The sequence below is a fragment of the Blastopirellula retiformator genome, assembly GCF_007859755.1.
Taxonomy (GTDB): Bacteria; Planctomycetota; Planctomycetia; order Pirellulales; family Pirellulaceae; genus Blastopirellula; species Blastopirellula retiformator.
Genome location: NZ_SJPF01000003.1, coordinates 57,450 through 288,135, shown reverse-complemented (window position 1 = coordinate 288,135; position 230,686 = coordinate 57,450). Strand labels below are relative to the sequence as shown.

Below are 230,686 nucleotides of genomic sequence, written 5' to 3'. Positions count from 1 at the left end.
GTCAATCCGCACTGGACCGCTGACTTCAAGGCGCTGCCCGATCACCCGGTCGCCAATGGCGTCAAGCCGTTCTCGATCAACGACGAGTGGTACTACAACATGCGGTTTCGCGAAGACATGGAAGGGGTCACCCCGATCTTGTCGGCGATTCCCCCCAAGTCGACCCTCGATCGCCCCGATGGCCCGCACAGCGGCAATCCTCACGTTCGCGCAATGATTGGCCAGCCGCAACATGTCGCTTGGGTCGCCGAGCGCCCCGATGGCGGACGCGGCTTTGGCTTCACCGGCGGTCACTTTCACAGCAACTGGGGTGAAGACAACTTCCGCAAAGTCGTGCTCAATGCGATCGTCTGGGTCGCTGGCGATGAAGTTCCCGCTGGCGGCGTCGCGTCGAAGTCGCTGACCAAGGACGACCTGGAAGGCTTGCTTGGTCCCAACCCGAAAAAAAAAAGTAACTGAGGCCGCAGCGAAGAAGCCCGCCGTGCAAACGGCCAAGGCGGGCAAGCCGAAGTTCAAGAGCAAAGTCGTGACCACGCGCACCGCGGGTCACGCGGTCAACATCGACGTCGACATCACCGGCGCCAAGCATCTCTACCTGGTCGTGACCGACGGCGGCGACGGTTACTCTTGCGACTGGGCCGACTGGATCGAACCAAAGTTGATCGGCCCCAGCGGCGAAAAGCCCCTGACCGACTTGAACTGGAAGTCGGCCGTCACCCAGTGGCGTTCGGTCAATAAAAACCGCAACGTCGACTGCGCCCCGCTTCGCGTCCAGGGCGAGTTGTTCAACAGCGGCATCGGCACGCACGCCAACTCGATCATCGCCTACGATCTGCCGGAAGGGTTCACCAAGTTTCACGCGAAAGGCGCCCTCGATAACGGCGGCAGCAATCAGCAAGGAGGCGCCGCGACCAGCGTCGTCTTCGCCGTCTATACCGAGAACCCGCCGTCATTCGCCAACATCGTCACCGGCGAAGACGCCGTGTCGCGAGAGCCCGATAGCGCCCTGGAAGGCATCGACGTTCATGAAGACCTAGAAGCGACCCTGGCCGCTTCCGAACCGATGCTCAAGAGCCTGACCAATCTGGACGTCGATCATCTCGGCCGCGTCTGGGTCTGCGACGTGATGAACTATCGCCGCAACGCCGGCTCGCGTGCAGAAGGGGATCGCATTCTGATCCTGGAAGACGAAGATGGCGACGGCGTTTGCGAAAAGTCGAAGGTCTACTACCAAGGGCATGACGTCGACACCGCGATGGGGATCTGCGTGCTGGGGAACAAGGTGATCGTTTCGGCGACCCCGAACATCATCGTCTTCACCGATACCGACGGCGATGACAAGCCCGATCAAAAAGAGCTCCTCTTCACCAAAACCGGGCAGCCGCAGCATGATCACTCGTGCCACTCGTTTCTGTTCGGCCCCGACGGCAAGCTCTACTGGAACTTCGGCAATACCGGCAAGCAGGTCTTCGACAAAGATGGCAAGCCGGTCGTCGACATTCATGGTCGCACGGTGGTCGACAACGGCAATCCACTTTTCGGCGGCATGCCGTTCCGCTGCAACCTGGACGGCAGCGAGTTCGAGGTCCTGGCTCACAACTTCCGCAACAACTACGAAGTGACGGTCGACTCGTTCGGTACGCTGTGGCAAAGCGATAACGACGACGACGGTAACCGCGGCGTGCGGATCAACTACGTGATGGAGCAAGGCAACTTCGGCTATCGCGACGAGATGACCGGCGCCGGCTGGCGCGATCCGCGGACCGGCATGAGTGAAGAAATCCCGCTGCGTCACTGGCACCTGAACGACCCCGGCGTCGTCCCCAACTTTGTTCAAACCGGCGCCGGTTCGCCGACCGGCATCTGCGTTTACGAAGGTCGCCTGTTGCCGGAAGTCTTCTGGGATCAAGTGATCCACTGCGACGCCGGACCGAACGTCGTCCGCGCTTACCCGGCTCAGAAAGAGGGCGCCGGCTACCAGGGCGAGATGGTCAACATCCTGCATGGCGCCCGCGACAACTGGTTCCGCCCGGCCGACGTCTGCGTCGCTCCAGACGGATCGCTGTTCGTCTCTGACTGGTACGATCCCGGCGTCGGCGGACACGGCCAACGCGATCTTGATCGGGGTCGCCTGTTCCGCGTCGCTCCGCCAGGCGCCAAGTACACGGCGCCGAAGTTCGACTTCGACACGATCGACGGCGCCTTGGCGGCGCTCGAAAACCCGAACATGTCGGTTCGCTACCTGGCCTGGACGTCGCTGCACAACCAGGGCGCGAAGGCGGAAGCGGGCCTGAAGCGAATGTTCGAGTCGAACCCCAACCCGCGGGTCCGTGCCCGGGCGCTCTGGCTGCTGGGCAAGATCGAAGGCCGCGGCGCCGACTACGTGGCGGCCGCTTTGGCTGACAAGGACGCCGATATCCGGATCACCGGGCTGCGTCTGGCGAAGCAATTGCAACTGCCGATCGAGCCGCTCGTCGCCAAGTTGGTCAGCGACCCTTCGCCGCAAGTCCGTCGCGAAGCGGCGATCGCGCTGCGTTGGACCGACAGTCCCGAGGCGGTCAAGCTGTGGTCGCAACTTGCCGACCAGCATGACGGCCAAGATCGCTGGTACCTCGAGGCGCTCGGCATTGGCGCCGACTTGAAGTGGGACGCCTGTCTCGACGCTTACCTGGCCCAGGTTGGCGACAAATGGAACACGCCCGGCGGTCGCGACATCGTCTGGCGGAGCCGCGCCGCGAAGACCCCAGGCCTGTTGGCGGCGATCATCCAAGATCCGGCGACGCCATACAACGACCTGCCGCGGTACTTCCGGGCATTTGACTTCCAAGCAAAAGGGGACGCCAAGAGCCGGGTGATCGCCGATCTCGCCTTCTCTGGCGCTGGCGCCGATCCCGACGCGCAGCAGTTCATCCTCAGCGAATCGATCAGCCGGATCGGCGGCTATGACGTTGCGAAGAACCCGCAGCACGCCGCGGCCCTGAAGACCGCGCTTACCAAGTTGGCCGGCACGCAGATCTTCGTCGACCTGGTCGACAAGTTCAACGTGCAAGATCGCTACGCTGACCTGCTGGCGATCGCCCAGGCCCAACCGAACGAGTCGACCGGCGTCGCCGCCATGAAGGTGCTGCTGGAGAAGAACCAGCGCGCACCGGTCATGAACGCGATCAACGGCGACGATCTCGAGAAAGCGATCGCCACCACGACGGCGGTCGGCAATTCGGCCGCCGGTCCGGCGATTGGCATCATGCAAAAGCTGGTCGACGACAGTTCGAAGGATATCGCGTTGCGGCGGATCGCGGTCAAGGCGCTCGCCGCCAACCGCGGCAGCGCCAACAAGCTGGTGGCGCTCGCCAAGTCGGGCAAGCTCGATCCGGCCCTGATGGACGCGGCGGCCGCTCCGCTGACGTCGTCCACCTGGAACGAGGTGCGCGACCAGGCGGCAAAGATCTTCCCCGCTCCGCCGAGCAAAGACAACAAGCCGCTGCCGCCGCTGGCCGAACTGGTCAAAATCCCTGGCATCGTCGCGAACGGCAAACAGGCGTTCGCCGGCGAAGCGACTTGCGCCAAGTGCCATGTCGTCAACAACGCAGGGAAAGAGGTGGGTCCGAACCTGAGCGAGATCGGCTCGAAGCTGAGCCGCGAGGCGATGTTCGAATCGATTCTCTATCCCAGCGCCGGCATCAGCCACAACTACGAGAACTTCGCGATTCTGCTCGAAAACGGCACGGCGATTACCGGGCTGTTGGTCAGCGAAACCGACGAAGCGGTCACCATCAAAAACCAGGAAGGCCTGGTTCGCAGCTTTTCGCAAGACGAGATCGAAGAAATGCGCAAGCTGCCGACGTCGCTGATGCCGGCCGACCTGCAAAAGCTGATGACCGTCCAGGAACTGGTCGACGTCGTCTCGTACCTCGAAACGCTGAAGAAGAAGTAAACAGGCGACTAACCGCCACCTCAAACGCTAACCCGCAGCGCAAGCGAGGGAATGTGGCCGCCAAGTCAAAGCGGCCGCTAACCCACGACTCGCCCTGCGGGCTTTTTGGTTTTCTTCCCTTCGCTCTACGCTTTCCGCTTTTCTCCCCACCGCATTCCCTCGCTTGCGCTGCGAGCGAGCGTCACGGTTTCTTGGTGAAGGCGAATAGGCCGCGCAAGAATCCATATCCATAGCAGAAGTGGGCCAGCGGATAAATCGCCAGCGAAACGAGCGAGCGCCAATCGCGGGTGGCGCGGTAAACTTGCAGGACGCTGGCGACCACCGCCAACAAGTAGATGGCGATCACGCCGAGATAGACAACCACCAGCGGCCACCAAGCAAACGCGGCCAGCCAACCCAACAACACGCCCAGCCAGAACAGACTCACCACCGGGGCGAACCAGCGGACATGTCCCGTTTGGCGATAGACGTTCGCTTGCCCGCGGCCGTACCAATAGAGCTGCTTGGCGAACGCCGCGAAGCTTCCCTCTTGCCGGTGCCACACCACGGGGCGCGGCGACAAGACGATCTTGTAACCAGCTTGGTTCAGGCGCCGGTTCAACTCAAAGTCTTCGCCAAACCGGAGCGGCAAATATCGCTGCTCGCGAAGCGCCTCGCCCACGTAGATCGCGTTGTAATTGCCGACGCTATCGACGAAGCGACTGGCCTGCGCCACAAAACCGGCGCTGCCGCCAGAGCCAAGCTTGGTCGCCAACAGCGCGTTGAGCGTTCGCTCTTTCCACTCGTCCGACTCAATCGGAGTCCGAATGCCACCGACGGCGACCACCGCCGGATCAGCGGCCCGCTCTCTCTCTAGGCTTTCGACCAGGGCCGACAGCCAATCGGTCGCCACGACGCAATCGGCGTCGGTAAAGGCGATCAACTCGCCGGCCGCGGCGTCGATCACATTGTTGCGGGCATTGCCATGACTGCCGGGGCCTGTTTCTGCGACCAGACGGATCGTCAGTTCAGGGTGCGCTGCTTGAAATTGGGCGATCACTTCCTGCGTGCCGTCGGTCGAATGACCATCGACGATAATCAATTCCCAGGGCTCGGCGAACTTCAGCTGCGCAACGCTTTCCAGCAGCGGGCCGATGGCCTCCGCTTCGTTTCGCACGATGATGCCGATCGAGACTTTCACACAGAGGGCCGGCGGAGGAAGAAGTTCTAGGAGCAACCTCGCATCTTACTCGGGCGGCGGCCCGATCGCCGGGGCGAAACCGTTATTGTTTGGTGAAGTTGCCGCCCGCCAAGCCGTGCATCAGCACGTTGTCTCCCAGCGGCTCGATGGTGACGTCGGTCAGCTGGAGCGCCTCGCTCATGTCGGCCCAGCCGGTTCCGCCAATCGGGCTGGGGGCTCCGCTGCCGCCGATCAGCTTCGGCGCGACGAACGCGTAGACTTCGTCGATTTGCCCCAGCTTCAGGAATTCGCCCAATAGGCCGGCGCCCCCTTCGACCAGGATGTTGGTCAAACGGCGCTTGCCCAGCTCGGCCAACAGCGCGTCGAGCCGCGCCGCGTGCCCCTCGCCACCGCAGACGAAAACCTCGCACCCGGCGTCGCTCAGCACGCGGCAGCGCTGGGCGTCGGCGCCTTTTTTGACCGCCACCAAGACCGGCGTCTGGTGGGCCGTCTGCACCAGTTGGCTAGTCGGGGAGAGCGTCGCTTCGCCGTCGACCACTACACGCAGCGGAGTACGCATGCCCGGCGGACGTACGGTAAGTTGCGGATCGTCGAGCTGCGCCGTACGACTGCCGACGACGATCGCGTCCATCCGTCCTCGCAAGCGATGAACTCGCTCGCGGGCCAGCTCGTTCGAGATCCAGCGGCTATGCCCGGTATGCGTCGCCAGCTTGCCATCGAGCGTCATCGCCCACTTGGCGATCACCCACGGCCGCCCGGTTGCGAGCAACTTGCGATACGGCGCGTTCAGCCGTTTCGCCTCTGCTTCCAGCAGGCCGACTTCGACAGTGATGCCTGCCTGCTTCAATAGATCAATCCCGCCGCCATCGACCAGGCCAAACGGATCTTGCTGCGCGATCACGACCCGGGCAACCTCCGCGGCGATCAAAGCGTCGGTGCAGGGGGGGGTCTTCCCATGATGGCAGCAAGGCTCGAGCGTCACATAGGCGGTTGCGCCGCGGGTCGGCTGGCCACTAGAATCGGCCAGCGCCGCTCGCTCGGCATGCGGCCCGCCATACTTGGCGTGATAGCCGCGGCCGATCACCTGGCCAGCTTGCACAAGCACGCAGCCGACCATTGGATTGGGTTCGGCGGCGCCTTGGCCTTGCGCGGCCAACTGCAGGGCCTCGCGCATGTATCGCTCGTCTTCGGCGGAAAATTGCATATCGTTTCGCCGCAGTTGCGGTTAGTCCATGCCGGGCATCCAGAGCTTCGACTTCGGCTCTTCGCCGGCCGGAGCCGGACCCGCCGACGGATTGTCAGGCGTCCAGAGCCCTCCGCCACCGCCCGCTGGCGGCGCTGCGGCCGGGCCAGGCGCCGGCGCTCCGCCCGGCGGCATGTTGGTCGGACGCCCATCGGCGCCGATAATGCCGAACTGATACAGTAGTTGCATCAGCGGCCGGGCCACTTCCGGTTCTTGCATGTGGTTGCGGGTCAGGTCGTTGAGCAAGGCCTGCGACTCGACCGCGTCGCGGCGTTCCAACCGTAGTCCAAGCTCGGCCAGCTTCCACATGCCGGGCGACTTGCCTTCCGAGACCGCGGCGACTTGCGCCTGCTGGAGATACTCGATCGCTCTGTCCGAGTCGCCGCAGTTGCGGGCCAGTTGGCCATATAGCTCGCCCTTGTCGATCTGACCGGCCAGCGACTCGCGAGCCAGCAGCGCTTCGGCGAAGACGCGAATCGCGCCCCGTTCGGCCGAGATGACCGAGCGGCCGTACACTTTGACCAGGACGGCGTCATCCAGCGTCGCCGGATCGACCCGCGACAGGCGAATGCTGGGAAGCGAATCGATGTCGACCTGCGTTCCATCCAGACGATCGAGCGTCGGCAGCTGCAGCTTCTGACGCAGTTCGTTGAAGTCGAACTTCCACTGCTGCGCCTGGCCGGCTTTCTCCAGCACCAACACGGCGGCGGCCAGTTTGACTCGCATGGAAGTATCGCCGGCCGCTTCTTGAGCGGTCTTGCCATCGAGCGCCGGTTGCGGCTGGGCGGTCCACGACTCAAGTAGCGCCTGACGGCGACGCTCGTTGGTTAACGCCTGCTTTTGGGCGGCCGAAATCGAGTCAGGCAGGCGCCAGCTCCAGGTCAGCGAAGACTCCGCCATCGGAATTTCGCCCAACTTCTTTTCTTCGCCGGCGGCGCCGACCATATCGCCGCAGATGTCGCGCACCGTAGCGATCGCTTCGTCGAACTTGTCGTTCTTTATGGTCGACAGCTCGAGCCGCGCGTCGCGATCGGTCTCTTTGCCGAAGACCAACATTTCGCCCAAGACGTTGGGAGCGTTTTCGACCGTCAAACCTTCGGCTGATTCGGGCACCGTCCGATCGAGCAGCCAATAGGCGATCTTTGGCGGCGGGTTGTCGCCATCGGCCAGCTGCGACAAGTCGATCGGCAGCAGGTTGGCGCGATCGTCGACTCGCAGTTTCTCCAGCAGCGCTTCGAGGTCGGCGACCGCCAACGGCACGTTGACCATGTCGTACTGCGGGCCGGGATCTTCCGACAGCAGTTGGGCGAGCGCTTCCGCTTCGACCGCCGCTTCAAAATCGCCTCGCTCGGCGGCGGCGGCGTACGAGTGGAGATAGCCGATCGCCGCTTCGTTGCGCCCCAGCGTCGACGACAGAACCGCCAGGTTCTCCAGCAGCGCCGCGTTTCGCGGGGCGGCCGATTTCAGCTGTTCAAACAGGCTGACCGCTTTCCGCCAGCGACCGCCGCCCGCTTCAACCAACGCCGCTTCAAACTCTTCCTTCTTCGGGAAGTCGCTGGGGCACTCGGCCAACGTCGGATCGGTCTTCAGCAGCGACGGCAATTCGCGCGACGAGTTAATCCGCATCAACAGCTGCATCGCCATGTCGTCATCTTCCGGCGCGATGCTGCTTTGCAACATCAGATGCGCCCGGGCGGCCGGGATCTTGCTGTCCATGAGCAGCGCCTGGCCGACAGCGCCCATCGCTTCGTAGACGGTAAAGTGCAGCTGCTGCGGCGACAGCTCGAGCGCGGTCTGCAGTTCTTCGACCGCTTCGCTGGCTTGACCGCCAGCGGCCAGATACGACGCATTCAGGGCGTGGGCCGCGGGGTTGTCGGGATGCTTCGAGAGGAACGCGGCCAGCGCCTCGACGATCTTCTCTTCGGTACCGACCTGCATCTGCAGGACCGCAACGTAGAAGAGGGGAACCGAGTGATCGGGATAGCGCTCAAGCAACTTCTGCGCGACTTCCAGCGCCGCCACGCGCTGATCGCCGGCGACCATTCGCTCGATCTTCTCCAGATCGGGAATCATCTCGGCGCAGTAAAACTTGATTTTTTTATCCGTTCCGCAAGGGGAGTTCGAATAGGGATCAATCGACATGACGACTCCACGTGTGGATCTAAGCTCGTTCCGGTCGGCGCTCAAAGCGACGTTCTAAACCCGAAATGCTAACACACCTTGCGCTCGCTGGCGAGCAGCGGACCGCAGGGCGTTAGCCGCCCCCCTCTTTCAGCCTGGCGGCGAATTTCCGCCGAAATTTGTCGACCTTGGGGGCGATAACCGCCGCACAGTACGACTGATTGGGATGGGCGGCGAAATAGTTCTGGTGATAGTTCTCGGCCGGAAAATAATTGCCCAGCGGCGAGATCTCGGTGATGATCGGCGCGCTGAACTCCTTCGCTTCGTCCAACTGCTTCACAAACGACTCGGCCGCCGCCTGCTGAGCTTCGTCGTGATAGAAGATTACCGACCGGTACTGCGTGCCGACATCCGCCCCCTGGCGATTGAGCGTGGTCGGATCATGCGTCTGGAAAAAGATCTCCAGCAGCGACGTAAAGTCGATCACTTCCGGATCGTATTCGATGCGGATCACTTCCGCATGGCCAGTCGTCCCCTGACAGACCGCTTCGTAGGTCGGGTTGTCGGTCGTTCCGCCGCTGTAACCTGGCTCGACGTGCGAAACGCCGACCAGCCGCTGGAAAATCGCCTCGGTACACCAAAAACAGCCGCCGCCAAAAGTCGCTTCCGCCATAGATTTCCGCTCGCTTGCGCTGGGGCCAGAAAAGTTAACTCGCTCCCTTCCTTTATATCGCGGATCGCAAAGTGCGTAGCCGCCCTGACCGCTTCCGGCGGGCCAAGAAGATCGATTGGAAAAGCTACTCGTTAACCCGTATCTACGACCAACAAGATAGTAATTATATTTGCGTTATTTTATTTTCTTTATTGACACCGCTTGATACAGGAGCTTAGAATCAGAGGGCTATTCCGGCTAATGCGGTAATCTTCTCGCATAAAAGCCATTTCTTTGCATCTTTTTTCCATTGGCCAGGATCCCATGAAAACATCAACACCCAAGGGCTTTACGCTCGTTGAGTTGCTGGTGGTGATCGCCATTATTGGCGTACTCATCGCCTTGTTACTCCCCGCCGTTCAGCAAGCGCGCGAAGCGGCACGCCGAATGACCTGCTCCAATCACATGAAGCAACTTGGATTGGCGCTGCACAACTACCACGACACCAACCTGGTTTTTCCTCCCGGCGTTCTCGCCGATGGGCTGAATGATGGCCTGAACTCGTTCCCGACCAACATGTCGTGGATGCCGATGATCTTGCCGTTTATTGAGCAAGGTCCGCTGCACGACCAACTCTCGCCGTACATGAAAACGCGCTCCTCTTCCAGCTTTCCGACAGCGCTATTCGACACGCCGATCGAAACGCTGATGTGTCCCTCCGACCCCAACCGGGGGCAAACCGGCGAAGTGCATAACTCCGGCAATGCCGATCCGCCGCCGGATTACGACGACGGTTTCCATGGCAACTACCTGCTTTGTCACGGTAGCGAAGAGATCACGACCACGACCGACAATGCGGCGAGCGGGATGTTCTATTACCTCTCGAAGCACGACTTCAGCAGCGTGACCGACGGCACCTCCAATACGGTCTTCGCCGCCGAGATCTTGCTGGCGCCCTCCAACATCGCCGGCAAACGCGATTGGCGGGGACGTTACTATCGGGCCGAACATCTCAGCAGCATCCTCAGCACGCTGTTGCCCCCCAACACGACCGCCTCGGACAAGATGCGAACCTGCGAAGGCGCTCCGGCCAACCCGATCTACGCTCCTTGCACGCAGAGCACCAACACCCAGGTGATCTATGCTCGCAGCCAGCATCCTGGCGGCGCGATGACGATGTTTGGCGACGCCAGCGTCCGTTTTGTTCCGGAAACGATCGACACGATCACCTGGAACCGGCTCGGAACGCGCGCCGGCGGCGAAGTCACCGACTTCTAAAGCCTGCGAGAACGCCCGCCTAGCCAAAGATTTCACGAGCCACGTAAACGGACTTAATCAACGATGAAAGCGACCAACTCGCCTAGCTGGGCGGTGCTGCTTAGCGCCTTGGCGATCTTCCTGATCGGCTGCGGAAAACCAGCCCCCAACATCGTCTCCGGCTCCGTCACGATGAACGGAACCCCAGTCGAGCAAGGCGAAATCATGTTCCTGCCGACCGATGGCAAAGGGGTGGTCGCCGCCGGACCGATCGTCAACGGATCGTTCTCGATGGAGTGCCAACCAGGGGACAAATCGGTGAAGATCACCGCGACCAAAGAACAAGGCATCGCCCCAGACGGACTGCCCAACTACGTGTCGTACATCCCGGCGAAGTACAACACGCAAACGACCCTGAACGCCAAAGTGGCCGACGGGAACAACGACGAGTTCAACTTCGATCTCAAATAGAACAGCGCGATCGAAGGCTCAGGCGACTGACGAGGGAGTCGGGTTCACCGGGCTCCCTCTTTTCTTGCGCTAGTCGCGAACCAGTTCGCAGACGCCCCAGGTGCTGGGGTCTTCGTCAAACGGAAACTGCGTGCCAACGCTGAAGTTCTGCCAGCCCAGTTCACGATCCATCACCGCGTAGTAGAAACCGATCCGATCGTATTCGCTCGGATCGTATCCGGTCAGCGCCGTCGCCGGAACGCAGCACTCCAGCGTGTAGCCGTCCGCTTTCATCAGGCTGCGAATTCGGAGTTCGCCGGGGCGGATCGGTTTGGCGTTCTCACGCGCCCGATTGATCAGCAACTGGTCGGCGGCCGGCTCGCGCAGCGAATGTCCCCCGCCGGTCGGCAAGAAGACGTATCGGTGGCAAAACTTGGTGGCGCGGTGCACGTTGTTGGTGGCGCGAGTGTCGATCCAGACCTGTAGGCCGTCGCTTTCGACCGCGCGGCTTTCGCGACACCAGGCGGCCTGCCGTTTGCCGGTCACGTTGATCGAAAAGGCGATGCCGCGCTCGTTCCAGGCGGCCCGCACGTCGGCAAACTGCCGCTTTCCCTCGAGGAGCCCAAACGATTGCAGCCGAAACTCTTCGCCAAACGCCAACGACCGATCGCTCCAGATTTTCGAGCGATAGCGGATCGGCGTCGCAAAACGAAACAGGAACGGCGGGGAAAGGACGGTCGACATACGTTTCCGTTTTTGGAACCAGGAATCGGGAAACCTTCGTTCTACCTGCCGACGGCCTGCGCGAGAACACCCCAATGGCGGAGAACAACTGTGACCGGTTTGACAGACCAGGCCCCACTCTTCTGCAGATACTGGGGGGATAGTCGCTCATCCGGCAGGGGAGTCGTCGCCTCCGACGACCCTGGCGGGGGGCGACAAAAACTTGTAACCCTATTTCCCCCGGGTAGAATCAGGAGGATCGCGAGCCGTTTGGGCCGCGAGCCTACCGGAATTCAAAACCACCCCGTATCGCCGGCGCTAAGCGTTGCTCGCGTCTGGCCATTCCCACCCAAGGAGTTTGCGATGATGCGAGTCTTGTTCAGCGGCGGCGTCTTTGCGGCGGTCTTCGCCCTGGCTTCGATCGCTTCGGCGTCGGACGCGTTGCTCGAAGGCGAAGTGAAATCGCTGGAAGGCGAGAAGGTCGATCTCTCGAAATACAAAGGCAAGGTCGTGCTGGTCGTCAACGTCGCCAGCAAGTGCGGCAAGACCCCGCAGTACAAGCCCCTGCAAGCGCTGTACGAAAAGTATCATGACCAAGGCCTGGAAGTCGTCGGCTTCCCCTGCAACCAGTTCGGCGGCCAGGAGCCGGGCACCCTGCTGGAGATTCGGGAGTTCTGCACCGACAAGTACAACGTCACCTTCGACATGATGGAAAAGATCGACGTCAACGGTCCCGAAACCGCCACGATCTACAAGAAGCTGAAAAGTTTCCCCCGCGATCCGGGCGACGTGAAATGGAACTTTGAAAAGTTCCTGATCGGTCGTGACGGCGCAGTGGTCGAACGTTTCCGCTCGCCGGTCGAACCTGATTCGGCCGACGTCGTGAAGAAGATCGAAACCGAATTGAAGAAAGACTAACGGCGGCGTCCCTCTCGCCAGCCAACCGCTTGTCGCCGTGCGTTAACAACGCGCGGCGATTTTTTTGCGCGAAAGCGGCGTCAAGAAATGAAAGAAGCCGCGTCTTCAGCAGGTTCGACGCGGCTTCGCTCGGATGAGGGGCAGCACACCCGAGTTGATAGTGATTTAGGGTATGAATCGACTCTCCGCAACTCCACCCTTCGCCTTGGCGACATTTTCGGTGCAAAAAATGCCGGCTGCCCCTATTTTTCCCAGTTTACCAATCGCATGACGCGGAAAAGAGGTCGATCTAGCTGCGCTTTTTACGCGAATTGCGGACAATGAAGGTCAAGAACCGTACTGGTGAATCAGCTCGGGATGAGCGAGTCCTTCGTTTACCGCAAAGATCAACAGCTCGTTCAAAGATCGTAGCGAGAGCTTCTCTTTTAGGTCGCCCACTTCCTTGTTGACGGTCCGTTCGCTCAGGTCGAGCGCTTGCGCGATCTCGGCCTGCGTCTTGCCGGACGCCAACTCGCGCAGCACCAGAATCTCGCGATGAGTGAGCGTGGCGATTCGCGACATCGGCTGACCCGCTTCCAGTTCAATCAACCGCTGGGCCAGCTCTGGCGAGAAGTAGGTGTTGCCGGCCGCCACATGGCGAATCGCCAGAGCGACATTGCGAATCGATTCGGAATGCTTCGACACCACGCCGGCCGCTCCGGCGGCGATGCAGCGATCGAGGTATTTGTCGCGGGGGAACGCCGTGTAGTACAACACCTGGCAGGCCCCGTCCAGCTTCGCCTGAATCTCGCGGCAGGCGAGAAACGGATCGGCGCCGGGCATATGAATATCCATCAGGACGACGTCGGGACGCAGATCATAGACCATCAGAACGCCGGCCTGGGCATGATCGGTCTGACCGACAATTTCGATCCCTTCGTCCATTTCCAGCACGCGTCCCACGCAGCGCATGATCGCTTCATCGTCGTCTACCAGGACGACGCGCGGTCCGCGCGGCAGCCCAGGCAGCTGCGTCTCTTTCGGATTCATCTTCTCCGGCCCCTAGAACACATCGATAGAAAGTTGCCCCCACGGCAGGTCGCGCAGAAGGCGTGATGTCGCGTCTATGCAACCGTAGTTCGCAATCGCCGCATCAATGAGCGTTTGCGGAGACTCGTATCGCGGGCCCCCGGCCGCGCGATCGTAACGAAGGTAGCGACTACGCCGACCACGTGTGGCGAACCCCGGAAGACTGGCGTGCAATAAACGTTTCCTAATACAAGCAAAATTGACTGTCGCCGGTAGTGAACTAAATAAGTAGAGTCAACTTCGCGTCCCCGTGAGACGCGCTGGACGCCCCGCCAGAACTGCACTCGGAAGATCGCATGAGCGTCTTAACTATCGACATCCTATTGAGCATCGGCTGCACCGCCATTGGAATGGCGTGCGGATGGTTCCTATTTGGAAATCATCCATCGTCGCCAATTCGACAACTTGCCAATGCCGTAACCGCGCTGCTCGACTACCTGCGTGGACAGCCGCAAGCGACCACTGCGAAGCAAGTTGTCGTCGCCGCGGAAGAATCGCAGAAAACAGCCCCCGACCACGAACCGAAAACCGGCGGCGACGCCCTGGCCAACATCACGCAGGACGAACTGAGCAAATTGCTGGAACAAGTGCATGCGTTGACCGAGTCGGTTCGCAGCGATGTCGGCGAGCATACCGATCGCATGGCCCGCATCAACGAAGGCCTGGCGTCTCGCACGACCGACGCCAGTTCGGTGACCGACGCCATCAGCAACCTGATCGACGCCAACAAGTCGCTCGGCGACCGTTTGAATCAAGCCGAGATGCGGCTGCTCGAACAATCCCAAATCATCCAATCGCAGACGGTCGAAGCGCGCACCGACCCGTTGACCGGGCTCCCCAACCGGCGCGTCTTCGATCATGAGATGTCGCGCCGCATGCAAGACTTCCAGCAATCGCGACGTCCTACGTCGCTGATCATGCTCGACATCGATCATTTCAAAAAATTCAACGACACCTACGGGCACATGGCGGGGGACGAGGTTCTGAAGAACGCGGCCCGCACCTTAGAGCGAGTCGCCGCCACGATCGGCGGCGCCGCGATTCGTTTCGGCGGCGAAGAGTTCGCCATCATCCTGCCGGGCTCCAACATCTTCGATTCGCAAATCGCCGCCGCTCGCGTCGTACGAGCCGTTGCGTCGATGGAAATTGTGTTTGAAGAAAAACTGCTGCAGGTCACCACCAGCGTCGGCGTGGCCGAATTCAGCCGCAGCGACGACGAAGCGAGCCTGCTCAAACGAGCCGACTCGGCCTTGTACGCCGCCAAGAACGCCGGCCGCAATCGGGCCTACTGGAATGATGGCGAAAAGTCGCGTCCGGTGCTGAGCGATTCGCAAAAGCCGGAAGCGGCGCCGGTTGCCGAATCTCCGCCGGCCGAACCGAAACGGGCGACCGTGTCGGACGCGAACCAATTTCGGGCCGACGTCAACCGCCGCTTGCACCAATTCAAACGAGACTCGTTGCCGATCTCCCTGGTTCTCTTGGAAGTCGATCGCTATGACGAGTTCCTCCAGAACAACGGCCAAGGAGTCATTAAAGCGTTCAACGACACGCTGGAACGGATGCTGATCGCCGCCATGCGAGACATGGATCACGTCGGTCGCGTCTCGGACGGACGTTACGGAATCTTGCTTCCCTCGGCCAGCATCAACCGCGCGGCCGCCGTTTCGGGTCGTCTGCGAAAAGCGGTCGAGCGATTCAAGATTCGTAAGGATGACGAGGTTCGTCAATTCACGATCTCGTGCGGCGTTACCGAAGCGCTCGCCGGCGACGGCCTGGATCACATTTTCCTGCGTGCCGAAGCGGCGCTGGGCAAAGCGATCGAAGTGCACGGCAACCGAGTCGCGCTGTGCGGCAGCGAAATGGAAATCGATTCTCCGATTCTCATTCGCACCTCTTCGGCGGCCGACCGTAGCGAACCAGGCTCGACGGCGACGGCGCGATAGGCGTTTTCGTCACGCAGAAAATCACGCTAGCGAAAGTCGTATGCAGGCCGCATGCGACTTCTTTTTTTCTTGGGCGAAAATCGCCCTTGACCCGTTTTCGGAGATGGCATATCTTGCCGCCTCACGACGCGAGAGGCAGTCGAAAAATGTTCTCAGAACAGCCTTCGACTTTCGCTCACCACGCTTGAAAAGATGGAGTCCTGCACCGGAATTCTACCTGGTAGTTTTCTGCGGATCGCAAGTCAGACCTGTTTGCACGGATGCGAATGGCGAGATTTGAAATCGGCTCAATGCGTGTGGCTTGTGAATAAAGACCCGCCGCTTGGCCGCGTCAAGGATGACGCGGACACAGTAGCATCCAATCGCTCCCGGAAGAGCAACGGATCCTAAGCCCCCCTGGGATACCGAGACTTTCCGGGAGCCTTTTTTTTTGCGCTCTCCCTAATTTTTCTGGCGACCCGGCGCCGCGCCGTTTCTCTTGAGCGCAGCCGCCGCCGCGAACATAATAAGGGCCAGCCCTGTCGGCGACGCCCCCGCTCCTTGTTCCAAAATCGCCGTTCGCCATGTTCGACCAATTCCGCTACCGCTGGATGCTAGCGTTTGTCGCGTCAATTTTTCTCGGCTTGCCGTCCGCTGCTGCGCACCAGTGGAACTCCACCGATGGAACCTTGCGCGGCGAGGCCAAATTACTGTCGGTCGATTCCGAGCGGGCCACGCTGAAGCTGCCTGATCAAAGCGTCGTCACGCAGCCGCTGGCCTCCCTCAGCCGCGCCGATCGCGAATTTATCGACGCCGCGCTCGCCAAGACCGATGCGATGCGGGCCCTGGCCTACAACCAGTCGCACTTGTTGCTGCGAACGATTGAGCGCAGCGACGAAATCCCCAACGGCAAATGGCGTTCGGCGGCCGATCCGTCGCTGGTGCAATTCGCCATCCCGGCCGACGTCCACATTCCGTTCAAAATCAGTCCGTCCGACAAGCATCCCGATTCCGACGAAACTTTCGTCTACGCATCGAGCCCTAGTCCCTTCGTCTTTCACGCGCCGACGCGAACCGTCTGCGATCTGCGTAACGGCGAATATCTCTCGCTGAGAAAAGCGCCGGCGCAATTTGCTGCGTCGGCGATTTCGCCCGACGGCACGCAGCTGGCGTTCTTGTTGACGCGGGCCGTCGGCGCCCTTGAGATCAGCGTGGTGATCTGGGATGTCGCCCTCGACGCGCAGGTTCGCACCATCACGTTGCCGACGCTCGACGACAACAATCCTCGCTTCGACCTGTTCGACTTCGCCGGAGCCGGCCGCATCGTCGCCAAAGAATTTTCGGCCAAGCATATTCTCAACATCACGCTCAGCGACGGACTGATCAAAAAGCTGCCGTGCGACGGCAGTTCGGCCACCGACGGCGGCTTTGTGCTCAGCCCTGGCGGGCAGTTCCTCTTCTTCTATCCCGACATGGGCGAATCGGACAAGCTGCTGGTGTACGATCTGATCACCAGCAAACCGCATGGCCACCTGATGATCCCACCTCATCCGCAAGGCCCGGTCGAAAAGACGATCGCGCACATCAACACGGCGATCGGTCTGAACCAATATCGCCGCGCACGACTCTGGATCGACTCGGCCGACGGCATGTCGGTTTCGCCAGATGGACGCTACTTGATGTTTTTTCTGGAACGCCACTACAGCGGAGAAGCGGTCTGCTACGACGTGGAGCGCGGCGCCATCGTCGGTCACCAAGATCTTGGAGACGACCAGAATCCAGACGCGATCACATGGTACGGCGAAAACCGGGGCTGCGTGTTGGACGGCAAGACGTTCGTCGACCGCAAGAGCTGCGAGATCTGCTACGAGCGAACTCGGCCGCCGGGTGAGATGTACGAATCGGCCCGCTTCGTCGACGTCGACAAATTGGCGTATGTCGATCGCGAGGGACTGCACGTGGTTCGCATAAGCCAATGGGAGATGGAGAAACGGACCCAGGGGTACGCCGCCGGCGCGACCGACGACGACGCCGACCTGCCGATCCTGACCGCGTCGCCTAATCCGTCGGCGCCGAAGCCATGGCAGGTCAAAGCGGCCGCTCCCTTGACCGTGGCGCCAGCGACCGTCGTCGCCCCGCCGCAATCGGCCAAATTCAGCGACAATGTGCCGCAGCCGCGGTGGAAAGAGGCCTGCGCCACCGACAGCGGGCGAATCGTCGTCCGGGACCGCGACAAGGGCGTGACCAGCTTCGATATGAAGACGGGGCTGCGGGCTCGCTATGTCCCGCCAGAATTGACCAACGCCGACGTGCATGACGTCTCGGCCAGCGGCCGCTATGCTCTGCTTTCGCTGGGGAGCAGGTATCGGCTCGACGTCTTCGACGCCGCGACGATGAAACCGTACGCTTCGATCCGGACCAGCAGTAAGCTGTTCGATCGCAAAAACGAGGTCGTCTGGGGCGGGCTGATCGATGACCAGCACATGGCGGCGGTGACCCAAGGGGGCGTGCTGACCTGCTGGACGATTCCGAGCTGCCATCAGGTCTACAGCGTCCAACTGCCATTCCTACCAACGAGCGCCGTGCTCAGTCCACAGCGCGAACGCATCTTCATTTCGGGCGCCCCGAGCGACGGCATCGCGATCCTTGACTCGGCGAGCGGTGATGCGATTGGAGGCCTGAGAGACAACACGCTCGGCGGCTTTGAGGGGAAAATGGCGGCGGCCGCCTTTACGCGCGATGGCAAGAAGCTGTCGGTCGCCTACGAAGCGGCCGGCGACCCGCTTTTTTCGACCTGGGACTTAGAAGCCGGCCTGGCCATCAAGCATGTGAAAAGCGAGCTAATGGTCCAGCGGCTCGCCTATTCCGATCAAGGAGACCTGCTGGCGATCGTTCGCGACGGGTACCGAAGCAACGCGGTCCTGTTCCAGAATGGATCGCTCGGCGCGCCGCAAGCGATTCAACCTTCGACCTCCCGCGGCTCGTCGCCAGAGTTCGTCATCGCTGGTCGCAAGATTTGGTACCTGGATGACGGTCGCTTGTTTCCGCTGCCAATCCCGACGCTAGCTGCCGGAGGATCGCGATGACCCGACTTCTTGTCCTGTTCGCGTTGGCCGGCGGCTTAAACCTGGCAGGCGTCACCTCAGCCGCCGCCCAGTCGCATCACTGGGATTCGGCCGACGGTAAGTTTTCGATCGATGGCAAGCTCTTGCGCGTCGAGAAAGGGGAGTGCGTGATCCAAGCTGACGACGGGCGAGAAATTCGCGTCGGGTTTGGCCAACTCAGCCTCGCCGATCTGGCCTACGCCTCGGATTGGAAAAACGGCGTGCTCCCCCAGCCAGCCAAGCCGGCCGCGCCCACCTCGGGCGGTTTCGCGCCGCCTCGCCGTCCGTCACGGCCGCCGATGACGCCGGCCATGCCGCAGCCCTCGCCAAGTCCAACGCCAACGCTGCAGCCAGAGCCGTCGATCCCATTCAAGCCGCCGACGTCCAAGGTCCCATTATCCCAGTTTCCGCCAGCCCAAACTCCGGCCATGACGCCTCCCGCAGCGCGGCCTTGGAAAACCTTGCCGATCGCGGGGCGTCAGTTGTTCGCGTCCGAAGCCGTCAGCCCCTGGCTGATGCAACTACAACAGCGGCAGGTCAAGGTGTTTGACCTGCGAACGCCGGAGGCGCCGGTTCGCGATTTTCTGTTCGATGGGCCAAGCTACCTGGGCGCGATCAGCACCAGCGGCAAGTGGGTCGCAGCAGCCGCCAGCGATAACAGCGGCTTCTTCATTGCGGAACTTGCCAGAGTGCCTCTAAAAAACAAGCTGAATATCACCCGGCTAGGGCGAATCGATCAGTTGGTCTTCGCGGGCGACGATCGCTTGTTGCTGGTCGATGGCGGCCAAACTCCCAAGGAGATCATCGCCATCGACCCGCATGGCATGTTCATCAAGTGGAGGATGAAGGCCGAGTTTGAAACGCTGGTCGTCAGTCCGTCCGGCAAATGGTTCGTGCCGCTGGCGCAAAAAGGCGACATCCCGGTCTACGATTGCCAGACCGGCAAACAAGTTCGTCTGCTCAAGACCCCTCAGACACGCGACCTGGGCGTTTTCTCGGCCGACGACAAATTCTTTGCGACGCTCGACACAAAAACGGGCTCCGGCTTTATCTTGGCCAAGTGCAACCTCGAGACGCAGCGCCGCGAACTGACCAAGGCGTCAGGCTCCGCTCCCAATTCGATGCGCGAACCGCTCGGCCGTTGCCTGCAGTGGCCTGACTCGCAGGGGCCGATTTTCGTCGGTCGCGGCGTCATGATCTACGCCGATCCGGTAGGCAGCATGCAAGAGTTCGTCTGGCCGACCGGCGTCACGATCACCGGCCCGGTTCGCTTTCTCTCACCCACGGTCGCCTTCGGCTTTACCGACACCGCAGGCTACATCAACTACGACCCGCGCTAGCGGACCGCTAGGTAGATCAACATTCCGCCGCCGACCAAAAAGCACCACCACGCAAAGTAGTGCAGGCGCTTCTTCTCTAGCACGCGCACCAACAGCGCGATCGAAACGTATCCGACCACCGCGGCAATCAACGCGCCTCCCAACAATTGCGACAGCGGAAGTTGCGGGCCCACCTCGGCGTCGCGCATGCGCTGTAGCACTTCCCAGGTGGTCGCTCCTAAGATCGCCGGCAGCGCCAGTAGGAAGGAAAAGGTCGCCGCTTGTTGCGGTTTCAACTCGGTTTTCAGCCCCGCGGCGATCGTCATGCCGCTGCGTGAAATGCCGGGCAAGATCGCGATCGCTTGGGCGATGCCGATCCCCAAGGCCTGGAGCCAGGGGAGTTTACGGTAATCCGCGTCGCCGCCAGCCTGGCAACTGGTCCACAGCAGCAGCCCCCCGGTAGCCAACAAACAGATTGCCGCGACCAGCGGGCTCTCGAGTATTTGGTCCAAGTCGGTCGCTTTCAGTATCAGCGCCGCCGCGACCGCGGGAATCGTCCCCAAGACCAGCAGCGCGACGACGCGGCGATCCTCAGAGAGGAGCCGCAAAATTTCGCGCCAGTAGTAGGCGACGATCGACGCGAATGTTCCTAAGTGCAGAAATATATTCAGTTCCACCACATCGAACTGCTCGGCAGTCACCCCCAGTAGGGTCGCCAGGATGACGACATGGCCGGAAGAACTGATCGGCAGGAACTCGGCGATCCCCTGCACGATCGCCAAAACGACGATTTGCCAAAAAGACGTATGCACAATCTTTTATCGAGTCTTCTGGTTAGGAAAAATAGGAAATCATAGCATCCACCGGAACGTGGGGCAGGCAACTGCCGAGCTAGCGATTGGCATTTACCAACCCCCTTCGAAACATTAGTCTGGATCGTCTGATTGTGGTGGGAAGTCGCACGCTTTTAGAGTCAAATGTGCTGTTAGTGCGCTGATCGTTAAGATCAGTGCAATTCGTAGCCGCCCCCGCACCGCCACATTGATTCCTTTGGCGCTGATGTCCATGCAAGATCGCCGTCCTACGTTTTTCCAACGTTACTCTCTCCTCATTTTGATGGCGGTCTTCTTCCTGATACCGTTTGCGCTACGCGGTGCGCGACTGTCTCTGGAGAAGATGAAGAACGACGTCAAAGACTGGCTTCCAGACGACTTTACGGAAACGAAAGACCTGGCCTGGTTCCGCGATCACTTTCTGGGTGAGCAGTTCGTCTTGATCAGTTGGGAAGGATGCACGGCCGACGATCAGCGGCTGCAACTCCTCTCCGAAAAGCTGGTTCCCACCGCCGGCGAAGGGGGCGATAAAAAGTTTGGCGCCCAAGTCGCCGGACACGACGAGAACTTCGCCGGCGATCGCTACGGACTCTACCTGACCGGCGAACTTTACGAGAACTGGGGAGGAGAGAACGAGAAGTGGTTCAAGGGAACAGGGGAGAAATGGTACTACCTGCTGCCCGACGGTGAGCTGCGCCGCTGGAATGGCGGCAGCACCATGCTGGGCGCCATGTATCGCATTGGCGAACAGGCGCTGACCGGCGGTCATAAACTCTCTGGCGAGTACGCCGCCACCGTCGATCCCATCTATTACAAACGCCCGGCAACCTTGCAGGCGCATCTCTTCAAATCAGTTGTCACCGGTCCGCAAGTGCTGGCCCAACTGGCCGAGCCCGGCGGTTCGCTGTTGCGTGACGAAGAGAACGCCAACAGCGCCGATCTGGCCGATGCCGATCGGATCGCGCACCAACGACTCGAAGGGGTCCTGTTTGGCCCCGATGGCGAACAAACCTGTTTGATCGCCACCCTCAGCGACGCCGGCAAGGTCGATTTGCGGCGTACGTTAGGCCGCGGCTTTATGGGCCGTCCGCTTGGTCGGTTGCGGCAACTGGCGATCGAAGCCGGCATTCCGCAAGAGGAATTGCACTTGGGCGGTCCGCCGGTCGACAACGTCGCCATCGACGAAGAAGGTGAAATCACGCTGGCCCGCTTAGTGCTGTTTGCGGTTGGGGTCGGCGTCTTCCTGTCGTACCTCTGCTTGCGCAGCGTCAAGCTGACGATCATGGTCTTTTTCGTCGGCGGCGTCAGCGCGATCACCAGCATGTCGCTCGTCTACTGGCTCGGCAGCGCTCCCGATGCGGTGCTGATGTCGATGCCGGCGGTGGTTTATGTGTTGGGCTTGGCCGGCGCGATCCACATCATCAACTACTACAAAGATGCGGTCGAAGAAAACGGCATCCATGGCGCCGCCGAGATGGCGGTCTCGCATGGTTGGCGTCCCTGCTTGATCGCCGCGGTCACCACGGCGCTCGGCCTCGGCTCGCTGGCGACCAGCAACATCGCCCCGATCAAAAAGTTCGGCATCTTCTCAGCGCTGGGCGTGATGGCGACCTTGCTGCTGTTGTTCACTTACTTGCCGGCCGCCCTGCAGCAATGGCCGCCGAAGGTGAAGAAAGCGAAGGATGGCGCCTTGCAAGCCAAGTCGCCGATGACGATCTGGATGGAGAAATTCAGCCTTCGCGTCGCCGACTTTATCATCGCCCGCAGCACCGTGGTCGCCACCGCTTGCTTCATCGCCTTCCTGATCTTCGGTTATGGACTGACGCGGATTAACACGTCGGTTCAGTTGCTGAAGATGTTCGACAGCGGATCGGAAATCATCCAGGACTACGCCTGGCTGGAAGAGAACATCGGCAAGCTCGTGCCGATGGAACTGGTCGTTCGCGTCGAACCGAGCCTGCAGGGTCACACCGGCGACGAGCAACCCTCCGATCCCGAGGAAGCGGCCGAAGAGAAATTCAAATACACCTTCCTGGAACGGATGGAAATGGCCGAGCGCGTGCAGAACGCGGTCGAGCAGGTCCTGGGCCCGCAAGGTCGCGACCTGGTCGGTAACGGCATGAGCGTCGCCACCTTTGCGCCGGTACTGCCGGAGTCAGGCGGTTCGTTCCGCGACGTCGCTATCCGGGGCGCCTACAACCGCCGCTTGGAAGAGCACCGCGAAGAGTTCCTGAAGACCGACTACCTGCGGACCGAAGAAGAGTCTGGCGCCGAACTCTGGCGGGTCAGCCTGCGTCTGGGCGCTTTGCAAGACATCGAATATGGCCGGTTCGTCGCCGACCTGCGCGAAATCGCCGAACCGGTGATCGCCGCCTATCGCAAACGGGACGAGATCCTCCGCACGATCGACAAGGACAACGCTGGCCAAGGTTTCGCCAAGGCTGGCGTTACCCTGCTGGGCGCCAACTTCATGGCCTACAAAGAGCAAGCCGACAAGGCCGAAGCTGGCGAACAGGTCGTCTACAAGCTCGACCCGCAAAAAATCTATGCCGAAACCCTCTTCGACCTGCTGGCCAACGCCCGACTAGAAGTCCACTACTTCGATCCAATCGGCGATAGCCTGCATCCTGAAGGGAACTCGCAAGGTCGGCTCGACCTGTTGATGGATCGCGACCAGTACTTCGTCGTGGTCGCCGATTCGCCCAAGTACGACCTCGCCGCGATCGAGTCGGCCGGCAAGACGGTCATCGACGCGACCCACTACAAATACGATCCCACCTCGCCGATGTTCGCGGTGACCGATCCCGATTTGCCCGAACTGACGATCGTCTACACCGGCGTCGTGCCGGTCGTCTACAAGGCGGCCCGGACGCTGTTGTCGAGCTTGGTCGAAAGCACGCTGTGGGCCTTTGGTCTGATCGCGCTGGTGATGGCATGGGTGCTGAAGAGCGCCCGAGCCGGCATCGTGTCGATGTTGCCCAACGTCTTCCCGGTGGTGCTGATCTTCGGCTTCATGGGGATGACTGGCATCGAAGTCGACATCGGTACGATGATGACCGCCAGCGTCGCGATGGGGATCGCGGTCGACGATACGATTCACTTCCTGACTTGGTTCCGCTGGGGCCTGGACAAGGGACTCAGCCGTCCCGACTCAATTCGCGAAGCGTACCGCCGCTGCGCTGTGGCGATGATGCAAACCACCATCATCGGCGGCGTCGGCCTGTCGGTCTTCGCAGTCAGTTCGTTTACGCCGACGCAACGTTTTGGCTACCTGATGGTTTCGCTGCTTGCAGCGGCGCTATTAGGAGACCTTGTCTTCTTGCCGGCGCTATTGGCGGGTCCGCTCGGCTCGATGTTCCGCCCCGCGAGAAAGGCGCACTTGGGACACGATCCCAGCGATGACGAAGCTCGCCATGATTCGGAAGAGGATCATGACTCGCCGAGCGTCATTCCGGTCGCCATCCATCGGAGTGAAGAAAACCACAACGAAAACGGCCACGGCGACTCCGGCAAGCGAACCGATTCGCACTACCGCAGCGGAAAGAGCGGATAAGAACTCGGAATACTAACCCGAGGCGCGAGCCGAGGGAATGCGTTCCGCGCAATGACGATTGTCGAAACCAGAATGACGAAAACGCCTCGTTATCGTACGCGGCGTTTGCCTTTGATCGAAATAAAACGTTCTTCCGGCAGCAGGACGTTGGTGACGCGCATGCCAAACTTGTCGCCGATCTTGACCGCTTCGCCTTGAGCGATGCGATGCTCGCCTACTTCCAGGTCGATTGACTCTTCGCACGACTTGTCGAATTGAATGATTGAGCCGATCCCCAGCTCGGTGATCTCGCTGACCCGCATCCTCTTGGCCGCCAGCGTCACGTGCACTTCGACGGCGATCTTCAGCAGGCTCTTGGCGTAATGCGGCAAGCGGCCGTAGCTGGATGATCCAGCTGGTTGCGGTTGCGGCGGCGGAGTCGCTGGCGCCGCTGGCTGCGGCTTTTCTTCGACGTTCAGCTGCGGATCGTTCTTGGGCGTGTCGGTCGGTTGCTGCGGCGCGGCGTTCGACTTGAAGATCGCGTCTCCCTGCGGCGCCGGCCAAACCAGCAGCGCTTCGCCCGCTCCCTTTTCGCCCGACAGCGGCAGACTGACGCAGGCCGAAGCGTCGGCGCAGCCCCCTTTTTTCAGGCCGGCCTGGATGTTGCCGATCTTGCCCGCTTTGAAGTCAAGCGGCATGAACTCTTCGGGCAGCAGCAGCATCCCCAGCTCTTGGGCCAGGGTCGCCAGCTTGCTTTCGCCGGTCGCGTCAGGCTCGGCATACCAATCAGGCAGCAGCCCCGTGCTTTCCGGAATCAGGACGACCGCCGCTTCCAGGTCGACCTTCAGCAAGATCGCCAGACCCGGCTCTTCTGGGGCGACGGCCGACGAGTAGGCGCCGGCTTCGCCGACTCCCAGCGTCATGGTCGATCCGAGCGCGCGGCTCAGCGCTTCGCTCGCTTCGTCTTTGCCTTCCTGACAAGCGGCGACGACTTGGTCCTGGATTTTCGCGGTGAAATCAGCCATGCGTTTCCAAAAATTCGATCGATGGGCGGCGGCGCGGTACAACAATAGCTCGTCTTCCTTTCATCGACCGCGGCCGCGGTAAACTTTACCCAATCCGCAAAGTCAGCAAAATCCACTAGCAGCTGATCACTCCCATGGACGATTCCTTTGAAGATCCGCCCCCCGCTGCTAGCAAGTCTACCCCGCGGAAGTTTCAGTTCGGCCTTTGGCAGATCCTGGCGCTGACGCTGGTCGTCAGCGTGATTGCGGCCTGGTTGCGGCTGCTCCCGTTTCGCGAAGAACATTTGTGGGCCTACCTCCTCTACTTCGGCAGCCTGGCGGCTTATGTCGTGCTCCGCATTCCCTTCGTCACCGGCCAGGTGATCCGCGCCCGGAAAGAGATGGCCCAAAAGAAAGCAGCGGCGATCGCCGACGCCGAACAAGCCCGGCAAAGAAAGAGAGCCGGGGAGTAGATCTCGGCTATGGCGCCAACGTGCTGTGGGTTGGGTGCAGCGAAACGCTGGCCCAACCATGCGTTTGCAAGCGCCTAGAAGACATGCTCTTCTCACGCAGACGCGATCAGAGCGTGCCGCCAATTGGCGGTTACTTCTTCAACAGCTCATCCAGCGCTTCGATCACTTTCTGATCGTGCCCGTCAACCTGGACCCGTTTCCAGACCTTGGCGACTTTGCCGTCGGCGTCGATCAAGAAGGTGCTGCGCTGGATCCCCATCGAGACCTTGCCGTACATGTTCTTCTCACGCCAGGCGCCATACTTTTCGGCCACCTTGTGTCCGACGTCGGCCAGCAGCGGGAAGTTGAGCTTGTACTTGTCCCGAAACTTGACGTGGCTGTCGACGTCGTCGGGGCTGACGCCAAAGACCTTGGCGCCGCGCTTAGTCAGCTCTTTCTTTTGATCGCGGAAGGCGCACGCTTCTTTGGTGCAGCCCGGGGTGTCGTCCTTTGGATAGAAGTAGAGGACGACCGGCGAGCCGGCCAGTTCCGACAGCTTGACCTTCGAGCCGTCATCCGCGGCGAGCGTAAACGCCGGAGCTTTCTTGCCTTCTTCAACCCAATCCGCCATGGTGCATTCTCCTGATTCTAAAACGACAACCAACGATAGGAGATATGGTAGCCGTCGCGCGCGAAATGCACACCCACGCTGGGCGAGTAAATAAAGAAGAGGCTCAGTTTTCGCCCCTAAAAGCCTTGTGGCGCTGGTTCAAGCTCGCGTCTTAGATTGTCGAGCGCCTGCTGGTACGGTCTCTGCGGATCGACAAGGAAATAAAATACATTCGCAACCCAAACGAACCACAAGCAAAAGAAACCAACGATCGCACAAATCCAAAAAAGTTGATTTGGCTTGATCTCAATTTTCACTTCAACTTCATACTGATTCTCGTTGCGTTTTCGAACCTCAACTACGCTATTTCCTTCGAAGATAAAGTCGAACTGAACTCCGGCGAAGCCTTCGTGAATTGTTAATGTAGTGCCGTTTTCATTGAGCTGACCACCAACGCGCCGAAATGCATTTACCACCGCAGGCATAATCTCGGCGGGAGCTCGCTGGCTATGAATCGAGGTGGAGAGAAAGAAATCGCGTTCGAACATCTAGTCACCTTTGCCCTGAATTCGTGCTGATAACGGCGTTGAGTTCTAGCGAAGATTATGGCCAACGACGTAAGCCCCCTCAATAGAGCGTGTCCTAGCAGTCCGTTGATTTTCTCGACGGACTGCGTGATCGCACGGATGCGATCCAAAAATAGCGACGCAAGTCGTTATTTTGCGAGCCGCGAAGAGGCTATGCTCTGAGCCTGGCGAGGTTGGAAAATGCCACGATGGCATTTTTCAACAGGCAGCTAGAAGAACCGAATGCACAACGGATATTGGTACCACACCCCCTCATTCGCTTTGACCGCGGCGATGATCGGAGCGACGATGGCAAAGGCCCCCACCAGGATCAACACCACAATTCCCACGCCAAAGGCACAGGTCAAAACGACGCCGATGATCGCATAAATGAGTATCGTCAGCTGGAAATTGATCGACTCTTTGCCGTGATGATCGATGAACGGCGATTCATCCTTTTTCATCATCCACATCACCAGCGGCGCGATCACGTTGACCAGCGGAATCGGGACGACATAGCCGGAAAACGAGAGGAGATGGCAGAGCATCGCCAGCGTGCGTTGTTCAGATTCAGGGATTTCCGGTTCCATCGGATCTCTTCAGTGGGGGGGATTTCGTCGATCGGAAAGAGATTCGCCCCCGCAGGCGAAATCTTGCCGAAAAAATGTTCGCGACTTCCGCTATACTTTACCCGTAAACCGCCTCCGAAATCAAAACGCTCGCTCACTACGCATGGACGCTTCCGCATCTTCTTCCCCGTTACCCGACGCCCCCTGGCGGCGGAAGTTTCAGCGACAGATTCTCGCCTGGTACGCCGGCGCAGCCCGCCATCTTCCCTGGCGCGAAAATCGCGATCCGTATCGCATCTGGATCAGCGAGATCATGCTGCAGCAAACGCAGGTCGCTACGGTCCGGGGGTACTTCCAGCGGTTCATCGCCGCCTTCCCCATGGTCGCCGATCTGGCCGCCGCCGACGAGGCCGAAGTGCTGCGGCTGTGGGAAGGGCTCGGCTACTATCGCCGCGCTCGCCAACTGCACGCCGCCGCGCAAGAGATTGTCGCCGAGCATGACGGCCAGTTCCCCCGCGACTTTGACGATGTCCTCGCGCTGCCAGGCATCGGGCGCTACACGGCCGGCGCCATTTGCTCGATCGCCTACGACGCCCAGGCGCCGATCCTCGAAGCGAACACCATTCGCCTGCACGCGCGGCTGCTCGCCTATCGCGAAGATCCGACCAAGACCCCCGGCCAGCGGCTGCTGTGGCAATTTGCCGAGCATATCCTGCCCACTTCCGACGTCAGCAGCTTTAACCAAGCGCTGATGGAACTGGGGAGCGAGATCTGCACGCCCCGCAATCCGCAGTGCGACGCCTGTCCGGTGGCGACGCTCTGCCAAGCCCGCCAGGAAAACGCCGTCGCCCAGATCCCGGCCCCCAAAAAGAAGATGCAGTACGAAGACCGCGTCGAGGTGGCGATCGTCGTACGGCGGAAGAAAGAAGTCCTACTCCGCCAATGTGGCGAAGGCGAGCGCTGGGCCGGGCTGTGGGACTTCCCCCGCTTTCAGGTCGCCAGTGAGGCCGATCTGGTCAGCGGCCAATTGGCGTCGCAACTGCAAGAACGCACCGGCCTGTCAGCCGCTATCGGTTCTCGGCTAACGACCATCAAACATGGCGTAACCCGCTACCGGATCACGCTCCACTGTCACGAAGCGGAAAGAGCGTCCGGCCGTCTGCGCAAAGACGAAACCGCCCCGCTGGTCTGGGCGGCGGTCGATCAGCTGCACGACTTCGCCCTGAGCACGACCGGGCGGAAAATTGCCCGGCTGTTGGCGAAATAGTTAGGCTTGCGCAAGCGAGTCGTGCAGGTCCCCTTCTTGGCGTTCGGTTGGGCCTGCCCATCAAACTGCCAGCGGAGACGCTTGTCACTTCAGGTCGATCAAAAACTGATTGTCGCCCTCCTTCACGTCAAATTCCAATCCGCTCGTCGAAAGCTGGCGATACTTGAAGGGAAACTCCGCGACCTGTTTTTTCGGCTTCGCCGAATTCTCCAGCATCTCCTCGGCGGACAGTTCGTCTTCCATGCCAAGTTGCGATTCAGGGGGCTGAATCATGACGCGATAGACGCCAATCGGAAGATCGCCGTCATTCAGCGAGTCGATCGAGAAGGCGCCTTGCTCGTCGGTACCGCCATAGGCGGCGGTACCGTTTAACGAATGCAAGAAGACAACCTGCGTTGCGGGCGACAAAATCCGCCCGTTGTTCTTCAACACGCCGCTAACTCGACCTGTTGGCCCCATATCCTTCGCGCTATTGCACCCCAACGTCATCAGGGCGATCGCCACGATTAAGAAACTCTTGAAATTCATAGGAGGATTCGCCTACAAGAAGTGAATTCAGCGGAACGGAGCTTAAAACTGGGCATTGACCTGACCATCGTCGCGGGTCGCCAATTGCTTGAGCGTTTCAAGGAAGACGGTATCGGGGATGAACTGAACAGATCCATCCGCGAACGCGGTCATAACGCCCCCGGGATGCTCGGAACTCAACGGATTGTTGGCGCCGACGTTGCTCGCCATGCCAGGAAACAGCTGATAAGCGAAGGGAGCCTGATTGGGCGAATAGCGAATGGTGTTGGTGTTGAAACATCGCATGTCGCTGCTGTTCGCCCCGGAGTCTAGATTGGGCGGATAGCCGGTCACACGATTTCCCATCAACCAACCATGGTCGGTACCAGAGGCCGTGGGATAGCTGCGATCGTTGTCCAGACGTATCAGGCCGCCCGACATCTCTCCCAGAATCACGGTGTTTGAGGAGCCATCGGTACAGAAATTGAAGCTGGTGGAATAGTTGGGCAACATCATGCCGCCGCCAGAAACCAATGTGGGCTGCCCACCCACGGTCACAGTCGCAATCCGCGATTCTGTGAAGGAGGTAGGCTCAGCACATCCCGAGATCCCTGCGTAGTGCGCAAACGATTCGTACCCATTCGACTCTGGTCCTGCTGACGAAGGACAGCGCATTGCCGAAATCGGCCCCGCGGCAAGTACCGGCCCCTTGTTCTGGTCACCAGCGCTCCCCGAGCCTTCGTCGATATAGCCTGGCGACTCGCCAACCCAGACCATCTGATCGTACAACGAACGTTGTTCAAAGAAGGCCAGCATCATGCCATAGAAACTTGGGCCAAAGCTGTTTCCACTGCTTCCCCCGTTCCGCGGTACCGTCGAACTCACGCTACCAGGCGGAAACGCCAAAAACTGATCATGGTAGTTGTGCAGCGCCAGCCCCAGCTGCTTTAGATTGTTGCTGCACTGCATGCGGCGAGCCGCTTCCCGAGCTTGCTGCACTGCTGGCAACAGAAGCGCGATCAGCACTCCAATAATTGCGATCACGACCAACAGTTCCACCAAGGTGAAACCGCGACGAAAACGGACCTGTTTCATCGAGAATCTCCGAACGAAAAGATGAAGAGAGGAGAGCCGCCACAGGACCAAACTCCCGTGTCGATACTTCTATTCCGCCGGCAGGGACACAATTCCCCTAAAAAATTTAAAATATTACTCACATCTCGTGGAGACCGTTATCCTGAGGAATTCGGGATCTTTTCGCGGCGATGGCAGTTTTATGCCGGGGAAACCCGATCATTCGGGGAGAATACAAAGAGGAGCGGCATCCGGCTCTTCCCACCCCAGTCGCCAGCAACGCGATGTCAAAGAATCTTCCCGTTAACAACGCCGATCCAACGACCTTTGTTGAGTTAATCGTCAAGCATGAACGGCCGCTGATGCGTTATATCCGCTGTATGATTCCACATCTGGCGGATGCGGAGGAGATTTACCAATCGACGGCAATCTTGTTATGGGAAAAGTTTGCAGAATACGATCCACAGCGCGACTTCCTCCCGTGGGCTCAGCGTTTCGCCTACTTCGAGATCCTCAAGTTTCGTCGCAACGCGGCTCGTCGCCGAATGATATTTAGCGAAGAGACGCTTCAGGCGATTGCCGATACGCATTCCGCGTCGAGCACGACGCTTGAGCGTCGCAATCGGGCCTTACAGGCATGCCTGCAGAAACTGCCGCCCGGCGAACGCAATTTGTTGCGAAGTCGTTACGAATCGCGTGAGACGATTGGCGCTGTGGCCGAAGAGTTGAAAATCACGGCAAAGTCCTTGTACCGCCGCTTGGATCGGATTCGTGAGAAGTTGTCGCAGTGCGTCCGGCATCATGCGAAGCTGCTAGAAGAGTAGTTGGATATCTCGCCTAACAAATCAAAATCGATGCCTCAGCCAGCTCACCAACTTGATCGAGAAGCGGCTCGCCTGTTCGCTCAACTGGCGACCGGCGAAATGTCTTCGACCGACTTCGTTTCGTTAGAGCGGCGCCTGCTGAACGATCCTGAATTTCGCCAGGCCTATGTCGAGCAAGTAGAGCTTGACGCCGAGATCGAAAACCAACTTTGCACGCCTCAGGTCGCAACGGCGACGGTGCACCCGACTCCTTATTTTCTGCCGGCGACGCTGGCGCTCGCCGCGTCGTTACTACTGCTCGCAGCGATGCTCGCATTGGTGCTGCTGCGCGACTCTCCGGTCGCATCCGCTCCGCTCAGACTGGAATACGTCGAGGCGCAGCTTCGCGGTCTAAAACCAGTCGCTATCGTGACGCAAGTTTCAGAAGACTTTCCTCTCGACGACAAGTCAATTCAGATTGGCGATCGGGTCAAGCCGGGCTCGCTTCGCATCAACGGAGGAGAATTGCAGCTGGAGTTCCTTTCTGGCGTCGCGATCCGCTTGAGCGGACCAACCGAAATCCATCTCCTGGCGCAAGACAGCGCAACGCTGGTTCATGGGCATGCCGCGGCAATTGTTCCGCCCAACGTCAGCAACTTTACGCTGAACGGTCCCATCTCGGCGATCGCGTCTGGAGCGAGCGAATTCGTTTACTCCACCATGTCTTCCAACCAAGCGCAAATCGACGTCTACGAAGGTGAGGTGATGACGTCGCTTTTAGGGGAAAGTGGAGATACGCTCTGGAACGAAATGGCCCGTTCCGAACAATCGGCTCGCTTCCAGGGCAAGTCGATTGAATTGGTCGACGCAACGTTCGCCGATACGGATCGCATTCGCGTTTTGCCCATTGATGACGTGCAACTCAGCTCGAGTGATCAGTACGCCGCCGCGATTCAGGCCGACAATCCACTCGTTTACTGGCGTTTCGACCCAGAGCAGCAACAAGGCGATCTGATCCGCAACACCATTTCGCAGCGCTACGCAGGTCTGATCCACAGCGACGATGATTCGGTAAGAATCGAACAGGGCTCTCTCCAATTCAAGCCCAGCGAGCGTTCCCGGTATTTCAAACTTACCGAACCGATTCCTGGTCTCAACTCTGGCGAATTCTCCATTGAGATGTGGGTCCGTCCTAACCGCATGCGTTGGGGAACGATCCTCGGGCTCTTGCCATCGACGCAAACCGACGAGAAAAGGGAGCTTCACCTGACGGTTCTGGAATTCGCAAACCAAACGAACCTCGTTCATCGTCCGGCGACGATGCGTTTTCTATATCGTTATCCCTCCACCACGTTCGATGGCGGCATGAACATTTTTAGCGCCGACAGCTGCACCCCCGGCTTATGGCATCACGTGGTGGCGGTGAAATCGAAGACGGGGATCTCCTTCTATCTTAACGGAAAGCGGCGCCAGGTTCTCGACGTGCTTGAATTTGAGGACGAGGGAGCTTACACCGCAGTTCTAGGTCAACTCGATACGATTCGAGCCGAACGCCAATTTGACGGAAATGTCGATGAAGTTGCGATTTACTCGCACGCGTTGTCGGACAAAGACGTAGAGCGCCACTACCAAATCATGACCGGCCCATCCCCTCGCTAATCCTCCTTTCCCGCCATGCCCATGAAATCCCTTTCGACATTCGCGTGCCTTGCCTTGCCGCTGCTGATCGCAGCGCCGGCCGCAGCGCAGAAAAAGCTCGACTACAACCAAGACGTGCGGCCGATTCTCTCGGAGAATTGCTTCTACTGCCATGGTCCCGACTCGGCCCATCGCCAGGCCGATCTGCGGCTGGACGAAGAAGCGTCGGCCAAAGAATATGCCCTCATCCCCGGCGATCTCGACGGCAGCGATTTCTATCAGCGGATCATCAGCGACGACGCCGATCTGCAAATGCCGCCGCATGAGTCCGGCAAAAAGCTGAAGCCCGCGGAAGTAGCGCTGCTGAAGCGGTGGATTGAAGAAGGCGCCGAGTATGCGCCTTACTGGGCCTATGTGACGCCGCAGCCGCACGCCGCGCCGACGGTTGACAACGACGCCTGGTCGCAAACCGAGATCGATCGCTTTCTACTCGACAAGATGAAGTCGGTCGACCTCTCGCCTGCTGCCGCTGCGGACAAGGTGACCCTGCTCCGCCGCGTAACGTTCGACTTGACTGGTCTGCCGCCCACGCCCCAGGACGTCGACGCGTTTCTCGCCGACGACTCGCCGGACGCCTTTGAAAAGGTCGTGGACCGGCTTCTCGCTTCGCAGCACTACGGCGAACGAATGGCGGCCTATTGGCTCGACCTGGTCCGCTACGCCGATACGGTCGGCTATCACGGCGATCAGGATCACAACATTTCGCCCTATCGCGACTATGTGCTCGACGCGCTGAACGACAATCTGCCGTTTGACCAGTTCACCCGCGAACAACTGGCCGGCGATTTGTTGCCCGGCAGCACGATCGATCAGAAAATTGCGACCGGCTATAACCGCCTGTTGCAAACGACGCACGAAGGGGGCCTGCAGCAGAAGGAATACCTGGCGATCTACGCCGCCGACCGCGTCCGCAACGTTTCGTTGGTCTGGATGGGCGCCACGGTCGGCTGTGCGCAGTGCCACGACCACAAGTACGATCCCTACTCGATCAAAGACTTCTACGCCCTGGGCGCCTTCTTCGCCGACGTCGACGAAGCGCGGCACTTTACCCAAGGAACCAACGCCCTGCCGACCAAGCGGCCGCCAGAGATCAAGGTCAACACCCGCCGCGAGCGGGCCGAACTGGCTCGCCTGGAAGCGGAACTATCCGAGCTGCGCCGCAAGCGAGACAACGAAACGACAACCGAAGTCGCCGTGAAATCGGACGAGAAAAAAGAGCAGGAAGCGGCGAAAAAGCCGCCCATGTCGCCCGCAGAAAAGAAGCTGGTCGACGCGATCAAGCGGCTCAACGACGCCGCCCGACTGACGATGGTGACCGAGTCGATCGCACCGCGTGAGATGCGGGTGCTTCCCCGCGGCAACTGGCTGGACGACAGCGGCGAGATTGTGACCCCGGCGATTCCGGAGTTTCTGGGCGAGGTCAGTGCCAGCGGCGATCGCGCCACGCGGCTGGATCTGGCCAACTGGCTGGTCGACGTCGAGAACGGCGCCGGCGGGCTCACCGCTCGCGTGATGGTCAATCGGCTTTGGTACTTGTTCTACGGCGTCGGTCTGTCGAAGAGCCTGGACGATTTCGGCGGTCAGGGGGAGCCCCCGGTTCATCCCGAACTTCTCGACAACCTGGCGATCGACTTTGCGACCGACTGGGACGTCAAGCGAATCGTCAAACGGATGGTGATGACCGCCGCGTATCAGCAGTCGTCGCAAACGACCGCCGAGGTGCGGCGCGCCGATCCGTACAATCGCTATTACAGCCATCAGTCGCGACATCGCCTGCCGGCCGAAATGGTCCGCGATAACATCCTGGCGGTCAGCGAATTGCTGAACCTGGAATATGGCGGACCGAGCGTCAAACCGTACCAGCCGGCCGGCTACTATCGCCACCTGAACTTCCCGAAGCGGAAGTACGGCGCCGACGCCAACGACCAACAATGGCGCCGCGGCGTCTACGTCCATTGGCAGCGACAGTTCTTGCACCCGATGCTCAAAGCGTTTGACGCGCCGAGTCGTGAAGAATGCACCGCGCAGCGGCCGCGGTCGAATACGCCCCTGGCCGCGTTGGTACTGCTGAACGATCCGACCTTTGTCGAAGCGGCTCGGGCTTTCGCCACGCGAATTCTGACCGAAGGCCCGAACGAAGACGCGCAGCGCATCAACTTCGCCTTCCGGCTCGCTCTGTCGCGCGACGCTCAGCCGCTCGAGCAAGAGGTGCTGACCAAGGTGCTTGCCGATAATCGCAACATCTACCAGGCCGATCCCAAGGCGGCCGCTGAGCTGTTGAACGTCGGACTGCAGCCGACCGACAAGCAGGCGGACGCCGCCGAACTTGCCGCGTGGACGCAGGTTGCCCGCGTGATCTTGAACCTGGACGAAACGCTTACCCGGAACTAAGTCGCATGAACCTAGACCACTACGCTGACGCCGCCGTTTCGCGCCGCACCTTTTTGTCCAACGTCGGATTTGGGCTCGGCTCTACCGCGCTCGCTTCGCTGATCGCTGGCGATTCGCTGGCCGCTGGCAGCGCGCCGGCCGCCGGAATCCCGGGGCAACCAGGTTTGCCCCACTTTCAGCCGAAGATCAAGCGGGTGATCTTTCTCTGCATGTCTGGCGGCCCGTCGCAGTTTGAAACCTTCGACAACAAGCCGGAACTGACCCGCTTGGATGGCCAAGCGATGCCCGAATCGTACACCGCCGGCCAGCCGATCGCTCAGCTACAAGGCAAAGAGCTGAAATGCCTCGGCGCGATGACCAAGTTCAAGAAGTATGGCCAGGGCGGCGTCGAGATCAGCGATTTCCTGCCGTGGCACGCCAAGATGGCGGATGACATCTGCGTCGTCCGCTCGATGGTAACCGAGCAAATCAATCACGACCCGGCCCACACCTTCATGAACACCGGTTCGGTAATCAGCGGCCGGCCTTCGATGGGATCGTGGATCAACTACGGCCTGGGGAGCGAAACGAACGAGTTGCCAGGCTTCGTCGTCTTGAGTAGCGTCGGCGGTCGCAACCCGCAACCGATCGCCTCGCGACAATGGGGCGCCGGCTTTTTGCCCAGCCGCTATCAAGGGGTCGAGTTCAGCTCGACCGGCGACCCGGTCAGCTATGTCCGCAATCCGCCTGGCGTCAATGCCGGCCAACAGCGACAGATCGTCGACGCCGTCGGCCAACTCAATCGCCAACGGCTTGATCAACTGCAAGATCCCGAAATCGCGACCCGGATTTCGGCCTACGAAATGGCGTACCGCATGCAAATGTCGGTGCCGGATCTGACCGACATGTCGGATGAGCCGCAGAGCGTACTCGACATGTATGGCGCCACGCCGGGCGATGGTTCGTTCGCGTCAAACTGCTTGCTCGCCCGTCGGTTGGCCGAGCGGGGCGTTCGCTTCATCCATCTCTATCACCGCGGCTGGGACCACCATGGCGACCTGAAGAAGTTCATGGGCGTCTGCTGCGGCCTGACCGATCAGCCGACCTATGCTCTGGTACAAGACCTGAAACAGCGGGGCATGCTGAAAGATACGCTGATCGTCTGGGGCGGAGAGTTTGGCCGGACGCCGATGTTCCAAGGCAAAGGAGGCGTCGGCCGCGACCACCACATCAAAGGCTTCAGCATGTGGATGGCTGGCGGTCCCGTCAAAGGGGGAACCACCTACGGCGCGACCGATGAACTCGGCTACAACGCCGTCGAAAACGTCGTCCACGTCCGCGACCTGCACGCCACGATGCTCCACTTGCTCGGCATCGACCACCACCGCTTCAGCGTCAAGTTCCAAGGGCTCGACATGAAGCTAACCGGCGTCGAGCCAGCCCGCGTGGTGAAAGAGGTCTTGGCGTAGGACCCTACGCTTTGGTCGCTAGAAGCTGCCGACGGGGCTCAGCAAAAACTCCGGCGTCTCGGGCGTCGGCGTTTCTTCTTCGTCGTCGCCGCGATCGCGGTAGATGTGCACGATCCGGGCACGTCCCAGGTACTGGTAGCTCGGCTCGGGGTACTTCGTCTTGCGCGGCGATTGGTCGATCGCGAACTCGTGGATCAGGACCCGCACCTTCGGCAGGCCCGAGAAATGGACTTCTTCCAGCGGTCGTCGCCCGGCATCAATGTCGTACCGCTCAAACATCACTCGCAATACGCGCCGGACTGCGTAGAAGTCGACGCCATCTTCGACAAAGATCAGGTCGACCCCCAGCGCTTGGCAGATCTCAAAGAAGTGATGACGGACCGAACGGGGCATCACATCGCGATACAGCGGCGGGATCACATCGAGGGAATTGGCGTCATCGGTCGAGACCACATCGCGGGTCAGTCCCGGGAAGAACCAATAGTGCGGCGCCAGCCAATAGCCGCTGCCGTCACGATCCTTACGAGCCGCCGCGCGGCGGAAGATCAACTCGATCCCTTTTACCAATACCCGCCGCTTTTGCACCTGATCGCGACGCAAGATGCGGACCATCGTCTCTTCCGCCTTCAGGTCGTCCAGGTGCAAGCAAATCACGTTTGACTCGCTCGCCGCGGAAGTCGACTCAGCGATCTGCAGTCGCACGTCCAAGCGATCAGGCGTCGTCGGGGCGAAACGGACCTTCCACCGATTGCGCCGCGCCACTTGTCGCAGTTCGCGGCGTTGGCGAGGACGATCGACGCCGGAGAAATGTAGCTGTAGCGGCGCTTCCCGCGAAGGATCGCTGACCCGCGCCAGAAAGTAATGCGATTCCATCAACAGCGTCGAAGCGAGATAGGCGAACGAGCCATACCAGATCGCCAGGCGTCCCAGCCCAGTGCTGATCGGCGACGATTCAAAATGCGAAGGCAGGCCAATCGCTTCGCCTCCCAAAGCAATCGCCACCGGTATCGCTGGAACCATGCCGACCAGCAAGTCGGTCACCGTCAAGAACAGATACATCGGCATCGAGCGCACGTCGCTGCCTGACTTCCGCCACAAACAATCAGGCCGCCAAGCCGGCGTAAACCAATTGGCGCCCAAGCTAAGCGTCAGCGCAAAACCCCAAATCGCGGTCGCGATCCAGGTGGGCGCCAGCAACGTAAGCGCCAAGACTCCGCCAGCAACGACCGACGCAAAGGCGATCGACCAGCGAAACGACTCCCGCTCTGGTCGCTTGCCATACACCAGCAGCGCGTCAAACAACACAAAGCCTGGCGAGAAGGCCGCCCCAAACACCAGCAATAACAATGCTCCCCATACCGCCGCCGTCGGCGCCAGGTAAGCGAGATAGCTGACCAGCGGCACGGTCTCGCGGAAGGTGACTCCGCTTAAAGTGGCGAAGAGCGTCGCCACCGCTAGAGCGAGCACCGCCAACAGCGGCGCGATCAGAAACAGTCGCGGCAGCCCGCGATCGATCGCCGGCGAGCGGCGTAGGTCGAGCCCCCAGTCATACCGCACGGCCGCAGTGATCCGGTTCCACAGCCGTCGCAGCTGTCGCGACAGCGACGAAGCCCACCGTACCCGACGGCAAAAGTAACGCGAGAAGACCAGGCGGACCGTCGTTACTAGCAAGATCGCAAAGGCCAGGTCTTTTAGTTCGGTCGAGTCGTTCCGGCCGACCCATTCGATGCCAGCCAGAATCGCGATGACCGCCACCAGGGTCGTCGTCTCGCGCAGGTTCCACGCCGACATCCGGCGGACGCCTGGTCGCTTTCGGAAGATCGCCGCCAGCAAGCCTTTAGCCATCGTCATCCATGGGGTGGAAACTAGGCGTCGCAGGCGACCGCAAGCTATTCGGCCTGGCAGGTCTCTTCTCGAGCGCCGGGCCGCGACGCCTTATGAACGCGACACGTCAGCGACGCGTCCGGCTTTCGCCGAACTCCGCCGCTTATCGATAATACCGCCCAATAAAGGACCGTGGCCAGACACATTAACAAATAGAAACCGAAAACAACCAGGCAAACGGACGTCCAGAACATGATTTGGGGTCTCCAGCAAAAGGGAACTTCGGGGACGATGTCTAAGTATTCGGCTTTTCTGGCAATGGGTACAGGCGCACAAAATGCATTTTGTTACCATGACAGATGATGTTTTCTCATCTGTCATGGTCCGACTTACTGGGAACTGTCATGCCTGACGACGCATCTCCGTCAAACGCCGACCAGAGGCGACTTTATGACCAGGTTGCTAGCCATATCGCCCGCCTGATCGAGCAAGGGACCTTGCGCCCCGGCGATCGCATTCCTTCGGTTCGCCGCATGCGAGGGCAAATGTCGGTCTCGCTATCAACGGTCACGCATGCGTATCGCTTGCTCGAAAGTCGCGGACTGATAGAAGCACGACCCAAATCGGGCTACTTTGTTCGCGATACGGCTTTCCGCGTTCCGCCGCCCCCCAAAGCGTCCCGCTCGAACATCCGCCCTTTGCGGGTCAACGTCTCGCGGCTATCGCGGCGCCTGCATGATGTCCTCGCATCGCCGGAGGTGATCAAACTGGGCGCCGTGGTGCCCGACGTCGAGCTCTTGCCGATGCAGCGGATCAACCGCTTGCTGATGCAAACGCTGCAGCGATTTCCCGAGATGGGACATCGCTATGACGTGCCGATCGGGCACGCGCCGCTGCGGCACGAGATCGCCCGGCGAATGATCGACGCCGGGGCCGAAGTCTCGCCCGACGAGATCGTCACCACCACCGGGGCCAGCGAAGCGGTTTACCTGGCGCTGCATGCGGCATTGCGCCCTGGCGATACGGTTGCGGTCGAATCCCCTTCCTACTTTGGCATTTTGGAAAAGCTGGAGACGACCGGCATTCGCGTGATTGAAGTCGCTTGCGATCCTGAAGTGGGCGTCGATGTCGATGCGATCGAGCGGCTTGCCCAGGAAGGTCGCATCCAAGGCGCCGTGGTCGTCGCCAACTTCAACAATCCGCTCGGCTGCCGCATGCCGGACGACGCCAAAAAGCGACTGGTCGATGTGATGTGTCAGCATCAACTGCCGCTGATCGAAGATGACATTTTTGGCGAACTGCATTTTGATACCGGCGTGCGGCCCAAGGCGCTCAAAGCGTTCGACCGCGATGGTTTTGTGCTCTACTGCAGTTCGTTCAGCAAAACGATTTCGCCCGGTCTGCGGGTTGGTTGGTGCGCCCCTGGCATCTATCAAGACGCATTCGTTCAAGCGAAAATTGCGATCAACCCAGCCGGTTCGATCGCCATGCAAGCTGCCGCGGCCAAGTACCTGGAAACGGCCGGTTACGATCTCCATCTGCGCCGTTTGCGGCGGACGCTGCACGAACGAACCCGCATAGTGGCTTCAAGCGTCTACGAGCACTTCCCCGAAGAAACGCGAGCCACCGCCCCGCAAGGAGGCCAGGTCCTTTGGATCGAACTCCCCCGCGGCTTTGATAGCGTCCAACTGTTTGAAGAGGCGGCGGAGCGAAACATCAGCGTGGCGCCCGGCGTGTTGTTCTCGCCCGGCGATCGCTTCCGCAATTTCCTGCGACTGAACTGTGCGATTCAAGCGAATGCCCGAGTCGAGCAGGCGATCATTGAGTTAGGCCGTTTGGCGAAAAAGCAGTTGGCAATGTGAGTTGGAGAGAAGGGCAGGGGACCAATCGAGTCTCTTTCCCATGTGCCACTGCTGGACAAGCCGGCAGTGGCACACGTTGTAGTACAATTGAACCAACGTTTGCCAAACGCATTCATTGCCACGCAGACGTGGCAACGGCACCCCCTATATAAAACAAGAAACTCACCATGCCCCCAACCAACATCCCCTATGCGATCAAAGAATGGGACGTCGTCTGCGCGGCGCTTCGCGCAGGCAAACAATACGTACTGCTCCGCAAAGGGGGCATCCAAGAGCACGACGATCAGTTTCGCGCTGAGCATGACGCTTTCTGGTTTTGGCAGACGCGGTTCCATCAATCGCCCGATCAGCTGAACGACGCCGGGCAAGAGATCCTGGATCAACTCGGAGGCAAACACTCTGGCGGCAACCGTTTCGCCGTCGACTTGCTGGCCCAGGTCGATCAGGTTCGCTACGTCACGCAAGAGACGAAGCTAGACGAGCTTGAAGAACTGCACATCCTGTCGGACGACGCCCTGCGGATGCGGTTCCACTATCGCGAGCTGGGCCTCTATCTCTTCCTGGTCCGCATTTACGCCGCGCCGCAAGCGAAGGTCTTCGTCGAAACGCCCGAGATCGCCGGCTGCAAAAGCTGGATCAAACTGCCCGAACCGCCGCCAGCCGCGGACCTAAAACCGGTCCTCACCGACGACCAATTCGCCGCGGTGAAACAAAAGTTTGAATCGCTCTTGGCGTAGGGTCCGCTATGCGGACCAAGCATCGCGAAAGACAAAACACTAGCCCGCAGCGCCAGCGACGGAAAGCGGCGGGAACTGCCAAGAAAAGCAGACGCTCGTCTTACATTAGACATTGGGATTCAAACATTCGTCATTCGCTTGAATCCGCATTCCCTTGCTCGCGCTGCGGGCTGTTTCTGAATCGCTTCCGCAACGCCCGAAACGTCGTCACCAACAACGTGATCACCGTCAGCGGAATCACAAACCCGACCATCATCACTTCCAGCGGGTGCGACCACGAGGAATCCACCGCTTCCAGAATCAGGTAGGTCGTGTAGGCGATGTAGTAGAAGACGAATAGCGCTCCTTCCCAACGTGCGATCGCATAGCCCGTAACAAAGATCGGCAAGCAAGCGACCGCCACCGCGATCATCACCGGAATGTCAAAGGTCAGCGCCGCCTCGGAAACCGGTATGCCGGCCGGGGACGCCAACGACGACAATCCCAACACGCAGCAAATGTTGAAAATATTGCTTCCCACGATGTTGCCGACCGCGATGTCGCGCTCGCCACGGATGCTGGCCATCACCGACGCGGCCGCTTCGGGCAGCGACGTGCCGACCGCCACGATCGTCAAACCGATCAACAAATCGCTCATCCCAAAGTAACGAGCAATCTCGCTGGCGCCGCTCACCATCCACTGCGAACCGAAGGTCAGCGCGACCAGTCCGGCGACGATATATCCCAACTGCAAGAACAGCCCGGCTGCCGTCAGCTTTTCATCGGTTCCATACTCTTCGGCAAATTCGTCCTGCACCTCTTTGCGCTCTTTGCGGCTTTGATAAATCAACCAGCCAATGTAAACGACCAGAATGCCGAACAAGATTCCGCCGTCGAGTTGACTGATCTCGCCGTCGAATCCCAGCAGCAACATCAAGAACGAAAGGGCAACCATCAGCGGCACATCGAGCCGCACCAGTTGGCTGGAAACGACCAGCGGCGCCACCAAGGCCGACATCCCCAACACCGCCAGAACATTGAAGATATTGCTGCCGACGATATTGCCGATGCCGATGTCGGTATTGCCTTGCAAGCTGGCGCTCAGCGAAACGGCCAGTTCTGGGGCGCTGGTTCCAAAGGCGACGACCGTCAGCCCGACCACCAGCGGAGAAATCCCGGCCAGCGCCGCCAACTTGGCGGCCCCCCGGACCAGCAGTTCCCCACCGACGACCAGCCCCACCATCCCCAAAATCATCAAGAATATCTGCCAAAGCATGGCGCAGCAGCTTTCTAGCAAAAGGAATTGAGCAACCGCCCGTCAGTGTGGCGGCGCAAGAGAAGATGAGCAAGCCGACTAGGTTAGGGATTCGGTGGGCTAGCGAGTTTCTTGGGATAGAAACCGCGAATCGAGCCCGTAGTGCGACCGAGGCAATGCGGTGGGAAAATGTCTAATGACGAATCACTAACTGCCTGTTGAAAAATTCCCTCGTGGCATTTTCCAACCTCGCCAGGCTCAGAGCATAGCTCTTCGCGGCTCCCAAAATAACGACGTAAGTCGTTATTTTGGGAGCGCATCCGTGCGATCACGCAGTCCGTCGAGAAAATCAACGGACTGCTAATGTCTAATGCCGGAGAAAGCTCTTCTTTTTCATTAGACATTCGGATTTGGACATTCGTCATTCACTGGCATCCGCGTCCTGTTTCAGCATTCGCATGTTCGCAAAGACCGCCGCCATCATTCCTTCGGAGGCGGCTGACGCGACGCTCATGACGCCCCACGACGCCGCGTCGCCGGCGATGAACAAACCCTCGACCGACGTTACCCCGTGCGGTTCGGTTCTGATCGTGCCGGCCTGGTGACCTTCCGTTTCCAGCGATAGTCCCAACGACTCGGCCAGCGGCGTCGTCTGCGAGAACTGGGGCGAGACGAATACCGCCGCCAGCGACAGTTGCTCGCCGCCGGCCAAAGCGACGCCGGTGAGTGTTTCCCCTTCCCCTTCGAAACCGGAGATCGCCTCTTCGCGAATCGCAACGTCATGCGCGGTCAGCCACTTTGCAACTTCCGCAGGCAGACTCACGTCGCCGCTTGTCAAATAGGTGAGCTGTTTCGTCCAGCCGAGCAACATGGTCGCCCGCTCGATCACCTGTTCCGCCGGAGCGAGAAAGGCCCAAGGTCGATCGCGAATTTCCCAGCCGTGGCAATAGGGACAAACGACGATGCCGCGGCCCCACCACTGTTTCGCCCCAGGGATCGGCGGCAGACGATCGGCGATGCCGGTCGCCAGGATCAAAGAACGACAGGCGACGCGTTGTCCGGCGAATTCGACTTCAAAACGACCATCCACCGTCTTGGCGGCGGTCACGCGGCCCTCTTTGACCGTAACGTCATACGAGGCCAACTGCGCGCGGCCAATCCGGCGGATCTCGCTGGGGGGCGTGCCGTCTTGGGTCAAAAAACCATGCGCCGCGTCGGCCGGCGCATTGCGACCTTCGCCTGCGTCAATCAGCAGCACTCTGCGACATGCCCGGCCCAGCACCAACGCCGCACTCAAACCGGCCGGGCCTCCGCCGACGACTACGGCTTCGTATTGAGCCTGCAACATTTCGGTCATCACCAGCTCCTTCGGGGTAAGGTCAACTCGCGTTATCGTAGCCCGATTCAAGCGCCGAAGAAATGCGGTACCATCGACAACAACCAGGAGGGCGCATGCGTCGCCGAAAGGGGCTAAGATAAACCGCAACAAACTCGCCCAAGCGCCATCATGCCTGTCAGCAACGACATCCAGGAACTCGTCCACGCCCAGTTCGGCCCCCAGGCCGAGTCGGCGATCTACTTGCTCGAGCAATACGGAACCGACCCGGCTCATGGCGAGGTCGATCGCGTGCATGCGGCGATCGTGCAGTTGGCCGCCCGCGACCTGCGCACCGTCGAGCGTCTGGTCGAAGAAGCGCGGCACGACTATCGCAACTTGCTCTACTGGCTGCGGTTTGACAAAGATGGCGATCCGCCGCCGCTGGCCACCTTCATCCGCGCTGAGGAAGCGATTCTGACTGCGGATATACCCAGCGAACTTCGTGGCGCTGCGGTGACGCTGGTCCTTCTGGAAGGGCCTGACTACGAACCGAGAGTGCTGGACGTCAATCCGACGCCGGAAGAAATCGACGCGCACGTTCACCAGCAGCCGTGGGATCAGCTCACCTTTTTCGTCGCTCAGCTCAACGACAATCATTGGCTGGAAGGTTCTGGCAGTTTGAAGCCGGAAGATGGTCTGTCAGCGCGCTGCAAGATCGGCGGCAAAGAGTATGTCACTTCCCAAGCGCCGCAGTCGCTGGACGAAATCGTGGCGCTGCTCGCTTCGTTCGCCCAGAAAGATGGACGGTGGCGGACGATGGTGGAGTGGGGTTAGACGAAGCGATCGATCTCTCACGTGTGCCAAGCTCGCCGAGCACAACGGCAATTCAACGGGCGAGAAAATCTGGAAAACCCATTCATTGCCACGCAGACGTGGCAACGGCACCCTAGAATCGCCCCCTCTTGTGGGCGTAAAGTGTCGTCCCAATCCTCCTTTTCCGGCCGAATTGCTCAGAAACTTGACCCTTGGCAATTTAGGCAAGTATACTTAAAGGCTCGGGTTGCGCTCATTTTGCAGCCCGGCTCGTCCAGTACTGCTCGATCTTGCTTCTGTCTCGCCTGGAATTACCAGCATGTTGCGTCGTACCCACTCTGTTGCGCTGCTCTTGTTCGCCCTCTGTGCCGCGCCGCTAGCAGCGACGTCGACCGCTGTGGCCCAACAGCCCAGCGTGAAGGCGATGAACGTCGCTACCGCTTCGCAACCGGCCGCTGCGCCAGGCCCCAAAAATCCGCATAATTCGCCTCGTCGGGTCTTTGCCGAAGGGGTGCTGACCACGATTCCGACCGACCTGCGGGCTGAAGAAACCTTCACCGGTCCCGAGCCGATCCTCGAAATCATCAAGGGCGCCCAGGGACTCGATTGGACGCCGGAGACGATGCCCAATACCCGCACGCTGAAGGCGATGGCCGAAAACGTCATCTACCGCCGCAGCATCTGGGGGCTGGAATTGTCGTTCAAACCGGTCCGGATGATCGAAGTCGACATCCCGCAGCCGACTGGCAAAATGCAGCGGAAAACGTTGTGGTACATGGTCTACCGCATCAAGAACATGGGGAACCCGCTCGAGTCGAAGGCGACCACCTTTGAGACCGGCGACACCCTCTACGAAGCGACCCAGGCCAGCAAATCGACCGCGCCGATCCGCTTTATCCCGCGATTTATTCTCGAATTGAGCGACCAGAAGAAGGAATATCTGGACCGACTGGTCCCGGTGGCGATGGCCCCGATCGCGGCTCGCGAAATGGGGGGAACTCCTTTGTACGACTCGGTTTCGGTAAGCCGCTTTGACATTCCGGTCTCGACCGAAGAGGTCGACAACGGCATCTGGGGCGTGGCGATCTGGGAAGACGTCGACCCCGATACCGACTACTTCTCGATCTACATCCAAGGGCTGACCAACGCCTATAAATGGACCGATGACCCCGATAAGGTCGTTCCCGACGACATCGGCAACCAACGGGCGTACAGCATGAAGACGCTCAAGCTCAATTTCTGGCGTCCCGGCGACCGCTACAACGAACACGAAGACGAGATTCGCTTCGGGGTTCCTGGGCAGGTTGACTACGAGTGGGTTTACCGCTAAAAAGAGAGTTTCGACCCGCCTCGCGCGTGTCGATAGTAGGTAAAACGCTCATTCTCGCCGGCAGCCGATTGCATTGCTGCAGCGGAAATCCCATAGATTCAGGAGTTAGGTGATATGGCCCATAAGAAAGGTCAAGGTTCGAGCCGCAACGGTCGTGACTCGAATCCGCAGTATCGCGGCGTGAAGAAGTACGGCGGCGAAGTGGTTCGCGCCGGCAACATTCTGGTTCGCCAACTCGGCACCAAATTCCGCCCTGGCAAGAACGTCGGCTGCGGCAAGGACTACACGCTGTTCGCCCTGTGCGACGGTTCGGTCCTGTTCGATCAAAAGGGTCGCCGCATCAATATCGTGCCGGCCGCCGTCGAAGCCAACTAAGCTGCCGAAACGCCACCGCCTGTTCGCTAAGACAGCCGGACGTTTCTGAAACTGTAAAATGCCAGGGATGACTCCAGTTTGGGTCATCCCTGTTTTCGTTCTGGGACCAGCCAAACATGTTTGTTGATCGCGTACAAATCGATATCGAAGGGGGCGCCGGCGGCGACGGTTGCATGAGCTTCCGCCGCGAAAAGTACGTTCCTAACGGCGGTCCCGATGGCGGCGACGGCGGCAGCGGCAGCAGCATCATCCTGCTGGCCGAAGAAGGGGTCGACAGCCTGACGGCGCTTGCCCACGTCAAACATTGGCGCGGCGATCGCGGCGTTAACGGCGGCCCCGCCAACCGCACCGGCAAGTCGGCCCAAGACATCATCATCAAGGTCCCGGTCGGCACCGTGGTGATCGAAGCCGAAGCGGGCTTCGTGATGAAAGACCTGAGCACGCCGGGCGAGCAAATGGTCGCCGCCCGCGGCGGCGCCGGCGGTCGCGGCAACCTCAGCTTCAAGACGTCGACCAATCGCGCCCCGCGCCAATCGACCCCCGGCGGCAAGGGCGAGAAGCGGCGGCTGATCCTCGAACTGAAGTCGATCGCCGACGTCGGTTTGATCGGCAAGCCGAACGCCGGCAAGAGCACGCTCCTCTCGCGGCTCTCCCGGGCACGTCCCGAAATCGCCGACTACCCCTTCACCACCAAGTTCCCCAACCTGGGCATGGTGCAGATCGACTACGACCACACCTTCATTTTGGCCGACATCCCCGGCTTGATCGATGGCGCCAGCGAAGGAATCGGCCTAGGACACGAGTTCCTTCGCCATGTTGAGCGCGCCGGCATCTTGATTCACCTGGTCGAACCGGCGCCGGTCGACGGCACCGATCCAATCGAGAACTACAAGTCAATTCGCCATGAACTGACGCAGTACGACGCCGACCTGGCGGCTCGTCCCGAGATCTTGTGCGTCACCAAGGCCGAACTGCCCGAAGGCAAAGAGATTCGCGATCAGCTGGCCGAACTGACCGGCGGCGAAGTGCTGCTGATCTCGGCCGTGACCGGCGAAAACCTGAACGTGCTGCTGCAGCGCACCGGCGAACATCTCCAACGTGCCCGTGAGCAAGCGCAGCAGTAACCGATCCCCCGTCTTCAAGCGAGCAAGCGATATGAACGGAATCTGGGGAGCGGTCGACGTGGGGAACACGTCGATCCACATCGGCCTGTTTGCCGCCGACGACACCCGGCCGCTGCCGGCGCCGACGATCGTTTACGCGACCGCTTCGCACGAGCCGAACTTCTCGCCGCTCGACGACGTGCTGCCGAGCGAAACGATCGCCTGGCAAATCGTCAGCGTCAATCGTCCCGCGCAAGCCGCGCTGCAAGCCTGGGTGCTGACCAATCGCCCCGGCGATACTTGCCGCGTCCTAACGCACGCCGACTTGCCGCTACCCATTGCGGTCACCGCGCCCGAGAAAGTCGGCATGGACCGCCTGGCCGCCGCGGTTGGCGCCAGCGCCATTCGCGATGCCGAGCGCCCGGCGATCATTATCGACGCCGGCAGTGCGATCACCGTCGACGTGGTCGCCGCCAACGGCAGCTTCATCGGCGGCGCCATTGTCCCCGGCATGAAGATGGCCGCCCGCGCGTTGGCTGGGCAAACCGATTTGCTGCCGGAGATCACCGTCGACGTCGGCGAAGTCCCTACCGCCATCGGAACCGACACCCTGGCCGCCATGCGCAGCGGGCTCTACTACAGCGCCGTCGGCGGCGTGCGCGAGTTGATCGCCCGCTTTACCGCGCAGCTCGACGGCCCCGCCCCGCAGATCATCTTCGCCGGCGGCGATGCGGCGAAGCTCGCCCCGCAACTCGACGTCGCGTCGGAAACGATCGACCATCTGGTGCTGGGCGGCGTCGCGATCGCGGTCCGGACGGCGAAAGAAGCGTCATGAGCGAAACGATTGCCGCGCTCGTCACGCCTAGCGGACGCAGCGCGATCGCTACCGTTGTGGTCGAAGGTCCCGCCGCCGATCAGGCGGTCGATCGCCACTTCTTTCCGCTTGGCAAGAAACAAGCCGGCGCCAGCCAGGTCGGCGACATCCTGGTCGGCCACTGGCGCGATGGCGAGCAAGACGCGGGCGAAGAACTGGTCGTCAGTCGCACCGCCGCTGACCGGATCGAAGTCCACTGCCACGGCGGCGTCGCCGCGTCGCGGCGCATCATGGATCACCTGGTCGCCGCTGGCTGCCGCGAGGTTGACTGGACCGAGTACGCCCACCGCAGCGAGCACGCGCCGGTCATCGCCGACGCCCGAGTCGCCCTGGCCGCAGCGAAAACGGCCCGCACCGCCGGCTATCTGCTCGATCAATACAACGGCGCCCTGCCGACCGAACTGGCGGCGATCGTGCAGTTGCTGCAGACCGATCACGCCAACGAAGCGCCGCTGCGGCTGCAGTCGCTGTTGGCCAGCGCCAACTTCGGGATTCATCTGACGCAGCCCTGGAAGGTGGTCATCGCCGGGCGTCCCAACGTCGGCAAAAGCAGCCTGATCAACGCTTTGGTCGGCTACGAGCGGGCGATCGTGTTCGACCAGCCAGGCACCACCCGCGATGCGGTCACCGCGACCGCCGCCTTCGATGGCTGGCCGGTCGAACTAGCCGACACCGCCGGACTGCGCGACAGCGACGACGCCATCGAACGGGAAGGAGTCGCCCGGGCTCGCAAACTGCAAAGCGCCGCTGATTTGATCCTGCTGGCCATCGACCAATCGGCCCCCTGGACCGATGAAGACCAACAGCTGCACGACGCCTACCCCAATGCGATCGTGATCCACAACAAAGCCGACCTCCGGGCTGACAACACCAGCCAACGCCCGCCGGGATTGAAGGTCTCGGCCCAGCGCGGCGACGGGCTAGAGCAGCTAATCACGATGATCGGCCACGCCCTGGTTCAGACGCCCCCGATGCCCGGGACGCCGCTGCTGTTCACAACACAGCAAGTCGCCGCCATCCAAACCGCGCTGCAGCAGATCAAAGCGAAAGAAGAAGCGAGTGCACTCGCGACGCTGAAAGCGCTAACCAGCTAGGCACAACCCCTCCGCAAACTAACCCGAGGCGCAAGCCGAGGGAATGCGGTCGCAAACAAATGACGAATGTCTAAATCCTAATGACGAGAATCTTTTCTTCTGGCATTAGAGCGGTTTTCCTCCATCTGTATCGTTCGGGCTGGTTGCGGCCGCATTCCCTCGCTGCCGCAGCGGGCTAAAGTCTCCACCTACTTATCCCGTTTCAAATACTGATCGATCGGCAGCGCGTATTTCGAGACCAACAGCTCAGAGATCGACTTGGTGAAGGTGACTCGTTCTCGCAGATCGCCCCCGGCGAAGATCAGGTAAAACGTCGCCCGGCCTGACATCATGTCGATTCGGCTTACCTCGCAGGTGACCTTCACTTTGACGCGTTCTTCGAACCGAGCGAGAAAGCTGTTGTACTGCTTGTCGTACCCGTACTGCTGGGGAAACTCGGCGATGTTGACGACCAAAAGTTCCGCAAATTTGGCCAGGGTCGGCTCAACCGCTTTCCTTTCGTGCGACGGCAATCCCACCCCATGGCGCAGACGCGGATCGTCCGAACTGATCACTGGATAGGCCCGGTCGTTGGCTACGTCGATCAACACGCAAGCTTCGGCCGTCAAGACTCCGGCGAATTGCTGGAGCCCGCGAACCTGATAACCGGCCAGCACGCAGTCAGGCCGATCGGGACAGGGGACGACGACTAACTCGGCGACCGCCATCGGCTTGATCTCCTTCAGCCTCGATAGGGGCGCGAAGCCATGATTCTCCTCGAACAGCTCGATCTTGGCGCCATCGGTAGAGACAACTTGCGAATGCCGGGAGAATGCGTGTGGAATCGGCGATGCGAGCCGCGTGATCAATTCATAGTACTGTCGCGGGGTCGCATAGGTTTCTCGAACATCCGCGGTTACCGCAACACTGCACAGAACTAGGGCTCCAGCGACCATCTCAGATTCCTCGCTCGTGAAAGATAGCTCGATCGTTTTTCCTAGCGGCGGCCGCCCAAACTCGCGACGCTAACGCGGCGACGGCAGTCTCTGGGTCGTGATGGGACTCACGTATTTCGGTTGTGGAAAATACTCCTCGGCCGGCTTTGCGATCGTGGTCGACAGCAACGGTTGCATTTCGATCTGCCCGCCGAAGACGTTCTTTCGCCCTTCGGCGGCGATCTCCACGCGAACAGCCATTCCGGCGACGCAACGCCAGGTGGATACCTCCTGCGGCACGCCAATCGCTTCGCCTGACTCGAGATCGGCAAAAAACGCGACCTTCACTTTGGTTTCGAACGGCGGTAGTTTGACGAACTGCCCTCGAAACGCTTGAAACTCGGAATAGAATGGAGCGTCACTTTCTTGCTCGGCGATGCGGTCCAGATAGTAGCTCCAAATCCCTTCACAAATCGCGTGGACTTCTTCGACCTGCTCCTTTTCCAGGAAGAGTCGTTGCTTCGGGTCATCCAGCGGGACGACGATGTTCCGATCGGTATCGATCAAGACGCAAAAGCAGTAACGGAGCAGATGTTCACTCTTGCCGTAATAAGGATCTTTGGAGGTCGACTCGAAACCGGCCAACAGCAGATGGGACGCCTCTGGGATGGCGACCACCCTTAACCGATACTCGCCCAGAATTTCAAAACTCTTTTGCCCGTCGGATCGCACCTTGACCCGCACTACTTTCTTGGTTGGCGGCGCATCCTGCTTCTCCTCTTCGACGGTCAACGTCTGTAGCGTCGTCCCATCCGCAGAGACTTCGATCTGCTGGATGTTACGGATCGAGTAAGTGTTGTCGATCACGTTAAACAAGTCCCGCGTGTGGGGAATCGTCTCCTTGGCGTCCCCCGCCAGCGCGAACATGCAAACAACCACAGCGACAGCATTCATGCGACATCCTTTTCCAAATTACTTGTTGCGAGCGAGAGCTACTCGACGCTGACGGTCGGCTCAGTCGCTTCCGCGATCGCCGGTTTGGCGAAGTAGGCCGCAGCCGGCTCGGCGATTGTCGTCGACAGGAATCGCTGCATCTCGAACTCTCCTTCGTAGACAATGACGCGACCATCGGCCGAGATCTGCAGCATTGCTTTCATACCAGCCGTTGGCGGCTTCGATTTTTCCTGCGCGCTGGGATAACTCTTTGAGTCTGATGACGGGGGTTTAAAGTAAACCATCCCTTCCAGTTCCAGTTGCGGCAGCGTGACGAACTGGCGACGGAAGAGCCAATAAAATTCGTAGAACGGCGCGTCCGGCTCTTGCTGGTCGATCTTCCTCAGATAGTCATACCAGATCAACTGACACCCGGTTTGTACGTCGTCGATTTGCTGTTGGTTCAAATAAAGCGGCATCCGTGGATCGTCGAGCGGGACCACAATGTTGCGATCGGTATCGATCAGCACGCAATAACAGTGATGCAAAACCTTGGACGACGGCTGCCCCGGAAAGGTGGCGATTAACGTACGGGGGTTCTCAATGACGTAGCCCGCCACCAGAAAATTGGGAAAGCCGGGACAGGCGACCACCTTCAACGCATACTTGCCGCTGATGTAGTTGCTGGCGTCCGAATGATGATGCAGCAGATAGGGAGGCCGCTCGTCGCCGCCGGCGTTGGCGCTAACCTTGCTGACCGCCGGCTGCAGGGTCGTGCCGTCCTCGGAAATCTCCAGCGGCCGCCGCTTGCTGATCAAATACGTATTGTCGATCACCTCAAACAACTTCTGCGATGTCGGAATCGTCTCCCGGGCGTCCGCGCCTAAGGCAACCGTACAGAGTATCAAAGCCGTGACGTTCATGGGACTTCCTTTTCGATGTTCGTAGCTGCGGCGAAATATTGCGTGGCGGGAATCGCCAGCGACGTTCTAAGTAGTTTGCACATGTCAATCGTCTCACTGTGCGTCGCTTCGCAGCCGTCGGCCGCAAACGTGACGCTGACGAAGACGCCGGTGAATCGCTCGTCACTGCCATTGCGACTGCGGCGGGTGAACCGGGCCTGGGCGATCCCCTTGATCGGCGGCGGGGTGACGAACTGATTTCGGAAGGCGCCATATTCGGAAACGAACGGCGCTCCCTCGGTCTGCGATTCGATCTGCAGCAAGTATGCGTCCCAGATGGCGTTCATGCCTGATGAAAGCGCCTCGTGGCGAGCGTCGTCCAGATACAACTGGGCATTCCGATCATCCAGTTTGACTACCACGTTTTGATCGACGTCGACCAGCACGCAAAACGCGGTTCTCACGCTCAGGCGATGGATCTCCGCCAATTGCTGCTTCGATTGATTTTTCTCGTCGTCAAACCGGACGTAACCCGCCAAGAACGTGCAGGGCTGCTCGGCGCAGGGGATCACGCACAACTGATATTTGTCGATCAGCAGCGCCTGGCGATAACCGGCGACTCGCGTGCCGAAGGGAAGCTCGCGACTGTTGAACGCGCCGGTCGCTTGCAACCAGGCGCCATCGTCAACCAACTCGACATCCCCAATCTTGTCAATTTCATAGCACCGATTAATCAGCGCCGAGAGCGACTTCACACTCGGAATCGTCTCCCGAGCATCCGCCCCGGCGATCACGCTGCACAGTACCAAAGCGATGGCGTTCATCTATTTCTCCTCCTGGGTTTCGGCGGCGAAGTAGCGACTGGCCGGAATCGCCAGCCTGGTCGTTAGCAGGTTGGCGATGTAATAGTGTTTGCCGATCCCCACCTTGCGCTCTCCGGCCGTCAGGCGAAAACTCATTTTCAGCTTCGGCCCACTATCGGGCAGCGGAATCAAGTCGCACTCGATCTCGACCGGGGGAGTAACGATAAATTCGTCCTGTAGCGACGTGATGTAAGAAGCGATGAAAGGATCTTGCGGATTGTCCTTCAGTTGGTCGACGTACGGCTGGGCGATCTTCGCCAGGTTCGCTTTTACCGTTCCGACCTCTTCGTCGGTCAGGTGCGAGATCAAATTGTTTCGCTCTAGGTCGAGCAAGATGTTGTTGGCGGCATCGACGTAGATCGCAAAATGATGATCGCGCTGGTGCCCCATGGCTCGCGACCGCCTTCCGAAACCCTCTTGACTGCCGAAACCATTTTCGTTCACTTCCTGCGACTCGACCGGCGATTCTCGCTGCACGAACCCCGCCAGAAAACAGCCGGGCGTATCGGGACAGGGAACGATGCGCAGGTCGTACTTCCCATCAAACTTCCAGGTCGTGCGCGGGTTGGCCGGATACTCGTAACCCATCAAGGGAGTTTGCAACAACGTGCGATCTTCGGAGACCACGAAATGGGGCGACTTGTCCAACTGATAAAGCCGGCTCTGCAGGTCAAATACCTGCTGCGGACTGGTGATCGAAACGGCTGGATCGGCGCCTGCGACGACGCTGCATAAGATCAAAGCGAACGCGTTCATTGAGCTTTCTCCTTGGTGACGACCACGGCAGGCCGTGCAGAAAAATAGTCGGCGGCCGGAATCGCCAGCTCGCTGGTCAGCAGATCGGACATGGCCTGGGGAGTTGCGATCGACTCCCGGACATCGGCGCCGGCCACGATCTCGCACATGAGCAAAGCGGCAGCATGCATAGAAACTTGCCTCGAGAAAAGAAGGTCCAACGGTTCGCGCACCAATCAATGTATGCGGCCAGCGGGGGTGAGTCCAGCAAACAAAAAGGGGACGCGATCGCCGAAAAAGTCATGGCGCGACAAATAGCGGAGCTAGCTACCATCACTTTGCATACCGCAAAGAAACCGCTGCGCAGGACGTGGAATAACGCCCGCACTAGACGAAAATCGCCTTGCCAAATACACCCCACTTTTGGTATAAATATGTCCAGGCGTTACCAGACGTCGCTTGCGACGAGCGCCTGCCATCTTCCCGGCACGTAGGAGCGTGCCGTGATCTCCATTTCAACCTCCAGGTCCCAGCGAACAACCGCTCGTTTTGCGACCCAGTAGCGAACCTTGATCACTCGCAACTGAGCCCCATTTCGCGCGGAGCGCCCAAGGACCAACCCCAAGAACCAGCGCGGCGACGCAGCGGGATGAACCCAAGCTGCAGACCCACGCGAGGATCATCGGTCGTTCTTGGTACGTTGTCATTTTTCGAATTGGGAACCGGACAAGAAAAACGAATCAAGCGGTCCAGTTCAGTAGGGTGCGTCTGGACGCACCACGAACCTGCGCGATCGCTCGATTGCACCAACGCGTGGAAACGCAACGGCCCCAGAGGTTTGCGTTGCCACGCGAGGGAATTGCTGAGCGGATTGGCAGGTTCTCGGTGCGTCTCGACGCACCCTACCCCGGAAGAAAAAAACGAAACCCGGCGGTCCAGTCCGGTAGGGTGCGTCTGGACGCACCACGAACCTGCGCGATCGCTCGACTGCACCAACGCGTGGAAACGCAACGGCCCCAGAGGTTTGCGTTGCCACGCGAGGGAATTGCTGAGCGGAATGGCAGGTTCTCGGTGCGTCTCGACGCACCCTACCCCGGAAGAAAAAAACGAAACCCGGCGGTCCAGTTTTCGTGACTCATCGGCGCTGCGTTGCCTTGGCGTGCGCTGGCATCCGCATTCCATCGGCTTGCGATTCGTGGTCCGCACAGCGGACCCTACGAAGACATCGTTTCGAAAAAAGAATAGACGCACAATGGCGTCTATTCCTTATGGCGACGAGGAGGGAGTTTCGTCGCCCTGGTGGTAATGAACTGCAAGTCGGTCTAGCTGCCTGTTGAGAAAATCAACGGACCACTAGGCGACCTGTTCCTGTTCGGCTCGGACCATGCTTTCGACGGCGTCTCCTTTGGCGATCACGACCACGCCGCCAGAGCTGACGGTGAAGCCGCGGCGGCGGTCGAGTTCGAGGTCGAAACCGATTTCGGTGCCTGGGGGAATATGAACGCCCTTGTCGATGATCGCCCGGCGGATGCGACTGTGCCGGCCGATGTTGACCCCTTCAAACAGGATCGAGTCTTCGACATGGCAGAAGCTGTTAACCCGCACTTCGGGGCCGAGGATGCTCCGCTCGACTTCGCCGCCCGAGATGATCGAGCCGCCGCAGACGATGCTGTCGAGCGCACAACCGCGACGCCCTTCGTCGGCACTGCCGGCAAAGACGAACTTCGGCGGCGGCACGTTCGGCTGGTACGTACGGAGCGGCCAATCTTGATCGTACAAGTTGAGCAGCGGATCGACGTGAACCAAGTCCATGTTCGCTTCAAAGTAAGCGTCCAGCGTACCTACGTCTCGCCAGTAGGCGTCTTGCTTGCGATTTTCGTCCCGGAACGGGAAGGCGAAGACCCGCTGCGAGTCGATGATCGACGGAATGATGTTCTTGCCGAAGTCATGCGCGCTGTCGCGACGCGTTGCGTCTTGGCAGAGCTGCTCGAACAGGAAGTGGGCGTTGAAGACGTAAATGCCCATCGACGCCAGGCAGCGATCGGGATCGCCGGGGATCGTTTTGGGGGTAGGCGATTTCTCTTCAAAGCCGACGACCCGCTGATCGGTATCGACCTGCATCACGCCGAACGCCTTCGCCTCTTCGGGCGAAACCGGCAACGCGCCAATCGTCAGGTCGGCGCCATTGTCGATGTGATAGTCGATCATTTTGGCGTAGTTCATCTTGTAGATGTGGTCGCCTGCCAAAATCATGACGTAGTCGGGACGATGCTTCTCCATCGCGTAGATGTTTTGATAGACGGCGTCGGCGGTTCCTTGATACCACTGCTCGTCGATCCGTTGTTGCGGCGGAATGACGTCGATGAACTCGCCCAGTTCGCGGCAGAAGTAGCGCTGCCAGCCGACGTTCACATGCCGATCGAGGCTTTGCCCTTTGTATTGCGTCAGCAGTTGGATGTGCCGCAGCCCGCTGTTCAAACAGTTGGAAAGCGCGAAATCGATGATGCGATAAACGCCGCCGAACGGCACCGCCGGCTTGGCGCGATCCCGCGTCAGCGGTTCCAATCGCGACCCTTTTCCGCCGGCGAGGATGACGGAGAGAACGTTTTGCATGGGGAGGGCGCTCCTAATCAAGACATGGGGAAGGAGGAGCCGGTCAGGGATGGGGCGCTCCGTCACGACTTCCGGAGTATTTTATCGACCCCGCGAAAATCGGGAAACAGAAATTGGTTCCGCGGTTTCGCCAGATTTCGCCGCGCGACGTCTTTCGCGCCGTTGATACCGATTATGCTTGCGCGCCGCGCAGCAGCGCATCGGCGCTTATCAGTCCGTTGATTTTCTCAACGGGCTGCTGGATCGCAGGGATGCGATCCCAAAATAGCGACGTAAGTCGTTATTTTGCGAGCCGCGAAGAGCTATGCTCTGAGCCTGGCGAGGTTGGAAAATGCCACGAGGGCATTTTTCAACAGGCAGTTATGCGTTGGCCATGCGGATCTTGCGCACGACAAAGTATTGGATCATGCCGAGTAACAAGATCGACAGCGTCAGACAGATCGTCCAATGAATGTCGAGCGGCGGATCCTTCGGGTAGAGCACCGCAAACAACACATGCAGGTAGTAGCCGATCAGCGAGATCGTGGTGACGTAACCAACCAATCCCGTTTGATAGAGCGCACCGCTGGCCGCCACTAACAAGACATATCCCAACACGAGGGGACTCGATGCGCCGTTGGCTGAAAACAACAACATCGTCAGCAACGCCACGTTCATCGTCATCCAGGCATAGATCGCCGTGGTCCGCGTACTGGGACGCTCGTACATACGCTGGAAAAACCATGCGCCTACTGCGTAACCGAGGGCGGTCGCGATCGAGATCAGCTGAAACAGCGGCTGCACCGATACGGGATCGCGCACCACCCAGACGCAAAACAAATGATAAGCGTAAAACAACAGCATCGCCGCCCAGGTGATCGCCAAACCGGGTCGTCGCCGGGCCCAAAAAATTACGCGTTCCAACAGCGAAAGGGGTCGGGCCTGGATCGGTTCGTTACTGAGAAAAGCCCGCAGGTCGGCCGCCAACTCGGCTGCGCTTTTGTAGCGAGCGCCCGGCGTTTTGTGCAGGCACTTCAAGCAGATTGTTTCCAGCTTCCGCGGGATTTGCCAGTTGAGCTTGCGCGGCGGCGTCACATCGGCGGTACAAACCAGGTCGATCGCTTCCAGGATGCTGCCGCTTTCAAAAGGGGGTTTGCCAGTCAGCAGCGCGTACAGGATGGCGCCCAGCCCGTAGACGTCGGTCGCGGCGCCGATTTGACCGACGCGGCCCGACGCTTGCTCCGGCGCCATGTAGCCGGGGCTTCCCATCACTTGGCCGGTGCAGGTCAGGTGCGACTCGTCATCGACCCGCTTGGCCAGGCCAAAGTCGGTCACCTGAGGGCGCCCTTCGGCGTCGAGCAACACATTGGAAGGTTTCAGATCACGATGAATCACCCCATGCTGATGAGCGTACTCGATCGCCTCGGCGATTTGCCGCACCAGGTCGGCCGCTTGGTCGAAGGTAAAGGTCTCGGTCTTCAGCGCGACCGCCAGGCTTTTGCCAGCGACGTAGCCCATTGAAAAGTAATGACGCCCGGCGTGACTGCCGACCTCGTAGATCGGTACGATGCCGGGGTGGTTGAGGTTGGCGGCCGCTTCGGCCTCGATCCGAAAGCGAGCGACCTCGTCGGGCGAAGCGAATTGCCCGGCCAAGATCATCTTCAGCGCGACGGTTCGATTGGGATGTTGCTGGCGAGCCCGATAGACGACTCCCATGCCGCCGCGAGCAATTTCCGCTTCGACTTCGTAGCCGTCGATCTGAATCGAAGCGGGCAGGGGAGGGGAAACGTCGACCGTGTCGTGAATCGCGATCGTCGGACTCTCGGCGGTCAGCGCCGCTTCCAGCGGCGAACGATCAAGCCGGCTGTCGTCATCCTGCGCCAGCATCGCCGCGACCTGCTTGCGCAAGTCGTCGCGCTGCGCAAACCGCGCCGCCAGGTGAGCGTCGCGTTCCGAAGCAGGCAATTGGCTGACCTCGTCAAACGCCTCGCAAACAAGTTGATAGTCTTCGGGAGTCACTGGTGCAGGTCAGGTCTTCGCGGAATGGATGATGAGAGCGGAAAGCGAACAGGAAGAGCCCAACACTAGCCCACTGCGCCAGCGAGGGAATAGAGTCGAAAATGTCTAATGCCGGAAGCTGCGTCTTTCATTAGACATTGGGATTTAGACATTCGTCATTTACTTGCGGCCGCCTTCCCTTGCTGGCGCAGCGGGCTAGTGTTGCGTCTATTCCACTTCGGTCACTCTTCCAACTGCGTCAGCAACCACGCTTTGGCGGCGCGCCAATCGTTTTTGACGGTGGAGGGGGAAACGTCGAGGGTGGCGGCGGTTTCGTCGACGGTCAGGCCGCCGAAGTAACGGAGTTCGACAATACGGGCATGCCGCGGGTTCAGGGCGGTCAGACGTTCCAACGCGTCGTCGAGCGCCACCAGGTCGACGTCGCGCGAGGCGCGGTCGGGGGTCAGATCTTCTTCGATCGCGATCTTCTGAGCGCCGGCGCCTCGTTTGGCGGCGTTCTTTTGCCGGGCGTAGTCAACCAGGATCCGTCGCATGACGTTGGCGGCGATCGCACAGAAGTGGGCGCGGCCTTGCCATTCAACCCGATTTTGATCGATCAGCTTCAGATAGGCTTCGTGCACCAAGGCGGTTGGCTGCAGCGTGTGATCGGCCCGCTCGCGCTGCATCTGCCGCGCGGCGATTCCTTTCAATTCGTTATAGACCAGCGGCAGCAACTTTTCGGCAGCGTCGGTTTCGCCACGCGACAAAGCGGCCAACAGTTGGATGGTATCGTCGCTCACGCAGACTTTCCTCATGGAGATCAAACGGGACTATGCATAGCAGTCCGTTGATTTTCTCAACGGACTGCGTGATCGCACGGATGCGCTCGCAAAATAACGACGTAAGTCGTTATTTTGCGAGCCGCGAAGAGCTATGCTCTGAGCCTGGCGAGGTTGAAAAATGCCACGATGGCATTATTCAACAGGCAGATAGCTTAGCACGCCGCCGAACCAGGAGGAAACGCCGCAGGGGGGAGAGCTTATTTCGCGGTGACGTCAAATTTGAAGTCGTTCGGGCCGGCTTCGGTGACGTCCGCGGTCAACTTACTGCTGGAGTTGTACTTGGCAGGAATATAGTTGACCTCGCCGGCGTCCATGCCTGGCGTACCGCCGGCAGCAGGGCGAAACGCGGCGATCTCGACCCGCCGTGAACCGGGCTCGACTTTGCCGGCGAACTTGCCGTCCACGATATCGAGACTGTCAATCGAGCCTGCCGAGACCGTTTTGAAGTGGATCAATCCTTTGTCGAGCGGCTTGCCGTCAATCAGCACCTGGCCGGTGACGTCAACGCGGGTCGGCTCCGGTTTGCCAGGCGTACAGCCTAGTGCAGCGACCATGGCTGACAACAGCAGGAGATTCGTGATGTGCTTGTACATTTCTCGTTTCTTCCAATTGATGCTTGCAGGCGTTTTCCAGGCGCAGCGAGATCGCCGACTGCCAAGGGCAATCGCTGCGAGTACGCGAGCGGCAGCGGCGCAAAGCCACCCGTGAGAAGCGATCTCAAGAAAATGCCTGGAAGGCGAAGCGTGCGATCCCAAAATAGCGACGTAAGTCGTTATTTTGCGAGCCGCGAAGAGCGATGCTCTGAGCCTGGCGAGGTTGGAAAATGCCATGAGGGCATTTTTCAACAGGCAGTTAGCCGCGGACGACCTGGCGCGAGCCGTCGTAGCAGATTTGCTTTTGTCGCCGCGCTACCATGTCCCAATCAAAACGATGCGGGGGCTCAAGGTAATTGCGATAGGCGGCCGCCATTTGCCGCCCCGCTTCGCTGAAAGAGACTCCGCCGAAACCGCAGCCCATCGCTGGAAAAGCGACCGTTTCGATCTTGGTCTCGCTGGCGACGTTGTGGCGATAGATTGCGACGAGCGCGGCGAACGTGGCGGCGTAAACCTTGTCGGTTCCTTCAATCGAGCCTGGGACGCGCATCGTCGGGGCATGGACGACATACGGGTAGCCAGGCGTTTCGGTCTCGACGACCATCGCCGTGCCGATCGGCTGCTCCCCGAGATATTGGTCGAGGATACGAGTTTGGACTCGCTGCATGAGGGCTTCGCCATGAAAGGCGATTACCGCGGCGTCGATGCCGGCGGTCATCATGCCAAAAGAGTTGGCCGCGGTCACAAAACAGTCATGCGGCGGCAGATTTTCAAAACGACAGGCCTGGGCCGAAACGCCGGGCAAACCGTCAAAACGAGCGAGAAGCGTCTCGCAAGTTGCAGGGTCGGGATGAACCAACCAAAGAGTTAAAGGAAAGGGCATCGCCAGATTCTAGCGAGGCGAATTCGACGAAGCAAATATTCGGCGGAGACCGCGTTACTTTTGCAAAATCAGCTTGCCGCTGCGGGTTTCGCGCAGGCGATAAACGGCGCCTTTATGAGAGATCAAAATCTCGTTGCTGCCATCCATTAACTCGTTGGAATCGACCACCTTTGCGTTGAGGCCGGCCAGTGCCTGTTCGGGCGAAATGGGGGCGTCTTGACGGTCGTTTGTGCGTTGCGATGGTTCGCTTTCCATGGGTCGGTCCAAGCAGAAATCGGGCGAAAGGAAGTTTTTTCGAGGCTGGTCGTTGACAGTGCCACCGACGTGCCGCTAAACTTCGTACATCGATATTGATACTCGATATCAGTTTTACTTGCAACGCATCCCCCGAGTTTTCTCGCAAAATTCCGTCTACCGTTCGCCAGCTCTCCTGCCAGCCCACACGGTCGCACCCAAACGCGTTGCGAAAATCCCCCCTATTTCCGCCCCACGGGCTAGTTCAGAAGGAGAGCCGACCATGCGTCGTCGCGGTTTTACGTTAGTTGAGTTGTTGGTGGTGATCGCCATTATTGGCGTGCTGATCGGGCTGCTGTTGCCGGCCGTCCAACAGGCCCGCGAAGCGGCCCGCCGAATGTCTTGCAGCAATAACATGAAGCAGATAGGGCTGGCAACTCATAACTTCCACGACACCTACCTGGAATTCCCATACGCAGTCAAGGATGCAGTTGATAGTGACGAAACCACGACCTACCTGACCGGCTGGATTCAAATTATGCCGTTTATTGAATCCGATGCGATCGCGAGTCGCTGGGATCCCACGGAAAGCCGCGCCAGCACAAACGACGCCGATGGTGACGGCTGGACCAATTTCATGCTGACATCGCAAATCATTCCGACCTACTTGTGCCCAAGCATGGTAATGCCAAGCGGCGCGCTGACCTCGTCACTTGGCGAAGATCGCGCACCGAGCAGCTACCAATTTTGTGCGGGAACTCAGGACACTTCTTTGCTCTGGTACGCACCCTACTACGGAGTTGACGAACCTACGTTTAACGGCGCGATCATCCCGATCAAAGAGAAGGACGCTACAAGCCCGAACCATCGAAGCCCAACTAAGTTCCGCGATATCGTCGATGGCACGTCGAATACGTTCCTCAATGGCGAGACCGATTTCATGCCGCAAGGCACTCCCTCCACTTCCTACGGCGCTGTCTGGGCCTATGGATACCTATATGGCTGGGGGTCAACGTTCGTTCCTTTCAACAAGCACGACAATACGTCGACCGTATACGGTGGATATCGCAGCCAACATCCCGGCGGAGCACAATTTGGCTTGTGCGATGGCTCGGTTCGATTTGTTGCCGAGACGATCGACCAGGAAATCTACGACGCAGTCGCCACCCGCGCTGGCAACGAAGTTGCGCCGCTTCCGTAACAACTAGGTGAGACGCACGATGAATCGCATCGATATTTGGCTATTGATTATCGTCGCCGTTGCACCATGCGGCTGTGGCGAAGCGACCGCACCTGCGGCCAATTTGGGCGAACAGGGTCCTCTTACCGTCGAGAAATGGAAGCAACTGCCGGTTTCTCAAAAGTACGATGAGAGCTCTTTTGAGAGCCTGCGTTTAGGCGACACGAAACTTCAATCGGAACGCAACTGGCACAAGTTCATGATGAACGTGGTCATACCAGAAAGGAAGAAAGATATTCCTGCGGTGCCGGGCGAACGACCGACGGACGATAACGTTTCGCAAAACAAGTAGCCTGATACGGGCTACTACCGACTCCTAGCAGCAGTCGTCGCGGCGTTTCCTTCGGGAGACGTCGCGGCGGCTTTTTTTGCATATCTCGGCAGCGTAGATAGGCGTCGCATCCGCTCGCGGCATCTTCTACCATAGGAGACGGTCGCGGCGCTGGCGCCGCTTACTTTCCCGTTCTTCCCGAGCACGCGCCGTCGTCATGCAACTTCATTGTCTCGGCGTTTCCGGCTATCATCCCAGCCAGACCCGACAAACCGCCTGCTTTATGTTGCCCGAGATCGGCCTGGTGCTCGACGCCGGGACTGGTTTCCATCGCGTTCGCAGCCGGATCGCGACGCCGCAGCTCGACATCTTTTTGTCGCACGCCCATCTCGATCATGTGATGGGGATCACGTTCCTCTTCGATACGCTCTATCAGAAAGAGACGCAGGTCCGCGTGCATGCCGAGCAGCCGAAGATTGACGCGATCTGCCAACACCTGTTGTCGCCGCTGCTGTTTCCGGTCGCCCCGCCGTGTCAGTTCGTTCCGCTCAAGGGAGACGTCGCCCTATCGGGAGGCGGCCGCCTCCGTTGGTTCCCGCTCAAACACCCTGGCGGCAGCGTCGGTTATCGGATCGACTTGCCGGGTCGCAGCATGGCGTATGTGACCGACACCACCGCCGCCGTCACTGCCGACTACCTCGAGAAGATCCGCGGCGTCGACCTGCTGCTGCACGAATGCTATTTCCCCGACGGGCTCGATCAGTTCGCCCAGACAACCGGCCACAGCTGCATCACGCCGGTCGCCCAAGTCGCCAAAGCGGCTGGGGTTGGCCGGCTCGTGCTGACCCACGTCAATCCGCTCGATGACATCGACGATCCGGTCGGCGTCGAAATCGCCCAGCAGATCTTCCCCGACACAGTTCTGGCGGAAGACGAAATGGTGATCGAGTTTTAGGGGAAAAGCGGAGATAGAATGGAAGAGGCAGACGGAACGTGAACCTACGATTCCGCTTTCCGCTTTCCGCTTTCCGCTTTTTCAATCGGCTGCACTCCGTCCATGCGCGCGACCAGCTTCCGCAGCGTCTCGCGGTATTGGTAGTAGTCGACCTCGAGCCGATGCCGGGGCGAGTCGAGATATTCGCGCCGCTGCGGCAGGCCGAGTCCGCTGGAGTGCTTTAGCGCGCGGAACCAGGCGGCGACTTCCGGATTGGTCCTTTGGGCGGCGATAAAGCGGGCTATGATCTTGGCCTGCAGTTCGGTCAGGGGCCATTGCCCGCTGTTCGGCTGGATCATACCGGCCACAAACAGGTCGTCTCGATCGGGATGAAACGCATGCAAGAAAAGCCGCGGCATCCCGTTTTGCGGATTCAGCTCGGCGAGATCGATAAAGGGAAATGACAGCTTGTAGCCGGTCGCCAGAATCACCAGATCAAATTCCTCGCGGCGATCATCGGCGAAGACGACCTGGTCCCCCTCGAATCGCTGCACATCGGGGAAAACCTGCACGCGGCCATGTCCTACGTAATAAGGAAGCTGCGAGTTGATGATCGGGTGGGTGTCGAAGATCTCATGATCGGGGCGGGGGAGACCATATTTCTCGGGCCGACCGAGCGCAAACCCAATCGACTGCCGAATGACCCACCGCTTCAGCGACTGGGGCAGTGGCCATGATCGCAAACGATCCCCCACCACGTCCGACGGTTTACCACGGATGAACTTGGGCACGAAGTGATAACCGCGCCGCATGCTGATCGCGGCCGAGCGAGCGTGGATCGCCGCTTCCACCGCGATATCGCAGCCCGTATTTCCGGCGCCAATCACCAAGACGCGCTTATCGCGCAGCTGCTCGCTGAACTTGAATTGCCGCGAATGGATCACCTCGCCATGGAAGCTGCCATCGATCTCGGGCGCCAGCGGATCCCAATGATGTCCGTTGGCGATGATGACGCCGGCGTAAATTCGGGGCGCAGACTCCCCTTCGACGTGGACTTCCCACTGGTTTTGCGCAAGCCGAGCGATGTGGTTTACCGCAGTGCGAAACTGGATGTGGGAATAAAGATCAAATTTGCGCGCATAACTGCACAAATACTGTTGCGCTTCGTAGTGACTGGGGTAGGAAGAAAACGCCCCAGGCATGGGGAATTCTTCATATGCGGTCATTCGCTTCGAAGAGATCAGATGGGTCGATTGATAGACGCTGCTCGACGGCTTGCCGAAGTTCCAGTTCCCTCCGACCTCCTCTTCTCGCTCCAGCGCGTGACATTGTACTCCATATTCCAAAAGATTTTTTAGGACTGTCAGCCCGGATGGTCCTGCCCCGATCACACAATAGGTTGGCTGGTTCGTCGGCGTAGATATTGAACTTACGGACAAGAGATTCCCTTAGTCAAAGTTGTTTGGTCTCAACAGGGGGAGCCAGGCGCTTAATTACTCAGCACGCAAATGAATTCATTTTTCGTTTCTCCAATTGAATTTCGCTTGACATTCAGCCAGTCGGGACGGACAATCTAACTGACAGTTTCAAGGTGGTCTTTCGATCCTTTCGGGGGACCGCAGGTCAAAAAAGTGTGGAACATTAACACTTTCGCAACAATTCTCGAGTATGTCCCCCTAGGAGGCCAGGACAAGATTTCGGGAATCCCAATCATCATTTCACTGGACAACTTCTTTGAATTAGTGAAGATTAATTATTACTTTGCTGACAAATCAGTAACTGCGGCACGTCCTCATGCGGTTCGTTGAGTCTCAATAGCAGCGAATGCCTGAGACCGTGCCGACCGGAACAGAACGCGATTTTAAGAGGAGCAGACTATTATGATGCGGGTGACCAAGGTCGCATCGGCGGAAGATTACCAACTAATCAGCAGCTTCGACGAAGTAAAACGAACGCTGTTGGATGAAAGCAAATTCCAGGATCGACTCGAAAAACCTCTCGCCTACTGGGCGTTGCCAAACGATCGCCGTTTGCCGCTCGCCTTTCTCGGACGTTCGCTCGGCGATCTGCTGGCGACCCCCTTCGAGGAGCTGTCGGCGACCCCGGGCATCGGCCAGAAGAAGATCAGTTCGCTGGTTCGTCTTCTCCACCGCGCCACCAAGGAAGAACCTCATTCGACGCCGTATGGCGCCCAAGAGCAAGCTCCCCCGACCCAGGGCGACGAGATTCTGGGCATGCCGTGCACGCCGGACGGCCAATTCGATCACACCTTAGTTTCGGAACTGCTATGGGCCAAATGGCGCGAATCGGTTCGCGTTCATAACCTGCAGCACGAGAAGCTCGGCCGACTCGCCTCTTCGCTCGCCGAAGTGCCGACGGTCATCTGGAACACGCCGCTCAGCTTCTATCTCGACTACACCGTCGCCGAGATTCGTCGTCTGAAAACCCACGGCGAGAAGCGCGTCCGCGTGGTGCTGGAAGTCTTCTTCCGCATTCACCAGATGCTCGAAAACGTCAAGCCGCAAGAGCAGTTCGCCCTGAAGCTGCAACCGAACTTTGTGCCGGCCGTCGAACGCTTTGTTCTCGATCGCCTGGCCGACGACAACCAACCTTCGGAAGATGACGTCCGCGCTTACATCGCCGACGCGCTGCTGAAGCAAATCAAGCTGGACGCCGGCGACACCGTCTTCGACCTGGCGGTCGGACGTTTGGGCCTGGGCGGCAAGCCGCAAAGCGTTCGCATGCAAGCTCGCATGCTGGGCGTCACCCGCGCTCGCATCTACCAGCTGCTGGAAGACTGCAGCAAAGTGATGACCGTTCGCTGGCCCGAAGGTCAAGCATTGCTCGCCACGCTGGTCCAAAAAGGAATCAACGCTGGCCACTCGCCGATCGAACAGCGCCTGCTGATCGCCGTGCGAGAGCTGTTCTTCCCGACCAAGCTCGAATCGTTTGAAGAAGATCCGCAAATCTAAGCGATCTCACCTTCGACGTAACGAAATACGAAAGGCTCGCCTGTCGATCAGGCGAGCCTTTTCTTGTGCATCAAACGATGCGGCCCAGCAGCGGAGGGTTCGCTGTGCGGTCGAATCGAAACGCAAGGTTGCGTCCCGAAAGCACTGGGGACAAAACGTGCTGCGTAAGGACGTCCCTACGCGTCGCTCCGGCCGCACAGCCGACCCTCCGAGCTGCCGTGGCTAACAGTCCGTTGATTTTCTCAACGGGCTGCTGGATCGCAGGGATGCGATCCCAAAATAGCGACGTAAGTCGTTATTTTGCGAGCCGCGAAGAGCCATGCTCTGAGCCTGGCGAGGTTGGAAAATGCCACGAGGGCATTTTTCAACAGGCAGCTAAGCGATGCTGCAGCTCTTGGCGGGCGGCTCGTCTTTCACTTGGTTCCAGGGCATCCGGGCCAGCATCATCGCCATGCCGCAGGTGTCGGTCGCGCCAGCGAAGACCAGGCCTGCCCCCACAAACGCCGAAATGCCAATAAAGTAGGGATGGACCGTCAGTCCCAGCACGGCGCCCAGCAGCACCAGAGAACCGGCGGCGATCCGGACCTGACGCTCCAGCGACATCGCTTTCTTGCCGCGCTCGACCGGCAGATTCGCCGCCTCCCAGGCATTGGTTCCCCCTTCGATGTTGACCACGTTTTCGTAGCCGGCCGCCACAAATTTGCGACAGGCCTGATCGGCCCGCTTGCCGCTGCGGCAGATCACGTACAGCGGCTCCCCTGCGTCGAGACGGCGAGACTTGACGACGCTATCGACGTCCAACGACTCCAGCGGCGTATTACGGGCCGCCGAGGCATGGACCTCGCGGAACTCGGCCGGGGTTCGGACATCGATCAACTCGATCGCCTGGCCCGACTTTTCGCGGTCCGCCAACTGAGCCGGCGAAATGGTTTGAATGTCGGACATGATTCGCTCCTTCTCTGAGGAATACTTCAGCTTGAACAGGCAGGCGAAAGACGCCGGCACGCTACCAGCCTCTCCCCTGTCCTGATAATTCAAATATATCGCTATCTTCCGATATGTCAAGGGGGAAGTCGTTTCATTTTCGGGATCCGATACCTTATATTGGTACTCTTCTTTCCTCCCGCTGGAGATTGGTAAGCATGCCCGTCGACCCTGTAGCTCCACTACAAGCCGCACTCGAAGTCTCGCCCGATAACATCCCGCTGCGTCTCCACTTAGCGAGAACGTTGGCCGATTTGGGCCGGACCCAAGAGTGCGAACAAGAGCTGAAAACCGCACTGACGTACGCCCCTAACAACGTCGAGGCGAAGCTGGCCCTGGCCGAGTCTTACGTCAAAGCGGCGAAGACCAGCCATGCGATCGTCATCCTGGAAGAGCTGGCCGAGCGCGGTGAGGCGCCGCCGGAGACGCGCGTGCTGTTGGCCAAGTTGCTGCTGACCACCGGCGAAGATCGCTCGGCGGCCGCTCACTACAAGGAAGCGATCGAGGCCGATGAGAGCGTCGCCGATCCGCAATTGGCCGATGCGTTGGGCGTCAGCGGCGGTTGGGAAGAGGAAGAAGAAACGATCGTCGCCGGCCGCGTTCGCGAAATGACCGGCCCGACTGACGAGCCTCCCGAGGTCGATCGCCCCGAGCGCCCCAACATCAAGTTCGCCGACGTCGGCGGCATGAGCGTCGTCAAAGAAGACATCCGGATGAAGGCGATCTATCCGCTCGAGCAGGCCGAGATGTTCGCCGCGTACGGTAAGAAAGTAGGCGGCGGCATTTTGATGTATGGCCCGCCTGGCTGCGGCAAGACCTACCTGGCCCGCGCCACCGCCGGCGAGATCAACGCTTCGTTCATCTCGATCGGCATCAACGACGTGCTCGACATGTGGATCGGGCAAAGCGAACGCAACCTGCACGCGATCTTCGAGCAAGCCCGCCGCAACGCTCCCTGCGTTCTGTTCTTCGATGAGGTCGACGCCCTTGGCGGCCGCCGCAGCGACATGGCGAGCGGATCGTCGCGGCAAACGATCAACCAGTTTCTGTCAGAACTGGACGGCGTCGAGTCGAACAACGATGGGGTCGTCATCCTGGCGGCGACCAACGCGCCATGGCACGTCGATCCCGCTTTCCGTCGACCTGGACGATTTGATCGTTTGATCTTCGTCCCGCCGCCTGACCTGGAAGCCCGGGCCGAAGTGCTGGAAGTTCAACTGCGGGGCAAACCGCAACAAAACGTCGATCTGAAGCAAGCCGCCAAAAACGCGGACGGCTTCTCCGGCGCCGATCTGAAAGCGGTCGTCGACATCGCGATCGAAGCGAAATTGAGCGAAGCGATGAAGACCGGAATTCCGCTGCCGATTACGACCGCCGATCTACTGGCTGCCCGAAAGAAGGTGAAGCCGTCGACGCAGGAATGGTTCGCGACGGCCAAAAACTACGCCGTCTTCTCGAACCAGGGAGGCGCTTACGACGACGTGCTGAAGTACTTGAAACTCTGATCGCCGCCGCGCCGTTCGCTATTCGCCTGCTTCTTTTCGCTGAAAGTTCCACGTGTCCGATCCGCAACTTGACCGCGCCTTGCTGTTGATTCAACAAGGCCGCTTCGACATGGCGACTGAAACGCTGCAATCGGCCATTCAGCGCGATCCCAATAATCCAGTAGCGCACACGTATGCCGCACTCGCCTGCGGCGCCTTGGAGCAAGCGAACAAATCGGACTTTCACATGCAGGAAGCGCTCCGAATCAATCCCGAGTTCAGCTTCGCTCATTTCATCCACTCGACGATCTTGTCTTCGCGCAACCGCGCCGACGATGCCGAGCGTTCCATTCGCGAAGCGATCCGCATTGATCCCGATGTGCCGGTTTACTACGCCCGTCTCGGCGAAGTGATGCTGGAAACGAAAGCGTGGAGCGCCGCTCAACAGGCGGCCGAACAAGGACTCGCGCTCGATCCCGACGACGTGAAATGCCTGAACATTCGTGCGACGGCGCTCACCAAGCAAGGCAAAACGCAAGACGCGGCCGATTCGATGCGCACGGCGCTGCGCCGCGATCCGGACAACGCCGACACCCATACCAATCTCGGCTGGTCGCTGCTGCAAGCAGGCGAACATCAACAAGCGGCCGAGCACTTTGGCGAAGCGCTCCGGATCAACCCGCAAGACGAGATGGCCCGCGTTGGCCTGGTCGAGTGCCTGAAGGCCCGCAACGTCGTCTACTCTCTCATGCTCCGCTATTTCCTGTGGATGTCGCAGCAGTCGGGCCGGATGCGGTGGTTCGTGATTATCGGCCTCTTTGTCGGCTACCGCGCCGTCCAGGCGTTCGCCAGAGCGAATCCAGAATACGCCGTTTGGACCTATCCGGTCGTCGCCGCCTATATTGCGTTTGTGTTGATGTCTTGGATCGCGTCGCCATTGTTCGATCTGGTGTTGCGGCTTGATCGACTCGGGCGCCTGGCGCTCTCCAAAGAACAGATCCAAACTTCCAACTGGATCGGCATTTGCCTGATCGGCTCAGCGTCATCGCTCCTCTTTCTATTCGGAGCCCACACGCCGTTACCAACGCTGTACGTTGCGGTCAGTTTCGCCGTGTTGCTGCCATCAGTGGCGCACATCCATGATTGCGACAAAGGCTGGCCCCGCTACGCGATCCTGGCGATCTTCGGCCTCTTAGCACTGCTCGGCTCAATTTGCGTCGGCGCATCGATCGCGTCTCAGGTCGTGCCGGAAGATACGGGCACGCTGATGTTGCATCTGGCGGTGTTTCCCTTTTTCGCGCTTTGCTTTGGCGGAGTCGCCTCGCAATTTGCGACGAACTTCCTGGTTGCGGCCAGGGTTCGCAGGTAGCCGATCTGCCGTACAGACGATCGCACCGCACTATCTGACTCACGATTGCGTCCATCCTTTATTGGTCCTTGCCCATGAACTGCGATCCCATGCGACGGGCCAACCTGTTGATGCAGCAGAAACGCTTTGCCCAAGCGGCCGAAGCGTTTTTGGAGGTGCTGGCCGAGTTTCCGAATGAGCCTGAGGCGCTGGCTTCGCTCGGCTGGTGCCAGACCCAATGCGGTCAGCTCGACTTGGGCGAAGAGAATATCCAGCGAGCGATCGAGCAGGCGCCCGGCAGCGACTTTTTGCACCAGATCCACGCGCTGCACTTGAGCCATCGCGGCCGCCATGCCGAAGCGGAAGCGGCGATTCGTCAGTCGCTGGTCATGGAGATGATTGCCGACAATCCCGTGGAGTGAAGGCGGCGTAAAACAGCTCGCCCTTACGACCAATCAAACCACTTCTTCAGTGTGTGGAAGGTCGCGTCGCGACCAACTTTGGCGATGCTGCGGGTCAGCGGGATATGCTTTGGGCAGACCGAGACGCAGTTCTGGGCGTTGCCGCAGACCTGGATGCCACCCTCTTCGGTGACCGCGTCCATCCGTTCGCGTTTGTTCATCTCGCCGGTCGGGTTCATGTTGAACAGCACCACCTGGCTGATCGCGTGCGGGCCAATGAAGTTCTCGTCGTACTCCGCTTCCTTCCGCTCTGCAAACGCTTCGGCCGATTCGCTCGATTGCTGCTCCAGCTCGATCTTCGAGAACTGCGGGCACGATTCGACGCAGCAGCCGCAGGTCATGCATTCCGACAGCGGATAAGAGGCTTCTTGCGCCGCCATCGATTGCTTCGGACCGGGGCCCAGATCGTAGTAGCCGTCGACTGGCACCCACGCTTTGACCTTTTTCAGGGCCTGGAACATCCGGCTGCGGTCGACCATCAGATCGCGGACGACCGGGAACTTGGTCATCGGGCGAAGTTCGATCGTGGCGCCATCTTCGTCCAGCAGGCGATCGACCAGGGCCGAGCAGCTTTGACGCACCCGACCATTGATCACCATCGTGCAGGCTCCGCAAACCTCTTCCAGGCAGTTGCAGTCCCAGCAGACCGGCGAACATTTCTTGCCGCCATCCTCTTCACCCCGCGCGGCGATCTTTTGCAGCACGCTGATGACGTTCAATTCCGGTTCGTAGGGAATCGTGAAATAGGCCCAGTAGCTAGGTTGTCCCGGGCCGTTTTTGCGAAGCACCTTGACGGTGAACGATTGCGGCTTGGGACGGCTCGGCTGTTCTTCAGAGTGAGCGATCATGGCTTCCTGGCGACTCCTCGGAATCGAATCAGCGCCGCGGCGCGACGCCTGAATAGGACGTTAGTTTTGTAAGGTTCGTTTAGCGACCAGCGATTAAACCTCGGCCGGCTGCTTGTTGGCCGCTTTCTTGGCGGTCCGTTCCTTCCAGACCTTTTCGATGATGTCGGCGCCGACCAGCCCGTACAAACGGGGACGAGGCGGCAACAGCGACGTATCGACGTCTTCGTAGGTAATCTGCGGTTCGCCGTCAGCATCGACCGTGGCGATCGTCGACTTCAGGAACTTATCGACATTCTCTTGGAACTTGTCGCACCAAGTTTCGGCCTGTTTGTGACGTTCGTCGTAATCTTCCGCGGTCAAACCAGGCAGCTGGAAGGCAGGCTTGTAGTGAGCGCCGCGGCATTCGTCACGCTGCAAGGCGCCCTTCAGAATCGCCTTGGCGATCGGGAACATGTCTTGCAGGGCCTTGGTGAACAGCACGTTTTGGTTCGACCACGAGCCGGTATCCGACAGCGAGCAACGCTTCACCCGTTCGCCCAGGTCGTGGACGACGCCGATGGCGTTCTCCAACTGTTCATTGACGCGGACCACAGTGGCGGCCTTGGTCATGATGTTGCCCAGCTCTTGATGAATCAGGTACGGGTTCTCGCCCCCGTCGTTCTTCAGCAAAGCCTGGTGACGATCCTTCTGCTTGGTCAGGGCGGCGTCGAACAGCGACTGCGGACGCTCGGCGGCGGCCGATCCTTCCGGCATGTTCTTGAGCAGCGTCTCCAAACCGGGCGCCACAAACAGCCCCGAGAAAATGCAGCTGAGCAGCGAGTTGGCCCCCAGGCGGTTGGCGCCATGATAGTGGTAGTCGACTTCGCCAATCGCGTACAGGTTCGGGATGTTGGTGACCTGGTTGGTCGGCGAGCCCGGCATCAGGCCACCTGCGGTGGTTCGCTCGTAGTCGGTCCAGAGACCGCCCATCGAGTAGTGAACCGCCGGGAAGATCTTCATCGGCGTGAACCGCGGGTCGACGCCTTGGAACTTTTGGTAGATGTCGAGGATACCGCCCAGCTTACGAGTCAGTTCGCTCGCTTCGATGTGCGTCAGGTCCAAGTAGACGCACTGGCGATCTTTCTCGACGCTCAAACCTTCGTTGACGCAGACGTTGAAGATTTCACGGGTGGCGATGTCGCGCGGCACCAGGTTGCCGTAGGCCGGATAGCGTTCTTCCAGGAAGTAGTAACGTTCCGACTCCGGAATGTTCTTCGGGCTGCGCGAATCTTGCGGCGTGCGCGGAACCCACACGCGGCCACCTTCGCCACGGGCGCTTTCGCTCATCAGACGCAGCTTGTCGGCGCCGGGGATGGCGGTCGGGTGGACCTGAATGCATTCGCCGTTGCCATACTTGGCGCCAACTTGCATACAGCGGCTGGCGGCGCTGCCGGTGCAGGTCATCGACATGGTCGAGCGGCCATAGATCAAACCGCAACCGCCGGTCGCGACGACGACGGCGTCCGCCTTGAAGGTCCGCAGCTCCATCGTGACGGTGTCTTGGGCGACGGCGCCAATGCAGACGCCGGCTTCATCGAGCACCGGGCTCATGAAGTCCCAGGCTTCGTACTTCTTGACCAGACCTTCCACTTCCCAGCGACGGACCTGTTCGTCCAAAGCGTAGAGCAGCTGCTGACCGGTGGTGGCGCCGGCGAACGCGGTCCGCTTGTAGAGCGTGCCGCCGAAACGACGACGATCGAGGAACCCTTCCGGCGTGCGGTTGAAGGTCACGCCCAGGCGATCCATCAGGTCGATCACCTTCGGGGCCCAGTCAGCCATCTCTTTGACCGGCGGCTGATGGTTTAGAAAGTCGCCACCGTAGATGGTGTCGTCAAAGTGCTTCCACTCATTGTCGCCCAACTGGCGGGTCTGGTCGTTGACGCTGTTGATGCCACCCTGAGCGCAGACGCTGTGCGAACGCTTGACCGGGGTGATGCTCATCAGGTCGACCGCGATGCCGAGTTCGGCCAGTTTCATCGTGGCCGCCAAACCGGCGAGTCCGCCGCCAACCACCAGAACGCGTTGCTTCGCCATGCCAGGTATCCCTCGTATCAAGTGGGGTCGATCGTCGCTCGGCCCAGGAGTGCGTTGTGTACTGTTATCGTAGCGCGAAGTTGCCGGTTGACCGCCCGATTAATCTTCTGACTCTTCCGCCGGGGCGGGGCCGTTGAAGGCAGGGGCTTCGTCCAGCTCTTCGGCAGGCAGGTCACGTTTGTGCTCGCTCGGCGGGATGTCGCCGATTTCGACCAACAACTCGTACGCGGTGTTTTCTTTCTCGCGGATCTCTTTGAAGTCCTTCAGCGTCCACAGTCCGACGATCGACGTGATGCCGACCAAGGCTAAGGCCAGACCAAAGATGCTGGTCACGCACTTGGCGCCGGTCTGCGCCTTCGGGCTGATCCAGATACCCCAAGTGATGCCCATCGTGAACAGGCCGTTGGAGAGGTGGAACACGCAGGCCAGCACGCCGATCGTGTACAGAATCGGGTACAAGACCGAGGCCTGCATCGCGTGGGCGGCCGACGTGGCGGCGTTGTATGGCTTGAACATCCCACCCCAGCCCTGAATCAGGTGGAGCCAAGCTTCATTGTGAATCCAGCCATGCATGTGGAACACGTGCCAGGCGATGAAGACAAAGGCCAGCAGACCAGTCGCTCGCTGCATCGTGTAGCGGAAGTTGCTGTTGTAGCGGTACTCGGAGTAGTTGGGGGACGCTCCCATGGTGAACGCCAGACCGAGAAACGCGTGAAACATGATCGGCAGGAAGATGAACGTCCATTCGACCAGCGGCAATAAAGCCCCCAGCGAGTGAATGGAGAAAACGTTCCGCTGGAACGTCTCTGGCGAGGCGGCCACGCTAGCGTTCACCAACAGGTGAACGATCATGTACGCACCAACCGGCACCAGGCCAGTCAGCGAGTGGAGCCGACGAATCAAAAATTCATTACGAGCCCAGAAACCGGGTTTATTACTCACCTGCAACCCTCATTGGCGGCGATCGGCGACAACCCTAACTGTCCTAGCAGCAAGGGCTTAGAACGCAATTCGGACATCCGCCGATACGTGACCGGCCGAAAGAAAACGCAACATTGCCCGATGCGTTCTTGTTTATACCGCATACAGAATCGTCCTTTGAAGTACCCTCAACAAAACCATTTACGCAAAATTCGTTCGATTTCTTCGGTGGTGGTAATCTAGGCAACCGCCTGTCAATTCGGCAGCAACTCAAAGCCCGATGAAAAAGGGGTGAATTGCGCTAAATCTCGATACGGCCCAGATTTACTACAAACGTTGCCGCATTGTGCGAAATTGGAATTAAAATTGCTCTATAGGAATTTTGGCGTCGAGCCTTACAACGATGCCTGCAAGTACGTCACCCTCTTTAACCGCAAAGCGGCGGAAGATGAAACAATGGGGATCGTTCACGCCCCGAACTTGTTGATCACCGACGATGACCGCGGCTTTCGCGAAACGCTGGCCGAGGTCTTCGCGGCTCGTGGTTTCGAAACTCATCTCGCCAAAGATGGAGTCGAAGCGATCGACGTCGTCCGCTCGATGCGGATTGACGTAGCGCTGTTCGACTATCACATGCCGCGGAAAACAGGCCTCGAAGCGATTGTGGAGTGCCGCACCGCCGTCTCCCAACTGCCGTGCATCCTGCTCTCCGGCAATCTCGACGACATCATCCGCCAACAGGCGATTTCGGCCGAGGTCTTCTCGGTGCTGGCCAAACCGGTCAGCCTGCCCGATATTACCTCGAAGGTCCGAGAAGCGCTCGAGCAGCGTTTTCCCGAGCGATTTAGCTCGGATGACAACTAACGCCGATCCCCTTCGGCACGCCTAGCAGTCCGTTGATTTTCTCGACGGACTGCGTGATCGCATGGATGCGATCCCAAAATAGCGACGTAAGTCGATATTTTGCGAGCCGCGAAGAGCTACGCTCTGAGCCTGGCGAGGCTGGAAAATGCCACGATGGCATTTTTCAACAGGCAGCTAGGCCTGCCGACCTCTTGCCGCGCGATCGTTGGCGCCCTGCGCCTAGCCATTTGCGCCAATGACAAAATAACGGATTTTTACTACGCATTTTCGGATTGAATGCATTGACCCCCAGCGGCACGATGGACAAGCAGCCCGAGAGCAGGGGCAAAATTCGCTTGCGCCGCTTTCCGGGCCGATCCCAATTCTACGGCGATCCGCGAATCCCATCATGCGCGGACTGGAGCTGTGCGATCGCCATTTCTCGGTACCGCTGATGGCTAGCGGCAAACAAAAGGCCCTGCTCATGAACGCTCGCACTTCTCTCTTTCTTCTCTGTCTGCTGGCGGCGATTGGCTGCGGTGGGCAACAGGGACCGCGCCCTTATCCCGTTCGCGGCGTCATCACCTTTGACGGCAAGCCGCTCACCCGCGGCACGATCATCTTCAACCCGGTCGACCAGGCGCATCCGGCGTCGCGCGGCGAGATCCAGTCGGACGGCAGCTATGTTCTTTCGCTCACCGCAGCCGGCGATGGCGCTATCCCGGGCGAACATCGGGTGATCGTCAATTCCTCGACGCAGGTCGAATCAGGCCTGGAAGTAGGCGACCCCAACTACCAAATTCCGCGCCCCTTGGTTCCGCCAAAGTACTCGTCGCTGTCGACCACGCCGCTCAGTCACACCGTCAAGGCGGAAGCGAACACCATCGACATCGCACTCTAATCTCAGGTCGTTTGCGCGGTCGAACCGATCTCCTTTTCTCTCCTTCCACTCATGCCCGAAGAGGTTTCTCATGCGACGCAACGTTTTTCGCCTGTCTGGATTTACCCTGGTCGAATTGCTAGTGGTGATCGCGATCATCGGCGTGCTGATCGCGCTGTTGTTGCCGGCGGTGCAACAAGCCCGCGAAGCGGCCCGACGCAGCCAATGCCAGAACAACCTGAAGCAGCTTGGTCTGGCGCTGCACAACTTTCATGACACGTTCGGCGCCTTGCCGCAGGGGGGCTACTCCAGCGCCGCCGGAACCAATTACCGCACGATGAGCGGCTTCGTCCCGATTCTGCCGTTCCTGGAACAGCAGAACATCCACGATCAATTCACGATCACCTCGGCGGTCGACCACACCGACAACTCCGCCGCGATCCAGAACTTGTTTGAAGGCTATTTCTGCCCGTCACGACGTCGCGCCGAGGCAGGGCAGAGCGGTTGGTACATGGCGACTTGCTCTCGCGGCGATTACGCGTTTTGCGCCGGCGGCGAAGGGAGCCATAGCAACAACACCAACAAGTCGTCTTACGACGGCGTTTTCAGCCAGGGATCTGACATGACCTTCGCCAACATCAGCGACGGGCTCTCCAACACGATTGCGATTGGCGAGAAGCGGGTCGAGCCGTACGACGGCGACAGCACGGTGCGATCAACGATGGACGGCCCGCACTATCGCTGGGGCTTTCATGGCACGCGATTGCTGAAGTCGCCCTTCAGTTCGCCGATCGTGACCGGCACGTGGAACGATCTCGATTGCAACTTCGGCAGCTCTCACGCAACCGGCGGATGCTTCTTCCTGTTCTGTGACGGCTCGGTCCACTTCCTGTCGAAGACGACCAATTGGAGCGTGCTGCAGAACCTGGCGAATCGCGCCGACGGGAACCCGGTGTCGCTCGCGGATTAGAAAATGCCTCCACTAGCCCGCAGCGCGAGCGAGGGAATGCGTGTTGAGTTCAGCGACAAATGTCGAAGCTCGGATGACGTAAAACTCATTCGTCATTCTGGTTTCGCCATTCGTCACTTGCTTGCCATCGCATTCCCTCGCTGGCGCTGCGGGCTAGTGTTTTGTCGAACGCGCTTCGCACTTAGGCCGTTCGTGTCAACACATACACGACGTCTTCGCTTTGCTGGTCAACTTCGATCGGCTGCAACAGATCGTACGTAAAGTCGTACGTTTCGGCGATTTCCCAGTGGCCGGCCGTTTGCAAGGTTTGCTCCATTTGCTCGGCCGTGTAGGTGCGAAAGCTGAGATCGCCGGTCACTTTCAATTGGCGACTGGCGTCGGTGATGTCGTAGCTTAGCGACGCTCGTTCGATCCGGGCGTCGAGGTCGCGGTCGTACGTCTCCAGGTGACACTTCACCATCACGTCGTCGCGGGTCGCAACCCACGTTTCTTCTTCCAGCGGATCGCCAATCGTCGGCGTCAGGTGGAGCCCGACCACGTAGATTCCGCCTGGGCGGATGACGTCGGCCATGCAGCGAAAATGGGCGACCGCCTTCTCTTCCGACAGCAGATGACGCACGCTGTTGATCATGTTAAAGCCGGCGTCAAACGGCTCGGACTGAGCGAACTGCTTGAGCTGAAAGTTGGCCATGTCGCCAGACACCAGGTCGACGCCGGGGCAACGCTGACGACAGTAGCCGACCATCTTTTCGTTCAGTTCGACTCCAGCGACGTCGAAGCCGGCTTGTGCAAGCTCGACCAGCAATCGCCCCGTACCACAGGCCGGTTCGAGCAGGCGGTTTACTGAACCGTCTACGTAGCGGTCGAAACAGAAGTCGAGGAACTCGAACTCCGCTTCCCAGTCGTCGGCAAATACGACGTCGTAATACTCCGGCAGATCGTAGATGTCGGCGATGTTGGGCTGATTCATGGCCGATCGCCTTAGACTTCGTGTCCTTCAAAGGACTGAATCAACTCTCGGATGGCGTCGGGAATGCGGATCGCCTGTTGATTCTTGTAGTCGAAATAGACGACGCCTGATTCGCCGTCGGCTACCAGTTGCTTTTGCTCGACGCTGTAGATGGCGTGGCTGATCCGAATGCTCGTGCCCCCCAAACGCGTCGCTTTGGCGCCAACCAACACCGTGTCGGGAAAGCGAACCTGGCGGCGGAAGTTGCAGGTCACTGAGTAGAGAATCGGCCCGGTGCCGGTCTCGGCCATCACGCCGTCCAGCTTGGCGGCCGAGAGGTACTCGACGCGAGACGACTCGAACCACCGCAGGTAGACGGTGTTGTTGACATGTTGGAACGAGTCCATATCCCCCCATTGCACCGGAAGCTGCGCGACGGCGTAGTAGTCGACCAATTCCGGCGGTTTCTCAAAACTCACAAGACGCTCCTTTGGGGAGACAAGTGGTGGTTGGAGGCTTTGCTTATTGTATTCGGGCGCGGTAGAAACGACGAATGTCGAAGCTCGAATGACAAACTAATTCTGATTCGTCATTCTGGTTTCGACATTCGTCATTATTCTTATGCTTGCATCCGCATTCCCTCGGCTCGCGCCCTCGGGTGAGTGTTGCGGGCACATGCATCGACGCTGGATCTTAGTCCAGCCAGGTTTGATCTTCTAACCGCTGCGGGACGTACTCTTCGGTCACGTAGCTGAGACCTTGGCTGATGAGCGCTTCGACTTCCAACTTGAAGCCGTTTTCGAGCAGTTTGCCGATCTCTTTTTGCCAGGTCTTTTTTTGCTCGAACCACGGGTACTTGGCGATTTGCTTGGCCCGTTTGCGGTCGGTGTCGTTCAGCGCGATTTGGACGCTGGGGTTCAGGTTGCAGCGTTCGTAATCGATTGCCCGCAGTCCCAGGAACTTCGCCTCCGGCACCGCCATACGCTTCGACTCGTAGGCCAGGTTGATCGAGCCTTGCTTGATCACGCTGTAGATGTAATATCCCCACGGATCGTTATCGAAAACGCAGTAGATCGGCAGCTTCAGTTCGTTGTGCAAACGATGCAGCAAGCGGCGCACGCCACGGGGCGGTTGGCCGCTACCATGCGTCAAAATGCAGTTGTGCTTCTTCCAGAACTTGTCTTCGTTGAAGCGTTGCCAGACCGTATCTTTTTCGACATGCAGGACGAAGTCGGCGCCACACTCGACAAACTGGATCACATCCTCTTCGACGATCGAGGGAATCCCGTAACCGCCGCTTCCCATTCGCGAGCAGTCGATCGTGTCTCCCTTGTCGTTCAGGATGATGTTGCCGACCATGCTGCCGCGCTGTTGCGCGTACAGATGCAGCTCTTCGCGCAGCGAGTTGAGCAGGACTTCCAAGTCTTCGATGATCGGATCGCTTTCGGCCTGATCGCTGAAGGTCTCTTCTTTGGTGCCGGCGATCGTATGCTTCATCAGGTAGTAGAGACCCCGGATGCTGGTCGTCTTGCCTGACTCGACCAGACGCTTGCAGCCGGATGCGGCCAGCATCGTCTGCATGTAGCTCTTCGCCTGGTTCAGGTTGAACAGCTGCCGGGCAGTCGTGTTCTTGCCCATCTCCAGAATCCGCTGCGACTTGTTGTATTTGACGTTCGACAAGCTGCGGGTGGGAATATCAAGCTTCGGATCACGCGTCCGCTGCGCGGCGGTGACGACCGAGTCAGCCAGACTGGTCAGACTGCCGATCGTCTTCTTGTCGCGCTGCGTCAGCGTCACCTTTTCCTTGGAATCGCTGCGAGCCGCCGGAGCAGCCTTCTTCGCGGTTTTCTTCTTGGCCATGGCCTATATCTATGCTCTGGTTGTGATTCTGTTCGTAGGCTGGGTCGCGACCCAGCTTTTTCAGACCTGCGGCGCCCGGTATCGCTTCGCTTTCCGAGGCGGATTTGCTGGGTCTCGACCCAGCCGACGTTTGGTTTAGCGTTATTCCTCGGCGGTTTCTTCAACCGCGTCCTCGACTGCCGCGCCATTGGCCGAGGGACGATTGAGCAAATCTTCGGTCGTTTTTTCGACGATCAAAACGTTGTCGCCGAAGACTTCGTTTTCTTCGACCAACTTGCCCGATTCGGTCAGTTTCATGTCAGCTTCGGCCGTCTTTTTCTGCGCGACCGCCATCAGGTTGTCGTACACCGTTTGACGATCCGAGCCGTTGATCTCGCTCACCGCGGTCGCGACTTCGCCGAGATATCGCAGGAAGATGCTGCGGCGATCGGCTTGCTGTTTGACCAACTGACGCTTCCGGAGGAACATCCCCAACTTGCGTCCGACCGCCTGGAGTGCGAGCCGCAGTTCCTTCTGAATTTCGGGATAGCTGGCGACCGCTTCTTTCGATTCGCTGGTGAAGGGAACCCAAACGCTGGCCATGTGGACCATCACCGTGACCGGGCCGCTCGGCAAGTTGCCGCGCGACTGGGTCAGCCCGTAGCTGCGCCAGTTCATGCCGGTGATCGACTGCGTAATCGCACAGGCGCCATGCTGGAACTGCAGCGGCACGCGGTTGGCGTATCGCAGCACGTTCATCGACTGCCCTTCGTTGATGTTGATGTTCTGCATCGCATCAAACAGGACGTCGATCTCGCGCGGCTTCAGCTTGCCGGGGCTCTTCCGGGCGCCCAGCTTCGACGACTTGGTGATCCGGTCGGCCGCATCGGCGCCCAAGCCGTTGAACGTGTTGATCAGGAACTGACGCACGGTCCGCGCGTCGCTTTCCGACAGCAGCTCTTTCAGCAGGTCCTTGGTGATCTTGGTCGTTTCGACCGAACCGCCATAGGCGAGCGCCACCTCGATCAAGAACGGGTTGCCGCGATAGACGGCCGGTGGGCGAGTCGCGGCGCAGTAGAACTCGGCCGGCACCACCTGGTGCATCCCTTTCAAGAGCAGGTCTTCGCCGATCGGCACGATGCACTCGGTCGACGGGTTGCTGATCTTGGTGTCTTGAATCGAGTGATAAAGCTTCTCGATCTCGTCGCGGTTCAGCTTTTTGGCGTGCGTCCGCGTGCCGATGTCGGCGCCCTTGCAGATCTGCTTGGCGATGCCGTTGGAAACCCGCGAGAACGAATTCGTCAGGAAGCCGGAGATCGTCGTTTCGCTCGTATCCTTGAGCATCGTGATCAAGCGACCGACTTCGACGCCGTAGGGATGCGGCTTGATTTCGATCGGCTCTGGCGGCAACTGCCGCGTCGACCGGTTGTAGGTCCGCAGGTTGTTCTCGGGATCGAGGTAGCGGATCGTGACGTGCGGATTGGCGATCGCCGTCTGCTCCAGGTACTCGTCGACGCTACCGCGGCCGCGCTGGTACTTCGCTTCCAGCTCGATCGTCACACGGGTTCCGCTCGACAGCTCTTTGCCCGGGTACTCTGGCGCGTCTTTCGGATAGTGAGTGACCCACTCGATCCCTTGCTTGGCGATGTACTTGTGACCCGCCTCGCCGGCCGGGATGTCGACGCCATCTCCCTTGTTGTTCAGGATCTCCGGATCGTTGGTCTTGGTGTTGATCCGCAGCTCGTAATAGTGAGCCGGGCGGCGGATCGAGACCTTCGAGACGATCTTGACCGGCTTGCCGGTCGTCAGTAATCCGTACATGCCGGCGGCGCTGATGCCGATCCCCTGCTGACCGCGGCTCATCCGCAAACGGTGAAACTTCGAGCCGTACAGCAGCTTGCCGAAAATCAGCGGGATCTGCTTTTTCAAAATCCCGGGACCGTTGTCCTGGATCCCCGCCTTGTAGCGGTTGGTTCCGGTCTGTTCGACATGGACCCAGATCTCGGGGACGATGCCCGCTTCTTCGCAGGCGTCCAGCGAGTTGTCGACCGCCTCTTTGATGGTGGTCAGCAGCGCTTTGCGGGGATTATCAAAGCCGAGCAGGTGGCGGTTCTTGGCGAAGAACTCGCTGACCGAGATTTCACGCTGGCTCTTGGCCATCGTCTCGGCAGTTGCACGGCGTTTCTTTTTGGGGGCTTCCTTCGTGGTCATTTCCGCCTCAATCGTCGACAAAACAGGCGTTCCTTTCAGCAAGTGGCAGCGTCAAAGTCCATGACAGCCTGGGGAAGAGAAATGTTTCGACAAACATCGGCGCGAAAGCGTCCAAACTTCCGTCTGCGGCGTAATTTCGCCAACCAGCCGTTCGGTCGCAACCCCCTAGAGCCTTGCAGGGCGGGGGAGCTGCGGCGATTAGCGGTCGGCAAGACGCGAGCCAAGACAATCGGCCGATTGTAGTAAAGTTTGCCGGTTGTAACGACAGGACAATCCGCGAGATTACGGAAATGTCGGAAGCATCGTCACATTGGGGACATTTGGCATATACCAGGCGAAAACATTCACGCGCCGCCTATGGAGTTCCGAATAACGATTGCAGCAGTCGAATCTTCGCGCCCCTGCCCAAACGGGGATCGCGTCATAACCAAACCGAACACTTTTTAACTGCTCGACGGCGGCCAGATACGCCGCATGCCGAAGGAGACGATGATGCAAGCTTTCGCCATCCGGGCGCTGATCTGCGGCTTTGTATTGGCCGCCGGCCTGACGGTCGCCGCCGAAAACGCGTCGGCCCAACAGCCGTTTACGCAGTACTACGTCGCCGATCCCCACATGGGCGTTCACGCCGAGATGTACGTCTCGCCGGTTCCAACCCCGCCGCTGGTCGGCCACACCGGCATTACGTACCCGCCGCTGGCTCCGCACGAATGGTTGTACCCGCACACGCGGCGCTACTACCAAACCTACAACGGCGGCCGCGGCTGGAATCGTACGACCGTTAAATGGTACGGCGGTCACAACTGGCTCTCGCCGGCGAACCCGTTGTTCTAAGTCGGCCTGACGACCACCGCAAGTTCTAAGCAAGGATCCCGAGCGATGACCCGTAACCTGATTTTCACCGCGCTGCTGGGCGTCACGGCGATCGCCGGGATGGCCGCCCAAGCCGAAGCCGGTTGGCCCGTCACCTATAACGGCGCCGCCGTGATCGCCAACCAGAACGCCGCCACTTACCCGTGGCACGGCGGATACTACTACCAAGATTGGCACACGCCGGTCGCACTGGTCGTGCCGCCGACCGCTTCGATGCAAACGCATTACAGCTGGGGCGTGCCGTCGAGCCGCGTGACGCCGATCAACCATCAGTTCAACCAGATCAATCCGGGCCCGGTCGGCGACGTTTCGATGCTTCGCCCGACCCCGTACTGGCCGAACAACACCTATCAGTTCGGCGTTTACTATGTCCGCGGTCCCTGGGAGCACCAAGAACCGAACCACTACGGCTCGCACCATGGCGGCGGCGGGCTGTGCCACGGCCTGCTAAACCGTCTCGGTTCGGGCTGCGGCAACGGCAATTGCAACGGGCACTGCCCCAACTGCCGCTAGCGAAGCCAACGTTTTCCTAGAAAAAAGGGAGGAGCAATGACGCTCCTCCCTTTTTTTGCGCTCAGCGTGCGGCATCACGCGATAAGTTGCTCTTGACCTTGAGCCCGGTCGCCCCGACCATCCGCAAACCCACACCCCCATTTCCGCATCTGCACTGGGAGCCCTCGAACCATGCCTGTTCGTCCATTCGCTGCGTCGCTTCTCTTGGCCAGCGTCGCGGTCGCTTCGACCGGCTGCTTCAGCCTCAGCTTGGGCGGCAGAACCTGCACCGGAACCAGCCCCGAGACGATAGCCCGCATCACCGCCCTGGAAGAGCGGATCAGCGTGCTGGAGCAAATGCTGCCGCCGCCGGTTGAAACGATCATGCCGGCCCACGGCCCCTAACTGCAATGCCGATGCGTGGGGCGCCAGATTGCGGCGGATCGCAAATTCCGACCAAGTCGCTGGCCTCCCCTTCGCTATTGGGTAAGCTTTACTGGCCGATTATTTGCCATTTCGTGGGGCACGGATCAACAAGATGTTGTTTCATGCCCGATAAATGCAAAAATACCAAACTGTCGATGGGACTGCGCTTTACCGCTACTAGGCGACCCTCGCAGGGCGATTGCAGCGCCTTGCCGACATGGGGCAGAAAGTACGATGGCGAAAATAACCGGTGCGGTCAATTCGGCCGACGACTTCACGATCGATATCGAGATCTGTCCGATCGCGATCTTGCTGGTCTCATCGGCTGGCAAAATTCTGCGTACCAATCGGCGGCTCGATCGCCTGTTTGGCTATGAGGCCAAAGAACTGCACGGTCAATCGGTCGAAGTCTTGGTTCCCCCGCAGGTTCGCCCTTACCACTCTGACTTGCGTAACGCTTTCTTTGAAGTTCCTACCAGTCGCCAAATGGGGACAGGCCGCGATCTGCACGGCGTTGGCAAAGATGGTTCGATGATCCCCGTCGAGGTCGGCCTCGATCCGGTTCAGGTCGATAACGACATCATGGTGATCGTCACGGTGCTCGACATTCGAGAACGAAAAAAGAACGAGGCGATGATCTTGCGAGCGGTTAACGCCGCCGCCAGCGCCATGATTCAAGTCGACGAGTCAGGCGCCATCGAACTGGTCAATAACAAGGCCTGCCAACTGTTCGGCTACGAGCATGACGAGATGATCGGCAGCCCGATCGAAATATTGGTGCCGAACCGTTTTCGCCGCAAGCATGTCGTCTATCGCGACAGCTACAACAAAGACCGCTATGCCCGCAACATGGGCGAGGGTCGCGATCTGTTCGGCCTGCGCAAGGACGGGACCGAGTTTCCGATTGAAATCGGCCTGACCCCGGTCGACGAGATGGAGGGCAAGTCGACGATGGCGACCATCATCGACGTCACCGATCGCAAGGCGCGAGAAAACGATATCGCCCAGAAAGCGCTCCAGCTAGAACGGCTTAACGAAGAGCTGCGTCAGTTCGCCTACAGCGCCTCGCACGACTTGAAAGCGCCGCTGGCTTCGATCGCCGGCTTGATGCACATCTGCGAAACCGACCTGGAACTCGGCGACGTCGAAGAGCTAAAGGCCAATGTTTACAAAGCGAAATCGTTGGCGGAACGCCTGGCCGCGCGGATCGAAGTCGTGCTGTCGCTGGCGAAATCGGAACTCGTCTCGAGCGACTGGGAAGAGATCGACGTCCAAGAGCGATTCGAGACGATCTGGAACGCCGTCAAAGACGATCGGGTTCATATTGATACCGACTTCCAGCACGAGGGGCCGGTCCACAGCGTCCCGGTTCGCTTCGATCTGATCCTGGAAAACCTGCTTTCGAACGCCGTCAAGTATTATGACCCTTCCCAGACGACGCGCGTGATTAGAATCAAGACATGGACCGCCGAGGATCATTTCTGCCTATCGGTGGCGGATAACGGCATCGGCATCCCGGCCGAATTCCACGATTGCGTGTTCAAATTGTTCCAGCGTTTTTCCGACAACGACAAGACCGGCAGCGGGATTGGGCTGGCGCTGGCGAAAAAGTACACGACGCAACTAGGTGGCGAGATCAAGTTCGAGTCGACCCAAGGGAACACGGTGTTCACGGTCGCCTTACCGCAGAATCATCGACACGCCGATTGAGAAAGTTTTGGGTACCCAAATGTCCGTGACCATAGCCGTGGTGGATGATAGCGACGTCGATCGTTACCTCGTTCAACGAACCGCCAAACACCTGGACATCGAAGCCAGGGTGGTCGAATACGAGGCGGGCGACAATTTCTTCGCCACGGTTATCGACGAACAGCGCCGCTTGGCGGAGCTGGGCCAATCGCCCCCGCCGATTTTGATCTTGCTCGATATCAACATGCCGCGGATGAATGGGCACGAAGTGCTGGAGTCGCTGCAGAAAGAGTTTGGCGAAGCGAATAATTTTATGGCGATCGTGATGTACTCCTCGTCCGACTACGCCGACGACAAGACGAACGCTATGCAGTTCGACTTTGTCAAAGACTACATCGTCAAACCGATCACCAAAGAGCAGTTGAAAGGCGCCATCGATCGGTACTGCTTGGCGACATAAGCTATCGCTCAGCGCGAGAACGAGGAAATCTATTCCTCGTTCATTTCGTTCAGCATGTCGCTTTCCGAACCGTTACCCAGATCGCCGTCGTGCGGACCGCCGTCCCCTTCTTCTCCACCACCGCCACCTTTAAAGTCGGCCTCTTGCCGGCGGTGTAGATAAAGCTTGATCGGCACTTCGCTGAAGCTGACGTGATCGCGAATCATCGACAGCAGGTAGCGGCGATAACCGTCGCTAAACGCTTTCGGCGAGTTGCACTTCAGCACGATCGTCGGCGGCTGAGCGCCAATCTGCGTGGCGAAGTAAATCTTCGGGCGCCGCAGTTTGTAGAGCGGCGGCGGCGTTCGCTCCAGAGCGAAGCGAATGATCCGGTTGAGTTCGCCGGTCGTGATCCGTTCTCGCGATTGCTTGAACAACATCTGAGCGTGGTTCAGCAGCGCCTTCACGTTCTTGCCGGTCTGTCCCGTGATAAACGCCACCGGGGCGTACGGGATGTTGCGGAAGGTGTCGTGCAGGTACGTCGCCCAGCGATCGGTCGGCATCTTGTCGTGGTAGAGATCCCACTTGTTGACGACGAAGACGACCGGCTTGTAGTTCTCGGCGATGTACGAGACCAGTTGCTTGTCGACCTTGCTGATCTGCTGCGATGCGTCAAAGAACATCAGCACGACGTCGGCCCGGCGAATGCTGCGCTCGGCGCGATGCGTGCTGTAGAAGTCGATGTCGGTCTTTACGCTCACCCGGCGGCGCAACCCCGGCGTATCGATCGCCGTGAACGACTTGCCGTCGAGCTCAAAGCGAATGTCGACGCTGTCGCGGGTGGTGCCGGCCACTTCGCTGACGATCATCCGCTCGGCCCGGGCCAGCGAGTTGACGAAGGTGCTCTTGCCGACGTTGCGGCGGCCGACCACCGCGATCTTCATCTCCGGCTCGCCGCTGTCGGCTTCCCCTTCTTCGGCGTCGGGCAGACGATCGGCGATGACGTTCAGCAGGTCGTCTTTGTTCCGGTTTTGCAGCGTGCTGACCGGGACCAGCATCCCGCGACCCAGCTGATAAAACTGGTCGGCGTCATGGTCCATGTGCGATTCGTCGGTCTTGTTGGCGACCAGGACGATCGGCTTGTTGACGTGCCGCAGCCGCTGGGCCACTTCCTGATCGAGCGGCAGAATCCCGTCGCGGGTATCAACCACAAACAAGATCAGGTCGGCCGAATCGATGGCGATGTTGATCTGCTGCTCGATCTCGTCGGTCAGGTCGTCAACGTCGTTGATCCCGATCCCGCCGGTGTCGACGATTTCGAAGTAGCGATCACGCCACTGCATCAGATAGGTCATGCGGTCGCGGGTTACCCCGGCCACGTTATCAACGATCGCCAACCGCCGACCCGCCAGCCAGTTAAACAGGCTCGACTTGCCCACATTGGGGCGACCAACGATAACGACTTGCGGCAAACTCATGGGATTTCTACAGAATCAGATGATGGCGGCGCTCGCCCTGCAAGATGTCGACGGAAACCTTGGTCGATTCCCTCGAACTCATCCCCCCCGGTCAGAGCCGCGCCGAATTAAACACCCAGTGTAGACGAAGACGGGCGGGAAATCACGGCGCCAGAGCTTGTTGGAAGCGGAAACGGGCGTTCTGCGGGGATTGCGGGGCACAGGAGGCGGGCAATAGGGCAAAATCGGTCTCTAACCCGCACTTTGCGGCTCTAGCGTCTGGATCCAATTGCTCGCAGGATCGATTTTTGACTCCTCGGTCCGGTCGATCTGTTTGACAAAAATCGTGCGGGGCTTCCCACCGGTCGTTATGCTCAACAGGAAGTTGATGGCAAGTACCCCGTCGTCCACCGATCGACTGTTTCCCTGCCGCCCCGTTCAGGTCCATGAAGCTTCTCTACGATATCGAGATCGAAAACGACGAGAAGCCGATCCACGTCCTTCTGCCCTATGCGATCTACGTCTTGCCGAACCAGCGTCTGGCCGATGTCCGGGCGATGCCCGTCTGGTGCGATGATTGCGGATCGGTCCAAATTCGCACGTTGGACGAAAGCGATCCCGCCACGCTATTCGATCCCCCGACGAACCGATCTATCCAGCTAAATTGCTGTTTCGCCTCGATCAATATCGATAACCGAACCGGCTCTATCTCTATTCGGCCGAACGAGACCTGCTTGCCGAGACGTCGCGGACCGATCCCAACGGTGATGGCTACATCGATGACGCTTCGCCCTACAGCGTGATTCGTAAGGCGCTAGACGCCGCCAGTAGGGACGCCTGAAAAAACACTCGACTCCCCACCGTGCGCGAGCGGGGAAGTCGAGCGGTCAAGGTCTCGTGAGCGGGCGTCTGAGATTACGCCCAAACTTTCCACCAGGGGCGTTTGGGCCGCGGGATCGGTTGGAACTTCTTATGCTTCGCACAAGCGTTCTTGGCTCGTTCGATCAGGGTGCCGCTCATGTTGGCGTCGTGCATGTCGGCGTCAGTGAAGTCGGCGTCGTCGATCTTGGCGTTGCTAAGGTTGGCGCCAGTCAAAATCGCGCCGCGTAGATCGGCTCGCGTCAGGTTGGCTGCCGAGAGATCGCACCGCAGATCGCACATGCTGAGGTCGGCTTCGACCAGACGAGCCGAGGAAAGGTTGGAGCCTTCCAGCTTGGCGTAGCGCAAATTGGCGCCGGTCATATTGGCGCCGGCGAAATCGGCCCGCTGCAATAGACTATCGGTCAAGTTGGTCTTTTGCAGATTGGCTCCGGCGAAGTCGGCGTCTTGGGCCGATGCCCCAATGAAGGTCGCCCCTTCCAGGTCGGAACCTGCGAAGCTGCAACCGGCGAGATTGTCGCTGTCGAACACGCAGCCTCGTAAGACGCGATTGGAAAGGTCGGCGCCCTTCAGGTTCTTACCGATCAGCTTTTGCCCCTGAAGGCAATCGGCGTCCATTTCAAACAGAATGTCGCCCGATTCCCGATGCTTGATTTGAATCATGGTAGCCCGTTGCCCGCTTTCTAGGAGAATTAGAGATACGACAACCGCGCTTTCGGAAGACCAAACCCCGGATGACCGATCAGGTATCGCTCGGCGAGAGCGGTACGCAAGAATCGGCGTCCTCCGAAGGGCGAGTCATCGCCTGCGGTAAACGCTTCGCACTTTTGCCTGCTAATCTGTCGCGCCTACTTCTCTGCTGCGCTCAGCTCGATTACGCCGATGTCCTCGTTCGCCGTGCAACGAGGCGACTCTACTCCTTGGCGTCGCAGTGCTCCTTAGGGCCTCTGTTCCTGGTCGCTTGAAGAAGGTCTTCCGATCTCAGCGCCCTTACAAGCGCTTCGTGGGTCGAACCAATTCCTCAATGGCATGCGGGTAAAAGATCTGACCAGTTACTCATGATTCTAAAAAACCAGTAGTTACGCCCCAAGAGAAAAATTACAACTTTTTTGGTGCAGATTCGATAAGAAGCGAAGTATTCCTACTCGTGTGGGTGGAAACTTTACTTCCAAACTTTCCACCAGGGCCCCTTGGGTTTGCTCGGCCGACTGTGCATCTCCTGCATCGCGCCATCGAGCAAAGTCCCTTTGAGAACTGCGCCGGTGAGCTTCGCGCCAACCAGTTTTGCACCATCAAGATTAGCGCTCGTAAGATCGGCGCCCATCAAGATTGCGCCGTCGAGTTGGGCGTTGCGCAAACTGGTTTTGCGCATCGCCGCACCGGTCAGGTCGGACGAACGCATATCGCAGCGATTCATCTTGGCTGACGAGAAGTCGCCGCGCAAAGTCGCCATGCTCAGGTCGCAGTCGGACATCGACGTCTGCGTCAGCTTGGCGGCCGAGAGATCGGCGTACCGAAACGAAGAGCGGGTCAATGTCGCTTCGACAAACGAGGCCCGCTGGGCCTGGGCGTTGGAGAAATCGGCGCCTTCCCCTTCGCACCCATCCAAAATGGCGTCGGCCAGGCTGGCGTTTTGCAAGCTGGCCGACTCGAGCCGGGCCCCGCGCAAGTCGGCATGTCTCAGATCGGCGATATCAAGATTGGCGCTCCGCAGATCGGCGCCAGCTAGATTGGCGTAGGCCAGGGCCTTGCTCGACAAATTGGCTCCGCGAAGCGTATCGGCCGCTACTTGAAAGAGCGGCTCGCCAGTTTCCCGGTGTCGAATTTCGATGGGCATAACACTATTGGCGCCTACGAGAAACAAGTAAACCGAATCGATCTCCCCCCATCTCCTGTAAACTAGGGAAGAGCAGGGGATCGAGGCGCATGCCGCAGGCGAGTGGTCGCGACATTCCAGCCAAAATCGGACCTCATCCTTCTACCGCAAAGGTTGGGTATTTCCGAATATAGAAAGAGCCCTGGCCACGCCCTAGGGTTTCTGCTTTAGTTTTTGATGAAGATTTGGCGTCGTTTTCGCGTCCGCCGTTCGCACTCGTACCTGCAAAGAAAGCCCGGATGAAATTTAAGGTCGACATCGACGTCTATCGCGGTCCGCTCGACCTGTTGCTCTACCTGGTCCGCAAGCACGAGATCGACATTCGCGATATTCCGATCGCGATGATCACCGAGCAGTACGTTCTGTACCTCGACATCATTCAGCAGATGGACGTCGACGCGGCGGCCGACTTTCTAGAAATGGCGAGCACGCTGGTCGAAATCAAGTCAAAGCTGCTGCTGCCTGGCGCCGAGACTGACGAAGAGCTGATCGACGATCCGCGCGAACAGTTGGTCGAACGGCTGCTCGAATACAAACGGTTTAAAGATGCGGCGGGGCTGCTCGACGATCAAGGGCGGGCCTGGAACCGCCGCTTCTCGCGACTTTCCGACGATCTGCCGCCGCGCCGGATCGATCCGGCGCAACAGCCGATTCATGAGGTCGAGTTGTGGGACCTGGTCAGTGCATTAACGCGAATCGTCCGCGACAGCAAGACGGTCCAGCCAACCAACATCGTCTACGACGACACGCCGATACGCGTTTATATGGAGCGGATCCATCAGCGGATCGTGAACGAGGAAAAGGTCTCGTTCACTTCCAACTTTGAAGGCGCCGTTCACAAGGTCGTGATCATCGGCCTGTTTCTGGCGGTGCTCGAACTGGTGCGGCACTGCCATGTCGTCGCCCAGCAGCCGGAACCGCATGGCGAGATCTACCTTTCCGCTGGCGATGGCTTCAACACCGAATTCACGCTGACCGACGTCGACGACTACTCTTCTACGGCGTCTCCTGAGCAGGTCCCTTCGGACGAAGAGACGAATTCGTAGTTGGAACCCAGCTGACTACAGACCGCTCTCTTGCGCGCTTGAAAGACGCCCCATTTCGGCCCCTCACCAGCATCCCCCACCTTCGGCTATCTTTTCTGCGCCATCTGCTTGTCGCTGTGCGCAAAACGAAGATTAATATTCGTCGAATTTCCCGGGAGGCTCTTTACCTGTTCTTAACACCATTCGTTTGCCACCCCCTGGCAATAAAAAAACCCACCTCCTTAACGCCCTTCTGAGCGGACCTGATCACCCTTGAGAAATTCCAAAAAAAACGTCAAACAGTAAAAAGGGGAAACAGCCAGTAAGCCGCTGGCCTTCGCAAGTTCTTCAGTTAACAAAACGTGAAGAGTCCTCTCGTCTCGATTGCCCCGTTGCTATATTGATTTGCTTTACGGCACGGCCGGACGAGAAAGCGAATGGGCGCGATCTCCGACGTCGAGCTGACATCGGTCGTTTGTCGAGGCTGATCGACAACATTGGAGAGGCGCGAAATCATGAAACTTGCTCACCGTAAATCTGGGTTTACCCTCGTCGAGTTACTGGTCGTTATCGCGATTATCGGCGTGTTGATTGCGCTGTTATTGCCGGCCGTGCAACAAGCCCGCGAAGCGGCCCGTCGCATGCAGTGCACCAACAATCTAAAACAGATCGCACTGGCGACGCACAACTTTCAAGACACCTACGGCTATATCGTGTTTGGCGGTCGCGACGGATCGCTAACGGATCCCATCGACGAATGCTGCACTTCTTCGACCGTGGAAGGGTGGAGCTGGTCGTTTCATCTAACGCCGTTTCTCGAACAGCAAAACATCTACGACCTAGCCGACTACGCTCATCCGATTGGAACTCTGAACGTGGTCGCGCAAGCTGGAGTCGACTCGTATTACTGTCCTTCGCGGCGCGCTCCCACGGCTTACGGCACCGGGCTCTACTACCGGGGCGACTACGCCGGCAGCGGCGGCGAGCGGACTCAAGGAAATATCCGTTCGGCAGGCAGCGTCGGCGAACGTGGCGTAATTCGTAACCTCGCGACCAACAGCAAACTGGCGATCGAGAAGATCCCGGACGGCTCGTCCAACACAATCATGTTTGGCGAAAAGGCGCTCCACCAGGATTCTCACGGCAGCGAAGGTGGAGACAACGAACGCTGGAACAACCCCGGCTGGGACGAAGACAACATTCGCTACGGAAGTCATGTCGACAGTAGCGACAACGTCGTTCCGCTGAATCCGATCCCCGACGCCTTCGCCCCGTACAAAGATAGCGCGGACAAATGGGGTTTCTACGACAAGCCGGAGCTCGGCTTGGGGATCTACACCAATTGGCATCCCTACTTCGGCTCGTCGCACAGTGGCGGCATGAACGCCGCCTTCGCCGATGGTTCGGTTCAGTTCATCGCGTTCAACATTGATGGCGAGATGTTCCGTCGCGCCACCCTTACCGACGATGGCGAAGTCCTAAACCTGGACTAGTAGAAGTTCTCGTAGTCGGGCGTAGATCGCCCACCTCCGCTCCCACACTCCATTTGATACGGCGAAAACAAAATGGCCATGTTACGCTTCGCGATGCTTTTTTCGGTCGTCACGCTCGCGATTGGTTGCGGAGGCTCCGCTTCCAACACTCCGCCAGAGATGACGATGGAACTGCAAGAACGGATCAAAGCGGAAGACGCCGCAGTTGAAGATGCCGAACGCGCAGCAAGCAATTCCTACAAACCTGCGAAGAAGAAATAGCCCTGCGAGCGCCGCGGCCTGACCGCGGCGCAATCGTTCTTCGATCAAAATCTCATTCTTACCAAGGACAATTCATTGACGATTGTCGGACGAAGCTCAGGTAAAACGGCCGGTTTTACTTTAGTAGAACTACTGGTTGTGATCGCCATCATCGGCGTTCTAATCAGCCTGTTGCTACCGGCCGTGCAACAAGCCCGCGAATCGGCCCGTCGCACTCACTGCAGCAACAACCTGAAACAGCTCGGTCTGGCCGCACACAACTTCGAATCGACCTACGGACATCTCGTCTGGGGCGCACGTGACGGCCTCTTGACCGACTTGACGACTGAATGTTGCACCGCACTTACGGTTGAAGGCTGGACCTGGAGCTTTCATTTTTTGCCGTTCATCGAACAGCAACACCTGTACGATCTAGCCGACTACGACGATCCGGCAGGAACCCAAGACATCGTCGCCCAGAACTTCGTGGAAGGTTTTTTCTGCCCCACCCGGCGCGCTCCCACCCCCTATGGTTCGGGCTCAGCCTATCGCTGCGACTACGCAGGCAACGCCGGTGAACGAACCCAGGGGAACGTTCGCAACTCGAGCAATCTCGGCGAGCATGGCGTGATTCGCCACCGCAACAATACCAAGGGGGAACTGACGATCGAACGGATCCGAGATGGATCTTCGAATACCATCATGTTCGCGGAAAAGGCGCTCCACCCCGAAGCTTACGGCACGGAAGGGGGCGACAACGAGCGCTGGAATAACAGCGGCTGGGACGAAGATAACATTCGCTTCGGCAGCCATGTCGATTCGTCAGACAACGTCACCCCGCTTCCCCCCATCGCCGACCGAGACGCGCCGAATCCAAACGACAGTTGGAATTTTGGGAAGGCGAGCCTCGGCTACAACGGAACCTACGGCGAATGGCAGCCCTATTTCGGTTCGTCTCACAGCGCCGGAATCAACGCGGTGCTGGCGGACGGCTCGGTTCGCTTCATCCCGTTCACGATTGACGGAACCGCCTTTCAAAACGCTTGCTTGGCCGACGACAAACAAACATTCTCTTGGGACTAGTCGTTCGCCCATCAGGCCCATCGCTCCAAAGACTCGCGCTACAAACGCGAGTCTTTCTTTTGCGCTAGGAAGTCGCGCAGCTACTCAATCCAACCGCCGCCAATCACCTGGTCGCCGTCATAGCAGACCACCGCCTGACCCGGCGCGACGCCGCGGCGCGGCTCGTCAAAGGTGACCGCGATCCGCCCTTCCGGCAAACGTTCGACCGTCGCGGGAGCGTCGTCGCTGTTGTAGCGAATCTGGGCGCGGCAGCGGATCGGGCCTGCCGGCAAGTCGACCAGCCAATTGCAATCGCGGGCCGTCAGTTCGGTGCGGCCAAGCTCCTCTTTTTCGCCAATCACGACGCGGTTGGTATCGGGCTCAATCCGTACGACAAAGCGGGGTTCGCCAAGCGCGACGCCCAACCCCTTCCTTTGGCCAATGGTGTACTTTTCGATCCCGTCGTGCGTACCGACCACTTCGCCGCTGGTGGTGACGATATCGCCGGCGGTTTGCAGATCCGAGCGGCGGGCTTTGATGAATTCGTCATGCTTGCCAGAGGTGACGAAGCAGATTTCCTGGCTATCTTTCTTGTCAGCGACGCGCATCCCAATTTGCGCCGCCATTTCGCGAATTCGCGACTTCTCAAAGTGTCCAACCGGCAGCAGCATCCGCCGCAGATAGTCGCGCTCGATGCCGAACAGCACGTAGGTCTGATCTTTGCCGGGATCGACGCCGCGCACCAGCCGCGGCAGTTGCCCGTCGGAATCGGCCAGCAACCGAGCATAGTGGCCTGTAGCGACGTATTCCGCATCGACGCTGTCGGCGTAGTCGAACAGTTTGCCAAACTTAATCCAGTTGTTGCACATCACACACGGATTGGGGGTTCGGCCGGCGACGTACTCTTCGACAAAGTAATCGATGATCTGGCCGAATTCTCTCTGCAGGTTCAGCGCGTAAAATGGGATGCCTAGGTTATCGGCAACGCGCCGAGCGTCAGCCGCATCGCTAGCACTACAACACCCCTGCTTATGGTCGGGTCGCTCATTAAGGATTGGCAAAGCCGATTGGCCGTCGATCTGACAGCTGGCGATGGGAGACTCCTCGCCATGACGCATGAACACGCCAACTACTTCATGCCCCTCTTCTAGCAAGAGATGAGCGGCGACGCTGCTATCAACACCCCCCGACATAGCCAGAACAACACGCGCCATCAGACCTAAAACCTTACGAAATTGCCGCAGACTACCTACTTCGCTAGTCTACTCCCCAAGAATGATCAATCCTTTGAATTATACAGGCTATTACGAATAATGCGGCCGATCACCCTCAGCCGATAACCCTCCCGTCGAGATTGTTGTTTGTCCGATCTCTCTTGAAGAGCGCAATCCTCACCTGGCGGCCGCCCCTCCTGTACTGCCGCTGCTCGGACAGGCCATATCAAGACACTTAACCCACTACCGAACATGATACGACTCCCGGAAGCACGTGGCTCGCGCCTGGCGCCTTTGACCGGCATGTCCGCCGAAGCGCTCCATCTTTGGAGCATTCCGCTTCGCGCCGGCAAGTCGCAGGTCGCCCAACTGCGCGCAGTGCTATCTGCCTCGGAGCGAGAAAAAGCGGACAGCTTTCTGCTCGAAGCTCAGACCGTACGCTACACCATCTGCCGTGGCGCGGTACGCCAGATCCTGGCCGAGTACCTGCAGCTCTCGCCCAATCAGCTCGCACTGACCACGGGAGAATTCGGCAAGCCGCTGCTGGAACATCGAGATTCAATCTGGTTCAACGTCAGCCACTCGGGCGATTTGGCTGTGCTGGCCGTTTCGACGATTGGTGAAGTCGGCGTCGATATCGAGCAGGTCCGCCAGATTCGGGGTCTGTCGCGGATGATCGATCGCTGCCTAGCCCCGTACGAGCGTCCCGAGGTGCTCCGCCTGCCGTCGGCCGAACAAGATCGCCAGTTTTTGCGGTATTGGACGCACAAAGAGGCGTATTTGAAGACGTTTGGCGTGGGGATCCGCCGTCCGCTGGAAAAGCTGGAAATCGACCTGTCCGCCCCGCCGGCGCGTCGGGTGATTGACCACGGCGACCGCTCGGCGCAAGAAAGGTCGGCTTCGATCACCGAATTCTGCCCGGCTGAGGGATATGTCGGCGCGATTTCGGTCTGCGGCTCGATTCCCGCGGAAATTGCCGCCCAGGCATGGGTCGGTGGTCGCTTCCGGGCCCAACGTGTAGGATAAATCCTTTACGGAATGACGTGAGAGGACCTACATGACAAGCGACAAAGCGGCTGCTGGCGCCTCCGCCACGGCGGAAGAGATCCAAGAATGGATGGTCGCCTATCTTGCCCGCGAGCTGGATACGGCGCCCCAGTCGATCGACGTGACGGCGCCGTTTGAATCGTTTGCGCTCGATTCGGCGTCGGCGATCGGGATGACCGGCGACCTGGAACAATGGCTCGGACGCCGCATCGACCCGACCGTCGTCTACGATTACCCGACGATCGAAGAATTCTCCGAATACTTGGCCGAACAGCGATAAACGCCGGCCGAAGGCAAGGACGCAACCGGCGCAGGTCAAAAACCGTAATATCGCTACAATGACGTCAAGGCTTGCGCCGCTCGCCAGTCCGCTCCCCTTTCGGACGAGCCCTATTTGGCCGTCATTTTCAAGCCACGACGTAGATTGATTACCGCGATGCATCTACCTCACTCGCCGATCGCCGTGGTGGGCGTCGGTTGTCGTTTCCCTGGCGCCTCCGACCCAGCCGCCTATTGGGAACTCCTTGCCGGCGGCGTCGACGCGATTCGCCAGACGCCGGCCGATCGCTGGGACGTTGATGCGCTCTACAGCAGCGAACCAGCGACGCCCGGCAAAACCAGCACCCGCTGGGGCGGATTTTTGGACGACGTCGCCGACTTCGATCCCGCCTTCTTTGGGATCTCGGGGCGCGAAGCCGAGAAAATGGATCCCCAGCAGCGGCTGCTGCTGGAAGTCGCCTGGGAAGCGCTCGAAAACGCCGGCGCCCCGGTCGACAGTCTGGCTGACTCGCCGACCGGCGTCTTTGTCGGCATCAGCAACAGCGACTATGCCCGGCTGATGTTCCGCGGGCTTGATTCGCTGACCGCCTACAGTGCGACCGGCACCAGTCTCTCGATCGCCGCCAATCGCCTGAGCTACGTCTTCAACTTCCGCGGCCCCAGCGTCGCGATCGATACGGCTTGCAGTTCGTCGCTGGTCGCCGTTCACTTGGCCTGCCAAAGCCTGCAAAGCGGCGAGAGTAACCTTGCCCTGGCTGGCGGCGTCAACATGATCCTGACGCCCGAGGGGACGATCACCTTCTCGCAGGCCCGGATGATGTCGCCCGACGGCCGCTGCAAGACCTTCGACGCCAAAGCGGATGGCTACGTCCGCGGCGAAGGGTGCGGCATGGTCGTGCTGAAACGCCTGGAAGAGGCCGAGCGCGATGGCGACCAGATCCTGGCCGTCGTTCGCGGAACCGCCGTCAATCAAGATGGTCTCACCAACGGGCTGACCGCCCCCAACGGCCCGTCGCAGCAAGACGTGCTGCGGGCAGCGCTGGCCGATGCAAAGCTGGAGCCGCACGACGTCGAGTACATCGAAGCGCACGGCACCGGCACTTCGCTAGGCGACCCGATCGAAGTCCGCTCGGTGAAAAGCGTGTTGGCCGTCGATCGCCCTGCCGACAAGCCGCTGCGGATCGCCTCGGTCAAAACCAACATCGGCCACTTAGAGTCGGCCGCTGGCGTCGCTGGTTTGGTGAAGTGCATCCTTTCGCTCAAGCACCAGCAGATCCCGCCCCACCTCAACTTCAGCGAGTTGAACCCGTACATCGATCTGTCGGACGCCCCGATCGAAATCCCGCTGAAGCCGACCGATTGGAAATCGCAGCCCGGTGAGCGCATCGCCGGCGTCAGCGCCTTCGGTTTTGGCGGCACCAACTGCCATGTCATTGTCGGCGACTACGCTGGCGGCAAGGCCAAGGAAACCTACGCCGACTTCCAGCGTCCGCAGCATGTGGTGACCCTGTCCGCCGCCAGCACCACCGGTCTGGCCGAAGTCGCCACGCACTACGCTGATTTGTTGTCAGAGCAAGCCGATCTCGACGTAGCCGACTTCGCCTATTCGGTCAACGTCGGTCGCTCGAAGCTGGAAGCCCGCAAAGGCCTGATCGTCGACTCGCGGGAAGCGGCAATCAAGCAGTTGCGCAAGATCGCCGAAACGGCGCCGAGCAAAGAAAGCGGCCCCAAACGCCGCAAAATGAAAACCGCCTTCCTGTTTACCGGGCAAGGCTCGCAGTACTTCGGCATGAGCAAGTCGCTCTACGAAACGCAGCCAATCTATCGCGCGACGCTCGATCGCTGCGCCGAGATCCTGGCGCAGTACGACGTGCCGCTGCTGGAGATCTTATTCGGCGCCGACGCCGACGCGGTCAATCAAACGGCCTACACGCAGCCGGCGCTGTTTGCGGTCGAGTACTCGCTGTTCGAGCTGTGGAAGTCGTGGGGCGTTGAGCCCGACATGGTGATCGGACACAGCGTGGGCGAGTATGTCGCCGCCTGTGCGGCTCGCGTCTTTTCGCTGGAAGATGGCCTGAAGCTGATCGCGCTGCGCGGCAAGCTGATGAACTCGCTTCCGGCCGGAGGCGGCATGGCCGCGATTTCGGCCGGTCCGTCAGTCGTCGATCCGTTGATCGCCGCCAATCCATCCAAGCTGTCGGTCGCCGCCTACAACAGCCCGCAGCAAACGGTCATCTCCGGCGAAATGGCCGCGCTCGACGCGGCGATCGCCGAGTGCGAAAAGCAAGGCGTTCGTGCGACGCGGCTGACCGTTTCGCACGCGTTCCACTCGCCGCTGATGGACCCGATCCTCGACGAGTTTGAAAAAACGGTCGGGCAAATCGAACTTCACCCCGCGGCAATTCCACTGGCCGCCAACCTGACCGGCCAGTGGGCTGGCGACGAAATCACCACGCCGACCTACTGGCGCAATCATCTGCGCGAAGCGGTTCGTTTTGGCGATGGCATGACGCTGTTGGGGAAGAAGGGCGCCAAGGTCTATATCGAGATCGGCCCCAACCCGATTCTGACCAGCCTAGGCCGCGCGACGCTCGACGGCAAAGACTTGAACTGGCTCTCGTCGATGCGAGCCAAGCGGGACGAGTGGCAAACGTTACTCGGCTCGCTTGCGCAACTATTTGAGCTGGGGGGCAAGATCGACTGGCAAGGTTTTGAAGCCGGCTACGCCCGCACCAAGATCGACCTGCCGACGTATCCATTCCAACGATCTCGCTTCTGGGCGCCCGACAGCGCCGGCCCGACCGACAGCGGCGGATACGTCAGCACCGCCACGTCGCCGATCGTCGGCGGTCATCCGCTGTTGGGTCAGCTGCATCCGACAGCGCTCGACGAAAAACTGTACGAGTCGACTCTCTCGGCGTCGCGCCCCAACTACCTGCGCGATCACCAACTGTTTGGGCAGCCGGTTTTCCCGGCGACCGGCTACATCGAGATTGCGCTGGCCGCCGGTCGCGCACATTTCGCCGCCACCAACGTCGCCGTCGAAGGACTGAACATCCATCAGCCGCTGGTGCTCGACGACGCGATGCGGTCGGTGCAAACGCTGATCACGCCGGGCGATTCGGTTTGCGATTTCCGCATTCTCAGCCGCGAAGCCTCGGGCGAGTCGGACGCCGTCTGGAAGCTGCACGCCTCCGGCAAGGTTGCGCTAACCGACGCCGCCCCTGCCGAGCTAAAACTGCAAGACGTCTACTTCAAGATGGAAGGGGAAGTCGAGGTCGACGAGTTTTACGCGGCCTGTCGCGCCAGCGGACTCGACTACGGCCGCGCCTTCCGCGGCATCAAGAAGATGGGGACCGGCGGCGATGACGCACTGGCCGAAGTCTCGCTTGCCGCGCAGCAGAAGAGCGACGCCTCGCATTACGCGATCCATCCGGCGCTCTTGGACGCTTGTTTGCAGACGGTCGGCGCCTTGGTCGCCGATCAGGTTGACGCCGATTCAACCTTCGTACCGATCGGCGCCGCGGCGGTGCATCTCTTCGCCCCGCATTCGCCCGCCCACGTGATCTGCCATAGCTGCATTACCGAGCGGAAGAGCGGCCGTTCGCCCCAAGTCGTCGCCGACGTCATCCTGGCCAATGAAGAAGGGGAGCAACTCGCCGAAGTTCGCGGCCTCCGCCTGATGCGGGTCTCGCGACAAGATCTGCAGCAGCGTCTGCATCATCATGTCGACAGCTGGCTGTACGAAGTGATCTGGCGCGATACGCCGCGGATCGGTTCGCCGCTTTCGGTGGACGAAACGCAAACGCCGGTCTGGCTGGTCTGGGCTGATGACAAGAAAAGCCCGCTCGCCGCTTCGCTCCACAAAGAGCTAACCGATCGCAAACAGCGGTGCGTGATCGCCTCGCGTGGCAAGAAGCTGAAAGTAACCAGCGACGCGGCCGAAGTTGCAACCGGCGATCCGACCCAGTTTGAATCGCTGTTTGCCGAATTGAAGCTCTCGGCCGATAGCCCGCTGCGCGGCGTCGTGGTGCTGGCCGACGATTGCGACAACGCCGATACGCAAGCGGCGCAAGCGACGCTGCATCTGACGCAGGCTCTACTAAAGCTTGAAGATCAAACTCCGCAGCTGACCCTGGTCACGCAAGGCGCCCAACAAGTCGCCGCCGATTGTGGCGTCGCTCAGCCGTCAGGCACAACGCTGTGGGGACTCGGTCGCGTTATTGCCGCCGAAGCGCCAAAGCTCTCCTGCACGCGGATCGATCTCGACCCGGCTGGCGCCGAGAACGCCGCTCGCCTGTTTGGCGAACTTTGGGTGCCTGACAAAGAAGTCGAGATCGTCCTTCGCAGCGACAAACGCTACTCGTCCCGACTGGTATCGGCCGCTGACGCCAAGCGGGGACAACTCGCGATTCCGTATGGTCCGTACAAGCTGGGCCTGCAGAAGTTTGGCCTGATCGATCAACTGACGCTCCGTGAGTTCGCCGTTAGCGAGCCGGGCGAGACCGAAGTCGAGATCGCGGTGAGCGCCGCGGGGCTCAACTTCCGCGACGTGCTGCGGGCCCTTGGCATGCTGCAAGAGTACGAAAAAGAGATCGGCATCCTCAGCGAAGCGGACGTCACGTTCGGCTTTGAATGCTCAGGCGTCGTCACCCGCGTCGGCGACAAGGTGAAGTCGTACAAACCAGGCGATACGGTGATCGCGCTGGCGACCGCTAGCATGGCGAGCCACCTGACGATCGATCAGAATTACGTCGCTCCCCGTCCGACCAAAATGTCGCACGAAGAAGCGGCGACCTTGCCCCTGGCCTACCTGACCGCCTACTACGGCCTGGCCAAACTGGCGAAGCTGAAGAAGGGCGAGCGTGTGCTGATTCACGCCGCCGCAGGCGGTGTGGGACAAGCGGCGGTCGCCATCGCGCAAGCGGCCGGCGCCGAGGTCTTCGCCACCGCCAGTCGCGGCAAGTGGGACTTCCTCCGCTCGCTTAGCGTTGAGCATATCTACGACTCCCGCACGACCAGCTTTGCCGACAAGATCCTGGCCGATACCGATGGCGCCGGCGTCGATGTCGTGCTCAACAGCTTGAACCAAGACTTCATCCCAAAAAGCGTCGAAGTGCTGGCCGAGAAGGGACGCTTTGTCGAGATCGGCAAGATCGGCATCTGGACGAAGGAACAATTCGCCGAGGTTCGCCCCAAAGCGAAGTACTTCCCGTTTGACCTGGGTCAAGAAGAACGCAATGACGTTGGCCTGATCGCCAAGCTGCTGGGCGAACTTGGCCCACAGTTTGACTCGGGCGAGCTGCGACCGCTGCCGATGGAAGTCTTCCCGGTCGAGAAATCAGTCGAAGCGTTCCGTCACATGCAGCAGGCCAAGCATCGCGGCAAAGTCGTGATCGGCATGGCCCGGCCGCTGAGCGAAACGTCGCTGGTTAGCGGCGATGGAACCTACCTGATCACCGGCGGTCTCGGCGCCCTCGGCTTGGAAGTCGCCGCGTGGCTGGTCAGCCGCGGCGCCAAACGCCTGGCTCTGGCCAGCCGTAGCGGCAAGCCGAACGAAACAGCCGCCGAGCGGATCGCAGCGTGGCAAAGCGAAGGCGTCACGGTCGAGTGCGTTGCGCTCGACGTCGCCGATGCCGAGAGCGTCGCCAAGTCGATCGCCGCCATCAACAAGCAAAACCAACTGGTCGGCGTGATCCACGCCGCCGGCGTGCTTGACGATGCGACGCTGCCGCAACAGTCGTGGGAGCGGTTCCAGACCGTCTTCTCGTCGAAGGTCGACGGCGCGTGGAATCTGCACATGGCGACTGCCGAGTTGCCGCTGGAGATGTTCATCACCTTCTCGTCGCTGGCGGCGGTGATTGGTTCGCCGGGACAGTCGAACTACGCGGCGGCCAATGCCTTTATGGACGGCTTGGTCAAGTATCGTCGCGGGCAAGGGCTGGCTGGGCTCAGCATCAACTGGGGCCCCTGGTCCGGCGGCGGCATGGCGGCCGATCAGGATCACACGAAATGGGCCAAGCTCGGCGTTGGCGTCATCTCGCCGCCGGAAGGATTGTTCGCCCTAGAGCAAATCGTCAGCGATCGCTTGAGCGCCAATGCCGGCGTCTTCCCGATCGACTGGAGCAAGTTCCTTAAGCAGTTCTCCCGCAACAAGCACCCGCGGTTGCTCGACCAGCTGGCGACTCTGCATCGCCGCGCAACGGTCGCCGCCGCTGGCGCTGTCGCCGGCGGTTTGAAAGGTCAACTGGCCGCCGCCGGAGAAGAAAAGCGAGCCCGACTGATTGCCGACTACGTCGCCGAAGCGGTCGGCAAGACGCTGGGCGTCGCCGCCGCCCAACTCGACCGCAGCAAGCCGTTAGCCGACATGGGCCTCGACTCTCTGATGGGGATCGAACTGAAGAACGGGCTCGAGTCGGAGCTGGACATCGAAATCCCGATGGAGAGCTTCTCGGAAGAAACGACCGTCAACAGCCTGGCCGTCGCGGTGCAGGAAGTACTGGGGATCGAAGGAGACGTCTCCGCTGATTCCAATAGCGGCGAATCGCCCGCCGCGCCGGTCGCCAACTCGCAGCAAAAACGTTCGATCGACGAGATCGGCCCCGGCGACTACGATGTCCGCGAGTTCCCTGAGGTTCGTGAGCTGGAAACGCGGCTCGGAACGTTCGCGCGGATGGGGGTCGAGAATCCTTACTTCGACATCCACGAGAGCGTTACCCGCGACACGGCCGTGATCGGCGGCCGGGTGATGATCAACTTCTCCAGCTACAACTACCTTGGCTCAAGCGGAGCCCCGGAGGTTGACGCCGCGGCTAGGGCGGCGATCGACCAATACGGCACCAGCGTCTCGGCCAGCCGAATCGTCAGCGGCGAAAAACCGATCCACGGCGAGCTAGAGCAGGGGATCGCGAAGTTCCTGGGGGTCGAAGACGCGATCGTGCTGGTCGGTGGTCACTCAACCAACGAATCGACGATCGGCTATCTCATGAAGCCGGGTGACTTGATCCTGCATGACGAACTGTCGCACAACAGTTTGATCCAAGGCTGCATCTTGTCCGGCGCCCAGCGCCGCGCCTTCCGCCACAACGATTTTGAAGCGGCCGAGCGGATGCTGGCCGAATCGCGGGGCAACTATCGCCGCGTGCTGATCGTCGTCGAAGGCGTCTACAGCATGGATGGCGACTATCCCGATCTGCCGAAGTTCATCGAGCTGAAAGAGAAGTACAAGGCGATGCTCTTCGTCGACGAGGCGCACTCGATCGGCACGATGGGCAAAACGGGCCGCGGCATCTGCGAACACTTTGACGTCGACCCCAACCGCGTCGACATGCTGATGGCGACCCTCAGCAAAACGTTCGGCAGCTGCGGCGGCTACATCGCCGGTCGCAAGCAACTGGTGAAGTTCCTCAAGTACACCGCCCCAGGCTTCGTCTTCAGCGTCGGCATTCCACCATCGAATGCAGCGGCCGCACTGGCGTCGCTCCGTCGGTTAGAAGCGCATCCGGAGATTGTCGCCCAATGCTCCGCCAACTCGGCGCTGTTCCTGAAGCTCGCCAAAGAACGCAACCTGAACACCGGCTTCGGCCAAAACACGCCGGTCGTGCCGGTGATCATCGGCAACTCGATCCGCGCGCTGAAGCTGTCGCGGAAGCTGTACGCCCGGGGAATTAACGTCCAACCGATTCTCTACCCGGCCGTCGAAGAAAAAGCGGCCCGCCTGCGGTTCTTTATCACGTCCGAGCACAAAGAAAAACAGATCCGCGACACGGTCGATGCGACGGCGGAAGAACTGGCGAAGCTGGAAGCCGAAGGTTAATCGTAGCCCGAGGCGCGAGCCGAGGGAATTCGGCCGCAAGCACCAACCAAGGCATGCAGGTGCAAGTCCACTCCCAAACCAACACCAGGCCGCAATCCCTTCTCCATCTGCGATCATCTGCGTAAATCTGCGGTTCAAGAACTCTGCTGGCGAAGGATGGAACCGCAGATGTACGCAGATGGTCGCAGATTACAGAAAATGTCTTGTCTGTCTTGCTCGAGCCCAACGGGTTGAGTCGGCCTCGCCGCATCCCCCAAAAATGCTTGACCCACCACCCCCACTTTTAGTATAAACTTGTACAGGCACGCAGATCTCGGCATTCGTCCCAGATCGGCGAGCGATTCCTCTCCTTTCCCGGCGCCTGCAGGATGCGTTGGGTTCTCTTTTTCATAGCGCGCTCGGCCCGCAGGATCAGGCCGCGCGTGGTGGTTTGGGCAGTGTTGTTTTCGGAAAACGCCGACTCCGGTGGCGCTCTCCGTACGCGCGCTCCTACAGCCAAGGGAGAAGTTGGTCATGTCGATCGCGATGTTAGAAAGTTGCGAACTGCAGCAGCCGAGTTTTGAAAATCAGAGCTGCGTTGAAGCGGCCCCGTCTCGAACCAGCCAACCAGAGACAGCGCCGTCCGATTCTCCGCTAACAAGTGTGACGACGGCACAGATGTTCGCGCGGCGGCGGCCGCCGGCTTGGCTCTTGCCGGGGATGTTGCGGCAGCATCAAGCGGCCGTTCTCTTGGGGCCGAGTCGTTGTCTGAAAAGCTCGATCGCCATCGACCTGGCCGGCGCGCTGGCGACCGGCGGTACGTTTCTGGGGCAGTTCGCCGCCGAGCGGGCTTTTCGCGTTGGGTTTGTCGCCGGCGAGGCGACTCGCGACGTGGCGGTTGACCTGACCGTGCGGTGGGCCAGTGCGAACGGAACCGAGCTGGAGTCGCTCGAGCGTTTGACCTGGAGCTTCGACCTGGCGAGCCTGGACGGGCCGGCCAACTTGCGTCGGCTAAGCGATTGGATCGAGCGGCACAAATTAGAGGTGGTGCTGATCGACGCGGCCGATCTTCTGGCGCCGACGCGGCGGGGAGCCGCGGCCCAGCTGCGCGATCTGGTCCGCTGCATTCAAAACGCCGGGGCGACGCCGATCTTCTGTTGCCCTTTGCGCAAAGAGCCAAAGCCGCGCCCCTTGGGCACGGCCGACCTGGCCGGCGATCCATGCGATGCGATTGCCCGGCAATGGATCTTGGTCAACCGCCGCGAAGCGTTTGTGCCGGGGAGCGGCGCGCATCGGCTCTGGCTCACCTATGGCGGCAGCGGCGCCGTCGGTGATCAATTGGGGGTCGACATCGACGAAGGAGCGGCCGGCGACGCTTGGCAGGTGACCCCGCGCGACTTGGCGTCGATCCGCGCAGAAGAGGCCGATCAAATCGCCGCTGATCAGGCCGAACATCTGCGGTGGAAGTTGCGGGCCGTCCTAAAGCGGGTCGATCCGCTACTCGCCACAAAGCTGAAAATCCGCGAGCTGTCGGGCATGAACGGCGGCAAGTTCGCCGCGACGTGGGACCGCATGGTCGCCGACGGCGAGATCGTCCCAATTCGCCCGCGTTACGCGGCGGCGGCGCAGTTCGGCGAACCCTGTTATCGCCTGGCGGATGGAGCCGAAAAAAAAGAAGCGAGTCGAGTCCACTCCCCTCTGGCCGATGACAATGACGAACTCCAAGACCGGCCAGAAAAAAACGAACCGCGGAGTCCACTGCCGTCCGACGAGCCAGGCTTCGTGACGCTAACGTGCGCCGAGTTACTCGCCTTGGACGAGGCGGAGCAAAAAAAAGCGCCGCCGAGTCCAGTCCCTACGCCGCGCCAGAGACCCCGGCAGCTTCCGAAGAAAAAGAAACGGCGACGATGAGGGCGTAGGGCAGGCCGTGCCTGCCGAATGCAAACGCCCGCAAGTCGGCAGGCACGGCCTGCCCTACGTCGGAGGCAACTCTTCTTTGATTAACTGCTTATACGCCCCTTCAAACCATCGCGCTACGTCGCTCTTATAGAACGCCGAGAACCGGCTCTCGCTTGGTCCACCGGGCAGGTTGGACCAGGCCTCGCTGGTCGCCATGTCGGCGATAAAGTGGTAGCTGGGGGCGAAGGTCGACGATCGTTTCGCCGTTTGCAGCACGTGCCCTTGGAAGATCGTCGAGAAGTTGCCCGGCATTGGGTAAGGGCGACTCTCGAAACCAAGTAACCGCCCGACGCTGATGCCGCCGAAGAAGCGGTCGGTGAAGTGGAAGTTGTTTACTTCGGACCACGGCTTCTCGACTTCCAGCTTCAGCTTGTCGGCGGCCGCGCGGATCAATTCTCCTTTGTTGCGTCCCTTCCACCAGAGCGACTCGTCTTTCTTGAGGATGCGATCGACCGCGGCGATCACCATGCTCGAAAATCCGACCCGCGATGCGACGTACAACACGCGACGACGACCGAGTCCTTCGGCCTGGCCGAAGATTTCGAGCAGCGTGTTGCGGTAGAGCCGTTGAAAAAGGACCGCTTCGTAGCTGTCGGGCGAATAGTCCTGGTTCCAGTTCTCGAGCCGCTGCACGATCGATTTGTCGGCGACATGCGGCAACAAATAGGGAAGCAGTTCGCGGGCCTGCAGACTGACCAGGTCGTACTGCAGCGTCTGCATCTCTTCGACGGTCACTTCGCCGGCGTAGGTCAGCTGCTCGACGATGCGGCGTTTGCGATAGTCAGGCAGCGTTTGACTGGTGACCCGCACGCCGTCGACTTCCGGCTGCTCTTCGTTGGCGGTGGCGACAAAGCCACACTCGGGATTGTAAATGCTCGGCAGATACTCGGGGCCGAGAAAGCCGTTCCAGTGATTCGCTTCGTCCCACGCGGCCAGCGGCCCCAGTCCCGTCGCGCCAGGGCGACGTGCCGGAAAACGCCCGTTCCCCTGCATGCCGATGTTTCCTTCGACGTCGGCAAAGACCCAGCAGAGCGTCGGCTGCGGACACTGTTCGGCCACTTCCATCGCGGTGGTCACGTCCGGCGACGCGATCACATCGAGCCACGAGCCGATCGCCGCGCCGCTGCCAGGCGCCGTGCCGCTCCAAGCGAGCGAGAACTGATAGCCGGGCGTCAGCGGATCGGCGTCGAGCGTCCCTTGCGGATTTTCGAGTACCGTCATCGTCTCCGCTTCGGCGCCCCCCTTGCGGCCGAGCGTCTCCTCGCGAACTTCAAAGTTCATCCAGGTATCAGCGCCGCGGCGATATTGCCACTCGCCGGTCGGAGAGCGTCGACAATCTTCCACAAAGATGTCGATCGTATCTCCTTTCATGTAGGTAACGCCCCAGGCCAACTTCGAGGTGCGCCCCACGGCGACCAGCGGACACCCCGGCAACGTCGCCCCCATCACGTAGTCGTCCCCCCAGTCGAGCACCGCCTCGTACCAGATCGCCGGCAGACGGTTGATTTCCAGATGCGGGTCGGAGCAGAGCATCGCCCCGCCTGAAGCGGTGCGCGATGGCGCGACGGCCCACGCGTTGCTGCCGGCCAAGCGCGGCAAGTCGGCCAGCACTTCCAGCGCTTCGTCCGACATGCGGGGCAGGGAAGGGACCTTTCGAATCAACTCGAAGTCAACATGATCGAGCCGTCCTTCAAACATCTCGCGGAGCGCCTCTTCGCTGGCGCCAGACTGGATTAGCTCGACGACGATCCGCTCGTTTTCCAACTGACTGACCGCCAAGCCGCCAAAGCTGAGCAAATTGCCGATCAAGAGCACGCTGACCGGATCCCACGGCTCGGATTCAAAACCGGTCGCCCACATTGGCCACGATTGCCCAACGGCGGCGGCGCCATCATTGACGCCGACCGCGTAGTGGGCGATTTGCTCGCGAATGTGGGAGCGGAGCAGGCCGACCTCGCGCTGATGATTGCGATGCAAACCGATCCGACGAAAAAAACGATCGGTTTCGCGCAATTCCTCCTTGTCGGCGATCAACTCTGACGCGCGACCGGCCGAAACCGCCCGGGCGAACATGATTTGCGTGATGCGGTCGGTCGCATGCATGTAGCCGAGCCCGTACAGCGCATCGTGGTGAGATTCGGCAAAAACATGCGGAACGCCAGCTTCATCGCGGGCAATCCGTAACTTTCGTTGGCAGTTCGGCGTCGAAAGGGGAGTTAGTGTCATCGCTGGCGCAGCTATGTCGGGAGAGATCGGGTGGTATTCGTAGTATCGACCGCCAGGCGTGTCCCAGTTTACCGCTGTCAGCGTTACAATCGTGACGCTGGCGCCCGCCAGCGGAGCAACTGGTTTAACCCCTGTGTTGCACCCCACCAGTTCATCGTTAACCGACCGTGAGGCGGCGTGAGTTCGACGCGAAATCGCATCGCAGGCTACGCATTCGCCAGCCCCTGGCTGGTTGGGTTGGTGCTGTTATACCTGTTTCCGTTCGCGGCGTCTCTGTATTGGAGCTTTTGCCGCTACGATCTGATCAATCCGCCCCAGTGGATTGGGGGCGAAAACTACTCCCGGCTTGCGGAGGAAATCGCCAGCGGGACCGGGTTTGGCCAGGCTTTGGGCAATACCGCCTATTACGCCGCCGTTAGCGTGCCGCTGTCGATCGCGCTCGGCATCTCGCTGGCCGTCCTGCTGTCACTGCCGGTCCGTGGCCAGGCGATTTTCCGCACTCTCTTTTTTCTGCCGTCGGTGATTCCCGTGGTCGCGGCCAGCATCTTGTGGATGTGGCTGCTCGACCCGACCGATGGGATCGTCAACTACGGTCTCTCATCTCTCGGTCTGGGCCAGCCAAAGTGGCTCGAGTCTCCGGGCAATGTCTTCGCGGCGTTCTGGCAAACCGGCAGTCTTGCGCCGGGGTCAAAGGACGCGCTCGTGTTGATGAGCCTTTGGGGAGTCGGCAACTTTATGGTGATCTATCTGGCGGCGCTCGGCGATGTGCCAAAGTCGCTGTACGAAGCGGCGCAGCTCGACGGCGCCGGACCGCTGCGCCGATTTGTGCACATCACGCTGCCGATGCTCACCCCGATCATCTTCTTCAACCTGGTGATGGGGCTCATCCAATCGGTGCAGGCCTTCACGCAAATCTACATCGTCAGCGAAGGCCGCGGCTCGCCGGCCGGCTCGACGATGATGATCAGTCTGCAGTTGTTCCTCAGCGCGTTTCAACATCTCGATATGGGGTACGCGTCGGCGATCGCCTGGTTGTTGTTCGTTCTCTTGCTCGCGGCGACGCTGTTGCTGTTTCGCACGTCGCGTCGCTGGGTCTATTACGGAGGATGATCATGCACCGCAGCACGCTTCAGATCGCCGCGATTCTTTTGCTGCTGGGCGTTGTCGCCTATGCGGCGTCGCTGGGCGACAAGCAAGAGCAAGCGACGCCGCCGGGGCGCAAGGAGGTTCTGTTCTGGCATTTCTGGGGAGGCGCCGACCGGGCGACCGTCGAAGAAATCGTCCGCCGCTTCAACGAGTCGCAAGACGAGCACTTTGTTCGCGCGATTGCGATGCCCGGCAACAACCTCGACCTGAAGTTCTTCCTGGCCGTGGCGGGGGGAGATCCGCCGGATCTGCTGAACATCGACGATCCGGTGATTGCCGACTGGGGCGCTCGGGGCGCGATCTTGCCGCTCGATGCGTTTGCCCCTGAGCACGAAGTTCGCCAGGCGGAAGCGTGGCTATTTCCCGCCGCGCGACGTTTGGCGACGTACGAGGGACGTCTTTACGCGCTGCCCAACGGTCTCGACATTCGGGCACTCTACTATCACCAGACGTTGCTCGATCAGTACGGATTACAGCCGCCGGAGACTTTGGCCGATCTCGATAAGATCGAAGCGACGATCGCTCCGCCGGGGCTAACCAGCTATGAGCGACATGGCTACTTGCCCGACTCGCGGCGTTTGTGGGCATGGGGCTATGTCTTTGGCGGGCAGTTTTATGACGAAGCGTCACAGACAGTGACGGCAGACGACGCTCAAATTGACGCGGCGCTGCAGTGGATGGTCGGCTATCGACAGCGATATGGGCCAGCCGAGATCGCCGCGTTTCGGGCCGGCGATCAGTCGCTCCCGGGCAAGGCGTTTCCGCTGCTGTCGGGGCGGTACGCGGTGATGATGGATGGTCAGTGGCGGGTACGCGATATTCGGGCTTATCAGGCGGCGCAAGCGGAACGAGGCGAACCGATCACGCAGTTTGGCGTGTGTCCGTTGCCTCCGCCGCCCGGTGGACGCCAGCGGGCCGGTTGGGTGAACGGCAATAACTTTGTCGTGCCGCAAGGCGCCCGAAACGCGGCTGGGGCCTGGGAGTTCATGAAGTTCTGGAGCGGCATGGGGCACGAAGCGGAAGCGGCGCAAACCTGCGTCGCCGGCGGCTGGATCCCGGTTTCCCAGCAGGTCGCCCAGCAGCCGCAGTTCCAAGCGTTTCTGAAGTCAGAGCCGCTGTTCGCCCAGTTTGTCGAGCTGGCCGGCAGCGACAACCAATACCCGATCCCGGTCGTTCCGGCCGGCCCGTTTTTCAACAACGAAATCAAGAACGTTGCCGAGCAGGCGATGCTGGGCGCCGCCGAACCTGACTGCGAGGCGATGCTGCGCGACGCAACGCGAGTCATTCAGCGACAGATCAATGCAGCCCGGGAGTCGGAAGAGTGAAACTGAACCCGATCGAGAAAATTCTCGCCTACCTGGCGCTATTGGTCGTGGCGGTCTTGCTGGCCGGACCGCTGGCGATCATGGTCTGTTCGTCACTGAAAACGCCGGCCGAGATTCAGGCCAATCCGCATGCGCTGCTGCCGCAGTCGTGGCGGTGGGAAAACTATGGCGACGCGGTCAGCGCGATGCCCTTCTTCCTTTACTTGCGCAATACGCTGCTGATCTGCATCGGTTCGGTGGTAGGAACGGTGATCTCTTGCTCGATGGCGGCGTATGCGTTCTCGAAACTGAATTGGCCTGGCCGCAATCTGTTGTTTGGCGTGCTGATCGGCACGATGCTGCTGCCATGGCATGTGACGATGATCCCGCGGTTTCTCCTCCTGCGCGAGGTCGGTCTTTACAACACGCTGGGCGCGTTGATCATCCCGACTTTCCTGGGAGACGCGTTCTCGATCTTTCTGTTGCGACAGTTCTTTCGGACCATTCCCGAAGAACTGAGCGAGGCGGCGCGGATCGACGGGCTCAGCGAATGGGGGATCTTCTGGCGGATCGTGTTGCCGCTGTCGAAACCAGCGATCGCCACTGTGGCGTTATTTCAATTTATCGCCGCCTGGAACGACTTCAGCGGACCGTTGCTGCTACTGAGCGACAAGAGAAACTTCCCGCTGGCCTATGGCCTGGAGCAGTTCGTCAGCTCCTACAGCGACCAAACCCACTTGCTGCTGGCGGCGGCGACGTTGTTCACGCTGCCGATTGTGGTTCTGTTCTTTCTGACGCAGCGGACGTTCCTCAAAGGGATCGCGACGACGGGGTTGAAGTAGCTCGGACTACAAGGTCTTAACGTGTGCCCCTGCTGGACAAGCCAGCAGGGGCACACGTTAAGAGCATGGCATAGACTTAGCGGATCTCACGTCCTTGTTCGTCCATGTTGTTTTTCAGGTCGTCGACGATCACGTCTCGCACGTCGCCGGGGTCGTCGTATTGCCACACTTTGACCGACGCAAACTTAATGCTGGCCGTTTTCCAGGCGGCTGGTCCCGCCCAATCAGGCAGCCAGATGCCCAGGTTCAACTGGGCCGCCATCGACGGAACGAAACGATGATTCTCGGCCACCTTCTTGCCGTCGATGTAGTGAACCGCGTAGACGGCGTATTGATCAGGCCCGAGCTTCTTCAGTGGGTTGCCGACATAGTCTGCAAACGGAATCGACTTCTCCTGAATCCAGTAAAAGCCGTCCTGCTGGGCGACCATCGCGTCGGTCACGGCCGGCAAGGGCTGCAGCTTGGTCCGCCACTCGGTGACGAAGGCGTGGTAGTCGCCATCGATCGCGTGCGACACATCCCACAGCAGCGGCTCGTGCCGGTTCTGCAGAAACGTGTTGTAGAGCGCCTCCGAATATTTGCCACCCTTGCCGAACTCGGGGAAGTCGAGCTCCGACCAGTACTCGTTGGCGCCCATGCCGTACGCTTTCATGTGCGGGTTGTACATCGGCTTGTCGGCCTGGAACTCATCAAGCGGTTCGTCGCTGGCGTGAACCCAGCGATAGCCGTAAGTCCACATCGCCGGGATGGCGCCCCTTGGCTCGCGCGGGTCTTGCGGGCCTCCTTCGTGTCGTTCTTTTTGGCCGACCTTGGCGACAATTTCATATCGGCCGGAAGCAAAGAAGGGCTTCGACACGATCACGCCGCCCACGCGATCTTTGCGGCCCCACAGGCCGACGACGTCGCCATCGTACTGATCGCCATGGCCGGTGCAGACCAGGACGCTTTTCTGTTCTCCATGCACGTCGTCGGTGGCGATGGCGACATTCTCCGGCGCCACGCCATGATTGCCGCCGCCCCATTTCTTCCGCAGCACATACCACTTTTGCGGATCAATCTGGCCGGTCGACCAATCCTCGGTAAAGACGAGCTTGGCGCTCTCCGGCGGCGCCGGCAGACTTTCGGGCAGATCGGCCGCAGCGGAAAAACAGCAGATATTCAACAGGAGCAACAGCGACGCATGAAGGATTCTCTCGTACAAATCAGGGAGCGACGACAGGCTTACCTTGCTATGATAGACAAACGGTAAAACGTTACTCTCTAACCACGAAAATCTAACTGCGGCCAGGCGCACTCACGATGAAAGAAGACTTCCGCGGTTTCTGCAATGCCGGCCCCGATGTCGCCCGTCAGGCGATCGAGGAAGCGCATCAGGCGGTTGTCGAAGATCTACAAGCGGCTCTGGAAGAAGCGTCCGACGACGCTCAGCGCGACGACATCGAACAAGCGATCGCCGACGCCGTCGCCGAAAAAGATCGCGTGCTTAAACAGCTACTCTCACCCGACAGCGGTTTCTAGTACGGCTGCGGGATAAACCGGCGCTCGCCCCGCAGGTTGTTTTCGTACGGCTGGTCATCATCCCGCTTCGGCAGCTTGATCTTCTTGCGCGGAATGTCTTCGTACTCGCCCAGACTCAACAAGTGCGAGATGCAGTTGAGATGGGCGCGGCGTTTGTCGTCCGACGGTACGACGTACCACGGCGCTTCCGGGATATCGGTCGCCGCCATCATCGCATCGCGGGCTTTCGAGTAGTCGTACCACCGCTTGCGGGCCTCGATATCCATCGGGCTAAACTTCCACCGTTTGTCCGGCTGGTCCAACCGCTTTTGAAACCGCCGCCCTTGCTCTTCGTAGCTGACCGAGAACCAGTACTTGATCAAATGGATGCCGCTGCGGATCAACATCCGCTCGAACTCCGGCGTGCTGCGGAGAAACTCTTGGTACTGCTCGTCGGTGCAGAAGTCCATCACTCGCTCGACGCCGGCACGGTTGTACCAACTGCGGTCCATCAACACGATCTCGCCAGCTGACGGCAGATGCGCGACATACCGCTGGTAATACCACTGAGTCTGCTCGACGTCAGAAGGTTTGCTAAGGGCGACGACGCGACAACCGCGTGGATTCATCTTTTCCGCGATTCGCTTGATCGTGCTTCCTTTGCCGGCGCCGTCGCGACCTTCAAACAGGACGACGAATCCCGTTCCTTGCTTTTTGATCCACTCCTGCGCCTTGACCAACTCGATCTGTAACCGCTCAAGCTCCTTCTCGTACTGCTTCTTCTTCATGCGGTCGCGTGGGTCGCGCTCTTGATCCAAATCGCTGTCATTCTTCTTGGCGTGATCGTCTTTCGACTTGGAGCGTTTACTCATTGGGTCGGCTTTCAGAGAAGCGGGGCGGAGGGCGCCGTACGACTGGCCGGCGTCTTTCTCAGAAAGGGTAGCATACGCGCTCGGCGACTGTCGTGCGAATCATGCCGATCGTAGCGACGACGACCATGAGCATGACGCCAGCCGCTCCGCTGACGGATGCGATCCTCGTACTGACGTCGCCCGCGTAAGCGAGCCGGAAGTTCCACCAGGCGAAAAACGATCATGCTCCACGAATCGTTCATTCCAATCCTTTCTTCGGAGGAAACGTTCTCGTATCTAGCGCTTGCTCACTCCCACTGGACTACCGTTTCGGCCAATGCGAGCCCGCTCAAAAAAGCGCCTTCCACTTTCGCTTGTTGACACCAGTCGCCGCCGACCGCCAGACGCAACTCGGCGTCGGACAGACACCCAACCGACAGCGGCTGCGGCGGAATCGAGTATCGCCAACGATGAGCCGTTTGATAGGCGACCCCTGGCAGCGACTTGCCAATCGCCGCCGCCAGCGCCGCCAACATCTGCGGGGCGATCTGGTCGGGCGACTGCTCGACGTGCCGTTCGCTCCACGCTTGCGTCGCGTGCAAAACCCAACAGTCTGGCTCCGCATTGCGGCCCGGCTTACTGCCGTTCCGCGCAATCCAGGAAAGCGGAGAGTCATGCACAAAGGCGCCATCCAGATCGAACGGCAACCACTGCGTAAATTGGACAAGCGTCGCCCAGCATGGGTTCAGCGTGACTTTTGCGACCTCGGCAGCGCACTGCGGCGCGACTTCGCCCAGCAACACAGTCGCTTGCGCTGGCGGCGCCGTGCAGATAAGCGCATCAAACGGGCCGAAGCGTTCGCCCGACTCAGCGGCCAACGTCCAGCCGTCGTCGTCGCGGCTGACGGCTTCAATGCGTGTGGAGAGATGAATCGCCCGCCCTTCGGCGAGCCGTTTGACTGGCGCGTTCATCGCCGGAACGCCGACGTAGCGAACCGGGCTGTTTTCTGAGAGGGTGACTTCGCCGCACTGGAGCACGCCAATTGGACTGGTCCAGGGAGCCGCTGCTCCGGCAGCGACCCACGCATCAACTTCGACATGAAAGCGTGGGTCGCGGGCAGTGAAGTACTGGGCGCCATGGTCGAACTGGAGATCCGGCTCGACGCGGCGAGTCGACATGCGGCCCGCGACGCAGCGGGCCTTGTCGAACAACTGCACGTCATGTTGGGAAGAAAGCTCACGAGCGCAAACGAGGCCCGACAATCCAGCGCCAATAATCGCGACTTTCAAGCTTCCTTCCCTCCTGGTTTTACTTCTTCGACTTGAATCGATAGAGCGTGCCGTATTCGCCAAAGATGGCGCTGACAATCACGTCTCCCGATTCGTCTTCGCCAAACGTAACCACCGGCGGGTTCGATGGATTGGCGATGCGATAGTTGGCTTTCACCTTCTTCGCTTCCAGATCATAATCCAGCGCCCAAACTTTACCGGTCACGTAGTCGGCGTACAAGTATTTTCCGACCAATTCCGGCACGGCGGTTCCGCGATAGACGACGCCGCCGGTGATCGACTTACCGACCTCGTGATTGTATTCCCAGATCGGCTCGATCATCTTGTCGTTGGCGTCCACGCCGCTGTTTTTGAACTGGTGGAACCCTTCGCGCTTGTTCCAGCCGTAGTTGCCGCCTTTGACGATCAGGTTGATCTCTTCCCAGATATCCTGGCCGACGTCGCCGCACCACAATACGCCGGTCTTGGAATCAAAGCTGAACCGCCAAATGTTGCGAAGACCATAGGCGTAGATCTCGGGCTGGGCGCCTTTGACGCCAACAAACGGGTTGTCGGCCGGAATCGCATAGCTCTTACCGTCAGCCTGATGATCGACGTCGATCCGCAACAGCGAACCGAGCAGCGACGACAGGTTCTGCCCGTTTCCTTTCGGATCGCCGCCGCTGCCGCCATCGCCCAAACCAATGTAGAGATAGCCGTCGGGGCCGAACGCGATCGTGCCGCCATTGTGATTCCAGAACGGCTGCTTGATCGTCATGATCACTTTTTCGGACGCGGGGTCGGCCTTGTTCGGATCATCCTGCGACACCGAGAACTCTGAGATCACCGAAAGCTGCGGTTCTTTCTCGGTGGTGTAGTAGACGTAAAACTTGCCGGTCGACTTGTAGTCGGGATGAAACGCGAAGCCGAGGAAGCCTTCTTCGTTTTGTCGCGGGTTGAAATGGACCTGCTTGTCGATATCGAGGAAGACCTCGGTCGTTTCCCCTTCCGCTTCGTCCTTCGGCATGATGTGAATCACACCTTGCTGTTCGGCGACGAATAACCGGCCGCTTCCGTCGCCGGCATGGGTGATGATCAAGGGACGGCGGATTCGCAGGTTCTTGAAAGTGCGAACCATCTCGACCGTGTCGAGCGGCGTTTCCGAGAAAGCGACCGGTGCGGCCTCTTGAGCTCGCACGACGGCGGCGAACATCGCCAACAACAGAAACAACGAAAACGTTCGGCGAAACGGCATGGATGCGACTCGTGGTTTGGAAAGGGGGGATTTCGGTTCCGGACTATTTTAGCCTTCTCCAACGCCCCTTTCTATGAGCCGCCCAACACGAAATCAGGCCAATCCGCCCAATTCGGGGGCGACTGCCGCTGTCGGGTCAATCGCCAACCGCGACGCCAGGCGAACCGCTTCGATCAGGCTGGTCACGCCGGCCTTACCTTGCCACGCGATATCAAACGCGGTGCCGTGATCGACCGAGGTGCGGATAATCGGCAGTCCCAAGGTAATGTTTACCGCCACATCAAACGCCAACGCCTTCAGCGGAATATGTCCCTGATCGTGATACATGCAGATCACGCAATCGGTCGTCGCGCGGCGCTCCCGCAGAAAGACCGTATCCGGCGGCAAAGGCCCGGAAATATCAACGCCCATCGATTGTGCCTCGGCGACAGCCGGCGCGATGATTCGCTCTTCTTCCGAATTGCCGAACAAGCCATGTTCGCCAGCGTGAGGATTGAGCCCGCAGATCAGCATCTTGGGGGCGTGCCCCCGAATGCGACGCATCGCCTCGTGACAAAGCTCAATTACCTCGACAATTCTTTCCTGCGTCAGTAAGCCGGGAACTTCTCCATAACCGACATGCGTCGTCACAAACCCGCAGGTGATTTCTTCCGACGTCAGCATCATGCAGATGCGGGCCGAATCGGTCTCGTCGGCGAAGATCTCGGTATGCCCCGGATAGTTGACCCCAGCGGCGTGCAGCGCTTCTTTGTTGATCGGGCCGGTGCTGATCGCGTCGACCTGTCCCGCTTCTGCGGCGCGGATCGCCGCCAGGATGTAGTCGTAACAGGCTTGACCGCAGGTTGCCGAAATCTCGCCTGGCACAACGGCCGCCGCATCGATCGCTTGCAGATCATAAATGGCCGGCGTCGTCACGTCGCGCAGTTGATCGGCGCCGTCCGCAGCAGCGATCACCTGTTCGCACATCGGCAGGTCCAGCAACTTCGCCACCCGGCGCAGTAGCGGAGCGTCGCCAAAGACGATCGGCGTGCAATATTGGGCGACATCGGCATTGGCTAATAGGCGCAAGGCGATCTCCGGACCAACTCCGGCCGGATCCCCCATCGTGACGGCAATTCTCGGTTTCATAGCAATCTAGACGAACAAAGCGGGACAATCTCTCCCTCTTATTAGAATCAGATCGCCGCCCGACCGCTAGGAAGGCGAACCTGGCGGACCACTTGGTTGTCGAGGGAAGAGTAGAACCCGCACCTTACCCCACGAGCCCAACATGCCGCAGCCGCTCTATCAAATTGACGCCTTTACGTCCCAACCCCTCTCTGGGAATCCCGCCGCCGTCTGTTGGCTCTCGCAACCGTGCGAAGATAGTTGGCTCCAACAGGTCGCCGCGGAAATGAATCTCTCCGAAACGGCTTTTCTCTGGCAAGAGGAAAGCCGTTTTCGTTTGCGCTGGTTCACCCCGACCGTCGAAGTCGATCTTTGCGGGCACGCCACCTTGGCGGCATCGCACTTCCTATGGGAAACCGGCAAAGCGGCGCCAGAGCAGACGATTGAGTTCAACACCCGCAGCGGCGTGCTGACCGCGACGAAGGTTGGTTCGCGGATCGAGCTCGACTTTCCGATCGACGAGATCGAAGTCTGCCCGCCGCCGGCCGGACTGATCGCGGCGCTCGGCTGCAAGGCGATCGCCACCGGGCGCAATCGCCGCGACGTGCTGGTCGAAGTCGCGACCAAAGCCGAGCTGCGGAGCGTGCAGCCTGACTTTCGCGCCTTGGCCGAGATCCGCGTGCGCGGCGTGATGGTGACGTGCCGGGGCGATGGAGAGCGGTACGAATTCCTCTCTCGCTTCTTTGCCCCAGGCAGCGGGATCGACGAAGACCCGGTGACCGGCTCGGCCCACTGCGCGCTGGTGACCTACTGGTCGCCGAAATGGCAAAAAGAAACGCTGCGGGCGTTTCAATGCTCGCAGCGTGGTGGAGAGGTGGAAGTGACCCTCGACGGTGATCGCGCGAAGTTACGCGGCGCGGCGGTTACCGTCTTGCGGGGCGAGCTGGACGCGTGACGCGGCGCTACTGCGACAATAACTGAAAATCCAACCAGTTCGCTCCTCGGCAGACCGCAACCTTCAGAACTGACTTGCTCAACTCTGCATATTTCGGCGGCAGATTTCCGCCACGAATCGTCAACCGGAACTCTCCTTCGGGCAGACCGCCGTTTTCTTCTTGCAACACATACTTCCCCTTCGCGTCGGTCACGCCGCGAGCTTTGACCTTTCCTCCTCGGCCATAGATCGCCACTTCCAAACCGGCGACAGGCGCTCCATTCACGATGACGGTTCCTTCGATGGTAATCGGCTTGCGCCCCTTGGCGGTGGCCGATTTCTCGCGCTCCGCATCTTCCGCATTGGTCGTTGGCGCCCATTGGGCCAGACGTTTCTTCACCGCGGCGTTTTCCGGCTGATCGGCGACGTTGGTCCACTCCTGCGGATCTTCCAGATGATCGTAAAGCTCTTCGCTGCCATCGGCGTAGCGAATGTAGCGCCACCGCTCGTCACGCACGGCATGGTTGTTTCGCCCGTGCGTCGTCACGGCCGGGCGATCCCACGCGGCGGCTGGATCGCTAAGCAGCGGGACCAGGCTCTTTCCTTCCACCGCGGCCGGTGGTGTGAGCCCGCAGAGTTCGGCCAGGGTCGGGTAGATGTCGAGTAGCGTCACCGTTCGCCCGCAGCGCTGCTGGGGCTGGGTAACCCCGGGGGCGACGACTAGCAGGGGCACGCGGGTCGCTTCTTCCCACAAGGCGAACTTCCGCCAGTGTTGCTTCTCGCCCAGGTGCCAACCATGGTCGCCCCACAGAACGATGATCGTGTTGTCGGCGTACTCGCTCGCCTCTAGCGCCGCAATCAACCGCCCGATCTGGGCGTCGGCAAATTCGATGCTGGCGAGATAACCTTGCACCGCCTTGGCGTAGTTGTCGGTCGACGTCACCTTGCGATGGTCGCCATCCGGCCGGGCGATTTTGACGCCGGCCTGCGGAACATCGGCTAAGTCGTCCTCTTTGATCTCAGGCAGTTGAATCTGATCAAGCGGGAAGTGATCGAAATATTCCTGCGGCACGTACCAGGGAAGGTGAGGGCGGTAGATGCCGCATGCCAGGAAGAGAGGCTTGTCATGCTTCTGCTGCAACTGCTTGATGGCGAAGTCGACCATCTGGTAGTCGCTCATCTCGGCGTCTTGCGCGTTAACCGGGCCCCAATCGAAGTGGGAGGTCTTGGGAATGCCGTTAAGCGGCAGGTTCTTTGGCTTCGGATCGCCCATCTGCTTCCGGTACTGATCAAACCCTGTTTCTTCGCGGTAAGAACCATGGAAGAGCTTACCGCAGCCGATCACCTCGTAGCCGCTCGCCTGAAAGAACTGCGGCAAGGTAACCGCATCAGGCAGCGCCGGCCGCCAAGGCTGATCGTTGTGATAAACGCCGGAGGTTGAAGGCGGGATCCCGGTGAGCAGCGATGCCCGAGAAGGATTGCAGGCGGGCGCCGAGCAATAGGCCCGCTCGAACAACACCCCCTTGGCCGCCAACGCATCGACATTCGGGGACCTGGTTTGAGGGTGACCGCCCAGGCAGTGGACCCAGTCGTTCAAGTCATCGACGGCGACAAATAGGACGTTCGGCTTGTCGGCGGCGATTGCCAACGAAGCCAACCAGGGAGATAACGCGATCGCGAAAACGAAGAGGCGAAGCATCGGGGGCAAGCTCCGGTCATTGAGGGGCGAATATTGCAGCACAGATGCGCTGCGGCCCCCTATTATTGCCGAAAACTCCCCAACATTCAGCGATTTTGAACAAATCGCCGTTTCGCCTAGAAATCTCGCAGCATCTCGGCAGCCGCATTCTTGCCGGCTGCCCCCATCACACCGCCGCCGGGATGACTGGCGGCGCCGCACAAATAGAGCCCCGAGACCGGGGTCCGGTGGTCGGCCCACCCTGGCACCGGACGGGTGACAAAGAGCTGATTGAAGTTCATCGCTCCTTGCATGATGTTGCCGCCGGTGATGCCGTAGGTCCGCTCCAGGTCGAGCGGTGAGAGGACCTGGCGATGCAAGATCGAGCCCGGGACGTTCGGCGCGTACTCGGCCAACACTTCGACGCAGCGGTCGGCGAACGACTCTTTGATGTCGTCCCACGAGCCTTCCCGCAGGTTGTACGGCGCGTACTGCACGAACATCGACAAGATATGCTGTCCGTCCGGCGCGATCGTATTGTCGACCGACGTCGGCATCGTCATCTCCAGAATCGGACTGGCGCTCGGTTTGCCATACTTGGCGTCGTCGTAGGCCCGTTCGATGTAGTCGATGTCAGGCGACACATGCATCGTGCCATGATGCTGCGGCGCAACGCCGGTCGAGGGAAGGGCGGTAAAGTTCGGCGGCTCCGAAAGCGCCAGGTTCACCTTGGCCGAGGCGGACGCGTAGTCGATGTTCTTGACCGCCGCTAAAAACTCGGGCGGAAGCTGATCGGGATCGAGGAACTTTTCAAACGTCCAGTGCGCGTCGACGCTCGAACCGACGCACTCCGCTTCGATCGTATCGCCGTCGACTAGTTGAACGCCGCGTACCTTGCCCTTGTCGGCCAGGATCCGCGCGACCGGCGCTTCGCGGCGAATGTCGACGCCATACTGCCGACAAGCGTTTTCAAGCGCTGTCGCCAATCCCCCCATGCCGCCGCGAACGTAGCCCCAGACGCCTCGTTTGCCGCCTGCTTCCCCCATCACGTGATGCATTAGCACATAGGCGGTCCCCGGCGCCGAGATCGACGCAAAGGCGCCAATGATCGCATCGGTCGCCAGCGTGGCTCGCAGCGGCTCGCTCTCGAACCAACGTTCGACAATCGGCCGCGCGGCGCCGGTCAACAGCTCTAGCGCCGCCGGCAGATCGGTTCCCAGTTTGCCGACTTCGCTGTACATGTCCCACAGACGGCTGGCGTCACGCAGGCGTTTCGTCAGGCCGATCTTCCGCCAGGTCTTGGGCATCGGGATCGGATCGGGCGCGGTCCGCGACAGGAGCGGCTCGATCACCTTTGCGACGTTTTCGAGCAGTTCGTTGTATTTGGGATAGTTCTCGGCGTCGCGCTGGCTGAATTTGGCGATCTCTTTTTGCGTCGCCACTTCATCCGGCCCCATTAGCAGCGAGCGCCCATCCAGCGTCGGCGTGAACGACGAAGGATTGCGTGGCAAGATCGCCAGGCCGTGCGACTTCAGCTGCAAGTCGCGGATGATCTCGGGCAGAAACAGGCTGATCACGTACGCGGCGGTCGAGACCTTAAAGCCGGGCCATAGCTCTTCGGTGGTGCTGCAGCCACCCAGAACGTGACGCCGCTCCAGGACGCACACTTTTTTGCCGGCTTTGGCAAGATAGGCGGCCGTGACCAGGCCATTGTGTCCACCGCCGATAATGACGCAGTCGTAAAATTTTCCGCCAGCCATCGCCGCTCCGCCGTGACGAGAATTGTGTTCCTAACTTCACCGGCTAGCATCGCCCTGCCGCCCCCATAAAGTCGAGCGCAGTTTTGCTGGCCGTCAGAATCGGCGCAACCCGACCAGGCCGCTTTCTTCACTCGCGCGGCTCGGCCTGTTACGATAGATCGATCAGCTTCGATCCCACTTGCCCGCCATCAGGAGACCCGCCGTTGTCCGCCAGCCCCTACGACGAAATTCGGAATGCCCTCGACGAAAAAGGCGCCGAGGCGGCCTTAGAGCGTCTTTCGGACCAACTGCGTCAAGAGAAGAAGTACTACGAGCTGTTTGAAGCGCTGAAGATGCTTGCGCGGCTGCGGCTCGGCCTGCCGCTCCTCTACAACGATCTCGGGGACGAACTGACCGAAGAGAAGCGGAATCAGCTGGAAGACGCCCTGATCGAGGTCTGCCGCGAGGTCGGCACGCTGCTGCTAGACGAAGGGCGGATCCGCGAAGGGTGGTACTACTTGCGTCCCGTCGGCGACAAAGAGCCGGTCTTGCGGGCGATTCGGGAAGCTGATTTTGACGAGGAAGACACGCTCGACGACGTGATCGAAGTGGCGCTGCACGAAGGAGTCGATCAAGAGCTTGGGTTTGGCCTATTGCTAGAGCATCACGGCACCTGCAACGCGATCACCACGTACGAACAACAATTCGCCGGATTATCGCCCGCCAAGCAACAGCCGCTGGCGGCGAAGTTGCTGAAGCACTTGCACGAAGAGTTGACCGCGACGCTCAAAGCGGACGTCTCACATCAGGAAGGGAGTGATCCGACCGAACCGACGCTGGCCGAGATCATCGAGCCCCGCGATTACTTGTTTAGCACCAGCGGCTATCACATTGACGCCAGTCACTTGGCGGCGACCGTTCGCTTTGCGCGCGTTCTCGACGATCCGGAGCTGGTTCGCTTGGCGCTCGACCTAACCGCCTACGGCCGGCGGCTCGATCCGCAACTGCAATACGAGCAGCCAGTTCCGTTTACCGACACCTATCCTCACAACGCGCTCTTCTTCCAGGCGCTGTTGGGCGAAAACTACGATGCGGCGATGCAGCACTTTCGCGAGAAGGCGGAAGCGAGCGACATCCGCCGCGAAGGCTCGCTGGCGATCGAGACTTACATTTCGCTGTTGGCCCGCACTGGCAAAGCGAGCGAAGCGCTCGACGTGGCGCTCCGCATGATTCCGGAAGGGGTGCACACGATGGGAATCGCCCCGACGCTGGCCGAACTTTCTAACGCCTCCGGCGACTACGAAAAGCTGGCCACGTTCTGCCAAAAGCGAGACGACATGCTCGGCTTCATCACCAGCCTGCTGCAATCGAAGACGAAGTCGTAATCCGCGACTACTTCCGCCGAATCGGGAGCGCGCCGTTCCAACCTTCGTCCGGTGCAGGGCCAGCTTCGGCGATATAGGCCTCGATCAGTTGGCCCAAGGGATGTGCAGCGCCCGTTTGACGAAGCGCCGTGAGCGACGCGTTCCAATCGCCGCGGTCGAACGCTTCCAACGCCGGCTGTAGTTCCAGAAACCGGGCTGGCGTGTCGGCCGATGAGAGGGCGTACACCGAGGTCGCCTCTTCCATTCCGGCTGGTTGAACTTTCAGCAGCCGCTCGAATCGCAAATCGTCACAGCCAGCCGCTTGCGCGGTCGCCTCATCGATCAGCGCCGGGGCGGCGAACTGCTTGGACAGACTCTCCAGCCGCGCCGCCAGATTGACCGGTGGACCGAGCGTCGTCACCTTCACCTGATCCTGGCTGCCAATCTTGCCGGCGACGGCGCTGCCCGAGGCGATCCCCACGCCAACCCGATAGCGTCCGTCGCGATCGGCCGCTTCCAAGATCTGCATCGCCGCGCGACAGGCGGCCGCCGCATCATCCTCTTTGGCGACCGGCCAGCCCCAAAACCCCATCACCGCGTCGCCATGAAAGTCGCCGATCACGCCGCCATGCCCTAGAATCGCGGCCGTCATCACGCCGATTGCATCGCTCACTTCTTCCAGTAGCTGCAGCAGACGATCGCGTTGCAGTTCAGCCCGGCGGCTGAAACCGCGGAGATCGCAGAACAGGACGGTGACGTCGGCGATTCGCGGCTTGAGCAGATTCTCCCAATCGTCCTGCTGGATCAGCTCCTGCAAGCTGGGTGAGAAGAATTGGGCGAACGAGGCCTGACGCTTCTGCAGTTCGCGGGCGCCCAGCAAGTTGCCGTAAGTCGCGGCCGCCAACAGGGTGAACTTCAAGTCATCCTGCAGCGTTTCGACTTCGGTCGCTTGTCCGATCAATCGCGGGCTGACGCCAGAGACGTAAAGCACGGCCGGCAACGTGCCGATCGGCGCTCCGAGCGCCCATTCGGCGTGCGGGTCGACAGTGACGCCGTGCGCCGAGATAGCGTCCTCTTTTTCCCAAACGTGGATCGTACACTCGCGACTTTTCAGCGTCTGGCAAATCAGTTTTGCGCTTGGCGTCATCGGAGCGGAATCGTCGCGGAGATGCATCGCGGAGGTCACGATTGGATCGCCCCGCTTTTCAAAAATGGCGGCGCCGGTGGCGTGCGGGATGCCTTTGACCACGATCTCCAACGTCCGAGCCGCCAGTTGATCGTCGCTGACCGCTCCGGCGACCTCGCTGGCGAGTTTCGAGATCGCTTCAATCCGCTCAGCAGCGACGCGAAAGGGAGCGGCCGCCAGGCGCGCCGGCGCGAGCGTCACCTCGGCCTGCGGACTGGGCGAATCGATCGTCACGTCGATTTCGTGCGGCACGACATGAAACTCGGTTCGCCCGATCACAAAATATTGCCGGGGCGCGACCGTCAGCGAGTCGGTCGCCCGGCCTTGAAAGAAGATTGGATTGGCGGCGGCGGCCAGGCGGTGGATCTTCAGCGACTTGCCGTCCCAGGTCGCTTCGGCATGCTGTCCCGAGATCTTCCCGTCCCACGGCGCCGCAAACGGTTCGGTCTTACGCCCAATCAGAAAGGTTTGACCGATTTCCAAGGGGCGGCGCGCACGGCGATTCGATTGCGTATCACGAACGAACAAGTCAAACATGCCAGTTCCAGTCGCCGGATGAGAGGTGAAGGATCGACAGCCAGTCAGGATAACAGAATTGACCGGCGGAAAGTGGCTTCCGATTCGCTAGTAGAAGATTGCGCAGAGATCGCGGCGGCGGCATGTGAAGTGCAACCGCCCCTCCGGCCGACGAATCGATTGCAGGGCCTCTACCGGTTCCGGAGCGCCCCCCAATTCGCGTGAAGAGAGATGCGGGGAAGCGCCGACCGAACGACTACACAGACGTCGCCGCGGCGACGTGCGTTTTGACGGTCGCTCCTATTTCGTCAATAATCCGGGCAGCCGCTGTTCCCGCCCCGCGATTCCACTGGCCTCCTTCCTCCATAGCATGTTACGCAAATACCTTCTGCTCGGGATCGTACCTGCGCTCGCGGCCGTCGGCTTGGCGATGGTGCTGAACTACGCAACGACCCGAACGCTGGTCTTGGAGAAAATCGAACAGGTACAGCAAACCGAACTTCAATTGCAGATCGAGCGCATCGAGTCGTTTTTCATGCGTCTGGTCGTTCGGCTAGAAACGCTGGCCGAGTCGTCCGAACTGCAGGCAGGACGGCGGGAAGAGATCATGCCCTATCTGGCGAAAGAGCGCCAATCGCTAGGGAATGAAATCGAGGCGATCTATTACAATACCGTCGACGGCGACGTCTACGATACCGACGGTTCCAAGTTCAACGTCAGCGATCGCCACTATTTCGCCAAGATTTCCGCGGGCGAGTTGGTTATCTCGCGCCTGCTTAAGAGTCGCGGCTCTGGAGCCGACGTCGTCTTGATTCTCGTTCCGACGTTCGACACCAACGGCGCGCGAAACGGCGCTGTCGGTTTAACGATCCTGGAACGTCACCTGATCGACTATCTGGATAGTGCAACCGTCTCGCACGACGCCAGGCTCTATCTATTCGACCAAGACGGGAAAATGATCGCCGGCGACGCCAACGACTCCTTTTCGGCCTCCTCCGTCTCGGCCGAAGGCCAAGATTCAACCAAGACCAACCGCAGCCAAGACCAGACGATCGTGATTGGCGCCATTCCCAACTCAGGCTGGTCGCTGGCACTGATTTATCCCGACGAAACGACGTTCCTGCCGATTTTTCGCCGCTTGCGTTGGGCGCAGTTGGGAGGGGCCGCCGTTGGTTTGGCGGTCGCCCTGGCGCTGGGCGTCCTATTCACCAACGCCGCGATGGCGCCGATCAAGAAAATTTCGGACGCCCATTCGCAATACGCCAAGGGAGACAAAAGCCTCCGCTTGCCGATGGATGAGCTCAACGAGTTTGCACCGCTGGCGCAGTCGTTCAACTTTCTGGCCAGTCGCATCTCGGCGGTCGAAAGCGAACGCGAGCAGCATCTGCGCGACGTCGAAGCGAGCGAGGCCCGTTTTCGCGCCCTGTTCGACGCCGCCGCGGACGCCATGTTTCTGGTCGACGTCAAAGCCAAAATCATCAACGTCAATGACGAAGCGTGCCGCAGTCTGGGCTATACCCGCGAAGAGTTGCAGCAGATGCACTCGGACGAAGTTGAAGTTGGGTGGAAACGGGAAGCAATCGTTGAGTTACAGGATTCGATCGCGGAAAACGATCCCCTTTCGCCAGTCTCGGGGCGGCACCGCCGCAAAGATGGGAGCGAGTTTCCGGTTGAAGTCCGGATCGGCCGCTTTGTCGAAAACGGGCAGCCGCTGTTTATCGCGATCGTTCGTAACGTCGAGGTCCGCCTGCGACAAGAGGAAATCATCCGCCGCGAAAAGGCGATGCTCGAGCGCGTGATGCAGGCGAGCGTCGCCGCCATCATGATCGTCGACGCCCACGACAAGACGAAGTTCGCGAACCGCCGCGCGATCGAACTGCTGGCGCTTTCTCCCACCGAATATGGCTTCTCCGAACCAGCGTGGCGTCGATTTGACTGGAGCGGCAAACCGTTGAACGAAGAAACGCAGACCGCCTACTCGCGGGTTCGCAAGACCAACGCCCCCGTCTATGGCGTTCGCTATCTTCTGGAGAGAGGACCGGGAGACCGCCGCGTGCTGCACATCAATGGGGCGCCGCTGCATAACGAGCAAGGAGAATTTGACGGCGCCGTATTGGTTGTCGACGACATTACCGACGCCTACCAGGCCGAGCGAGCGCTGAAGGCGAGCGAGGATCGCTTTCAGTTGGCGGTCCGCGGGGCCCAGCAGGGAATTTGGGAATGGGACCTTGTCGAAGACCGCACCTACTGGTCGGAGCGGATGTTCGAGCACTTTGGCATTTCGCCAGAGAATGGTCCGCCGCCCCGCGATGCGATCCGCAGTTGGATTCATCCCGACGACCGGCAGCGGGTCGATGAGATGTTCGAGAAGTTCGAAGCGCAACAGGGGCCCTTCGACGCCGAGTGCCGTTTCCGCGTCGCCGCGGGCGAATATCGCTGGTTCCGACTTTCCGGAGACGGCGAGCGCGACGAGAGCGGCGCCATCATCCGTCTGGCGGGGGCCTTAACCGACATCACCGCCCGTAAACAGGCGGAACAGTTCGTCCGCGAGAACGAAGCCCGTTATCGCGCGATTTTTGAAGCGGCGGTCAACGGCTTCTTCCTCTACTCGCTGGAGGGGGAACTAGTCGACGTGAATCCGGCCGCATGCCGAATCCACGGTTATACGCGGGAAGAAATGTTGGCGATGGACCCTCGGGAGTTCATCCACCCTGACAGCCATCTCACCTTCGAAGAATTCTTGAAAACGGTCGCCGCGGGCAAACGCTTTGAGGCCCCGGCGATCGGTATCCGCAAGGATGGCGGCGTTTTTTACGCCGACGTCATCGGAGTTCCGTATGAGGCGGACGGACGACGCTTGGCGCTGGGGACGGTGCTCGACGTGACCGAGTCGCGAATGGCGGCCAAAGAGCGGGAGACCCTGATCGGCAACCTCGAAGCGAAGAACACGGAACTGGAGAGGTTCACCTACACCGTTTCTCACGACCTGAAATCTCCGCTCATAACGATCAAAGGATTTCTAGGGGCGCTCTCCCAGGATATTGATCGCGGCGATATGCCAGCGGTGCAGGAAGATATGCAGATCATCAGCGACGCGGCCGAAAAAATGGCGGATCTGCTGGACGATCTGTTGGAATTGTCCCGAATTGGCCGGGTTTGCAATCCGAACGGATTTGTCGAGGGGCAGAAGCTTGTCGACGCCGTTTTGACCTTTTTGGCCGGTCGTATCGCCGAAAAGCAGGTCAACGTTGCGGTTAGCTGCGATGATCGCCAATTTTACGTCGACCGCGTGCGTCTCCAAGAAGTGCTGCAAAATCTTGTCGAAAATGCGGTAAAATACTCGGATCCGGCCGATCCACGCGTCACAATTCAGTTATCGTCCGACAAGACCCATACGACTTGCTGGGTCCGGGACAACGGCCCCGGCATCCCGGAGAGCTTTCGGGAAAAGATTTTCGGATTGTTTGAAAAGCTCGATCCCCATTCCGACGGAACCGGAATCGGACTGGCGATCGCAAAACGTATTATTGAGTTTCACCAGGGTGAGATCTGGGTCGAGCCGAATCCTGTCAAAGGCGCTTGCTTTTGCTTCCGCATTCCGCGCGATCCCAACTCCCCATTGTTATCGACTGTAACGCTAGGCTAAGTGAACGATGCAAGGACGACCCATCAAGGTCTTGTTGGTCGAAGACAATGCGGCGCATGCGAAATTGGTCATGCGCAGTTTTCGTGAGCATGCCGTCGCCAACGAAATCGTCCATGTCGACAATGGCGAATCCGCGCTGGAATATATGTTCCAGATCGGACAATACCAAAACGTAGATACTCTACCTGACCTGGTATTGCTCGATCTGCGGCTTCCTAAGTATGACGGCCTACATGTGCTGAGCGAGATCAAAAAGAATCCTTCGACCGCCAACATTCCAGTGGTAGTATTGACCACCAGCGACGCCGAGGCCGACGTCAATCAGGCGTACGGACACCACGTGAACAGCTACCTGGTCAAACCGATTGATTTCATTGAGTTCTCCAAAATGTTGAGCGATCTTGGATTCTATTGGTTGGTCTGGAACGAACCGCCGAAACGACGGTAGACGGAATCTCGTTACGAGAGGACACGCCAGTGCCGGACGAATATCGCATCTTGATCATCGAAGATGAACGCTCTCATGCGATTCTGATGAGCCGGGCGTTAAACACCTTCTCTTCGCAGTTTGAAGTCATCATCGCCTCTTCGTTGGAAAAAGCCCGACAAGAGATCGTCCAGCGACGTCCCGATCTGGCCCTGGTCGACAACATGCTGCCGGACGGCCGCGGCGTCGATCTACTGTCGCATCGCCGTCCTGAAGACCAACAGTTTCCGATCGTCGTGATGACCAGCTACGGCGACGAGCGGACCGCGGTCGAGGCGCTCAAGCGCGGCGCCATCGACTATGTCGTCAAGACCGAACACTTCTTCTCCGAACTGCCCCGCATCGCCGAACGGGCCATTCGCCAATGGCAATTGATCTGCGACAAGCGCGACGCGGAGCTAGCGCTGCGTAACAGCGAACGCCGCTACCGAGCGCTGGTCGACAATTCGCCGGTGCCGATCCTCGTTCACAGCATGGAAAAAGTGGTCCTGGCCAACGAGAAGGCGGTCGAGTGTTTGGGAGGAACGTCCGACGCCGACCTGATCGGACGCCCGATCGAAGACTTCATCGTTCCGGATGAGCGGCAATCGGTCCGCGAGCGGATCAGCTCTTTGTACAAGGGTGAACCGACCACCGCCGCCGAGCAGCACATGCTGTGCGTCGATGGCCGCACGATCGACGTCTCGGTCGCCGGCACGCCGATCGATTACCTGGGACATCCCGCCTGTCAGATCGTCTTCCTCGATATTACCGAGCGGAAACGAGCCGAACTGGCCCTGAAGATCCGCGAGCGGGCGATCGCCTCGACGACCAACGGCGTCTTCATCGTCAGCCTGTCGGAAAACGAACCGCAATTGGTCTATGGCAATCCGGCGCTGGAGGTGATGCTCGGCGTCGCCCCGGGGATGCTCGAAGGAAAAAGCCTGGACGTCTTCCGCGCCGATCCCCGCGAAGCCGAGCAACTGCGGCAGTTGAATTGGGGCATCGTCAACGGCGGCGCCATGCAAGAGACGCTGCGGCTGGCCCGTGCCGAAGGGGAATTTGGCTGGTGTGAGATTTCGATCGCACCGGTCCGGGGCGAAAAGGGAATCGTCACCCATGTCGTGGGCGTCGTCAACGACATCGCCGAGAAGATCTTGGCCGATGACGAACTCCGCCGCCGTAACATGGAACTGGCGCACGTCGCCCGGCTGAGCACGTTGGGCGAAATCGTCGCCGGCATCGCCCACGAGGTGAATCAGCCCCTCTATGCGATCTCGAACTACGGCAGCACTTGCTTGAATCTGCTGAAGTCGCAGCGCGAAGACCGCGAAGAGAACATCACCCACTGCATCACGCGAATCGTCGATCAGGCGACTCGCGCCGGCGAAATTATCCGGCGCTTGCGCAACTTCGCCAGCCGCACCGATCCCAAGCTGGAAGATCGCGACGTCCATGAGCTGATTCATGATTCGGTCGAATTGATCGCCCCGATGATTCGCGATAGCGACGTCTTCGTGCAGTACGAGTTGCCCGACCAACTGCCGCCGGTGACGGTCGATGCGATCCAGATTCAACAAGTCTTGATTAACCTGGTGACCAACGCCTGCGAGGCGATGAAGGCGATCAGCGAAAGCAAGACGGTGACGATTAGCGCGCAAGTGAGCGATGATCTAGTCGAATTTTGCGTGCGCGATTCTGGGCCTGGCCTTCCCGGCAACGTCGACATATTTGAAGCGTTCCGCACAACCAAAGAAGGCGGAATGGGAATGGGTTTGGCGATTTCTCGCTCGATCATCGAGCTACACGGAGGTAAGATTTGGTGCCAGCCATCCGCCGAGGGAGCGGAATTCCGATTCACTTTGCCGACTGCCTCTGAACCTACGGAAGAAGAACATGCCAACGACACCAACCGTGTTCATCATTGATGACGATCCCGCCGCGCGGGAATCGATCGGAATGCTGATCGATTCTTTGGGCCTGAAAACCGAACAATTTTCGTCGGCCGAAGAATTCTTAGCGGCGTTTTCGGCCGATCGCTGCGGCTGCGTCATCACCGACGTGCGGATGCTGGGATTGAGCGGCGTCGAGCTGCAGGAACGCCTGTTGTCGGTCGGTTACCGGATTCCGGTAATTTTGATCACCGCCCACGCCAATACTCAAACGACCGTTCGCGCGATGCGCAACGGAGCGGTGACCTTCCTCGACAAGCCGTGCAAAGAGCAAGAAATTGTCGACGCGGTCAACGAAGCGATCGCCCTGGACGCCAAATGGCGGGCCGAAGACGTCGACAAAGAGGAAGCGGAACGACTCTACCAAACGCTTACCGATGGCGAAAAAGACGTCATGCGGCTGATGGTGCAAGGCAAAGCGAACAAAGTGATCGCCCGCCGCCTGGACGTCAGTCTCCGAACGGTTGAAGCTCGCCGTCATAACGTCTTCAAGAAAATGGGAGTCGACAACGTTCCGGACTTGGTTCGGATGGCGATTCGGTTAGGGCAAGATATCGATTCGACCGGCGGTGAGGATGACGACGTCGACTAGCTCCTCTTCCGCCGATTGCTACGACTATCCGCAGTATTGGGATCTCGCCTTTCGGGACGAGACTCTGTTCGAGGCTGACTTTGTCGAGTCGGCCGCCGATAAGTACGCGATCGTTCCGGTCAAGTCGATCCTAGAGCCTGGCTGTGGCGGAGGTCGCCTGATGGTCGAGCTCGCCAAACGCGGGTATCAGGTCAGCGGTTTCGATCTAAGCGAACCGTCGGTCCGCTACGTGCAGCAGCGACTCAAACGCCGTAAACTGCCGGGCGACGTCTTTGTCGGCGACATGACCGACTTTACCTTGCCCAAGCCGATCGACTGCGTCGTCAACTTCGTCAATACGTTTCGCCACCTTACGACCGAAGCGGCGGCCCTTTCGCATCTGCAGCAAGTCGCCGCCGCACTGCGCCCTGGCGGACTTTTCTTGCTTGGCTTTCACCTGATTCCGCTCGACGCCGATCCCGACTGCACCGAGCGTTCGACCGCCAAGCATGGACAGACCAAGGTTACGCTGACGCTGCGGGTGGTCGACTTCAATCGCCGCCGCCGACTCGAGCGGATCCGCTTTAACCTGCGGGTCAAAAGCGGCCGGCGCGACCTGAAGCTCAAATCCGAGTATGACTATCGACTCTACACGCGGACGCAGTTTCTGAAGCTGCTAGAGAAGGTCCCGCAGCTTCAGCTGTGCGAAACGTTCGATTTCAACTACGACATCGACGAGCCGGTTCCGCTGGATGATGAGCTGTCGGACGCCGTGTTTGTGCTGCGAAAGCGGGCAAGCTGAACGGCGGCTCAAGACGAAAACCGACAAAAAAAGAAGGTACGGATGGAGGGACTCGAACCCCCAACCCTCGGTTCCGAAGACCGATGCTCTATCCATTGAGCTACATCCGCACGCTGGCTGCTGGTGCGCAAAACGACGAATCGCCGGCACTGCAGCACCGCAAATAATACCATTTTGGCCGCCTTCAGCAATGGCGCCAGCACGCCCAGGGGGTCGCTTTCGGCGCTATACTCGTTTTTGGGGCCGCTATGCGCAATAATAGAGGGCTTTCCTGGATCTGGGTTCACCAACGCAGCAAATTCTTATCATGGCGCTGGTTACATTACGCATCATCGACGGCGCGGATCGCGGTACGGTGTTTGATCGTCTCGAGACGCCGGTCACGATTGGCCGCGAAGAGGGGAATACCCTCCAATTGAAGGACGAACGGGTCAGCCGTTTTCACGTCAAGATCCAGGAGGACCATGGCAAAATCGTCCTGGTCGACCTTGAGAGCACCAACGGCACGCGGGTCAACGGCGAGGACATCCACCTCCGCATCTTGCGGTATGGCGACATGATCCACGTCGGCCGCTCGGTCATCCTCTACGGCTCGGAAGACGAAATCGCCGATCGTCTGGCCCAGCTCCGCGTGCAGCGGCAAAAAGAGCGGGGAGAGGAAGAGCGGACCAATGGTCCGCTCAATCCCAGCGACAGCGCCTCGTCGCTCGAGTTCGAGCTGAACTGGAACAACCAGGAAGAAGACCTCCAAGCGGCGATCTACTCGCTGGAACCGCCAGAGCTGCCCGAGCGTCTGAGCCCGGCTCAAGCGGCCCAGCTGGCCGAGTTGATGGAATACATCCACATCCGAATTCGCCACCTGTTGCTGTCGGTTGAAGTCAACGATGCGGCCGAAAAAGTGGCGCTCGACACTCGCGAATGGCAAAACCTGCTCGACCTGCAGGCCCGCATCTCGATCCTGCTCCGCCGGATTGGTGACCCTGGGCTGTAAAGCCAAGCGTTCCATTTTTTGTAGGGTAGGTGGAGCAATCGCGTAAGGCGCTGCCTGAAGCTGGACCTCTCTAGCTTGTGCAACCCACCTTCTTTGTTTGCAACCGCATCGTTGGGTTTCGCTCTGCTGCACCCAACCTACAGCCAGCCACGCCCAAGACATGCTCTTCTCGCGAAGATGCGCTAAGAACATGCCACCAAGTAAACGAGCTTAATCCAGCTTCGCCTTTCTCAGCCGCAGCGAGTTCCCGATCACCGAGACCGAGCTAAAGCTCATCGCAGCAGCGGCGATCATCGGGTTGAGCAGCAGGTGATACGACAGCGGATAGAGAACGCCGGCGGCGATCGGGATTCCTACCACGTTGTAGGCGAACGCGAAGATGAGATTCTGGCGGATGTTCTTCATCGTGCGGCGACTTAATCTTACGCTCCGCACGATTCCCCGCAGATCTCCTTTGACCAGCGTCACGCCAGCCGATTCGATCGCCACGTCCGATCCCGCCCCCATCGCAATGCCGACGTCGGCGGCGGCCAAGGCGGGCGCATCGTTCACTCCGTCTCCCGCCATGGCGACGACGTAGCCTTCGGCTTTGAGTTGCGAAACGCGATCTTGCTTGTCTTGCGGGCGGACTTCGGCGGTGAAGTCGTCGATCCCCAACTCTTTGGCGACCGACTCGGCGGTTCGCTGGTTGTCGCCGGTCAGCATGATCACCTTCAAACCGAGCTCATGCAACTGACGAATCGCTTCCGGCGTCGGATCTTTGATCGGATCGGCCACGGCGACCAGTCCCGACATTTTTCCGTCGAGCGCAACCAGCATCACGGTTCGCCCCTGGCTTTGCAGCTGGGCGACGCGATCCTGCATCGCGTCTCGGTTCTCCACGTTACGTTCTTCCAAGAGAGCGTTGTTGCCGATCAAGACTTTCCGCCCTTCGACTTCGCCGCTCACGCCGCCGCCGGGGATCGAGTCGAACTTCTCAACGCTCGGCAGTTCGATTCCTTGGTCCTGGGCGCCAGCAATAATCGACCGGGCCAGGGGATGTTCGCTGTTCTGCTCAACGGCGGCCGCCATCCGCAGTACGCCGCTGGGGGACACCTTCTCGAGCGATTCAAACTCGGTCAGCTTCGGTTTGCCGGCGGTCAGCGTCCCCGTTTTGTCGACGACAACCGCGTCGACCTTCTCCATGCGCTCCAGCACTTCGGCGTCTTTGATCAGCACTCCTTCGCTGGCGCCGCGGCCGACGCCGACCATGATCGACATCGGCGTCGCCAATCCCAACGCACATGGACAAGCGATGATCAACACTGCGACCGCATTGACTAGCGCCCACGAGAGCGCCGAACCTTCCGGCCCAAAGATCGCCCACACGACGAACGTCACCAGCGAGGTCGCCAGCACCGCCGGCACAAAGTAGCCAGCAACCTGATCGGCGATCCGCTGAATCGGGGCGCGGCTCCGCTGGGCATTGGCGACCATGTCGACAATCTGCGACAAGACGGTATCCTCGCCAACTTTTTCGGCTTCCATCAGAAACGAACCAGTGCTGTTGACGGTGCCGCTGATCACCTCGTCGCCCGCCTGCTTCTTCACCGGGTTGGGCTCGCCGGTCAACATCGACTCGTCGACGCTGCTCTCTCCTTCGGTCACGCGGCCGTCGACCGGGATCTTTTCCCCCGGTCGAACGCGAAGCAAGTCGCCAGAGTGAACTTCGTCCAGCTCGACATCCTCTTCTTTGCCGTCACGCACCCGATGCGCCGTCGGCGGCGCAAGGGCGATCAGCGCCTTGATCGCGCCGCTCGTCTTTTTGCGAGCCCGCAGCTCCAACAGCTGTCCGAGCAGTACCAGCGCGATGATGACAGCCGCCGCTTCAAAGTAAACTTCGACGCGGCCTTCGTGTTTGAACGCCTCGGGTATAAGGCTTGGAGCGAACACGCCGACCAAACTGTAGAGATACGCCGCGCCGGTTCCGACCGCGATCAGCGTGAACATGTTCAAGTGACCGGTCAGGAAGGAACGAACGCCCCGCATGAAGAAGGGCCAGCCCGCCCACAGCACCACCGGCGTGCTTAGGATCAGCTGAATCCAGACATAGGCGGTGTGCCCCAGCCACTGATCGACAGGCACGCCGACCATCGGTCCCATCGCCAGCAGGAAGACCGGCAGCGCCAACGCCGTCGCGATCCAAAATCGCAACGTCATGTCGTTCAGTTCGCCATCCTCGTCCTCATCGCTTTCGGCGGTGACGCTCTTCTTTTCCAGATCCATCCCGCACTTGGGACAACTGCCGGGATGATCCTGCTCGATCTCGGGATGCATCGGGCAGGTGTAGATCGTTTTCTTGGCCTTCTTCGGCGCCGATGGATTCGGTTCCAGCGCCATGCCGCACTTCGGACAGGCGGCCGGCTTGTCGCTTTCGACGCCGGGACACATGGGGCAGATATAGGCGGCCGTGGAAGCAGGCCTTTCTCTCGCTGGCCCGGTCGACAGTTGCGTCAGTTCGACCCCATGACCGCCGTGTCCGCCGTTCCCGTGACAGCAAGAATGTTCCCCTTCGTGCGCAGCATCCGCCTGATCGCCCTCATGATTGGCGAACTTGGTGCGACAATGTTCGCTGCAGAAGAAGTAGGTCTCTCCGCCTTGCTCTAACTGCAGCGCCTTGTTCGGATCGACGTCCATTCCGCAGATAGGGTCTTTGGCCACTCTGTCCGCTCCTTCAATCGAATGCTTTCCGGCTGCTGGTCTCGTTGCATCTATTGTTTCCGATACCGGCGGTGAAGACGAGGTTGTACCTGCGCCAGAAACGGGCGAAAGCCGAGACTATTTATCCCGGCTTTCGCAAAATCGATCTTTTTTTCAGCGGTCTGTGCCGTTGAACTAGAAGCTCAAGCAGCAGGGGGGCGAAACGATCGTTTCGTAAAACCGCTCGGCCAAGGGAACCTGGAGCGCCGTCGCGCGATCATAAACCACCTTGCCGTCGACGATCACGGCGACGACGTGGGTCGTCTGTTCCAGCGGATCGCCATCGTAAAGCACGATGTCGGCTACCTTCCCAGATTCGAGACTGCCGAACTCGTCGTCGACCTTCAATATCTTCGCCGCATCCAGCGTCAGCATCTTCAGCGCCTGCTCAAAGCCAAGCCCATGCGCGGCGGCGAGGCCCGCCTCGAGTCGAACGATAAACGACTTCGGCACGTAGCCTTCAAAACCGCTGCCGATCGCCAGCGGGACTTCCTGCTGGGCCAGATAGGCGGCGTTGGTCGTCAACGTGTTGACCTTGCTCATGTCGCCATTCTTCTGCTGCGTCGGATGGACCAGCACCGGCACGCCCGCCTCCTTGATCCGATCGGCAACGCGATACGCTTCGGTTCCCAGACCGATCTGCAGGTCAAAGTGGAACTCTTCCGCCAGACGTATCGCCGTTTGCAGATCGTCAGCCCGGTTGGCGACAAACAGCGCCGGCACCTTCTTGTCGAGCAAGTCGGCGAGCGGATCCTTCGACATGTTCGGTTCGACCGTTTCGTCTTTGTCGAGCTTCTTCTGACGATCGCGGCGATAGTTGCCGGCGTCAGAGAGGGTCTTCCGCAAGTTGGCGATCACCCCCATCCGCGTATCGCCGGCGCCATTGCCCTTGGCGGCGTTGCCAATGTTAAAGACGATCGCTTGCGGAAAGCGGACGGTCATTTCGGTCACATCGGTCCCGTGCGTGCGATACAGACCCGATTGACCAGCAATCACGTTGCGGCGACCTGGGCAAGAGTGAACCAGGGTGATGCCGTTGGCCAGCAGATGCCGCAGCAGCGGCTCGGCCGGATTAAAACCATCGGTCGCGCGCAGGTCGGGATGCATGGCGCCTCCCTTTTCGTTCGCTTCCTGATCGGCGTCGATGTTGACCATGCCCGAGAGCGGGACCGAACTATAAGCGTCAATCAACCCGGGCGTGATCGCGCTGGCTTCGATGACCGCCACGTCTTTGGGAAACTCGAAACCCTTGCGGGGGCCGACGTGTTCGATCTTGCCATCCTTCACGTGGACGACCCCGTTCTTGATCGGCTCGCCCGAGACGGTATGCACCAGACCAGCGACAACGACAAACTCGGTCGCTTCGCCGTCGGGTCGTTTCGCGTTCTTGGGAGTTTTCGGCGTCGGGTGAGCCGCGGTCGGCGGGGTGATCGGCTCGAAGAAGGGAACTTCGGTGGAAGGGCTGAGGGCGAAACCGCCGATCTGGTAGCGCTGCTGTTCGGCGTCCTGCAGATCGAAGACCGATTTGCCGTTGATGTAGGTCTGCAGCACGCGGGCATAGATGCTGAACGGTTCGCCGCTCAGCACGACAAAGTCGGCGTCTTTTCCCTGTTCGAGCGAGCCAATCTTCTCGTCCAGGCGCATCGCCTGGGCGGCATGCAGCGTCAACGCCCGCAAGGCCGTCTCTTCCGGCAATCCTCCACGGACCGCAGTCGCAGCGGTTCGCAGCAGGAACCGGCTATCGGTCACCGGATCGTCGGTGTTGATCACCACTTTGACGCCGGCTTCGTTGAGCATGGCGGCGGTCTCGTCGTACCACTCAACCGTCTCCGGTTTGCCGCCGGGGCTGTCGACGATGGTGTGCGAGACAATGGCGCCCGACTTGGCGATTTGATCGATCACTTTGAACGCTTCGGTGCCGTGCTGGATCACCAGCTCGAATCCGAACTCTTCTTTCAGCCGCAGCGTCGTCAGGATGTCGTCGGCGCGGTGCGTATGAAAATGGACGGTACGGCGACCATCGAGCACTTCGACCAGCGGCTCCATCGCCAGATCAACGGTCGGCGGATCAGGCGTCTCGCCGGCGGCCAGCTTCTCTTTGTACTTCGACCATTTGTCGCGATATTGCTGCGCCTTCAGAAACTCACTTCGCTGCATCGCGGCGACCTTCATGCGCGTCGCTGGCGATTGACCGCGGCGGCCGTAGACACCCTTGGGATTGTCGCCGTTGGCCATCTTTAGGCCGCCCAGATTTTCGGGTGTTGCTAGCGACATCGCCGTTGGGCTGTTGCCGAGCAGCTTGATGTAGATCGTTTGTCCGCCAATCACATTGGCGCTGCCGGGCATGACGTTGGCCGTAGTCACGCCGCCCGACTGGGCGATGCGGATGCTGGGGTCAAACGGGTTGAGCGAATCGAGGGCCCGCACGATCGACTGGACTGGGCCGCTGACTTCGTTGGCGTCATTGCCGGCGCTTGGGGTGCCGAACAGTCCAATGTGCGAATGGGTATCGACCAGCCCTGGGATGATCACCTTCCCGCCCAGATCGATCTCTTGAGCGTCTTCCGGAGTCTCGATCCGTTTCGACTCGCCCACCGCCACGATCTTGCCGCCCGAGACGACCATTGCGCCGGGATCGTAGGTCTTACCAGTCGCGGTCAAAATCTTCGCTCCACGGTAAATGACCGCCTGGGGATCGCCCGCCCTCAAGGTTCCGGCCATCAACGCTAGCGCCAGCATCGCGCCCCAAATCCGCATGATCTACTCTCCGGGTAGTTATTCATAAGTGCAATCCTCTATTGTAGTTCACGCCCTATCGCGGCGCCTCCCGCGCACGACGACTTCGGCATCGGCGTTGTTCCATTTGCGGCATTTTTGTATAAGCCGACACCTCGCCGAAGTTCGGTCGAGATTGGTCCTCGCCCAAGCGCCATGGACTGCTGGCGAAGTCCTTTACACCCACAAGGCCTACCGAGATCTCTGCATTTCTACGTGAAAAACCTTGCAGAGACGTTTGAGCACCCATGTTCTTTCGATTTATGCAAATCTCGACTTGGCTCCTGATCACATGCGTGGTCGCAAATGCGTTTGCCCAAGACGCGGCGTTCGCCTACGCCGCCGAGGAGCCAGCAGCGGCACGTCCCGAAGTCGATGTCGAGGCGATGTTCATCGACGGCGATTTTATGCCGGCGACGCTCTGTAATTTTGAATATGAGCCGATTCCGCTGCCGGAATTTCCTGATGTGAACGCGGATGTGGGGGATATCGAGGCCGAAGCGATCGGCGAGCCCGACTACGGCTACCTCGGTTATGTCCCCGGCGGAAACTACGTTCACATCGACTACTGGCTTGGCGACGCGAAATGGGACAGTTCGATCGAGTTGGGCATCAATGGTCAGACCGGCAATACCGATTCGCTCAGTTTGCGCTCCGGCGCCAAGATCAAGCGCGAAGGGAAGGCGACCAAGACGATCGCCGACATCATCTACGCCCGAACCAGCAACGATGGCGTTCCGACACAAGACAATGCGCTCTCCAACCTCAAAATTGAGTGGCCGTTCGTCAACAAGCGATGGCACGTTTACGCCAAGAACGGTATGGAATATGACGCGTTCAAAGACTTTGGCCTACGACTGTGGGTCAGCGGCGGTATGGGCTACGAAGTGGTGAAGACCGACGACACCGACCTGACAGTCGAGCTCGGTTCTGGTTTCTCGAAAGAGTTCGATAGCCCGGACGAAGAGTACGTGCCGGAAGGCGCCATGACGATCTTCTTCGATCACAACTTCAACAAGTGGCACTCCCTGGAAGGAAAGTACGAATACTATCCGGAGTGGGAGCAGTTTGGCGAATACCGCAGCATTTCCGATATCGGCTACAAGATCCTGCTCGACGACGCAGCGAATCTGAGTCTGAAATTTGGGGTGATCAATCGCTTCGACAGCACCCCCGGCGCCAACAAAAACAAAAACGACACGAACTACTCGATCCTGCTGCTCTGGAAGCTGTAGGCGCATAAAAACAGGACGCGAATGTCTGCGTCCTGTTGATCAGCGAAAATTTGCCGGCCCTTCAAAGTACGCCGGCGGATCTATTTTTGGGCAGGGTAAGATCTCTCGTCCACGCAAGCCGCGTAGCGTTTCTGGTCGGTTAGCGTTCTTGGCGAATCGATTTTCCGAGCGAGTTCTTCGTTACGTACGAAGCGAACTTCAGCTCGAGATCGCTCAGTTGCTGATCCATCCAGGCAGCCACTTTGTCGATCGTCTGCGGCTGGGCGACGATCACGGTTTCCGCCAACAGCGAGGCAGACGAATTGCGAACTTCAGGATGAATTTTGCTAAACGATTTCATGGCGTTGGCTCCTGAGAAGTTATTCGCAATTTGGTGCTGATTCTTGATCGCTGTGCGAGCACATTTCAGGACAATGCAACCGGTGCGCCATGTTCGCGGGTATTTCCCGTATTTGGCGTTTTTTGGGCCGCAACCTAGGAAATGGTAAGCACTTCTGCTTTTCTGACTACGTCTTGCACCTGAGTACCGTTCGTAGCGAGTGTGCCCAAAAGACAACAATGTGCCATTTTGGTCAACATCGACCGCCGCGCTTTGCGGCGTCTTCAGAGCCTAAGAGATCGTTCTACGGCCAATTTCGCCCTGTTTTGGCAAACCGGGCCGGTCAATCCGATTATTCTTGCTTCTGGGGGAGTCTCGTCTAAAAGCGATTCCCCCATCCTGGCGGTCCGATCTGCGGCCGCAAATTTTTTTCCGCTGGCGGCGAGAATTTCCCAATATCGCCTCAAGTGCTGCGAAGACTTCCTTATGTCAGGACGTTTCTGTTCCGGAGGCAGGGAATGAGCGAAACCACGAACAATGCATGTTGGCACAATCACTGCCGGCAGCTACGCAGTCACTGGGAGGGTTTTTCGATGTTTAAGAAGTTGATTCTTGTGGGCGCCGGTTCCGCGCTGGCGCTCGGTCTACTATTTGGTCGCGACGCCGTCAGCTATGTCGCCACCGGATATGGTCGTCTCCACGACCAAGTGAAACAAAACGTGCCGATCGAGTTTGAACTCGAACGAGCCCACCGGATGATCAATGATCTGACTCCGGAAATTCGCAGCAACATGCATCTGATCGCCAAGGAAGAGGTCGACGTCGACAAGCTGCAACGTCAGGTCGACAAGCTGAACGACAGCCTGGCCCAGGACAAACGAGAAGTGTTGCGTCTGAAAGCCGACCTGGATGACGGCTCGCAGACCTATCAATACGCCAGCCATCGCTATACCCGCGATCAGGTGAAGGCTGATTTGGCCGGCCGTTTCGAGCGGTTCAAGACGCAGGACGCGACACGCGAAAAGCTGGAAGGAATCCTCCGCGCTCGCCAGAAGGGACTGGACGCCGCCCGGGCGAAGCTCGACGGCATGTTGGTCGCCAAGCGTCAGCTGGAAGTCGACGTCGAGAATCTCCAGGCTCGCCTGAAGATGGTCGAAGTCGCCCAGACGACCAGCGCCTTCAAGTTTGACGACAGCCAACTGTCGCGCACCGAGAAGCTGCTGGAAGATATCTCGACGCGAATCGAAGTTGCCGAGAAGCTCGTCTCCTCGGAAGGCTACTTCGGCGAAGAGATCCAGCTGGACGAAGTCGAAGTCAAGGACGTCTCGGACGAAGTCGCCGCCTACTTCTCGGATGGCAATTCCGCAGAAATCGTGGTCGACCAGCGGGTGCCGACGATCGAGCTGACCAGCAAGAAATCGCTCGAACCGAGCCTGAACTAGCTGGCATTTGATAACGATTGTTCCGGCGGCGTCGCAATAATTGCCCGCCGCCAACGAATAGCAGATTGGATGTGAGCGCGTGGCGAAGGGGGCGAAAGCCTTCTTCGCTACGTCGCATCCTCGGGCCCAGCAATATCTGGGCACAGCGAAAACGGGTCGCCGGCGACTGAAATCGACGGCAAAGACGCGTGTTCCGGGGCTTACCAACGAACTAAAGTAGTAATGAGACGAAACCGCCACAACTCGCCTGACTCGGACTCGCGAAAAACGCGTCCCGATCAAGTCTGGCTCAGCACTGGCGCGGTCTCTTACGCCTCGGCCGTCCTCGAAACGCAGGTCGGCGCCAAGACAGCACGAGAACAGGTCATGAAGCGATCATCGACGAAACCATTGGCTGAAGCGCCCACGCGGCGCCAGTTGTGGGTCGATGGAGTCGGCGGTTTCCTGCTGCTGACCGGTCCCGACGTCTTGATCGGCCAGGCGACGCCGCAAAGTGGAGTCGACGTGCCGATTTTGGGCGACGTCAGCCGGCGGCACGCTTGGATCCGCCGCCGCGGAGCGGAGTATGTAGTCGAACCGCTGGCCGAAGTGCGCCGCCGCGGAAAACTGTTGGACCAGCCAACCGTCTTATCGGATGGAGACCTGATTCAGTTGGGACGCAGCGTCGTCCTCAGTTTTCAGAAACGGCATCCGCTGAGCGCCAGCGCCGTGCTGCGACTCGAAAGCTCGCAGCGTACCGAACCAGCGGCCGACGCAATTTTGCTGATGGCCGAAACCTGCATCCTGGGCCCCAAAAGCTGCAACCATGTGGTTTGCGGCGGCTGGAATCGGGATGTGGTATTGTACAAGCAGGGAGACGGACTGCATGTCCGCTCTCCCGGCGCATTTCAAGTCAACGGCCAAGCGGTGAAGAACAAATCGCCGCTCGTCGCCGACTGCTCGGTCCAGGGAGAAGACTTTTCGTTTTATCTGGAACGGTTGGCCGCTAGTGCCTGACCGAGAGCGCGGCAAGACGTTGGGGAACGTCTGTGACGGCCGAATTGCGGGGGACACATTCGATGCGCGACGACGCAGCGACGATAGAGCCGGAAGAGGAGCAGGGAAACACCGCCCAGCTTCCTTCTCAGGCCGATCATCGCCCGCGAGGGGGAACGATGAAATTTACCTATGCCAGTGGGTCGAAGCCGCTCGACGGCTTCACCATCAAACGAGGCGTCGGCGCCGGGGGCTTCGGCGAAGTCTTCTATGCGCTGACCGACGCCGGCAAGGAAGTCGCTCTCAAACATATTCAACGCAACCTCGATATCGAGATGCGGGGGGTCAAGCATTGCTTGAACCTGAAGCACCCGCACCTGGTGGCGCTGTACGACATCAAGTTTGACGACGCCGGCGAAGGCTGGGTCGTGATGGAATACGTACGGGGCGAAAACCTGAAGGAGACGCTCGATCGTCGCCCCAGCGGACTTTCGCCGGAAGAAACGATTCGCTGGTTCCGTCCGATCGCCGCGGCGGTCGGCTATCTGCACGATCATGGCATCGTCCACCGCGATCTGAAGCCGGGCAACATCTTTAATGACGCCGGCACGATCAAGATCGGCGACTACGGCCTGTCGAAGTTTATCTCGGTCAGCCGCCGTAGCGGACAAACCGAAAGCGTCGGCACGTTCCATTACATGGCGCCCGAGATCGGCAAAGGAGTCTACGGCAAAGAGATCGACATATACGCTCTAGGCATCATGCTGCATGAGATTCTGACCGGCCGCGTTCCCTTTGAAGGGGAAAGCAGCCAAGAGATCATCATGAAGCACTTGACCGCCGAGCCCGACCTGCGTGGCGTGCCGGAGCCGTTCCGCACAACGATCACCCAGGCGCTGCACAAAGACCCGAACAAGCGGACCGGCACGGTCGAAGAGATGCTGGCCAATCTCGGCCTCTCGAAGAACGAAACGGTCGTCGCTTCGCTGCATGATGACGTCACGATCCAGCGGGCGAATGGAGCGACTGCGCCGCAATCGCCCGAAGAGCCGATCGTCGCGCCGCTCAACGGCGGCGACGAGGAGCCGGTCGCCAAAGCGGTATCCGGCGGCATGCGTTCGGTCGCCGACTGGTGGAACAACGAGAACGTCAGCCTGGCGCCAAAGCTCCTGGTGCTGGTCCTCTGCTCGTTCGCGCTGATCGCCAATCTAGGTTGGCTGCTGCCGCTCGGCTTGTTGGCAGGCGCCGTCTATATGGTTTACCTGGCAGGTCGCTCGATCTTTCTGCATATGAACGATACGCCGACTCGCAATACGGTGACCGAGTACTCGCCGTACCATCCGGTCGTCATGACGCGGAAAGAGCGAGCCAAGGAAAAGCGGACGCAAAAGCTGAGCCGTCGAGAGCGACAACGTGAGGCGCTCGCCGCGATCCCGCTCGACCTGCGAATGAAGAGCCTGGTCGGCTCGTTCCTGATCAGCGCGATCTCAGCGGCGGTGATCTCGATCTTGGCGCTCGCTTTGGGGGGCGTCTCCGTCGAGGGCCCGCTGGCGACCTGGGCGCCGCTGTTTGGCTGGCTGACGGCGATGACGATCTGTGGGTCGTGGAGCATCTTGCTGGTCGGCAAGTTGTGGGAACGAAACGAAGGAGATCCTTGGCTTCGCCGGTTCGCGATGGCTGGCATCGGCTTGGTGATCGGCTTGATCGGCTATGCGGCGGGACAAGCGCTGCTGCTGGACATGCCGTTGCCGGTAGAAGGAACGGTCACTGGTTGGCGCCCGAACCTGGGACTACGCGGTTGGTTTGAGTCGCTCGACGGCTCCCCGTCGCTGACGACCTATGCGATCGTCTTTGGCGCCCAGTTCGGCTTGCTTCGCTGGTGGAAACTGAGCGATCCGCTCCGCAAGACGCGGCTGAGTCTGTGGACGTTGTTTGTGACGGTCATGACCGCCGCACTGGTCAACTACTTCACGCCGTTCATTCAACCGTGGGGCCTGATCTTGAGCGGGGCGATCTCGCTGGTAGTTCAGATCTCGGCGCCTTGGTACAGCCCCAAAGAACGTGAGGCGCTGCGGCACGAGCAACAAGCGATGACCGAAACTTCCGCCTCCGCCTAATTGTGACGAAATAAGTTTCTAATGGCAGCTTCCCCTGATTGGTCCATGAGCACTATGTTACTACTCGGCGTTGGCGGCCTATTGGCCGTCATTGCAATTATCGCCATCGTCATCATCGCGGCGGTGTCGCGACGAGGCCAATAAACGGGACACGGAATTATCTTAGGCAGCATCATGGGCATCGGCGTTTTAGAGCTTGTTATCATCGGGATGCTGGTCGTCTGTCCGCTGATTGTGACCGTCGGCGTTGTGGCGACCATCGTTGTCGCACAAAAGAATTCAAAAAAGTAACTCGAGAGTCATCATGTTAGGCATTCAAGAGATCGTCATTGTCGGAGGCGTCATTGCGCTGGGCGCTTTCGCTTTTCGACAACGCACCAAAAAATAAGAATTTCGCTGCGCACGCCGCCAAGATTCGCCTCTGAGCGACGAATCTGTGGTAGAGACGCAGTACTGTTCCCTGGAATTGATCATGTTGCCGGCACTACAACTCGCTCAGTCTGTCGCCTGCTTGGGGCAGATCGCCGAACCGATTTCAGCCACCACCCAGTCTGTGGCGATGTCGCCGGCGATCGTTTTGTTGCTGGCGATTGCGGCCTGTGGCTTCTTGGCGGTCTTGCTGACCATCATTTTCGGCCGCTGGAAGATCTTGGCCGGGCTGCTGGTTTGCGGCGTCTTGGGAACCATTGGGCTGGGGCTGCTGAGCCTGGTTGCGGTTCGGGTAGATGTACAGACCGAGAATAACAGCCCTTATCGGACCCGGTCGTCCATGCGAGTCGAGCGTACGACGACACGGCAGCTCGCCACGGCCCCGCCGATTGAACTGCGGGCCGAAACCTCCGAACAGCCAACTTTGCCCGATCCAGCAAGTCCTCCAGCGAACCCGGCGTCGCAAGCGACCATCGTCAATGCGGTCGGCAGCGCGCTGTATGACGCGTTTGTGCAGCCGACAGTCAACACGGCCGAAAATGCTGGCGCCTCGCGGATTATCCCGCCGGGGCGCCCCGACTGGGTCGACCAAGAGCCTACTTCGCAAGATGGCGTCGATTACGTCTCGCTTTCGACCGGCCCCTACAGCAGTTCGACCGAGTGCTACAAAGCGCTCCAAGCTTTGACCGAAGAGGCGGTCCTGGAACAGACGGCCCAGTTGCTTGGCAGCGAGGCCCGCGCCAGCCGCATTCCGCTCGACGACCAACTGATCGCCGACCACATTCATCTGCAGACCTACAAAGAGCAACTCGACACGACCGTCGGCCCGATGCAGCAGTGGCACGCCCATCTGCAGTTCAACGACCAGTTCCGCCGCGAAATTGAGCAGCGATGGCGTCAGGTGCAGCAGTCGACCCGTCTGGGCTACGCTGGCGGCCTGTTTGCCGGCGTTCTGGCGGTTCTCGGCATTCTTTACAGCGCCCTTTCTTACAATGCGGCGACCGATCGGCGTCACCAGGGAAGGTTGCAGACGATCGCCGGGGCGGCGATACTAGGGGTAGTCGGTGGGGCGATCCTGCTGACGCAATGGTTCCCGCCGGTCTAGTCGGCGCAGCGAATGCCTGCAGGGCGGCTGCAATGACGGACGCGGCTGCTCCTCTATCCGCCCAAAATGCCGCTTATGTCTGAGGTTTCTGAAACCGACGTGCTGCTGATCGATCGGATTCGAACCGGCGACGCTGACGCCTGGACCGATTTGATTGGCCGTTACGAAGGTCGCCTGCTCGCATTTGCCGAGAGTCGCCTGCGTCGTCGCGCGCCCAGCGAAGACGTCGTCCAAGAGACGTTCATCGGCTTTCTCAACAGCCTGCCCAATTACGACGGCAAGCGCTCGCTGGAGAGCTACCTGTTCGCGATCTGCGCCTACAAGCTGACCGATCACCTCCGCCGCGAAGGGCGACGTCCCACTTTGCCGATCCACTCGGGCGGCGATGGCTCCAGCGACAACTGGGAACTGCCCGGCACGCAGCGGGCCGCGTCCAGCATCGTCCGTAGCGGCGAGCGCCGCGACCTGGAAGAAGCGGCCCTGGTCGAAGCGATCAATGGCCAGCTCGATCATTGGCGCGGCCGCGGCGACTGGGTGAAGGTCCAGTGCCTAGAGATGCTGCTGGTCCGCGGCTACGCCAACAAAGACGTCGCTGAGCTTTTGGACCTGACCGAACAAAACGTCGCCAATTACAAGTTTGATTTTCTGGCGAAGTTGCGGGCCGCCGTGCGGAAGCAGGGCCTGAACGAGGAGATCTTCCCAGAACTTTACGCAGCCAATTAAGATTCGCGCATTTACCGCGAATAGAACTCAGTGCGGTCGTTGTAGCCCGGCAAACGCAACGACGCCGCTTCTCATCCACATCGCCTAATCGCATCCAATCGAAAGTCCCGGGGGAACCTATGAGCTCTGCTGAAGTCGATAACCGCTACACGCTCCGCGAATTTGTGGAACAAACCCGCCAGCGTGATCGTGGGCAAGGGATCTTCGAGATGGAGAGCCAACGCCTGCTTGAGGTCAACCTGAACGGGATGGTCTGGACCAAGATGGGCTCGATGGTTTCGTACCTCGGCAACATCAAGTTTGAGCGAGAAGGGGTCTTCGAGAAGGGTCTCGGCGGCTTCTTCAAAAAGGCGGTCACCGGCGAAGGCGCCCGTCTGACCAAGGCGGTCGGGCAGGGGAGGCTCTACCTGGCCGACTACGGCAAGAAGGTCCAGATCCTCAAACTGGAGAACGAAGCGATCGTCGTCAACGGCAACGACATCCTCGCCTTTGAGGAGTCGGTCGACTGGGACATCAAGATGATGAAGCGGGTATCGTCGATGCTCGCCGGCGGACTGTTTCAGGTCCATCTGCGCGGCACCGGCATGGTCGCCATCACCACCCACTACGAACCGCTGACGCTGGTCGTCACGCCTGATTGCCCGGTCTACACCGATCCGAACGCCACGGTCGCGTGGAGCGGTTCGCTGGAACCGAGCCTGCGAACCGACGTTTCGCTGAAGACCTTCTTCGGTCGCGGCAGCGGCGAGTCTTTCCAGATGGAATTCCGCGGCAACGGTTTCGTCGTCATTCAACCGTACGAAGAGTTCTACTCGGTCGAAGGCTAAATCTTCGCTCGATATTGCAGGAGTAACTGTCGCTCATGACGCGGCCCATTAGCAGAACCGATCTCGAAGCCTATCTCGACGAGGCGCTTCCCGCCGAGCGGATGGCGGAAATCGAGGACAAGCTGCGCTCGCAGCCCGAACTGGCCGAGCAGCTTTCGCAAATCAACGGACGTCGCGACGCCGGCGTCCACACGATCGGCGAAATCTGGCGGCGCCATCGGTTGACCTGCCCCAGTCGCGAAACGCTCGGCAGTTACTTGCTGCAAGTCCTCGACGACGAAGAAGCGACCTACATCCGCTTCCATCTTGAGACGGTCGGCTGCCGCGTCTGCCAGGCCAACCTGCAAGACCTGTCGTCGCAGCAAGACTCGCAATGCGAAGACGCCCAGCCACGCCGGCAAAAATACTTTCAGTCGTCGGTGGGACGACTGAAAGGAGAGTAGGGCGCCAAGCGCCCACTTACAACTGAAAGTCGGCCGCCGTCGTTCCGCCGGCCGGCACTTCAAACTGCAGGCTACCGTCGTTCGCTTCGCTCGGCAGCTTGATCGCCGGTTTCGCCGCCGCGGCCTTTTCATCTTCGGCCCGTTCTGCGGTCCGCACGCGGATCACCACCTGGTGCTTGCCGATCAGGGCGCCATCGCGCGGCTCGTCGTCGGCGGTTCGCAAGGTAAACTTTCCTGCCGCGTCGGTAACGCCCATCGAACCTTTGCCGCCGACTTCCGCTTTGCCGGTCTGCGGCAGGAAACTGACCACCAGGTTGGCCTGCGGTTTGCCGGCGACGGTAACCGTGCCAGAGACCGGCGCCGTCGGCGCTCGCTTGGCGCCGCAACCCAGTGGTACGCAGCAGAGCAGCGCCGCCGCGGCAGCAACCGCAATCGCTTGCATCGGTGAATCGTTCATCATGAAGTTCGCTCTTCGTCGGGGAGAGTTTCGAGACGGTACGTAGAACTTACAGATCGGCGACTTCGCCGCCGGCCATCGTCGCCAGCCCGGCGAAGATCGTCAGGTCGATCGTTTCCGGCACAAACGACACCGACCCATCGGCCCGCGAAAAGTTGAAGCCGCCAGGATGGTGCGAAGCCCAAGCCCGGCGACAGACGCCGATGTTCGACGCGACCGCCGCGCAGTCGTCGTACTGATTACCGATGATGTACGGCTCGTTGATTACCATTCCCAGGTTATAGCCCCAGTAAGAGTTGCCCCAGAAAGAACTGCGGCCGGGCTCGTCTTGTGGCTGATGGTATTCGCCAATCAGCAGCGTGTTGGAAGTGCCATCGGTGACCGACGCCATTTTCTCAAAGCCGAGCGATTGGCTGTGCCCGCTGCCGACGGTGTGAAAGATCCCTTTCCACGATCCGCTGAGTCCGGTGATCTCCGCGAAGTGATCCCAGTTCTTGGCGCCATCGTCGGTGTAGCCGCTCATCGCCTTGTATGAAATGACGCGCAGGTCATAGCTATACCCGGACGCCGGTCGGTAGATCGGCGACGAGATCGCATCGCTGGGACAAAGGTACTCGTCGACCTGCGTGCGCGCTACGGTCGCATTGGCGGCGGTGTTGCAGTGGGTCGTGTGGTCATACTGGTTGAACAAGTTCTGCTGTTCGATGTACGGCAAAATGGCGATCGCCCAATTGCCGTAATAGGTGTCGTTGATCTGCACATGCCCCGACGGAAAGACGAGGAACGTATCGTGGTAGTTGTGCACCGCCAAAGCCATTTGCTTCAGGTTGTTGGTGCACTGCATCCGGCGAGCCGCTTCGCGGGCCTGCTGCACAGCCGGCAGCAACAGAGCGATCAAAACGCCGATAATCGCAATCACCACTAGCAGTTCGACCAGCGTGAAGCCGCCTGGCCGGCGCAGCGAATTGGGAGGAAATCGCATGACGAGGTTTCCTTGGGAAAGAGACGAGATGTGAAGATAAGAACGGGAATCGAAAAGCGAGCGCGAGAGAAATCGCCCGTCGCCGAGAATAGAAAATTTTAACAGATTTCTAGAAAAAAGCGTGGCGATTTGGGTGGGCGCGCAGCGGAGGCAACGACTCCACTACACTGCACGCCACCCAAGTTAGCGGATCCATACCCTGCCGAGACGTCGATGGCAGCCAGCTACCGTCGTGAAGTTTCGCCCGATTCGCCAATAGAACCGGCGACATAACCTATTAATATCATGGGATTTGCGCGATATGATCGCCTGGCCAACTACACCGGCGCCGGCAGGTCGCGGCGACAGAAGATCCAGTGCCCCAGGGCGAACGTCCCCGCTCCGCCGAGCAAAAGCCCGCTGACCAGGCTAAAGCCTCCCAGAACCGTCATCCCTTTGTTGTCAGCGAAGTAGAAGGTCCAGACCTCGGTCGGGTACCGCACGCCGTACGAGGTCAGCACCTCCGGCTCGTACAGTGTGAAGATGGTGAAGTACTTCAGCCAATGGGCAGAATCGACCGCCAGCGAAACGACCCGCACGATCATCTGCACGATTAAGAACCCGGTAACGATGCCGATGGTCCGCCAGCGATAACGATCCCACGAACTCATCCAGGTCGTCAGCCCCGCGAAGAAAACTCCCAGGCAGCCCAGATTGATCGCCGCCGGAATGAAGAGGCTGGTGTCGACAAAGTCGGCCAGCGGCACGCGTTCCGGCGCTTCTTTCACTTCGGTGAAGGGGACCTCGATCCGCATGTTGAGCACTGGCAGCTTGATCGACACCGGCGGTCGCTCTTGCTTGATCTTGGTCGTATGAACTCCGGTATGCGTGCCGAGCCACGCCGCCGTCGCAATCAGCGCGCATCCGACCACCGTGACCAAGCTTTTGGTAAACAGCAACTGAAAGCGGCTGATCGGTTGCGAGAGGAGCATCTCGAGCGTGCCGCGTCCCAGCGGACCGCTGACCGAGTCGCTTCCCCGAGCGATCGCCCAGGTCACCATCAACAGCACGACCAGCGGTTCGTTAAAGGTGACGCCGACCCGGCCTGGATAGGTAAACAGCTGCGCGACGTCGACCGCCGAGTACCGTTCGACCTCCGGCCGGAGGATCTCGACGATGTCTTGAAAGCGGCTCATTTCGACCCGGCCGACAATCCAGGCCCGGATCATGCAGAAGCCGAAAATCGTCACTAACGAACCGAGCAACAGCCATCGCGCCTCGCGAAACGACCGCACCAACAGCGCCATGCTCATGCCGAAACCGCCTCTGACTGCTCAAAGTGATAGCGATTGTAAACTGCTCGAAGTCCAAGCTGCGAAATCTGAATCTGCCCCGTCGGCAGATCGGCCAGCCACGCCAGCGCCGGCCGCAAGTCGCCATCGGTCTCGATCTGAAAACTCTCCGCCGTCTGCCGAATGTCGACGATCAGCGACGACAATTCGTGCGGAACTTGCGGTAGCGGCTGCGTCAGCGTTCCCCGAATCACATGCTGGCGCCGCATCGCGTGCAAGTCTTGATCATGCACGATCCGGCCTTGCCGCATGATCACCGCCCGCTCGCAGATGTCTTCGATCTCCGACAGCACGTGCGAGCAGATGACGACCGTCTTGCCGCGGCTGTGGGCGTCGCCAATCATCTGCACCACTTCGTGCCGGACGTTGGGATCGAGACTGGTCGTCGGTTCGTCAAAGATCAACAGCGGCGCGTCGATCGATAGCGCGATTGCTAGCCCCAATTTCTGACGCATGCCGGTCGACATGAACGCGACGCGGCGGCGCAGATCTAGATCGAGCCGCTGCGCCGTCTCTTCGGCCCGGTCGCGGCTGCCGTGCGGGTGGACGTCGGCGAAGAACCGCAGCACCTCGCGTCCCTTCATTTCGCCAAACAGGCGAACATCCCCCGGCAGGTACGAGAGCCGGCGATGCACGTCCAGATTGCGGCTGTGACAGTCCATGCCGTCGATCGACGCACGGCCGGAAGTGGGGCGTAAAAAACCCAGCAGCAGGCGAAACATCGTCGTCTTGCCGGCGCCGTTGGGGCCCAACACCCCACAGCATTGACCAGTCGGGACGTGCAGGGTCACCCCGTCCAAAGCCAGGAAATCGCCATATCGTTTGGTGAGTCGGTCGGTTGCGAGCATAAGGTTCTTACTTCCCAGGACCGCCAGCGGTTTTGGAAATTTACCGATTCTCCAGAGCGACGTGCAACCGCCGCCGAGAGAAACTAGAATATCAGAGATGCCGGGCCAAGCGCAGACCGCCAGCGCCACGGCGTCACCCTATTCGCCGTCTCGCCCCACCCTCCTTTTAGATGAGACTCGCCATGCTGCGCATCTGGACGCTTGGACTACTCGCCTCGCTCACGATTATGAACGTTTCCCGCGCCGAAGACGCCAAGGAAGTTCCGACCGCCGTCACTTCGGAATCGCGCAACGACAAAAATTGGTGGAAAGATCGCCACGAACAAAAGCTGGCCGCCGCCAAGGCCGCCGACAAGATCGATCTGCTGATGGTCGGCGACTCGATCACCCACGGCTGGGAAGGCCGCGGCAAAGAAGTCTTCAAAGAATTCTACGGAGACCGCAACGCTCACAACATCGGCTTCAGCGGCGATCATACCGAACATGTCCTGTGGCGTTTCGAACATGGCGAACTCGACAACATGTCGCCGAAGCTGGCCATCCTGATGATCGGCACCAACAACACCGGCCATCGTAAAGACCCGTCGGAAAACACCGCCGCCGGCATCAAAAAGATCGTCGGCCAGTTGCGTGAGAAACTGCCGGAAACCAAGGTCCTGATCCTGGCCATCTTCCCCCGCAGCGCCAACAAGAGTGACGAGATGCGGAAGATCAATGACGGTACCAACGAGATCATCAAAGATCTGGCCGACGACAAGATGGTCTTCTTCCTGAACATCAACGACAAGTTCCTGACCGAAGACGGTACGCTGACCAAAGAAGTGATGCCCGACCTGCTGCACCCGCATGAAAAGGGTTATCGCATCTGGGCCGAAGCGGTCGAACCGACCGTCGCCAAACTGATGGGCGAAAAGCAATAAGGATCGCTTCATGCCAATTACGTATCGTTCTCTCGTTCTTAGCGCGACCATCCTGTTGGGGATGGTCGCGGTGGCCGGCGCGCAAGACAAAGGTCCTGCCGCCGAACAAAGCGTCAAACCTGGCATCAACGAAAAATTCCTCGACGAGTCGCTCGACGTCGACCGCTGGGTCAAGCAGTTTGAAGTCGAAAGCCGCGAGGTCTACCATGCCCGCGAAGACGTCCTGAAAGCGGCCGGCGTCAAACCAGGCATGCGCATCGCCGACGTCGGCGCTGGCTCCGGCTTTTATACCCGGCTTTTCTCCCGCGCCGTCGGTCCGAAAGGTTGGGTCTACGCCGTCGACATCTCCCCCAAGTTCCTGCAGCACATCGGCGGCAGCAACGCCGAACTGGGACTGCACAACATCACCTGCGTGCTCGGGGGCGAACGCTCGATCCAGCTGCCGCCGGACTCGGTTGACCTGATCTTCATCTGCGATACCTACCATCACTTTGAGTATCCGCAGTCGACGCTCGCTTCGATCCACAGCGCACTTCGCGAAGATGGCGTGCTGGTCGTGATCGATTTCGAGCGGATCCCCGGCACATCGCGGAAGTGGACGCTCGACCATGTCCGCGCCGGCAAAGAGGTTTTTCAACAAGAGATCGAGCAGGCGGGCTTCGCGCTCGACGAAGCGCCCAAGCTCGATTCGCTGAAAGAAAACTACCTGCTGAAGTTTCGGAAAAAGTCGGCCGAATGAGCGACCGTCGGGCGTTTGGCCTTTGGACTTTGACGTTCCTGGTCGTCGCCAACATGATTGGCGCCGGCGTCTTCACCACCTCCGGCTTTACGCTGGCCAGCGTCGGTTCGCCGGGCTGGGTGGTGGCGGCCTGGGTGGTGGGCGGCTTTCTAGCTCTGATGGGCGCGATCAGCTACGGCCAGCTCAGCCGCGTCATGCCGGAGTCAGGCGGTGAGTATCTCTTCCTCTCGCAAGCGCTGCATCCGGCGGCCGGCTTTGTCGGCGGGTGGATCTCGCTGATCGCCGGCTTTACCGGCGCGATCGCCTACGCGGCGATCACGCTCGAAAAGTACGTCATCCACAGCGTCGACCTGCCGCTGTTTGACGGTTCGATCGCGATCGTAACAGTCGGCGTTTGCGGACTGCTGCACGGGCTGGGAGCGCGACTTGGCGCCGGACTGCAAAACGTAGTGGTGCTGCTGAAGCTGGCATTGCTCGGCTTGTTCCTATTCTTGGCGATCACATCCGACATCGATTGGCAAGGCGCTCCGCTACCTGCGGAACAGCGGCCCGAAGGTTGGGCGCTAGCGCTGGCGTTTGGCAACTCGCTGGTCTGGATCGCGCTCAGCTATCTCGGCTTCAACGCCGCCGTCTATGTCGCCAGCGAAGCGAAAGAAGTCTCTGACGTGCCGAAGGCGCTGCTCTACGGCACAGTGGCGGTCACGCTGCTGTATGTGCTGCTGAACGCCGTCTTCGTTTATGCGCCGGCGCCCACGGCGATCATCGGCAAGCCGGAAGTCGCCGCGATCGCAGCCGAGGCGATCGGGGGCAAGCCGCTGTCGCAATTGGTCAGCGCGACCATCGTGGTGGCCCTGTTCACCTCGGTGATGAGCATGATCATGGCGGCGCCGCGGGTTTACGCAAAAATGGCGGATGATGGATTCCTGCATCATTCGTTCCGGGCCCAAGAGTCGGCCCCGCAGACGGCGATCGCCCTGCAAAGCGTCCTGGCGATCGGGATGATTTTGTTTTATTCCCGTTTAGAGTCGCTGCTCGGCTATTTGGGGCTGACTCTCTCGCTCTGCGCCGCTTTGACCGTTTTCTGTGCGTTATTGCCGTCGGTTCGGCCCGGCCCACTATTTCGCCTTAGCAGCATTCCGCCGGTACTATATTTGATCGGTACGCTGGTATCGGCGGTTTTGATGTCGATCAACGAGCCTTGGGCGCTGGTTCCAGTGGCGATCACGTTTGGCGTCGGCGGGGCCGCATATTGGGCGATCCGGAGCCGATCGGCGCCAGCAGCCGACGGGCCACCCTCCGCCTGACCACGCTATCAGGGGGACTGGGCCGCAGCCTTCAACCTTGCCTCTGGTTCGACTCAGCGGTTATTCTGAGGGAGTAAATCTTTGCAGCTAATCCAATTGCGGAGGGCTCCGATGGGCGGCCGCCTGGTTATCCTATTTCTACTCGCACTCGTTTCGACGCTCGCTACGCAGTCGGTTTCGTCGGCTGCCAACGAGGAACCGTCGTCGCGTGATCGCATCAACCAACTGATCCAACAGCTGGGACACCGCAACTTCGCCATTCGCGAGCGGGCCCAAAACGAGCTCTCGACGATCGGCGTCCCCGCGTTCGATCAAGTCTACGAAGCGATGAACCATCGCGACCTGGAGATCGCCCGTCGCGCGCAGTACCTGGCTCGCAGCTTGAACGTCAACTGGGCCCGCGAAGACTACAGCCCGGAAGTCCGCGCGATCCTCACCCGCTACAGCAAACAAAACGAAGATCAGCGCAGCAGCCTGATTGGCCAACTGGGCGAACTGACTTCGATGGACGCGGTCTCGGCCTTGTCGCGGATCAGCCGACTAGAAATCTCGGAGCGGCTATCCAAAGAAGCCTCGCTGGTGATCGCGCTCAATCAACAGCTTGGCCTTTCGCCTGAATCGGTCGGTCGTTTGAAAGAAACAATCAGCGCTGAGATCGGCAGCAGCGAAAGAATCGGGCCCGTCTGGCTGCGACTGTATGAACAGAGCCTGGACGATCCGGCGCCGGCGATCGACGAGCGAGAATTGTTGATCGAAAAAGAGCTGCAAACGTTCGCGGGTCGCCCCGAGCGAACGACGCGGCACATCGTGCAAGACCTGCTTCGTTGGCAAGTCGAGCAGCAGCGCAAGCTCGGTCGCGACGACGACTCGCTGGAGACGATGCGGCAAGTGATTCGCATCAGCCAAGGGTCCAGCTCAGAATTGATCGACATCACCACCTGGCTGCTCGACCAGCGCGGTCCGCAAGTGGTTGAAGAGTTGGCCGCTCACTACGCCGATCCCAATGGCCTGGTGGCCAACGGAGTAATCACCGGTCGGTTCACCGAAGAGGCGAATCTGCTGTACCTACTGGCCGAAGCCAAACTGGTGCAATCCAAGATCGACGAAGCGACCGCCGTCGCCGATCAAGCGCACCACATGAACGACGCCCTGGTCGACAACGTCTTTCTGACGGCCGAAGCGCTGCATGACCGCGGCCTGATTCGCTGGGCCGAGCGAGAGTATCGCCGCGTGATCGAAAAAGAAGGCGCTCTCAGCCCGCGCTACAGCGCCTGGCCGACGCGCCGCATGGCCGAGATGGTCGCCGATCGCGGGCGATTCGCCGATGCCGCCGCCGCCTACAAGCCGCTGATCGAGACCTACGAAAGTGAGAACAAGCGGAACAAGACGTCCGAAGAAGCCGAAAGCGATCGCTCTCGCTACCACTACTTCCTGGCTCGCGCCGCCGAGCAAAAGGGAGATGTCGAAACCGCCAAGCGAGAACTAATCGCGGCGAACGAGCGCGACCCGTTCGAAGTCGACGTGCTGATCATGATGCACCGCGTTTCGACCGATCCGAAATGGCTGGAGCAGACCCGTCCGAAAATCGAAGAAGCCCGGGCCGAGTTCAAAAAGACGGTCGAAGACTTCCAGAAACATTGGGACTTCTTCAAGCGGAACGGCCGCGGCGTCGAGTTTCTCGGCAGCGACATCCGCACCTATACCCGCGAGCTGAACCAATACGCCTGGCTGGTCGGCAACACCTACGGCGATCTCGATCACGCGATCCAGTCGAGCCTGTTGTCGCTGGAACTGGCGCCCGGCGAAGGCGCCTATCTCGACACGCTAGCTCACTGCTACTTCTCTGACAAACAATACGCCAAGGCGGTTGAGTGTCAGTCCGAGGCGGTCGAGCAAATGCCGCACTACATGGAGATTCGCGAGAAGTACTCCAAGTTCGCCGACGCCTACGAAAAGCATGTCGGCCCGCTCGTTCGCTGGCAGCCGCCGGTCGATCCCGAGTCGTTCTTCCCAGACGCCAAAGAGAAAGCGGCCAAGTGAACGCCAGCGGCGAATCGGCGGACGCGATCGACGTCGTTCCGCTGGAAGAGTACGAACTGATCGAGTCGCCCGCTGGCCCGTCGTCCACCTTTCATTGGGTGATGCTCGCGCTCGCTTCGGCGGTCTTGCTCGCCTCGTTCACGCTCAACTTTCAAGCAGGCGAAACGGTCTACTTTCCTTGGAGCGAAATCCAAGTTCCGCCGAGCTGCGGCATGAAGATCTTCTGGAACGTCGACTGCCCCGGCTGCGGACTGACCCGGAGCTTCATCTTGCTCGCTCACGGCGACGTCGCCGCTTCGCTCGCCTACAACCCGTCCGGCATTCTGCTGTTCGGCGTGATCCTGTTCCAAGTGCCGTATCGCGTCGGACAGCTATGGCGCATCCGCCAAGGCTACCCAGCCTGGGACATGGGCCTGGCGACGGCGGCGATCTTCTCGGCCATCTTCGCCGTGATGCTGATCCAATGGGTCGTCAAATTGCTGTAGGGCAGGCCGCGGCGGCCGAATGCGAACGCGTTGCGATTTAGTTACCAATCAACGTAGGGTCCGCTGTGCGGACCAAGAATCGCCGATTGATCGTCTAAGCTGCTGGACCCTGCCTTTGGTCCGCATAGCGGACCCTACCTGCCTGTTGAAAAATGCCCTCGTGGCATTTTCCAACCTCGCCAGGCTCAGAGAATAGCTCTTCGCGGCTCGCAAAATAACGACTTACGTCGCTATTTTGGGATCGCATCCCTGCGATCCAGCAGCCCGTTGAGAAAATCAACGGACTGCTACGCCAAATGCGAAGAACGACCGATGTCGCCAGCGCCGACCACTTGTTATCGGCAGGCACGGCCTGCCCTACCATCAAACGCCGAGATACTCTTCCAGCGTTTCGCGGATCATCGTCACGTCCGCTTCGCCACCGGTCCAGACGTGGTAGTTGATCGCTTGCACGTGAGCGGCGATCGTCAGGCCGTCGTGCAGCGTTGCGGATGACGCTTCGACAGCGTCTCCCAAGGCGTTGCTCGGCGTGATCGCCAGATCGACGATCGTCATGTCGCCGGTCAAGGTCGCCAGGTCGATCAGCGGTTTGTCCTCTTCGTCGGTGGTTTGCACCACGATGTCGACTTCGGCCAGCGGCCACGGCTTTTCGACCAGCTGGTAGGCGGTCTCGATCTGGTAGTCCGCCGCCAGGCGATCAGCGAGCGACCGCCCCGGTTCATCGGCTGCGGCCAAGATCGTCAGCTTCTGGGGCGACATGGCGGCCAGCTGGGCGGCGATGGCCCGACCGCGATTGTCGGCGCCAGCGATCACGATTCGCTTCTTGGCGACGTCTCTCAACACCTTGGCGACCGCCGCCGCTTCGCTGTATTCGCCGTGCAGCTTGCCGTCGCGGATCGAGACGCAATTGACGATGCCGCCGATCTCGACGACCGGCGTTTTTTCGTCGAGCAGGGCGACCGCTTCCTGCAAGAATGGGGGGCCAATCGCCGCCCCTAGAAACCCAAGCGCCTTGGTCCCCCGCAGCGCGTCGGCGATGTCGCTGGGCTCGACTTCCAGCGTCAGACAGCGCCAGTCGCAGCTGGCCGCCTCGAAGCATTTTTCCATCACATACTGCGTCGGGTTTCCCGCGGCGGGAAAACCGAGCGAGCAGACGATCTCTTGGAGCGTTTCGTGCGACATGGCATCGGCAGGGGAAAAATCGGTACGGCCGATATATTCTGAAGCGAAATGGGCGACCTTGCAACGGCCCCAGCGACCCTCGCGCTTCCCTTGGCCCGGTTGGCCAGTCATGCTGGAAGTTATGAATCCCCTCCAGTTACTTCGCCTGCTCTTCGTCGCCGCCACCTTGGCGGTCGACGCCGCCTTTTTTGCGGCGGCCGAAAAGTTCGGGGCTCGCAGCATCCCAGGCGTCCTGCTCTTGGGCGTGATCCTCGCCCAATGTGGTGCGGTGGCGATCTATCTGGGGCTTTCTCCGCGGCGCCTGCTCACCTTTCGCCTGGCCGCTTGCAGCGGAGCGGCCGTCTTGGCGGCGCTGTTGATGGCGCGGCTCACGCCGCTCGCCTGGCCGATCTGGCTGGCGACCTTGGCGGCGCTGATCACGATGATCGCTGGGCCGATCCTGGCCAGCCGATTGCTGACCGCCGAGCGACGACAATTTTCGCTGGCCGAGATCTTAGGGCTGATGACGCTGATCGCCGTCTTCTGCGCCGCATTTCGCTCGCTGCCGTGGCAAATCGAATATGCCGGGCTCGCGCTCGGCTGCATCACGGCGCTGGCGACGATCACCTGGGTGGCCGCTTGGTTGATTGCGACCGGAAGAAATGGCCCGCTGGCGCAAGCCTCGCTGATCATCATCGCGTTTGTGCTGGGGCAACTGATGGGAACGCTTGACGCTTCGCCGGCGGCCGGTTTTTTTGCGTCGACCATCTTCACCGCGATGGCGGTCTATTACTTGATCTGGATGCTGGTCGAGAAACATGGCTTGCGAAAACCAGAAACCGAGCCGGTTGAAGAAGAGTTGGACGACGACCCCGGTCCCGTCCTGCTACCGCTAGCACGAGACGCCGCGTCTTCTATTCGTTGATTTGCAGAAATCGCAAGACCGCCGCGATCGGCGTGCAGGCGCCCCAACTACACGACGCCGTTGATTGCGCCTGGTCTTGTCCGGCTGGCGGCGAAAGTCCGTCGAGCGGGGCGCCCAACATCGCCGCAATCGCCAACAAGCCGCACCCTTCGATCAACAGCATGTTGGCGAAAGCGCCCAATGAGAACGATGCTCTATGCGTTCGACCCGATCGCCGCATCTTTCCTACTCCTCCGTAAAACTTACGCTACCGCGGCGCTCCTTGCTGCCGCGGGCTTTCTACGAAGGGGCGTTCGGTTTGGTTCTTAAGGCGTTTCGTAAAGAACGACCAAAATAACGTCCGACGGCGGAAAACGTAGCGGGCCCGATGAACCGCCCGGCGTATCTCCCAGCGGCGTCGTCTGGGGCGCGATGTTGCCGAAAATCTGCAGAACCCGTACGCCGCTCTCCTTCAGCCAGGCGTTCACTTCCGCTTCGGTCTGCGAAACTTCGCTTTCGACCGACATGAAAATCTTGATTTGTTGCATCGGGGCACTCCTCGTTGGATCATGGCTAATCTTGGCGTTCGATCAAAGCATCGCACTCGCCTATCCGTTACACTAAAGCGCTACGCTTCTCCTCGCAATTCACTCACGCATCTATCTGCCCTGATGTCGACCGAACCAACTCGCCCACAGCGGGAATCGCTCCTCTCTCACTTCGCGGTGACGATCTGCGCGGTGGTGGTGATGTGCGGCGTGCTGGCGATCATCGGCTGGGGAATCGCGTTGGCGTTCGCGCCACCGCCGCCGGATCGCGATGCGACCGACCAGAACGAAACGGTCGCCAAGTTTCGCGAGATCGGGCTCGAAGTCGGCCGCAATGGCGAAGACCAAATCCAAGTCGTCGCCACCCGCTATCCGCTGCTGCTGACCGATCAAGAGCTGGCGATCGTCGACGGCCTGCCAGAGCTCGAAGTGCTCGACCTCCGCGGCGCGCCGATCACCAACCAGGCGCTCGTTCACATCGAGAACCTCCCGAAACTGCAAGAGCTCTATCTCGGCGGCAGCGTCATCACCGACGTCGAGCAAACCCTCTTTCGCACCACCATCACCGACGATGCGTTGCCGCACATCACGAAGCTGAAAACCTTGCGACTTCTCAGCCTGGCTCGCACCGGAGTAACCGACGCCGCGATTCCGCCGCTAGCCGAGCTACCCAATCTAGAAACCTTGTTCCTGGTCGACGTCCAAGTCACCGACGCCGCAATCGACGACCTGGCGAAGCTGAAGTCGCTCAAGCATCTCTACCTGCACGAAACGCCGGTGACGGCCGAAGGCGTGAAGCAGCTGCAAGAACTGCTGCCGGAAACGGATGTGCAACATACGCACTGATGAAGAAAAGCGGAGAAAGGGGTAATGCACATCTTACCTCGATCCATTTTCTGCCGTAGGGTCCGCTATGCGGACCAAGATTCGCCGTTTGGCGGCGTCTTACAATCACGTAGCGCCGCAACCTGCGCCGCCATGGGCGCTTCCACGCGAGATGCATATTGAGCGTCGAGAAGGTTCGTGGTCCGCGCACACAGCGGACCCTACGAGTGATGCCAAACGGAACAAAGCGTCATGTCCATCTCTTCCTCCGCTTTCAGCTTTCCGCTGTCCGCTTTTCTTCCCCCTTCCACGCAAACAACTTCACCCGATTCCCATCCGGGTCGGTCAGCTTCAACTCGCGAAAGTCCTCCGGGTTTTCGCTGGTCACGAGCGGGATGCTCTTGCTATTGAGATGCTCGCGCCAGACGTTGAAGTCGTCGACTTCGATCGCCAGGCTGACGATCGCTTGTCCTTGCTGGGCGTCGTTGCGAGAGAGCAGAGCGATGCGGTAACCTTCGCCAACCAGCAGCGCGTAGCCTTCTTCCGCCTGACGGATGCCGACCTTCAGCTGCAACACGTTCTGGTACCACGCGAGCATCGTCTCGAACCGAGCAGTCCGAATTTCGACGGCGAAGAGTTCCGCTTTCATGGCGCCGCCGACGCATCAAGCGCCGTCAAGATTTCAGCGAGTTGCGGAAAGTCGGCCGAGTGTCGCGGCAAGTGAACCAGCCGGATGACTCCTTGCGAATCGACGACGAATGTCCCTTGCAGCTGGACCAAGTCGTCGCCGGGCGCACGAATGCCGCTTCGCAGTAGCGCGCTGAGGCCGGGCAGCCAGACGCGCGGTCCCGCAATCTCGGAGAAGCCGCCCCGCGGAACGCGAAACGCCTGGTATGCGGTTCGATACGGATCGACCAACACGTCAAACGGCAACTGCATGCTTTCCTGCAGTTGCTGGGCTCGCTCCTGCGGGCCCATCGTGATGAAGACGACGTTCCCCTGGTGTTGGGCAATCTCTTCGTAGTCGAGCTTCAGCTGCTGCGCCCGATCGCGACAGAAGGGACACCCCAGATGCCGAGCAAACTGAATCAGCAGCGGTTGCTTGCTCCAGCGATCGGCCAGCGCGACTGATTCGCCTTGGCAGGATTGCACCTTCACTTGCGGCGCCACGTCGCCGACGACCAGACGGTTTTTTGCTGCGATCGTGTTCATGGTTCGCGTTACTTTTCGGCCGCCGGCTTCTTGGTCTGCTCGGCCGCTTGTTGCTGGAAGAGTTGATACTCCCGCTTCATATACTGGGCCAGTTTCGTTCGATCGACGCCGTACCAGGTTTGCTGCGGCGACCCCGCGTCAAGCTGAACGCGCTGGTCGTACAGTTTGGCCATTTCGGTCAGCAGCTCTTTCTTAGCCATCGGGTCTTGGGCCGACGCTAACTCGGCTTGCAACTGCATCGCTTTCGCGTTGAGGTAGAGCCCACGCGGAATTTGCTTGTCGTCGGCCCGCTGCTGCATGTAGTCGCTGAAGAGACGCAGCGATTCGATCTGCTGCCCCGCCAAGAACTTCATGTAGGCGGTCAGGTCGTTGGGAAGCGCGTGTTGGCCCGGCGAGACGCGCACCTCTTGCGCCGCAGCGGTTACGGAACACGCCAACGTCAACATCCCGATCAAACCGCAAATCAACCAGCTGGACCGCATGAAATCGTCTCCCTCGCCAAACTCGGTAGAAACTCCCTCTAACGGCATTGTATCGGCTGTGCGTCGCAGATTGCACAAAAAGAAGCCGGGAGCGCAGTACAATAAATTCAGAGGTTCGCCACGAACCGAACTAAAGGCGCCGCGACCCCAGCGGCGAAAAAGGAACACGGCAGGCTCTCCTCCCTTGGCCTGCGATCGCTAGCTGCCTGTTGAAAAATGCCATCGTGGCATTTTCCAACCTCGCCAGGCTCAGAGCGTAGCTCTTCGCGGCTCGCAAAATAACGACTTACGTCGTTATTTTGGGATCGCATCCGTTCGATCACGCAGTCCGTCGAGAAAATCAACGGACTGCTAGCGATGATGCCTGACAAAATCGGTGAAAAAAATAGACCCGGCAAATAGAATAGAGCCCCCGGCCGCTTCCCTCGGGCGGTTTGCCTTGCAAGCTAACTAGTTTCCCAATAACAACTTGCGAAGCAATCGGCCTCCCGCAACCCTCTTTTTGAGTACGATCGCCCGTTTCGGCCGCTTCTATGAGTGAACAGTCACCCGATCTGTCAGACGCTGCAATTCAGGCGACTCGCCTGATTCAGACCCACCAAACAGGGGTCTGGCGGTATCTGCGTTCGCTTGGCTGTGACGATCACGAGGCGGAAGACCTGACGCAGGAAACCTTTCTCAAAGTCCTGCAGAAGCCGTTTGACGACTTTGATCGAACCGCCACCGCCGCTTACCTGCGACGGGTCGCGCACAACCTGCTAATCGATCTGCGGCGTCGCCAAAAGCGGCAGATCGTGACTGACGACATCGAGCAGATCGATGCGTTCTGGCAGCAAGTGACGACCGTCGACCAAGGAAAAGAGGTCATCAGCGTGCTGCAGGAATGCATGGACTCGCTGACCGGCCGGGCACAAAAGGCGCTGCGAATGCGATTTGAAAGTCGCAAGTCGCGGCAAGAGATCGCCGATGCGTTGGGCGTGGGCGAACATGGAGCGAAAAACCTGATGCAACGCGCCAAGACGCAACTGCGACAATGCATCGAACGAAAACTGCGTCTCGAAGATCACCTGTCGACCCGTAAGCCATGACCGATCGCGACGATCCACTGATCGACTCTCTGCTCGACGAGCTTTTCCAACAGAAAAGCCCGCCCGATCTGACCGCGCGCATCCTGGCTCAACTTCCGGCGCAACCTCAGACCGATCACACCCAAAACGGCGCGCCGCAACCTGCTCCGATCTCGGCCCCCGTCTATCAAGCCGCGCTGCAGACAAACGGCAATAGTACTGCGACCGCTGAAACTGTTGCTGAGCAGGATGTCACCGAGTCTGGCGTCACCCGCAGTGAGCTGGCTCGCCGCCGCACCGTCTGGGCCCGGCGTCGCCAATGGGCAGCTTCGATTGCGATGTCGATCACGCTGCTCGCCTTGGTCGCGTTTGGCGCCTGGGTGATTCGCAGCAACCAGTTGGAGCAAGAGCGGTTGGCCAACGAAGCGGCAAACCCCGCTGCGAATCCCAACACGAATCTCGCTGTGACGGCCGATCCAGTTAAGCCAGCGACGCCTGACAAGCCGGTCGAGCCCGCTCAGCCATCGCCCCCCAAGACGCAGATGGCCGACAACACCCCGGCGCCAACGATCGTGACGCCGCCGCAGCCGCAAGTCGCCAAGACCGAGCCCCAACCGGACAAACCGGCCGCTACGCCCAACCGCCCGCTGATTGTCGCCGAGCCGATCCCGTCGCTCGCCAAGACCGACGCCCAGGTCGTTACCGAAATCAACGACGCACTCGCCGCCAGTTGGAAAGCGGCCGGCGCCAAGCCGACCGATCACGCGACGCCGGAAGAATGGTGCCGTCGCGTCTATCTGCGTCTGCTCGGCCGGATTCCGACGGTCGACGAGATCAAGTATTTCGCCTCGCAGCGAGGTCGTGACCGCGACGAGAAACTGGTCGACGAGATCTTGTATGGCGAGAAGTATCACGGCGAACTGTCGCAGTACTGGGGCTCGCGTCTGGCCAACACGTTGATCGGTCGCGCCGCCGGCATGAGCGACGGCAGCGAAGTCGACCGAGCCGCCTTTGAGCGTTACCTGGGCGAAAGCCTAGCCGCGGGCAAGTCGTACGATGCGCTGACTCGCGAACTGCTGACCGCCTCCGGCAGCAACAAGCGTGGCGCCGCCGACTACAACCCGGCCGTCAACTTCCTGGGAGCGCTGCTTGATCAAGACGCGACCCTCGCCACCGCCAAGACCTGCCAGGTCTTCCTCGGCCGGCAAGCCCAATGCTCGCAGTGCCACAATCATCCGTGGGATGCCTTCGACCAACGTCAGTACTGGCAGCTCAACGCCTTCTTCCGCCAATCGCATGCGGTGAAGGGGAAGGATAGCCTGGCGGTGGTCGACAAAGACTACGCCCCGCCGGGAGACAAGCCGGAGCAAGGCTTCGTCTACTTCGAGCGGAACAACGGCCTGGTCGACGTCGCCTATCCGCAGTTCCCCGGCCAACAGCCGATTCCGCCCAGCGGACGCGTCAGCGACGTCAATCGCCGCGACTACCTGGCAGAGTACGTTACGCACAGCGACATGTTCGCCGAAGCGACCGTCAACCGGATGTGGCAACACTTCTTCGGCGTTGGCTTTACGCCGCTGGTCGATGATATGGGCGCCCACAACCCGCCATCGCACCCGGATCTGCTCGGCGAACTGTCCGGCGACTTCGCCGCCAGCGGCTTCGACCTGAAGCGACTGATGCGGTGGATCGCCCTGACCGACGCATTCCAGCTTTCGAGTCAAACTTCCAACGATCAAGTTGCCGACCAACCTTACGCCGGTCAGCCGCTGTTTACGCACTACTACACGCGGCGGATGGAAGCGGAACAGTTGTACCAATCGCTGGAGATGGTCGCGCAGTCGCGGCGGACGCCGGCTTTGATCGCCGATCCGGCCGCACGTCATCAATGGCTGGGGCAATTTGCCCGCGAGATGGGTGACGACGAAGGCTCGGTCGAACACGCTTTGGACGGCTACTCGCAGTCGCTCGAAATGATGAACGGCCGCTTGATGGAAAAAGCGACGCGGCTCGACAGCGGCGTCCTAAAGAGCGTCATCAACAGCAGCATGTCTCCTAGCGAGAAAATCGATCACCTCTTTTTGGCCGCCTTGGCTCGCAAGCCGAACGGTCGCGAACGAAAAGCGATCGGGCAAATTCTGTCCGCTCGTCAGAACGAAATGCCCGCGGCGCTCCAAGACGTCTGGTGGGCCCTTTTGAACAGTAACGAGTTTTTGCTCGATCACTAAACGAACACCGGCAAGGCTTATCACCCTTTTTGAATCGGAGAGAGTTCATGTCCATTCCCACCGGGATGTCGCGTCGTCACTTTATGAAGCATATGGCGGGCGCTTCGGCCATGGTCGCTCCGGCGATGATGATGGGCCAATCGATCCGCGCTCACGCCGCGGATCTCACCAGCCGCGGCAAGAGCTGCATCTTGCTTTGGATGGGTGGCGGGCCAAGCACCATGGATATCTGGGACCTCAAGCCGGGCCAAACCACCGGCGGTCCGTTCCGTCCGATTTCGACCGCCGGCGATCTGCAGATCACCGAGCACATGCCGAAGACCGCCAAGGTCATGAACAACCTGTCGGTCGTTCGCTCGATGAGCACCCGCGAAGCCGATCACGGCCGCGGTCGCTACTACATGCACACCGGTTACGTCCCGAACCCGAACATCGAGCACCCAGGCTACGGTTCGGTCATCGCTCACGAGCTGTTCGACCAACGTCCTTACTTGGAAATCCCGCCGTTCGTTTCGGTCGGCGGCGGTAGCGTGGGGCCGGGCTTCCTGGGCATGACTTGGGCGCCGTTCACCGTCAGCAGCAACGGTCAGGTTCGCAATCTGAAGATGCAAGGCATGAGCGACCAAACGCTCGGCAAGCGTCTCGAGATGCTGAAGCTGGTCGAGAATGGTTTCATCAGCCAACGTCGTGGGCCGGCCGCCGAAGATCACGCCAAGATCTTGAACAAGACGGTCAACCTGATGACCAGCGAGCAGATGAAGGCCTTCCGCGTCAACGAAGAGCCCGACGCGATGAAAGAGATGTACGGCGCCAACGGCTTCGGCCAGGGTTGCTTGCTCGCTCGTCGTCTCGTCGAAGCGGGCGTGCCATTCATCGAAGTCGATCTGGGCGGCTGGGACAACCACGCCAACATCTTCAACACCTTGTCCGACAACAAGCTGCCGGTCATGGACCAGGCGATGTCGGCCCTGGTGACCGACCTCGAACAGCGCGGTCTGCTGCAAGACACCACCATCGTCTGGATGGGCGAATTCAGCCGCACCCCGCGGATCAACGGCAACACCGGCCGTGACCACTGGGCCCGCAGCTGGAGCACCGTCGTCGGCGGCGGCGGCATCAACGGCGGCATCGCGGTTGGCGAAACGAGCGCCGACGGTACCCGCGTCGAGACCGAACCATACTCGGCCGAAGACCTGATGGCGACCGTGTGCCGAGCGATGGGCATTTCACTCGAAACGACCTTCACAAGCAAGAACGGCCGTCCGATGAAAATCGCCAACGGCGGTAAGGTGATCAAGGAATTGGTCGTCTAGCACCAAAGCACCGGCGACCTGCTCACCTCACATTCTGGGGTGAACAGGATCCGCCCAGCCGACCGATCCCCGTGGGAAATCTTCGGCTGTAAAGCGCCCCAAGGAGGGATGCGCTGCACCACGCCCCACGGGCCCAGCTATATTTTTTCACTTCTTTCGCAGCCGGAGTCTTCGGAAAGACTCCGGCTTCTTTTCTGCCTGCAGCCGACGCTCGGCTGATGCGTTACCATGTTTCTCTACGGTAGCGCCGATGTTTTCCCCTTGGCCAGATAGACCCGCTCATGAATCCGATCGAAATGCAGCCTGCCGACCAGTACAACACGGCTCTGGTCAAACACGCCCATCCAGCCGATTGGAGCAACCCAATCCCCAGCGGACGGTACAACCTGATTGCGATCGGCGGCGGTTCGGCTGGGATTATCTCGGCGCTGGGCGCCGCCGGCTTGGGAGGCACATCGGCATTGATCGAGCGCGGCCTGTTAGGGGGCGACTGTTTGAACTTCGGCTGCGTGCCGAGCAAGAGCCTGATCCGCTCGGCCCGGGCGGCGCATGCGTTTAAGACCGCTTCCTCCTACGGGATTGATCCGGTCTGTGATCCGCGGGTCGACTTCGAGAAGGTGATGGAGCGAATGCGGCACGCTCGGGCCGACATCTCGCGGCATGACGCGGCCCACCGGTTTGCGAATCTGGGAGTCGACGTCTATCTCGGCTCGGCCAAGTTTGTGGGGCCCGATTCGGTGCATGTTGATGGTCAGACGCTTAAGTTCTCGCGCTGCGTGATCGCCACCGGCAGCCGCCCGCAGATTCCGCCGATCCCCGGGCTGGAAGAGTCCGGCTATCTGACCAACGAGACGATCTTCTCGCTGCCGCAATTGCCGGCGCGATTGGCGGTGCTTGGCATGGGACCGATCGGAACCGAGATGGCGCAGACCTTTCGCCGTTTTGGCAGCGAAGTCCACGCGATCGAGAAACAGTCACGACCGCTGTCGCGAGAAGACCCCGGCGCCAGCGAAGTGATTCGCCAACAGTTGCTTCGCGAAGGAGTCCATCTCTATCTGAATCACCTGGTAACGCGGGTCGAGAAAACCGGCGACGTCACGCGAATCACCATCGAGACCGGCGGCGAGACCAAAGAGATCGAAGTCGACGCGCTGCTCGTAGCGCTGGGACGTCGCCCCAACGTGGAAGGCCTCGGGCTCGACAAAGCGGGCGTCGAGTTCAACAAGCGAGGCGTGATCGTCAACGATCGGCTGCAGACGACCAACCCGCGGATCTTCGCCGCGGGCGACATCGCCGGCAGTTATCAGTTCACGCACGCCGCCGATGCGATGGCCCGAGCCTGTTTACGGAACGCTCTCTTTTACGGCAACGAGCGACTCTCGCACATGGTCATGCCGCGAACGACCTACACCGATCCCGAGGTGGCCCACGTCGGCATGACGCCCGGCGAAGCGCAAGAGCAGGGTATGAAAATCGATAGCTATCGCGAAGAGCTGAAGAACGTCGATCGCGCCGTGGTCGACGGCGAAACGAACGGCTTCGCGGTGGTTCACACCATACGCGGTACCGGCAAGGTGATCGGCGCGACGATCGTGGCGTCGCACGCCGGTGAGATGATCGGCGAGATCACCTTGCTGATGACGACCGGCAAAAAGCTCGATACGCTGGCTAGCCTCATTCATTGCTATCCGACGCAGGTCGAAGTTCTGAAACGGATCGCCGACCAATATCGCCGTACCAAACTGTCGCCGCTGGTGAAAACGTTGTTTCAAAAGTGGCTCGCCTGGCGGCGGCGATAACGATTACTAATCGCCGACGCCGATATCGACGTCAAAGGCCCGCTGCGCCAGCGAGTTCTCATGATGCTCGTGGTGCAGATAACGCTCGGCGAATTTGCGGAAGCGTCCTCGCAACTCGGCGCTGTAGGGCGCCGATTGTTCGTTGGCCGCTTGGCGACACTCGCGGATTTCGTGCAAGAACAACGGGTGCTCGCCTGATAGGCGGGCCGCTTCGTCGGCCAGGTGCGGCGCCCGGAACAGCACGTCGCTCATGTAGCCGCCATCCTCTTCGGCCAGGAAGTGCTCGTACAGACGGTCGTAAAGCTGGTTCAGCTTGTCGGCCAACGAGATCTGCCCAAGTCGTCCATTGTCGTCCGCCGAGAGAACGCAGTGGATATCGTGGAGCAGGTCATGCTCCATGGTGAGCGCATGAAAATCTAACCGTGTGGTGTGCTCTGTCATCGTCCATCCTCCAGCCCAGGATATTGAATTGGTTCGGAGCGGTCATGGGACGCGGCGCCGGCGGCGACAGTGATCACAGGCAGGGCATCTTCAATTATACGTTCACTTCGGAAGCCATATCACCTGATATTTTCGAAATAAGGCGCAAATCCCAACGCCGCTAACCTGCATAGATTTCGACGGCGAAAGTCGCGATGCGCAAACGTTTCGTCTACAATTAGCGACACCCCAGGCAGCGCCGCTCAGCCTGACTCTTCGGCCGCTTGGCCGGAGTTCGCACCCCTAAACGTCTACGGGACTTAATTCGTTGGAAGCCGCCAAAGCGTATGTCGTTCGTCTGCTCTATCGCGCCCGGCCGACCGCCAGCAAACCCCAGATTCTTCAGCGGCTAGAGCAGTTCGCGCCCGACATGGCGCCGCTGGATGGGGACCGCAAAGAGGGGCTGCTCGTCTTCGTCCGCAGCGACGTTCCCTACGAAAAAGCGCAGTGGATCGCCACGCCGTCCCCGCTCGACGAAGCTTCCTGTGACGAGGCCTGGACCGAAGGTCTGGAGCAGGCCTGGAACTGGCCCGAAGCGCCCACCATCGTCAGCGAGTGCAAGTACGAAATCACCGTCGCCGATCTGCGGGCGATCGATCTGCCGCCGGCGCGACGCCTGCAGATGATCCAGCAAGTGGTCGCCGCCATTCTGCACTCAGCGCCATGCGATGCGATCTACTGGACCGCGTCCCGCTCGTTCGTTTCGCCGACCGAGTTCCTAGAGGTGGTCGATTCGCTCGACGCCAATCCGTGGCTCGCCCCGGGCGCGATTCAGATTCGCCAGTTTCGGGTGGTCGAGTACGAAGATGGCGCCGGCGCCGACTCGCACGATGCGCTGCTCGACAGCGTCGGGCTGGGCACGCTGGGCCTACCCGATGTGCAGTGCCACTTTCGCGGCATTGATGCCCAGCAGGTTGTGCCGCTGCTCTACCACGCCGCCTGCACGTTGTTTGAAACCGGCCGAGTCGCCGCCGGCGATGCGGTGGCCGGAATTCGGCCCGGTCAGCTCTGGCGCCATCGGGGGGAAATGTCGCTCGCGCCGCCGCGGAGAACCGTCATCGACATCGCCCCGTCTGGGGGATACAAGGCTGGCATCCGTGACTGATATACGGTGATATCAGGTGATTTATTGCGATATTTCCCGAAAAATGGAAGTTCTCGTGTACAGAGGTGCCCAGTCTGGCTATTCTAAAAGAGAGCCCCAAGAATCGCAAACCCATGCGTAGACAGTGCCGTGACGATCGCATTTGAAAAACTCGTTCCGCCACCTGGACATTCTTTCCGCTGCTTCGAGCGCTCCGCTTTAGAGACGCCAGCCAAGTGGCACCGGCATCCGGAATTGGAAATTACCTTTGTCCCTTATGGCACCGGGACTAGGCTGGTGGGCGATCACGTCGCCCGTTACACGCCGGGCGATTTGGTGCTCTCAGGCGAAAACCTGCCGCACACCTGGCTATCGGACGACTTCGTCGGCAAGAAGTTCGACCGGCACATCGCCTACGTGATTCAGTTCAGCATCGACTTTCTCGGCGCCACGTTCTTCGACGCGCCGGAACTGACCGACGTCCGCATGGCCCTGCAAAAGGCACGTCGCGGGCTCCTCTTCGGCCCCGAAACGACTGCCAAAGTGGGCGAGATCATGAAACGGATGCCCGAAGAGCAAGGGCTGACGCAGTTGATCTCGCTGCTGGAGTGCTTGAACCTGTTGGCCGAAGATGGCGGCGAAGTGCTGGCCAGCGAAGGTTATACGCCTGGCTTCGACAACGCGTCGGACTGGCGAATTGACAAGGCCTGCAACTACATCAATGAACATCTGGAAGACCCCGAGCTGTCGCACGCCGCGATCTGCAAAGAGGTCGACATGAACCCGTCCTCCTTCAGCCGCATGTTCAAGCGAGCGACGGGCCGCACCGTGACGCAGTACGTCAGCGAACTGCGGATCGGCATCGCTTGCCGCCTGCTGATGGAAACCGGCGACAGCATCCTGGACGTTAGCCTGAAGTCAGGCTTCGACAACCTCTCCAGCTTCAACCGCAGCTTCCGCAAGATCAAACAGATGACTCCGCGCGAGTATCGCTCGACCTTCCTCGAAGCGAACAAGACCTCGGCCTTGCCGGTCTAGAGGTCTGCTGGGTTTTGACCCAGCCTAAGTGGAGACGCCTTTTGCCGTTTTCCGCTTTTCTTCCGCCCCTCCAAGAAACGACCAAAGGCTCGCTGTGGGGCGAGCCTTTAGTTTCGTTTGCTGGTGGTTCGCCCGTTAGACGTTGACCCATTGGCGGGACTTGCCGCTTTCCAGGACGGCGTCGCAGACCTTGGCGGTTTCCAGGGCGCTCTTGAAGGTCGGTTCGCACGGCTTCCCTTCTTCCAGGGCTTTCAGGAAGTCGGCGACCTGGTGGACGAAGCTATGTTCGTAGCCGATGATCAGGCCCGGCACCCACCAGTGATCCATGTAGGGATGTTCGCCGTCGGTGACGTGGATCGACTTCCAACCGCGCTGCGGACCTTCGTCGGAGTGATCGTACATCTCCAGGCGGTTCAGGTCGTGCAGGTCCCAGCGGAGCGACGCGTCGGCGCCGTTGATCTCGAACGTGTAGAGCGCCTTGTGGCCGCGGGCATAGCGGGTCGACTCGAACAGGCCGAGCGAGCCGTTCTCGAAGTGGCACATGAACGCACAGGCGTCATCGATGCCGACTTTCTCGACCTTGCCGGTGCCGGTGTGCATCCGCTCTTTGATGAAGGTCTCGGTCATCGCAGTGACGTCGCTGATGCCGCCGTTGAGCCAGATCGCCGTATCGATGCAGTGAGCGAGCAAGTCGCCGGTGACGCCAGAACCCGCCGCAGCGGCGTCCAAACGCCATAGACCTGCTCCGCCTTGGGGAAGATCGGCGTTGATCGTCCAGTCTTGCAGGAAGTTGGCGCGATAGTGGAAGATCTTGCCGAGCTTGCCGCTATCGATAATCTGCTTGGCCAAGGTGACCGCCGGCAAACGGCGATAGTTGTACCAGACGGTATTGGCGACGCCGGCCTGCTCGACCGCGGCGACCATCTCCTCCCCTTCGGGCGTGGTCCGCGAAATCGGTTTCTCGCACAAAATCATCTTGCCTGCCTTGGCGGCGGCAATCGAGATCGGAGCATGCGTATCATTCGGCGTGCAGATATCGATCGCGTCAATATCATCACGAGCAATCAGCTTTTCAAAGTCGGTCTCGTACGACTCATAACCCCACTGCTCGGAGAAGGCCTTGGTCTTGTCTTCGCTACGGCCGCAGACAGCCTTAAGGACCGGGGTGATGCCGAGTTCGGGAAAGAAGTCAGCGACGCGCTTGTAACCATTGGTGTGAGTACGGCCCATGAAGCCGTAGCCGACGAGGCCGATGTTGAGGGGCTTTTTTGACATGTATTGATTACCTTTCGGAAAAGGGGTGTTGAATTGGCGTAGATGCTGCGAAATTTCTAATGAAATCCGAAGCTCGAATTCGGAGGTTAGCAGTTGCGGAAAATCGTCGCGAATATCAGGTGAAGTTCTTTGGCCTCTTGCCAAATCTTGCGACATTCCTCTTTTCTTTCGGGATCTGCCGTCGCGAGCATGCGAAGCCAGTGCTTCGTTTCCCGAGTTTCTCGTTTGCACATGCTGATGCGATATTTGAATTCCTTCTTTGAGCCAGCGTCGTCCGCTTCGCAGTAGTTTGCGCCGACGCTGGTGGCGGATCGAACTGCCTGTTGAATGAGTGGTCGTGTAACCGAGTTTTCCGGAATCGTGCGAAGAAATCGAATCGCCGCCTTGCCAAACCGCGCCGTTCGTTCTTCTAGATCGAACGATCGCTTCGATGGGACGCCTTCGTCATTCATTAGACAGTAAAGCATCCACCGGCGGAGCCGGTGGCTTTCAGGATAAGCCCCAGAGGGGCATGAAATGCCTTGCCCCCTGAGGAGGCAAGGACTTTTGATGGCTGCCGTCGAATGGCTTTCCGTTACTTACGTTTTTCCTGGGCCTCTTGGTACTTCACATACTTGCGGATTTTCTCCGCGTCCAAACCAACCGTGTCGACACAGTAGCCTCGAGCCCAGAAGTGATTACCCCAATAGGGTTTTTGCTTCAAATGCCGGAACTTGTTCAAAACGCGGATGGCAGTTCGACCTTTTAACGTTCCCATGAACTCCGAAATCGAAACTTTAGGCGGCACCATCGCCAACAGGTGGACGTGGTCGGGCTGAATATTCAACTCGACGATCTCCGCTCCGAGCCGTTCCGAAAACGCCCGAATGCAAAGTTCCACTTCATGACTGATCGGACCGCTCAGAATTCGGTAGCGATACTTGGGAACCCAAACTAAGTGATACTGGCAGTGCCAAATGGCATGTGATAATCTGCGAAATCGTGACATCGGTTTACTCCTTTCAAAAGCTGCGACGACAGCCAATGTTGGGAGTAAACCGTTTTTTTGTGACCGTTCAACTGGCAGAGCCGTTGAACTCTGACCACGCCCAAAGGGCGTGGATCTCTAGGATGGAATTAGACATTCGTCATTTACGCCCAACCATGGGCCCCCCGCACCTTCACCATCGCATCCAAGATCGTATTCCACGTCCCGCTTTGCTCCAGCATTTCATTGGGGAACATGCAGCCGTCCCAGCAGATGTGCTTGATGCCGCGGTCTTTGGCGCCTTCGAGCCAGTAGCCGGAGCACTTGGTGATGTCGAGTTTGCCGTTGGGGTCGTCGGCGGGGCAGTGGCGGCCTGTCTTGTCGTGGGCGCCGGTGCCGTGGACGGTGCCGTCGTTTTGGGCGACGTGGAAGTCGATCGTCCACGGCCGCAACGCGTCGGTCATGGTCTTGTAGGCGGCGTAGAATTCTTCTTCGCTATAGCCATCTTTCAGCAGGGCGTGTTCCGGGGCGTTGTAACCCATCAGGTAGAGATACGTGTGGGCCAGGTCGGCTTGGAACCCAACTGTTTGCGGCATGTCGACCGCTTCGAGCAGGTTCAACACATCGCGCCACGAGTGCATGCCGGCCCAGCAGATTTCGCCTTCGGCAGCCAGGCGCTCGCCATAGCCGGCGGCGATTTTGCCTGCTTCTTGGAAGGTGGCGGCGATCTTGGCGGTGCTGCCGGCCGGGTCTTCAAACCAGGTCTCGGTACCGGTCGCCGAGTCGATCCGGATCACGCCATACTCGCGGACGCCATGATCATTGAAGATCTTGGCGATGCGGCACGCCTTTTCGATCGCCAGTTTGAACTTCTCGGTATCTTCGGTGCTGCCCATCGCCGAAGCGCCGACGGTGCCGGGCCAGACCGGGGCGACCAGCGAGCCGATCTTCAGGCCGTGCGAAGCGACCTTGTCGGCCAGCGCCTTCAGTTCGTCTTCCGAGGCGTCAGGGTCGGTGTGCGGATGAAACAGGAAGCAGTCGATCCCTTCAAACTTCTGGCCGTTCACTTCGGCGGCGGCGGTCAGCTCGAGCATCCGGTCCAGACTGATCGGCGGATGGTCAGACCCTTCTTCTTTGCCGACCAGGCCAGGCCACATCGCGTTATGAAGCTTCGGCATTGCGTGGGTAGCGTCGCTCATTTTTCATCCCTTGCAGAAACGGTAGTGATCGAGTGATGGGGTGGGCGTCGCAAAGCGACAAAAAAGCCCCGAGCGAACGTGGCTCTGGGGCTCGGTAGATCAGGCGGTCTTACGACTTGCGGAAGTCGCCAACGGCCGGCAGGTTGTCATGGACGTGCGGCCCGAAGTAACGGAGCCCGACCAGCGGCTCGCTGCCGGTGTTTTCGATTTCGACGCCAGCGTTCGCCGCTTCGTGCGAGATGAAGACTTCGTCCTCGGTCTCGGCGCCAAAGCGAATCATGGCCGGGGTCTGCAGCTTCAGCTTACCCATGCGGCCGCTCCCTTGGACGGTGATCCAGCCGCTGGCGCCGGGGTCCTGAAGCGTGCACTTGGCGCCAGGCTCGACCGTCAGTTCTTTCGAGCTGAAGAGTTGCTCGCCATCGACCGTGCCGTACACGACCCAGCGATCGGTGTAGCCTTGGCCGCTGCGCGACTCGTCAATGATCGGCTCTAGATAGTTGTTGGCCTTGAAGTTGGGGTCGACGTTCTTTTCCCAGTCGAGCTGGCCCATGATGAAGTCGAGGTCCTGGTGCTTCTCTTCCGGCATATCTTTGACCAGCAGCGACCAGGGGACCTCGCGCCCTTCGACAAGCGACTGGAACATCCCGAAGACGTCGCTGCCCCATTGCGGTTCGTAGGTGCAAAGCGAGCCGGGGGCGTGCAGCACGCCAGGCGGAATCAACCAGCCGGTCCCCCGCTTCAGGCGATGGGCTTGCGAAAGGTAGAGGATGCCGTTGTCCCCCTTGTTCCAATCTTCGAGACACTTGCGGAGCTGCGACTTCGTCGTGTCGGGCGTCAAACCCATGAAGGTGTAGGCGAAGTTGTTGTCGACATTGTTCAACTGCGGCGGGAAGTAGTAACTTTCGGGCTTTCCTTCCTGACCGACGAGCGCGGCGTCTTTGTGACTTTGATGGAAGTGGTGCGGGATCGGCCCCATGTTGTCGAAGAACTTCGAGTAGATCGGCCAGCGGTTGTACTTGCTGAACATCTCTTTGCCGATCAAGCGATCGCCCAGCTCGGCAACCGCCTCTTTCAGCAGGAAGTGCTGACCTTCAAACAGCGCGAAGCTTTGTCCTTCGTACCAGACCCGCCCCTCGTTGGCGGCATCGGTGGTGCTGGCGAACCAACGTTCGTCGATACCGCCGCGCTCGGCGCCATAGGCGTACCAATCATCTGGATGCAGTTTGATGCGCTTGCCGGGATGCAAGAAGCTGCGGGGGACCCAGTTCGGCGAGAGCCGCAACAGACCTTCGCCGGCATCCAAAGCACGATCGAGAATCGGGGCGACGCTGTCCCCTTTCACCACGTTTTCGATCATCGCGTTCTTGTCTCTCTGTGTAAGATGGAGCGACTTGCGGGGCGATGGCGGATGTCGGAAACAATCAAAAAATTTGTCGTCGCCGACAGCGACTCGCGGCTCGCTTTACGCCCCCAGGGCGTAATCTAGATCTCTCGCGAAACGCCTGTTTTAGCAGGTTTTTTGGCCATCGCAAGTAAACGGGCTTCCCTTAACGCCGGGACAATGCTGGAATGGTTGTCTTTAGCGCAGTAGCGTGATCGCGGTGTCGAAAAGCGCCAAAAAATTGTCTTGAACACACTAAACAGTTTGGGGGCCCGGGATGACGAGCATGTTTTGGACGTTGTTGGACGCCGAGAACAACCTTGCTTTGGAGACGCCGGAAGGGGAAGTCGCGACGCTGGCGCGCGAGCCGTTCGGCGACGTGTCGATTCGGAAGTGGACGATGCTCGGCGGCATGTCTCAAGGGGTCGACGTCGTTGAAGTGACCAGCGGCCACTTTCGCATGCGGATCTTGCCGACCCGCGGCATGGGCGTTTGGGACGCACACTGCGACGGCGTGCGGATCGGTTGGAACTCGCCGGTCACTTCGCCGGTTCATCCCGGCCTGGTGCCGATTGCCGAACCAAGCGGCATCGGTTGGCTCGAAGGCTTTAACGAACTGCTGGTCCGCTGCGGTTTGCAAAGCAACGGTGCGCCGGAGTTCGATCCGCAAACGCATCAGCTGCTTTACCCGCTGCATGGCCGCATCGCCAACAAGCCGGCGCAAAAGGTGACCGCCGAGATCACCGACGATGGCGAGATCGTCATTCGGGGCGAAGTCTACGAGACCCGCGTCTTGGCCTACAACGTCAAGCTAACGGTTGAGTATCGGATTGGGCGCGGTGAGAAAGGGTTTTGCCTGACCGACACGATCACCAATCTGTCGGCGCAGTCCTGCGAAGCGCAGTTGTTGTATCACATCAACCTGGGCGCGCCGCTGCTGGCCGAAGGAGCGACCGCGGTGTTGCCGGCCAAGAAGATCGTGCCGCGAAATGATCACTCGGCGGGCGAGATCGCCAGTTGGGATCGTTATCGCGGCCCGCAGGCTGGCTTTGAAGAGATGGTCTACTTCTGCGAGAACGCCGCCGGGAGCGATGGCCTGACGCGGACGATGCTGAAAAGCGCCAGCGGCGATCGGGGCGTCTCGGTATCGTACGACGCCACGAATCTCCCCTGCTTCTCGCTCTGGAAAAACACGGCGGCCGAGGCGGATGGCTATGTCACGGGACTCGAGCCGGCGACCAACTTCCCGAACCCGCGTTCGTTTGAAGGGAAGCAAGATCGGGTGGTGAAACTGCCGCCGGGCGGCGAGGTGAATTTCGAGATTCAACTCGGCTTTCATGAAGGAGCGGAATCGGTTGCCGAGATGGAACAATCGATTCGCTCGGCAGCGCCGGAGCCGCCGCAGCTATTGGATGGGCCTCACCCGTTGTGGTGTGCGTAAGTGTAGTCGCGGGGCTCTTCTGGCGTGTGCCACTGCTGGCTTGCCCAGCAATAGATACCTGGTACCCGCTACGCACTGCTGGACAAGCCAGCAGTGGCACACGTGTCTTGAGCTAATTGCTGCCCAACAATCGACTACTTTTCCCCAAACGTCAGGGTCGTCGTGACTGGGCAGTGATCGGACGGGTAACGGCCGGAGTCGCTTTTCCAGCGGTCGATCGTCGTGTCGGACGCGGTGAAGCTGGGGGAGTGGAAGATCCAGTCGATCCGGGCGCCGCTGTCGCGATCACTCCAGCCGTTGAACGTCCAGGCCGAGCCTTTCCAGTTGGCCGCGTCCCAGGCGTCTTTCAAATAGCCGCTAAGCGCCTTGTGGGGCGGCGAGCCGGCGTCGGCGTTGAAGTCGCCCGTCAAGATGACCGGGCCGCTGTCGTCGGCGGCTTTCATTAACGCGACCAGCAGCTTGGCTGATTCGGTGCGGGCCGTGGCGCCGCGATGATCGAAGTGGGCGTTCCAATACGTGAACGTGCGGCCTGACTGCTTGTCGCGCAGCTTCACCCACGAGGCGATACGCGGTAGCGACGAGTCCCAGCTGACCGAACCGATCTTCTGCGGCGTTTCGCTCAGCGCGACGCTCCCCTGATCGAGCCGCTCAAACCGCGACTTGCGATAAAAAATCGCACACTCTTCTCCCTTGGTCCCCTTACCTTCGCGACTGACGGCGTAGCAATCGTACTGCGGCAGGTTTTCACGCAGGTACGCTTCCTGAAACGGCAGGCACTCTTGCGTCCCCAGCAGGTCGGGGTCGTATCGCTTGATCGTATTGACCACCAGCGGCTTGCGCAGGTCCCAACGGTTTTCGCCATCATTGGCGGCGCCATACCGAATGTTGAACGACATGACGCCGAGCGAATTTTGGGATTCAGCCGACATGACAAGCGAGGGGGTCAGGGCCAACGACGCCAGGCAAACAAGCGAGAAAATACGTAACACCAGTGAAAACTCCGCGGGTTGAAAACGGGGGACCTCTCTATTGAAACCCAAGATGCGGGCTGGGCAAGCTGGGAAACGGAAAATGTCCCTCACGAAGATCCGCAAAAAAAGGTTGCCGGTTATCATCGCGACCCGGTCACGGTAGAATCAGGGCTGTCTACCGCGGCGACGCTTTCGCCGCCCTGAAGGAACGCTGCTCTTTTCGCCTGGGAGGATCTGATGAGCGATGATCGCCGCTTCGTCCATCTGCATTGCCATTCGCACTACAGCTTGCTCGATGGAGCTGGATCGATTCCGCGACTGGTCAATCGAGCGAAGAGCCATGGGATGAACTCGCTGGCGATCACCGACCACGGCAACCTGCATGGCGCGCTGCAGTTCTATCGCGAGTGCAAGTCGAACGACATCAATCCGATCATCGGTTACGAAGCGTACATCGCCCCTGGCAGCCGGTTTGAAAAGTCAGGCAGCCAGCGCGACTCGAACTATCACCTGACGCTGCTCGCGCAAAACAAGACCGGCTTTCGCAACCTGGTCAAACTCTCGTCGGCCGCCTACCTGGAAGGGTTCTACTTCAAGCCTCGGATCGACAAAGAGATTCTGGAGAAGCATAGCGAAGGTATCATCTGTCTCAGCGGTTGCGTCAGCAGCGAATTCTCGAAAGCGATCCTCCGCGGCACGTCGACCGAAGACTTGATGAAGGAAGGCGCCAACATCTGCTCTTGGTTCGAGAAGGTGTTCGGCGATCGCTACTTCATCGAGATCATGAACAATGGTCTCGACATCCAGCGGATGCAATTGGAAGGCGCGGTCGAAATCGCCAACAAGGTGGGCGTGCCGCTGGTGGCGACCAGCGACACGCACTATGTCGATCAAGAAGACGCCGAAGCGCAAGACGTGATGCTCTGCATCAATACTGGTCGTTTCCGGACCGACACCAATCGCATGCGGATGGAAAACGATCAGTTCTTCCTCCGTTCGCAAGATCAGATGTACGCCGACTTTCCGGGTCTCGAACACGCCGTCTCGCGCAGCCAAGAGATCGCCGACACGGTCGACATCGACCTGGAACTGGGCAAGCGGTACTTCCCGACGTTCGACCTTCCGCCGGAGAAAACGGCGGACGAGTACCTGCGCGAGCTTTGCATTCAGGGGCTGAAAGAGCGGTACGACGGGAACGAAGAGATGTGTCCCGGCGGCGAGCTGTCGGAAGTCGTCATGACGCGACTTGATCGCGAGTTGGGGGTGATCAGCCGGTTGGGCTTCCCCAACTACTTCTTGATCGTGTGGGACTTTGTGGTCGAAGCCCGGAAGCAGAATATTCCGGCCACGGCTCGTGGTAGCGGCGTCGGCGCGATCGTCTGTTATGCGCTCTACATGAGCCACGTTTGTCCGATCAAGTACGACTTGCTGTTCGAGCGGTTCCTGGATGAAAACCGCTTGGAAGCCCCCGATATCGATATCGACTTTGACAAAGAGCGGCGGGGGCTCGTCATTCGCTATGTGAAAGACAAGTACGGCGAAGACAACGTCGCCCAGATCGGTACGTTCGGTACGCTGGCGGCTCGCGCGGCGATCAAAGACGTCGGTCGTGCACTCGGTCTGCCGCTGGATCGCGTGAACGCCATCACCGGCATGGTGCCCGACACGCTGGGCATCAAGTTGAAGGCGGCGATCGAAGCGAGCGAAGAGCTGAAGAACGCCTACGAGCATGACAGCGAAGCCCGCGAAGTGCTGACCTTGGCGATGAAGATCGAAGGTCTGGCTCGCAACGTCGGCACGCACGCGGCGGCGGTGGTGATCGCCGATCAGCCGCTGACCGAGTATGTGCCGCTCTGCCGCGTGACCGGCAAAGAAGACTTGATCACGCAGTGGTCGATGAACGACGTCGAAGCGGCCGGCCTGCTGAAGATGGACTTCCTGGGCCTGCGCAACTTGACGATCTTGCGGAACGCGATCGACCTGATCGAGCAGCGAGAAGGAAAGCCGTTCGACATCCACAAGATGCCGCTCGATGACGAAGAGACGTTCGCGCTGCTGCGTCGCGGCGAGACGAAGGGCGTTTTCCAGCTCGAAAGCGGCGGTATTCGCGACCTGTTGCGGCGGATGCGGCCAGACAGCTTCCTTGACATCATCGCGACCAATGCGCTCTATCGACCTGGCCCGCTCGAAGGGGGCATGGTCGACGAGTACATCGAAGTGAAGAACGGTCGCAAGGCGGCCGAGTACAAGCACGAGGTGCTCGAAGAGATCCTGGAAGAAACCAACGGCGTGATGGTTTATCAGGAACAAGTCATGCGGATTCTGAATCGTCTCGGCGATATTCCGCTCGCCAAAGCGTATACCTGTATTAAGGCGATCAGTAAGAAGAAAGAGGCGCTGATCCAGCAGAACCGCGAGCAGTTCATGATTGGGGCGACCGACAAAGGTCTCTCCAAGAAAGAAGCCGAAGAGTTCTGGGAGATGATCGTCAAGTTCGCGGGTTACGGCTTTAACAAAAGCCACTCGACCGCGTACGCCCTGGTCGCCTACCAGACCGCCTACTTGAAGGCGCACTATCCCAAAGAGTTTATGGCGGCCTTGCTGTCAGGCGATATCTCGGGGCGTAACTTCAAGACGAAGGACTCGCTGGTTGAGCATATGGAAGATGCCGACCGGATGGAGATCGAGGTCTTGGCGCCCAACGTCAATTCGTCGGACGTCGAGTTCTCGGTGGTCGACGGCAATATTCCGTTCGCGCTCAGCGCGATCAAAGGTTGCGGCGGCGGCGCGGCCGAGGCGATTGTCGCCGCGCGGAAGAAAGATGGCCCATTTACCGACATCTTCGACTTTTGCGAACGAGTCGATACCTCGCAGTGCAACCGCTCGGCCATTGAAACCTTGATCAAAGCGGGCGCCTTCGACACGCTCCACCCGATTCGGGCTCAGATCGCGGCGGTCCTCGAAAAGGCGATCACCGCCGGCGCGGCGGCCCTGGCCGACCGCAAAGCGGGGCAGAAGAATCTGTTCGCTGCGATTGAAGAAGCGAGCGGCGCCGAAGCGAAAGCGGTCAAACTGCCCGACGTTGAAGAGTGGAACGAACGGGAAAAGCTGCTGTACGAGAAAGAGGTGCTCGGCTTCTTCCTGACCAGTCACCCGCTGGCCGAGTACGAGAAGTCGTTCGCGATTTATTGCTCGCACACCTCGACCGACATTCCGGCGATGAAGGACAAGCAAGATGTGGTGATGGGGGGGATGATCTCGTCAATCAAGCTGGCCCATACCAAGCGAGCCCGCCCGGGGAGCAACAATACGAAGTACGCCAACTTCGACCTGGAAGACGTCAACGGCGCGATCCGCTGCATCATGTGGCCCGAGCAATACGCAAATTTCGGAGATCTGGTAAAAACGGAAGCGGTCTTTGTTGTCGAAGGTCGCGTCGACAAACGAGGGGGTGACGACGAGGCGAATATGATCGTCAACAACCTCGTGCCGATCGAAGACGCTCATGCCCGCTACACCAAAGGGGTCCGCATCCGGATCGACGAATCGCATCATGGAGCCGAGATTTTGCCGAGTCTGAACGAGATTTTGCGGGCCTATCCGGGCGATTGCGACCTGCAACTGGTGCTGCAGCTGAACGACGGCCACGCGGCCCTGTTGCGGACTTCACGGCGGGTCGACGTCTCGCTGGAGATGCGGGACCGGGTCGATCAGCTGCTCGGCGAGGGGAATTTTAAACTGATCACGGCGCCCCCCAATGCCCGCCGAGCGAGCAAGAATTAGCGCAAGACCTTATACCACAATGACTTGCGGCCAATAATGACTTCGGATTGCTGGCTGGGGAGAAAAACCTGTACAGACGGAGCCTTTTTCGACGATTGCTTGCCTTCCCTATTTTCCCAAATTAAGATCAAAGGGACAGTTTACTTACGGCGATTCGCCGTCGGTGGGCTGTAACGGCAGAGGCTGCATATCCCTGTCGTCTCCTCTATCGCTGCGGGCACCCTCCGCAGTGAGCATTTCGCGCCTACCCTTTCTTGCTGCGTACTTGGACCAAGGATCAGACATGGCATTCCGCTCGACCCGGCTGTTTCACTTGCTGCTAGCGACTTTCGCTGTCGGACTATTGGTCGCGCCGGCCGCAGCTCAAACGAACAACAACGGCGACAACAACATCGAGCAGTCCGGCGTGTATGTTGACGCCCAGGGCGTGTTGCGGATGCAGCGAGCTGCTGATCCGACCGGCATGCTGATGCGTCAGCGCCTGCAGGCCGCCAAGGCGAACTTGTCGCCCGAGCTGACCAAGCCGACCGAACTGCGTAAGATCTCGCTCAATCGCTTGGAAGCCGCGCTGGCCAAAGCGACTGCCGACAACAACACCATTCCGGAAGAGATGCGAAATCTCGCCGGTCTGACCGGACTGAAGTACGTCTTCTTCTATCCCGAGTCGGGCGACATCGTGATCGCCGGTCCGGCGGAGGGTTTCGTCAGCGATCTGACCGGTCGCGCCGTCGGCACCACGACCGGCAAAGCGGTCTTGTCGCTGGACGACTTGATCGTCGCGCTGCGGGCCTACGCCCCGGGGACCAACGGCGTCAACTTTGTCGGCGTCTCGATCGACCCGACCGAAGAAGGCCTGCGGAACTACAAGGCTTACATCGCCAGCGTCGGCACGAACCTGGCGAAGATCAATTTGCGAACGCTGGTGCCGGGCATGCAACAAGCCCTGGGCAAGCAAGACGTGACCGTGACCGGCATCTCACCGAAGACCAACTTCGCCAAGACGCTGGTCGAAGCCGACTATCGCATGAAGTTGATCGGCATCGGGCTGGAACGCCCGCCGGTTCGCATTCCGAGCTACACCGAAAAGTCGCGCGGCGGATCGAACGCTTTGCAGCGCTGGTTCTTCACGCCTGATTACGAATGCGTCAAGCTGAGCGAAGATGGCCTGGCGATGGAACTGGTTGGCCAAGGGGTCAAGTTGGTTGGCGAAGCTGAGTTGGTCACTCGTGACGGCGGTCGCGTGCAGACCGGTGGCCAAGATGCGGCCAGCAAGATGTTTACGATGGCCTTCACCAAGAGGTATCCCGAACTGGCCAAGCGTTCGCCGGTTTACGCCCAGATGAAGAACCAGATCGACATGCTGATAGCGGCCGCTTACATCCAAGAGTACGACCTGTACGGTCAAGCTCAGTGGAACCTGGGCGTCTTCAACGACGAGAACGCTTACCCGGTTGAAGTGAACAACGCCCCGACCCAGGTCGAAACGGCCGTCAACGCCGTCTGGAAAGGGAACCGCCTGGTCACGCCGATCGGCGGCGGCGTCTCGATCAAACCGAAGTACGCCCTGCTGCCGGAACGGATGCTGGAAGACAAAGATGGCGCCCTTGAAAAAGAACGAACCGCCGACAAGGTTCCGCAACTCAAAGACGGCCAATGGTGGTGGGACTAAGCGTCCGCTACTGACCAACGACAAACCAAGAGCCGATCCCAATGGATCGGCTTTTTTTCTGCGCGGGTGGCATGGCCTCGGCCTTGCGTGGCCATGTAATGCGTCTCGCGAAGTTGTGTTGTAGGCCGGCTCAAGCCGTAGCGAATCTCACCCAGCGGTCGACCTTTCCTGTGCTTCTGACCGCATTGTGCTGGGTCGCGACCCTACTAGAGCGTTTTTCTGATAGCTGTAGCGTTTCTGGCGTTAGTGAGGCAAGCTGGTCAAGGCGACCGAAGCAGGCGAATCCTCAAGATTCGTTGATGCAGGTCAACGCCGACCAGCGCGGCCGCAACCAGCCACAACGATACAGATGGAGGAAAACCGCTCTAAGAGCCCAACACTAGTTGCGCAGCGCACGTTTTTTCGATCGCACTTCTTCCTTCCGCTTTGCTTCAAAACCACACGCGGATGCCAGAGACCAAACCGTTTAGTTCGACCGTTTCGATGTTGGTGTAGTCGTAGCCGATGTACGTTTCCAGCCGGCGGTAGTGGATGCCGAGCGTGGTGCGGAAGTGGAATAGGGAGGCGTTGCCGACATAGCCCCAGTCGAGCTCGCTGGAAGAGATCAACAGCTTGGTCGGATACCAGTCGACGCCGTAGGTAAAGTTGAAGCCGGCGTCGGTTCCGCTGCGGTCGTGCAAAAAGTTGACCCCCAGCCCGCTGCGGAACTGCATCGTTTCGCTTTGGGCGAAGCGAAAGGTCAGGTTCACGTCGCCGGTCGTTAGTTCGTCGACGCGGCCAGGGCGGTTTTCAAAGTATTGATTCCACTGCGTATCGACGCCCCACCGCTGCTTCGATTCGACCAGCAACTTGGTTCCGATGCGGGAGAGATCGCTAAAGTCGTTGTCGTACTCGACGCTGGTCCGCACCGAGTACGGTTTGCCCCGCTCGGCCCACTCCTCGCCAATGATCATGTAGCCTGGCGTCGACTGACCAGGGTAGTCGCGGAACGAACTGGGGACGCCAAATTTATCTCCCAGCGCCATGTGCGGACCCCACCAGGGAGACGAGAGGGCGCCCAACGTGAGAACCACGCCGCCAGCAAACAGCCCACTACTATCGGACGAGCTATCATCGCAGCTGCAATCGTCGTCGGTATGGTTACTCTGCTTGCTGGAGGAGGAGGGGGCCGGTGCGCTGCTCGGCGTCGGTCCCTCGCGAGCCTCGCTGACGGCCGAATTCAACAAACCGTCCGCCTTCGCGGTCGCGCACAATAACGCTAGCGTAAGCAGAGTCGAAATGGACCGCCGGGCAATCGTCACGCAGTTGGCTCCCTGACAGGTGATCACTGGGGGCCGAAGAGTACCCCCGGCGATGGGATGCGTCAAGAGATGGTTGGAAAGACCGTAGGGTCCGCTGTGCGGACCACGATCCTGCGCCAAACGGCCGAAGCGGCAGGCCCTTGGTCCGCGTAGCGGACCCTACGGGGATGGGGATCAAAAGGTGCGTGCTGCGATCCGGTTTGTTTGCTTGCGGGCACATTCCCTCGGCTCGCGCCTCGGGTTAGTGTTTGAGGGACTTGTCCGCTCTCCGCTTTCGACTTTTCCTAGTGCCTCACCTGGGTGTCGATCGACTCGACGGCTCGGGCGAAGCGGAATTGTTTCCAGAGGCCGCGGCGGAAGACCTCGGCGTTTTGTTGGGCCCGTTCAAACAGCTTTTCCAGGTCTTGCGGCCGATGTTCGCCAGTCGGGCGATAGATGGTCAGGCCGTGGTAGACCAGATCGATATTTTGCGAAGTGCGAGCCCAACCGGTTCGCTCGGCCGGTTTCAGGCCTTCCCACATGCTTTCGCGATCAATCAGATAGTCGGCGCGCTCGTCGAGATACACGGCCGGGTGCTGGCCTGCCTGTTGGCAGCAGCAGAGACGGATGCGGAACTTTTTGTCGAGCAGCTGATCGACGGCTCGTTGCTTCAGTTGATCTCGCTGTTTTTCCCACTCGGCGTTTTGAGCGAGCGGCCACTCGTGGAACGGGGCGACCGACGCCAGGCTGACGTTGGCTTGCTTGCCGCCGAAGCGGATCGTGATGTCGTCGAGGTCACCGACGCGAGTGACGGTAATTTCGCGTTCGGTTTGGGCGCCAAAGATCTCGCGCAGTTCGACTTTTTTCGGTTTCGACGACTGAGCGAGTAGCGGTTTTGACATAGCGCTGGCGCAAGCCAGGGCGACCAACGTCGCCGACAGGAAACGAAGCATGAGACAAGACTTTTTTGGAGGAGGAGCGAGAACAGGAGGAGGATCCGCGCAGCGGATGTCGCCGCGGTTCGGGCAGCAAGTGAGGAGGAGTTTGGAAAAGTCGAAATTAGAAAAGCTGGTTCGCTATTATGGGCGCGACACGACGAGGTTATCAACTACGGCCGCGCCGATTGAGTCGCCAAACACGTTAACGGTGGTGCGCAGTCGGTCGAGGAACCAGTCGATCGCCAGGATGATGCCGACACCCTCGGTAGGTAGCCCCACTGCTTGGAGGACAATCACCATGGTGAAGAGGCCGGCTTCCGGCACGCCCGCCGCGCCAACGGCAGCCAGCGACGCGGTTAAGAAGATAACAAGTAATTCGCCAACACCAAGCGGAATTCCAAGGCTTTGCGCGATAAAGATCACCGCGATCGCTTCGTACAGCGCAGTGCCGTCCATGTTGATCGTTGCGCCTAGCGGCAGGACGAAGCCGGCCGCCTTGGGCGAGACGTCGTTGTTTTCTTCGACACATTCGATCGTGATCGGCAACGTCGCCGAGCTGCTAGCAGTACTGACCGCCGTCAGCAAAGCCCGTGACATTCCCATCGCGTATTTCAGCGGATTCTTTTTGCCGAAGTACCAGACGATTAACATCAGGACCAACGCATGCAACAGCAGACCGATCGAGACCGCCGCCACGTACCAGCCGATCCGCTGCATTTGTTCGCCAAAGCCAGCGGCGCCCCCATTCTTGGCGATGTTGGTCGCCACCAGGCCGAAGATGCCGACCGGCGCAATCGCCATCACCATGTGCACCATCTTCATCACCGCTTCGTTGGCGGCGCGGAAGAAGCGAATCACGATCATCCCTTCTTCGCCGATGGTGGTCAGCGCCGAACCGAACACGATCGCAAACACGATCAGGGCGAGCACGTTGGTCGATGTGGCGGCCTGAAAGATGTTGGCGGGGAACATACCGCTGCCAGGATCGCCTGGCTTGCCACGGACCACTTCCAGCAGCTTTTCGATCGGCGTCCCTTGTTCTTTCTCGGCGACCGATTCGCTTTGATAGGCGAAGGTGTCGTCGGCCTGGGTCCCCGGCTGAATCACCAGCACCATGATCAAGCCGATGAGCACGGCGATCGTGGTGGTGATGAAGTAGTAGGTGATTGCGTAGACGCCGACACGGCCGACCTTGCGGATGTCCCCCAGCGAGGTGATGCCGGTGATCATGCTGGTGATCACCAGCGGAATGACCAGCAGCTTCAATATCTGCAAGAAGACGTCGCCGCAAAACTCGGTCAGCATCCAGACCGTCTCGGCAAAGTAGAGCTGACCGGCGGCCCGCTCTTTCTCGGTATCGGCGGCGATGGTTTCCATCTCCTGGAGTCGAGCGTCGACCTTGACCGCTTGATCGGCAAGGCGCTGCGACTCTTTTTCGTGCCGCTGCTTGGCTTCACGATCGTCGGTCGCGGCGGCTGCGTCCGCGGCTCGCTGCGAGAAGGACTCCTTTTGCGCCAAGGTTTTTTCGAGCACTTCGACCGCTTTCGACGGGCCATGCGCGGCCCGCCACATCGTCTCGCCATACAGCAGTCCGACCAGGGCGCCGGCGAAGATGCCGACGAGGATCAGAATGAGGCCGGTGAAGCCGCCGCTGTTGGAGGGTTGGGACGGTTGCGGTTCTTCTGCGGTCATCAAGTACCCCGTGTCTACGATGTTGTTCCTGCTTGGCTGACCGTTAAAGATAACGGAGAAGCTTGAGCGAAACTACTCAACTTCCGGGGCGACAGCTTGTAGCGGTGAAAACAATTGACCCGATATGGTACTTCGCGCAGTGTGGCGAAAAAACGACGCACCGCGAAATTCGTGTGCTAATTTTTCATCGAATGACGTCGCATTCTAGATTTTGGGAAACACAAACATGAACCTACGCAAACTTCGACTGTCGCTGCTGGCCCTGTTGGCTCTTTCGTTTTGCTTGATCGGCGCTGGACAAAGTTCGGCCGCCTGGTTCGACGTGATCGTCACGACCGAAGCCCAGCGCGACGCGATTCGCTCGCAACCGCTGCTGCATCGCCCGAATCGTCCCGGCCATTTCTACGGCAACACGGTTCGTCGCGTTCACCACTGGCGCCACGGTCGCTAATCGAAGCGGACGCAAAAAAGGATGGCCTGTCGCCGGCCATCCTTTTTCTTCGTTTTGTAAAAGCGGTGTCGTCCGATTACGAGGTTTCAACTTCCTCTTCGGCCGGCTCTTTCAGCAGTTCGCGAACCAAGGTTCGCAGCTGCCGCACTTTGATCGGCATCAGCATCGCGGCGCGATGCTCGCCTAGCTTGGCTTCGCTCTTCCAGCCGGCCTGACGCTCTTTGAGGAGCAGGATCGCCGGAATGTTGACGGTGTGCGGATCGGTGGCGAACTTGTTGAACGCCTCGAGCCCGACCGAACCGAGATCGACCGTGCTGAAGAGGCACAAGTCGGCCGCCCGCTCTCCCTCTTCGGCGAAGCGCGCCATCGCACGTTCGGGATTGCTGATCACCAGTACGCGATAACCGTACGCCTTCAGACGATCGCGAAGGACGTCCTGCATTTCGAGGTTGGCCTCGACGACCATAACCGTCTTGTTCATCCCTTCCATGAACTTGGCGACCGGACCGCCGCCTCCTTCGGCTTCGAGCTTGGCTCGAATTTCGCCGGCGGCGCCATCGTCACCCAGTTCCAACCGCCGAGCGGCCAGCTTCAGGTCGTTCAGCATCGCGGCGGCCGACTGATAACGCTTGTCGGGGTTCAGTTCCATCGCTTTCATCGCGACGGCGGCGACCGAACGGGGCAAGTCAGGCGCGATGCGGGCAATCGACTCAAAACCGGTGTAGCGAGTCGCGGACAAGCGCTTCTGGCGATCGCGGGTTTCGTACAAGGGAGCATGCCCGGTGAGCATCTGATAGTAGATGGCGCCGGCAAAGTAGATATCGCTGCGGTGGTCGTCGCGAGGAGCGTTGGTCGCCATTTCTAAACCGGCGTAGTCGACAGTACGCGGATTGGCGGCGGCGCCGTCGTCAGCCACTTGCTCGGCAAAGGCGGCCAGACCGAAGTCGACCAGCTTCGCGCGACCGCGACTGGAGATCAACACGTTGGAGAGCTTCAAGTCGCGATGGGTCAATCCGCGCTCAGCGGCGTAGGCCAGCCCGCTGCAGATGTCGATCATCAACTTGGTCGCCTCGACGGGGCTGAACTTGCCCCGAATCCGCAGCAAGTCGCGCAGGTTTTGACCTTCGATGAACTCAATGATCAGAAAGTAGTTGGTCCCCTGTTGGTAGAGGTTGCTTTCCGAATGGACTTCGTAGATCGGGCAGATGTTGGGATGCCGCAGCGCTTTGCCGAGTTCCCCTTCCTGCATGAACTGGCCAGACCGCTTGGGGTCTTCACAATAGCGACGCCGCAGCACTTTGGCGGCGACCACCTTGCCGGTGTCCTTGTGAACAGTGCGATAGACCCGGGCGAAGGTCCCGGTTCCGATCATGTAGAGCACCTTGTAATTGCCATAGAAGTAGCCGTTTTTCAGGCCCTTCAGGAGACGCTCGACCTGGTAGTTGGTCAGGATCTCGCGGCGCAGCAAGATGTTCTGAAATTCTCCCAAGGAGACCTCGCGGGTACCGAGCTGGCCCCAGATCGTCTCCAGCTGAGCTGGTTCGATCAGACCGTAATCGAGCACACGCTGCGCAAATTCTTCCGCAGACAGATCAGCCATAGCGCATTAAGGCGCAACAGTCGCGCCTTTTTCCTCTTCTCGCGTGACAAGTAAAAAATCGTATGAAAAGCACCTATTCCCACTGCCACAATCTAATAGAGCGGCGGTGGCGAAGCAAACGTCTGTTCCAATTCGTCGCTTCGAGGCAGGCTGGCTACGTTTATGTTACCACGCCTAGAGGAAGTTAAGAGAAAAAAAAACTCGGCGCGAGGCCGAGTCAGTCAATCTGAGGGTAAACCGATGGGTGTTATTCTTCACTCGGTCCCGATTTGTAATGATCTCGTTCGCGGCGGGTCGCTTCGAGGTCGAACATCAGGTACTTCATGTCGAGCCGCAGCTGGCTCAAAGCTTCCTGAACCAGGGTGTAAATCCGGCGGCGACGACGGCTGTTGTCGATCACTTTGTTCATGATCGGCTCGAGCTTCATCCGGACATCCCCTGGCATTTGTGCGATGGCGATGGCCAGTTCAACCAGATCTTTCGGCAATTCGTCTTGGGCGGCATCGTCATGGCGCTTGGTCTTGGGCGCTTGATTCATGGTGTTTTTTTCCTTCGATCTCTCGGCGACTAGCGACGGTGGGTTTCGCCAGGGATTATAAGCACCCGCCGTGCCAGGACTGCCGCGCAAACGCCACACGGCGACGCAAACCCATTCACTACAACAACTTACAAAAACAGCCAATTTGCGGCACATGGGCAACACGTTGCCAAAATACCACGCGATTGATCTGGCGATATCGCGTAAATCCAGGTACAAGCCGACTTTATGCGCGACAACACAAATGTTGCGTTTTCACCTCAATTTTACAATCAGCGTTGTTGCATGCGTTATTCGTGGTTGCTTGGAGTCATCGTTTGCGTCGTTTCGGCCTTCTCGGCCGCTGCGCAGGCGTCGTACCAAGAGAACTTCGAGGGTGCGCAAACCAGCTTCCAGCTGCTCGATCTCGACATCGACTTTCGGGTGGTGCGTCACGAGCGGACGCAGCAAGTCGTTCGCAGCGGCCGTGGCGCCGAGACGATCGCCTTCGAGGGAACCTCCGGCAGCAAGCTGATGTTTGGCGCCGCCGTTCCCCACAGCACCGTCATCTCCGACCTCAAACCGACGCTCTGGGTTAAAGGAGATCGCCCCGGCGCCCAGCTGGTCGTCCGGATCGTCTTCCCCCGATTCACTGACTCCAACGGCATTCCGGCAACGATGTTGCTCGGCGGCTCGACCTATCAACAGTCAGGCCGGTGGCAGCAGTTGACGATGGGAGACCTGAAAGCGGATGTCGAACGCCGCACCGCGGCGCTGCGGGCTCAGTACGGCCCCGAGTTCGACCCCCGCGAGGCTTACGTCGACACGGTCGGCCTGAATCTCTACGCCGGACCTGGGTTTACTGAGTACTGGTTTGACGACCTGGAGATGGTCGGCCAGCTGACGCCGCAAGGCGAAAAGTCGCCGGTCAGCGTTAGCCTGCGAGCCGGCGGGATGCGAACCGAAGAGATCGGCACGCCGCCGGTTTCGGTCGTCACGCGGGACGGCAACTTGCTGCTGGTCGACAATCAGCCGCTCGCCCATCGGGTGATCGACTATCACGGCGAGCCGCTGCCGATGCTGCGTCAACTTGGCTTCAACGCCATTCGCCTGAATCAAGCGCCCGACGAAGCGCTGCTGTACGATCTGCAGCGCAACGGGATGACCTTCGTCGCCCCGCCGCCGCAACAAGGGACGATCGACGGCGTCTACCAACGGCTGTTGGCCTGGCAGATTCCCACATCAGAGCGCGCCGAGGATTTCCCGAACTTCGCCCTGACGGCTGACGACATTCGCCGCGCCGATCAAGGCGCTAATCGCCCAGTGTTGGCCGCGCCGACCAACTCGCTGTACGAACATAGCCGCTTCGCCGACATCATCTTGCACAACGTGCCGATGATCGGCGGCTCGACCTCCGCGATGGAGATCACCGCCGAGATCGAAAAGCGTTCGCTCTTCTGTTCGCCGACGACGACGCACTGGAGCGTGATCGAGACCGACTATCCCGACGAAACCCGCCGCCAGCTGGAAGCGCTCTCGTCGCTGCCGCAGATCTCGGCGGCGATCGAAGCCGATCAGCTGCAAGAGCACCTCTTTCTCGCGGCCAGCGGCGGCGCACGAGGATTCGTTTACACCAGTCGTTCGACGCTGGCCGACGAGCAGCCGGTCAACGAATACCGCCGCGCGGCGCTGGAGCTGGCCAATCGTCGGCTGATGGTGGTCGAGCCATGGATCGCCGCCGCCAATCAGCTGACGCCGGTGACGACCAACAACCCGACCATCAAAGCGACGATGCTCTCGACGCCAACCGCCAAGCTGCTGATTGTGGTTCGCACGGCGCCCGGCGATCAATTCACGGTTGCGCCGCCGCAGTCGCGGGCCATCGAGATTCAAGTTCCCGGCGTGCCGACCGACAGCGAGCCGTACGTCCTGCACAATTCCAGCTATCAGCCGATGCAGCACTCGCGACGCAGCGGTGGCATGCGACTGGTGCTGCATGATCAATCGCGCGTGGCCCTGATCGTGCTGACGCAAGATCCGATCGTGCTGCGTGATATGCGCCGCCGCCTGCAAGAAAACGGTCGCCGCATTACCGAACTGCAATACGAGATCGCGCAGCAGACGCTGTCGCTGGCCCGCGACGTTACCGCGCAATTGCGCGGCGGCGATCAAGTCGCCAACACCTTGATCGCGGCGGCCTGGGGCGATTTGCGTGAAGCGCAGCGCGGCCTGGAGGTCGGCAGCATCGCGACCGCCGAAGCGAAGATCACCGACGCAATGACGGCGCTGCAGCAAGTGCAGCGGCTGCAGTGGGAACGGACGATCGCCCAGTACTACTCGCCCCTGACCAACCCACTGACGATTTCGTACGACTTGTTGCCGCTGGCGCTCCAGCTGCAATCGCGGCTGGCGATCTTGGAACCTTCGGCCAATCGTTTGGCTGGCGGCGATATGGAAGACCTCTCATTCTTACTGGCGACCGGCTGGCGACAGACCGAGTATCCCACGCCGGGCGTCAAGCGGCTGTGCGAACTGACCAGCACCGATGTCAAAGAGGGGAACTACGCGCTGCACTTGGGGGTCTTTGCCGAGAACGAACAGGCCCCAGTGCTGTCGGGATTGCCGCCGCTGAAGATCGACTCGGCGGTGGTCGACGTGCAGCCGGGTCAGCTGCTGTTGATTCGCGGCTGGGTGAAAGTCAGCTCGCAGACGGCGCCAGGCAAGAATGCGCTTTCGATCTACGATTCGCTCGGGGGCAGACGGCTGGGACTGCATCTGCCGGCGATCAACCAATGGCAAGAGTTTTCGCTGATTCGCGCCGCCGACAAGGCAGGCGAGATGCGGCTGACGTTTGAGATGACCGGCTTTGCCGAAGCGACGATCGACGAGGTCACCGTCGAGTTGTACGAGCCCCGCCGCCGCAAGCGCCGCCCGCCGCCCGAGACCAGCAGCGAGGCGTCGCTCGACGAAGCGTGGCTGCGATAGTTTGCAGTCGGCGCACGGGAAGCTACGATACGTTTACTTCGGCTCCCCTCGTTTACCGCCACTTGCCCTGCCTGTCGCCTGATGCCGGTCTTATTTTTCCAAGTTGAACCTGAGACGACCGCATCGTGGTTGGACTACGTCACGTCCCCAATTCTGCTGGGCGCGTTTGCGGGAGTCGGGCTGTTGGCGTATGCGGCGATACGTTGGCTTCGTCCACAGCCGGCGCCTCCCCCGGATCGCCGCGTCACGCGGATCGATATCGAGCGAGACGCGGCCCAAGGACCACGCACGCTGATCGGACCTCGGGTCGAGGTCTACCATGTGCCGGTGCGCGTGATCGCGGTGGTGATCGCCCCAGCGGGTCGCAATCGCTCGATTCCGGACGAGGATCAATTGCGAAAAATCATGGAAGCGTTCGCCCCTGGCATGATGCAGGTGGTCCGCTCGCACCGGCCTGACTTTTTTCGTTGGCCAGGCCAACTCAGCGTCAGCGGCTTCGCCCAAAGCTTCTTTGTCGAAGCGGCGTTGCCGGGCGAAAAGGGAGTCGGCACCGAGTGGTGCGCCGTCGCCGGACGTTTCGACTGCGGCGGACAACAGTACCTGATTGGCCTGGTTTGCTGCGCCGACGAAGAGAACTCGCTCAGTCACATTCAAGTCGATCGCCCGCAGCAATGGCTCGACATCTTTCGGATTCGGGAAGCAGGAACGAAGTAATCGGATGAAACGTACCGCCGCCCAACTGCAACAAGACCTGCTCGCCATCTGGAAGGCAGGCGTCGACGCCGTCGATAGCGAGCGATTGGTGCGAGAGAACGTCGAACTGGCCGGCAACTACTTGCGCCTGGCCGATATCGAGCTGGACCTGGCCGACATCGAGCGGATCTACGTTGTTGGCGCCGGCAAGGCAGGCGCCGGGATGGCGGCCGGATTAGAAGCGGCGCTCGGCGCCGACCTGATGCAGGCGAAGCGACTATCGGGGCTGCTGAGCGTGCCCGAGGATTGCGTTCGCCAGCTATCGCGCATCCAGCTGCGCGGCGGTCGCCCGGCCGGCGTCAACGCGCCCACCGAAGCCGGCGTGCAGATCACCAGCGAGATCTTGAGCGGCGTAGGTCAGTTGGGCGAACGGGACCTGTGCATCGCCCTGATCTCGGGCGGCGGATCGGCGCTGTTGCCGGCGCCGGTCGCGGGAATCACGCTAGCCGACAAGCAAGCGATCACGAAGTATCTCAGCGGCGCCGGCGCCGATATCGTGCAACTGAATACGGTTCGCAAACAGCTCAGCCAGATCAAAGGGAACGGCTTGGCGACGGCGTGCCGCGCCGGGTATCTCGTTTCGCTGATCATCTCGGACGTGCTGGGGGATCCGCTCGACGTGATCGCCTCGGGCCCGACGGTACCTGACTCGGCCACCGCCGCTGACGCGCTGCAGATCTTGCATGACTTTGACGGCGTCGATCGGCCCGAGTTCGCATCGATCGTGGAAGTCTTAAAGAAGAAGCGAGCGACCGAGCCGGAGCCGACCGCCAGCGTTTACAACTTCGTCATCGGCAACAACGCCGTCGCGGTCGACGCCGCCGGGATCGAAGCGGAACGCCGCGGCTATTCGCACGCGATGACCTCGGCCCGGCAAAGCGAAGGGCAGGCCGAAGCGGTCGGGCGTCACCTGGCCGAAATGACGCTGCGGATGCGCGATGAGAAGGGGCCTGACTGCTTGATCACCGGCGGTGAGCCGGTCGTGCAACTGGCCGATGAAGCGGAGCGTGGCCTGGGAGGACGTAACCAACAGTTGACGCTGGCAGCGCTGGAACGACTGCAGGAGCTCTCGCCAAACGAGCCGATGACCGGTATGGCGATCCTCAGCGGCGGCACCGATGGCGAAGATGGCCCGACCGACGCGGCCGGCGCCTGGATCGATGCGGCAGGCGCTGCGCAGGCGGAAGCGTTGCAACTGCCGGCGGTCGATTTCTTACGCCGCAATGACGCCTATCACTTCTTTCAGCCACTCGATCGGCTGCTGCAAACCGGGCCGACTCATACCAACGTCTGTGACCTGCGAGTCGCGGTCGTCGACCGCATCGAAACCGCGTCGCGGAAGTAAGACGACATGTCCGAATCGCTGAAGATCATCTTGATGTGCATCGCAGCGGCGGTCGTGTATGGCATTTGCCAAGACATGATCACGACGCGAATTTGCCTGGAATACTTTACGGTCTTCCACGCGCCGGTCTGGGGCGGCACGACCGACCCGAACCTGTTGGCGCTGACCTGGGGAGTGAAAGCGACCTGGTGGGTCGGCTTGATTCTGTCGATTCCGGCCGTGTTGATTGCCCGCGTTGGCGCGCCGCCGAGATTGACGGCCAGTGACGCGATTCGACCGATTGGCTACTTGCTGCTGGTAATGGCGATTGGCTCGCTGGTCGCGGGGCTAACGGGCTGGTTTCTGGCCAGCGCAGGCGTCGTTCGCCCCGGTCCGGACTTCGCTGCTGCGATGCCGGCCGAGGCGCACATTGGGTTTCTGGTCGACCTGTGGGCGCATCTGGCGGCTTACTTTTTCGGCTTCTTTGGCGGAAGCGTCGTTTTGATTTCGCTGTGGCGGAAGCGGCTGGCACTGCGCAACCCCGATGCGGTTTCGCCGGGCAGCCTTCGCGCTTCGCTGTGGGAAGGGCTCAAGATCGTGGGGCTCTGCATTGCGGCGGCGGTTCTATTTGGCATCTGCCACGACCTGATCACCACCCGGATCTGCGTCGAGTACTTCACGATCCTGCATCCGCCGATCTGGGGCGGAGCGACCGATCCGACGGTGCTCGCGCTCAGCTGGGGCGTGATCGCGACTTGGTGGGTCGGCTTGATTCTGTCGTTTCCGGCGGTGATCTTGGCACGCTTCGGCGCTCCGCCGAAATTGACGGCCGGCGACCTGGTTCGCCCGATTGGCTATCTGCTGCTGACGATGGCGATCGGCTCGCTGGTCGCTGGTCTGGTCGGCTGGCAATTGGCGAGCTTTGGCGCTGTGTTCCTGACGCCACGGCTGGCCGAGAAGGTGCCGCCGGAAGCGCACGTTGGCGCGATCATCGACATGTGGGCCCATTCGGCCGCCTACGCCTTTGGCTCCTTCGGCGGGATTGGCGTCTGCATCTGGATTTGGATGCGGCGGCGGTTCTTGCGTGGAAGAGCAGCGGTCGCCGCGCGAGCCGAGCAGGGGAGTGACGCCGAACAGCCGGCTTAGGCTCGCTTCAGCGCGACAGCGGTAACCTGACCAGTGCGGTTTTGCGTCAAGCTGACGACCGACTTCAGCGGCGCCGACAACGGCTCGCTATGCACGACCTTGATCGGGCAGCCCGGATCAGGCGTTTCGTAGTTGAGCGTCGCCGGAACGACCGACTCTTGCAGCATCATCGTGGCGGTCACCAGATCAAGCGCGCCGCACCCAGCGCCGATGTGGCCAGTCATGCTCTTGGGCGCGGTCACCGGTACGTCGCCCAGCGTTTCGGCAATCGCCGCCGCTTCCAACGCGTCGTCCGATCGCATGCTGACGCCATGGGCGATCACCGCACCGACATCCTGGGCCGTCAACTTGGCGTCGTCTAGCACAGCGGTGATACTGCTCGAGACGGCGCCGGAGGTGAAAGGCTGTTCCTTCTCGGTACAGGCAAAGCGGCACGCATCGCCGCCCACCACCGCCAAGATCTGTGCGCCGCGAGCTTCGGCCGCCGCGCGACTTTCCAGAACCAACGCCGCAGCGCCTTCGCCATGAACGGTGCCATCTCGGTCTTTGTCGAATGGACGGCAAGCTTTGCTAGGGTCGACGTTTTGGTGCGAGAGCAGTTCGGGGCCACGGAACATCAACGCGTTAATCGCCACGCGTGAACCAGTTCCGCCGACGATCATCGCGTCAACGTGCCCGCGACGGATCTGCGAGACCCCTTCCGACAAGGCGACGTGGGACGAGATCGAGTCGCTACAGATCGTGTTGTTGTGGCCGCGGCCGTCAAAGTAGATCCCGACATGGCAGGCCGGCATATTCGGTAGGTACTTCAGCATCCAAAGCGGGTTGATTTCGGAGGTGAACGCGTCCCCCCAGTTCTCGAACAGGAACTCACCATCCTGCAGGCACTTCTGGTAGGCCGAGATCATGTCGTCGTAGTTCGAGAAGAACATCTCGCTGCCGTAGACGACCCCCAGCCGATCGGGATCAACGCTGCCAGGCTGCAGGCCCGCTTGTTCCATCGCCATCGCAGCAGCCGAGAACCCGGTCTGGATCTCGCGGCACATCACCTTCAGGCTCTTCCGCGGTTTGACGTAGACCTTGGGGTCAAAGTCGCGAATCTCCCCGCCAAAATTTGCAGGGAACCCCGGAGCCGAGAACTGCTCAAGGGGGGCGATGCCGCTTTTTCCTTCCAGCATTGCGTTCCAGAAAATGGGAACGCCAATGCCGGTCGGGGCGACGACGCCCAGGCCGGTGATCACAACTTCGCCAGGTTCTGCCATGAGGGGTCCGAAAAGCCCGGTTGGAATAAAATAAGCGGTAACGGTAGTTAAATCGGGCCGACAACGCCAAAAATGCCGTCCGCTAGTGAATCTACTGATTGTCGCCGTTGTAGCACATGCGCAAAGGCCCGCCCATTTACTTAAATACCCGAACTTCCAAAATACTAGTCATTCTGGGTAGAATACAGCGACTTTAGTGATCACGGGAAGTTTGGTAGCCCGCAAAGTATCAATTGCCGTTAATTATGGATAGTTTTCGCCGAACCACTCAACCCGACGTAGGAAGGTTTCTACCGAGGGCTTGGATTTCTCGCAATTAAAGCTGCGACAAGGGATCAGCATCCATGAGTCTCGCCGATACGCATTCCTCGATTTCGCAACAACGCGCTACCGCTCGCCCCGAAGTTTCGCTGGCCAATGCCCGGCGGATCGTCCACGATCTATTGAAACCGAATCCAGTCATTTTTTGGACCGACATGCTGGTTTCGTTTGCGATTGGGGCCACGGCGTTTCACTTTGTGAAGTTCTGCCCCGTCTTCTCGGTGGCTCAGATCGGCCTGTTCCTGCTGAGCTGTTTGATGTTTTATCGCCTGGCGATGTTCATCCACGAGATGGTTCATATGCGAACCGGGACCTTCACCTACTTTCGCATCGTCTGGAACATCTTGATCGGTATTCCGTTCCTGATGCCTTCATTCGTTTATTACACCCATCTCGATCATCATCGCCGCAAGCACTACGGCACCGATAAAGATGGGGAGTACTTGCCGATGGGTCAGACGGGGCGGTGGCAGTTGATTCTGTTCGTCTTGAGCAGCTTCGTTATTCCGCCAATCGTCGTCTTTCGCTGCCTGGTGCTGACGCCGCTGACTTGGGTCAGCCCCAAACTGCGGCAGTTCGTTTATACCCACCTTTCGTCGATGATCATCGACCCCACCTACATTCGCCCGCTACCGACCGCCCAAGCGGTTCGTATCATGCGTCTGCAGGAGACCGCCTGCTTCTTGTGGTGCTTGGGAATTGCGATCGCCGTAGTCACGGTCGGCGAATATCCGTATCCCTTCATCCTGCAAGCGTACCTGACCGGGGTGACCGTGCTGATGCTAAACGCGATCCGCACTTTAGGCGCCCATCGCTATAACAACGACGAAGGGGAGATGACCTTCCTGGAACAACTGCTCGATTCGGTCAACTACCCGCACCGCCCGTGGATCACCGAACTATGGGGACCGACCGGCACCCGCTATCACGCGCTGCATCACCTCTTTCCGTCGCTGCCGTATCACAACATGCCGGAAGCGCATCGCCGCTTGATGGAGCAACTGCCGGAAGACGCCCCGTATCGGCAAACCAATCGGGTGACGCTCTTCTCAGGCGTGATCGACTTGTGGCGGCGCTCAAAAGAAGTGGAACGTCGTAACGCCGCCCAGCGCCGCGCCGCTCGCCAGCAAGAGACCGATTCGGCCGCTTGCTAGTCGGCTCTAGACGTAAGCCGGCGAGTTGACCACCAGCGTCACCTCGTTCCCCGACTCGTTGAAGATCACTTCATCGACAAACGTATGAATCAGCACCAAGCCGCGCTTTTCGGCCTGGGTCAGGCGCGACGGATCAAGCTGCACGTCGGGCAGTTGCCCCAGGTCGAAGCCGTTCCCTTCGTCCCGAATCATGAAGCGCGCCTGATCTGGCGCCAGATTCGCCCGGACATGGACTCGACGGTGGGTGTACGGCGCCTCTTCGCGACGGACGGCGGCCGCTTCGTCGGGATGATCCAAGTGGCTGGACGAGATCTCGAGATTTCCGTGGTAGATCGCATTGCGAATCGCCTCGGCAATCGCCTTGCCTAGTCGAATCGAACCATGCTGATCGACAATGCCAAACTCGACGGTCGACTGCTGTAGTTTGGAGACAAGCGGTCCTACCAGGCTGACGTCGTTTTCGATTTCGTAACGCAGCTCTTCGTACTGCAAACAGTGCGACAGCCGCGTCTGCGGTCGCTCGCGATCAGAGATCTGCAGGACGCTTTCGACCGAGTGGGCCAATTCTTTGGCGAGCGTATCTTTCGGCACGTAGTCGGCCGCGCCTTGCAGCAGCGCCTGCAGGGCGATGTCTTCGCTGCCGTAGCCGGTGATCAAGATCGCCGGCACGGTCGGATAGTGCTCGCGCAGCTGCGCGACCAGTTGCATGCCGTCCATGTCAGGCATCTGCAGGTCGGTGATCACCGCCAGGGGCAACTTCGCCTCGATTTGTTCGAGCGCATCGAGGCCATTGGATGCGTATTCGACCTGGTAGTGAGTTTGGCTTTCGAGCAGGCCGCCGACCAATTTTCGATCGACCGCCGCATCGTCCACGACGAGCAGATGGCTCATAACAACTGTCTCAGCAGGAAATCAAGGTTCGATGAAGAACCCCGATTATGGAGATGCGATCGACGTTAAGGCCAGCAGTCGCGACAAATCTTCACGAGACGTTCACGGGAACGTTACTTTTTGGCGGTCGCCCGTTTCTTGGCGGTTCGCTTCTGCGGCTTCACATCATCCACGTGACGGCCTTTGGCGGTGCTGGGAGCGCTGACCGAAGGCTCTGGCGAACCGGTCAGCGGATCGCCCGACTTCACCTCGTCGATGCGAGACTGCGCGGCCGTCGCATATTCCGGCGACATCTCGAAACCAAGGAACCGCCGTCCCAGCTTCTTGGAGACGACCAACGTCGAACCGCTGCCCGCGAACGGATCGAGCACCGTCTCTCCTTCGCTGCTAGAGACCTTGATGATCCGGCCGAGCAGTTGTTCCGGCATCTGGCAACCATGAAACCCGGCCCGCTCTTTGAACGTGCCGGCGACCCGCGGAAAGTGCCACGTATCTTCTTCGGCCTGGAAGCTGTCGGGAATATCTTGCGGCCGCAACACCCAGGTATCATCCGGGATGCGCCCCTTCGGATTAGCGCGGCGATCGCCGTAGACCAACATCCGCGCCGATGGCACGCGGATCGGCGTATCGTTGAAGGTAAACTTCTCGGGATCGCGAACGAAGTAATACAGATGGGTATGGCTGCGAGTGAACTTCGCCTTGCAGTGCATACCGAAGGTGTAGTACCAGACGACCCAGTTGCGACAGTGAAGTCCCAGATCGCGCGTCGCCAGCACCTTCAGCTCGGCGGCAAAGTCGTCGCCGATCGCCAACCAAAAGCTGCCATCCTCTTTCAGCACGCGGACGACCTGCTCCATCCAGCCGCGGCTCCACTCCAGGTATTCATCGGCCGAGCGGCGATCGTCGTAGACGTCGTACTTAAAGCCGATGTTGAACGGCGGATCGGCGAAGACCAAATCGACCGAACCGTCCGGCAGCTTTTTCATCCCTTGGATGCAGTCTTCGTTCTTCAGCTTATCGATCGCGACCTTCGGCAAGGGATTGCCCTCCTGGCGAGAAAACAAGTGGCGTTGGCGTAGCCCCTATGATACCCGGCGCGGCGATTTGCGCCAGCCATTGTTCGCGGCAGTTTCGGGAAATGCGGGGGATCTTTTCGAGCATTATGGCTCGTAGTAGCCCGAGGCGCAATCCCGGCACACCTTCCCGGTTAGCCGCGAAAGCTCCGCTTACGGGGCGGCGCAGCCGCAGGAGGCATCAGGCCGAGGTCGTGCGCTATGCCGGAGGTGCGCCGGCTCAAACGACTAGAGCGTTTTTCTGATAGCTGTAGCGTTTCTGGCGTTGGTGAGGCAAGCTGGTCAACGCCGACCAGCGCGGCCGCAACCAGCCAGAACACTAAAGATTGAAGAAAACCGCTCTAGGCAACCACCGCCGACAATCCAGGCGCGGATTGATGCCTCCTGCCGACTTCGTCGGCCCCGATAGCGAGAGCTATCGGGGCTAACCGTCGGTTATTTTCCCCTGCGCCAGCGCCACCCAATCGATCTCTTGCGGCAACTGCGGTGCGGCATACGGTACGTGGGCCAGCATCGGCGGCTCGCAGCGTTTTTGGAGCTGCTCGAAGTTGCTGTCTCGGCTCACATCATCGGGCTGCGGGGCGAGGTCGTTCAGAATTACCCCGGCGGTTTGCAGACTGCCCCCTTTGACGACCGATGCGGTGATCAGCGTCTGCATCGTTTCGTTGATCACACCCAGCCGATTCGCGGCGACAACGATCAGCGGATAGCCGAAATCGGCAGCTAGGTCGGCGACGTATTCCGCGTCCGACATCGGCGACATCAAGCCGCCAGCCCCTTCGACCAACAGCAGGTCGCAGCGATCGGCCCAGACTTCGGCCCCGCGGCGAAGCAGCCCCGCGTCTAGCTCTTTCCCTTCGGCTCGAGCCGCCAGATGGGGCGCCAGAGGAGCGGCGAACTTTTGCGGGCAAACCTCATCCAGTGTCCCCGGACGCCCGGCCGCTTCCCACAGCTGTACCGCGTCTTCAGCGACCAAGCCCCCCGCTTCCAGCCGACAACCGCTGGCCGCCGGCTTGTAGACCCCCAGCCGAATTCCGGACGCGACGATCTGCCGCGCGATCAGGGCCGATACGTAGGTCTTACCGACTTCGGTGTTATTGCCAGTGATAAAGAGCCCCAGGGGCGGTTTGCCAGTCATGCAAATTAGCCTAACAAGCGACGCGTCCGCAGGCGACGCCCCCTGATCGAAACCACCCTCGGCCGCTTATAATCGCCGTCTATGGCCGGCAAATCTCAACCTCGATGGCAGCTTCCCAGCGGCGTAACCCGCGGCACGATGGATTACGTCGAGTCGCCGGCGATCGCGGATGACTACGACGAATACTTCGCCTTCAGCGACCTGTTTCAGTTTGACGAAGCGGTCGTCGCCGAGTCAATTCCTCCTACCGGCCTAGTCGCCGATCTTGGCTGTGGAACGGCTCGGGCGCTCGTTCCGCTCGTCCGCCGCGGCAATCGGGGCCTGGCGGTTGATCTGTCGGCCGAGATGCTGCGGGTCGTCGCCGAGAAGGCGAAGCTCGACGATCTCGATATTACGTGCGTGCAGGCCAACCTGGTCGACCTAAGTGCGATCGAAACCAATTCGGTCGATCATGCGATCTGTCTCTTCAGCACGCTGGGCATGATCCATGGCGCCGAAAACCGCGCCGCGTTCCTCACCCACGTAAAACGAATCCTCAAGCCGGGCGGCAAGTTCGTGGTGCACGTCCACAACTTTTGGTTCAACCTGTTTGAGCCAAGCGGATTCAGCTGGGTGATGCTGCACCTGTTTCGCTCGTATGTGCGGAAGTGGCATGAGCGGGGCGACAAGTACTACCACTACCGCAACATCCCGAACTTCTTCCTGCACGTCTTCAGTCGTGGCGAGCTACTGCGAGCCCTGAAAGCCCCGGGGCTGGAAATCGACCGCGTCGTGCCACTGGCGATGAATCGACAAAACCGCCTGCGAGCGAGCTGGCTCTTCGGCGGATTGCGGGCCAGCGGCTGGATCGTGGTTTGCTCGGCATAGCGCACCTAGATTGGCGCACCCAAATTGGTTAGCCGCGAAAGCTCCGCTTTCGGGGCGGCGCAGCCGCAGGAGGCATCAGGCCGAGGTAGAGAAGAAAGATCGGAGGTGCGCCGGCTCAAACGACTAGCTGCCTGTTGAAAAATGCCATCGTGGCATTTTCCAACCTCGCCAGGCTCAGAGCGTAGCTCTTCGCGGCTCGCAAAATAACGACTTACGTCGCTATTTTGGGATCGCATCCATGCGATCACGCAGTCCGTCGAGAAAATCAACGGACTGCTAGGGAACCGCCGCAGATAATCCCACCGCGGATTGATGCCTCCTGTCGACGATGTCGGCCCAGAAAGCGGAGCTTTCTGGGCTAACCATATAGAGTGGTTACTTATAGACGGCGACTGGCTTGCCGAGCACGTCTAACTTCGGCGTGACGCCCAATCCCGGCTCGGTAGACGCGGCCATTCTTCCGCTGATCCGCTGGGGCGCTCCGTCGGCGATGCTTTTGGTGACGTAGCTGTTGAAGTCGGTCGACGAGAAGAGGAACTCGGTTGGCGTACTGTGGGCCAGATGGGCGATCGCGGCGGTGACGATGTCGCCGCCCCAACTATCTTCGATTGTCATTGCGATCCCTAGCGAGACGCACAGGTCGCGGGCCTGGCGAGCCTTGGTCAATCCGCCCAGCTTGCTGATCTTCAGATTGACGACGTCGGCGGCACGATCGGTGGCGCAGGCGGCAATGCGACCAACGCTATCGATCACTTCGTCCAAGATGAAGGGAAGGGCGGTACGCTCGCGCACAACGCGGCAATCGTCGTACGAGGCGCAGGGCTGCTCGATGTAAACGTCCACGGCGCGAACGGCGTTTACCACGCGGAGCGCTTCGTGCTTCAGCCAACCGGTGTTGGCGTCGGCGACCAGCTTGTCGCCAGGCTGCAGCATCTCGGCCGCCTCGCGGATGCGTTCGATATCCTCGTTCGGATCGCCACCTACCTTCAGCTGAAAGCGGCGATAACCTTCGCCGCGATACATGGCGACGTTCTCGGCCATCTCGGCCGGCGGTCGTTGCGAGATCGCCCGGTAGAGCACCACATCGTCGCCAAAGCGACCGCCTAGGAGCGTACAGACCGGCATGCCGGCCGCTTGCCCCAGGATGTCCCAACAGGCGACGTCGATCGCCGATTTGACGTAAGGGTGCCCTTTCAGCAGGGTATCCATCTTGCGGTTCAGCTTGGCCAGTTCGGTCGGGTCATCGCCGATCAACTGCGGCGCCAGTTCGGCGACGCCAGTCCGTACGCCGGCGGCATAGGCGGGCAAATAGACCGGGCCCAAGGGGCAGACCTCGCCATGGCCGGTAATGCCTTCGTCGGTCTCGATGCGCACGACCGTGCTGTCAAAGACCGAGACGCTTTTGCCTTCGCTCCAGGCGTAGTTTCCTTCGTGCAGCGGCAAATCAACCTGATAGACGGTAATCGACGTGATCTTCATGATGCGGCTCGATCAGTTTGGGAGAAGAGGGAGGCCGATTGAAGTATAGCATTCTTCCGTCCGCCCTGGTCGAACCAGGCGGAGTCCGAACTTGTCACGACAAGCGGTACAATGATGGCAATGCGGTCTTCAGCAGTCCTCGCAGGAGTGGGAACAACATGAGCGAAGCGGACGACATCGCCCAAGTCGCCAAGTGGTTGGCGGCGTCCAAATCGACCGTCCTGTTTACCGGCGCCGGCATCAGCACCGAGAGCGGCATTCCCGACTTTCGTTCTCCCGGCGGCGTCTGGACGCGTTACCGGACGATCTACTACGACGAGTTCTGCCGCTCCGCATCGGCGCGGCGTGAGTACTGGGAGCAAAAGGCGGAAGCGCACACCGAGTTCGCCGCCGCTGCGCCCAACGCCGGACACCAGGTGTTGGCCGATTGGGAAACGCGGCAGATCGCTCGCGGCGTGATTACGCAAAACATCGACGGCTTGCACCAGATCGCCGGCAACCAGAACGTGCTGGAGTTGCACGGAACGGCGCGGGCGGCGACCTGCCTCGATTGCTCGGCCCGCTTTGATATCGAGCCGCTGGTCGCTGAGTTTCGCGCGAGCGGCCAGGTCCCACTCTGCCCCCAGTGCGAGACCGGGCGCTTAAAACATGCGACCGTATCGTTTGGCCAGATGTTGCCGACCGACGTGCTGGAAAAAGCGTACGATTGGTGCGGCGAGGCGGAGTTGATTTTGGCGATCGGCTCTTCGCTGATCGTCACTCCAGCGGCCGACTTGCCGGTCTACGTCAAGCGAAGCGGCGGCCGCATTGTGATTCTCAACCGCGACGAGACCGGTCTCGACAACATTGCCGACGTCAAACTGACCGGCGGCATCGGCGCCACGTTGTCGGCGATCAACGCGGCGTTAGCTGGCGTCATTTAAAAGTTCGCTCCCAGAATAATCACCACGATGATGACCAGGAAATAGAGGGCGTACAGCGCCATGATGACCGCTTAAAAGATGGCGGCGAGCTTGATCGAGGTCGCCAGTTTCTCAATCGATTCGCGCAACATGCGACTATCTTGCAGACGCTGGGCCTCGGCGATTTGCGTCGAATGTTGCCACAACAGCACGCCGGCCCAGATCGGCAGCCAGCCGACGACGATCCCGACGATCGACATGACGAAACCAATCCCCAACAGGATCATCGAAATCGCCAGCACCTTCGCCCAGACGCCGATGTTCAGCAGTGGTTGCAAGATGCCGAGCGATCCAAGCGCATCAACGTCGGCGGCGGAATGAGACGGCTGGTCACTAGCAGGCGAAGCGAACGGATTGTCAGACATGCGATTGGCTTTCGGCGTAAGAAATAGTTAGGCGGCGACAAGGCCGACTAACTATCGTGACTCACAAGACGCCGCTTCGCTATCCTTCGCTTCAAGCAGCGGCGCCGGGGCGATCAAACGCTCGGTGCAAGTTGCCGAAGTAATACTCGATCGCATCGGGATGCTTCACCACTTCGTCCGGGCGACCTTCGCACAAGATCTTGCCGCGATGGACAACGTAGCAGCGGTCGATGATCTCCAGCGTCTTTTCGGCCTGGTGGTCGGTGATCAAGATCGAGATCCCCCACTGCCGCAGTTCTTTGATGATCACCTGGATGCTATCGACGGTGACCGGGTCGATCCCGGTAAATGGTTCGTCGAGCATGATGATTTCGGGATCGGAGACCAGACAGCGGGCGATCTCCAGCCGGCGACGTTCGCCGCCAGAAAGCGAAGCGGCTCGCGACTTGCGAATGTGGGTGATGTCAAAGCGGTTGAGCAGCTCGTCGCACCGTTTGCGGCGGGTCTTGCCATCCATCCCCAGCAGTTCCATCACGCCCAACAGGTTCTGCTCGACCGTCAGCTTACGGAAGACGCTGGAGTCTTGGGCCAAGTAGCCCATCCCGCCATCGCGACAACGCTTGAACATCGGCCAGTCGGTGACGTTCTTGCCGTTGAGATAGACCTTCCCCTTGTTCGGTTCGATCATGCCGCAGGTCATGCGGAAACTGGTCGTCTTGCCGGCGCCGTTGGAGCCGAGCAAACCGACGATTTCGCCACGACGGACGTCAAAGGTGACTCCGTCGACCACCTTGCGTTTGCCGTAGACCTTTTCCAGGTCGTTAGCCGAGAGAATGAGCTCTTCCATGATCTCGCTGCGCATCCATGCCGCGTCGAGAAGCAATCGAGTAAGCGTTTACTCGATGAACTTCATCCGACGGAAATTGGGAAAGTAAGGAATCGGTTTGTGCGTCGAATGGGGCCAGTAGACGAACAGCGCCTTGCCGATCAACAAGTCGCTCGGCACATGCTGTTCGCCGGGCGGCCAAAGTCGCCCGTCAAAGCTCGCCGCACTATTATCTCCCAGGGGGAAATACTGTTCTTCTTCGAGCGTAAACTGCGCCAGGGCCCGCATGTCCCACAGGTCGGTCGTATTCCAGATCGCCGGATCACGCATCGTATCCAGAATCTGTTCGTCGGTCTGCGGTCGATCGCCGGTCGGCGTGTGATAGTCGAAGATCGGATCGCGACCACGGGACTCGCGCGCTTGCGCCGAGTCGGCGATGTAGTAGACGTCGCGTTTGATTCGTAGGCTCTTGGCCGACAGCTTGGCGCCGCGCGAGCCGATGCCGACCGGCAACAGGTCGCCCGGGTCTTCTTCGCTCCAAAACGGTTTGACGTTGCGCGGCGAGACGAACGTTGCCGGCGACGGCAACGTCACCAGGCTCTCATCGATCCAGAGTCGCAGTTCGTCGTCGCAGTTGGCGAAGCGGACCGAATAATTGCCTGGCCCGCGAACCGAGGTCTTGAATTCCAACGACCGGGCGTCGTTGGCGTCAAAGGTGATCTTGTCTCCCAGAATCGACAGCGTCGTCGCTCCGGTCGCCACGTCAAACGTACAGCGGAACTTGTGCTGACCTTCGACCAACTCCAAGATCACTTCGCCCGAGTCGGACTCGATGTTCAAATCGGCTTCTATCGCCAAGTCGCCAACCCAGTGCATGCCGTAATCGAGCGACTGCAAACCGGGGCGTCCCGAGTACCAGGCCGCGTTGTAGACGTTGAAGTCGGTGATCAGGCTGCTGTCTTCTTCTCGCGCTTTTTCCGCGTTAACCTTCTGGCCATGCTTGGCCATGTTCCAGTCCGACGAATCGGGGAAGATATTGCGATAGCGGAGCCAATCGATCTCGCCGCCGGTCGGCTGGCAGACGTACGGAAACTCGGCGTCGTCCTGCTTTTGCCAGGCCGCACTGCTTAGCGGGTACGGCTCAAAACGATCAGGAAAGCCTGCTTGCTGAAGGTCGGGATTCGGAAAGTCGGAATCGTAGACCATCTGCAGCATCGTCAGCTGTTTGCGGGGAGGCTTGCGGGCAATCTTGCCGACTTCATCCTCGGGATCTTCCGTGATGTAAATATCGCCGTGCCAGATGTTGACCGTTTCGCCCGGCAGGCCGATCAACCGCTTGATGTAATTGACGTTCGGCTCGAGCGGGAACTTGAAGACGATCACATCCCACCGCTTGGGCGAGAAGAACTCGTACGCAAACTTGCTGACCAGGATCCGGTCGCCCGGATACGACGGCAGGTGTTCGATATTTTGGACGGTGTGGTAGAGCGGATCGATCGTGCTGACCAGATCGTTGCCGTCGATCTTCTGCCCCGACTGTTTGTTCATTTCTTCGCTGGCGCCGACGTGGTACTCGTACCCCGTCTCTTCGTCCAGGACGTCCTTGTGCCGCCCGAATAGCGTCGGGGCCATCGAACCGGTCGGAATGATGAACGCTTCGGCCTCGAACGCGCGGAACAGCAGCGCCAACACGATCGCGATCGCCACCGACTCGATGAACTCGCGCGTGATCGCAAAGTTGTCGGCGGCCGACTTCTTCGGCGGAGCGGCCTTCGTCGCCGCCGTCGGTTTCGCTTGGGGGGCGTCGGGAATGGCGGACTTGGTTCGATTCTTACGGGCCATGCACGTTCTCAGACGATAGGGGGCGCAATTTGGGCGCCAAAAGCGAAACTATACCGGATTTGCCAATCGGAAGGAACTTTAGTCCGGCTTGCTAGCGGGGACCATCCCCCGGACGTTTTTGGCCGAAATCGGGCCAAATTCTCGCGAATCTCGCGATGCCAGCACATTATCCCCCAAAACGTAGTACGCGTGTGCAGGTACCTTGGTTTCGGGAAAATCGGCGTAATGAATGTCCCGCAGGACCAAAAATCGACCCAACCCCCCGTTTCCCCCGGTACTTAAGCGAAGGGGAGTCGCAGCCAGTTCGCACGTCGCCAGCTCGGTCTCGTCGATCGATACAGGGGCTCCGCGATTGCTGATCAGCCGGCCGTCGCATAGGGCCAGCCCCACGTCGAGCGATTTCTCCGCCGAGTCCGCGGCAAATTTTCTTCGCCACTCCCCATCGCGATGGATGATCGCCAACGCCAACGGGGCCTCGTCCCCTTGCAACTGGCAAACCAGTCCGAGATCGCGAATCGGCCGCAGCTTGCCCGGCAGGCCTTGATTGTAGGGATAGTCATCCAGCGGCGGCGACTCGCCGGAGAGCTGAATCCCCTGGCTGTGCACTTGGTGATGATACGCGATCGATCCGTCCGCCGACTTGATGAGGTGGGGCGGCGACTGCTCGATCAGCCCGGTGGTCTCAAAGACCGGAATGGCGACGCGGCGGAATTCTTCCCACGACTTTTGATACCGCCGGCCGTTGATCCACAAGTCGCCGTCGCGACCAGCGATCGTTTCGCCCGGCAGTCCAACAATCCGTTTGACGACCTGCTGCGCCGGATCGTCTGGATCAGGAAACATCACCAAGTCCAACCGCTCGATCTCGCCCGACTTGGGCTGGATCGCATCGCCAGCGATCACTTCGCCGGTCTTCACCGCCGCAATCGCGCCGCAGTAGTCGCACGTGGCGGTTGGCAGCGGTCCGCGCGTCGCATCGATCGCAAAGGCATGTCCACATTCAGGACAAACGACTTCATAGTGCGGTCCCAACAAAGCCGGCGCCATCGACGGCCCGCTGACGCGATAGGTCGCCTGCCGCGCAGCAAGGAAGTACCCGCCGGCCAAAGCCGCGATCGCCAAGAGTCCCCCCAGTGTCAAAAGCCGTTGCATACCTCCAATAGTAGCCCGAAGCGCAAGCGAGGGAAAAGCGGATGGCAGAACAATTCCGCAACATGAAGCTAACCGGCGGCCTACAATAGAAACAACCACAAGTACGTCTCGCACGCTCAACAAATGCAAGAACTCCTCCGCCATCGATTTTGGATCGCCAACGTCGTCGAAGCGCGCGACCTGCGGCGGTTACATGACCTGGGGGCCGTAGCGATTTGCGATCTGGCGATGGAAGAGCCGCCAATCCCTTTGACTCGCGAGCTGATCTACTGTCGCATTCCGATTCTGGATGGAAGTGGCAATTCGCCTGCGACGTTGAAGTTGGCCGTCGCCACGGTTGTGCGACTGTTAGACGAACAAACGCCGACTCTGCTGTTCTGCAGCGCTGGGATGAGTCGTTCCCCGTCGGTGGCGGCGATCGCCTTGGCACAGGTCGAATCGCGTTCTCCGGATGAGGTCTTGGCCGAGCTGGCCGAGCGAATGCCGCTGCAGGTTTCTCCGCATTTGTGGCGTGATCTCTTGGCGGTGCATGCCGCTGGGTGATTGAGACCGCTTTTCCCTCGCTCGCGCTGCGGGCTACTATTCGAAACGCAAAACGCCCTGGCCAATCGACCAGGGCGTTTTTCAGTTTTACAACTGTGGGCCGTGAATCGAGCTGCGATTAAAACAGCTTGGCGTCGCGCATCTTGGCGGCCTGGCCGGCTTGGCCGAAGGCGGTCATGCGGGCGATGCAGACTTGCTTCATCGCTTCGCGGGCCGGCTTCATGTAAGCGCGGGGATCAAATTCCGCCGGCTTCTCTTGCAGGACCTTGCGGATGGCGCCGGTGATCGCCATGCGGTTGTCGGTGTCGACGTTGATCTTGCGAACGCCGCTCTTGATGCCGCGTTGAATTTCTTCGACCGGCACGCCGAACGTTTGCTTCATTTCGCCGCCGTACTGGTTGATGATGTCTTGCAGCTCTTGCGGAACCGACGAGCTGCCGTGCATCACCAGGTGGGTGTTCGGCAACTTCTTGTGGATCGCTTCGATGCGGTCCATCGCCAAGACTTCGCCGGTCGGCTTCTTGGTGAACTTGTAAGCGCCATGGCTGGTGCCGATCGCGACGGCCAACGCATCCACATTGGTCAGCTTCACAAATTCGGCCGCTTCGTCCGGATCGGTCAACAGCTGATCGTGCGACAGTTCGCCGACGGCGCCGTGACCATCTTCCGCTTCGCCGGTGCCGCTTTCCAGCGAACCCAAGCAACCGAGTTCGCCTTCGACGCCAACGCCCTTGGAGTGAGCCAGTTCGACCACCTTCTTGGTGACCGCGACGTTGTAGTCAAAGTCGGCCGGAGTCTTACCATCTTCCTTCAGCGAACCGTCCATCATCACCGACGTGAAGCCGTTTTCGACGGCGCTCATGCAGGTTTCCGGGCTGTTGCCGTGGTCCTGGTGCATGACGATCGGAATCTGCGGGTAGAGTTCCGCAGCGGCCAGCATCAGGTGACGCAGGTAGTTGTCTTGCGAGTAAGCGCGAGCGCCACGCGAAGCTTGGACGATGACCGGAGAATCGGTCTCGGCGGCAGCTTCCATGATCGATTGGATCTGCTCCATGTTGTTGACGTTGAACGCGGCGACGCCGTAATCGTTTTCGGCGGCGTGATCGAGCAGGGTGCGGAGCGTAACCAGAGGCATAGACTTCTCTCCTCAGCAGAACTATTCGGACGCGCTAGAAGCGAAATCGCCGCCGGGTTGCGCCCTGTGGTAAGTAATTTCCGTGATTGAATCGCTCGATTATCAAACTGCAAGAGCGTTCCGGTCAATCCCCCGGAAACTAATCAAACGTCACGGAGCCATAGGTTTCCGTAGATTCTGCTTTAATGGGCGAAATCCCCCCGGGTTCGGGAGTTTTTTCTACATCGCCGGCAAACAGACCGTCGGTTTGGCTCGCCGCCAGGCGGATCAGCAGCACCTGACGCCGCCCGTCATCACGGGTAAAGAACGATTTGCCGACCCCGCGCAGCTCGTCGGTGGCGCCCAAAATGAGCGTTTCGCCCGGCGCCATGATCGCCTTCATGGTCAGGTCGGTGAGCGGTTCGGAGCGCGGTTTGGCGGCCAGCTGAAAGACCCCGTCACCGCTGGATGAGAACTTACGCTGCGGCTGACCATGCTGGATCTCTGGTACCAGTTCAATCAAGACGCGGCCATCTCCCTGGGGATACGTGAGAATCGCAAAGCGGCACTGCGCCTGGTAGTAGGTCTCGCCGGTCACGGCGTCCCCCTGTTTGACGAAGCAGGTCAGCTCGGGCATTACGTCCGAGGCGACCAGTTCTCCCCGCTTCCCTTTGCGGAAGCGGCGCTGCTCGGCGATCGGCACGTCGCCATCTTTGATCAAGACCGACGACTGTCCGTTAAGCCCCGCTTTGCCGGAGTTGGCCGAAATCAAATTACGAACCTGCTCGGGCAGGTGATAGTTGATCAGTCCGACGCGGATCCCGTTCTCATACAGACGACTGCGCATCGCGGCCGGCATGAACTGCTCGTCCACTTCCAGCCACATCTGCTGGATTGCATCTTCGTGCACGGTCGGAATGCGAACCTTGGTCGTTTCCAGGATGACCGTATCGTCGGCGATGTCGCTGGAGGGAAGAGAAGAGGGTTCCGAAGTCGGTTCGGTCTGCCACAGTGCGCAGCCGCACGCGGAATATGCAAGCAAGGTGAGAAGCGACAGGTAACGGGCCGAAAGGGACATCCTCGGTTCGATCCAACAGACAAGGTTGCTAGCAGCAAAGGGGGAAAGAGTTCGCGCCGCGATATGTATTTCATGCGGCCGCGAATTCTCGGCAGGAGATTACGCCGCAAAGCCGACCGGGGTCAACATCAACCGGCCCGAAAAGATCAATGGAGGGGGATACGAGAGATAGGGGCGATGCTGCTAGTACTGAAAGTCGCTTTGCTGAAATTCGTGCCCGGTCGAGTTCTGCCAACGTTCGGTGCGATTGGCGGCGCCATAATAGTTGTCAGCGATTCCCCCGAGCAGCCAGTCGCATGCAGCGCAGCCCGACAACATGGGCAGCAACATCAGCATCAAGATGGTGAACGTGATCTTCTTCATATCGGGATCATCGACACATCGGTGGGGGAAATCAATCCGAATATGCCGGTCCGCAGCGGGTGCTAGCGAAGATTTCTCTGTTTTCCCACCAACCCATCCCGGGTAAATTGCCGTATCAAACATGGAAACAAGAGAGTGCGACGAACAAGGAGGATTGCGATGCACTACGCAAAACTGACGCTAGCGGCTCTTTGTGCGGTCGCGCTGTCGGCCGCCACGACGGCCCACGCCCAATCGCTCGAAAATCAAACGGTCGCTCAGGCGACCAGCGTCCTGAGCGACATCATGCAGATCCCCGCCAAAGGGATTCCGCACAAGATGCTGGAAGACGCCCAAGGCCTGGTGATCATTCCGAACATGATCAAAGGGGGCTTCGTCGTCGGCGTACGGCATGGCAATGGCGTGGTAATGGTCCGCGACGCCAACACCGGCGGCTGGACCGCTCCGCAGTTCGTCAGCATGACCGGCGGCAGCGTCGGCTGGCAGGTCGGGGTCCAATCGACCGACGTCATCCTCGTCTTCCGCACTCAGAACAGCGTCCAAAACCTGCTTAAGGGGCAGTTCACGCTGGGCGTCGACGCCGCGGCGGCCGCTGGCCCGGTCGGTCGACAAGCTTCGGCCGGAACCGATCTGCAGCTGAAATCCGAGATCTACTCGTACAACCGCAGCCGCGGCCTGTTTATCGGCGCTTCGCTGGACGGCAGCGCCCTGAAGATGAACCCGGCCGCCACGCAGGCTTACTACGCCAATGGCGTTCCGCCGGCCGCCAACGAACTGGTCGCCACGGTCCTGAAGTACTCGGCCCCGGTTCCGGCGGGACAGGTCGTCGTGCAAGGACAGCCGCAGATGAAACTGACTTCGCCCACGCCGGCGATTGAAAACGTCGCCGAAGCTTCGGAACACCTGAACCAATTGCAGGCCGAGACCGCGTCGGCGTCGCAGCGTTTGGCGGCGGTTTTGGACGAAAACTGGCGCCAGTATCTCGCATTGCCGGCCGAGGTCTACACCCCCGGACGCCAACCTTCGCCCCAGGCGATGGCCACGTCGCTGGAGAACTTCCGCCGCATCATGGCCAACCCCGACTACGCTCAATTGACGCAGCGCCCCGATTTCCGCTCGTTGGTGGCGTTGCTCGAGCAGTATTCGGCGGCGCTGGCCCAACCGGTTGGCAACAGCGGGCTGCAACTTCCGCCTCCGCCGAAGTAATCGGCATATTCCGATGGGGCAATGCGGAGATCCACACCCCTCCGGGTGCGTATATAAGAAACTTGCGGTTAGAATTGTAGAGATCCCTTATCTCTTCATGCCGCCGTAAGTTCAAAGCCAAGCTGTGGATTCTCCAACTTCTGAACAAGTCATCGCCCAGTTCCAGGAGCGACTTCATCAGGCCGAGTCTCGCTGCGCCGAGCAAGATCGCGAGATTCAAGAGCTGCGTCAGCAGGTCACGTTGCTGCGCGGTGTGGCCGACAGTCTCCCCTGCTTCCTGTTCCAAACCAAAAACAAGGTGGACGGCAGCGAATTGGAGATGACTTACATCGGCCAAGGGATCCAACGGTTTGGCTATTCGCCGGAACAGGTTTATGGCCGGCCCGAGTTGATGGTCGAGATGATCCACCCGGACGATCGCGAGCGATATCACGCGATGGCCGACGCCTGCTTGAAGGACCCGAGTCTGCCGTTTGCGATTGACATGCGACTCGTCTCGCCGGATCAGCAGGTGAGTTGGGCCCGCATTCGCTCGAATGCACGTCAGCTTTCCGACGACTATCTGTCGTACAGCGGCATCTGCATCGACATCACCGAAGAAAAAGAGATCGAAGCGCGGCTGGCCGAGTCGCAACAGCAGGTCAAGCTGGCCCTGACGACGCCGGACATGGGGATCTACTTCTGGAATCTGGAAACCGACGACTTGGTGATCACCGGCAAGAACTTTCCGGCGTTCGGCCGTCAGGTCGACTCCGAAGTGATCAAGATGAGCGACTTCGTGAATGCGCTCCATCCCGAAGATCTGCCGCGCATCATGGAAGTCATCGAGGATCTGATCGCCAACCGGACTTCTTACGAGGTCAACTATCGCGTCGTCTGGCCGGACGGCTCGGTCCATCACCTCTCCGACCGCGGCATCGTGCAGCGCGATGCGAACGGTAAGGCGAAACTGTTCTGCGGCGTCTGTTGGGATGTGACTCACCTGGAAAGGGCCCGCGGCGAATTGGAATCAAAGGTCGTAAAGGCCAGCGCCGAGATCGACGCGATGGCTGCCCGATGGCAAGCGATGAGCGATTGCTCGCCTGACTTCATGATGACGCTTGACCGTCAGGGCGTCTTTACCTACATCAACCGCACAGCGCCAGGGGTCACGCGTGAGCAAGTGATTGGCGTCCCGATGGTCGATTTGGCCACCCCAGGCGACGCCTTGGCGATTAAATCGCACCTGCAGGCGACGCTCGACAATGGCGAAATGCGGCAATGGGAAACGACGTTTTCGTACGATGGGGGCGTGTTAGATCTGCTTGTTCGCTGCGGGCCGCTGATCATCGACGACGAAATCCAAGGCGCCGTGATCACGTCGACCGACGTCTCGGAGCTGCGACGCACGCAACGCCGATTGGCCCACGACGAACAACTGCTCCGCGAACTGTGGCAGTTGCAGGAGAAAGAGCGCCAGCTGACCGCGCTCGAGATTCATGACGGGTTCGTTCAGTACGTCGTCGGCGCCCAGTTCGCGCTCGACGCCGTTCGCTATCGACTGCAGGACGAAAATCATCCGGCGGTCGAAGATCAAACGAAAGGGCTCGAGATGCTCCGTTCGGCGATCACCGAAGCCCGCCGCACGATCAGCCGGTTGCGTCCGCTGGTGATTGATGACGACGGCCTGGCCGAAGCGCTGCGTTACCTGGCGGCCGAGGAAGCGGATCGCTATGGCTTTGACGTGGCGATTGCGTCAGAAGGAGAATTCGACGACCTCGATCCGCTGCTAACCGGCGCCATGTTCCGGATCGTCCAGGAAGGGATCTCCAACGTTCGTCGTCATAGCGGCGTCAAGCACACCGACATCATGGTCCGCCGCGCAGGAGATCAGATCGAAATCGAAATCTCCGACGACGGGAAAGGCTTCGATCTATCGAAGGTGTCGCACGAACGGTTCGGCGTCCGCGGCATCATCGAGCGGGCGCGACTATTCGGCGGGTCGGCGAACATCGACAGCGTGATCGGCGCCGGGACGCAGATCTTCGTGAAACTGCCGACGCTGGCGCGGCAGACCGAACTGCACGCGCTGCAACAATCGATGTCGCACGAGTAGACTACTTCTGCGGCGGCGCGGCCATCGGCGGTCGAATCGGTCCCGGTCCACCGCCAAACGGCATCTTGGGATGCTGCTCCAGCTTCACCGGCTGTTGGCTCGCGGCCCGCGATTCTAGCTCGGTACGCAGGCCAGGTCCGGTCGGAACCGGTTGCGGCCCGAATCCGTAGTCGTAGCCATATCCATAGTCGCCCGGGTATCCGATGCCGGCTGGATAGCTGTAAGGGACGCCATAGCCAATCGGCCCATAGCCAATTGGGTTGAAGCCAACGTAGCCGCCGTAAGGCATGCCATAGCCGCCCCAAAACTCGGGGCCATGCCCGAAGTCGCCGCCCCAGAAATCCATCGCCGGCATCGGCGCGTTGTAAGGAGCGAGCACTTCCGGCGTCTTCCCGCGGCGCTGCTTATCGGACTGGCCATCCATCATGAACGAGTAGAAATTGTCGTCGCTTTTGGTGGCGTCGCCGTCTTGGGCAAGAACATTCTCAGATCCGAGCAGCGTCATCGCTACGCAAAAAATCGCAATGCGGTTTTGAGTCGCGAACATGATTATCGTTCCGGTTGGAGAAAAACTACTTCCGTCGAGGGAGATTTCCCCTCTATCGAAAGCTTAGCTTGCGGTTTGCGCACCGGTCGGAAGAAATCGATTTTTCCGGCAGCTCCCGCATTTCGCTATCCAGTCCGCTTCTCTCGGCAATCATCAGTTACATCTTTGCGCGATTTATCCTTCAGGACCCGGGAGAAACGACCCGTGATGTTGCGTTCCTCTTGCCTTACCTTGCTAATGTCTGTGGTACTCGCTCCCTCGCTGTGCCGCGCCGCCGACGACCTGGAAAATGAAGTGGTATCCCGCTACCGCCAAAGCGCCGGCGACGCCCGAGTTTGTGCTAATCACCGACGAAGCGGCCGATGACGAAGAAGCGATCGCCTGGGGCGAACACGCCAAGCAGTTGTGCGACCAGTGGTTCCCGGTCATCTGCCAATTGCTGGATACCGACGAGTGGACGCCCCCAAGCGCGTTGAGCTGGTACTGAAGCAAGTGCAGCGTCACCATCGGCCAGAACATCTACATCAGCGTTGCCTGGATCAAAAAGCATCCGGAAGATTTTGGGATGGTGATCCACGAACTGACGCACGTCGTCCAGTCGTATCCTCGCGCTCGTAACAAGCCAGGCTAGTTGGTCGAAGGCATCGCCGACTACATCCGCTACTGGAAGTACGAAGCGGAACGCCCCCGCTATCCGCTCAATCGCGGTCGCACCAAGTACACTGACGGCTACAACAACACCGCCGCGTTCCTCGCCTTCTTGACCTGAAAGTACGATCGCCGCATCGTGCCAAAACTGGATGGCGTTCTGCGCACAGTCGCCAGTACAACGAAAAGATGTTCGAAGAGCTGACCGGCAAAAACCTGGACGATTTGTGGGCCGACTTTATGGCCAACAACCCGATGGCGTAGAGCGTTTTTCTGATAGCTGTAGCGTTTCTGGCGTTAGTGAGGCAAGCTGGTCAAGGCGACCGAAGCAGGCGAATCCTCAAGATTCGTCGATGCAGGTCAACGCCGACCAGCGCGGCCGCAACCAGCCAGAACGATACAGATGGAGAAAAACCGCTCTAATGCGGTTGGCCGTGCCTGCCGAAGGCCAAAACGCTAGACATCAAGAGCGTTGGCAAGGGTAGCTTGGGCGCCTCGTAGCGTAACCCAACTTTGCGCTTGCAAGTCAACAAGACGGCAGGCCGTTTGCATTCGGCAGGCGCGGCCTGCCCTACGAGAACTACTGACGACGAATCTGCGTCGTCAGTGAGTAGACGTGTCCTCCCAGCTCGTACCGGGCTTCGGCGTACATCGCCACGAAACCTTCTTCAGGCAACTCGACGCTGGCCAGGTAGTTGCCGTCGGCAGGCTCAATCGGCGTCGACGTCCACTTCGACGGGCGAAAGTCGCCGTCGCTCGACTTGGCCGACCAGAGCCGGACTTCCTTCGGCGCAACGTCGCTTTGGACATTCAGCGTCATCTTCTTGTCCGCTTCGCCATATTCCCATTTCAAGTTCGGCAGCGGCTTTTCGTCAGCCACATGTTTGACGAACGCGACCAGCGTGGTGAGCGCCGTTTCGACGCCTCCTTCCAAACCATGCCCGGCGTTGGGGACGTACAAGATATGCTTGGGTCCTGACAGCCCGTCCCAGTAGATGTTTAGCGCGTCGACCACCCAATACGGATCATTGGTGCCGTTGATGATCAGTTTGGGCAGGGTCAGCTGTGAGCGATAGGTATACGGATCGACCCACCGCCACAGCGGGACCTCGGGATGTTCTTGCATCACCCGGACCAGTCCTTTGCTAGTGTAGTCTTCAATCTGCGGGCTGTACTTCCCCCAGACGTCAATCTGATGCTTCATCTGCGGCTGGAAGTTAAGCGTGTCGATCACGATCGGAGCGATCCCGGCGACGCGCGGATCGGCCACCGCGGTCAGCCAGGTGGTCCAGCCCCGTTTCGAGGCGCCCGAGACGACGAACTCTTCGATCTTGCCATCCCATTGGTCTTTGGCGACTGCCTGCATCACATCCATCGCGCGGACGGCGCTTTTGGCCATCGGAAAGAGCAGCGGCCAAGTTGCGTCCTTCGAATCGAGATAGCGGAGAAACGACTCGGTGATCAAATCGTCTTCCACCCGATCGCCCAGGAGCGGCTGGTTGGGCACCTGCAGCAAATAGCCGACGCAAACGCCGCCTGCGTTGGCCATTCGCGCCCCGGCGATCATGTCGCGGTCGCGCAACTTGCCGCCAACGCGGCCGCCGGTGATGAACAGCAACGAGTGGTTGGGATGCACGATCTTCTGCGGTTCGAAGATCGCCAGCGTGTGCGTCCAAGCGATTCCTTGCCAGGTTTGCGACGTGAACTGCACCTCGTGCAACTTGCCCATCGCCAACGGCAATTCGGTCGTTTCGACCAGTTTCCAAGTGAAGCTATCGTCCGGCCTAGCGACATACTCTTGCAGCGCCGTTGGCGCCGGTTCGGCGATTGACTCGGCCCAGAGAGACCGGGGCGATACGAAGGTGATGGTCAGTGCGACGAACCAACAGGCGACCCAGGGGCGAATCATATGCGGACTTTCCAACTTGGAGGGTAAGACTTGGCGCTCTTGGAACATTCAGCGGCGACCTGGCCGACGATTATTTGGTCGTCAGCGCGATCGTTCCCATATCGATTGGTTCGCCATCGGCGACCGACAGCGTAATCGGCGACTTGTCAGGTTTAACATACCGATTTTTCAACCGGTCTGGTCCGACAAAACCAGCCGAAATGGCGTTGTACTTGCCCCAGAAAAACGTCAGTGAATAGTCGCCCGGCGGAACGCCGTCTCCTTCCTGGTAGGTTGAAAGGACAAATTCGCCATCGGCGTTGGTCAGCGCCTGGGTGACCGAAGGATGCTCGGGATCCATACCTTCGACTGGGTGACATTTGATCACGATTGGACTGCTTGGTACAGCGCCGTCGACAGTGACCTTACCCAGGACTTTGGTGGTTGGTTTCGCGTAATATTGGTGCTCTTCCTGGCCGCACCCCAGCGGAACAAGCGCTGCGGAGACAACCAGCGCAGCCGATCTCCAAATGCTCATCAAATCGATCCTCTCGGTCGGGACGAAGGCGAACAGCGATACCGCGCAATGAATCTCGACTACAGATCGCTAACCACTTCGCCGTTATTGGCCGTGACCATCGCCGCAAACGTGTACGACGCAATCGTCGATGGAACGAACCGCACCGAACCGTCCCCCATCAGAAAGTTGGCGCCGCCGGGATGAAAGGCGAAATACCCAAAGCCCCGACCGTTGGAGCAGTTGATGATGCAGGGGCCGCCGCTGCTGGCAATTGAGCCGTCATAGAGCGAACCTTGCGCCCAATGTTCGCCGATCAAAATGTCGCCCCAAGCGCCCCCTTGCACCGGACCTGCTGCGGCAGTGAACGTCGCGTCGATCTTCCGCAACTTGTAGACGTTCGAGCCGCCAAGACGTTCGCCAACCAGAAAGGTATTCGACGTCCCATCGACGATGTCGGCGATCCGGGGGCAGGAACTCTTGCCGCCATAACCGGTCTGCCAAAGGACGCCTGATCGACTAGCGGCCGGGTTCGAGGCGTACGCCAGCGACGCGAAATCTCCCCGAATGCCGCTGGTGGCCGAATAGTCGCTGCGGGCGGCGGTCCAGGTCAGATCGACCGGGGGAACGCCTGGATCAATACCATCGGCCGGCACGCCGTAATCATGAACCGTATCTTCGGCGGCTGACGGACACATGAACGCATCGATCGGCGTGCGGATCACTTCCAAATTGGAAGCCGCTGCAGCGGCCGGAAAACCAATCGCGGCGGCCTGATCCATCGCCGGCACGCGCGAGTCCCATTTGTCGTTTAGGGCCGTTTGCTCCAGGTACGGCAGAAGCTGAAAGGGCCAGCCTGAGCCGTTCAAGTCGCCAGTGATGTTCCAGCCGAAGGGGAAGCATTGGTAGGTGCCGTGATAGTTGTGAAACGCGAGCCCCTGTTGCTTCAGGTTGTTCAAGCACTGGCTGCGACGAGCCGCTTCGCGGGCTTGTTGTACCGCAGGCAATAAGAGTGCGATCAAGACTCCAATGATCGCAATGACCACCAATAGTTCGACCAACGTAAAAGCGTTACGTCGGTTGACGGAAGCGCATGCGCGATGACATATCATGACGCCGTTCCTTGATCAAATTGTAAGAAGAAGAGATGGAAGAATAGGAGGCGAACGTTTTGCGAACTCTCATTCGCTCAACCGTGACGCCTGTTGGCTATTGAAGGGAATCTGACGAATTGGAGCAAGTGAGATTTCTGCGAGCGAAAGCAGATCGCTGCAATTCGACGCACGCGTCGAGAAACTCAACCAGCAAACACAACAAGCTCTATCGATAATCAACCGATTGGAATACTTGGCGCCAATCGATAGCGTGGTGGCGGCGCGAATGTACTCAACGTCTTTAACATTGGGCAAACTCGACGCTGCAGAGAACAGGTCGATTCAGAGGTCGCGTCTCGAGAGAGCCTGAAGGACGCGCAAAAAAACAGGACGTGCGAAAAGAGAACTCTTCGCACGTCCCGATTGAAACCAAATCAGATCAAAAAAGGATCTAATGTGGCAGTGGGGCGCCTACCGGCAACCCGCCGGCAGCCGTTAGGCGTCGCCACCTCTTCGGCTAATACAGACAGATTCCACTGAACCACCTCCTTTCCACTAAAGCCACCCCAGCCAGCGCCGATACAAGCCTGTTAGACGGCGTCGGTCTGGGCTCTAGTAAATTGCGTCGCGTTAACGCAACCCGATACTTCAACTTTGCGCCACTTGGTTCTCTTCTGCAAGAGCAATTCTCGCGGCGGCTTCTAGGTAGACAACCCAGCCGGGGATGGGTTCGCGCTGGCAGAGAAAATCCCTGCCAGCCGCAACCCCTTATCGCAAAAGGAGTTCCGACTTTGGGCAAAGTCCGACGCCAAGACCTTCGCGGCTCCGGCGAACTCCTTTGACATCGAACCAGCCACTTACCTCCAGCGAAAGCGGCGCTCATGAAACCAACCAGCTTCTCCCGCTGCGCGCTCCCTTGGATCGTTGGCGTCGCCGTCACGCTGCTGACGATCTTCGCCGGGGTCGCCATTTGGCAGGTGCGGGTCCTGCAGCAATACGATGAGCAGTTGGACCAACTGAATTCCGTCTATGGAACGTCGGTCGATCGCGCCCCGTCCCAACAAGAGTACATCATCAGCTACCTCCCTGGCGGCGGCCATGCGAAATACCTATCCCACGCAGTCGGCGCACCGCCCGACCCGTCACTCGATGACTTAAGCAAGCTGCAGCCCCCCAGCCAACTGATGCCGCTGCTGCGGCCGCCGATCGCGATCATGAATCTGCCTGTCGAAATGATCGACGAGCAGACGACCGTCTTGCCGCAGGTAAAGCACTTGATCACCAGCGGGCCGATCCGCGATGCGAACGACCTGGAAGCGATCTTGCGCGTCTTCCCCGAGGTCGAGATCGTGCTCGTCGACAATGTTCCGCAAACGGACGCGGTTCGCCAACTGCTCGAGCGGTACCCTCGCAAGGTTCACCTAAACGCTCCCACCGCAGACGCGCCAGCACAAACCGACGAGTCACGCGTGATCTCGGAAGGGAGCATGAGCATGGAAGTAAAGACGAACCATCATGGCCAGGTCGAGGTCAACTGGCTTCCGCGCGAGTGGCCCCCAAAGGAATCGACCGAGCTGGAACCGACGACCGAAGAAACGCCAACTAACCCCAGCGAAACGGAATCAACTTCCACAGCCGCTGATCCCGCAGATAGATCCCCAGCCAGGCCATGATCGGCAGAATGATCTGCACCGTCATGTCCTCGCTCTTCAACCAATGGACGCAGATCGCGCCACCCATGTACCCCGTCAGCAAGATCGCCCCCAAGACCGATGTCGGCGGAATCAGGTAGAGCAAAGCGCAGGTTGTTAGCAAGATTCCCAGCGGCAACAGCTTGTCGACCGGAAAGCCTCCTTCTTCCATCTGCTTGACCACTTCCGGATGAAGCTCGCCCCCCAAAGCCATCGACAGCTTCATCACCCCGGCCGCCAAAAACGCCAGCCCGGCTAAGACGGTGGTTACCCGGCCAATCCAGACGGCGACCATGTTGGGGTTTGGTTTGTCGTTCGGGGTTGCCGCTTCGCTCATCTTGTTGCCTTGTTGAATATGCCGGAAAGCTGCAATCTCGAGGATTCACGAAGTATACAGAGAGCGAAATTCGAAAATCAATCAAACAGCGTGCGTCGTCGAAATGCGCACAAAAAAAGAGCCCCATCACGGGGCTCTTTCTGGCTGGTTTTCGCTCTCGCACAACTCTTAACTCATCTCGACCGGCGCGGCCGGCACCGCGAAGTTCTTGCACAGTTCTAGCACTTCGGCCCGAATGGCGGCGTGCCCCTTTTCATCTTCCGGCGACTTCAGCGCCTTCAGGATCCACTCGCCGACCTGCTTCATCTCGGCTTCTTTCATGCCGCGGGTCGTCAAAGCGGGCGAACCGACGCGGATGCCGCTGGGGTCCATCGGCTTTCGCTCGTCGAACGGAATCATGTTCTTGTTGACCGTGATGCCGCATTGGTCGAGCACCGCTTCGGCGATCGCGCCGGTCGTGCCGATCGACGTGACGTCCATCAGCATCAGGTGGTTCTCGGTACCGCCGGTCATCAGGCGAATGCCGCCCGACATCAAGGTTTCGGCCAGTGCCTTGGCGTTGGCGACCACTTGCTTGGCGTAGTCCTTGAACGACGGATCGAGCGCCTCGCTAAAGCAGATCGCCTTGGCCGCGACGATGTGCATCAGCGGACCGCCCTGGGTGCCGGGGAAGACGTTGCGGTTGATCAGCTTGGCGTGCTCTTCTTTGCAGAGGATCAAACCGCTGCGCGGGCCACGCAAGGTCTTATGAGTCGTCGTGGTGACGAAATCGGCGTAGGGAACCGGGCTGTTGTGGACGCCGCCCGCGACCAGACCGGCGTAGTGCGCCATGTCGACAAACAGCTTGGCGCCCACTTCGGCGGCGATTTCGGCGAACTTGTCGTGCGGGATTTCTCGCGGGTAGGCGCTGGCGCCGGCGACGATCAGCTTCGGCTTGTGCTCGCGGGCCAGTTTGGCGATCTGATCGAAGTCGAGCCGCTGGGTCTCGCGATCAACGCCATAGCTGACAAAGTTGTACAGCTGCCCCGAGACGTTCAGCTTCATGCCGTGCGTCAAGTGACCGCCATGGGCCAGGTCTAGACCCAGGATAGTGTCGCCCGGCTCGACCGCGGTCAGATAGACGGCGAAGTTGGCCTGCGATCCGGCGTGCGGCTGGACGTTGGCGTGCTCGGCGCCAAACAGCTCTTTGGCCCGGTCGATCGCCAGTTGTTCGACGACATCGACAAACTCACACCCGCCGTAGTAGCGACGCCCCGGGTAACCTTCGGCGTATTTGTTGGTCAGAACCGATCCGGCGGCCTGTTGGATGGCGGCGCTGGTGTAGTTTTCCGACGCAATCAGCTCAAGCCCTTCCGCCTGGCGGCGCTGTTCGTGAGCGATCGCTTCCCAAACCGCGGGGTCATTCTGCTTAATGAGATTCATAGCGTATTGCAGTAAAGCGGGGCGAAAGGAAATGGTCGCGACTGGGCCCTAAGCCTCTTCCGGTGCGACCGAAGAATCCGTCATTGTCGGGGGGGAGTCGCGATGCGTCAATCGCCCGAGCAGCGGGAAAAGCGGCGCAGTCACCGCAAAAATGGAGGGGAACAGACGCTATTGGCGGCGTTTTTCGGTCGTCTCACTCCCTCGCCTCGCCCCAGACAGCCGGAACGCGGTAGTTCTTCGGCTGCGGTCCGGCGTTTTGAGCCGGGGCCGCTTCGGCGGCCAGCTGATCGAAACGGGCGCGGAGTTCGATTCGCTTTTTCGCGTCTTTGGTCGCCAGGTTCGTCTGCTCGCCGAGGTCGACGCTTAGAGCGGTTTTCCTCCATCTGTATCGTTCTGGCTGGTTGCGGCCGCGCTGGTCGGCGTGATGTTGCAATCGATCACTTCGTGTGGCGAGGGCTCTCCCTGGGTGATCGCCGGCCAGACGTCTTTGCCATCCAGCGGCTTCTTCTTGTCGCGAGCTTGAATCAGGCGAACCGCCTCGTTGGCGATGAAATGGGTTGCGTACCCTTCATCGCGATTGACCTGATCATCTTGGTGCCAATCATGGCCGCCGTCGTTACCCACACTGTACGACAACAGACAGATTAAAATATCGGGACATCGCCATACTTGCGACCAACAAACCTGTAGGCAGCGAACTAATCACTTCGGCCGCACTTCGCGCATTTTAGGAAACGATGCGACCCGCGATTGAGATCGTTTTCAGGAACCTGAAGTCCTTAGTAGAATTGGACTTGAAGAGTTGCCGACTTTTTCCGATACCGGCGGCTTTCGACCGCGCCTTGGTTCCAATTCTGTTTCCATCAGCGCCAAAATAGACTAAGTTGGAACTTCCCACCGCAACATGATCCCACCCAAAATGCCCGCAGTTTTGCCGCGTCCCGCCTACCCAACTGCAGTCACCTACGGATTTCCAGGAAGCGCTATGCCTCTTCGCATTCTGATTGCCATCCTGCTTTGCCCCACGCTGTTGGTCGCCGCTCAGGCCCAAGAGATCGTCGACTTTGCGCGCGACGTGCAGCCGATCCTTGAAAATCGCTGCATCGATTGCCATGGTCCCAACAAAGCGAAGAACGATTTCCGCGTTGATGACGCCGAGACGATGAGCTACTACATCGAGCCGGGCGATCTGGAGTCGAGTGGATTTTGGACCGACTACCTGGTGACCGACGATGCCGACATGTTGATGCCGCCGCCGTCGCCCGACCATCCCGATGGCGGCATGTCGCCGGGCGAACTGGCGATCATCAAGCTGTGGATCGAAGAAGGCGCCAATCATAACTGGAAGGCGAATGGTCCGGTCGAAGAGCACGAAGAAGCTGCGCCGCCGCAAAGCACGCTGGCGAAGCTGTTCATCTTCCAAGGCCTGTTCCACCCGGCGTCGACGCACTTTCCGGTCGCCCTGTTGTCGATGTCGATGATCTTCCTCGGGATGTCGTTCTTCCTGGGAAAACCGCTCGAGTCGGCCGCGTTCCATTGCTTGTGGGTTGGCGCCTTGGCGGCGGTTCCCGCATGCATCATGGGTTGGGCCTATGCCATGCACGAAGGACACGGCAACGTTTCCCTCGATCTCGTCTCCAGCCCGATCGACCGGCATCGCTGGCTGGGGATTGCCGTTACCGTCTTTTCGCTGATCATGGTTCCGATCGCCTATTCGGCCTACAAGCAAGAGAACTATCGCAAGAAAATCATCTGGTTCGTCGGCTGCTGCCTGGTCGCGATCGGCACGTCGATCGTCGGCTTCCAAGGGGGGGAACTGGTCTACGGCGAAGGGCACTACGAGAAAGAGTACGAGAAGCTCTTCCCCAGCACCCCTGTCGCGGACGCCGATACCTCGGTAGAAGAATCGACTTCCGAAGAAGCGCCTGCTGAAGAGGAAGTCGTGGTCGAAGAAGAAACCGAGACGGTCACTCCCGAGGACTAGTCGCTCTCTTTCGTCAAGCGTTTCTCCGCACTACGGCGAATATCGGCCCGAGCCTTATCGAGACGCTTGGGCCAGGCGAAGCTCGGCGATGCCTGCGGATCATACCCAGCCAGATGCCCGGTGAGCCGCGTCGTTGGTTTGGTGTAGACCAACTCGGTCTCGCCAAACGCCTCTTCGCACATCTTCGCCAGGCCCGGGTCATACTCTTTCAGCTCGGTCCGGGTGTCGACATGGTTGTGATCATGGTCGGGTGGGCGATTGTTGTTGAACCACGACTGCACCCCTTCGGCGAAATACTCGTGGTGATTCACGGACGCGTATTTCCCTTCCCATAGCTTCGCTTCCATCGCTCGGTCGTAAGTCGCTTTCAGCCGATCGTCGAAAGTTGGATCAACCCGCACCAGTCCGCGCAAGTGGATGTTGTGGGCGAACTCATGGATCAGGATGCACTCGGCCGCGTACGGATCGCCGGGATAACCAAGCAAGTTCTCTTCGCCACAGGTGCAATACGGATCGGTCTGCGAACCGCCGGTTCCGCGAGCCCGGGCATCCCAGTATTCTTTCGGCTGAAAGTGGGCGAACTCCGGCAGGTCGGTCGTGTATTGGTCGTAGCCGATGATCAACATCCGCGAACCGCTGCTGATCATCGCCTGTTTCACATCAGGTCGTTTCGCCAGCATTTGCTCGATCAAGAACGCCGCTTCCTTCAGGGCGTAATCATTAACCGCGGCCGCCGCCAAAATCGGATACCCGCCGGCGTCAACATACTTTCCGTAGTAGGGATCGGCCTTCAGTTCGGCGGGCGGCGCGGTGACGACGTAGGGCTGGTCCGCCAAGGCAAAAGACGCAAACGTCGACACGGACAGAATCAAGGCGGCGCAAATCAGACGCGTCATCGAGAAGGCTCCTGCGGGCCGGAAGACATTGTCTACAATAGCATAGCAACATAGATCGAACCCGACCTGCTGTCAAAACGGACGAGAGGTTCCGGTCGGCGGCCAGCAAATTTACAATAGTCACGAAACGACAAGCGATTTTCAACGGGAAACGGCATGGGCTTGGGGGATTGGTGGAAGCGGCTCTTTCCGAGGACCGATTCCTCCAACGACACTGTGCTGTTCTATGACGTCGAAGCGGAGCACCCGGTCCGAATTCCCAAACGAGAGCTACGCCCCGGCGCCATCCAGGTTCAGGTGCAGGGGATCGACGAGGTCGTCTGGATCTTGCCCGATAATGTTCAACAGGGCCCACTGCGACACGAACCGTTTGACGACGAAGTCCGCGAGATGATCGAGCAGATTCAAGCGACCTTCGCCGAGCATTACGCGCTTAGCTTCGATCAGTGGGAAGAAGGCTTTCGCCGTGATGCCGATCCGGCCCAAGAGATCGCCGTCTGGTTGCATGCTGGTGAGGTCTATCGCCAATTCGCCGCCGACGAACCATCGGCCGATCGACGGCAAGATATCTACCGCTGCATCGCCGCCTGTCTGACAGCCAGCCACGATACAGTCTGGAACGTGCTGGAGCCCCAGGCGCTTTCGCGTGAAGAGGCGAAGCGGATTGTGGATTGCTATTTCAACAACGATGACGCGTAACCGATCGGACGTCGCATCGCACCTCTTCCCACACCTGCGCTATTACCAATCGCCGACAACGCTTCGCCCTGCGCTGGCGGCAAGTTTATCAGCAAAACTACAGGCTTTTCCTGTCATTGCTCGCTGCGACTCCCTCGCAAGTACGGCCTTCCGGGAATATCGCGCCGAGCGCTTGTTTTTTGTGCTACAGCAGTTTATAAGGGGCGAGAGGTTCCCTCCTTCCTTTCTATGCGGCGTCGCGCAGTAGAAAACCATGATAAAATCCAATTTCCTGACGCTATTCTCCTCCGTCCTGCTTTCGCTCACGATGGCGACTTCGCTATCGGCCGCTGAGCGCTGGTGGGATCAGGACGTCGCCAAGGCGCTCTCCCAAGCAGGCGACAACCGGGCCGAGTTGCGGAAGGCGCTTGCCGACGTGCCCGAAGCGCAGCGCGGCGGCATGGCCTTCCTGATCGCCAACATGCCCGATCAGGATCTCCGCTCGCTGACCAGCGACTTTCTGCTGAGCAACTGCAAGTTGGCGTACCAGGCGAAAAACGAAACGGCCTGGGGCAAGCAGGTTCCGGAAGAGATCTTCTTGAACGACGTGTTGCCGTACGCAAATCTCGACGAAGAGCGCGACGATTGGCGACAACGGCTCTTCGCGCTAAGCATGCCGATCGTGAAGGACTGTAAGACTGCTTCCGAAGCGGCGCTCAAATTGAACAAAGAGTTGTTCCCACTGCTCAACGTCAAATACTCGACCAAACGCCGCGCCCCTAACCAGGGACCGGATGAAACGATGGAAAGCGGCGTCGCCAGTTGCACGGGGCTGTCGATCTTGTTGGTCGACGCCTGCCGGGCGACCGGGATTCCGGCCCGCGTCGTCGGCACGCCGCTGTGGACCAACAACCGAGGCAACCATACGTGGGTTGAGATCTGGGACGACGGCTGGCACTTTACCGGCGCTTGCGAAGCAGGCGACGCAAAGAGCCTGGATGTCGGCTGGTTTGTTGGCGAAGCGGCCAAAGCGAAGGAAGATAGCCCGCAGTATGCGATCTACGCCGCCAGCTTCGGCAAGACGAAGACGCCGTTCCCGATGGTCTGGTCGATGCGAGACCGCACCGTCTCGGCCGTCAACGTCACCCGCAGCTACAAACCGAAAGACCCAATCGCCACCAAGACCAGCAAGCTGTCGGTCAAGGTCGTCGACGCCCAAGGCAAACGGGTCGCCACGGATGTCGCCGTCAAAACGCCGGGCAAACAGAAACCGCTCCACTCAGGCCGCTCGAAAGGTGAATCGGTCGACCTGAACCACTTTCTCGGGTTCGACCTTCCGCCACAGACTGAGTTCACGCTGGTGATCGAAGGCATCGAACGGACCGTACAATCTCCCGCTGCCGGAGAAGAAACTGTCGTCGAGATCCAACTTCCCGCTGGCTCGTAGTCTTCGCCGATTCGCCTCTTTGCTCCTCCATTTGAGAAATGCACCGCTGATGCTTCCACGTCGACTAGTCGCTCTCGTTTGTTTCGCTTTCGCGACCGTTCCCTTCACGTCGTCTGCTGCAGAAACCTCGTCTGACGCGCTGGACATGCTGAAGAAGCAGCTCACGCCGTCGCTTGAATCGCTTGCAGCGCTCGAGAAAGAAGGCTTCGCTAACGTACCGCTCACCAAACTCGATGCCGCGACCGCTCGCAAGTTGATCTTGAAAGCGCACGGCGAGGCGATGCTGAAAGAACGTGCGCAGGAGGTGAAAGATAAAGTCATCAAAGACGGGGAGCTCGAAATGAAGTTCGAGCTGATCACCTTCGGCAAGAAGCCGCGAGACGGGTATAGCCTGTGGATCTCGATGCATGGCGGCGGCGGCGCCCCGGCCGCGATCAATGATCAGCAGTGGGAAAACCAGAAGCGGCTCTATCAGCTGGAAGAAGGGATCTACGTCGCTCCCCGGGCGCCGACCAACACCTGGAACCTGTGGCACGAAGGACACAT

Annotated in this window: 195 protein-coding genes and 1 tRNA gene (2 of these 196 only partly in view); 100 read left to right on the top strand and 96 right to left on the bottom strand. The window is 59.8% G+C overall.

Features of this window, described 5'->3' with window-relative positions:
* Both Enr8_RS26180 and Enr8_RS12920 read left to right on the top strand, forming a co-directional pair.
* Window positions 1–459, top strand: the final stretch of a protein-coding gene (locus tag Enr8_RS26180) for a DUF1080 domain-containing protein (RefSeq protein WP_186767626.1). It extends 1,065 nt beyond the left edge of the window; the window shows 459 of its 1,524 coding nt (coding positions 1,066–1,524); its start codon lies off the left edge, out of view; its stop codon occupies window positions 457–459.
* Window positions 460–481: 22 nt separating this feature from the next.
* The gene (locus Enr8_RS12920; RefSeq protein ID WP_186767625.1) at window positions 482–3,934 is read left to right on the top strand and encodes a PVC-type heme-binding CxxCH protein; all 3,453 of its coding nucleotides are present in this window, start codon (window positions 482–484) and stop codon (window positions 3,932–3,934) included.
* Between the two features lie 181 nt (window positions 3,935–4,115).
* Here Enr8_RS12920 and Enr8_RS12915 read toward each other — a convergent pair whose 3' ends face one another.
* The 4 genes from Enr8_RS12915 to msrA all read right to left on the bottom strand — a co-directional run bounded on the left by Enr8_RS12915 (window position 4,116) and on the right by msrA (window position 9,151).
* The gene (locus Enr8_RS12915) at window positions 4,116–5,150 is read right to left on the bottom strand and encodes a glycosyltransferase (protein ID WP_146432144.1); all 1,035 of its coding nucleotides are present in this window, start codon (window positions 5,148–5,150) and stop codon (window positions 4,116–4,118) included.
* Window positions 5,151–5,196: 46 nt separating this feature from the next.
* Window positions 5,197–6,318, bottom strand: a complete 1,122-nt coding sequence (ribD, locus tag Enr8_RS12910; protein ID WP_146432142.1) for a bifunctional diaminohydroxyphosphoribosylaminopyrimidine deaminase/5-amino-6-(5-phosphoribosylamino)uracil reductase RibD — start codon at window positions 6,316–6,318, stop codon at window positions 5,197–5,199.
* Window positions 6,319–6,339: 21 nt separating this feature from the next.
* Window positions 6,340–8,499: a tetratricopeptide repeat protein gene (locus tag Enr8_RS12905; RefSeq protein WP_146432140.1), complete on the bottom strand. Its 2,160-nt coding sequence runs from the start codon at window positions 8,497–8,499 to the stop codon at window positions 6,340–6,342.
* 112 nt (window positions 8,500–8,611) lie between these two features.
* Window positions 8,612–9,151, bottom strand: a complete 540-nt coding sequence (gene msrA / locus Enr8_RS12900) for a peptide-methionine (S)-S-oxide reductase MsrA (protein ID WP_146432138.1) — start codon at window positions 9,149–9,151, stop codon at window positions 8,612–8,614.
* 303 nt (window positions 9,152–9,454) lie between these two features.
* On the opposite strand from msrA, the gene Enr8_RS12895 reads away from it, so the two are divergent.
* Together Enr8_RS12895 and Enr8_RS12890 are read left to right on the top strand one after the other, a co-directional pair.
* Window positions 9,455–10,408, top strand: a complete 954-nt coding sequence (locus tag Enr8_RS12895) for a DUF1559 family PulG-like putative transporter (protein ID WP_146432136.1) — start codon at window positions 9,455–9,457, stop codon at window positions 10,406–10,408.
* Window positions 10,409–10,471: 63 nt separating this feature from the next.
* Window positions 10,472–10,858, top strand: a complete 387-nt coding sequence (locus Enr8_RS12890; protein WP_146432134.1) for a hypothetical protein — start codon at window positions 10,472–10,474, stop codon at window positions 10,856–10,858.
* A gap of 69 nt (window positions 10,859–10,927) precedes the next feature.
* Here the strand turns inward: Enr8_RS12890 and Enr8_RS12885 are convergent, their stop codons facing one another.
* Window positions 10,928–11,581, bottom strand: a complete 654-nt coding sequence (locus Enr8_RS12885) for a DOMON domain-containing protein (protein ID WP_146432133.1) — start codon at window positions 11,579–11,581, stop codon at window positions 10,928–10,930.
* Between the two features lie 342 nt (window positions 11,582–11,923).
* Between Enr8_RS12885 and Enr8_RS12880 the strand changes: the two genes are divergently transcribed.
* Window positions 11,924–12,478, top strand: a complete 555-nt coding sequence (locus tag Enr8_RS12880; RefSeq protein WP_146432130.1) for a glutathione peroxidase — start codon at window positions 11,924–11,926, stop codon at window positions 12,476–12,478.
* Between the two features lie 327 nt (window positions 12,479–12,805).
* Here the strand turns inward: Enr8_RS12880 and Enr8_RS12875 are convergent, their stop codons facing one another.
* On the bottom strand, window positions 12,806–13,507 hold the full coding sequence (locus Enr8_RS12875) for a response regulator transcription factor (RefSeq protein WP_146432128.1): 702 nt from the start codon (window positions 13,505–13,507) through the stop codon (window positions 12,806–12,808).
* 335 nt (window positions 13,508–13,842) lie between these two features.
* Here Enr8_RS12875 and Enr8_RS12870 point away from each other — a divergent pair, with 335 nt between their 5' ends.
* The 3 genes from Enr8_RS12870 (at window position 13,843) to Enr8_RS12860 (ending at window position 19,912) form a co-directional block, all read left to right on the top strand.
* A complete protein-coding gene (locus tag Enr8_RS12870) occupies window positions 13,843–15,489 on the top strand; it encodes a diguanylate cyclase domain-containing protein (protein ID WP_146432125.1) in 1,647 nt (548 codons plus the stop codon).
* 563 nt (window positions 15,490–16,052) lie between these two features.
* A complete protein-coding gene (locus tag Enr8_RS12865) occupies window positions 16,053–18,554 on the top strand; it encodes a WD40 repeat domain-containing protein (protein WP_146432123.1) in 2,502 nt (833 codons plus the stop codon).
* Entirely contained in the window at window positions 18,551–19,912 is a 1,362-nt protein-coding gene (locus Enr8_RS12860; protein ID WP_146432121.1) for a WD40 repeat domain-containing protein, read from the top strand. Before Enr8_RS12865 ends, Enr8_RS12860 begins: the two co-directional genes overlap by 4 nt.
* Here the strand turns inward: Enr8_RS12860 and Enr8_RS12855 are convergent.
* Complete coding sequence (locus Enr8_RS12855; protein ID WP_146432119.1) at window positions 19,909–20,703, bottom strand: undecaprenyl-diphosphate phosphatase; 795 nt, start codon at window positions 20,701–20,703, stop codon at window positions 19,909–19,911. The two genes, Enr8_RS12860 and Enr8_RS12855, sit on opposite strands and share 4 nt — an antisense overlap.
* A gap of 247 nt (window positions 20,704–20,950) precedes the next feature.
* On the opposite strand from Enr8_RS12855, the gene Enr8_RS26175 reads away from it, so the two are divergent.
* On the top strand, window positions 20,951–24,277 hold the full coding sequence (locus tag Enr8_RS26175) for an efflux RND transporter permease subunit (protein WP_246120072.1): 3,327 nt from the start codon (window positions 20,951–20,953) through the stop codon (window positions 24,275–24,277).
* Between the two features lie 89 nt (window positions 24,278–24,366).
* Here Enr8_RS26175 and Enr8_RS12845 read toward each other — a convergent pair whose 3' ends face one another.
* Window positions 24,367–25,281, bottom strand: a complete 915-nt coding sequence (locus tag Enr8_RS12845) for a FliM/FliN family flagellar motor switch protein (protein ID WP_146432117.1) — start codon at window positions 25,279–25,281, stop codon at window positions 24,367–24,369.
* Window positions 25,282–25,415: 134 nt separating this feature from the next.
* Here Enr8_RS12845 and Enr8_RS12840 point away from each other — a divergent pair, with 134 nt between their 5' ends.
* Complete coding sequence (locus tag Enr8_RS12840; RefSeq protein ID WP_146432115.1) at window positions 25,416–25,733, top strand: hypothetical protein; 318 nt, start codon at window positions 25,416–25,418, stop codon at window positions 25,731–25,733.
* A gap of 130 nt (window positions 25,734–25,863) precedes the next feature.
* Here Enr8_RS12840 and bcp read toward each other — a convergent pair whose 3' ends face one another.
* From bcp to Enr8_RS12825, 3 genes are all read right to left on the bottom strand, one after another.
* Window positions 25,864–26,343 carry a thioredoxin-dependent thiol peroxidase gene (gene bcp, locus Enr8_RS12835; protein ID WP_146432113.1) on the bottom strand — a complete coding sequence of 160 codons (480 nt, stop codon included), beginning with the start codon at window positions 26,341–26,343 and terminating at the stop codon, window positions 25,864–25,866.
* Between the two features lie 116 nt (window positions 26,344–26,459).
* Entirely contained in the window at window positions 26,460–26,870 is a 411-nt protein-coding gene (locus Enr8_RS12830) for a hypothetical protein (RefSeq protein WP_146432111.1), read from the bottom strand.
* A 248-nt stretch (window positions 26,871–27,118) separates the two neighbouring features.
* Window positions 27,119–27,478, bottom strand: a complete 360-nt coding sequence (locus Enr8_RS12825) for a DUF4870 domain-containing protein (RefSeq protein WP_146432109.1) — start codon at window positions 27,476–27,478, stop codon at window positions 27,119–27,121.
* Window positions 27,479–27,620: 142 nt separating this feature from the next.
* Between Enr8_RS12825 and mutY the strand changes: the two genes are divergently transcribed.
* Complete coding sequence (mutY, locus tag Enr8_RS12820) at window positions 27,621–28,724, top strand: A/G-specific adenine glycosylase (protein ID WP_146432108.1); 1,104 nt, start codon at window positions 27,621–27,623, stop codon at window positions 28,722–28,724.
* An 84-nt stretch (window positions 28,725–28,808) separates the two neighbouring features.
* Here mutY and Enr8_RS12815 read toward each other — a convergent pair whose 3' ends face one another.
* Together Enr8_RS12815 and Enr8_RS12810 are read right to left on the bottom strand one after the other, a co-directional pair.
* Window positions 28,809–29,252: a hypothetical protein gene (locus Enr8_RS12815; RefSeq protein ID WP_146432107.1), complete on the bottom strand. Its 444-nt coding sequence runs from the start codon at window positions 29,250–29,252 to the stop codon at window positions 28,809–28,811.
* A gap of 42 nt (window positions 29,253–29,294) precedes the next feature.
* On the bottom strand, window positions 29,295–30,326 hold the full coding sequence (locus tag Enr8_RS12810) for a DUF1559 domain-containing protein (protein ID WP_146433322.1): 1,032 nt from the start codon (window positions 30,324–30,326) through the stop codon (window positions 29,295–29,297).
* A gap of 263 nt (window positions 30,327–30,589) precedes the next feature.
* Between Enr8_RS12810 and Enr8_RS12805 the strand changes: the two genes are divergently transcribed.
* The 4 genes from Enr8_RS12805 to Enr8_RS12790 are packed head-to-tail and all read left to right on the top strand — an operon-like array spanning window position 30,590 to window position 36,645.
* Window positions 30,590–31,129 carry a sigma-70 family RNA polymerase sigma factor gene (locus Enr8_RS12805; protein ID WP_186767624.1) on the top strand — a complete coding sequence of 180 codons (540 nt, stop codon included), beginning with the start codon at window positions 30,590–30,592 and terminating at the stop codon, window positions 31,127–31,129.
* A 30-nt stretch (window positions 31,130–31,159) separates the two neighbouring features.
* On the top strand, window positions 31,160–32,767 hold the full coding sequence (locus Enr8_RS12800; protein ID WP_146432104.1) for a LamG domain-containing protein: 1,608 nt from the start codon (window positions 31,160–31,162) through the stop codon (window positions 32,765–32,767).
* A gap of 15 nt (window positions 32,768–32,782) precedes the next feature.
* A complete protein-coding gene (locus Enr8_RS12795; RefSeq protein WP_146432102.1) occupies window positions 32,783–35,197 on the top strand; it encodes a PSD1 and planctomycete cytochrome C domain-containing protein in 2,415 nt (804 codons plus the stop codon).
* A gap of 5 nt (window positions 35,198–35,202) precedes the next feature.
* Window positions 35,203–36,645, top strand: a complete 1,443-nt coding sequence (locus Enr8_RS12790) for a DUF1501 domain-containing protein (RefSeq protein ID WP_146432100.1) — start codon at window positions 35,203–35,205, stop codon at window positions 36,643–36,645.
* A gap of 18 nt (window positions 36,646–36,663) precedes the next feature.
* On the opposite strand, the gene Enr8_RS12785 is transcribed toward Enr8_RS12790, so the two are convergent.
* The gene (locus Enr8_RS12785; RefSeq protein WP_146432097.1) at window positions 36,664–38,490 is read right to left on the bottom strand and encodes an MFS transporter; all 1,827 of its coding nucleotides are present in this window, start codon (window positions 38,488–38,490) and stop codon (window positions 36,664–36,666) included.
* 383 nt (window positions 38,491–38,873) lie between these two features.
* Here Enr8_RS12785 and Enr8_RS12780 point away from each other — a divergent pair, with 383 nt between their 5' ends.
* Together Enr8_RS12780 and Enr8_RS12775 are read left to right on the top strand one after the other, a co-directional pair.
* Window positions 38,874–40,331, top strand: coding sequence for an aminotransferase-like domain-containing protein (locus Enr8_RS12780; RefSeq protein WP_146432095.1), 1,458 nt, complete (start codon window positions 38,874–38,876; stop codon window positions 40,329–40,331).
* Window positions 40,332–40,498: 167 nt separating this feature from the next.
* Window positions 40,499–41,068, top strand: coding sequence for a DUF1802 family protein (locus tag Enr8_RS12775; RefSeq protein WP_146432094.1), 570 nt, complete (start codon window positions 40,499–40,501; stop codon window positions 41,066–41,068).
* Window positions 41,069–41,198: 130 nt separating this feature from the next.
* Here Enr8_RS12775 and Enr8_RS12770 read toward each other — a convergent pair whose 3' ends face one another.
* Together Enr8_RS12770 and Enr8_RS12765 are read right to left on the bottom strand one after the other, a co-directional pair.
* A complete protein-coding gene (locus Enr8_RS12770; RefSeq protein WP_146432092.1) occupies window positions 41,199–42,323 on the bottom strand; it encodes a calcium/sodium antiporter in 1,125 nt (374 codons plus the stop codon).
* 400 nt (window positions 42,324–42,723) lie between these two features.
* Window positions 42,724–43,659 carry an NAD(P)/FAD-dependent oxidoreductase gene (locus tag Enr8_RS12765; protein ID WP_146432090.1) on the bottom strand — a complete coding sequence of 312 codons (936 nt, stop codon included), beginning with the start codon at window positions 43,657–43,659 and terminating at the stop codon, window positions 42,724–42,726.
* 150 nt (window positions 43,660–43,809) lie between these two features.
* Here Enr8_RS12765 and Enr8_RS12760 point away from each other — a divergent pair, with 150 nt between their 5' ends.
* The 6 genes from Enr8_RS12760 to Enr8_RS12735 all read left to right on the top strand — a co-directional run bounded on the left by Enr8_RS12760 (window position 43,810) and on the right by Enr8_RS12735 (window position 49,209).
* Window positions 43,810–44,454: a hypothetical protein gene (locus tag Enr8_RS12760; protein WP_146432088.1), complete on the top strand. Its 645-nt coding sequence runs from the start codon at window positions 43,810–43,812 to the stop codon at window positions 44,452–44,454.
* 298 nt (window positions 44,455–44,752) lie between these two features.
* Window positions 44,753–45,763, top strand: coding sequence for a hypothetical protein (locus Enr8_RS12755; protein WP_146432086.1), 1,011 nt, complete (start codon window positions 44,753–44,755; stop codon window positions 45,761–45,763).
* 114 nt (window positions 45,764–45,877) lie between these two features.
* A complete protein-coding gene (rpmA, locus tag Enr8_RS12750) occupies window positions 45,878–46,138 on the top strand; it encodes a 50S ribosomal protein L27 (RefSeq protein ID WP_146432084.1) in 261 nt (86 codons plus the stop codon).
* A gap of 116 nt (window positions 46,139–46,254) precedes the next feature.
* Window positions 46,255–47,262: a GTPase ObgE gene (gene obgE, locus Enr8_RS12745; RefSeq protein ID WP_146432082.1), complete on the top strand. Its 1,008-nt coding sequence runs from the start codon at window positions 46,255–46,257 to the stop codon at window positions 47,260–47,262.
* Window positions 47,263–47,293: 31 nt separating this feature from the next.
* Window positions 47,294–48,076, top strand: a complete 783-nt coding sequence (locus Enr8_RS12740) for a type III pantothenate kinase (protein ID WP_146432080.1) — start codon at window positions 47,294–47,296, stop codon at window positions 48,074–48,076.
* Window positions 48,073–49,209, top strand: coding sequence for a GTPase (locus tag Enr8_RS12735; RefSeq protein ID WP_146432077.1), 1,137 nt, complete (start codon window positions 48,073–48,075; stop codon window positions 49,207–49,209). Before Enr8_RS12740 ends, Enr8_RS12735 begins: the two co-directional genes overlap by 4 nt.
* 188 nt (window positions 49,210–49,397) lie before the next feature.
* Here the strand turns inward: Enr8_RS12735 and Enr8_RS12730 are convergent, their stop codons facing one another.
* From Enr8_RS12730 to hemP, 12 genes are all read right to left on the bottom strand, one after another.
* A complete protein-coding gene (locus tag Enr8_RS12730) occupies window positions 49,398–50,144 on the bottom strand; it encodes a hypothetical protein (protein WP_146432075.1) in 747 nt (248 codons plus the stop codon).
* A 69-nt stretch (window positions 50,145–50,213) separates the two neighbouring features.
* Window positions 50,214–51,077, bottom strand: a complete 864-nt coding sequence (locus Enr8_RS12725; RefSeq protein WP_146432073.1) for a hypothetical protein — start codon at window positions 51,075–51,077, stop codon at window positions 50,214–50,216.
* 38 nt (window positions 51,078–51,115) lie between these two features.
* A complete protein-coding gene (locus tag Enr8_RS12720; RefSeq protein WP_146432071.1) occupies window positions 51,116–51,979 on the bottom strand; it encodes a hypothetical protein in 864 nt (287 codons plus the stop codon).
* Window positions 51,976–52,782, bottom strand: coding sequence for a hypothetical protein (locus Enr8_RS12715; RefSeq protein WP_146432069.1), 807 nt, complete (start codon window positions 52,780–52,782; stop codon window positions 51,976–51,978). The genes Enr8_RS12720 and Enr8_RS12715 overlap by 4 nt, the downstream gene beginning before the upstream one ends.
* Window positions 52,783–53,577, bottom strand: coding sequence for a hypothetical protein (locus Enr8_RS12710; protein WP_146432066.1), 795 nt, complete (start codon window positions 53,575–53,577; stop codon window positions 52,783–52,785).
* Entirely contained in the window at window positions 53,574–53,747 is a 174-nt protein-coding gene (locus tag Enr8_RS25435) for a hypothetical protein (RefSeq protein ID WP_186767623.1), read from the bottom strand. Before Enr8_RS25435 ends, Enr8_RS12710 begins: the two co-directional genes overlap by 4 nt.
* 1,162 nt (window positions 53,748–54,909) lie before the next feature.
* Complete coding sequence (glgC, locus tag Enr8_RS12705) at window positions 54,910–56,169, bottom strand: glucose-1-phosphate adenylyltransferase (protein ID WP_146432064.1); 1,260 nt, start codon at window positions 56,167–56,169, stop codon at window positions 54,910–54,912.
* Between the two features lie 360 nt (window positions 56,170–56,529).
* Window positions 56,530–58,167, bottom strand: coding sequence for a serine/threonine-protein kinase (locus Enr8_RS12700; RefSeq protein ID WP_146432062.1), 1,638 nt, complete (start codon window positions 58,165–58,167; stop codon window positions 56,530–56,532).
* Window positions 58,168–58,388: 221 nt separating this feature from the next.
* On the bottom strand, window positions 58,389–58,946 hold the full coding sequence (locus Enr8_RS12695) for a sigma-70 family RNA polymerase sigma factor (RefSeq protein WP_246120071.1): 558 nt from the start codon (window positions 58,944–58,946) through the stop codon (window positions 58,389–58,391).
* A 239-nt stretch (window positions 58,947–59,185) separates the two neighbouring features.
* The gene (locus tag Enr8_RS12690) at window positions 59,186–59,581 is read right to left on the bottom strand and encodes a hypothetical protein (protein WP_146432057.1); all 396 of its coding nucleotides are present in this window, start codon (window positions 59,579–59,581) and stop codon (window positions 59,186–59,188) included.
* 259 nt (window positions 59,582–59,840) lie between these two features.
* Window positions 59,841–60,464 (bottom strand): macro domain-containing protein, encoded by a 624-nt coding sequence (locus tag Enr8_RS12685; RefSeq protein WP_146432055.1) that lies wholly within the window; start codon window positions 60,462–60,464, stop codon window positions 59,841–59,843.
* Window positions 60,465–60,518: 54 nt separating this feature from the next.
* Entirely contained in the window at window positions 60,519–60,719 is a 201-nt protein-coding gene (hemP, locus tag Enr8_RS12680) for a hemin uptake protein HemP (RefSeq protein ID WP_146432053.1), read from the bottom strand.
* A gap of 262 nt (window positions 60,720–60,981) precedes the next feature.
* Here hemP and Enr8_RS12675 point away from each other — a divergent pair, with 262 nt between their 5' ends.
* The 3 genes from Enr8_RS12675 to Enr8_RS12665 all read left to right on the top strand — a co-directional run bounded on the left by Enr8_RS12675 (window position 60,982) and on the right by Enr8_RS12665 (window position 63,164).
* On the top strand, window positions 60,982–61,899 hold the full coding sequence (locus Enr8_RS12675; RefSeq protein ID WP_146432051.1) for a DUF1559 domain-containing protein: 918 nt from the start codon (window positions 60,982–60,984) through the stop codon (window positions 61,897–61,899).
* A 19-nt stretch (window positions 61,900–61,918) separates the two neighbouring features.
* Complete coding sequence (locus tag Enr8_RS12670; protein ID WP_146432049.1) at window positions 61,919–62,230, top strand: hypothetical protein; 312 nt, start codon at window positions 61,919–61,921, stop codon at window positions 62,228–62,230.
* 196 nt (window positions 62,231–62,426) lie between these two features.
* The gene (locus Enr8_RS12665; RefSeq protein ID WP_146432047.1) at window positions 62,427–63,164 is read left to right on the top strand and encodes an MBL fold metallo-hydrolase; all 738 of its coding nucleotides are present in this window, start codon (window positions 62,427–62,429) and stop codon (window positions 63,162–63,164) included.
* A 44-nt stretch (window positions 63,165–63,208) separates the two neighbouring features.
* On the opposite strand, the gene Enr8_RS12660 is transcribed toward Enr8_RS12665, so the two are convergent.
* Window positions 63,209–64,534, bottom strand: coding sequence for a flavin-containing monooxygenase (locus Enr8_RS12660; protein WP_261342465.1), 1,326 nt, complete (start codon window positions 64,532–64,534; stop codon window positions 63,209–63,211).
* A 489-nt stretch (window positions 64,535–65,023) separates the two neighbouring features.
* Here Enr8_RS12660 and Enr8_RS12655 point away from each other — a divergent pair, with 489 nt between their 5' ends.
* Window positions 65,024–66,115 (top strand): hypothetical protein, encoded by a 1,092-nt coding sequence (locus Enr8_RS12655; RefSeq protein WP_186767622.1) that lies wholly within the window; start codon window positions 65,024–65,026, stop codon window positions 66,113–66,115.
* A gap of 375 nt (window positions 66,116–66,490) precedes the next feature.
* Here the strand turns inward: Enr8_RS12655 and Enr8_RS12650 are convergent, their stop codons facing one another.
* On the bottom strand, window positions 66,491–67,051 hold the full coding sequence (locus tag Enr8_RS12650) for a rhodanese-like domain-containing protein (protein ID WP_222434876.1): 561 nt from the start codon (window positions 67,049–67,051) through the stop codon (window positions 66,491–66,493).
* Window positions 67,052–67,257: 206 nt separating this feature from the next.
* Here Enr8_RS12650 and Enr8_RS12645 point away from each other — a divergent pair, with 206 nt between their 5' ends.
* The 3 genes from Enr8_RS12645 to Enr8_RS12635 all read left to right on the top strand — a co-directional run bounded on the left by Enr8_RS12645 (window position 67,258) and on the right by Enr8_RS12635 (window position 70,353).
* Window positions 67,258–68,604 (top strand): ATP-binding protein, encoded by a 1,347-nt coding sequence (locus Enr8_RS12645; RefSeq protein WP_146432040.1) that lies wholly within the window; start codon window positions 67,258–67,260, stop codon window positions 68,602–68,604.
* A 52-nt stretch (window positions 68,605–68,656) separates the two neighbouring features.
* Window positions 68,657–69,952, top strand: coding sequence for a tetratricopeptide repeat protein (locus Enr8_RS12640; protein ID WP_146432038.1), 1,296 nt, complete (start codon window positions 68,657–68,659; stop codon window positions 69,950–69,952).
* Window positions 69,953–70,026: 74 nt separating this feature from the next.
* Window positions 70,027–70,353, top strand: a complete 327-nt coding sequence (locus Enr8_RS12635) for a tetratricopeptide repeat protein (RefSeq protein ID WP_146432037.1) — start codon at window positions 70,027–70,029, stop codon at window positions 70,351–70,353.
* A 23-nt stretch (window positions 70,354–70,376) separates the two neighbouring features.
* On the opposite strand, the gene sdhB is transcribed toward Enr8_RS12635, so the two are convergent.
* The 3 genes from sdhB to Enr8_RS12620 form a co-directional block, all read right to left on the bottom strand.
* Entirely contained in the window at window positions 70,377–71,240 is an 864-nt protein-coding gene (gene sdhB, locus Enr8_RS12630; protein WP_146432035.1) for a succinate dehydrogenase iron-sulfur subunit, read from the bottom strand.
* 93 nt (window positions 71,241–71,333) lie between these two features.
* Complete coding sequence (sdhA, locus tag Enr8_RS12625) at window positions 71,334–73,313, bottom strand: succinate dehydrogenase flavoprotein subunit (RefSeq protein WP_146432034.1); 1,980 nt, start codon at window positions 73,311–73,313, stop codon at window positions 71,334–71,336.
* 99 nt (window positions 73,314–73,412) lie between these two features.
* Window positions 73,413–74,255: a succinate dehydrogenase cytochrome b558 subunit gene (locus Enr8_RS12620; RefSeq protein WP_222434865.1), complete on the bottom strand. Its 843-nt coding sequence runs from the start codon at window positions 74,253–74,255 to the stop codon at window positions 73,413–73,415.
* A 345-nt stretch (window positions 74,256–74,600) separates the two neighbouring features.
* Between Enr8_RS12620 and Enr8_RS12615 the strand changes: the two genes are divergently transcribed.
* From Enr8_RS12615 to Enr8_RS12605, 3 genes are all read left to right on the top strand, one after another.
* A complete protein-coding gene (locus Enr8_RS12615; protein ID WP_146432032.1) occupies window positions 74,601–75,098 on the top strand; it encodes a response regulator in 498 nt (165 codons plus the stop codon).
* A 463-nt stretch (window positions 75,099–75,561) separates the two neighbouring features.
* A complete protein-coding gene (locus Enr8_RS12610) occupies window positions 75,562–75,978 on the top strand; it encodes a hypothetical protein (RefSeq protein WP_146432031.1) in 417 nt (138 codons plus the stop codon).
* A gap of 70 nt (window positions 75,979–76,048) precedes the next feature.
* Window positions 76,049–76,927 carry a DUF1559 domain-containing protein gene (locus Enr8_RS12605; protein ID WP_146432029.1) on the top strand — a complete coding sequence of 293 codons (879 nt, stop codon included), beginning with the start codon at window positions 76,049–76,051 and terminating at the stop codon, window positions 76,925–76,927.
* 181 nt (window positions 76,928–77,108) lie between these two features.
* Here Enr8_RS12605 and Enr8_RS12600 read toward each other — a convergent pair whose 3' ends face one another.
* The 4 genes from Enr8_RS12600 to Enr8_RS12585 form a co-directional block, all read right to left on the bottom strand.
* Window positions 77,109–77,897, bottom strand: coding sequence for a class I SAM-dependent methyltransferase (locus Enr8_RS12600; protein WP_146432028.1), 789 nt, complete (start codon window positions 77,895–77,897; stop codon window positions 77,109–77,111).
* Window positions 77,898–77,908: 11 nt separating this feature from the next.
* Entirely contained in the window at window positions 77,909–78,355 is a 447-nt protein-coding gene (locus tag Enr8_RS12595; protein WP_146432027.1) for an acyl-CoA thioesterase, read from the bottom strand.
* Window positions 78,356–78,569: 214 nt separating this feature from the next.
* Window positions 78,570–79,736, bottom strand: a complete 1,167-nt coding sequence (locus Enr8_RS12590) for a DNA topoisomerase IV subunit A (RefSeq protein ID WP_146432025.1) — start codon at window positions 79,734–79,736, stop codon at window positions 78,570–78,572.
* A gap of 141 nt (window positions 79,737–79,877) precedes the next feature.
* Window positions 79,878–81,947: a DNA topoisomerase VI subunit B gene (locus Enr8_RS12585; RefSeq protein WP_246120069.1), complete on the bottom strand. Its 2,070-nt coding sequence runs from the start codon at window positions 81,945–81,947 to the stop codon at window positions 79,878–79,880.
* Between the two features lie 471 nt (window positions 81,948–82,418).
* Here Enr8_RS12585 and Enr8_RS12580 point away from each other — a divergent pair, with 471 nt between their 5' ends.
* The 5 genes from Enr8_RS12580 (at window position 82,419) to Enr8_RS12560 (ending at window position 85,866) form a co-directional block, all read left to right on the top strand.
* A complete protein-coding gene (locus tag Enr8_RS12580) occupies window positions 82,419–82,760 on the top strand; it encodes a hypothetical protein (RefSeq protein ID WP_146432024.1) in 342 nt (113 codons plus the stop codon).
* 45 nt (window positions 82,761–82,805) lie between these two features.
* A complete protein-coding gene (locus Enr8_RS25430; RefSeq protein ID WP_186767620.1) occupies window positions 82,806–83,312 on the top strand; it encodes a hypothetical protein in 507 nt (168 codons plus the stop codon).
* Between the two features lie 171 nt (window positions 83,313–83,483).
* Window positions 83,484–83,696 (top strand): hypothetical protein, encoded by a 213-nt coding sequence (locus tag Enr8_RS12570; RefSeq protein ID WP_146432022.1) that lies wholly within the window; start codon window positions 83,484–83,486, stop codon window positions 83,694–83,696.
* A gap of 255 nt (window positions 83,697–83,951) precedes the next feature.
* Entirely contained in the window at window positions 83,952–85,427 is a 1,476-nt protein-coding gene (locus tag Enr8_RS12565) for a sensor histidine kinase (RefSeq protein ID WP_146432021.1), read from the top strand.
* 19 nt (window positions 85,428–85,446) lie between these two features.
* Window positions 85,447–85,866, top strand: coding sequence for a response regulator (locus Enr8_RS12560; RefSeq protein WP_146432019.1), 420 nt, complete (start codon window positions 85,447–85,449; stop codon window positions 85,864–85,866).
* Window positions 85,867–85,895: 29 nt separating this feature from the next.
* Here Enr8_RS12560 and der read toward each other — a convergent pair whose 3' ends face one another.
* The 3 genes from der to Enr8_RS12545 form a co-directional block, all read right to left on the bottom strand.
* Complete coding sequence (gene der / locus Enr8_RS12555; protein WP_146432018.1) at window positions 85,896–87,323, bottom strand: ribosome biogenesis GTPase Der; 1,428 nt, start codon at window positions 87,321–87,323, stop codon at window positions 85,896–85,898.
* A gap of 894 nt (window positions 87,324–88,217) precedes the next feature.
* On the bottom strand, window positions 88,218–88,844 hold the full coding sequence (locus tag Enr8_RS12550; protein ID WP_146432017.1) for a pentapeptide repeat-containing protein: 627 nt from the start codon (window positions 88,842–88,844) through the stop codon (window positions 88,218–88,220).
* A 499-nt stretch (window positions 88,845–89,343) separates the two neighbouring features.
* A complete protein-coding gene (locus tag Enr8_RS12545; protein WP_146432015.1) occupies window positions 89,344–90,018 on the bottom strand; it encodes a pentapeptide repeat-containing protein in 675 nt (224 codons plus the stop codon).
* Window positions 90,019–90,296: 278 nt separating this feature from the next.
* Between Enr8_RS12545 and Enr8_RS12540 the strand changes: the two genes are divergently transcribed.
* The 3 genes from Enr8_RS12540 (at window position 90,297) to Enr8_RS12525 (ending at window position 93,898) form a co-directional block, all read left to right on the top strand.
* The gene (locus tag Enr8_RS12540) at window positions 90,297–91,103 is read left to right on the top strand and encodes a segregation and condensation protein A (protein WP_146432013.1); all 807 of its coding nucleotides are present in this window, start codon (window positions 90,297–90,299) and stop codon (window positions 91,101–91,103) included.
* Window positions 91,104–91,597: 494 nt separating this feature from the next.
* Window positions 91,598–92,575: a DUF1559 domain-containing protein gene (locus tag Enr8_RS12535; protein ID WP_146432011.1), complete on the top strand. Its 978-nt coding sequence runs from the start codon at window positions 91,598–91,600 to the stop codon at window positions 92,573–92,575.
* A gap of 336 nt (window positions 92,576–92,911) precedes the next feature.
* A complete protein-coding gene (locus Enr8_RS12525) occupies window positions 92,912–93,898 on the top strand; it encodes a DUF1559 domain-containing protein (RefSeq protein ID WP_222434864.1) in 987 nt (328 codons plus the stop codon).
* 80 nt (window positions 93,899–93,978) lie between these two features.
* Here the strand turns inward: Enr8_RS12525 and mnmA are convergent, their stop codons facing one another.
* Window positions 93,979–95,091, bottom strand: a complete 1,113-nt coding sequence (gene mnmA, locus Enr8_RS12520) for a tRNA 2-thiouridine(34) synthase MnmA (RefSeq protein ID WP_146432005.1) — start codon at window positions 95,089–95,091, stop codon at window positions 93,979–93,981.
* A 252-nt stretch (window positions 95,092–95,343) separates the two neighbouring features.
* On the opposite strand from mnmA, the gene Enr8_RS12515 reads away from it, so the two are divergent.
* From Enr8_RS12515 to Enr8_RS12500, 4 genes are all read left to right on the top strand, one after another.
* The gene (locus tag Enr8_RS12515; RefSeq protein ID WP_146432003.1) at window positions 95,344–96,117 is read left to right on the top strand and encodes a 4'-phosphopantetheinyl transferase family protein; all 774 of its coding nucleotides are present in this window, start codon (window positions 95,344–95,346) and stop codon (window positions 96,115–96,117) included.
* A 31-nt stretch (window positions 96,118–96,148) separates the two neighbouring features.
* On the top strand, window positions 96,149–96,418 hold the full coding sequence (locus tag Enr8_RS12510) for an acyl carrier protein (RefSeq protein ID WP_146432001.1): 270 nt from the start codon (window positions 96,149–96,151) through the stop codon (window positions 96,416–96,418).
* 156 nt (window positions 96,419–96,574) lie between these two features.
* Window positions 96,575–104,233, top strand: a complete 7,659-nt coding sequence (locus Enr8_RS12505) for a type I polyketide synthase (protein ID WP_146431999.1) — start codon at window positions 96,575–96,577, stop codon at window positions 104,231–104,233.
* A 543-nt stretch (window positions 104,234–104,776) separates the two neighbouring features.
* Window positions 104,777–106,123: an AAA family ATPase gene (locus Enr8_RS12500; RefSeq protein WP_390620193.1), complete on the top strand. Its 1,347-nt coding sequence runs from the start codon at window positions 104,777–104,779 to the stop codon at window positions 106,121–106,123.
* A 63-nt stretch (window positions 106,124–106,186) separates the two neighbouring features.
* Here the strand turns inward: Enr8_RS12500 and Enr8_RS12495 are convergent, their stop codons facing one another.
* Window positions 106,187–108,397: a penicillin acylase family protein gene (locus Enr8_RS12495; RefSeq protein ID WP_146431997.1), complete on the bottom strand. Its 2,211-nt coding sequence runs from the start codon at window positions 108,395–108,397 to the stop codon at window positions 106,187–106,189.
* Between the two features lie 177 nt (window positions 108,398–108,574).
* Between Enr8_RS12495 and Enr8_RS12490 the strand changes: the two genes are divergently transcribed.
* The 3 genes from Enr8_RS12490 to Enr8_RS12480 are packed head-to-tail and all read left to right on the top strand — an operon-like array spanning window position 108,575 to window position 111,689.
* Window positions 108,575–109,507, top strand: a complete 933-nt coding sequence (locus Enr8_RS12490) for a carbohydrate ABC transporter permease (protein ID WP_146431996.1) — start codon at window positions 108,575–108,577, stop codon at window positions 109,505–109,507.
* Window positions 109,508–109,509: 2 nt separating this feature from the next.
* Window positions 109,510–110,868 carry an extracellular solute-binding protein gene (locus Enr8_RS12485; protein WP_186767619.1) on the top strand — a complete coding sequence of 453 codons (1,359 nt, stop codon included), beginning with the start codon at window positions 109,510–109,512 and terminating at the stop codon, window positions 110,866–110,868.
* A complete protein-coding gene (locus Enr8_RS12480; protein WP_146431991.1) occupies window positions 110,865–111,689 on the top strand; it encodes a carbohydrate ABC transporter permease in 825 nt (274 codons plus the stop codon). The genes Enr8_RS12485 and Enr8_RS12480 overlap by 4 nt, the downstream gene beginning before the upstream one ends.
* A 76-nt stretch (window positions 111,690–111,765) precedes the next feature.
* On the opposite strand, the gene Enr8_RS12475 is transcribed toward Enr8_RS12480, so the two are convergent.
* The gene (locus tag Enr8_RS12475; protein WP_246120066.1) at window positions 111,766–112,890 is read right to left on the bottom strand and encodes a glycoside hydrolase family 16 protein; all 1,125 of its coding nucleotides are present in this window, start codon (window positions 112,888–112,890) and stop codon (window positions 111,766–111,768) included.
* A 98-nt stretch (window positions 112,891–112,988) separates the two neighbouring features.
* On the opposite strand from Enr8_RS12475, the gene Enr8_RS12470 reads away from it, so the two are divergent.
* Window positions 112,989–113,207: a hypothetical protein gene (locus tag Enr8_RS12470; RefSeq protein WP_146431989.1), complete on the top strand. Its 219-nt coding sequence runs from the start codon at window positions 112,989–112,991 to the stop codon at window positions 113,205–113,207.
* Here the strand turns inward: Enr8_RS12470 and ppk2 are convergent.
* The 4 genes from ppk2 to pdxA all read right to left on the bottom strand — a co-directional run bounded on the left by ppk2 (window position 113,204) and on the right by pdxA (window position 117,688).
* Complete coding sequence (gene ppk2 / locus Enr8_RS12465; protein ID WP_146431987.1) at window positions 113,204–114,058, bottom strand: polyphosphate kinase 2; 855 nt, start codon at window positions 114,056–114,058, stop codon at window positions 113,204–113,206. The two genes, Enr8_RS12470 and ppk2, sit on opposite strands and share 4 nt — an antisense overlap.
* Window positions 114,059–114,345: 287 nt before the next feature.
* Window positions 114,346–115,326 (bottom strand): NAD(P)/FAD-dependent oxidoreductase, encoded by a 981-nt coding sequence (locus tag Enr8_RS12460; protein WP_186767618.1) that lies wholly within the window; start codon window positions 115,324–115,326, stop codon window positions 114,346–114,348.
* A gap of 19 nt (window positions 115,327–115,345) precedes the next feature.
* The gene (locus Enr8_RS12455; RefSeq protein WP_146431981.1) at window positions 115,346–116,560 is read right to left on the bottom strand and encodes a PQQ-dependent sugar dehydrogenase; all 1,215 of its coding nucleotides are present in this window, start codon (window positions 116,558–116,560) and stop codon (window positions 115,346–115,348) included.
* A gap of 93 nt (window positions 116,561–116,653) precedes the next feature.
* A complete protein-coding gene (gene pdxA, locus Enr8_RS12450) occupies window positions 116,654–117,688 on the bottom strand; it encodes a 4-hydroxythreonine-4-phosphate dehydrogenase PdxA (protein ID WP_146431979.1) in 1,035 nt (344 codons plus the stop codon).
* Window positions 117,689–117,830: 142 nt separating this feature from the next.
* Between pdxA and Enr8_RS12445 the strand changes: the two genes are divergently transcribed.
* A complete protein-coding gene (locus Enr8_RS12445) occupies window positions 117,831–118,622 on the top strand; it encodes a PhzF family phenazine biosynthesis protein (protein WP_146431976.1) in 792 nt (263 codons plus the stop codon).
* A gap of 7 nt (window positions 118,623–118,629) precedes the next feature.
* On the opposite strand, the gene Enr8_RS12440 is transcribed toward Enr8_RS12445, so the two are convergent.
* Both Enr8_RS12440 and Enr8_RS12435 read right to left on the bottom strand, forming a co-directional pair.
* Window positions 118,630–120,300 carry a sulfatase-like hydrolase/transferase gene (locus Enr8_RS12440; protein ID WP_146431974.1) on the bottom strand — a complete coding sequence of 557 codons (1,671 nt, stop codon included), beginning with the start codon at window positions 120,298–120,300 and terminating at the stop codon, window positions 118,630–118,632.
* Window positions 120,301–120,416: 116 nt separating this feature from the next.
* On the bottom strand, window positions 120,417–122,039 hold the full coding sequence (locus tag Enr8_RS12435; RefSeq protein ID WP_146431972.1) for a phytoene desaturase family protein: 1,623 nt from the start codon (window positions 122,037–122,039) through the stop codon (window positions 120,417–120,419).
* A gap of 203 nt (window positions 122,040–122,242) precedes the next feature.
* On the opposite strand from Enr8_RS12435, the gene Enr8_RS12430 reads away from it, so the two are divergent.
* Window positions 122,243–123,403 (top strand): hypothetical protein, encoded by a 1,161-nt coding sequence (locus Enr8_RS12430; protein WP_146431969.1) that lies wholly within the window; start codon window positions 122,243–122,245, stop codon window positions 123,401–123,403.
* A 7-nt stretch (window positions 123,404–123,410) separates the two neighbouring features.
* Here Enr8_RS12430 and Enr8_RS12425 read toward each other — a convergent pair whose 3' ends face one another.
* Window positions 123,411–125,105, bottom strand: a complete 1,695-nt coding sequence (locus Enr8_RS12425) for an adenylate/guanylate cyclase domain-containing protein (RefSeq protein ID WP_146431967.1) — start codon at window positions 125,103–125,105, stop codon at window positions 123,411–123,413.
* Between the two features lie 349 nt (window positions 125,106–125,454).
* Here Enr8_RS12425 and Enr8_RS12420 point away from each other — a divergent pair, with 349 nt between their 5' ends.
* From Enr8_RS12420 to Enr8_RS12400, 5 genes are read left to right on the top strand one after another with little or no spacing between them, the layout of a single operon-like run.
* Window positions 125,455–128,730 (top strand): PAS domain S-box protein, encoded by a 3,276-nt coding sequence (locus Enr8_RS12420; protein WP_146431964.1) that lies wholly within the window; start codon window positions 125,455–125,457, stop codon window positions 128,728–128,730.
* 7 nt (window positions 128,731–128,737) lie between these two features.
* Window positions 128,738–129,178: a response regulator gene (locus Enr8_RS12415; RefSeq protein WP_146431962.1), complete on the top strand. Its 441-nt coding sequence runs from the start codon at window positions 128,738–128,740 to the stop codon at window positions 129,176–129,178.
* Between the two features lie 29 nt (window positions 129,179–129,207).
* Window positions 129,208–131,124: a PAS domain S-box protein gene (locus Enr8_RS12410; protein WP_146431960.1), complete on the top strand. Its 1,917-nt coding sequence runs from the start codon at window positions 129,208–129,210 to the stop codon at window positions 131,122–131,124.
* Complete coding sequence (locus Enr8_RS12405) at window positions 131,093–131,740, top strand: response regulator transcription factor (RefSeq protein WP_146431958.1); 648 nt, start codon at window positions 131,093–131,095, stop codon at window positions 131,738–131,740. Before Enr8_RS12410 ends, Enr8_RS12405 begins: the two co-directional genes overlap by 32 nt.
* Window positions 131,724–132,521: an SAM-dependent methyltransferase gene (locus tag Enr8_RS12400; RefSeq protein WP_146431956.1), complete on the top strand. Its 798-nt coding sequence runs from the start codon at window positions 131,724–131,726 to the stop codon at window positions 132,519–132,521. The genes Enr8_RS12405 and Enr8_RS12400 overlap by 17 nt, the downstream gene beginning before the upstream one ends.
* Window positions 132,522–132,558: 37 nt before the next feature.
* Here Enr8_RS12400 and Enr8_RS12395 read toward each other — a convergent pair.
* A tRNA-Arg gene (locus Enr8_RS12395) sits at window positions 132,559–132,631 on the bottom strand.
* A 197-nt stretch (window positions 132,632–132,828) separates the two neighbouring features.
* Here Enr8_RS12395 and Enr8_RS12390 point away from each other — a divergent pair.
* Complete coding sequence (locus Enr8_RS12390) at window positions 132,829–133,512, top strand: FHA domain-containing protein (protein WP_146431954.1); 684 nt, start codon at window positions 132,829–132,831, stop codon at window positions 133,510–133,512.
* 210 nt (window positions 133,513–133,722) lie between these two features.
* Here Enr8_RS12390 and Enr8_RS12385 read toward each other — a convergent pair whose 3' ends face one another.
* Window positions 133,723–136,212, bottom strand: a complete 2,490-nt coding sequence (locus tag Enr8_RS12385) for a heavy metal translocating P-type ATPase (RefSeq protein ID WP_146431952.1) — start codon at window positions 136,210–136,212, stop codon at window positions 133,723–133,725.
* 174 nt (window positions 136,213–136,386) lie between these two features.
* Window positions 136,387–139,008 carry an amidohydrolase family protein gene (locus tag Enr8_RS12380; protein ID WP_146431950.1) on the bottom strand — a complete coding sequence of 874 codons (2,622 nt, stop codon included), beginning with the start codon at window positions 139,006–139,008 and terminating at the stop codon, window positions 136,387–136,389.
* 266 nt (window positions 139,009–139,274) lie between these two features.
* Here Enr8_RS12380 and Enr8_RS12375 point away from each other — a divergent pair, with 266 nt between their 5' ends.
* The gene (locus Enr8_RS12375) at window positions 139,275–140,261 is read left to right on the top strand and encodes a DUF481 domain-containing protein (RefSeq protein WP_146431948.1); all 987 of its coding nucleotides are present in this window, start codon (window positions 139,275–139,277) and stop codon (window positions 140,259–140,261) included.
* A 139-nt stretch (window positions 140,262–140,400) separates the two neighbouring features.
* Here Enr8_RS12375 and Enr8_RS12370 read toward each other — a convergent pair whose 3' ends face one another.
* Window positions 140,401–140,601: a hypothetical protein gene (locus Enr8_RS12370; protein ID WP_146431945.1), complete on the bottom strand. Its 201-nt coding sequence runs from the start codon at window positions 140,599–140,601 to the stop codon at window positions 140,401–140,403.
* 572 nt (window positions 140,602–141,173) lie between these two features.
* On the opposite strand from Enr8_RS12370, the gene Enr8_RS12365 reads away from it, so the two are divergent.
* From Enr8_RS12365 to Enr8_RS12335, 7 genes are all read left to right on the top strand, one after another.
* Window positions 141,174–142,022 carry a hypothetical protein gene (locus Enr8_RS12365; protein ID WP_186767617.1) on the top strand — a complete coding sequence of 283 codons (849 nt, stop codon included), beginning with the start codon at window positions 141,174–141,176 and terminating at the stop codon, window positions 142,020–142,022.
* A gap of 222 nt (window positions 142,023–142,244) precedes the next feature.
* On the top strand, window positions 142,245–143,018 hold the full coding sequence (locus Enr8_RS12360) for an FHA domain-containing protein (protein ID WP_146431943.1): 774 nt from the start codon (window positions 142,245–142,247) through the stop codon (window positions 143,016–143,018).
* Between the two features lie 62 nt (window positions 143,019–143,080).
* Complete coding sequence (locus Enr8_RS12355) at window positions 143,081–145,114, top strand: serine/threonine-protein kinase (RefSeq protein WP_146431941.1); 2,034 nt, start codon at window positions 143,081–143,083, stop codon at window positions 145,112–145,114.
* Window positions 145,115–145,586: 472 nt separating this feature from the next.
* Entirely contained in the window at window positions 145,587–146,648 is a 1,062-nt protein-coding gene (locus Enr8_RS12350) for a hypothetical protein (RefSeq protein WP_146431939.1), read from the top strand.
* A 75-nt stretch (window positions 146,649–146,723) separates the two neighbouring features.
* Window positions 146,724–147,371 (top strand): RNA polymerase sigma factor, encoded by a 648-nt coding sequence (locus Enr8_RS12345; protein ID WP_146431937.1) that lies wholly within the window; start codon window positions 146,724–146,726, stop codon window positions 147,369–147,371.
* A 119-nt stretch (window positions 147,372–147,490) separates the two neighbouring features.
* On the top strand, window positions 147,491–148,198 hold the full coding sequence (locus tag Enr8_RS12340) for an AIM24 family protein (protein ID WP_146431935.1): 708 nt from the start codon (window positions 147,491–147,493) through the stop codon (window positions 148,196–148,198).
* Window positions 148,199–148,233: 35 nt separating this feature from the next.
* Complete coding sequence (locus tag Enr8_RS12335; protein WP_146431933.1) at window positions 148,234–148,641, top strand: anti-sigma factor; 408 nt, start codon at window positions 148,234–148,236, stop codon at window positions 148,639–148,641.
* 16 nt (window positions 148,642–148,657) lie between these two features.
* Here Enr8_RS12335 and Enr8_RS12330 read toward each other — a convergent pair whose 3' ends face one another.
* The 4 genes from Enr8_RS12330 to Enr8_RS12315 all read right to left on the bottom strand — a co-directional run bounded on the left by Enr8_RS12330 (window position 148,658) and on the right by Enr8_RS12315 (window position 152,259).
* Window positions 148,658–149,098, bottom strand: coding sequence for a hypothetical protein (locus Enr8_RS12330; protein WP_146431931.1), 441 nt, complete (start codon window positions 149,096–149,098; stop codon window positions 148,658–148,660).
* A gap of 49 nt (window positions 149,099–149,147) precedes the next feature.
* Entirely contained in the window at window positions 149,148–150,080 is a 933-nt protein-coding gene (locus Enr8_RS12325; RefSeq protein WP_146431930.1) for a DUF1559 domain-containing protein, read from the bottom strand.
* A 317-nt stretch (window positions 150,081–150,397) separates the two neighbouring features.
* Window positions 150,398–151,372: an ABC transporter permease subunit gene (locus Enr8_RS12320; protein WP_146431929.1), complete on the bottom strand. Its 975-nt coding sequence runs from the start codon at window positions 151,370–151,372 to the stop codon at window positions 150,398–150,400.
* The gene (locus tag Enr8_RS12315; RefSeq protein WP_146431927.1) at window positions 151,369–152,259 is read right to left on the bottom strand and encodes an ABC transporter ATP-binding protein; all 891 of its coding nucleotides are present in this window, start codon (window positions 152,257–152,259) and stop codon (window positions 151,369–151,371) included. The genes Enr8_RS12320 and Enr8_RS12315 overlap by 4 nt, the downstream gene beginning before the upstream one ends.
* 182 nt (window positions 152,260–152,441) lie before the next feature.
* Here Enr8_RS12315 and Enr8_RS12310 point away from each other — a divergent pair, with 182 nt between their 5' ends.
* The 5 genes from Enr8_RS12310 (at window position 152,442) to Enr8_RS12290 (ending at window position 157,747) form a co-directional block, all read left to right on the top strand.
* On the top strand, window positions 152,442–153,179 hold the full coding sequence (locus tag Enr8_RS12310) for a platelet-activating factor acetylhydrolase IB subunit (protein WP_146431925.1): 738 nt from the start codon (window positions 152,442–152,444) through the stop codon (window positions 153,177–153,179).
* A 10-nt stretch (window positions 153,180–153,189) separates the two neighbouring features.
* Window positions 153,190–153,918 carry a class I SAM-dependent methyltransferase gene (locus Enr8_RS12305; protein ID WP_146431923.1) on the top strand — a complete coding sequence of 243 codons (729 nt, stop codon included), beginning with the start codon at window positions 153,190–153,192 and terminating at the stop codon, window positions 153,916–153,918.
* The gene (locus tag Enr8_RS12300; RefSeq protein WP_146431921.1) at window positions 153,915–155,222 is read left to right on the top strand and encodes an APC family permease; all 1,308 of its coding nucleotides are present in this window, start codon (window positions 153,915–153,917) and stop codon (window positions 155,220–155,222) included. Before Enr8_RS12305 ends, Enr8_RS12300 begins: the two co-directional genes overlap by 4 nt.
* Before the next feature lie 111 nt (window positions 155,223–155,333).
* Window positions 155,334–157,262 (top strand): tetratricopeptide repeat protein, encoded by a 1,929-nt coding sequence (locus Enr8_RS12295; RefSeq protein WP_146431919.1) that lies wholly within the window; start codon window positions 155,334–155,336, stop codon window positions 157,260–157,262.
* On the top strand, window positions 157,259–157,747 hold the full coding sequence (locus Enr8_RS12290; RefSeq protein WP_222434863.1) for a DUF2752 domain-containing protein: 489 nt from the start codon (window positions 157,259–157,261) through the stop codon (window positions 157,745–157,747). Before Enr8_RS12295 ends, Enr8_RS12290 begins: the two co-directional genes overlap by 4 nt.
* Window positions 157,748–158,110: 363 nt before the next feature.
* Here the strand turns inward: Enr8_RS12290 and Enr8_RS12285 are convergent, their stop codons facing one another.
* Window positions 158,111–158,929 carry a shikimate dehydrogenase family protein gene (locus Enr8_RS12285; RefSeq protein WP_222434862.1) on the bottom strand — a complete coding sequence of 273 codons (819 nt, stop codon included), beginning with the start codon at window positions 158,927–158,929 and terminating at the stop codon, window positions 158,111–158,113.
* 121 nt (window positions 158,930–159,050) lie between these two features.
* Here Enr8_RS12285 and Enr8_RS12280 point away from each other — a divergent pair, with 121 nt between their 5' ends.
* Window positions 159,051–159,833, top strand: coding sequence for a hypothetical protein (locus Enr8_RS12280; RefSeq protein ID WP_186767614.1), 783 nt, complete (start codon window positions 159,051–159,053; stop codon window positions 159,831–159,833).
* On the opposite strand, the gene Enr8_RS12275 is transcribed toward Enr8_RS12280, so the two are convergent.
* Window positions 159,823–160,053 carry a hypothetical protein gene (locus Enr8_RS12275; RefSeq protein WP_186767613.1) on the bottom strand — a complete coding sequence of 77 codons (231 nt, stop codon included), beginning with the start codon at window positions 160,051–160,053 and terminating at the stop codon, window positions 159,823–159,825. The two genes, Enr8_RS12280 and Enr8_RS12275, sit on opposite strands and share 11 nt — an antisense overlap.
* Window positions 160,054–160,138: 85 nt before the next feature.
* Complete coding sequence (locus tag Enr8_RS12270; RefSeq protein ID WP_146431911.1) at window positions 160,139–160,360, bottom strand: hypothetical protein; 222 nt, start codon at window positions 160,358–160,360, stop codon at window positions 160,139–160,141.
* A gap of 123 nt (window positions 160,361–160,483) precedes the next feature.
* Here Enr8_RS12270 and Enr8_RS12265 point away from each other — a divergent pair, with 123 nt between their 5' ends.
* Window positions 160,484–161,206 (top strand): leucine-rich repeat domain-containing protein, encoded by a 723-nt coding sequence (locus Enr8_RS12265; RefSeq protein WP_146431909.1) that lies wholly within the window; start codon window positions 160,484–160,486, stop codon window positions 161,204–161,206.
* Window positions 161,207–161,459: 253 nt separating this feature from the next.
* Here Enr8_RS12265 and Enr8_RS12260 read toward each other — a convergent pair whose 3' ends face one another.
* From Enr8_RS12260 to Enr8_RS12250, 3 genes are read right to left on the bottom strand one after another with little or no spacing between them, the layout of a single operon-like run.
* A complete protein-coding gene (locus Enr8_RS12260; protein WP_146431907.1) occupies window positions 161,460–161,834 on the bottom strand; it encodes a VOC family protein in 375 nt (124 codons plus the stop codon).
* Window positions 161,831–162,397 carry a peroxiredoxin-like family protein gene (locus tag Enr8_RS12255; protein WP_146431906.1) on the bottom strand — a complete coding sequence of 189 codons (567 nt, stop codon included), beginning with the start codon at window positions 162,395–162,397 and terminating at the stop codon, window positions 161,831–161,833. The genes Enr8_RS12260 and Enr8_RS12255 overlap by 4 nt, the downstream gene beginning before the upstream one ends.
* Before the next feature lie 8 nt (window positions 162,398–162,405).
* Window positions 162,406–162,879: a hypothetical protein gene (locus Enr8_RS12250; protein ID WP_146431904.1), complete on the bottom strand. Its 474-nt coding sequence runs from the start codon at window positions 162,877–162,879 to the stop codon at window positions 162,406–162,408.
* Between the two features lie 533 nt (window positions 162,880–163,412).
* Between Enr8_RS12250 and Enr8_RS12245 the strand changes: the two genes are divergently transcribed.
* The 4 genes from Enr8_RS12245 (at window position 163,413) to Enr8_RS12230 (ending at window position 169,286) form a co-directional block, all read left to right on the top strand.
* Window positions 163,413–163,967, top strand: coding sequence for an RNA polymerase sigma factor (locus Enr8_RS12245; RefSeq protein ID WP_146431902.1), 555 nt, complete (start codon window positions 163,413–163,415; stop codon window positions 163,965–163,967).
* A complete protein-coding gene (locus Enr8_RS12240) occupies window positions 163,964–166,174 on the top strand; it encodes a DUF1549 domain-containing protein (RefSeq protein ID WP_146431900.1) in 2,211 nt (736 codons plus the stop codon). Before Enr8_RS12245 ends, Enr8_RS12240 begins: the two co-directional genes overlap by 4 nt.
* 47 nt (window positions 166,175–166,221) lie before the next feature.
* Window positions 166,222–167,487 (top strand): DUF1501 domain-containing protein, encoded by a 1,266-nt coding sequence (locus Enr8_RS12235; protein ID WP_246120065.1) that lies wholly within the window; start codon window positions 166,222–166,224, stop codon window positions 167,485–167,487.
* Window positions 167,488–167,768: 281 nt separating this feature from the next.
* A complete protein-coding gene (locus Enr8_RS12230) occupies window positions 167,769–169,286 on the top strand; it encodes a mercuric reductase (protein ID WP_146431898.1) in 1,518 nt (505 codons plus the stop codon).
* A 6-nt stretch (window positions 169,287–169,292) separates the two neighbouring features.
* Here Enr8_RS12230 and Enr8_RS12225 read toward each other — a convergent pair whose 3' ends face one another.
* Window positions 169,293–169,727: a hypothetical protein gene (locus Enr8_RS12225; protein ID WP_146431896.1), complete on the bottom strand. Its 435-nt coding sequence runs from the start codon at window positions 169,725–169,727 to the stop codon at window positions 169,293–169,295.
* Between the two features lie 307 nt (window positions 169,728–170,034).
* Between Enr8_RS12225 and Enr8_RS12220 the strand changes: the two genes are divergently transcribed.
* Together Enr8_RS12220 and Enr8_RS12215 are read left to right on the top strand one after the other, a co-directional pair.
* Window positions 170,035–170,871 (top strand): DUF4261 domain-containing protein, encoded by an 837-nt coding sequence (locus Enr8_RS12220; protein ID WP_146431894.1) that lies wholly within the window; start codon window positions 170,035–170,037, stop codon window positions 170,869–170,871.
* Between the two features lie 276 nt (window positions 170,872–171,147).
* The gene (locus Enr8_RS12215) at window positions 171,148–171,888 is read left to right on the top strand and encodes a helix-turn-helix domain-containing protein (RefSeq protein ID WP_246120064.1); all 741 of its coding nucleotides are present in this window, start codon (window positions 171,148–171,150) and stop codon (window positions 171,886–171,888) included.
* 135 nt (window positions 171,889–172,023) lie between these two features.
* Here the strand turns inward: Enr8_RS12215 and Enr8_RS12210 are convergent, their stop codons facing one another.
* The 5 genes from Enr8_RS12210 to Enr8_RS12190 all read right to left on the bottom strand — a co-directional run bounded on the left by Enr8_RS12210 (window position 172,024) and on the right by Enr8_RS12190 (window position 176,686).
* Window positions 172,024–173,163 (bottom strand): Gfo/Idh/MocA family protein, encoded by a 1,140-nt coding sequence (locus Enr8_RS12210; RefSeq protein ID WP_146431890.1) that lies wholly within the window; start codon window positions 173,161–173,163, stop codon window positions 172,024–172,026.
* Window positions 173,164–173,249: 86 nt separating this feature from the next.
* On the bottom strand, window positions 173,250–173,615 hold the full coding sequence (locus tag Enr8_RS12205) for a four helix bundle protein (protein WP_146431888.1): 366 nt from the start codon (window positions 173,613–173,615) through the stop codon (window positions 173,250–173,252).
* A gap of 122 nt (window positions 173,616–173,737) precedes the next feature.
* A complete protein-coding gene (gene tnpA, locus Enr8_RS12200; RefSeq protein ID WP_146431886.1) occupies window positions 173,738–174,151 on the bottom strand; it encodes an IS200/IS605 family transposase in 414 nt (137 codons plus the stop codon).
* Window positions 174,152–174,294: 143 nt separating this feature from the next.
* Complete coding sequence (locus tag Enr8_RS12195) at window positions 174,295–175,329, bottom strand: sugar phosphate isomerase/epimerase family protein (protein ID WP_146431884.1); 1,035 nt, start codon at window positions 175,327–175,329, stop codon at window positions 174,295–174,297.
* Window positions 175,330–175,438: 109 nt separating this feature from the next.
* Window positions 175,439–176,686 carry a cupin domain-containing protein gene (locus tag Enr8_RS12190; protein WP_146431882.1) on the bottom strand — a complete coding sequence of 416 codons (1,248 nt, stop codon included), beginning with the start codon at window positions 176,684–176,686 and terminating at the stop codon, window positions 175,439–175,441.
* A 301-nt stretch (window positions 176,687–176,987) separates the two neighbouring features.
* Between Enr8_RS12190 and Enr8_RS12185 the strand changes: the two genes are divergently transcribed.
* Window positions 176,988–178,151 carry an aldose 1-epimerase family protein gene (locus Enr8_RS12185; RefSeq protein WP_146431880.1) on the top strand — a complete coding sequence of 388 codons (1,164 nt, stop codon included), beginning with the start codon at window positions 176,988–176,990 and terminating at the stop codon, window positions 178,149–178,151.
* Between the two features lie 134 nt (window positions 178,152–178,285).
* Here the strand turns inward: Enr8_RS12185 and Enr8_RS12180 are convergent, their stop codons facing one another.
* A complete protein-coding gene (locus Enr8_RS12180; RefSeq protein WP_186767612.1) occupies window positions 178,286–179,080 on the bottom strand; it encodes an endonuclease/exonuclease/phosphatase family protein in 795 nt (264 codons plus the stop codon).
* Window positions 179,081–179,359: 279 nt separating this feature from the next.
* On the opposite strand from Enr8_RS12180, the gene dnaE reads away from it, so the two are divergent.
* On the top strand, window positions 179,360–182,905 hold the full coding sequence (gene dnaE / locus Enr8_RS12175) for a DNA polymerase III subunit alpha (RefSeq protein ID WP_146431876.1): 3,546 nt from the start codon (window positions 179,360–179,362) through the stop codon (window positions 182,903–182,905).
* 283 nt (window positions 182,906–183,188) lie between these two features.
* Window positions 183,189–184,574: a DUF1598 domain-containing protein gene (locus tag Enr8_RS12170; RefSeq protein WP_146431874.1), complete on the top strand. Its 1,386-nt coding sequence runs from the start codon at window positions 183,189–183,191 to the stop codon at window positions 184,572–184,574.
* Between the two features lie 431 nt (window positions 184,575–185,005).
* Here Enr8_RS12170 and Enr8_RS12165 read toward each other — a convergent pair whose 3' ends face one another.
* From Enr8_RS12165 to Enr8_RS12155, 3 genes are all read right to left on the bottom strand, one after another.
* Complete coding sequence (locus Enr8_RS12165; protein ID WP_186767611.1) at window positions 185,006–185,875, bottom strand: hypothetical protein; 870 nt, start codon at window positions 185,873–185,875, stop codon at window positions 185,006–185,008.
* Between the two features lie 284 nt (window positions 185,876–186,159).
* Window positions 186,160–186,807: a hypothetical protein gene (locus Enr8_RS12160; protein ID WP_146431870.1), complete on the bottom strand. Its 648-nt coding sequence runs from the start codon at window positions 186,805–186,807 to the stop codon at window positions 186,160–186,162.
* Window positions 186,808–186,933: 126 nt separating this feature from the next.
* On the bottom strand, window positions 186,934–188,484 hold the full coding sequence (locus tag Enr8_RS12155) for a dicarboxylate/amino acid:cation symporter (protein ID WP_146431868.1): 1,551 nt from the start codon (window positions 188,482–188,484) through the stop codon (window positions 186,934–186,936).
* A 226-nt stretch (window positions 188,485–188,710) separates the two neighbouring features.
* On the opposite strand from Enr8_RS12155, the gene Enr8_RS12150 reads away from it, so the two are divergent.
* Window positions 188,711–188,935, top strand: coding sequence for a hypothetical protein (locus Enr8_RS12150; RefSeq protein ID WP_146431866.1), 225 nt, complete (start codon window positions 188,711–188,713; stop codon window positions 188,933–188,935).
* A gap of 76 nt (window positions 188,936–189,011) precedes the next feature.
* Here Enr8_RS12150 and Enr8_RS12145 read toward each other — a convergent pair whose 3' ends face one another.
* Both Enr8_RS12145 and Enr8_RS12140 read right to left on the bottom strand, forming a co-directional pair.
* A complete protein-coding gene (locus Enr8_RS12145) occupies window positions 189,012–190,535 on the bottom strand; it encodes a protein kinase domain-containing protein (protein WP_146431864.1) in 1,524 nt (507 codons plus the stop codon).
* Window positions 190,536–190,782: 247 nt separating this feature from the next.
* Window positions 190,783–191,073: a transcriptional regulator gene (locus Enr8_RS12140; RefSeq protein WP_146431862.1), complete on the bottom strand. Its 291-nt coding sequence runs from the start codon at window positions 191,071–191,073 to the stop codon at window positions 190,783–190,785.
* A 285-nt stretch (window positions 191,074–191,358) separates the two neighbouring features.
* Between Enr8_RS12140 and Enr8_RS12135 the strand changes: the two genes are divergently transcribed.
* The 4 genes from Enr8_RS12135 to Enr8_RS12120 all read left to right on the top strand — a co-directional run bounded on the left by Enr8_RS12135 (window position 191,359) and on the right by Enr8_RS12120 (window position 197,260).
* A complete protein-coding gene (locus Enr8_RS12135; protein ID WP_146431860.1) occupies window positions 191,359–194,037 on the top strand; it encodes a hypothetical protein in 2,679 nt (892 codons plus the stop codon).
* An 81-nt stretch (window positions 194,038–194,118) separates the two neighbouring features.
* Window positions 194,119–194,751 carry a hypothetical protein gene (locus Enr8_RS12130; protein WP_146431858.1) on the top strand — a complete coding sequence of 211 codons (633 nt, stop codon included), beginning with the start codon at window positions 194,119–194,121 and terminating at the stop codon, window positions 194,749–194,751.
* A gap of 4 nt (window positions 194,752–194,755) precedes the next feature.
* On the top strand, window positions 194,756–196,135 hold the full coding sequence (locus Enr8_RS12125; protein ID WP_146431856.1) for a glycerate kinase type-2 family protein: 1,380 nt from the start codon (window positions 194,756–194,758) through the stop codon (window positions 196,133–196,135).
* Between the two features lie 6 nt (window positions 196,136–196,141).
* Complete coding sequence (locus Enr8_RS12120; RefSeq protein WP_146431854.1) at window positions 196,142–197,260, top strand: hypothetical protein; 1,119 nt, start codon at window positions 196,142–196,144, stop codon at window positions 197,258–197,260.
* Here Enr8_RS12120 and Enr8_RS12115 read toward each other — a convergent pair.
* Complete coding sequence (locus Enr8_RS12115) at window positions 197,257–198,522, bottom strand: beta-ketoacyl-[acyl-carrier-protein] synthase family protein (protein WP_146431852.1); 1,266 nt, start codon at window positions 198,520–198,522, stop codon at window positions 197,257–197,259. The two genes, Enr8_RS12120 and Enr8_RS12115, sit on opposite strands and share 4 nt — an antisense overlap.
* Window positions 198,523–198,866: 344 nt before the next feature.
* Between Enr8_RS12115 and Enr8_RS12110 the strand changes: the two genes are divergently transcribed.
* On the top strand, window positions 198,867–199,997 hold the full coding sequence (locus Enr8_RS12110) for a fatty acid desaturase family protein (RefSeq protein WP_146431850.1): 1,131 nt from the start codon (window positions 198,867–198,869) through the stop codon (window positions 199,995–199,997).
* 6 nt (window positions 199,998–200,003) lie between these two features.
* On the opposite strand, the gene Enr8_RS12105 is transcribed toward Enr8_RS12110, so the two are convergent.
* From Enr8_RS12105 to bioD, 3 genes are all read right to left on the bottom strand, one after another.
* Window positions 200,004–200,888, bottom strand: coding sequence for an ATP-binding response regulator (locus tag Enr8_RS12105; RefSeq protein ID WP_146431849.1), 885 nt, complete (start codon window positions 200,886–200,888; stop codon window positions 200,004–200,006).
* A 113-nt stretch (window positions 200,889–201,001) separates the two neighbouring features.
* Window positions 201,002–201,925: a DNA-methyltransferase gene (locus Enr8_RS12100; RefSeq protein WP_146431847.1), complete on the bottom strand. Its 924-nt coding sequence runs from the start codon at window positions 201,923–201,925 to the stop codon at window positions 201,002–201,004.
* 460 nt (window positions 201,926–202,385) lie between these two features.
* On the bottom strand, window positions 202,386–203,099 hold the full coding sequence (gene bioD, locus Enr8_RS12095) for a dethiobiotin synthase (protein WP_146431845.1): 714 nt from the start codon (window positions 203,097–203,099) through the stop codon (window positions 202,386–202,388).
* Window positions 203,100–203,180: 81 nt separating this feature from the next.
* On the opposite strand from bioD, the gene Enr8_RS12090 reads away from it, so the two are divergent.
* Window positions 203,181–203,966, top strand: coding sequence for a class I SAM-dependent methyltransferase (locus Enr8_RS12090; protein WP_146431843.1), 786 nt, complete (start codon window positions 203,181–203,183; stop codon window positions 203,964–203,966).
* Between the two features lie 375 nt (window positions 203,967–204,341).
* Here the strand turns inward: Enr8_RS12090 and Enr8_RS12085 are convergent, their stop codons facing one another.
* Window positions 204,342–205,445: a cis-3-hydroxy-L-proline dehydratase gene (locus Enr8_RS12085; RefSeq protein ID WP_146431841.1), complete on the bottom strand. Its 1,104-nt coding sequence runs from the start codon at window positions 205,443–205,445 to the stop codon at window positions 204,342–204,344.
* Window positions 205,446–205,483: 38 nt separating this feature from the next.
* On the opposite strand from Enr8_RS12085, the gene Enr8_RS12080 reads away from it, so the two are divergent.
* The gene (locus tag Enr8_RS12080; protein WP_222434861.1) at window positions 205,484–206,368 is read left to right on the top strand and encodes an SIR2 family NAD-dependent protein deacylase; all 885 of its coding nucleotides are present in this window, start codon (window positions 205,484–205,486) and stop codon (window positions 206,366–206,368) included.
* 71 nt (window positions 206,369–206,439) lie between these two features.
* Here the strand turns inward: Enr8_RS12080 and Enr8_RS12075 are convergent, their stop codons facing one another.
* The 4 genes from Enr8_RS12075 to Enr8_RS12060 all read right to left on the bottom strand — a co-directional run bounded on the left by Enr8_RS12075 (window position 206,440) and on the right by Enr8_RS12060 (window position 210,592).
* Window positions 206,440–206,772 (bottom strand): DUF5362 domain-containing protein, encoded by a 333-nt coding sequence (locus Enr8_RS12075; RefSeq protein WP_146431839.1) that lies wholly within the window; start codon window positions 206,770–206,772, stop codon window positions 206,440–206,442.
* 91 nt (window positions 206,773–206,863) lie between these two features.
* Entirely contained in the window at window positions 206,864–207,634 is a 771-nt protein-coding gene (gene lptB, locus Enr8_RS12070) for an LPS export ABC transporter ATP-binding protein (protein WP_146431837.1), read from the bottom strand.
* Window positions 207,635–207,667: 33 nt separating this feature from the next.
* Complete coding sequence (gene lepB, locus Enr8_RS26495) at window positions 207,668–209,440, bottom strand: signal peptidase I (protein WP_222434860.1); 1,773 nt, start codon at window positions 209,438–209,440, stop codon at window positions 207,668–207,670.
* 78 nt (window positions 209,441–209,518) lie between these two features.
* On the bottom strand, window positions 209,519–210,592 hold the full coding sequence (locus Enr8_RS12060) for a S26 family signal peptidase (RefSeq protein WP_186767610.1): 1,074 nt from the start codon (window positions 210,590–210,592) through the stop codon (window positions 209,519–209,521).
* A gap of 123 nt (window positions 210,593–210,715) precedes the next feature.
* Between Enr8_RS12060 and Enr8_RS12055 the strand changes: the two genes are divergently transcribed.
* On the top strand, window positions 210,716–211,135 hold the full coding sequence (locus Enr8_RS12055; RefSeq protein WP_146431832.1) for a protein-tyrosine phosphatase family protein: 420 nt from the start codon (window positions 210,716–210,718) through the stop codon (window positions 211,133–211,135).
* Between the two features lie 118 nt (window positions 211,136–211,253).
* Here Enr8_RS12055 and fba read toward each other — a convergent pair whose 3' ends face one another.
* From fba to Enr8_RS12040, 3 genes are all read right to left on the bottom strand, one after another.
* Window positions 211,254–212,270, bottom strand: a complete 1,017-nt coding sequence (gene fba / locus Enr8_RS12050) for a class II fructose-bisphosphate aldolase (protein ID WP_146431830.1) — start codon at window positions 212,268–212,270, stop codon at window positions 211,254–211,256.
* Window positions 212,271–212,409: 139 nt separating this feature from the next.
* The gene (locus Enr8_RS12045) at window positions 212,410–213,327 is read right to left on the bottom strand and encodes a hypothetical protein (protein WP_146431828.1); all 918 of its coding nucleotides are present in this window, start codon (window positions 213,325–213,327) and stop codon (window positions 212,410–212,412) included.
* A 183-nt stretch (window positions 213,328–213,510) separates the two neighbouring features.
* Window positions 213,511–213,690 (bottom strand): hypothetical protein, encoded by a 180-nt coding sequence (locus tag Enr8_RS12040; protein ID WP_146431827.1) that lies wholly within the window; start codon window positions 213,688–213,690, stop codon window positions 213,511–213,513.
* A 159-nt stretch (window positions 213,691–213,849) separates the two neighbouring features.
* Between Enr8_RS12040 and Enr8_RS12035 the strand changes: the two genes are divergently transcribed.
* On the top strand, window positions 213,850–214,896 hold the full coding sequence (locus Enr8_RS12035) for a lipid-binding SYLF domain-containing protein (protein WP_146431825.1): 1,047 nt from the start codon (window positions 213,850–213,852) through the stop codon (window positions 214,894–214,896).
* A 124-nt stretch (window positions 214,897–215,020) separates the two neighbouring features.
* A complete protein-coding gene (locus Enr8_RS12030) occupies window positions 215,021–216,991 on the top strand; it encodes a PAS domain-containing sensor histidine kinase (protein WP_146431824.1) in 1,971 nt (656 codons plus the stop codon).
* 1 nt (window position 216,992) lies between these two features.
* Here the strand turns inward: Enr8_RS12030 and Enr8_RS12025 are convergent, their stop codons facing one another.
* Window positions 216,993–217,538: a hypothetical protein gene (locus Enr8_RS12025; protein WP_146431822.1), complete on the bottom strand. Its 546-nt coding sequence runs from the start codon at window positions 217,536–217,538 to the stop codon at window positions 216,993–216,995.
* A gap of 289 nt (window positions 217,539–217,827) precedes the next feature.
* Between Enr8_RS12025 and Enr8_RS12020 the strand changes: the two genes are divergently transcribed.
* Genes Enr8_RS12020 through Enr8_RS12010 form a run of 3 tightly spaced genes read left to right on the top strand, consistent with a single transcriptional unit; the run spans window position 217,828 to window position 218,307 of the window.
* A complete protein-coding gene (locus tag Enr8_RS12020; RefSeq protein ID WP_146431821.1) occupies window positions 217,828–218,025 on the top strand; it encodes a hypothetical protein in 198 nt (65 codons plus the stop codon).
* A gap of 18 nt (window positions 218,026–218,043) precedes the next feature.
* Entirely contained in the window at window positions 218,044–218,169 is a 126-nt protein-coding gene (locus tag Enr8_RS26620; protein WP_146433303.1) for a hypothetical protein, read from the top strand.
* Entirely contained in the window at window positions 218,170–218,307 is a 138-nt protein-coding gene (locus Enr8_RS12010; RefSeq protein ID WP_146431819.1) for a basic secretory protein-like protein, read from the top strand. It begins immediately after the preceding gene.
* Window positions 218,308–218,766: 459 nt separating this feature from the next.
* On the opposite strand, the gene Enr8_RS12005 is transcribed toward Enr8_RS12010, so the two are convergent.
* The 3 genes from Enr8_RS12005 to Enr8_RS11995 all read right to left on the bottom strand — a co-directional run bounded on the left by Enr8_RS12005 (window position 218,767) and on the right by Enr8_RS11995 (window position 221,703).
* A complete protein-coding gene (locus Enr8_RS12005; protein WP_146431817.1) occupies window positions 218,767–220,095 on the bottom strand; it encodes a PhoPQ-activated pathogenicity-related family protein in 1,329 nt (442 codons plus the stop codon).
* 70 nt (window positions 220,096–220,165) lie between these two features.
* Window positions 220,166–220,612: a hypothetical protein gene (locus tag Enr8_RS12000; protein ID WP_146431816.1), complete on the bottom strand. Its 447-nt coding sequence runs from the start codon at window positions 220,610–220,612 to the stop codon at window positions 220,166–220,168.
* A gap of 59 nt (window positions 220,613–220,671) precedes the next feature.
* A complete protein-coding gene (locus tag Enr8_RS11995; RefSeq protein WP_146433301.1) occupies window positions 220,672–221,703 on the bottom strand; it encodes a DUF1559 domain-containing protein in 1,032 nt (343 codons plus the stop codon).
* An 863-nt stretch (window positions 221,704–222,566) separates the two neighbouring features.
* Between Enr8_RS11995 and Enr8_RS11990 the strand changes: the two genes are divergently transcribed.
* Window positions 222,567–223,358 (top strand): hypothetical protein, encoded by a 792-nt coding sequence (locus tag Enr8_RS11990; RefSeq protein ID WP_146431815.1) that lies wholly within the window; start codon window positions 222,567–222,569, stop codon window positions 223,356–223,358.
* Here the strand turns inward: Enr8_RS11990 and Enr8_RS11985 are convergent.
* The 3 genes from Enr8_RS11985 to Enr8_RS11975 form a co-directional block, all read right to left on the bottom strand.
* Window positions 223,288–223,713, bottom strand: coding sequence for a DoxX family protein (locus Enr8_RS11985; RefSeq protein ID WP_146431813.1), 426 nt, complete (start codon window positions 223,711–223,713; stop codon window positions 223,288–223,290). The two genes, Enr8_RS11990 and Enr8_RS11985, sit on opposite strands and share 71 nt — an antisense overlap.
* Before the next feature lie 168 nt (window positions 223,714–223,881).
* The gene (locus Enr8_RS11980) at window positions 223,882–225,135 is read right to left on the bottom strand and encodes a serine hydroxymethyltransferase (protein ID WP_146431811.1); all 1,254 of its coding nucleotides are present in this window, start codon (window positions 225,133–225,135) and stop codon (window positions 223,882–223,884) included.
* Between the two features lie 363 nt (window positions 225,136–225,498).
* Window positions 225,499–225,771, bottom strand: a complete 273-nt coding sequence (locus tag Enr8_RS11975; protein ID WP_146431810.1) for a hypothetical protein — start codon at window positions 225,769–225,771, stop codon at window positions 225,499–225,501.
* A gap of 349 nt (window positions 225,772–226,120) precedes the next feature.
* On the opposite strand from Enr8_RS11975, the gene Enr8_RS11970 reads away from it, so the two are divergent.
* The gene (locus tag Enr8_RS11970) at window positions 226,121–227,119 is read left to right on the top strand and encodes a c-type cytochrome domain-containing protein (RefSeq protein WP_186767609.1); all 999 of its coding nucleotides are present in this window, start codon (window positions 226,121–226,123) and stop codon (window positions 227,117–227,119) included.
* On the opposite strand, the gene Enr8_RS11965 is transcribed toward Enr8_RS11970, so the two are convergent.
* Window positions 227,116–228,015: a hypothetical protein gene (locus Enr8_RS11965; RefSeq protein WP_146431807.1), complete on the bottom strand. Its 900-nt coding sequence runs from the start codon at window positions 228,013–228,015 to the stop codon at window positions 227,116–227,118. The two genes, Enr8_RS11970 and Enr8_RS11965, sit on opposite strands and share 4 nt — an antisense overlap.
* A gap of 156 nt (window positions 228,016–228,171) precedes the next feature.
* On the opposite strand from Enr8_RS11965, the gene Enr8_RS11960 reads away from it, so the two are divergent.
* From Enr8_RS11960 to Enr8_RS11950, 3 genes are all read left to right on the top strand, one after another.
* Window positions 228,172–228,714: a hypothetical protein gene (locus Enr8_RS11960; protein ID WP_146431805.1), complete on the top strand. Its 543-nt coding sequence runs from the start codon at window positions 228,172–228,174 to the stop codon at window positions 228,712–228,714.
* Between the two features lie 253 nt (window positions 228,715–228,967).
* Window positions 228,968–230,140 (top strand): transglutaminase-like domain-containing protein, encoded by a 1,173-nt coding sequence (locus Enr8_RS11955; protein ID WP_146431802.1) that lies wholly within the window; start codon window positions 228,968–228,970, stop codon window positions 230,138–230,140.
* Between the two features lie 145 nt (window positions 230,141–230,285).
* Window positions 230,286–230,686, top strand: the beginning of a protein-coding gene (locus Enr8_RS11950) for a dienelactone hydrolase family protein (RefSeq protein WP_186767608.1). The gene runs 748 nt beyond the window's last position; the window shows 401 of its 1,149 coding nt (coding positions 1–401); it begins with the start codon at window positions 230,286–230,288; its stop codon lies beyond the right edge, outside the window.

Coding starts and splice junctions, on each gene's coding strand:
- Enr8_RS12905 (WP_146432140.1), bottom strand. CDS start 8,499: ATGTCGATTGATCCCTATTCGAACTCCCCTTGCGGAACGGATAAAAAA.
- Enr8_RS12140 (WP_146431862.1), bottom strand. CDS start 191,073: ATGAATCAAGCGCCCAAGACCAAGCGCCATGACGATGCCGCCCAAGAC.
- Enr8_RS12810 (WP_146433322.1), bottom strand. CDS start 30,326: ATGAAACAGGTCCGTTTTCGTCGCGGTTTCACCTTGGTGGAACTGTTG.
- Enr8_RS12550 (WP_146432017.1), bottom strand. CDS start 88,844: ATGATTCAAATCAAGCATCGGGAATCGGGCGACATTCTGTTTGAAATG.
- Enr8_RS12425 (WP_146431967.1), bottom strand. CDS start 125,105: ATGTTTGACTTGTTCGTTCGTGATACGCAATCGAATCGCCGTGCGCGC.
- Enr8_RS12130 (WP_146431858.1), top strand. CDS start 194,119: ATGCCGGTCTTATTTTTCCAAGTTGAACCTGAGACGACCGCATCGTGG.
- Enr8_RS26175 (WP_246120072.1), top strand. CDS start 20,951: ATGTCCATGCAAGATCGCCGTCCTACGTTTTTCCAACGTTACTCTCTC.
- fba (WP_146431830.1), bottom strand. CDS start 212,270: ATGCCTCTGGTTACGCTCCGCACCCTGCTCGATCACGCCGCCGAAAAC.
- Enr8_RS12115 (WP_146431852.1), bottom strand. CDS start 198,522: ATGGCAGAACCTGGCGAAGTTGTGATCACCGGCCTGGGCGTCGTCGCC.
- obgE (WP_146432082.1), top strand. CDS start 46,255: ATGTTTGTTGATCGCGTACAAATCGATATCGAAGGGGGCGCCGGCGGC.
- Enr8_RS12320 (WP_146431929.1), bottom strand. CDS start 151,372: ATGAGCATGGCGCTGTTGGTGCGGTCGTTTCGCGAGGCGCGATGGCTG.
- Enr8_RS12230 (WP_146431898.1), top strand. CDS start 167,769: ATGAATCCGATCGAAATGCAGCCTGCCGACCAGTACAACACGGCTCTG.
- Enr8_RS12390 (WP_146431954.1), top strand. CDS start 132,829: ATGGCGCTGGTTACATTACGCATCATCGACGGCGCGGATCGCGGTACG.
- Enr8_RS12265 (WP_146431909.1), top strand. CDS start 160,484: ATGTCGACCGAACCAACTCGCCCACAGCGGGAATCGCTCCTCTCTCAC.
- Enr8_RS12360 (WP_146431943.1), top strand. CDS start 142,245: ATGAGACGAAACCGCCACAACTCGCCTGACTCGGACTCGCGAAAAACG.
- Enr8_RS12710 (WP_146432066.1), bottom strand. CDS start 53,577: ATGAACGCGTTCGCTTTGATCTTATGCAGCGTCGTCGCAGGCGCCGAT.
- Enr8_RS12515 (WP_146432003.1), top strand. CDS start 95,344: ATGATACGACTCCCGGAAGCACGTGGCTCGCGCCTGGCGCCTTTGACC.
- Enr8_RS11980 (WP_146431811.1), bottom strand. CDS start 225,135: ATGAATCTCATTAAGCAGAATGACCCCGCGGTTTGGGAAGCGATCGCT.
- Enr8_RS12830 (WP_146432111.1), bottom strand. CDS start 26,870: ATGTTCGAACGCGATTTCTTTCTCTCCACCTCGATTCATAGCCAGCGA.
- Enr8_RS12800 (WP_146432104.1), top strand. CDS start 31,160: ATGCCTCAGCCAGCTCACCAACTTGATCGAGAAGCGGCTCGCCTGTTC.
- Enr8_RS12805 (WP_186767624.1), top strand. CDS start 30,590: ATGTCAAAGAATCTTCCCGTTAACAACGCCGATCCAACGACCTTTGTT.
- Enr8_RS12300 (WP_146431921.1), top strand. CDS start 153,915: ATGAGCGACCGTCGGGCGTTTGGCCTTTGGACTTTGACGTTCCTGGTC.
- Enr8_RS12125 (WP_146431856.1), top strand. CDS start 194,756: ATGAAACGTACCGCCGCCCAACTGCAACAAGACCTGCTCGCCATCTGG.
- tnpA (WP_146431886.1), bottom strand. CDS start 174,151: ATGTCACGATTTCGCAGATTATCACATGCCATTTGGCACTGCCAGTAT.
- Enr8_RS12780 (WP_146432095.1), top strand. CDS start 38,874: ATGCCTGACGACGCATCTCCGTCAAACGCCGACCAGAGGCGACTTTAT.
- Enr8_RS12590 (WP_146432025.1), bottom strand. CDS start 79,736: ATGGCCAAGAAGAAAACCGCGAAGAAGGCTGCTCCGGCGGCTCGCAGC.
- lptB (WP_146431837.1), bottom strand. CDS start 207,634: ATGCGCAGCGAGATCATGGAAGAGCTCATTCTCTCGGCTAACGACCTG.
- Enr8_RS12185 (WP_146431880.1), top strand. CDS start 176,988: ATGACGAGCATGTTTTGGACGTTGTTGGACGCCGAGAACAACCTTGCT.
- Enr8_RS12295 (WP_146431919.1), top strand. CDS start 155,334: ATGGGCGGCCGCCTGGTTATCCTATTTCTACTCGCACTCGTTTCGACG.
- Enr8_RS12605 (WP_146432029.1), top strand. CDS start 76,049: ATGCGACGCAACGTTTTTCGCCTGTCTGGATTTACCCTGGTCGAATTG.
- Enr8_RS12865 (WP_146432123.1), top strand. CDS start 16,053: ATGTTCGACCAATTCCGCTACCGCTGGATGCTAGCGTTTGTCGCGTCA.
- Enr8_RS12420 (WP_146431964.1), top strand. CDS start 125,455: ATGTTACGCAAATACCTTCTGCTCGGGATCGTACCTGCGCTCGCGGCC.
- Enr8_RS12105 (WP_146431849.1), bottom strand. CDS start 200,888: ATGAGCCATCTGCTCGTCGTGGACGATGCGGCGGTCGATCGAAAATTG.
- Enr8_RS12435 (WP_146431972.1), bottom strand. CDS start 122,039: ATGGCTGGCGGAAAATTTTACGACTGCGTCATTATCGGCGGTGGACAC.
- Enr8_RS12120 (WP_146431854.1), top strand. CDS start 196,142: ATGTCCGAATCGCTGAAGATCATCTTGATGTGCATCGCAGCGGCGGTC.
- Enr8_RS12505 (WP_146431999.1), top strand. CDS start 96,575: ATGCATCTACCTCACTCGCCGATCGCCGTGGTGGGCGTCGGTTGTCGT.
- Enr8_RS12770 (WP_146432092.1), bottom strand. CDS start 42,323: ATGCTTTGGCAGATATTCTTGATGATTTTGGGGATGGTGGGGCTGGTC.
- Enr8_RS12645 (WP_146432040.1), top strand. CDS start 67,258: ATGCCCGTCGACCCTGTAGCTCCACTACAAGCCGCACTCGAAGTCTCG.
- Enr8_RS12350 (WP_146431939.1), top strand. CDS start 145,587: ATGTTGCCGGCACTACAACTCGCTCAGTCTGTCGCCTGCTTGGGGCAG.
- hemP (WP_146432053.1), bottom strand. CDS start 60,719: ATGGAAAGCGAACCATCGCAACGCACAAACGACCGTCAAGACGCCCCC.
- Enr8_RS12795 (WP_146432102.1), top strand. CDS start 32,783: ATGCCCATGAAATCCCTTTCGACATTCGCGTGCCTTGCCTTGCCGCTG.
- Enr8_RS12235 (WP_246120065.1), top strand. CDS start 166,222: ATGTCCATTCCCACCGGGATGTCGCGTCGTCACTTTATGAAGCATATG.
- mnmA (WP_146432005.1), bottom strand. CDS start 95,091: ATGGCGCGTGTTGTTCTGGCTATGTCGGGGGGTGTTGATAGCAGCGTC.
- Enr8_RS12890 (WP_146432134.1), top strand. CDS start 10,472: ATGAAAGCGACCAACTCGCCTAGCTGGGCGGTGCTGCTTAGCGCCTTG.
- Enr8_RS12775 (WP_146432094.1), top strand. CDS start 40,499: ATGCCCCCAACCAACATCCCCTATGCGATCAAAGAATGGGACGTCGTC.
- Enr8_RS12415 (WP_146431962.1), top strand. CDS start 128,738: ATGCAAGGACGACCCATCAAGGTCTTGTTGGTCGAAGACAATGCGGCG.
- Enr8_RS12340 (WP_146431935.1), top strand. CDS start 147,491: ATGAGCTCTGCTGAAGTCGATAACCGCTACACGCTCCGCGAATTTGTG.
- Enr8_RS12005 (WP_146431817.1), bottom strand. CDS start 220,095: ATGATTCGCCCCTGGGTCGCCTGTTGGTTCGTCGCACTGACCATCACC.
- Enr8_RS12150 (WP_146431866.1), top strand. CDS start 188,711: ATGAACCTACGCAAACTTCGACTGTCGCTGCTGGCCCTGTTGGCTCTT.
- Enr8_RS12730 (WP_146432075.1), bottom strand. CDS start 50,144: ATGGTCGCTGGAGCCCTAGTTCTGTGCAGTGTTGCGGTAACCGCGGAT.
- Enr8_RS12540 (WP_146432013.1), top strand. CDS start 90,297: ATGAAATTTAAGGTCGACATCGACGTCTATCGCGGTCCGCTCGACCTG.
- Enr8_RS12245 (WP_146431902.1), top strand. CDS start 163,413: ATGAGTGAACAGTCACCCGATCTGTCAGACGCTGCAATTCAGGCGACT.
- Enr8_RS25430 (WP_186767620.1), top strand. CDS start 82,806: ATGACCCGTAACCTGATTTTCACCGCGCTGCTGGGCGTCACGGCGATC.
- Enr8_RS12870 (WP_146432125.1), top strand. CDS start 13,843: ATGAGCGTCTTAACTATCGACATCCTATTGAGCATCGGCTGCACCGCC.
- Enr8_RS11990 (WP_146431815.1), top strand. CDS start 222,567: ATGAAACCAACCAGCTTCTCCCGCTGCGCGCTCCCTTGGATCGTTGGC.
- sdhB (WP_146432035.1), bottom strand. CDS start 71,240: ATGATCGCTCACTCTGAAGAACAGCCGAGCCGTCCCAAGCCGCAATCG.
- Enr8_RS12025 (WP_146431822.1), bottom strand. CDS start 217,538: ATGTTCGCGACTCAAAACCGCATTGCGATTTTTTGCGTAGCGATGACG.
- Enr8_RS12860 (WP_146432121.1), top strand. CDS start 18,551: ATGACCCGACTTCTTGTCCTGTTCGCGTTGGCCGGCGGCTTAAACCTG.
- Enr8_RS12225 (WP_146431896.1), bottom strand. CDS start 169,727: ATGACAGAGCACACCACACGGTTAGATTTTCATGCGCTCACCATGGAG.
- Enr8_RS12690 (WP_146432057.1), bottom strand. CDS start 59,581: ATGTACAAGCACATCACGAATCTCCTGCTGTTGTCAGCCATGGTCGCT.
- Enr8_RS12600 (WP_146432028.1), bottom strand. CDS start 77,897: ATGAATCAGCCCAACATCGCCGACATCTACGATCTGCCGGAGTATTAC.
- Enr8_RS12380 (WP_146431950.1), bottom strand. CDS start 139,008: ATGCGGATTTGGGGCGCGATGCTGGCGCTAGCGTTGATGGCCGGAACC.
- ribD (WP_146432142.1), bottom strand. CDS start 6,318: ATGCAATTTTCCGCCGAAGACGAGCGATACATGCGCGAGGCCCTGCAG.
- Enr8_RS11995 (WP_146433301.1), bottom strand. CDS start 221,703: ATGATATGTCATCGCGCATGCGCTTCCGTCAACCGACGTAACGCTTTT.
- Enr8_RS12365 (WP_186767617.1), top strand. CDS start 141,174: ATGTTTAAGAAGTTGATTCTTGTGGGCGCCGGTTCCGCGCTGGCGCTC.
- rpmA (WP_146432084.1), top strand. CDS start 45,878: ATGGCCCATAAGAAAGGTCAAGGTTCGAGCCGCAACGGTCGTGACTCG.
- Enr8_RS12845 (WP_146432117.1), bottom strand. CDS start 25,281: ATGGCTGATTTCACCGCGAAAATCCAGGACCAAGTCGTCGCCGCTTGT.
- Enr8_RS12720 (WP_146432071.1), bottom strand. CDS start 51,979: ATGAACGTCACGGCTTTGATACTCTGTACGGTTGCCTTAGGCGCGGAC.
- Enr8_RS12190 (WP_146431882.1), bottom strand. CDS start 176,686: ATGATCGAAAACGTGGTGAAAGGGGACAGCGTCGCCCCGATTCTCGAT.
- Enr8_RS12280 (WP_186767614.1), top strand. CDS start 159,051: ATGAATCCCCTCCAGTTACTTCGCCTGCTCTTCGTCGCCGCCACCTTG.
- Enr8_RS12455 (WP_146431981.1), bottom strand. CDS start 116,560: ATGCCGTTTCGCCGAACGTTTTCGTTGTTTCTGTTGTTGGCGATGTTC.
- Enr8_RS12545 (WP_146432015.1), bottom strand. CDS start 90,018: ATGCCCATCGAAATTCGACACCGGGAAACTGGCGAGCCGCTCTTTCAA.
- Enr8_RS25435 (WP_186767623.1), bottom strand. CDS start 53,747: ATGCATGCTGCCGCTTTGCTCATGTGCGAGATCGTGGCCGGCGCCGAT.
- Enr8_RS12715 (WP_146432069.1), bottom strand. CDS start 52,782: ATGAACGCCATCGCTTTGGTACTGTGCAGCGTGATCGCCGGGGCGGAT.
- Enr8_RS12355 (WP_146431941.1), top strand. CDS start 143,081: ATGCGCGACGACGCAGCGACGATAGAGCCGGAAGAGGAGCAGGGAAAC.
- Enr8_RS11960 (WP_146431805.1), top strand. CDS start 228,172: ATGGGCTTGGGGGATTGGTGGAAGCGGCTCTTTCCGAGGACCGATTCC.
- Enr8_RS11985 (WP_146431813.1), bottom strand. CDS start 223,713: ATGAGCGAAGCGGCAACCCCGAACGACAAACCAAACCCCAACATGGTC.
- Enr8_RS12535 (WP_146432011.1), top strand. CDS start 91,598: ATGAAACTTGCTCACCGTAAATCTGGGTTTACCCTCGTCGAGTTACTG.
- Enr8_RS12785 (WP_146432097.1), bottom strand. CDS start 38,490: ATGGCTAAAGGCTTGCTGGCGGCGATCTTCCGAAAGCGACCAGGCGTC.
- Enr8_RS12470 (WP_146431989.1), top strand. CDS start 112,989: ATGAAAGAAGACTTCCGCGGTTTCTGCAATGCCGGCCCCGATGTCGCC.
- Enr8_RS12195 (WP_146431884.1), bottom strand. CDS start 175,329: ATGAGCGACGCTACCCACGCAATGCCGAAGCTTCATAACGCGATGTGG.
- bioD (WP_146431845.1), bottom strand. CDS start 203,099: ATGACTGGCAAACCGCCCCTGGGGCTCTTTATCACTGGCAATAACACC.
- Enr8_RS12560 (WP_146432019.1), top strand. CDS start 85,447: ATGTCCGTGACCATAGCCGTGGTGGATGATAGCGACGTCGATCGTTAC.
- Enr8_RS12665 (WP_146432047.1), top strand. CDS start 62,427: ATGCAACTTCATTGTCTCGGCGTTTCCGGCTATCATCCCAGCCAGACC.
- Enr8_RS12000 (WP_146431816.1), bottom strand. CDS start 220,612: ATGAGCATTTGGAGATCGGCTGCGCTGGTTGTCTCCGCAGCGCTTGTT.
- Enr8_RS12685 (WP_146432055.1), bottom strand. CDS start 60,464: ATGCCCTTTCCTTTAACTCTTTGGTTGGTTCATCCCGACCCTGCAACT.
- Enr8_RS12310 (WP_146431925.1), top strand. CDS start 152,442: ATGCTGCGCATCTGGACGCTTGGACTACTCGCCTCGCTCACGATTATG.
- Enr8_RS12765 (WP_146432090.1), bottom strand. CDS start 43,659: ATGACCGAAATGTTGCAGGCTCAATACGAAGCCGTAGTCGTCGGCGGA.
- Enr8_RS12370 (WP_146431945.1), bottom strand. CDS start 140,601: ATGAAATCGTTTAGCAAAATTCATCCTGAAGTTCGCAATTCGTCTGCC.
- Enr8_RS12760 (WP_146432088.1), top strand. CDS start 43,810: ATGCCTGTCAGCAACGACATCCAGGAACTCGTCCACGCCCAGTTCGGC.
- Enr8_RS12040 (WP_146431827.1), bottom strand. CDS start 213,690: ATGAAGAAGATCACGTTCACCATCTTGATGCTGATGTTGCTGCCCATG.
- Enr8_RS12670 (WP_146432049.1), top strand. CDS start 61,919: ATGAATCGCATCGATATTTGGCTATTGATTATCGTCGCCGTTGCACCA.
- dnaE (WP_146431876.1), top strand. CDS start 179,360: ATGAGCGATGATCGCCGCTTCGTCCATCTGCATTGCCATTCGCACTAC.
- Enr8_RS12335 (WP_146431933.1), top strand. CDS start 148,234: ATGACGCGGCCCATTAGCAGAACCGATCTCGAAGCCTATCTCGACGAG.
- mutY (WP_146432108.1), top strand. CDS start 27,621: ATGGACGCTTCCGCATCTTCTTCCCCGTTACCCGACGCCCCCTGGCGG.
- Enr8_RS12610 (WP_146432031.1), top strand. CDS start 75,562: ATGAACGCTCGCACTTCTCTCTTTCTTCTCTGTCTGCTGGCGGCGATT.
- lepB (WP_222434860.1), bottom strand. CDS start 209,440: ATGGCCCGTAAGAATCGAACCAAGTCCGCCATTCCCGACGCCCCCCAA.
- Enr8_RS12270 (WP_146431911.1), bottom strand. CDS start 160,360: ATGCAACAAATCAAGATTTTCATGTCGGTCGAAAGCGAAGTTTCGCAG.
- Enr8_RS12315 (WP_146431927.1), bottom strand. CDS start 152,259: ATGCTCGCAACCGACCGACTCACCAAACGATATGGCGATTTCCTGGCT.
- Enr8_RS12035 (WP_146431825.1), top strand. CDS start 213,850: ATGCACTACGCAAAACTGACGCTAGCGGCTCTTTGTGCGGTCGCGCTG.
- Enr8_RS12045 (WP_146431828.1), bottom strand. CDS start 213,327: ATGTCCCTTTCGGCCCGTTACCTGTCGCTTCTCACCTTGCTTGCATAT.
- Enr8_RS12400 (WP_146431956.1), top strand. CDS start 131,724: ATGACGACGTCGACTAGCTCCTCTTCCGCCGATTGCTACGACTATCCG.
- Enr8_RS12330 (WP_146431931.1), bottom strand. CDS start 149,098: ATGAACGATTCACCGATGCAAGCGATTGCGGTTGCTGCCGCGGCGGCG.
- Enr8_RS12325 (WP_146431930.1), bottom strand. CDS start 150,080: ATGCGATTTCCTCCCAATTCGCTGCGCCGGCCAGGCGGCTTCACGCTG.
- Enr8_RS12725 (WP_146432073.1), bottom strand. CDS start 51,077: ATGAATGCTGTCGCTGTGGTTGTTTGCATGTTCGCGCTGGCGGGGGAC.
- Enr8_RS12885 (WP_146432133.1), bottom strand. CDS start 11,581: ATGTCGACCGTCCTTTCCCCGCCGTTCCTGTTTCGTTTTGCGACGCCG.
- Enr8_RS12735 (WP_146432077.1), top strand. CDS start 48,073: ATGAGCGAAACGATTGCCGCGCTCGTCACGCCTAGCGGACGCAGCGCG.
- Enr8_RS12815 (WP_146432107.1), bottom strand. CDS start 29,252: ATGAATTTCAAGAGTTTCTTAATCGTGGCGATCGCCCTGATGACGTTG.
- der (WP_146432018.1), bottom strand. CDS start 87,323: ATGAGTTTGCCGCAAGTCGTTATCGTTGGTCGCCCCAATGTGGGCAAG.
- Enr8_RS12205 (WP_146431888.1), bottom strand. CDS start 173,615: ATGAATGACGAAGGCGTCCCATCGAAGCGATCGTTCGATCTAGAAGAA.
- Enr8_RS12895 (WP_146432136.1), top strand. CDS start 9,455: ATGAAAACATCAACACCCAAGGGCTTTACGCTCGTTGAGTTGCTGGTG.
- Enr8_RS12840 (WP_146432115.1), top strand. CDS start 25,416: ATGGACGATTCCTTTGAAGATCCGCCCCCCGCTGCTAGCAAGTCTACC.
- Enr8_RS12255 (WP_146431906.1), bottom strand. CDS start 162,397: ATGAACACGATCGCAGCAAAAAACCGTCTGGTCGTCGGCGACGTGGCG.
- bcp (WP_146432113.1), bottom strand. CDS start 26,343: ATGGCGGATTGGGTTGAAGAAGGCAAGAAAGCTCCGGCGTTTACGCTC.
- Enr8_RS12445 (WP_146431976.1), top strand. CDS start 117,831: ATGCCGCAGCCGCTCTATCAAATTGACGCCTTTACGTCCCAACCCCTC.
- Enr8_RS12495 (WP_146431997.1), bottom strand. CDS start 108,397: ATGACACTAACTCCCCTTTCGACGCCGAACTGCCAACGAAAGTTACGG.
- Enr8_RS12260 (WP_146431907.1), bottom strand. CDS start 161,834: ATGAAAGCGGAACTCTTCGCCGTCGAAATTCGGACTGCTCGGTTCGAG.
- Enr8_RS12145 (WP_146431864.1), bottom strand. CDS start 190,535: ATGGCTGATCTGTCTGCGGAAGAATTTGCGCAGCGTGTGCTCGATTAC.
- Enr8_RS12075 (WP_146431839.1), bottom strand. CDS start 206,772: ATGTCTGACAATCCGTTCGCTTCGCCTGCTAGTGACCAGCCGTCTCAT.
- Enr8_RS12755 (WP_146432086.1), top strand. CDS start 44,753: ATGTTGCGTCGTACCCACTCTGTTGCGCTGCTCTTGTTCGCCCTCTGT.
- Enr8_RS11955 (WP_146431802.1), top strand. CDS start 228,968: ATGATAAAATCCAATTTCCTGACGCTATTCTCCTCCGTCCTGCTTTCG.
- Enr8_RS12740 (WP_146432080.1), top strand. CDS start 47,294: ATGAACGGAATCTGGGGAGCGGTCGACGTGGGGAACACGTCGATCCAC.
- Enr8_RS12565 (WP_146432021.1), top strand. CDS start 83,952: ATGGCGAAAATAACCGGTGCGGTCAATTCGGCCGACGACTTCACGATC.
- Enr8_RS12675 (WP_146432051.1), top strand. CDS start 60,982: ATGCGTCGTCGCGGTTTTACGTTAGTTGAGTTGTTGGTGGTGATCGCC.
- Enr8_RS12155 (WP_146431868.1), bottom strand. CDS start 188,484: ATGACCGCAGAAGAACCGCAACCGTCCCAACCCTCCAACAGCGGCGGC.
- Enr8_RS12055 (WP_146431832.1), top strand. CDS start 210,716: ATGCAAGAACTCCTCCGCCATCGATTTTGGATCGCCAACGTCGTCGAA.
- Enr8_RS12275 (WP_186767613.1), bottom strand. CDS start 160,053: ATGCGGCGATCGGGTCGAACGCATAGAGCATCGTTCTCATTGGGCGCT.
- Enr8_RS12090 (WP_146431843.1), top strand. CDS start 203,181: ATGGCCGGCAAATCTCAACCTCGATGGCAGCTTCCCAGCGGCGTAACC.
- Enr8_RS12135 (WP_146431860.1), top strand. CDS start 191,359: ATGCGTTATTCGTGGTTGCTTGGAGTCATCGTTTGCGTCGTTTCGGCC.
- msrA (WP_146432138.1), bottom strand. CDS start 9,151: ATGGCGGAAGCGACTTTTGGCGGCGGCTGTTTTTGGTGTACCGAGGCG.
- Enr8_RS12060 (WP_186767610.1), bottom strand. CDS start 210,592: ATGCAACGGCTTTTGACACTGGGGGGACTCTTGGCGATCGCGGCTTTG.
- Enr8_RS12880 (WP_146432130.1), top strand. CDS start 11,924: ATGATGCGAGTCTTGTTCAGCGGCGGCGTCTTTGCGGCGGTCTTCGCC.
- Enr8_RS12825 (WP_146432109.1), bottom strand. CDS start 27,478: ATGGAACCGGAAATCCCTGAATCTGAACAACGCACGCTGGCGATGCTC.
- Enr8_RS11970 (WP_186767609.1), top strand. CDS start 226,121: ATGCCTCTTCGCATTCTGATTGCCATCCTGCTTTGCCCCACGCTGTTG.
- Enr8_RS12085 (WP_146431841.1), bottom strand. CDS start 205,445: ATGAAGATCACGTCGATTACCGTCTATCAGGTTGATTTGCCGCTGCAC.
- Enr8_RS12160 (WP_146431870.1), bottom strand. CDS start 186,807: ATGCTTCGTTTCCTGTCGGCGACGTTGGTCGCCCTGGCTTGCGCCAGC.
- Enr8_RS12655 (WP_186767622.1), top strand. CDS start 65,024: ATGATGCGGGTGACCAAGGTCGCATCGGCGGAAGATTACCAACTAATC.
- Enr8_RS12510 (WP_146432001.1), top strand. CDS start 96,149: ATGACAAGCGACAAAGCGGCTGCTGGCGCCTCCGCCACGGCGGAAGAG.
- Enr8_RS12635 (WP_146432037.1), top strand. CDS start 70,027: ATGAACTGCGATCCCATGCGACGGGCCAACCTGTTGATGCAGCAGAAA.
- Enr8_RS12580 (WP_146432024.1), top strand. CDS start 82,419: ATGCAAGCTTTCGCCATCCGGGCGCTGATCTGCGGCTTTGTATTGGCC.
- Enr8_RS12170 (WP_146431874.1), top strand. CDS start 183,189: ATGGCATTCCGCTCGACCCGGCTGTTTCACTTGCTGCTAGCGACTTTC.
- Enr8_RS12875 (WP_146432128.1), bottom strand. CDS start 13,507: ATGAATCCGAAAGAGACGCAGCTGCCTGGGCTGCCGCGCGGACCGCGC.
- Enr8_RS12020 (WP_146431821.1), top strand. CDS start 217,828: ATGAAGTGGTATCCCGCTACCGCCAAAGCGCCGGCGACGCCCGAGTTT.
- Enr8_RS12485 (WP_186767619.1), top strand. CDS start 109,510: ATGCACCGCAGCACGCTTCAGATCGCCGCGATTCTTTTGCTGCTGGGC.
- Enr8_RS12240 (WP_146431900.1), top strand. CDS start 163,964: ATGACCGATCGCGACGATCCACTGATCGACTCTCTGCTCGACGAGCTT.
- pdxA (WP_146431979.1), bottom strand. CDS start 117,688: ATGAAACCGAGAATTGCCGTCACGATGGGGGATCCGGCCGGAGTTGGT.
- Enr8_RS12790 (WP_146432100.1), top strand. CDS start 35,203: ATGAACCTAGACCACTACGCTGACGCCGCCGTTTCGCGCCGCACCTTT.
- Enr8_RS12345 (WP_146431937.1), top strand. CDS start 146,724: ATGTCTGAGGTTTCTGAAACCGACGTGCTGCTGATCGATCGGATTCGA.
- Enr8_RS12405 (WP_146431958.1), top strand. CDS start 131,093: ATGCCAACGACACCAACCGTGTTCATCATTGATGACGATCCCGCCGCG.
- ppk2 (WP_146431987.1), bottom strand. CDS start 114,058: ATGAGTAAACGCTCCAAGTCGAAAGACGATCACGCCAAGAAGAATGAC.
- Enr8_RS12570 (WP_146432022.1), top strand. CDS start 83,484: ATGCCTGTTCGTCCATTCGCTGCGTCGCTTCTCTTGGCCAGCGTCGCG.
- Enr8_RS12250 (WP_146431904.1), bottom strand. CDS start 162,879: ATGCGGTCCAGCTGGTTGATTTGCGGTTTGATCGGGATGTTGACGTTG.
- Enr8_RS12375 (WP_146431948.1), top strand. CDS start 139,275: ATGTTCTTTCGATTTATGCAAATCTCGACTTGGCTCCTGATCACATGC.
- glgC (WP_146432064.1), bottom strand. CDS start 56,169: ATGCAAAACGTTCTCTCCGTCATCCTCGCCGGCGGAAAAGGGTCGCGA.
- Enr8_RS12180 (WP_186767612.1), bottom strand. CDS start 179,080: ATGTCGGCTGAATCCCAAAATTCGCTCGGCGTCATGTCGTTCAACATT.
- Enr8_RS12110 (WP_146431850.1), top strand. CDS start 198,867: ATGAGTCTCGCCGATACGCATTCCTCGATTTCGCAACAACGCGCTACC.
- Enr8_RS12440 (WP_146431974.1), bottom strand. CDS start 120,300: ATGCTTCGCCTCTTCGTTTTCGCGATCGCGTTATCTCCCTGGTTGGCT.
- sdhA (WP_146432034.1), bottom strand. CDS start 73,313: ATGGCGAAGCAACGCGTTCTGGTGGTTGGCGGCGGACTCGCCGGTTTG.
- Enr8_RS11965 (WP_146431807.1), bottom strand. CDS start 228,015: ATGACGCGTCTGATTTGCGCCGCCTTGATTCTGTCCGTGTCGACGTTT.
- Enr8_RS12305 (WP_146431923.1), top strand. CDS start 153,190: ATGCCAATTACGTATCGTTCTCTCGTTCTTAGCGCGACCATCCTGTTG.
- Enr8_RS12285 (WP_222434862.1), bottom strand. CDS start 158,929: ATGTCGCACGAAACGCTCCAAGAGATCGTCTGCTCGCTCGGTTTTCCC.
- Enr8_RS12210 (WP_146431890.1), bottom strand. CDS start 173,163: ATGTCAAAAAAGCCCCTCAACATCGGCCTCGTCGGCTACGGCTTCATG.